General features: G+C 73.7%; 194 protein-coding genes and 2 pseudogenes (1 of these 196 only partly in view). 81 read left to right on the top strand and 115 right to left on the bottom strand.

Annotated elements, in window-relative coordinates:
* A protein-coding gene (locus tag ACFVS6_RS08725) for a glycoside hydrolase family 19 protein (RefSeq protein ID WP_389701925.1) crosses the window boundary here: on the top strand, positions 1-242 show its final stretch. It extends 667 nt beyond the left edge of the window; only the last 242 of its 909 coding nucleotides appear in the window; the start codon falls outside the window, past its left edge; it ends in the stop codon at positions 240-242.
* 28 nt (positions 243-270) lie between these two features.
* On the opposite strand, the gene ACFVS6_RS08720 is transcribed toward ACFVS6_RS08725, so the two are convergent.
* From ACFVS6_RS08720 to ACFVS6_RS08710, 3 genes are all read right to left on the bottom strand, one after another.
* Positions 271-3,030 (bottom strand): AAA family ATPase, encoded by a 2,760-nt coding sequence (locus tag ACFVS6_RS08720; protein ID WP_389701923.1) that lies wholly within the window; start codon positions 3,028-3,030, stop codon positions 271-273.
* A gap of 241 nt (positions 3,031-3,271) precedes the next feature.
* On the bottom strand, positions 3,272-5,053 hold the full coding sequence (locus ACFVS6_RS08715; RefSeq protein WP_389702065.1) for a S8 family serine peptidase: 1,782 nt from the start codon (positions 5,051-5,053) through the stop codon (positions 3,272-3,274).
* Positions 5,054-5,503: 450 nt separating this feature from the next.
* A complete protein-coding gene (locus ACFVS6_RS08710) occupies positions 5,504-6,238 on the bottom strand; it encodes a DUF1838 family protein (RefSeq protein WP_389701922.1) in 735 nt (244 codons plus the stop codon).
* 290 nt (positions 6,239-6,528) lie between these two features.
* Between ACFVS6_RS08710 and ACFVS6_RS08705 the strand changes: the two genes are divergently transcribed.
* The 3 genes from ACFVS6_RS08705 (at position 6,529) to ACFVS6_RS08695 (ending at position 8,956) form a co-directional block, all read left to right on the top strand.
* Positions 6,529-7,512 (top strand): DUF1996 domain-containing protein, encoded by a 984-nt coding sequence (locus tag ACFVS6_RS08705; protein ID WP_389701920.1) that lies wholly within the window; start codon positions 6,529-6,531, stop codon positions 7,510-7,512.
* A 107-nt stretch (positions 7,513-7,619) separates the two neighbouring features.
* Positions 7,620-8,222, top strand: a complete 603-nt coding sequence (locus ACFVS6_RS08700) for a sigma-70 family RNA polymerase sigma factor (RefSeq protein ID WP_389701919.1) — start codon at positions 7,620-7,622, stop codon at positions 8,220-8,222.
* Positions 8,219-8,956, top strand: coding sequence for an anti-sigma factor family protein (locus ACFVS6_RS08695; protein WP_389701917.1), 738 nt, complete (start codon positions 8,219-8,221; stop codon positions 8,954-8,956). The genes ACFVS6_RS08700 and ACFVS6_RS08695 overlap by 4 nt, the downstream gene beginning before the upstream one ends.
* A gap of 427 nt (positions 8,957-9,383) precedes the next feature.
* Here ACFVS6_RS08695 and ACFVS6_RS08690 read toward each other — a convergent pair whose 3' ends face one another.
* From ACFVS6_RS08690 to ACFVS6_RS08660, 7 genes are all read right to left on the bottom strand, one after another.
* On the bottom strand, positions 9,384-10,115 hold the full coding sequence (locus tag ACFVS6_RS08690; RefSeq protein WP_281210245.1) for a hypothetical protein: 732 nt from the start codon (positions 10,113-10,115) through the stop codon (positions 9,384-9,386).
* Between the two features lie 125 nt (positions 10,116-10,240).
* On the bottom strand, positions 10,241-11,479 hold the full coding sequence (locus tag ACFVS6_RS08685) for a cytochrome P450 (protein WP_389701915.1): 1,239 nt from the start codon (positions 11,477-11,479) through the stop codon (positions 10,241-10,243).
* Positions 11,476-12,705, bottom strand: coding sequence for a cytochrome P450 (locus ACFVS6_RS08680; RefSeq protein WP_389701914.1), 1,230 nt, complete (start codon positions 12,703-12,705; stop codon positions 11,476-11,478). The genes ACFVS6_RS08685 and ACFVS6_RS08680 overlap by 4 nt, the downstream gene beginning before the upstream one ends.
* Positions 12,702-13,337 carry an ATP/GTP-binding protein gene (locus ACFVS6_RS08675; protein ID WP_389701913.1) on the bottom strand — a complete coding sequence of 212 codons (636 nt, stop codon included), beginning with the start codon at positions 13,335-13,337 and terminating at the stop codon, positions 12,702-12,704. Before ACFVS6_RS08675 ends, ACFVS6_RS08680 begins: the two co-directional genes overlap by 4 nt.
* A complete protein-coding gene (locus ACFVS6_RS08670; RefSeq protein ID WP_389701911.1) occupies positions 13,318-13,671 on the bottom strand; it encodes a DUF742 domain-containing protein in 354 nt (117 codons plus the stop codon). The genes ACFVS6_RS08675 and ACFVS6_RS08670 overlap by 20 nt, the downstream gene beginning before the upstream one ends.
* Positions 13,668-14,069: a roadblock/LC7 domain-containing protein gene (locus ACFVS6_RS08665; protein WP_281210250.1), complete on the bottom strand. Its 402-nt coding sequence runs from the start codon at positions 14,067-14,069 to the stop codon at positions 13,668-13,670. Before ACFVS6_RS08665 ends, ACFVS6_RS08670 begins: the two co-directional genes overlap by 4 nt.
* Entirely contained in the window at positions 14,066-15,667 is a 1,602-nt protein-coding gene (locus tag ACFVS6_RS08660; protein ID WP_389701910.1) for a sensor histidine kinase, read from the bottom strand. The genes ACFVS6_RS08665 and ACFVS6_RS08660 overlap by 4 nt, the downstream gene beginning before the upstream one ends.
* Positions 15,668-15,899: 232 nt before the next feature.
* Between ACFVS6_RS08660 and ACFVS6_RS08655 the strand changes: the two genes are divergently transcribed.
* The 6 genes from ACFVS6_RS08655 to ACFVS6_RS08630 all read left to right on the top strand — a co-directional run bounded on the left by ACFVS6_RS08655 (position 15,900) and on the right by ACFVS6_RS08630 (position 22,487).
* On the top strand, positions 15,900-17,012 hold the full coding sequence (locus ACFVS6_RS08655) for a RimK family alpha-L-glutamate ligase (RefSeq protein WP_389701909.1): 1,113 nt from the start codon (positions 15,900-15,902) through the stop codon (positions 17,010-17,012).
* A complete protein-coding gene (locus ACFVS6_RS08650; RefSeq protein WP_389701907.1) occupies positions 17,009-17,806 on the top strand; it encodes a RimK family alpha-L-glutamate ligase in 798 nt (265 codons plus the stop codon). The genes ACFVS6_RS08655 and ACFVS6_RS08650 overlap by 4 nt, the downstream gene beginning before the upstream one ends.
* A 260-nt stretch (positions 17,807-18,066) precedes the next feature.
* Positions 18,067-19,119: a zinc-dependent alcohol dehydrogenase family protein gene (locus ACFVS6_RS08645; RefSeq protein ID WP_389701906.1), complete on the top strand. Its 1,053-nt coding sequence runs from the start codon at positions 18,067-18,069 to the stop codon at positions 19,117-19,119.
* A 201-nt stretch (positions 19,120-19,320) separates the two neighbouring features.
* Positions 19,321-20,763 (top strand): carbohydrate-binding protein, encoded by a 1,443-nt coding sequence (locus ACFVS6_RS08640; RefSeq protein WP_389701904.1) that lies wholly within the window; start codon positions 19,321-19,323, stop codon positions 20,761-20,763.
* 139 nt (positions 20,764-20,902) lie between these two features.
* The gene (locus ACFVS6_RS08635) at positions 20,903-21,310 is read left to right on the top strand and encodes a hypothetical protein (protein WP_389701902.1); all 408 of its coding nucleotides are present in this window, start codon (positions 20,903-20,905) and stop codon (positions 21,308-21,310) included.
* Between the two features lie 97 nt (positions 21,311-21,407).
* Positions 21,408-22,487 carry a LacI family DNA-binding transcriptional regulator gene (locus ACFVS6_RS08630; protein WP_389701900.1) on the top strand — a complete coding sequence of 360 codons (1,080 nt, stop codon included), beginning with the start codon at positions 21,408-21,410 and terminating at the stop codon, positions 22,485-22,487.
* Between the two features lie 42 nt (positions 22,488-22,529).
* Here ACFVS6_RS08630 and ACFVS6_RS08625 read toward each other — a convergent pair whose 3' ends face one another.
* Together ACFVS6_RS08625 and ACFVS6_RS08620 are read right to left on the bottom strand one after the other, a co-directional pair.
* Positions 22,530-23,036, bottom strand: coding sequence for a GNAT family N-acetyltransferase (locus tag ACFVS6_RS08625; RefSeq protein ID WP_389701899.1), 507 nt, complete (start codon positions 23,034-23,036; stop codon positions 22,530-22,532).
* 41 nt (positions 23,037-23,077) lie between these two features.
* The gene (locus tag ACFVS6_RS08620; protein ID WP_389701897.1) at positions 23,078-24,169 is read right to left on the bottom strand and encodes a DUF2330 domain-containing protein; all 1,092 of its coding nucleotides are present in this window, start codon (positions 24,167-24,169) and stop codon (positions 23,078-23,080) included.
* Between the two features lie 185 nt (positions 24,170-24,354).
* Here ACFVS6_RS08620 and ACFVS6_RS08615 point away from each other — a divergent pair, with 185 nt between their 5' ends.
* The gene (locus ACFVS6_RS08615) at positions 24,355-24,834 is read left to right on the top strand and encodes a hypothetical protein (protein WP_389701895.1); all 480 of its coding nucleotides are present in this window, start codon (positions 24,355-24,357) and stop codon (positions 24,832-24,834) included.
* Here ACFVS6_RS08615 and ACFVS6_RS08610 read toward each other — a convergent pair.
* The 5 genes from ACFVS6_RS08610 to ACFVS6_RS08590 all read right to left on the bottom strand — a co-directional run bounded on the left by ACFVS6_RS08610 (position 24,792) and on the right by ACFVS6_RS08590 (position 29,673).
* A complete protein-coding gene (locus ACFVS6_RS08610) occupies positions 24,792-25,499 on the bottom strand; it encodes an HAD family hydrolase (RefSeq protein ID WP_389702064.1) in 708 nt (235 codons plus the stop codon). The genes ACFVS6_RS08615 and ACFVS6_RS08610 overlap by 43 nt on opposite strands.
* Positions 25,500-25,588: 89 nt before the next feature.
* The gene (locus ACFVS6_RS08605; protein ID WP_389701893.1) at positions 25,589-26,683 is read right to left on the bottom strand and encodes an ABC transporter ATP-binding protein; all 1,095 of its coding nucleotides are present in this window, start codon (positions 26,681-26,683) and stop codon (positions 25,589-25,591) included.
* 4 nt (positions 26,684-26,687) lie between these two features.
* The gene (locus tag ACFVS6_RS08600) at positions 26,688-27,605 is read right to left on the bottom strand and encodes an ABC transporter permease (RefSeq protein WP_389701892.1); all 918 of its coding nucleotides are present in this window, start codon (positions 27,603-27,605) and stop codon (positions 26,688-26,690) included.
* The gene (locus ACFVS6_RS08595) at positions 27,593-28,501 is read right to left on the bottom strand and encodes an ABC transporter permease (protein WP_389701890.1); all 909 of its coding nucleotides are present in this window, start codon (positions 28,499-28,501) and stop codon (positions 27,593-27,595) included. Before ACFVS6_RS08595 ends, ACFVS6_RS08600 begins: the two co-directional genes overlap by 13 nt.
* Positions 28,501-29,673 carry an ABC transporter substrate-binding protein gene (locus ACFVS6_RS08590; RefSeq protein WP_389701889.1) on the bottom strand — a complete coding sequence of 391 codons (1,173 nt, stop codon included), beginning with the start codon at positions 29,671-29,673 and terminating at the stop codon, positions 28,501-28,503. Before ACFVS6_RS08590 ends, ACFVS6_RS08595 begins: the two co-directional genes overlap by 1 nt.
* Before the next feature lie 228 nt (positions 29,674-29,901).
* Here ACFVS6_RS08590 and ACFVS6_RS08585 point away from each other — a divergent pair, with 228 nt between their 5' ends.
* A complete protein-coding gene (locus ACFVS6_RS08585; protein WP_389701888.1) occupies positions 29,902-30,711 on the top strand; it encodes a GntR family transcriptional regulator in 810 nt (269 codons plus the stop codon).
* A 94-nt stretch (positions 30,712-30,805) separates the two neighbouring features.
* Here ACFVS6_RS08585 and ACFVS6_RS08580 read toward each other — a convergent pair whose 3' ends face one another.
* Complete coding sequence (locus tag ACFVS6_RS08580; RefSeq protein ID WP_389701886.1) at positions 30,806-31,783, bottom strand: NAD-dependent epimerase/dehydratase family protein; 978 nt, start codon at positions 31,781-31,783, stop codon at positions 30,806-30,808.
* An 80-nt stretch (positions 31,784-31,863) separates the two neighbouring features.
* Between ACFVS6_RS08580 and ACFVS6_RS08575 the strand changes: the two genes are divergently transcribed.
* Positions 31,864-32,790 (top strand): LysR family transcriptional regulator, encoded by a 927-nt coding sequence (locus ACFVS6_RS08575; protein WP_389702062.1) that lies wholly within the window; start codon positions 31,864-31,866, stop codon positions 32,788-32,790.
* A gap of 165 nt (positions 32,791-32,955) precedes the next feature.
* Here ACFVS6_RS08575 and ACFVS6_RS08570 read toward each other — a convergent pair whose 3' ends face one another.
* Together ACFVS6_RS08570 and ACFVS6_RS08565 are read right to left on the bottom strand one after the other, a co-directional pair.
* The gene (locus ACFVS6_RS08570; RefSeq protein ID WP_389701884.1) at positions 32,956-33,678 is read right to left on the bottom strand and encodes a response regulator; all 723 of its coding nucleotides are present in this window, start codon (positions 33,676-33,678) and stop codon (positions 32,956-32,958) included.
* Between the two features lie 209 nt (positions 33,679-33,887).
* A complete protein-coding gene (locus ACFVS6_RS08565) occupies positions 33,888-34,778 on the bottom strand; it encodes a sensor histidine kinase (RefSeq protein ID WP_389701883.1) in 891 nt (296 codons plus the stop codon).
* A gap of 211 nt (positions 34,779-34,989) precedes the next feature.
* Here ACFVS6_RS08565 and ACFVS6_RS08560 point away from each other — a divergent pair, with 211 nt between their 5' ends.
* A complete protein-coding gene (locus ACFVS6_RS08560; RefSeq protein WP_389701881.1) occupies positions 34,990-35,745 on the top strand; it encodes an ABC transporter ATP-binding protein in 756 nt (251 codons plus the stop codon).
* A complete protein-coding gene (locus ACFVS6_RS08555) occupies positions 35,742-38,048 on the top strand; it encodes an FtsX-like permease family protein (protein WP_389701880.1) in 2,307 nt (768 codons plus the stop codon). The genes ACFVS6_RS08560 and ACFVS6_RS08555 overlap by 4 nt, the downstream gene beginning before the upstream one ends.
* A 27-nt stretch (positions 38,049-38,075) precedes the next feature.
* On the opposite strand, the gene ACFVS6_RS08550 is transcribed toward ACFVS6_RS08555, so the two are convergent.
* A complete protein-coding gene (locus tag ACFVS6_RS08550; RefSeq protein ID WP_389701878.1) occupies positions 38,076-39,098 on the bottom strand; it encodes a hypothetical protein in 1,023 nt (340 codons plus the stop codon).
* 187 nt (positions 39,099-39,285) lie between these two features.
* On the opposite strand from ACFVS6_RS08550, the gene ACFVS6_RS08545 reads away from it, so the two are divergent.
* Entirely contained in the window at positions 39,286-39,768 is a 483-nt protein-coding gene (locus tag ACFVS6_RS08545; RefSeq protein WP_389701876.1) for an STAS domain-containing protein, read from the top strand.
* A gap of 90 nt (positions 39,769-39,858) precedes the next feature.
* Here the strand turns inward: ACFVS6_RS08545 and ACFVS6_RS08540 are convergent, their stop codons facing one another.
* On the bottom strand, positions 39,859-40,572 hold the full coding sequence (locus tag ACFVS6_RS08540) for an ABC transporter ATP-binding protein (protein WP_389701874.1): 714 nt from the start codon (positions 40,570-40,572) through the stop codon (positions 39,859-39,861).
* A gap of 158 nt (positions 40,573-40,730) precedes the next feature.
* Here ACFVS6_RS08540 and ACFVS6_RS08535 point away from each other — a divergent pair, with 158 nt between their 5' ends.
* The 4 genes from ACFVS6_RS08535 (at position 40,731) to ACFVS6_RS08520 (ending at position 49,352) form a co-directional block, all read left to right on the top strand.
* A complete protein-coding gene (locus ACFVS6_RS08535) occupies positions 40,731-43,976 on the top strand; it encodes an FtsX-like permease family protein (RefSeq protein ID WP_389701872.1) in 3,246 nt (1,081 codons plus the stop codon).
* On the top strand, positions 43,973-46,753 hold the full coding sequence (locus ACFVS6_RS08530; protein ID WP_389701870.1) for a hypothetical protein: 2,781 nt from the start codon (positions 43,973-43,975) through the stop codon (positions 46,751-46,753). The genes ACFVS6_RS08535 and ACFVS6_RS08530 overlap by 4 nt, the downstream gene beginning before the upstream one ends.
* Entirely contained in the window at positions 46,750-47,754 is a 1,005-nt protein-coding gene (locus tag ACFVS6_RS08525; protein WP_389701869.1) for an ABC transporter ATP-binding protein, read from the top strand. Before ACFVS6_RS08530 ends, ACFVS6_RS08525 begins: the two co-directional genes overlap by 4 nt.
* Before the next feature lie 140 nt (positions 47,755-47,894).
* Positions 47,895-49,352, top strand: coding sequence for a condensation domain-containing protein (locus tag ACFVS6_RS08520; RefSeq protein ID WP_389701867.1), 1,458 nt, complete (start codon positions 47,895-47,897; stop codon positions 49,350-49,352).
* 82 nt (positions 49,353-49,434) lie between these two features.
* Here the strand turns inward: ACFVS6_RS08520 and ACFVS6_RS08515 are convergent, their stop codons facing one another.
* Positions 49,435-50,655 (bottom strand): RNA polymerase sigma factor, encoded by a 1,221-nt coding sequence (locus tag ACFVS6_RS08515; protein ID WP_389702060.1) that lies wholly within the window; start codon positions 50,653-50,655, stop codon positions 49,435-49,437.
* Positions 50,656-50,723: 68 nt separating this feature from the next.
* The gene (locus ACFVS6_RS08510) at positions 50,724-51,080 is read right to left on the bottom strand and encodes a YciI family protein (RefSeq protein ID WP_389701865.1); all 357 of its coding nucleotides are present in this window, start codon (positions 51,078-51,080) and stop codon (positions 50,724-50,726) included.
* A gap of 212 nt (positions 51,081-51,292) precedes the next feature.
* Here ACFVS6_RS08510 and ACFVS6_RS08505 point away from each other — a divergent pair, with 212 nt between their 5' ends.
* The gene (locus ACFVS6_RS08505; RefSeq protein WP_389701864.1) at positions 51,293-51,670 is read left to right on the top strand and encodes a hypothetical protein; all 378 of its coding nucleotides are present in this window, start codon (positions 51,293-51,295) and stop codon (positions 51,668-51,670) included.
* Positions 51,671-51,850: 180 nt separating this feature from the next.
* Here ACFVS6_RS08505 and ACFVS6_RS08500 read toward each other — a convergent pair whose 3' ends face one another.
* A complete protein-coding gene (locus tag ACFVS6_RS08500; RefSeq protein WP_389701862.1) occupies positions 51,851-52,243 on the bottom strand; it encodes a hypothetical protein in 393 nt (130 codons plus the stop codon).
* A gap of 288 nt (positions 52,244-52,531) precedes the next feature.
* Entirely contained in the window at positions 52,532-52,801 is a 270-nt protein-coding gene (locus ACFVS6_RS08495; protein ID WP_389701860.1) for a hypothetical protein, read from the bottom strand.
* Positions 52,802-52,903: 102 nt separating this feature from the next.
* Here ACFVS6_RS08495 and ACFVS6_RS08490 point away from each other — a divergent pair, with 102 nt between their 5' ends.
* The 5 genes from ACFVS6_RS08490 to ACFVS6_RS08470 all read left to right on the top strand — a co-directional run bounded on the left by ACFVS6_RS08490 (position 52,904) and on the right by ACFVS6_RS08470 (position 55,924).
* Complete coding sequence (locus ACFVS6_RS08490) at positions 52,904-53,242, top strand: thioredoxin family protein (protein ID WP_389701858.1); 339 nt, start codon at positions 52,904-52,906, stop codon at positions 53,240-53,242.
* Between the two features lie 158 nt (positions 53,243-53,400).
* Positions 53,401-54,636, top strand: a complete 1,236-nt coding sequence (locus ACFVS6_RS08485) for a cytochrome P450 (protein ID WP_389701856.1) — start codon at positions 53,401-53,403, stop codon at positions 54,634-54,636.
* A 5-nt stretch (positions 54,637-54,641) separates the two neighbouring features.
* A complete protein-coding gene (locus ACFVS6_RS08480) occupies positions 54,642-54,845 on the top strand; it encodes a ferredoxin (RefSeq protein ID WP_389702058.1) in 204 nt (67 codons plus the stop codon).
* Between the two features lie 117 nt (positions 54,846-54,962).
* Positions 54,963-55,316 carry a DUF1304 domain-containing protein gene (locus ACFVS6_RS08475; protein ID WP_389701855.1) on the top strand — a complete coding sequence of 118 codons (354 nt, stop codon included), beginning with the start codon at positions 54,963-54,965 and terminating at the stop codon, positions 55,314-55,316.
* Positions 55,313-55,924 carry a TetR/AcrR family transcriptional regulator gene (locus ACFVS6_RS08470; RefSeq protein WP_389701853.1) on the top strand — a complete coding sequence of 204 codons (612 nt, stop codon included), beginning with the start codon at positions 55,313-55,315 and terminating at the stop codon, positions 55,922-55,924. The genes ACFVS6_RS08475 and ACFVS6_RS08470 overlap by 4 nt, the downstream gene beginning before the upstream one ends.
* A gap of 81 nt (positions 55,925-56,005) precedes the next feature.
* Here ACFVS6_RS08470 and ACFVS6_RS08465 read toward each other — a convergent pair whose 3' ends face one another.
* Complete coding sequence (locus ACFVS6_RS08465; RefSeq protein ID WP_383996267.1) at positions 56,006-56,209, bottom strand: cold-shock protein; 204 nt, start codon at positions 56,207-56,209, stop codon at positions 56,006-56,008.
* Between the two features lie 134 nt (positions 56,210-56,343).
* Positions 56,344-56,709 (bottom strand): HGxxPAAW family protein, encoded by a 366-nt coding sequence (locus tag ACFVS6_RS08460; RefSeq protein ID WP_389701851.1) that lies wholly within the window; start codon positions 56,707-56,709, stop codon positions 56,344-56,346.
* 90 nt (positions 56,710-56,799) lie between these two features.
* Between ACFVS6_RS08460 and ACFVS6_RS08455 the strand changes: the two genes are divergently transcribed.
* Both ACFVS6_RS08455 and ACFVS6_RS08450 read left to right on the top strand, forming a co-directional pair.
* The gene (locus tag ACFVS6_RS08455; RefSeq protein WP_389701849.1) at positions 56,800-57,294 is read left to right on the top strand and encodes a MarR family winged helix-turn-helix transcriptional regulator; all 495 of its coding nucleotides are present in this window, start codon (positions 56,800-56,802) and stop codon (positions 57,292-57,294) included.
* Between the two features lie 167 nt (positions 57,295-57,461).
* Positions 57,462-58,961, top strand: coding sequence for a DEAD/DEAH box helicase (locus ACFVS6_RS08450; RefSeq protein ID WP_389701847.1), 1,500 nt, complete (start codon positions 57,462-57,464; stop codon positions 58,959-58,961).
* A 51-nt stretch (positions 58,962-59,012) separates the two neighbouring features.
* On the opposite strand, the gene ACFVS6_RS08445 is transcribed toward ACFVS6_RS08450, so the two are convergent.
* The 5 genes from ACFVS6_RS08445 to ACFVS6_RS08425 form a co-directional block, all read right to left on the bottom strand.
* Positions 59,013-59,948, bottom strand: coding sequence for a class I SAM-dependent methyltransferase (locus tag ACFVS6_RS08445; RefSeq protein WP_389701845.1), 936 nt, complete (start codon positions 59,946-59,948; stop codon positions 59,013-59,015).
* A gap of 158 nt (positions 59,949-60,106) precedes the next feature.
* Positions 60,107-61,111 (bottom strand): TIGR04222 domain-containing membrane protein, encoded by a 1,005-nt coding sequence (locus tag ACFVS6_RS08440; RefSeq protein WP_389701843.1) that lies wholly within the window; start codon positions 61,109-61,111, stop codon positions 60,107-60,109.
* 216 nt (positions 61,112-61,327) lie between these two features.
* Complete coding sequence (locus tag ACFVS6_RS08435; protein WP_389701841.1) at positions 61,328-61,900, bottom strand: hypothetical protein; 573 nt, start codon at positions 61,898-61,900, stop codon at positions 61,328-61,330.
* Positions 61,901-62,028: 128 nt separating this feature from the next.
* A complete protein-coding gene (locus tag ACFVS6_RS08430; protein ID WP_389701839.1) occupies positions 62,029-62,559 on the bottom strand; it encodes an SRPBCC family protein in 531 nt (176 codons plus the stop codon).
* 62 nt (positions 62,560-62,621) lie between these two features.
* Positions 62,622-63,629 (bottom strand): NUDIX domain-containing protein, encoded by a 1,008-nt coding sequence (locus ACFVS6_RS08425; protein ID WP_389701837.1) that lies wholly within the window; start codon positions 63,627-63,629, stop codon positions 62,622-62,624.
* A gap of 220 nt (positions 63,630-63,849) precedes the next feature.
* On the opposite strand from ACFVS6_RS08425, the gene ACFVS6_RS08420 reads away from it, so the two are divergent.
* From ACFVS6_RS08420 to ACFVS6_RS08380, 9 genes are all read left to right on the top strand, one after another.
* Positions 63,850-65,601 (top strand): VanW family protein, encoded by a 1,752-nt coding sequence (locus ACFVS6_RS08420; protein ID WP_389701836.1) that lies wholly within the window; start codon positions 63,850-63,852, stop codon positions 65,599-65,601.
* Positions 65,602-65,679: 78 nt separating this feature from the next.
* On the top strand, positions 65,680-66,288 hold the full coding sequence (locus tag ACFVS6_RS08415) for a hypothetical protein (protein ID WP_389701834.1): 609 nt from the start codon (positions 65,680-65,682) through the stop codon (positions 66,286-66,288).
* Between the two features lie 113 nt (positions 66,289-66,401).
* Positions 66,402-66,665 carry a hypothetical protein gene (locus ACFVS6_RS08410; RefSeq protein WP_389701832.1) on the top strand — a complete coding sequence of 88 codons (264 nt, stop codon included), beginning with the start codon at positions 66,402-66,404 and terminating at the stop codon, positions 66,663-66,665.
* Positions 66,666-66,858: 193 nt separating this feature from the next.
* The gene (locus tag ACFVS6_RS08405) at positions 66,859-68,427 is read left to right on the top strand and encodes a hypothetical protein (RefSeq protein ID WP_389701831.1); all 1,569 of its coding nucleotides are present in this window, start codon (positions 66,859-66,861) and stop codon (positions 68,425-68,427) included.
* A 68-nt stretch (positions 68,428-68,495) separates the two neighbouring features.
* The gene (locus ACFVS6_RS08400; RefSeq protein WP_389702056.1) at positions 68,496-70,343 is read left to right on the top strand and encodes an RNA ligase family protein; all 1,848 of its coding nucleotides are present in this window, start codon (positions 68,496-68,498) and stop codon (positions 70,341-70,343) included.
* On the top strand, positions 70,343-73,486 hold the full coding sequence (locus ACFVS6_RS08395; RefSeq protein WP_389701829.1) for a poly(A) polymerase: 3,144 nt from the start codon (positions 70,343-70,345) through the stop codon (positions 73,484-73,486). Before ACFVS6_RS08400 ends, ACFVS6_RS08395 begins: the two co-directional genes overlap by 1 nt.
* Before the next feature lie 350 nt (positions 73,487-73,836).
* Positions 73,837-75,993: a discoidin domain-containing protein gene (locus ACFVS6_RS08390; RefSeq protein WP_389701828.1), complete on the top strand. Its 2,157-nt coding sequence runs from the start codon at positions 73,837-73,839 to the stop codon at positions 75,991-75,993.
* A gap of 143 nt (positions 75,994-76,136) precedes the next feature.
* A complete protein-coding gene (locus ACFVS6_RS08385; protein ID WP_389701826.1) occupies positions 76,137-77,207 on the top strand; it encodes a DUF1996 domain-containing protein in 1,071 nt (356 codons plus the stop codon).
* Positions 77,208-77,265: 58 nt separating this feature from the next.
* Positions 77,266-78,984, top strand: coding sequence for a discoidin domain-containing protein (locus tag ACFVS6_RS08380; RefSeq protein ID WP_389702054.1), 1,719 nt, complete (start codon positions 77,266-77,268; stop codon positions 78,982-78,984).
* 105 nt (positions 78,985-79,089) lie between these two features.
* Here the strand turns inward: ACFVS6_RS08380 and ACFVS6_RS08375 are convergent, their stop codons facing one another.
* The 5 genes from ACFVS6_RS08375 to ACFVS6_RS08355 form a co-directional block, all read right to left on the bottom strand.
* Positions 79,090-80,007 (bottom strand): NADP-dependent oxidoreductase, encoded by a 918-nt coding sequence (locus ACFVS6_RS08375; RefSeq protein ID WP_389702052.1) that lies wholly within the window; start codon positions 80,005-80,007, stop codon positions 79,090-79,092.
* A gap of 188 nt (positions 80,008-80,195) precedes the next feature.
* Entirely contained in the window at positions 80,196-81,575 is a 1,380-nt protein-coding gene (locus ACFVS6_RS08370; protein ID WP_389701824.1) for a GH1 family beta-glucosidase, read from the bottom strand.
* The gene (locus ACFVS6_RS08365; protein WP_389701822.1) at positions 81,572-82,450 is read right to left on the bottom strand and encodes a carbohydrate ABC transporter permease; all 879 of its coding nucleotides are present in this window, start codon (positions 82,448-82,450) and stop codon (positions 81,572-81,574) included. Before ACFVS6_RS08365 ends, ACFVS6_RS08370 begins: the two co-directional genes overlap by 4 nt.
* Entirely contained in the window at positions 82,443-83,456 is a 1,014-nt protein-coding gene (locus ACFVS6_RS08360) for a carbohydrate ABC transporter permease (RefSeq protein ID WP_389701820.1), read from the bottom strand. Before ACFVS6_RS08360 ends, ACFVS6_RS08365 begins: the two co-directional genes overlap by 8 nt.
* Before the next feature lie 10 nt (positions 83,457-83,466).
* Positions 83,467-84,786 carry an ABC transporter substrate-binding protein gene (locus tag ACFVS6_RS08355; RefSeq protein ID WP_389701819.1) on the bottom strand — a complete coding sequence of 440 codons (1,320 nt, stop codon included), beginning with the start codon at positions 84,784-84,786 and terminating at the stop codon, positions 83,467-83,469.
* 193 nt (positions 84,787-84,979) lie between these two features.
* On the opposite strand from ACFVS6_RS08355, the gene ACFVS6_RS08350 reads away from it, so the two are divergent.
* Positions 84,980-86,347, top strand: coding sequence for an ROK family protein (locus ACFVS6_RS08350; protein WP_389701818.1), 1,368 nt, complete (start codon positions 84,980-84,982; stop codon positions 86,345-86,347).
* Positions 86,348-87,042: 695 nt separating this feature from the next.
* On the opposite strand, the gene ACFVS6_RS08345 is transcribed toward ACFVS6_RS08350, so the two are convergent.
* Both ACFVS6_RS08345 and ACFVS6_RS08340 read right to left on the bottom strand, forming a co-directional pair.
* Entirely contained in the window at positions 87,043-88,143 is a 1,101-nt protein-coding gene (locus tag ACFVS6_RS08345; protein WP_389701816.1) for a LacI family DNA-binding transcriptional regulator, read from the bottom strand.
* A 23-nt stretch (positions 88,144-88,166) separates the two neighbouring features.
* Positions 88,167-90,641 carry a glycoside hydrolase family 3 C-terminal domain-containing protein gene (locus tag ACFVS6_RS08340; protein ID WP_389701815.1) on the bottom strand — a complete coding sequence of 825 codons (2,475 nt, stop codon included), beginning with the start codon at positions 90,639-90,641 and terminating at the stop codon, positions 88,167-88,169.
* A gap of 430 nt (positions 90,642-91,071) precedes the next feature.
* On the opposite strand from ACFVS6_RS08340, the gene ACFVS6_RS08335 reads away from it, so the two are divergent.
* Both ACFVS6_RS08335 and ACFVS6_RS08330 read left to right on the top strand, forming a co-directional pair.
* Positions 91,072-92,070: an alpha/beta hydrolase family protein gene (locus tag ACFVS6_RS08335; protein WP_389701813.1), complete on the top strand. Its 999-nt coding sequence runs from the start codon at positions 91,072-91,074 to the stop codon at positions 92,068-92,070.
* Positions 92,039-92,896: a CocE/NonD family hydrolase C-terminal non-catalytic domain-containing protein gene (locus ACFVS6_RS08330; protein WP_389701811.1), complete on the top strand. Its 858-nt coding sequence runs from the start codon at positions 92,039-92,041 to the stop codon at positions 92,894-92,896. Before ACFVS6_RS08335 ends, ACFVS6_RS08330 begins: the two co-directional genes overlap by 32 nt.
* Before the next feature lie 51 nt (positions 92,897-92,947).
* Here the strand turns inward: ACFVS6_RS08330 and ACFVS6_RS08325 are convergent, their stop codons facing one another.
* A complete protein-coding gene (locus tag ACFVS6_RS08325; protein ID WP_389701809.1) occupies positions 92,948-93,685 on the bottom strand; it encodes an SDR family oxidoreductase in 738 nt (245 codons plus the stop codon).
* 123 nt (positions 93,686-93,808) lie between these two features.
* Here ACFVS6_RS08325 and ACFVS6_RS08320 point away from each other — a divergent pair, with 123 nt between their 5' ends.
* Positions 93,809-94,300: an RrF2 family transcriptional regulator gene (locus tag ACFVS6_RS08320; protein WP_389701807.1), complete on the top strand. Its 492-nt coding sequence runs from the start codon at positions 93,809-93,811 to the stop codon at positions 94,298-94,300.
* Between the two features lie 75 nt (positions 94,301-94,375).
* Here ACFVS6_RS08320 and ACFVS6_RS08315 read toward each other — a convergent pair whose 3' ends face one another.
* Positions 94,376-96,928 (bottom strand): SpoIIE family protein phosphatase, encoded by a 2,553-nt coding sequence (locus tag ACFVS6_RS08315; RefSeq protein ID WP_389701805.1) that lies wholly within the window; start codon positions 96,926-96,928, stop codon positions 94,376-94,378.
* A gap of 485 nt (positions 96,929-97,413) precedes the next feature.
* Positions 97,414-98,202 carry an SDR family NAD(P)-dependent oxidoreductase gene (locus ACFVS6_RS08310; protein ID WP_389701803.1) on the bottom strand — a complete coding sequence of 263 codons (789 nt, stop codon included), beginning with the start codon at positions 98,200-98,202 and terminating at the stop codon, positions 97,414-97,416.
* Between the two features lie 110 nt (positions 98,203-98,312).
* Here ACFVS6_RS08310 and ACFVS6_RS08305 point away from each other — a divergent pair, with 110 nt between their 5' ends.
* On the top strand, positions 98,313-98,915 hold the full coding sequence (locus tag ACFVS6_RS08305; RefSeq protein ID WP_389701802.1) for a TetR/AcrR family transcriptional regulator: 603 nt from the start codon (positions 98,313-98,315) through the stop codon (positions 98,913-98,915).
* Between the two features lie 224 nt (positions 98,916-99,139).
* Positions 99,140-99,928, top strand: coding sequence for an SDR family NAD(P)-dependent oxidoreductase (locus ACFVS6_RS08300; RefSeq protein ID WP_389701800.1), 789 nt, complete (start codon positions 99,140-99,142; stop codon positions 99,926-99,928).
* A 158-nt stretch (positions 99,929-100,086) separates the two neighbouring features.
* Here ACFVS6_RS08300 and ACFVS6_RS08295 read toward each other — a convergent pair whose 3' ends face one another.
* Positions 100,087-102,024: an ATP-binding cassette domain-containing protein gene (locus ACFVS6_RS08295; protein ID WP_389701798.1), complete on the bottom strand. Its 1,938-nt coding sequence runs from the start codon at positions 102,022-102,024 to the stop codon at positions 100,087-100,089.
* A gap of 387 nt (positions 102,025-102,411) precedes the next feature.
* Here ACFVS6_RS08295 and ACFVS6_RS08290 point away from each other — a divergent pair, with 387 nt between their 5' ends.
* Complete coding sequence (locus ACFVS6_RS08290) at positions 102,412-103,272, top strand: SDR family oxidoreductase (protein ID WP_389701797.1); 861 nt, start codon at positions 102,412-102,414, stop codon at positions 103,270-103,272.
* A gap of 112 nt (positions 103,273-103,384) precedes the next feature.
* On the opposite strand, the gene ACFVS6_RS08285 is transcribed toward ACFVS6_RS08290, so the two are convergent.
* Positions 103,385-104,461, bottom strand: coding sequence for an RNA ligase (ATP) (locus tag ACFVS6_RS08285; protein ID WP_389701796.1), 1,077 nt, complete (start codon positions 104,459-104,461; stop codon positions 103,385-103,387).
* Between the two features lie 267 nt (positions 104,462-104,728).
* Here ACFVS6_RS08285 and ACFVS6_RS08280 point away from each other — a divergent pair, with 267 nt between their 5' ends.
* From ACFVS6_RS08280 to ACFVS6_RS08265, 4 genes are all read left to right on the top strand, one after another.
* Positions 104,729-105,472 carry an SDR family NAD(P)-dependent oxidoreductase gene (locus ACFVS6_RS08280; protein ID WP_389701794.1) on the top strand — a complete coding sequence of 248 codons (744 nt, stop codon included), beginning with the start codon at positions 104,729-104,731 and terminating at the stop codon, positions 105,470-105,472.
* Between the two features lie 74 nt (positions 105,473-105,546).
* Complete coding sequence (locus tag ACFVS6_RS08275; protein WP_389701792.1) at positions 105,547-106,197, top strand: HAD family hydrolase; 651 nt, start codon at positions 105,547-105,549, stop codon at positions 106,195-106,197.
* Positions 106,198-106,378: 181 nt separating this feature from the next.
* Entirely contained in the window at positions 106,379-107,275 is an 897-nt protein-coding gene (locus tag ACFVS6_RS08270; protein ID WP_389701790.1) for an alpha/beta hydrolase, read from the top strand.
* Positions 107,276-107,435: 160 nt separating this feature from the next.
* A complete protein-coding gene (locus ACFVS6_RS08265) occupies positions 107,436-108,674 on the top strand; it encodes a serine hydrolase domain-containing protein (protein WP_389701788.1) in 1,239 nt (412 codons plus the stop codon).
* Between the two features lie 25 nt (positions 108,675-108,699).
* Here the strand turns inward: ACFVS6_RS08265 and ACFVS6_RS08260 are convergent, their stop codons facing one another.
* The 3 genes from ACFVS6_RS08260 to ACFVS6_RS08250 all read right to left on the bottom strand — a co-directional run bounded on the left by ACFVS6_RS08260 (position 108,700) and on the right by ACFVS6_RS08250 (position 111,356).
* Positions 108,700-109,452 (bottom strand): peptidoglycan-binding protein, encoded by a 753-nt coding sequence (locus ACFVS6_RS08260; RefSeq protein ID WP_389701786.1) that lies wholly within the window; start codon positions 109,450-109,452, stop codon positions 108,700-108,702.
* A gap of 160 nt (positions 109,453-109,612) precedes the next feature.
* Positions 109,613-109,939, bottom strand: coding sequence for a hypothetical protein (locus tag ACFVS6_RS08255; RefSeq protein WP_389701784.1), 327 nt, complete (start codon positions 109,937-109,939; stop codon positions 109,613-109,615).
* Positions 109,940-110,132: 193 nt separating this feature from the next.
* Positions 110,133-111,356 (bottom strand): MFS transporter, encoded by a 1,224-nt coding sequence (locus ACFVS6_RS08250; RefSeq protein ID WP_389701782.1) that lies wholly within the window; start codon positions 111,354-111,356, stop codon positions 110,133-110,135.
* 684 nt (positions 111,357-112,040) lie between these two features.
* On the opposite strand from ACFVS6_RS08250, the gene ACFVS6_RS08245 reads away from it, so the two are divergent.
* Positions 112,041-112,541 carry a hypothetical protein gene (locus ACFVS6_RS08245; protein ID WP_389701780.1) on the top strand — a complete coding sequence of 167 codons (501 nt, stop codon included), beginning with the start codon at positions 112,041-112,043 and terminating at the stop codon, positions 112,539-112,541.
* A 155-nt stretch (positions 112,542-112,696) separates the two neighbouring features.
* Entirely contained in the window at positions 112,697-113,530 is an 834-nt protein-coding gene (locus tag ACFVS6_RS08240) for a MerR family transcriptional regulator (protein WP_389701778.1), read from the top strand.
* On the opposite strand, the gene ACFVS6_RS08235 is transcribed toward ACFVS6_RS08240, so the two are convergent.
* Complete coding sequence (locus ACFVS6_RS08235; RefSeq protein WP_389701776.1) at positions 113,499-113,837, bottom strand: hypothetical protein; 339 nt, start codon at positions 113,835-113,837, stop codon at positions 113,499-113,501. The two genes, ACFVS6_RS08240 and ACFVS6_RS08235, sit on opposite strands and share 32 nt — an antisense overlap.
* A 101-nt stretch (positions 113,838-113,938) precedes the next feature.
* On the opposite strand from ACFVS6_RS08235, the gene ACFVS6_RS08230 reads away from it, so the two are divergent.
* A complete protein-coding gene (locus ACFVS6_RS08230) occupies positions 113,939-114,412 on the top strand; it encodes a hypothetical protein (protein WP_389701774.1) in 474 nt (157 codons plus the stop codon).
* A gap of 23 nt (positions 114,413-114,435) precedes the next feature.
* Here ACFVS6_RS08230 and ACFVS6_RS08225 read toward each other — a convergent pair whose 3' ends face one another.
* Both ACFVS6_RS08225 and ACFVS6_RS08220 read right to left on the bottom strand, forming a co-directional pair.
* Complete coding sequence (locus ACFVS6_RS08225; protein ID WP_389701772.1) at positions 114,436-114,906, bottom strand: GNAT family N-acetyltransferase; 471 nt, start codon at positions 114,904-114,906, stop codon at positions 114,436-114,438.
* A gap of 122 nt (positions 114,907-115,028) precedes the next feature.
* Positions 115,029-117,041, bottom strand: a complete 2,013-nt coding sequence (locus tag ACFVS6_RS08220) for a heavy metal translocating P-type ATPase (RefSeq protein WP_389701770.1) — start codon at positions 117,039-117,041, stop codon at positions 115,029-115,031.
* A gap of 73 nt (positions 117,042-117,114) precedes the next feature.
* Here ACFVS6_RS08220 and ACFVS6_RS08215 point away from each other — a divergent pair, with 73 nt between their 5' ends.
* Complete coding sequence (locus tag ACFVS6_RS08215) at positions 117,115-117,447, top strand: ArsR/SmtB family transcription factor (RefSeq protein ID WP_389701768.1); 333 nt, start codon at positions 117,115-117,117, stop codon at positions 117,445-117,447.
* An 88-nt stretch (positions 117,448-117,535) separates the two neighbouring features.
* Here ACFVS6_RS08215 and ACFVS6_RS08210 read toward each other — a convergent pair whose 3' ends face one another.
* Complete coding sequence (locus ACFVS6_RS08210) at positions 117,536-120,268, bottom strand: DNRLRE domain-containing protein (protein ID WP_389701766.1); 2,733 nt, start codon at positions 120,266-120,268, stop codon at positions 117,536-117,538.
* 432 nt (positions 120,269-120,700) lie between these two features.
* Between ACFVS6_RS08210 and ACFVS6_RS08205 the strand changes: the two genes are divergently transcribed.
* From ACFVS6_RS08205 to ACFVS6_RS08195, 3 genes are all read left to right on the top strand, one after another.
* On the top strand, positions 120,701-121,003 hold the full coding sequence (locus tag ACFVS6_RS08205; RefSeq protein WP_281211262.1) for a hypothetical protein: 303 nt from the start codon (positions 120,701-120,703) through the stop codon (positions 121,001-121,003).
* 162 nt (positions 121,004-121,165) lie between these two features.
* On the top strand, positions 121,166-121,627 hold the full coding sequence (locus ACFVS6_RS08200; protein WP_389701764.1) for a Crp/Fnr family transcriptional regulator: 462 nt from the start codon (positions 121,166-121,168) through the stop codon (positions 121,625-121,627).
* Positions 121,628-121,841: 214 nt separating this feature from the next.
* Positions 121,842-122,285, top strand: a complete 444-nt coding sequence (locus ACFVS6_RS08195) for a subtilase-type protease inhibitor (protein ID WP_389701762.1) — start codon at positions 121,842-121,844, stop codon at positions 122,283-122,285.
* A gap of 43 nt (positions 122,286-122,328) precedes the next feature.
* On the opposite strand, the gene ACFVS6_RS08190 is transcribed toward ACFVS6_RS08195, so the two are convergent.
* Complete coding sequence (locus ACFVS6_RS08190) at positions 122,329-123,183, bottom strand: GNAT family N-acetyltransferase (protein ID WP_389701760.1); 855 nt, start codon at positions 123,181-123,183, stop codon at positions 122,329-122,331.
* Between the two features lie 158 nt (positions 123,184-123,341).
* On the opposite strand from ACFVS6_RS08190, the gene ACFVS6_RS08185 reads away from it, so the two are divergent.
* Positions 123,342-124,076: an NAD-dependent deacetylase gene (locus ACFVS6_RS08185; protein WP_389701758.1), complete on the top strand. Its 735-nt coding sequence runs from the start codon at positions 123,342-123,344 to the stop codon at positions 124,074-124,076.
* Positions 124,077-124,188: 112 nt separating this feature from the next.
* Here the strand turns inward: ACFVS6_RS08185 and ACFVS6_RS08180 are convergent, their stop codons facing one another.
* The 7 genes from ACFVS6_RS08180 to ACFVS6_RS08150 all read right to left on the bottom strand — a co-directional run bounded on the left by ACFVS6_RS08180 (position 124,189) and on the right by ACFVS6_RS08150 (position 131,580).
* A complete protein-coding gene (locus ACFVS6_RS08180) occupies positions 124,189-124,671 on the bottom strand; it encodes a VOC family protein (RefSeq protein WP_389701756.1) in 483 nt (160 codons plus the stop codon).
* Positions 124,672-124,785: 114 nt separating this feature from the next.
* Positions 124,786-128,361 carry a CDP-glycerol glycerophosphotransferase family protein gene (locus ACFVS6_RS08175; protein WP_389701754.1) on the bottom strand — a complete coding sequence of 1,192 codons (3,576 nt, stop codon included), beginning with the start codon at positions 128,359-128,361 and terminating at the stop codon, positions 124,786-124,788.
* A 185-nt stretch (positions 128,362-128,546) separates the two neighbouring features.
* Positions 128,547-128,921, bottom strand: coding sequence for a hypothetical protein (locus tag ACFVS6_RS08170; protein WP_389701753.1), 375 nt, complete (start codon positions 128,919-128,921; stop codon positions 128,547-128,549).
* A 97-nt stretch (positions 128,922-129,018) separates the two neighbouring features.
* Positions 129,019-129,534, bottom strand: coding sequence for a roadblock/LC7 domain-containing protein (locus tag ACFVS6_RS08165; RefSeq protein ID WP_389701751.1), 516 nt, complete (start codon positions 129,532-129,534; stop codon positions 129,019-129,021).
* Complete coding sequence (locus tag ACFVS6_RS08160) at positions 129,531-130,295, bottom strand: transcriptional regulator (RefSeq protein WP_389701750.1); 765 nt, start codon at positions 130,293-130,295, stop codon at positions 129,531-129,533. Before ACFVS6_RS08160 ends, ACFVS6_RS08165 begins: the two co-directional genes overlap by 4 nt.
* On the bottom strand, positions 130,292-130,702 hold the full coding sequence (locus ACFVS6_RS08155; RefSeq protein ID WP_389701748.1) for a hypothetical protein: 411 nt from the start codon (positions 130,700-130,702) through the stop codon (positions 130,292-130,294). Before ACFVS6_RS08155 ends, ACFVS6_RS08160 begins: the two co-directional genes overlap by 4 nt.
* A 314-nt stretch (positions 130,703-131,016) precedes the next feature.
* Positions 131,017-131,580 carry a TetR/AcrR family transcriptional regulator gene (locus tag ACFVS6_RS08150; RefSeq protein ID WP_389701746.1) on the bottom strand — a complete coding sequence of 188 codons (564 nt, stop codon included), beginning with the start codon at positions 131,578-131,580 and terminating at the stop codon, positions 131,017-131,019.
* On the opposite strand from ACFVS6_RS08150, the pseudogene ACFVS6_RS08145 reads away from it, so the two are divergent.
* Positions 131,579-132,859, top strand: a pseudogene (locus ACFVS6_RS08145) (helix-turn-helix domain-containing protein); the annotation flags it as partial. The gene ACFVS6_RS08150 and the pseudogene ACFVS6_RS08145 overlap by 2 nt on opposite strands.
* 31 nt (positions 132,860-132,890) lie before the next feature.
* Here the strand turns inward: ACFVS6_RS08145 and ACFVS6_RS08140 are convergent.
* On the bottom strand, positions 132,891-134,912 hold the full coding sequence (locus ACFVS6_RS08140) for an APC family permease (protein ID WP_389701744.1): 2,022 nt from the start codon (positions 134,910-134,912) through the stop codon (positions 132,891-132,893).
* A 152-nt stretch (positions 134,913-135,064) separates the two neighbouring features.
* Here ACFVS6_RS08140 and ACFVS6_RS08135 point away from each other — a divergent pair, with 152 nt between their 5' ends.
* Positions 135,065-135,478, top strand: a complete 414-nt coding sequence (locus ACFVS6_RS08135; RefSeq protein ID WP_389701742.1) for an SHOCT domain-containing protein — start codon at positions 135,065-135,067, stop codon at positions 135,476-135,478.
* Positions 135,479-135,541: 63 nt separating this feature from the next.
* Here ACFVS6_RS08135 and ACFVS6_RS08130 read toward each other — a convergent pair whose 3' ends face one another.
* Both ACFVS6_RS08130 and ACFVS6_RS08125 read right to left on the bottom strand, forming a co-directional pair.
* Complete coding sequence (locus tag ACFVS6_RS08130) at positions 135,542-135,997, bottom strand: (2Fe-2S)-binding protein (RefSeq protein ID WP_389701741.1); 456 nt, start codon at positions 135,995-135,997, stop codon at positions 135,542-135,544.
* A gap of 15 nt (positions 135,998-136,012) precedes the next feature.
* Positions 136,013-138,271, bottom strand: coding sequence for a molybdopterin cofactor-binding domain-containing protein (locus ACFVS6_RS08125; protein ID WP_389701739.1), 2,259 nt, complete (start codon positions 138,269-138,271; stop codon positions 136,013-136,015).
* A 461-nt stretch (positions 138,272-138,732) separates the two neighbouring features.
* On the opposite strand from ACFVS6_RS08125, the gene ACFVS6_RS08120 reads away from it, so the two are divergent.
* The gene (locus ACFVS6_RS08120) at positions 138,733-140,157 is read left to right on the top strand and encodes a PP2C family protein-serine/threonine phosphatase (protein WP_389701737.1); all 1,425 of its coding nucleotides are present in this window, start codon (positions 138,733-138,735) and stop codon (positions 140,155-140,157) included.
* Between the two features lie 133 nt (positions 140,158-140,290).
* On the opposite strand, the gene ACFVS6_RS08115 is transcribed toward ACFVS6_RS08120, so the two are convergent.
* The gene (locus tag ACFVS6_RS08115; RefSeq protein ID WP_389701735.1) at positions 140,291-141,790 is read right to left on the bottom strand and encodes a hypothetical protein; all 1,500 of its coding nucleotides are present in this window, start codon (positions 141,788-141,790) and stop codon (positions 140,291-140,293) included.
* A 229-nt stretch (positions 141,791-142,019) separates the two neighbouring features.
* Here ACFVS6_RS08115 and ACFVS6_RS08110 point away from each other — a divergent pair, with 229 nt between their 5' ends.
* On the top strand, positions 142,020-143,144 hold the full coding sequence (locus ACFVS6_RS08110; protein WP_389701734.1) for an aminoglycoside phosphotransferase family protein: 1,125 nt from the start codon (positions 142,020-142,022) through the stop codon (positions 143,142-143,144).
* 128 nt (positions 143,145-143,272) lie between these two features.
* Here the strand turns inward: ACFVS6_RS08110 and ACFVS6_RS08105 are convergent, their stop codons facing one another.
* Entirely contained in the window at positions 143,273-143,764 is a 492-nt protein-coding gene (locus ACFVS6_RS08105; RefSeq protein WP_389701732.1) for an FBP domain-containing protein, read from the bottom strand.
* 95 nt (positions 143,765-143,859) lie between these two features.
* On the opposite strand from ACFVS6_RS08105, the gene ACFVS6_RS08100 reads away from it, so the two are divergent.
* The 3 genes from ACFVS6_RS08100 to kstD all read left to right on the top strand — a co-directional run bounded on the left by ACFVS6_RS08100 (position 143,860) and on the right by kstD (position 147,660).
* Positions 143,860-144,465: a TetR/AcrR family transcriptional regulator gene (locus ACFVS6_RS08100; RefSeq protein WP_389701730.1), complete on the top strand. Its 606-nt coding sequence runs from the start codon at positions 143,860-143,862 to the stop codon at positions 144,463-144,465.
* Positions 144,462-145,646: a GDSL-type esterase/lipase family protein gene (locus tag ACFVS6_RS08095; protein WP_389701728.1), complete on the top strand. Its 1,185-nt coding sequence runs from the start codon at positions 144,462-144,464 to the stop codon at positions 145,644-145,646. The genes ACFVS6_RS08100 and ACFVS6_RS08095 overlap by 4 nt, the downstream gene beginning before the upstream one ends.
* A gap of 163 nt (positions 145,647-145,809) precedes the next feature.
* Positions 145,810-147,660 (top strand): 3-oxosteroid 1-dehydrogenase, encoded by a 1,851-nt coding sequence (gene kstD, locus ACFVS6_RS08090; protein WP_389701727.1) that lies wholly within the window; start codon positions 145,810-145,812, stop codon positions 147,658-147,660.
* A 44-nt stretch (positions 147,661-147,704) separates the two neighbouring features.
* Here the strand turns inward: kstD and ACFVS6_RS08085 are convergent, their stop codons facing one another.
* The 3 genes from ACFVS6_RS08085 to ACFVS6_RS08075 form a co-directional block, all read right to left on the bottom strand.
* Complete coding sequence (locus ACFVS6_RS08085) at positions 147,705-148,205, bottom strand: hypothetical protein (protein WP_281209983.1); 501 nt, start codon at positions 148,203-148,205, stop codon at positions 147,705-147,707.
* Between the two features lie 440 nt (positions 148,206-148,645).
* The gene (locus ACFVS6_RS08080; protein ID WP_389701726.1) at positions 148,646-151,474 is read right to left on the bottom strand and encodes an ATP-binding protein; all 2,829 of its coding nucleotides are present in this window, start codon (positions 151,472-151,474) and stop codon (positions 148,646-148,648) included.
* Between the two features lie 101 nt (positions 151,475-151,575).
* Positions 151,576-151,983, bottom strand: a complete 408-nt coding sequence (locus ACFVS6_RS08075) for an ACT domain-containing protein (protein ID WP_389701724.1) — start codon at positions 151,981-151,983, stop codon at positions 151,576-151,578.
* Between the two features lie 26 nt (positions 151,984-152,009).
* Between ACFVS6_RS08075 and ACFVS6_RS08070 the strand changes: the two genes are divergently transcribed.
* Positions 152,010-153,200, top strand: coding sequence for a low temperature requirement protein A (locus ACFVS6_RS08070; RefSeq protein ID WP_389701723.1), 1,191 nt, complete (start codon positions 152,010-152,012; stop codon positions 153,198-153,200).
* Positions 153,201-153,264: 64 nt separating this feature from the next.
* Here the strand turns inward: ACFVS6_RS08070 and ACFVS6_RS08065 are convergent, their stop codons facing one another.
* From ACFVS6_RS08065 to ACFVS6_RS08040, 6 genes are all read right to left on the bottom strand, one after another.
* A complete protein-coding gene (locus tag ACFVS6_RS08065; protein WP_389701721.1) occupies positions 153,265-154,548 on the bottom strand; it encodes a hypothetical protein in 1,284 nt (427 codons plus the stop codon).
* Positions 154,549-154,697: 149 nt separating this feature from the next.
* Entirely contained in the window at positions 154,698-154,937 is a 240-nt protein-coding gene (locus ACFVS6_RS08060; protein ID WP_389701720.1) for a DUF397 domain-containing protein, read from the bottom strand.
* Between the two features lie 228 nt (positions 154,938-155,165).
* Positions 155,166-156,350, bottom strand: a complete 1,185-nt coding sequence (locus ACFVS6_RS08055) for a thiolase domain-containing protein (RefSeq protein ID WP_389701719.1) — start codon at positions 156,348-156,350, stop codon at positions 155,166-155,168.
* On the bottom strand, positions 156,347-157,423 hold the full coding sequence (locus ACFVS6_RS08050; protein ID WP_389701718.1) for a thiolase domain-containing protein: 1,077 nt from the start codon (positions 157,421-157,423) through the stop codon (positions 156,347-156,349). Before ACFVS6_RS08050 ends, ACFVS6_RS08055 begins: the two co-directional genes overlap by 4 nt.
* Positions 157,423-158,406, bottom strand: a complete 984-nt coding sequence (locus ACFVS6_RS08045) for a Zn-ribbon domain-containing OB-fold protein (protein ID WP_389701716.1) — start codon at positions 158,404-158,406, stop codon at positions 157,423-157,425. The genes ACFVS6_RS08050 and ACFVS6_RS08045 overlap by 1 nt, the downstream gene beginning before the upstream one ends.
* A 139-nt stretch (positions 158,407-158,545) precedes the next feature.
* The gene (locus ACFVS6_RS08040; RefSeq protein ID WP_389701714.1) at positions 158,546-159,346 is read right to left on the bottom strand and encodes a crotonase/enoyl-CoA hydratase family protein; all 801 of its coding nucleotides are present in this window, start codon (positions 159,344-159,346) and stop codon (positions 158,546-158,548) included.
* Between the two features lie 199 nt (positions 159,347-159,545).
* Here ACFVS6_RS08040 and ACFVS6_RS08035 point away from each other — a divergent pair, with 199 nt between their 5' ends.
* A complete protein-coding gene (locus ACFVS6_RS08035; RefSeq protein ID WP_389701713.1) occupies positions 159,546-161,177 on the top strand; it encodes an acyl-CoA synthetase in 1,632 nt (543 codons plus the stop codon).
* 744 nt (positions 161,178-161,921) lie between these two features.
* Here ACFVS6_RS08035 and ACFVS6_RS08030 read toward each other — a convergent pair.
* On the bottom strand, positions 161,922-162,137 hold the full coding sequence (locus ACFVS6_RS08030) for a hypothetical protein (RefSeq protein ID WP_389701712.1): 216 nt from the start codon (positions 162,135-162,137) through the stop codon (positions 161,922-161,924).
* 183 nt (positions 162,138-162,320) lie between these two features.
* On the opposite strand from ACFVS6_RS08030, the gene paaK reads away from it, so the two are divergent.
* Both paaK and ACFVS6_RS08020 read left to right on the top strand, forming a co-directional pair.
* A complete protein-coding gene (paaK, locus tag ACFVS6_RS08025; protein WP_389701710.1) occupies positions 162,321-163,646 on the top strand; it encodes a phenylacetate--CoA ligase PaaK in 1,326 nt (441 codons plus the stop codon).
* 82 nt (positions 163,647-163,728) lie between these two features.
* Complete coding sequence (locus tag ACFVS6_RS08020; protein WP_389701708.1) at positions 163,729-164,586, top strand: YhjD/YihY/BrkB family envelope integrity protein; 858 nt, start codon at positions 163,729-163,731, stop codon at positions 164,584-164,586.
* Between the two features lie 30 nt (positions 164,587-164,616).
* Here ACFVS6_RS08020 and ACFVS6_RS08015 read toward each other — a convergent pair whose 3' ends face one another.
* Together ACFVS6_RS08015 and ACFVS6_RS08010 are read right to left on the bottom strand one after the other, a co-directional pair.
* The gene (locus ACFVS6_RS08015) at positions 164,617-164,985 is read right to left on the bottom strand and encodes a zinc-binding dehydrogenase (RefSeq protein ID WP_389701706.1); all 369 of its coding nucleotides are present in this window, start codon (positions 164,983-164,985) and stop codon (positions 164,617-164,619) included.
* A gap of 38 nt (positions 164,986-165,023) precedes the next feature.
* Positions 165,024-166,559 (bottom strand): fatty acyl-CoA synthetase, encoded by a 1,536-nt coding sequence (locus tag ACFVS6_RS08010; protein WP_389701705.1) that lies wholly within the window; start codon positions 166,557-166,559, stop codon positions 165,024-165,026.
* 197 nt (positions 166,560-166,756) lie between these two features.
* Between ACFVS6_RS08010 and ACFVS6_RS08005 the strand changes: the two genes are divergently transcribed.
* Complete coding sequence (locus tag ACFVS6_RS08005) at positions 166,757-169,204, top strand: penicillin acylase family protein (protein ID WP_389701703.1); 2,448 nt, start codon at positions 166,757-166,759, stop codon at positions 169,202-169,204.
* A gap of 70 nt (positions 169,205-169,274) precedes the next feature.
* Here the strand turns inward: ACFVS6_RS08005 and ACFVS6_RS08000 are convergent, their stop codons facing one another.
* The gene (locus tag ACFVS6_RS08000; protein WP_389701701.1) at positions 169,275-170,414 is read right to left on the bottom strand and encodes a calcium:proton antiporter; all 1,140 of its coding nucleotides are present in this window, start codon (positions 170,412-170,414) and stop codon (positions 169,275-169,277) included.
* A gap of 155 nt (positions 170,415-170,569) precedes the next feature.
* Between ACFVS6_RS08000 and ACFVS6_RS07995 the strand changes: the two genes are divergently transcribed.
* Entirely contained in the window at positions 170,570-171,118 is a 549-nt protein-coding gene (locus ACFVS6_RS07995) for a DinB family protein (protein WP_389701699.1), read from the top strand.
* A 75-nt stretch (positions 171,119-171,193) separates the two neighbouring features.
* On the opposite strand, the gene ACFVS6_RS07990 is transcribed toward ACFVS6_RS07995, so the two are convergent.
* The gene (locus tag ACFVS6_RS07990; RefSeq protein WP_389701698.1) at positions 171,194-172,759 is read right to left on the bottom strand and encodes an acyl-CoA synthetase; all 1,566 of its coding nucleotides are present in this window, start codon (positions 172,757-172,759) and stop codon (positions 171,194-171,196) included.
* 109 nt (positions 172,760-172,868) lie between these two features.
* Entirely contained in the window at positions 172,869-173,975 is a 1,107-nt protein-coding gene (locus tag ACFVS6_RS07985; RefSeq protein WP_389701696.1) for a nitronate monooxygenase, read from the bottom strand.
* Positions 173,976-174,121: 146 nt separating this feature from the next.
* Here ACFVS6_RS07985 and ACFVS6_RS07980 point away from each other — a divergent pair, with 146 nt between their 5' ends.
* Together ACFVS6_RS07980 and ACFVS6_RS07975 are read left to right on the top strand one after the other, a co-directional pair.
* Positions 174,122-176,116: a serine hydrolase gene (locus tag ACFVS6_RS07980; RefSeq protein ID WP_389701694.1), complete on the top strand. Its 1,995-nt coding sequence runs from the start codon at positions 174,122-174,124 to the stop codon at positions 176,114-176,116.
* A 65-nt stretch (positions 176,117-176,181) separates the two neighbouring features.
* On the top strand, positions 176,182-176,745 hold the full coding sequence (locus ACFVS6_RS07975; protein ID WP_389701693.1) for a hypothetical protein: 564 nt from the start codon (positions 176,182-176,184) through the stop codon (positions 176,743-176,745).
* Positions 176,746-176,775: 30 nt separating this feature from the next.
* On the opposite strand, the pseudogene ACFVS6_RS07970 reads toward ACFVS6_RS07975, so the two are convergent.
* The 3 genes and pseudogenes from ACFVS6_RS07970 to ACFVS6_RS07960 form a co-directional block, all read right to left on the bottom strand.
* A pseudogene (locus ACFVS6_RS07970) lies at positions 176,776-177,249 on the bottom strand (leucine zipper domain-containing protein); the annotation flags it as partial.
* A 212-nt stretch (positions 177,250-177,461) separates the two neighbouring features.
* On the bottom strand, positions 177,462-177,839 hold the full coding sequence (locus ACFVS6_RS07965; protein WP_389701692.1) for a VOC family protein: 378 nt from the start codon (positions 177,837-177,839) through the stop codon (positions 177,462-177,464).
* A 37-nt stretch (positions 177,840-177,876) separates the two neighbouring features.
* The gene (locus tag ACFVS6_RS07960) at positions 177,877-178,479 is read right to left on the bottom strand and encodes a TetR/AcrR family transcriptional regulator (RefSeq protein ID WP_389701690.1); all 603 of its coding nucleotides are present in this window, start codon (positions 178,477-178,479) and stop codon (positions 177,877-177,879) included.
* Between the two features lie 85 nt (positions 178,480-178,564).
* Between ACFVS6_RS07960 and ACFVS6_RS07955 the strand changes: the two genes are divergently transcribed.
* Together ACFVS6_RS07955 and ACFVS6_RS07950 are read left to right on the top strand one after the other, a co-directional pair.
* A complete protein-coding gene (locus ACFVS6_RS07955) occupies positions 178,565-179,740 on the top strand; it encodes an FAD-dependent monooxygenase (RefSeq protein ID WP_389701687.1) in 1,176 nt (391 codons plus the stop codon).
* A gap of 96 nt (positions 179,741-179,836) precedes the next feature.
* The gene (locus ACFVS6_RS07950; RefSeq protein ID WP_389701686.1) at positions 179,837-180,286 is read left to right on the top strand and encodes a nitroreductase family deazaflavin-dependent oxidoreductase; all 450 of its coding nucleotides are present in this window, start codon (positions 179,837-179,839) and stop codon (positions 180,284-180,286) included.
* Positions 180,287-180,362: 76 nt separating this feature from the next.
* Here ACFVS6_RS07950 and ACFVS6_RS07945 read toward each other — a convergent pair whose 3' ends face one another.
* Genes ACFVS6_RS07945 through ACFVS6_RS07930 form a run of 4 tightly spaced genes read right to left on the bottom strand, consistent with a single transcriptional unit; the run spans position 180,363 to position 185,402 of the window.
* Entirely contained in the window at positions 180,363-181,949 is a 1,587-nt protein-coding gene (locus ACFVS6_RS07945; protein ID WP_389701684.1) for a phytoene desaturase family protein, read from the bottom strand.
* Positions 181,946-184,033, bottom strand: a complete 2,088-nt coding sequence (locus ACFVS6_RS07940) for a tetratricopeptide repeat protein (RefSeq protein WP_389701682.1) — start codon at positions 184,031-184,033, stop codon at positions 181,946-181,948. The genes ACFVS6_RS07945 and ACFVS6_RS07940 overlap by 4 nt, the downstream gene beginning before the upstream one ends.
* Positions 184,015-184,974: an oxygenase MpaB family protein gene (locus tag ACFVS6_RS07935; protein WP_389701680.1), complete on the bottom strand. Its 960-nt coding sequence runs from the start codon at positions 184,972-184,974 to the stop codon at positions 184,015-184,017. The genes ACFVS6_RS07940 and ACFVS6_RS07935 overlap by 19 nt, the downstream gene beginning before the upstream one ends.
* A gap of 47 nt (positions 184,975-185,021) precedes the next feature.
* Positions 185,022-185,402 (bottom strand): nuclear transport factor 2 family protein, encoded by a 381-nt coding sequence (locus ACFVS6_RS07930; RefSeq protein ID WP_389701678.1) that lies wholly within the window; start codon positions 185,400-185,402, stop codon positions 185,022-185,024.
* Positions 185,403-185,662: 260 nt separating this feature from the next.
* Between ACFVS6_RS07930 and ACFVS6_RS07925 the strand changes: the two genes are divergently transcribed.
* The gene (locus ACFVS6_RS07925) at positions 185,663-186,526 is read left to right on the top strand and encodes a LuxR C-terminal-related transcriptional regulator (protein ID WP_389701676.1); all 864 of its coding nucleotides are present in this window, start codon (positions 185,663-185,665) and stop codon (positions 186,524-186,526) included.
* Positions 186,527-186,577: 51 nt separating this feature from the next.
* Here the strand turns inward: ACFVS6_RS07925 and ACFVS6_RS07920 are convergent, their stop codons facing one another.
* The 15 genes from ACFVS6_RS07920 to ACFVS6_RS07850 form a co-directional block, all read right to left on the bottom strand.
* A complete protein-coding gene (locus ACFVS6_RS07920; protein WP_389701674.1) occupies positions 186,578-188,029 on the bottom strand; it encodes an amino acid permease in 1,452 nt (483 codons plus the stop codon).
* Between the two features lie 77 nt (positions 188,030-188,106).
* Complete coding sequence (locus tag ACFVS6_RS07915) at positions 188,107-188,559, bottom strand: MoaF N-terminal domain-containing protein (RefSeq protein ID WP_389701672.1); 453 nt, start codon at positions 188,557-188,559, stop codon at positions 188,107-188,109.
* 86 nt (positions 188,560-188,645) lie between these two features.
* On the bottom strand, positions 188,646-189,512 hold the full coding sequence (locus tag ACFVS6_RS07910) for a tyrosinase family protein (RefSeq protein ID WP_389701671.1): 867 nt from the start codon (positions 189,510-189,512) through the stop codon (positions 188,646-188,648).
* 19 nt (positions 189,513-189,531) lie between these two features.
* Positions 189,532-189,963: a tyrosinase family oxidase copper chaperone gene (locus ACFVS6_RS07905; RefSeq protein WP_389701670.1), complete on the bottom strand. Its 432-nt coding sequence runs from the start codon at positions 189,961-189,963 to the stop codon at positions 189,532-189,534.
* The gene (locus ACFVS6_RS07900; RefSeq protein ID WP_389701669.1) at positions 189,960-191,492 is read right to left on the bottom strand and encodes an FAD/NAD(P)-binding protein; all 1,533 of its coding nucleotides are present in this window, start codon (positions 191,490-191,492) and stop codon (positions 189,960-189,962) included. The genes ACFVS6_RS07905 and ACFVS6_RS07900 overlap by 4 nt, the downstream gene beginning before the upstream one ends.
* Positions 191,493-191,550: 58 nt before the next feature.
* Entirely contained in the window at positions 191,551-192,561 is a 1,011-nt protein-coding gene (locus tag ACFVS6_RS07895) for an ABC transporter permease (RefSeq protein WP_389701667.1), read from the bottom strand.
* 54 nt (positions 192,562-192,615) lie between these two features.
* Positions 192,616-193,416, bottom strand: coding sequence for a class II aldolase/adducin family protein (locus ACFVS6_RS07890; protein WP_389701665.1), 801 nt, complete (start codon positions 193,414-193,416; stop codon positions 192,616-192,618).
* A 456-nt stretch (positions 193,417-193,872) separates the two neighbouring features.
* Entirely contained in the window at positions 193,873-194,403 is a 531-nt protein-coding gene (cpt, locus tag ACFVS6_RS07885; RefSeq protein WP_389701663.1) for a chloramphenicol phosphotransferase CPT, read from the bottom strand.
* 63 nt (positions 194,404-194,466) lie between these two features.
* On the bottom strand, positions 194,467-195,657 hold the full coding sequence (locus tag ACFVS6_RS07880) for an acyl-CoA dehydrogenase family protein (RefSeq protein ID WP_389701661.1): 1,191 nt from the start codon (positions 195,655-195,657) through the stop codon (positions 194,467-194,469).
* 114 nt (positions 195,658-195,771) lie between these two features.
* Positions 195,772-196,581: an ATP-grasp domain-containing protein gene (locus tag ACFVS6_RS07875; protein WP_389701659.1), complete on the bottom strand. Its 810-nt coding sequence runs from the start codon at positions 196,579-196,581 to the stop codon at positions 195,772-195,774.
* Between the two features lie 82 nt (positions 196,582-196,663).
* Positions 196,664-197,803, bottom strand: a complete 1,140-nt coding sequence (locus ACFVS6_RS07870) for a zinc-binding dehydrogenase (RefSeq protein WP_389701658.1) — start codon at positions 197,801-197,803, stop codon at positions 196,664-196,666.
* Complete coding sequence (locus ACFVS6_RS07865) at positions 197,800-198,972, bottom strand: LLM class flavin-dependent oxidoreductase (RefSeq protein WP_389701657.1); 1,173 nt, start codon at positions 198,970-198,972, stop codon at positions 197,800-197,802. Before ACFVS6_RS07865 ends, ACFVS6_RS07870 begins: the two co-directional genes overlap by 4 nt.
* Before the next feature lie 148 nt (positions 198,973-199,120).
* Positions 199,121-199,669 (bottom strand): hypothetical protein, encoded by a 549-nt coding sequence (locus ACFVS6_RS07860; RefSeq protein WP_389701655.1) that lies wholly within the window; start codon positions 199,667-199,669, stop codon positions 199,121-199,123.
* 73 nt (positions 199,670-199,742) lie between these two features.
* Positions 199,743-200,579, bottom strand: coding sequence for a ketose-bisphosphate aldolase (locus ACFVS6_RS07855; protein WP_389701653.1), 837 nt, complete (start codon positions 200,577-200,579; stop codon positions 199,743-199,745).
* Positions 200,576-201,478 (bottom strand): SIS domain-containing protein, encoded by a 903-nt coding sequence (locus ACFVS6_RS07850; RefSeq protein ID WP_389701652.1) that lies wholly within the window; start codon positions 201,476-201,478, stop codon positions 200,576-200,578. The genes ACFVS6_RS07855 and ACFVS6_RS07850 overlap by 4 nt, the downstream gene beginning before the upstream one ends.
* Positions 201,479-201,621: 143 nt before the next feature.
* Here ACFVS6_RS07850 and ACFVS6_RS07845 point away from each other — a divergent pair, with 143 nt between their 5' ends.
* Together ACFVS6_RS07845 and ACFVS6_RS07840 are read left to right on the top strand one after the other, a co-directional pair.
* The gene (locus ACFVS6_RS07845) at positions 201,622-202,401 is read left to right on the top strand and encodes a DeoR/GlpR family DNA-binding transcription regulator (protein ID WP_389701651.1); all 780 of its coding nucleotides are present in this window, start codon (positions 201,622-201,624) and stop codon (positions 202,399-202,401) included.
* 123 nt (positions 202,402-202,524) lie between these two features.
* On the top strand, positions 202,525-205,920 hold the full coding sequence (locus tag ACFVS6_RS07840) for a hypothetical protein (RefSeq protein ID WP_389701650.1): 3,396 nt from the start codon (positions 202,525-202,527) through the stop codon (positions 205,918-205,920).
* 137 nt (positions 205,921-206,057) lie between these two features.
* Here ACFVS6_RS07840 and ACFVS6_RS07835 read toward each other — a convergent pair whose 3' ends face one another.
* From ACFVS6_RS07835 to tdh, 3 genes are all read right to left on the bottom strand, one after another.
* Complete coding sequence (locus ACFVS6_RS07835; RefSeq protein ID WP_389701649.1) at positions 206,058-206,972, bottom strand: LysR substrate-binding domain-containing protein; 915 nt, start codon at positions 206,970-206,972, stop codon at positions 206,058-206,060.
* Between the two features lie 12 nt (positions 206,973-206,984).
* Positions 206,985-208,193, bottom strand: a complete 1,209-nt coding sequence (locus tag ACFVS6_RS07830; protein ID WP_389701647.1) for a glycine C-acetyltransferase — start codon at positions 208,191-208,193, stop codon at positions 206,985-206,987.
* Between the two features lie 106 nt (positions 208,194-208,299).
* Entirely contained in the window at positions 208,300-209,328 is a 1,029-nt protein-coding gene (tdh, locus tag ACFVS6_RS07825) for an L-threonine 3-dehydrogenase (protein WP_389701645.1), read from the bottom strand.
* Positions 209,329-209,542: 214 nt separating this feature from the next.
* Here tdh and ACFVS6_RS07820 point away from each other — a divergent pair, with 214 nt between their 5' ends.
* Positions 209,543-210,460 carry an alpha/beta hydrolase fold domain-containing protein gene (locus tag ACFVS6_RS07820; protein ID WP_389701643.1) on the top strand — a complete coding sequence of 306 codons (918 nt, stop codon included), beginning with the start codon at positions 209,543-209,545 and terminating at the stop codon, positions 210,458-210,460.
* Between the two features lie 15 nt (positions 210,461-210,475).
* Here the strand turns inward: ACFVS6_RS07820 and ACFVS6_RS07815 are convergent, their stop codons facing one another.
* Positions 210,476-211,204, bottom strand: coding sequence for a class I SAM-dependent methyltransferase (locus ACFVS6_RS07815; RefSeq protein ID WP_389701641.1), 729 nt, complete (start codon positions 211,202-211,204; stop codon positions 210,476-210,478).
* Positions 211,205-211,508: 304 nt separating this feature from the next.
* Between ACFVS6_RS07815 and ACFVS6_RS07810 the strand changes: the two genes are divergently transcribed.
* Positions 211,509-213,497 (top strand): SpoIIE family protein phosphatase, encoded by a 1,989-nt coding sequence (locus ACFVS6_RS07810; protein WP_389702050.1) that lies wholly within the window; start codon positions 211,509-211,511, stop codon positions 213,495-213,497.
* 10 nt (positions 213,498-213,507) lie between these two features.
* Here ACFVS6_RS07810 and ACFVS6_RS07805 read toward each other — a convergent pair whose 3' ends face one another.
* The 3 genes from ACFVS6_RS07805 to ACFVS6_RS07795 all read right to left on the bottom strand — a co-directional run bounded on the left by ACFVS6_RS07805 (position 213,508) and on the right by ACFVS6_RS07795 (position 217,547).
* Positions 213,508-214,863, bottom strand: a complete 1,356-nt coding sequence (locus ACFVS6_RS07805; protein WP_389701639.1) for a serine hydrolase domain-containing protein — start codon at positions 214,861-214,863, stop codon at positions 213,508-213,510.
* Positions 214,864-215,122: 259 nt separating this feature from the next.
* Positions 215,123-216,925, bottom strand: coding sequence for a glycoside hydrolase family 15 protein (locus ACFVS6_RS07800; protein WP_389701637.1), 1,803 nt, complete (start codon positions 216,923-216,925; stop codon positions 215,123-215,125).
* Between the two features lie 46 nt (positions 216,926-216,971).
* Positions 216,972-217,547 carry a DoxX family protein gene (locus tag ACFVS6_RS07795; RefSeq protein ID WP_389701636.1) on the bottom strand — a complete coding sequence of 192 codons (576 nt, stop codon included), beginning with the start codon at positions 217,545-217,547 and terminating at the stop codon, positions 216,972-216,974.
* A gap of 110 nt (positions 217,548-217,657) precedes the next feature.
* On the opposite strand from ACFVS6_RS07795, the gene ACFVS6_RS07790 reads away from it, so the two are divergent.
* A complete protein-coding gene (locus ACFVS6_RS07790) occupies positions 217,658-218,122 on the top strand; it encodes a MarR family winged helix-turn-helix transcriptional regulator (protein ID WP_389701634.1) in 465 nt (154 codons plus the stop codon).
* A gap of 17 nt (positions 218,123-218,139) precedes the next feature.
* The gene (locus ACFVS6_RS07785; protein WP_389701632.1) at positions 218,140-218,430 is read left to right on the top strand and encodes a YkvA family protein; all 291 of its coding nucleotides are present in this window, start codon (positions 218,140-218,142) and stop codon (positions 218,428-218,430) included.
* Between the two features lie 99 nt (positions 218,431-218,529).
* On the opposite strand, the gene ACFVS6_RS07780 is transcribed toward ACFVS6_RS07785, so the two are convergent.
* The 6 genes from ACFVS6_RS07780 to ACFVS6_RS07755 all read right to left on the bottom strand — a co-directional run bounded on the left by ACFVS6_RS07780 (position 218,530) and on the right by ACFVS6_RS07755 (position 225,901).
* A complete protein-coding gene (locus ACFVS6_RS07780) occupies positions 218,530-219,168 on the bottom strand; it encodes a fasciclin domain-containing protein (protein ID WP_389701630.1) in 639 nt (212 codons plus the stop codon).
* 140 nt (positions 219,169-219,308) lie between these two features.
* Positions 219,309-220,877 carry a molybdopterin-dependent oxidoreductase gene (locus ACFVS6_RS07775; protein ID WP_389701628.1) on the bottom strand — a complete coding sequence of 523 codons (1,569 nt, stop codon included), beginning with the start codon at positions 220,875-220,877 and terminating at the stop codon, positions 219,309-219,311.
* Positions 220,878-221,101: 224 nt separating this feature from the next.
* A complete protein-coding gene (locus tag ACFVS6_RS07770; protein WP_389701626.1) occupies positions 221,102-221,737 on the bottom strand; it encodes a hypothetical protein in 636 nt (211 codons plus the stop codon).
* Between the two features lie 51 nt (positions 221,738-221,788).
* Positions 221,789-222,847, bottom strand: a complete 1,059-nt coding sequence (locus ACFVS6_RS07765) for an SCO0930 family lipoprotein (protein ID WP_389701624.1) — start codon at positions 222,845-222,847, stop codon at positions 221,789-221,791.
* Between the two features lie 145 nt (positions 222,848-222,992).
* Positions 222,993-224,441, bottom strand: a complete 1,449-nt coding sequence (locus ACFVS6_RS07760) for an NADH-ubiquinone oxidoreductase-F iron-sulfur binding region domain-containing protein (protein ID WP_389701622.1) — start codon at positions 224,439-224,441, stop codon at positions 222,993-222,995.
* Positions 224,438-225,901, bottom strand: coding sequence for a hypothetical protein (locus tag ACFVS6_RS07755; protein ID WP_389701621.1), 1,464 nt, complete (start codon positions 225,899-225,901; stop codon positions 224,438-224,440). The genes ACFVS6_RS07760 and ACFVS6_RS07755 overlap by 4 nt, the downstream gene beginning before the upstream one ends.
* Before the next feature lie 612 nt (positions 225,902-226,513).
* Between ACFVS6_RS07755 and ACFVS6_RS07750 the strand changes: the two genes are divergently transcribed.
* Positions 226,514-227,791, top strand: a complete 1,278-nt coding sequence (locus ACFVS6_RS07750; RefSeq protein WP_389701619.1) for a PucR family transcriptional regulator — start codon at positions 226,514-226,516, stop codon at positions 227,789-227,791.
* Positions 227,792-227,856 lie beyond the last annotated feature (65 nt).

The following is a 227,856-nucleotide window of genomic DNA, read 5'->3' as shown; positions in this document are numbered from 1 at the left end:
AGGACCCGGCCGTCGCCATGAAGACGGCGCTCTGGTACTGGAACACCCAGAACGGCCCGGGCACCATGACCGCCCACGCGGCCATGGTCAACGGCGCCGGCTTCGGCGAGACCATCCGCTCCATCAACGGGGCGCTGGAGTGCAACGGCGGCAACCCCGCCCAGGTGCAGAGCCGGGTGAGCAAGTACCAGAACTTCACCCAGCTGCTGGGCGTCACCCCGGGCAACAACCTCACCTGCTGATCCGCGCCGGCCGCCGCGCCGCCCGGGCTCAGTGCCCGCGCAGCGCGGTGGCCAGCTGCGCGCGGGAGCGCACGTCGAGCTTCTGGTAGATCCGGGTGAGCCGGGACTCGACGGTCTTCACGCTCAGGAACAGCTTCGCGGCCGCCTCCTGGTTGCTGGCCCCCGCGCCGACCAGCAGCGCCAGACGGGCCTCCGCCTCGGTCAGGGCCGCCACCCCCGGATGCGGGGCGGCGGCTTCCGGCGTGGTGTCCCGCGCCAGGCCTAGCCAGGGCTTCGCCCCGGCCCGCTCGAACACCTCGGCCGCCGCCAGCAGCGCCGCCCGCGCCGGTGCCCGACGGCGGCGTCTGCGTTCGACCCGGGCCAGGGCCAGCAGCGTCCGGCCGTGCTCCAGCGGCAGCCCGAGCGCCTCGAAGCGCCGGGCCGTCTCCTCCAGCAGGACCACGGCGGGCTCGGCGTCCCCCCGCGCCGACAGGCACAGTCCGCGGGCCCGGTCCAGGGCGGCGAGGACGGGCGTCCGCCCCAGGGAGCGGGCCACCGGGGTGACCCCGTCCAGCAGTTCCGCGGCCCGGCCGGGGGCGTCGGCCGCCACCAGGGCCTCGGCGAGCTCCCCGTGCCAGCGCAGGATCGACGGGTCCACCACCTGCTGGGCCCCTTCCAACTCGGCCACCCGGCACAGGGTGGCCACCGCCTTCGCGGCCTCCCCCGTGGCCAGCTCGACCGTGCCGAGCGCGTACAGGCCCCGGGACAGGAAGACCTGGTCCTGCTCCTCCTCGGAGGCCCGGATGCCGCGGCGTGCGTAGCCGGCCGCCCGGGCGAAACTGCCGCCCGCGGCCTCGGCGGTCGCCGCGACGTACCAGGCGGGGCCGGGTGACAGGCCCGCCTCGATGGTCAGTTCCACGGCCCGGCGCGCGTGCGCGGCGCCGGCGGCGCACCGACCGCGGCGCAGCTCGACCTCGGTGAGGCTGCGCAGCACCTCGAAGACGTCCTCGGCGGATCCGGTCCGTTGGACGGCCGGCAGCAGTGCGAGGAGCTGGCCGTGCGCGTCGCCGAGCCGGTCGTCGAAGAGGGCGTGCCGGACGGCGAGGTACTGGGGCGCGTTGCGCATGCCGAGGGGGACCTCGGGGGCGGGCAGGGCCAGGGCCTCGGCGAGGATGTCCTCGGCGTCGTGGTCCCCGAGGATGCGGCCCATCCGGGCCCGTACGGTCAGGGCCATGGCTTCGGCGACCTGGTCGCCGCCGGCCTTGGCGAGTGCTCCCGCCTCGGCGGCGGCGTCGCGCGAGCGGACGGGGTCCCCGTCGCTGAGGTTGAGCTTCCAGGCGATGCGCAGCTGGACGGCGGCCCGCAGCGAGGGGTCCCCGGCGGCGTCGGCCACGGCGTAGGCGAAGGTCTCGTCCAGGTCGGCGAGTGCCTGGCCGGCGGCGTCGATCACGGCGAGGCGGGACCGGACCCGCTGGGCGGGCGAGGCGTCGCGGGCGAGGACGGCGCGGGTGGCCCGGCGGGCGAGGTCGGCGCGTCCGGCCCAGCCCGCGTCCTCGGCGGCGCCGACGAGGCGGGCGAGTTCCTCCTGGGGCAGGGCGGCGGGGGTGCGTTCGGCCGCGAGCAGGCCGAGTTCCGCGGCGAGGGCGCGTTGGCCCCGGCGGCGACAGGAGTCGGCGGCTGCGGTGATCTCGGCCGCGAGCCTGGCGTCGGGGAGGTCGACGGCGAGCGCGCGGTGACGGACGGCCTGCACCGGGTCGTCGACGGCGTCGGCGAGGGCCGCGTGCCCCGCGGAGCGTTCGGGCCAGCCGGCGTCGGCGGCGAGGGCCGTCGCGACGGCGCCCGCGGTGAAGGTGACCGCACCGTCCTCCCCCACGGTGACCAGCCCGGCGCGTTCGGCCTCGGCGAGTTCGGCCTCCGCGTCGGGTCTACCGGCGCGGCGCAGCAGGGCGGTGGTGGGGCGGGCGGTGAGGGCGGCGAGGAGCAGGGTGCGGCGGGCCCGGGCGGGCGCCTCGGCGAGGAGGCGGCGGGCGACGTCGCGGGCCTGGCCGGTGAGGGGCAGGGTGTCGGCGTGGTGGGCGCCGCCGTCGCGGGTGCCGGCGGCTTCAGCGAGGGAGTGCCCGAGGGCGAGGGCGAGCCGTGGGTTTCCGCCGCTGGCCTGGTGGATGCGGCCGGCGAGCCGGGCGGGCAGGTCGTGGCGCAGCAGCAGTTCGGCGACCTCGTCGGCGCCGAGCGGCGGGACGCGGACGGTCGGGGTGCCGGGGCCGCAGAGGGGTTCGGCGACGGGGGTTCCGGCGTGGACGCACTCGGCCGCGAGGACCCGTACGCGCGGCGGGGTGAGCCGCAGGGCGAAGCGGAGCAGATCGGTGGATTCCGCGTCGAGCCATTGGGCGTTGTCGAGGACGAGGAGGACCGGTCCGGAGGCGGCCAGGGTGCGGAGCACCTCGACGAGGGCGAGCCGCAGCGCGACGTGGTCGCGGCCCGCTCCCGGCGCGTCGGTCTCGCGGCGCAGGAGGGCGATGGCGGTGCGTTGGGGTCCGGCGAGCCGGTCGAGCGCGGCGCGGGGCACGGTGGCGAGGAGGGCTGCGGCGGAGGCCTCGGGTATCCACCGGTCGGCGGCTTCGGGGGCGAGCCGGAGCACGGTTTCGCGCCGGCCCTCGGCGGCGGCCGCGACGGCTCGCGCCACCTCGGTCTTCCCCGCCCCGGCCGGTCCGACGAGGACGGCGCGGCCGTGCGTGGTCAGCGCCCGGTCGACCGCCTCGATCAGCTCGCCGTGTCCGACGTTCGCGTCAGCGTTCCCCGTCGCCGCCACGCCACCAGCCTTTCGGTCCCCGGTTCTGTGCCTTTCCTGTGAGACGCGACAATACGAGGTCGGCCGCCGGACGGACCCGGATTGTGACGCAGAATTCAGTCGGGCGACAGGAAAGCACGACGAACCTGCCGGTACGGGAGGTACCGGCAGGTCCGCGCGCTGGGATGGTCCGTACCATCGGCCCGTCAGAACGGAGTTGGGGGGCTCCGTCGGGGCCGGGGGGACCGGGGTCCGATGCGGGTCAGAAGCCGAGGCTCCAGGAGTCGATCTTGCCGGTGTCGCCACCGGCGTTGTCGTTGACGCGCAGCTTCCAGGTGCCGTTCGCGACCTCGGAGGAGGCGTTGACGGTGTAGGTCTGGTTGATGTTGTCGGTGCTGCCGCCGGCGCGGTTGTGGACCGTGTAGACGGAGCCGTCGGGGGCGACGAGGTCGACCTTCAGGTCACCGATGTAGGTGTGGGCGATGTTCACGCCGACCTTGAGGGCGGCCGGGGCGTTGCCCGTGACACCGCTGACCACGATGGAGCTCTCGACGGTGGCGTTGTCACCGATGGCGACGTCCGTGGTGTTCTCGAAGGACGGGGTGGTGGGCGTCGTGGAGGTCACGGCGTTCACCGTCGCGGTGGCGTCCGCGAGGCCGGCGCCGCAGCCGCCGGTGCAGGTGCCGGCCAGCGGGCGGGCGTTGGCCTTGATGGCCGCCTCGATCTGGGCCGGGGTCAGGGAGCTCTTCGCCGACTTCATGAGGGCGGCGAGGCCCGCGATGTGCGGGGCGGCCATGCTGGTGCCCTGGTAGGGCTTGTAGGACTCGGCGCCGGGGGTCGTGGTGCCGGCGTTCAGGGTCGAGAGGATCCCGTTCTCGGGGGTGGTGACGGTGCCGGGCGTGTCGGTGGCGCGGCGGGTCTCACCGCCCGGGGCGGCGATGTCGATGATGGTGCCGAAGTTGGAGTAGTACGAGCGGTCACCGGTGCGGTTGGTCGACGCCACGTTGATCACGTTGTTGCAGCTGGCCGGCGAGAAGCCGGACGCGTTCGCGTTGCTGTTGCCGGCGGCGACGACGACGGTCGTGCCGCGGCCGACGGCGGCGTTGATGGCGTTCTGGTAGCTGGTGCCGCAGGTGCCCGAGCCGCCGAGGCTCATGTTGATGACCTTGGCCGGGGTGGCGTTGGCCGGGACGCCCGCGACGGTGCCGCCCGAGGCCCAGGTGATGGCGTCGACGATGTCCGAGGTGGCGCCGCCGCACTTGCCGAGCACGCGGACGGGCTGGATCTTCGCGCCGTAGGCGATGCCGGCGACGCCCTTGGAGTTGTTGGTGGCCGCGGCGATGGTGCCCGCGACGTGGGTGCCGTGCCAGGACGAGTTGCTCGCCTTGGAGCCGAGGCCGCACTCGCCGTCGGTGGCGTTCCAGTCGCCCTCGTCGGCCGGGTTGTTGTCGCGGCCGTTGCCGTCGCGGGCCTCGGAGGAGGTCGAGATGAAGTCGTAGCCGGCGACGATGTTCGGGGCGACGTCCGAGTGGGCCACGTAGCCGGTGTCGATGACGGCGACGGTGACGCCGGAGCCGGTGGTCTTGTCCCAGGCGGCGGGCACGTTCATGCCGGCGGTGGGCTCGAAGAGGTCCCACTGCTTCGCGTACTCGGTGTCGTTCGGGGTGACGGCCATGGCGTAGGCGCGGGTGTCCGGCTCGACGTAGGCGACGTCCGGGTCGGCGCGGAACTGGGCCATCACGCCGGCGGCGTCGGCCGGGGCGACCGATCCGCCCAGGTTGACGAGGGCGGCACCGGTGCCGAGGCGGCGGTCGAACTTCGCCTTCTTGCCGGCCTTCTTGCCCTTCGCGGCGGCGTCGTCGGCGGCCGCGGTGTTGGAACTGGCCTCGGAGGCGGAGGACTTGTATCCGACGATGAGGTTCTCGACCGGCGCGCCGGTGGGGGCGGCGGGGGCCGCGGCGGCCGGGAGGGTGGTGGCCGGGTCGCTCTCGGCGGTCACGGCGACCGAGGCGGTCGCGGAGCCGGCGAGGAGGGTGACGGACATGGCCACCACGGATATGAGCCTGCTGCGTCTGGATGCGTGCACGGTGTTCCCTTTCGAGGGCCGTTTCCGGGCAGGCCGGAGCGGCCGGTCGGTGCAGTGTGGGAGGTGAACCGGCGGCCGCGGGGCCCGGGGCGGACTGGTCAGTCCCCGCCCCGGCCACCGCCGCGCGCCGCGTTGCCCGGCCGCGACGGCGGGGCAGGGCAACGGCGATCCCGGCGATCCGCGTTCCCGTTCCGCTTCGCACCATGTGGGGTTGGTGCGGGGGCGGTTCGGGTCCGGTGGATCGCCGGTGGGCAGACAGTAGGCAACGCGGAGATGAACCCGATACGGGGAAAACCCTTGTCCGGACCCCTACGCCACCGCCCCCGCCCCCGGTGCGGCCGGGGGCGGTGGCGGGGCGGCGGCGGGGCCGGCGCGGGACGGGGGCCGACCGGGGTTACCGCGGGTCGGTCATCGCGGGTTGAGCCGACGGAAGTAGGTCCAGCTGGACTCGTTCGGTTCGGTCCACTTCTGCGGGGCGGAGGCGAACTCGGGGTGGTGGGCGGCGATGTACGCGCGGGTGCGTTCCGGCACCTCCTCGTACGATCCGAGCTTCGTCCCGCGGCAGTGGAAGGCGAGGCCGCCGGGGCGTTGTCCCTGCTCCATCCAGGGGAGCCAGGGGGACATCCGCATCCAGGACATGGTCGCGGGGACGCTCGGCGCGTCCCCGGCGAGGTCCGCGGCGGGGGCGAAGAACTGGAAGAGCTCCAGGGCCCGGTAGGTGTCGGAGGCGGAGTTCAGCGGGTAGTCGGCGACGGGCAGCGGCGACGGATACGCGAGGGGGATCTCCAGGCTGAAGCAGACCTGGTCGCCGAGCTCGGTGCGCGGGACGGGGAAGGGCCGCAGCCTCAGGTTCGCCGGATCGTTCCACACGTGGACCACGGGCTTGTCCTGCCAGGTCTCCAGGATCTCTCGACCGGTCGGGTCGAGGTAGAAGGCGGCCTCGCGGGAGAGCATCCGGTAGCCGCCCGTCTCCTCGTCGGCCTCCAGCCGGGCGACGTTGAGGCCCTCGAAGCCGAAGGTCCGGTCGTAGGGACCGTCGGGGGACCAGGAGTGGACGTCGCCGGTCCACCAGAAGGTGACCTCGGCTCCGTCGAGGGAGGCACGGGTGCGGGCGAAGTCGTGGAGGAGTTCAGCCGGTGTCATACGGAGAACTCTGCGCGGCCGCCCGGCGGCCCTGCAAGGCGCTCTCCGGCCGTCCGGGTGCGCCGGGCCGGACCAGGGGGCCGGAAGCCGCGTACGGGCCTCGGGGCGGGTGTGCTGGGCGCGGGGGCGGGGATCCGCCGGCGGAGGTCGCTCCCGGGTCCGGACCGTCGCCCGGGGCAGGGTCCCGGCGGCTTCGGGAGCACCCCGGACGACACCTACAATCACACGGGGCTCCCGTCGTGCGGACCCCCCGTTGACGACCGTACGGAGCACCGGCAACCGTGACCGCCATGGGGAATGAACACCGACTGCTGTGGCTCCTCGTCTGCCTGGTGCTCGGCACCGGGCTGGTCGCCGCCGTCCTGGGCGCCTCCCGGGCCGCCGGCCCGCACCACGGCGGGGTGGCGGGTGCGTACGTGGACATACGCGAGGTTCCGCGCGAGGCCGCGCCCCGGACCCCCGCGAGCCCCGAGGGCTCCCCGGGGACGGTGACCGTGGACTGCGGCCGCAACGCGGAGGGCCACTACAACGAGGACAACCTGGTGGTGTCCCCGGGGCTGCGGGCCGGCGCCCACCACACGCACGCGTACGTCGGGAACCTGTCCACCGACGCGCTGTCGGACGACGCGTCGCTGGCCGCGGCCGCCACGAGCTGCGTCGGCGGTGACCGGTCCACCTACTACTGGCCCGTGCTGCGCCGCCTCGACCGGCCGGGGAACCGCGCCCACGAGAGCTCGGCCGGGCACGGCAACACCGGCGAGATCCTCCCCGAGGCGAAGGTGAGCGTCGAATTCCGCGGCAGCCCGGTGAGCAAGGTGGTGCCGATGCCCCGCTTCCTGCGGGCGATCACCGGGGACGCCGTCGCGTACACGGCGGGCACGGACGCGGACGTCCGGGCCCGTTGGGGCTGTTCCGGCTTCCCCGACCGCTCGACGACCGACTACCCGCGCTGCCCGTCCGGGAGCCTGGTGACCCGGACGCTGGTCTTCCCCAGTTGCTGGAACGGGCTCGACACCAGCGCGCCCGGCCACCGCTCGCACCTGCGCTTCCCCTCCGCGCAGGGCGTGTGCCCGCAGAACACCTTCCCCGTGCCCGAGCTGCGCGTCTCGCTGTCCTACGCGGTCGCGTCGGGCGTCCCGATCGCCCTCGATTCCTTTCCGGAGCAGCGGCACAGCCCGCGCACGGACCACGCCATGTTCGTCAACGTGATGACCGACGAGCGGATGCGGGACGTCGTCGGCTGCCTCAACGAGGGCCGCACCTGCCGGACCTGAGCGCCCCGCCCGCCGCGCCCCGAGTGACGCACCTCACGTGAACCATCGGTCCGCACCCGGCGTGTTCCGACCGCACCACGTAACACGAGGAGGACGGAGAGGGTGAGATGGCCGGACCACTGTGGCCCCGCACTCGGCGGGGCTCGACCGACGAAGCACTGATCAGGACGGTCTACGAGGAGCACGGCCACGCCCTGCTCGCGTACGCGACGCGGCTGACCGGGGACCGGGCCGCCGCCGAGGACATCGTCCAGGAGACGCTGATCCGGGCGTGGCGGCATTCCGAGGTCCTCGTCAACGGGAAGGGCTCGGTGCGCGGCTGGCTGCTCACGGTGGCCCGCAACATCATCACCGACCGGTACCGGGCCAAGGCCGCCCGACCGGCGGAGGTGTCCGGCTCGTCGGCGGCGCCGCCGGTCGAGGTCGACCACGCGGACTCGGTGGTGGACTCGATGACCGTCCTCGGCGCCCTTGACCGGCTCACCCCGGAACACAGGGACGTACTGACGGAGTTGTACTACCGCCAGCGCAGCGTGACCGAGGCGGCGGACCGCCTCGGGATACCTGCGGGGACGGTGAAGTCGCGCGCGCACTACGCCCTCAAGGCACTGCGCGAGGTGTTCTCGGACAGCGGCAGGGACGACAGCAAGGACAGACGATCAGCCCGGCCGCCCCAGCAGCCCGGCGGACTGCGGGAGGTGGTGGCATGAACCGGCAGCGGCACGAGGAGGAACTGCTCGGACCGTACGTGCTCGGTGTCCTGGACGAGGATGACGTGCGGCGGGTCGAGGAGCACCTCGGCACCTGCTCGGGGTGCCGTGAGGAGCTGACGGCTTTGCGCGAGTTGGAGAGCGTGCTGGGCGAGGTGCCCGAGGAGGCGTTCCTCGACGGTCCCCCGCAGGGCGGCGACCTGCTGCTCCAGCGGACCCTGCGGCAGGTCCGCGGCGAGCGGGCCGCTGCCTCGCGGCGGCGCATCGCGTTCGTCGGGGTGGCGGCCGCGGCTTCGATGGCGGCCGTGTTCTGGGCCGGCACCCGGCTCGGAGGGGACGCCGACACCGGTCTCGCGTTGCCTCCGCCGCCGTCCCCGTCCGTTTCGGCGCAGCCCTCTCCCCCGGTGGCGGGCACCCGGGTCGCCTCGGCGACGGACCGGGGCACGGGCGCGCGGATGACCGTGCAGGTGACGCCGGCCCCGAAGTGGGTACGGGTGCACGTGGCGGTGACGGGTCTGCCGCCGGGCGAGCGCTGCCGGCTGGTCGTGGTCGCCCGGGACGGTACGAGGACGACCGCGGGAGGCTGGGTCGTGGGCACGGCCGAGCACGGCGAGGGCAAGGGCGCCTCGCTGGACGGTACGGCGGCGGTGGATCCCGCGCAGGTGAAGGAGGTCCTCGTCGAGAACGAGGCGGGGCGGACCTTCGTGTCCGTGCCGGTGCCCGCGCCCGCGTAGCGGGGGCGGGGAACGCGCCCCGGCCTCCGGGCCGGGGACGTGACGGAGCCCGGGAGCATGTCCAGCTCCCGGGCTCCTGTTTGCCACCCAATTGCGCACACCGGCTGCGTTTAAGAGCCAGGATCATGCTGAGGCCGACGTGTTCTACCGTTGAACTACCGCGCCACGGAAGAGGCGCAGGGGGGACTTGAACCCCCATCCGTCGGTGATCGTCCCGACCCGGTCGATCCGGTGTTCGGCGGCGAATACTGAGACTGGAGCGATAATCTGAATTTGATAGGGGCCGCCTGTACCAGCTTGGGCCACCCCGGCATGTGGTGCCGGGGGAGGGATTCGAACCCTCAAATGACACCCCTGTTTCAGCTTCAACATCAGTTTCAGCTTGCGCTCTCGCGCACCCCCTGCGACACAGGGGGCGATACGGGGGCTACCTGAAGAGGTAGCCGAACACCGCGTCCCCGACCCGTTCGTCGGTGACCTCGGCGCTGTTGGCCTCCTCGCGGGCGAACTTCACGGCCTGCTGGAGGCGCTCCACCTTGTCGAGCAGCTCGTTGACGCGGCGGGCGGGCAGGGCGCCGGAGAACTTCACGGTGGTCCAGTAACCGACGGCGACGTCCTCGTAGTACACCTCGACCTGGGCCGGGTGCTTCTCGGTCGCCTCGGCCTTGACGTGGTTGCGCGGCACCTTCTTGGTGCGGATCGTGCGCACGGCCTCCGTCTTCCAGGAGTCCGTGGAGGGGTCGAGGTTCCAGGATTCCGAGGCGTCGAGGACCGGCAGCTTCCGCACGAAGGTGTGCAGGTCGGTCAACTGCTTCTCCAGGAAGAGCAGGTAGGGCACCGGCACCTGGGCGAGCAGCACGTTCCCGTCGACGACGACGTCCGCCGCCGCGGTGCGGTTCGCCCAGTCCTTGGTCGCCGTGACGTCGAAGAGGCGCGTCAGCGTGGCCGCCGTCGACCGCAGCACGTCCTCCGCCTTGACCTGCACCCGGGTGGACTCGGGGGGCAGCTGCTCGCCCTCCTCGTCCTTGGGCTGGTACGTACGTGAGATGCCGGCCAGCAGCGCGGGCTTCTGCACGTCGTGGTGAGCCTGGGTGAGCTCCTGGAGGGACTTGGACTTGACGCCCTTTTCGACTGCGATGATCTGATTCAGCTTCGGCACGCGATCAACCTAGCAACGCCGTTCGTACGATGGCCATTCGATTTCCGCGGCTCGCGGCCCGGCCGGCCGCCGGTGCGGCGGAGGCCGGCCCCGCCGGACGGGCGGGGCCGGGACCGTCGGCTCCGCTACGCGGTCAGGTGGACCGGCAGGTCGAAGAGGTCGTTCTGGGTGAGGATCGGCTTGTTGCGCAGTTCCTCGCGGGCCACGGCCAGGCGCAGGTCGGGGAACCGGGCGTAGAGCGCGGGCAGGGCCACCAGGGCCTCCAGGCGGGACAGGGCAGCGCCGGGGCAGACGTGGGGGCCGTGGCCGAAGGAGATGTGCCGGTTCGGGGTCCGGGTGACGTCGAACGCGCCCGCCGTCTCCCCGTGCTGGGCCTCGTCACGGCCGAGGGCCCCGAAGGAGACGATCAGGCCCGCGCCGCGGGGCAGGATCCGGTCGCCGACCTCGATGTCCTCGGCGGCGAAGCGGATCAGGACGTGCGAGGTCGGGGTGGCCCAGCGCAGGGTCTCCTCGATGACGTTCTCCCAGGGGACCTCGCCCTTGAGGACGAGGGCGCGCTGCTCGGGGTGGGTCTCCAAGGCGACGACGGCGTTGACGATGAGGCTGATCGTGGTCTCGTGGCCCGCCGCGACCATCAGTTGGAGGGTGTTGGTGATCTCCTCGGTGGTGAGGTGGTCGCCGTCCTCGGAGGCCGCGATGAGGGCGCTGGTCAGGTCGTCGCCGGGGTTCTCCCGCTTGGACTCCACGATCCGGGAGAACAGCGCGCCGAGGTCCGCCATCATCTGCGGGACTTCCTCGGGCAGGGTCTGGGTGGAGAAGAACTTCTCGAAGAGGGCCTTCAGTCGCGGGTGTTCGGCCGCGTCGACGCCCATGAGCTCGCTGATGACGTTCATGGGCAGCGGGTACGCGAAGCCGGCCTTCAGGTCGACGCTCTCGCCGGCGGGGCGCTCGGCCAGTGCGTCGAGCATCCGCGTGGTCAGTGCCTCGATGCCGGTCCGCAGCTTCTCCACCCGGCGGACGGTCAGGGCCTGGGCGACCAGGGTGCGCAGCCGGCGGTGCTCGTCGCCGTCGACGGTCAGCATGGAACGGCCGGGGTTGGCGAGGCCGATCAGCGGCCAGTCCGCGGGTATCTCGCCGCGCTGCCAGGCGCCCCAGACGTTGATGTCCTTGACCACTCTTGGGTCGGTCAGGAGTCTTCTGGCCTCGGCGTGGTGCGTGACGGCGTACACGTCGACACCGCCCGGCAGGACCACGGGTACCAGCGGACCGGCGGCGCGCAGCGCGGCGCTCTCGGCGTCGAGGTCGGTGACGAAGGGGTCGAGGACGAGGGGGGCGGGGCCGGCGTGATCGATCGGGCACGTCATCGGGTGGCTCCAAGGGCGGGGGTCGGGGTGAAGGTCACGGGGAGTTCGGTGAGTCCGCGCAGCCAGGGCGAGGGCCGCCGGGTGAGTCCGGCGGCGCGGCCGGCGAGGTCGACGTCCGGGAGCCGGTCGAGGAGCACCTCGATGCCGGTGCGGGCGATGACCTCGGCGACCTCCTGGGCGGGGAAGGGGCAGCGGTGTTCGCCGTGGCCGAAGGAGAAGAAGGCGTTGTTGCCGCCCGTGAGGGAGCCCGCGTCGGTGCGTACGTGCGGGTCCCCGTTGGCGGCGGCCAGGCCCAGGAGGACCAGGTCGCCGCGGCCGATGTGCTGTCCGCCGAGCTTGGTGTCGCGGGTGGTCCAGCGTCCGGCGACGTTCTGGGTGGGGGTGTCCTCCCAGAGGACTTCGTTCATGGCCTCGCCGACGCTGTGCCGGCCGCCGGCGAGGGAGGCGGCGAACCGGTCGTCGGTGAGCATCAGGCGCAGGGTGTTGCCGATCCAGTCGGCGGTGGGCTGGTGGCCGGCGGCCATCATCACCATGAGGTCCTGCGCGACCTCGTCCATGGTGAAGCCCGCGGTGTTCGCGAGCATGCGGGAGGCGACGTCCGGGCCGGGGACGGCCTGCTTCGCGGCGAGCAGTCCGTACATGGACTCGCCGAGGTGGCGCTGGCCCTCCAGGGCGCCCGCCCGTCCGTTGATCATGTCGTTCATGGCGGTGACGAGCCCGGGGCCCTGCTCGTCGGAGAACCCGTAGAGGCGTGCGAGGACGCGCAGCGGCAGGAGCATGGCGTACTCGCCGACGAGGTCGCAGGCTCCCCTGCCGCACAGGCCGTCGATCAGTTCGTCGGCGAAGCGTTCGGCGTGGCCCTTGAGTTCGAAGGGGTCGACGGCTTCGAGGGCGCCGGAGATGACGGCGGCGCGTTCGCGGTGGCGTTCGCCCACGGTGTAGAGGATCGACGGCTGCTTGCGGCCGATCATCGGCAGGAGCGGCCAGTCTGCGGGGATGGTGTCCCACTGGTTCCACAGGTCGGAGTCGCGGGAGAAGAGCTGCGGGTCGCTGGTGACCTGGTGCAGTTCGCGGTAGCCGAGGACCAGCCAGGCCGGCACGTCCCCGTCGAGCACGACCGGGGCCACGGCGCCGTGGTCGCGGCGCATCTCCCGGTACAGCTCGATCGGGTCGGTCTGGAAGCGGGGGCCGCCGAGGTAGACGGGCTGGGGCTCGGGGGTGGTCACGGGGTGGGCTCCGGGATCGTGTGCAGGACGGCCGTCTGGTGGCGCTGGAGGTGCTGGAGGTGCTCGACGAGGGAGATGAGCACCTGCTTGCTGGAGGCGCGCGAGCGGGCGTCGCAGAACAGCAGGGGCACCTCGGGGGGCAGGTCGAGCGCCTCCCGGATCTGCTCGGGGGTGTGGGAGGGGCCGCCGAAGTCGTTGCAGGCGACCACGAAGGGGGTGCCGTGGTGTTCGAGGCGGTCGATGGCGTACCAGGAGTCCGCGAGCCGGCGGGTGTCCACCAGGACGACGGCTCCGAGGGTGCCGGAGAACAGCCTGTCCCAGAGGAACCAGAACCGTTCCTGCCCGGGGGCGCCGAACAGGTAGAGCACGTTGTGGGCGTCGAGGGTGATGCGTCCGAAGTCGAAGGCCACCGTGGTGGCGGTCTTCGCGCCGACCGCGGAGGTGTCGTCGACGGCCTCGCCCGCCTTGGTCATCGTCTCCTCGGTGTTCAGCGGACGGATCTCGCTGACCGAGCGGACCATGGTGGTCTTGCCGACGCCGAAGCCGCCCACGATGACGATCTTCAGGCCGTTGTCGGCGGTGCTGCTGAGCGCCTGCCGGGGCGTGCCCCGGTCAGAGGTTGCGGAGTCCAACGAGCACCTGCTCCAGGATGTCGAGGTCGGGAAGGAGGTACGTCGAACGCGGGTGCCGGGCGCTGATGCGCCCGGTCCCGAGCAGGTCGGCGAGGAGGATGCGCACGATGGACACCGGCAGGCCGAGCTCGGCCGCGATCTCCACCACGGCGGTCGGGAACCGGCACATCCGCAGGATCGCCACGTGTTCGGACTGCATGCCGGGCACCGGGTCGCACTCCGTGACCACCAGGGTCACGAGGTCGAAGGCGTCCGAACCGGAGTGGCTGCGGCCGCCGGTGAGGGTGTAGAGCCGGTCCGGGGAGTCGTCCCGGCCCGGCCTGCCGCGGCTCAACCCCGGGGCCTGGCGATCAGATGTTCGCTCAGCTGCTCGACCAGTTCGGACATGTTGTGGCCGACGAAGCCCGCGTCGGCCTCCTCGTCGGCGACCAGCGCGAGGTGTGCGCCCTCGCCGGCCTCGACGATGAAGAGGATCCCGCCGTAGAACTCGGCCATCGCCGAACGGACTCCGCCGGTGCCGTCGCCGAACTCGATGGACGCGCCGTGGGAAAGGCTCTGGATGCCGGCGGCGATGGCGGCGAGCTGGTCGGCCTGGTCGACGGAGAGCTCGGGGGTGCGGCACAGCTTCAGGCCGTCCCGGGACAGCACGAGGGCGTGCCGGGCGCCGGGGGTGCGCTCCAGGAGTCCTTCCAGGAGCCAGCTGAGCGTCTCGTCGGTGGTGGTGCCGGTCATCGCGTGTTGCCTTCCGGGTGCGGGGGGTTCGGGGGCTGCTGCGCCGAGTTGCCGCGCACGGCCTGGCGGAAGCTGCCGAAGCGGGCGGCGGACTGGGACGCGCCGGTGGGGGCGGCCGGGTTCCGGGCCGCCGCTCCCGCGGCGTCGGGACCCTCGGGGTGGGCGGCGGCCATGGTCCGGCCGCGCCGCCTCCGGGGCAGTCCGCTCTCGCCGATCACCGGGTTCGGGCCGGTGGATTCGGAGTCCTCTGTGCCGGCGGCGGGGTCGGCGGCGTCGGCCGGGCCCTGCGTCCGGGGGGCGTGCTCCCGGGCGGGCGTCGCGCCGTCGGGCTCGACGGGGCCGTGGTGGGCGGGCTCCGCCTCCGGGGCGGCCGGCGCGGGTACGGCGGCGAGCGCCGGGGCGGCCGAAGCGGCCACGAGGGCCGGGGCGGGCAGGGTCTCGGCCGCGGTGCGGCTGATCAGCTCCTGCGGCAGCATCATGAGCGCGCCGGTACCGCCGCGCGCGGACGGCCGGAAGGAGACGGTCAGCCCGTGCTTGCGGGCGAGGCGACCCACGACGGCCAGTCCGAGGCGGGTCCCGGAGAGCCCGGCCAGGTCCAGCGACTCGGCGGTCACGGCCTGTTCGGCGCGCCGCAGCTGGACCTCGCTCATGACGAGTCCGCTGTCCTCGACGGTGATGATGACGCCGGCCGGGACCTCTTCCACGTAGACGTGGACCTCGGCGTTCGGCGGCGAGAAGTTCGCGGCGTTGTCGAGGAGTTCCGCGAGCGCGTGCATGACGCCCTCGGCGGCGTGGCCGGCGACGGCGGCCTCGCTCGTGGAGTGCAGGCGTACGCGCTGGTAGCCGCCGATGCGGCCCATGGCGCCGCGCAGGATGGACTCCATGACGATCGGCTTCGCCCAGCGGCGGCCCGAGCGGGCTCCGGTGAGGACGGCGATGGAGTCGGCGAGGCGGCCCGCCTGGGCGGTGCGGTGGTCGAGGTGGAGCAGGTCGCCGAGGACGTCCTCGTCGGCGTGCCGGTGCTCCATGTCCCGCAGGTCCGCGAGCATTCCGGTGGCGAGCGCCTGCATCCGCCCGGCGGCGTTGGCCGCGGCGGCCATGGCGGCGGCGCGGCCGGAGCGGGCGCGCCGGAGCTCCTCGCCGAGGCGCTCGCGGGAGGCCAGCTGGGCGGAGGTCATGCGGTCGAGTTCGGCGGCGTGGGAGGCCGTCAGGTGCTCGCGGTCCGCGGCCCGCGCCGTGGTCAACCGCTCCACTTCGGCGGCGTGCTCGGTGACGAGGCGGGTGCGCTCGGCCGTCCGGGCGGCCGTCTCCCGGGTCGCCTCGGCGGTGAGCCGGGCGAGGTGGGCGTCGCGGTCCGCGAGTTCACGGGTGAGGGCGGTGAGCCGGCTCCGCAGCAGGCGGGATCCGCGCGCGGTCCAGGTGAGGGCGCAGGCCGCGACGGAGAGCACCAGGGAGCCCGACGCGGAGAACCAGCCGAGCGGTTCGCGGACCGACGACGGGGCCGCGGCCACCGCCGCCATGGAGAGGGCGCCGGTGGCCACTGCGGTGATCAGCAGGGCGAGCACAGCGGGGCGAAGGGGGGAAGGCGACGCCGTCATCAATCAAAGCCTCAAACCGGGCGTATATGGAAGAGAGGGTTCCTGTGGCAACGAGGGACAACTATAAGAGGATTGCTGATCGTTTAGGAAAGGTCTTGACGGAAGTCACGCTATGTAGCGCCCACTAAGGACAGGTCTGGAGCGGTTTCGGGGCTATGGCATGGCATCCTGTGACGTCACAACTCGCCGGACGGGATCGGCGGCGGACGTCCGGGGAATATGGGGAAGGTCCATGAGGCTCTGCTTCCTGGTGGAGGAGCACTACCGCCACGACGGCATGCCGAACGAGGTGATCCGGCAACTGACCTCCTGGGGGCACCGGGTCGACGTCGTACGGCCGGGCGGCTCTCTGCTGCGCATGGGCGAGGTCGTGCGGGCCGGCGTGCACGACGCCTGGGTCCTCAAGACCGTGTCCGGAGGTCCGGGACTCACCCTCCTGGAGGCCGCGGCGGCCACCGGCACGACCACGATCAACGACGCCCGCTCGATCCGCGGCGTACGGGACAAGGCCCTCGCCGCCGCCCTCGGCAGTGCGCACGGCCTGCCGATGCCGCCGACCTACGCGGTGGCCCGGCCCGAACTGCTGGCGGAGGTACCGGATTCGGAGTACCCCCTCGTCGTCAAGCCCGCCGACGGCAGCTCCGGCCGCGCCGTGCACCTCGTACCCTCCCCGGACCGGCTGGCGGAACTGCTCCCCGCGCTCGCGGGCGAGGGCATGCTCATCGCCCAGCCGTACGTGCCCAACCCCGGCACCGACATCAAGGTCTACTGCGTCGACGGCGACCTGTTCGCCACCGAGCGCTGCTCCCCCCTGCACCCCGACCCGGCCGTGCGCGAGCGGCGGGTGCCGCTGCCCGCCGAGGTCGCGTCGATCGCCGCCCGGGTGGGCGCCGTGTACGGGCTCGACCTGTACGGGGTGGACGTGCTGCTCGGTCCCGACGGGCCCGTGGTGGTCGACGTGAACGACTTCCCGAGCTTCCGTCAGGTCCCGGACGCCGCCGCCAGGGTGGCGCGGGCCGTCCTCGCGCTGGCCCGCGCGGGCGGAGCCGCACGGCCGCCGGCTGGTCAGGGGCCGGCGGCGGGGGTGCCGGCGGCCGGAGCCTCCGGGCCCGGGATGCCGGCGCCCGGGATGCCGGCGCCCGGGATGCCCGCGCCCGGCGTGCCCGTGACGCCGGGGCCCGGGATGCCCGTGGCGCCCGTTCCCGGGGTGTCCGTGCCCGCTCAGGTCGTCCCCGGTCCGTCGGTGCCGCAGCAGTCCGTGCCCGGGCCTTCCGTGGCGGCGTACTCCGCACTGCCCCTGTCGATCCCCGCGCAGGTCGCGGCCGGGGCGGGGGACGGCGCGTGAGGATCGCCCTGATCTCCCCCGACCCGGGGCATCCGCTGCTCGCGGCGACCGCGGCGCTGCTCGCCGCGCGTCACACGGTGCTGGTCCTGGACCCGGCGGCGGGCCCCGCGGGCGCGCGCGGGGCGACGCCCGACGTCTGCCTGCTCAAGGCGCGGACCCCGGCGGCGCTCGAACTGGCCCGGGAGTTGGAGGCGCGGGGCTCCGTGGTGCTGAACTCCGCGACGGCCACCGACCGCTGCCAGGACCGGATCACGATGGCGGAATCGGCCCGCGCGGCGGGGCTCCCCTTCGCCGCCACCCACGCGTTCGACAGTCTCGCGGAGTTGGTGTCCTCGACGGACGGCCGGACGGACCGGCCGCTCGTGGTGAAGAGCCGGCGCAGCCGCAAGCACGACCTGGTCGCCCGGGTCGACGGACCGGACGGACTGCGGGCCCTGGAGCCGATCTGGGGCATGGAACCCGTCGTGGTGCAGGACTTCGCCCCCAACAACGGCTGGGACCACAAGGTGTGGGTCGTCGGGGGCCGGGTCTTCGCGGCCCTGCGGCGCTCCGAACTGGCCCCCGGGGCCGAGGAACCGGCCACCGTCCGGGACCGACTCCCCGCCGAGTGGGCGGAGTCCGCGTTGCGGGTGGGAGAGGTCTTCGGACTGGAGGTCTACGGCGTGGACGTCATCGAGACCGTCGGCGGCGCGCCCCTGATCGTCGACGTCAACGCCTTCCCCGGGATCCGCGGCCAGGCCGGCGCGCCGCGGGCCCTGGCGGACCTGGTCCTGCGCAGGTCCGCTTCTACTTGATGACCTCGACCTTCTTGTCCCCGGCGGAGGCGACGGCCTGCGAGGAGGCGCCCAGCACGGCGACGACGGCGATCAGGACGGCGGCGACAGCGGCCTTGCGCTTGCGGTTCACGGTTCCCCCTGTGTCGTGACGGTCCGCGGTCCACGACGGCCCGCGCCCCACGAAGCCTCTCACCGGCCCCGTCCGGCGACAAGGCCCGACAATGCTCGTGATCGATGAGCCCGGGCCCGGTCCCGGCATCCGACGAAAGGGCGGTGTCATGCGCGCTGTGGTGTTCGAGCGGTACGGGGAGTCGGCCGGGGTACGGGAGGTCCCCGATCCGGTTCCGGCCCCGGGCGGCGTCGTCGTCCGCGTGGAGGCGACGGGACTGTGCCGGAGCGACTGGCACGGCTGGATGGGCCACGACCCGGACATCGTGCTGCCGCACGTGCCCGGCCACGAACTGGCCGGGGTGGTCGAGGCGGTCGGGCCGGCCGTCACCGCGTGGCGGCCCGGGGACCGGGTGACCGTACCGTTCGTCTGCGCCTGCGGGAGCTGCGCGGACTGCGCCGCGGGCCACCACCAGGTGTGCGCGCGCCAGACGCAGCCCGGATTCACCCACTGGGGTTCCTTCGCCGAGTACGTGGCCCTGGACCACGCCGACGTGAACCTGGTGGCCGTCCCCGAGGAGGTGTCGTTCGCGACGGCCGCCGGCCTGGGGTGCCGCTTCGCGACGGCGTTCCGGGCGGTGACCGCGCGGGGCAGGGCGGCCCCGGGCGAGTGGGTCGCCGTCCACGGCTGCGGCGGGGTCGGCCTGTCCGCCGTGATGATCGCGGCCGCGGCCGGCGCGCGGGTGATCGCCGTGGACACCGCGCCGGGCGCACTGGAGCTGGCCCGCGCCTTCGGGGCGGCCGCCTGCGTGAACCCCGCGGACACCGGGCCCGGGGGCACGGCGGAGGCGGTGCGGGAGTTGTCCGGTGGCGGCGCGCACCTCTCGCTGGACGCCCTGGGCTCCCCCGCGACCGCGGCCGCCTCGGTGGCCGGGCTGCGCAGGCGGGGCCGGCACGTGCAGGTCGGGCTGTTGCCGGCGGCGGCCGGCCCCGCCGTCCTGCCCATGGATCGGGTGATCGGCTGGGAGCTGGAGGTCCTGGGCAGCCACGGGATGGCCGCCCACGCCTACCCGCCGATGCTGGAACTGGTCCGCTCGGGGACGCTGAGGCCGGACCTGCTGGTCACCTCGCTCATCGGTCTGGAGGCCGCCCCGGCGGCGCTCGCCGCGATGGGCTCGGCGGTGGGGGCCGGGGTCACCGTCATCCTGCCTCCGTCGCCCTGATCCGAGCCGCCCACGTTCGGCGGAGCAACCCACTCCGCCCTCAAGTCCCTTCTCCGTTACAACTCTTGACGGCGCCGAGGGTGGGGAGCACAGTGTCCAGCGGCGCGGCCTTGAGAGCGCTCTCAGGGGGATTCCGCCAAGGACTCCGCTCCCCCGCGTCTCCCCCGTACCACGCCCTCGGACGTCTCGGAGAGGACATCCATGCGTGAGCCATCCCGTACAGACGGGCCGTCGTTACGTCGCACCGTCATCGCGGCCCTGAGCACCCTCGGCGTGCTCGCGGCCGCCGTCACGGCCTCGGTCCTGCCCGCCGGGGCGGCCGCCCCGGGCTCCCCGGCCGCCCCTCCCGTCCCGCCCGGCTGGTCCCAGGTGTTCCTCGACGAGTTCGACGGGCCGGCGGGATCCGGGGTGGACACCGCCGACTGGCAGTACACGACCGGGACGAGCTACCCCGGCGGCCCCGCCAACTTCGGTACCGGCGAGATCGAGACGATGACCGCCGACCCGTCCAACGTCTCCCTCGACGGCGCCGGGAACCTGCTGATCACACCCCGGCGCGACGCCGCCGGCAACTGGACCTCCGGTCGCGTCGAGACCCGCAGATCCGACTTCCGGCCCCCTGCCGGCGGCACGCTCCGGGTCGAGGCCCGCGTCCGGATGCCGAACGTGACCGGCCCCGCGGCGAAGGGGTACTGGCCGGCCTTCTGGATGCTGGGCGGCCCCTATCGCGGCAACTGGTGGAACTGGCCCGGCATCGGCGAGCTCGACATCCTGGAGAACGTCCAGGGCATCAACCAGGTCTGGTCGACCATGCACTGCGGCACCAGCCCCGGCGGGCCCTGCAACGAGACGTCCGGCATCGGCGGGAAGCAGGTCTGCCCCGGTGTGAGCTGCCAGGCGGGCTTCCACACCTACGCCGTCGAATGGGACAGGTCCACCGCCCCCGAGCAGATGCGCTTCTACGTCGACACGCTCAACTACCACACCGTACGGGCCGACCAGGTCGACGCCGCCACCTGGGCCGCCGCCACCGGCCACGGCTACTTCCTCATCCTCAACGTCGCCATGGGCGGCGGGTTCCCCGACGCCTTCGGCGGCGGCCCCGACGCGGGGACCGTGCCCGGACACCCGATGACGGTCGACCACGTACGCGTGCTCCGGTCGTCGGGCGGTACGACGACCCCGCCGACGACCCCGCCCACCACGCCCCCCACCGCCCCGCCGGGCGGCCACCGGGACGCCTACGCGCCCATCCAGGCGGAAACCCACGACGCGCAGGGAGGGCTCGCCGTCGAGACGACCACCGACACCGGCGGCGGTCAGGACGTCACCTCCATCGGGAACGGCGACTGGGCCCGGTTCGCGGGCGTCGACTTCGGCTCCGGCACCGCCGGGCAGTTCCTCGCCCGGGTCGCGAGCGGCGCGACCGGCGGGGTGAGCGGCCTCGTCGAGGTCCGGCTCGACAGCCGGACCGGCCCGCCCGTCGGCAGTTTCTCCGTCGCCGGAACCGGCGGTTGGCAGAGCTGGCGGACGGTGCCGGCGAACATGACGGCGGTCGGCGGCGTCCACGACGTGTACCTGACCTTCACCAGCGGCGGGCCCGCCGACTTCATGAACCTCAACTGGTTCCACTTCGCCCGATGACGGCCGCCCGGCACCCCCGTGGGCGCTGCTCCGACGCGCAGATCCACGGCTCTCCCGGCTCCCCCCTCCACATCCCGGTCTCCCCCGACGACCTGGGCCGGGGCCGGATCCGCGCAACCCGGGCGACCCCGACGCCGACGTGCCCCACGACTGGTACGAGTACACCTGGGTGCGGGGCGAGGTGCCCTTCGGCGGGAACACCGCCCAGGTCGAAAAGTTCGGCTTCCCGATGACCTCGCGCCCGCGCCGGACCTCATCCGGCCGGGTCGCCGGGGACGTGCTGACCTCCACCGAGAACGGAGCGGGCCCCTTCACCCTGCGCACACCCACCTCGTACGAGGTGTTGTCCCGCTCCGGGGCGACGGCTTCGGGCTACGACACCGGGAGGCAGCTCGGAGCCGAGTTCCGCGCCGTGTTCCTCCACACGATCGGCATCGGCGGCCGGGCCTACGGGTTCCCGTACGACGACGTCAACGACCAGCCCTCCGTGCGGATCCTCGGCAACTCGGCGCCGCCGACCGGTCCGGCCCTGGGCATCGGCTGGTGACGGCCCCGTACCGTCGGAGCCCCCTCGGGGCCCGGCGGTACGGGTTACCCTGCTGCCCGGCGAGGCGAGCGCCCCCGCAGAGGCAGGAGGACCATCCGTGCCCGATCAGCTTTCCGTGACCCCCCGGGCGGCCGCGGCGCCCGCGGCCCGCCCAACCCTGGAGGCCGTCGCGGCGGCGGCCGGGGTCTCCCGGGCGACCGCGTCCCGCGTGGTCAACGGCGGCGAGGGGGTGCGTCCGCATCTGGTGGACAAGGTCAAGGAGGCCGTCCGCGAACTGGGCTACGTGCCCAATCCGGCCGCGCGCACCCTGGTCACGCGGCGGACCGGGGCCGTCGCGGTCATCATCGCGGAACCGGAGGTGCGGATCTTCTCCGATCCGTTCTTCTCCCGGCAGGTCCGCGGCATCAGCAGGGAACTGACGGCGAGCGACACGCAGTTGGTGCTGCTGTTGGTGGAGGACCACCGGGACTACGAGCGGATCGAACGCTATCTGGCCGGTGGGCACGTCGACGGGGCACTGGCCTTCTCCCTGCACACCGACGATCCGCTCCCGGCGATCACCCGCCGCATCGCCCTGCCGACGGTCTACGGGGGTCGTCCGGGCTGGACGGCCGCACCGGACGCGGAGGGCTCCCCCGGTGGGGTCGCGTACGTGGACGCGGACAACCGCGGGGGCGCCCGCCAGGCCGTCCGGCACCTGCTGGACCTGGGGCGTCGGCGGATCGCGCACATCGCCGGACCCCGCGACCAGACCTCGGCCACCGACCGGCTGGACGGCTACCTCGACGTGCTGCCGGGAGCCGATCCGGGGTTGTTGGCCGAGGGGGACTTCACGGCGGCCGGAGGGGCCCGGGCGATGGCCGGGCTGCTGGAGCGCAGGCCCGACCTGGACGCCGTGTTCGCCGCGAACGACCTGATGGCGACGGGTGCGCTGGAGGCCCTGCGGGCGCGGGGCCGCAGGGTCCCCGAGGACGTGGCACTGGTGGGTTTCGACGACGCCGAGTCGGTGGCGGAGACCACGGATCCGCCGCTGACGACGGTGCGTCAGGACATCAAGGGAATGGGCCGGCTGATGGCCCGGCTGCTGCTGCGGTCGTTGGAGGACCGGCGGGGCGCCGGGAGGGCGCCCCGTCCGGTCATCACGCCGACGACGCTGGTGCGGCGGGCGTCGGCCTGAGCGGCTCCGGATCCGGCGGGCTCCGGTGCGGGGCGGTCGGGCTCACAGGGCCCGGCCCATGCACACGCGCGGCCAGCGGTCCAGGCCGTGCAGGGCCTCCTGCCGCCTGATCTCCCGCAGGCCCGGGGTGAGTTCCCCGTCGGCCAGGATCCGGAAGCCGCAGCGCAGATAGTAGGGGGCGTTCCAGGGCACGGCCGCGAAGGTGGTCAGGGTGAGTGCGCCGTCGCGCCGGTCGGCCGCGCGGAGCGCGGCGTGCTCCAGCAGGGCCCGGCCCACTCCCCGGCGGGCGACGTCCGGATGCACCGAGACCTGCTCGACGTGGAGGGCGCCGTCGACCGGCTCGGCGATGAGGTAGGCCAGCGGGCGGTCATCCGGGCCGGTGGCCACCCAGGCCAGACCGCTGTTGACGTACCGGGCGAGTTCCTCCTGCGGGAGCGGATCGTCGTCGGCGACGTCGGGCATTCCGATGTCGCGGAAGCATTCCCCGGCGGCCCGTTCGATGTCCTGGCAGACCGGAAGGTCCGCGAGGACCGCTGCTCGTATGCGCATCCGGTCAGTGTCGCCGGGGCGGGGCCGGGTGTGCCAGGGCTTCACCCCCGCGGGGAGCGGCGGATCCGGGCGCGGAGCCCGCGCAGGAGGAGCGCGGCGGCCGCCCCCACCGCGATCAGGGCTCCGGCCACGGTGAGCGACCAGGCCGGGATTCCGTCGCCCACGGTGAGGAGCTCGTCGTGGTGGACGATCCGCCGGTAGGGGGTGTCCTCGGCGGTGGTGCGCAGTTCGTGGTCCCCGTCGATGAGCTCGGGCCGCGGGAACCGCTGCTCGATCGCCGTGAGGAACAGCGGTTCGGTCCCGGCCAGTTCGGCGAGCGGCCCCGTGGGGGTGACGGTTCCGGCGAAGGTGACCTCGGGTGCCGCTCCGCCGATCGGGGACCGCGGCTCCATGCGGTGCGCGGCGAGGACGTACAGGTCGAGCGACTGCGGGGTACGGGCCAGGCGGGAGAGCCGCATCGGGTAGACGAGCCGGTCACTGGCGAAGCCGATGCGCAGCGGGTCGAGTTCCCCGCGCAGGGTCCGGCCCTGCTCCCGGGGGGCGAGGCGCACGGCGACGTACTCCCAGGCGCGGTCGACGTAGGGCCGTAGCTCGGTGGTGAGCCGGTCGGGCAGTTCGAAGCCGTTGGTCTCCAGCCAGGTCCGCAGGGCGTCGGGGTCGGTCGCGGTCAGCCGGGCGACGTCGAAGTCGCCGAGCCGTTCGCGGCCGACGACGCCGACCGCGGGGGCGCCGCTGCCGGGAAGGGGGGCGCCGGCGGTGTCGCGGGAGCCGGAGGAGAAGGGCCAGTCGCCCTCGCGCGGCCAGAAGTAGGTGCGGGTCCGGTGTTCGGGGCGGGTCAGGCGGCCCAGCTCGGGGAAGAGGTCGGCGTCGCCGAGTCGTACGGTCGCCCGGCCGGGGACCGGCATGATCCAGGCCGCCTTGCGGGCGGTGCCACCGACGGTGAACCGCATGACGATCTCTTCGGTACGGCCGTCCCAGCGCACGACGGAGGCTTCGCGGTCGACTCCGATGCGGGCCGCGTCCCCGGGGACCATCGCCCCGCAGCCGCAGGCGTGGGCGGGACCGATGAGGGCGCCCGACTGGGTCACGAGCAGGGCGAACAGGAGGGTCAGGATTCTTCGCTTCGTCCACACGGGTGATGGGACGAGGTCGCGTCGCGTCCGGTTCCGCCGGCCGGTCCGCCCGCCCGGTGCCCGCCGTCACCGCGGCCGACAGGGGCGGACGTCCGCGCTCCGTCATCAAACTGCGGCCGTTCCGTGCCCCGGGAGTGGCCGCGACGGGGCCGTCGGACGTCCGGCTGATCCCATACTTGTGGCTCATGAGAGGGATGGACAAGCCGCGCAGCAGCCCCCTGGTGCCCGACGCCGTGAGCGCCGAGATCCTCCGGCACGACTGGGGGTCCGTCGAGTGCGGTTGCGGCCGCTCGGCGGAGCATCTGGAGGAGACCCTTTGGAATGCCGCCGAGGGGCATCCGGCTGCGTTCCACGCCCTGGAGGGCCACGTGTTCGCCGGGTCGCGGCTGCGGCCCCCGGCGCCGGCCGCGTGCGGGGTGCTGATGGCCGTGTGGGCGGCCGGGCCGCCCCGGCTGGCGACCCGCGAGGCGCTGTTGTGGGCGCTGCTGGCCTTCCTGAACACGGAGGACGACGGCTCGTCGCACGAGGCGGGCCTGTACGGCCAGTGCGCCGCGTTCATCCGTACGGGTCTGCCGGGGCTGCGCCGTGAGCGGGCGGCCGCCCCGGGCTCGGTGGCCGCCGCCTATGCCGACGGGGTCCTCGCGCTCCTGGACCTCTCCGTCTGATCCCCGCCGGCGGCGCGCAGGCAGGCGCGCAGCACGGCCGGGGTGACCTCCTCCAGGGAGTCCGCGAAGGTCCGGGCCGGCGAGCGCGGTACGTCGAGCAGCGAGGGCACCACCAGGACCGCGCAGCCCGCGGCTTCGGCGGAGGCCGCCCCGTCCGGCGAGTCCTCCACGGCGACGCACTCGGCCGGGGGCAGACCGAGTCGCGCGGCGGCCTCGCGGTACGGGTCGGGGTGCGGCTTCGTGCGTGCGGTGTCGTCGGCGGAGAGGGTGAAGGCGAAGGGGACGTGGGCGAGCGCGCCCCCGACGACCTCGTCGACCACGACCCTCGGTGAGGCGCTGACCAGGGCGAAGGGCACGTTCCGCGCGGCGAGGGCGGCCAGCAGCCGCCGGGCTCCCGGGCGCAGTGGGGCGCCGGCCGCGACCAGGCGGAAGAAGCCGTCGGTGAGGGCGGCGGCGACCGTCGCCCGGTCCGCGCCGCCGGTGAGGCGTACGAGGTGCTCCGCCGTGTCCTGGACGGCGCGGCCCACCACCTCGGGGGCGTCCGCGGGGCCGAGCCGGTGACCGAGCAGGTCGGCGACCTCCTCCGTGGTCCGCCACCAGAGCACTTCGGTGTCGACGAGGGTGCCGTCCATGTCGAGGAGGACGGCGGCGGGCCCGTCGGCCAGGTCCTCGGCAGGTCCGTCCACGCGCTCCTCGGCAGGCCCGTCGCCCCGACCCTCGGCACGCCCGTCCACGCGGTCCTCGGCGGGTCCCTTCACGCGGTCCTCGCCACGACGAGGACGGGCCGCTCGGTCAGGCCGACGGTGGCCCGCGCGCCGGGTACGAGGGCTCCGGCGTCCCGCGAGGGGAGGTCGGCCTTGACCCGGCTGCCGCCGGGCAGGTCGAGGTGGAGCCGGGTGACGGCGCCGAAGAAGGAGGCCGACACGACGGCGGCGGCGCCCTCCTCGTCGGCGGACACGGTGACGTTCTCGGGCCGGACGAGGACCTCGACGTCGCGGGTGGTCGGGACCGGTCCGTCCACGGGCAGCCGGATGCCCGCGACCTCCACCAGGCCGCCGTCGCCGAGCCGGCCCGGGAGCCGGTTCATGGTGCCGACGAACTCGGCGACGAAGGCCGTCGCGGGCCGTTCGTACAGTTCTGCGGGGGCCGCGCACTGCTCCAGCCGACCGGCGTTCAGGACGGCGACCCGGTCGGCCATGGAGAGGGCCTCCTCCTGGTCGTGGGTGACGAACACGGTGGTGATGCCGAGGGAGAGCTGGAGGCGGCGGATCTCGTCGCGCAGGTTGGCCCGCACCTTGGCGTCCAGGGCCGACAGGGGTTCGTCGAGGAGGAGCACGCGGGGGCGCAGGGCCAGGGCGCGGGCGAGCGCGACGCGTTGCTGCTGGCCGCCGGACATCTGGTGCGGGTAGCGGTCGCCGTGCTCGGGGAGGCCGACCAGGTCGAGGAGTTCGGCCGCGCGCTCGGTGCGCCGGGCGGCGGGGACCTTGCGCACGCGCAGGCCGAAGGCGACGTTCTCGCGGGCGGTGAGGTTCGGGAAGAGGCTGTACGACTGGAAGACCATCCCGGCGTCGCGGCGGTTCGCCGGGACGCGGGTGATGTCCTCGCCGTCGACCAGGACCTCGCCGGAGTCGGGCTGCTCGAAGCCGGCGAGGACGCGCAGCGCGGTGGTCTTGCCGCAGCCGGAGGGGCCGAGGAGGGCGAGGAGCTCGCCGGGGCGGGCGGTCAGGTCGAGGCCGTCGAGGGCCACGGTGGAGCCGAACGCCCGGCGCAGGTTGCGGAATTCGACGAGGGCGCCCGCGGGGGCGCCGCGGTCCGCCGGCGTCCCGGCCGCGGCAGGGGTGGTGGGCATGGGGTCAGGACTCCTTGCGGGAGGTGGTGGGGGCGGGCGACGACGCTCCGGAGGCGTTGGTTCCGGCCCGCGAGAGGAGGAGCAGCAGCAGCCAGGTGATGAGGAGGCTGAGGACGGAGACGGCCACCGACATCCGGGCCTGGGCACCGGAGATGGTCACGATCCACACCGCGAAGGGCCGGAAGCCGAGCAGCGAGGCGATGGTGAATTCGCCGAGGACCAGCGCGAGGGTGAGGAAGGCCGCTCCGGCGAGGGAGGCCCGCAGGTTCGGGAGCAGCACGCGCAGGACGACGTACGGCCAGCTCGCGCCGCAACTGCGGGCGGCCTCGGTCAGGGTGGGTACGTCGACTGCGCGCAGGCCGGCGTCCAGGGAGCGGTACACGAAGGGCAGTGCCAGCACTGTGTAGGCGAGGACCAGGACGAACGGGAACTTCTCGTTCTGCACGGCGATGAACGTCTGGTAGAGCGGGGTCCGCGACAGGTGGTCGGGCCCCCACCGGAGCACCGTGGTGATGCCGGTGACCAGGGCGATGGGCGGCACCACGAGCGGCAGCATGCACACGACCTCGACGACCGGTCGCAGTCGGGGCGAGCCGATGCGGACGGCGACCAGCGCCGGCACGGCCAGCAGCAGGGACAGGGCGATGGTGGCGGCGGCCAGGCCGAGGGAGAGCAGCAGGCTCTCGGTGAAACCCTCGGCGGCGAGCAGTTCGGTGTACGCCTCGAAGGTGATGCCCTGCCCGGGGACGTGCACGGTGAAGACGAAGGAGGCGACGAGCGGCACGAGGAAGTACGCGGCGGCCAGGCCGAGTACGGCTCCGCGCCAGATCCGGGGGCGCGGACGGCGTGCCTTCGCGCGGGCCCCGGGGACGGTCACCGGGCCTTCGTCGGTCTGCGGCAGGGTCGGGGTCATCGCAGCCATCGGGCGCTCCGTCGCTGGAGGGGCAGGTAGAGGGCCATGACCAGGCCGGCGATCAGGATCATGTCGAGGCCGAGGGCGAGCGCCACGTTCTCCTGGCCGGTGAGGACGTTGCCGGAGAGCGCGTCCGCGATCTTCAGGGTGACCAGGGGGACCGAGCCGCCGACGAGGGCCGCGGCCGTCGCGTGGGCGGCGAAGGCGGTTCCGAAGAGGAGGACGAACCCGCCGAGGAGGGAGGGCGCGAGCACCGGGAGGCCCACGTGACGCCAGTACTGGCTCGCGGTGGCCCCGCTGTTCCGGGCGGCCTCGCGCCACTGCGGGCGCAGTCCGTCGAGTGCGGGGACGGTCACGAGCACCATCAGCGGGGTCAGGAAGTACAGGTAGACCACGGTGAGGCCGGTGAAGGAGTACAGGTTCCAGCCGAGGCCGGTGAGGTCGGCGAGGCGGGTGACGACCCCGGATATGCCGACGGTGGCGATGAACGCGAAGGCGAGCGGTACACCGCCGAAGTTGGCGAGGACCCCGGAGGCCGTCAGCGCCGCCGAGCGCAGCGCGGTGGAGCGGGAGGTGACCAGGGCCTGGGCGATGAGGACGCCGAGCACCGCGGCGAGGAGCGCCGTGAGGGCGGACAACTGGACGCTGCCGACGAGCGAGCCGAGGTAGGGGCCCTGGAGGGAGCGCGCGAGGTGCTCGCCGGTGGGTCGGGTGGCGCCGGTCGCCGGGTCGGTGCCGGTGACCGCGCCGAAGGCGATCGCGCCGAGCGGGATGCCGAAGCAGAGCCCGGTGAAGACGAGGAGGGGGAGGACGGCGAGCCAGGTGCGCGGTCCGCGCCGCCGGCGGCGGGTGGTGGCGCCGCCGGCGGTCCCCTCCGTGAGGGGGGAGGTGGTGGGGGTGGACATCAGCTGAGGGCCTTGTCCCACTTCTCGGCGAGGGCGGCCTTGGCCTTGTCGAGCTCCTCCGAGGCGGGGAAGGTCGGGGTGCCCTGGACCTGCGGGAGCGCGCCGATGGCGGCCTTGTCCGCGGTGCCGTCCTGGGTCATGCCGGGGAGCAGGACGGGGCGGGCGTGGCCGCGCAGCCAGATGTTCTGGCCCTCGGTGCTGTACAGGAACTCCATCCACAGGCGGGCGGCCGCCGGGTTGGGGGCGTCCTTGTTGATGGCCTGCGAGTAGTACTGGGCGTAGACGCCGTCGGCGGGGACGGCGACCTTCCAGTCGACGCCCTTGCCCTTGAACTGCTCGGCGTAGCCGGCGTTCAGGTAGTCCCAGTCGATGGAGATGGGCGTCTCGCCCTTCTCGACGGTGGCCGGGGTGGACTCGACGGGGATGAAGTTGCCGCTCTTGCGGAGCTGTCCGAAGAAGTCGATGCCGGGCTGGATGTCCCCGAAGGAGCCCTTGTTGGCGAGCGCGGCCGCGTACACGCCGCCGAACGCGGAGCCCGACTTGGTGGGGTTGCCGTTGAGGGCGACCTTGCCCTTGTACTCGGGCTTGAGGAGGTCCGCGAAGGTCTGCGGGCAGGTGGGGACGCGGGCGGCGTCGCAGCCGATGGAGACGTAGCCGCCGTAGTCGTTGTACCAGCGGCCGTCCGCGTCCTTCTGGGAGCCGGGGATCTTGTCCCAGGCGGTGACCTTGTACGGGGCGAAGAGGTTCTCGGCGGCGCCGCTGCGGGCGAAGGCGATGCCCAGGTCGAGGACGTCGGGGGCGCGGTCCTGGCCCTTGCGGGACTTGACGGCCGCGATCTCGTCGGAGCTGGAGGCGTCCGGGTTCTCGCTGTTGACCTTGATCTTGGGGTACTTGGCCTGGAATGCCTTCAGCATCTCGCCGTAGTTCGCCCAGTCCGGCGGGAGCGCGATCACGTTCAGCTTCCCCTCCTTCTCGGCGGCCGCGACGAGGGCCTCCATACCGCCGAGGTCGGCGAGCGAGGTCGCGGTGCCCGGCTGGGCGTTGCCCTTCGCGTTGCCGGTCGCGCCGGCGGGCTGCTGCGGATCGGGCGCTGCGCCGCACGCGCTGAGCGTGGTGAGGACGGCGGCACTGAGCAGTACGGCCGCGCCGCGACGGGCGGAGGAACTGAGCACGGTCTCTCCCGGAGACAGATCCAAAAGGGGGTCGTTCACTTGTCTGAACAAGTTGGCTCCAGTTCGCCCGGGCGCGCTGTACGGACGGTGAACGGCGGCCGTCCGCCGGAGCACGCTTCGAGGAAGAGCGGAAAATGACCGAAAGGGGTCGTGACAGACCGGGCCGGATGATCATCGATGATGATCGTGGCCCAGGGGGGTCGAGGACGTCGGCGGCAGGGGAACGGCATGGGCAACAGCGCGGGCAGCGGTACGGGGGGCCGTGCGGGCGGCGCCACGGGGACCGGTTCCGGGACGGCCCGGTACCTGGAGATCGCGGAGGCGTTGCGGCGCCAGATCCTCTCCGGCGCCTACCCGGTCGGCGCCCGGCTGCCGTCGGAGAGCGACCTGGCCGCCAACTGGTCCGCCTCGCGGGGCACCGTCCGCCAGGCGGTCGCCACCCTGGCCGCCGAGGGACTGGTGGGCTCCAGCCAGGGCGCGCGACGGATCGTCCTGCGCCAGGAGCGACGGCACAGTTTCGGCGAGCTGAACAGCTTCGCCCAGTGGGCGGAGGGCATCGGCCACGAGGTCCGCAGCCGCTTCCTGTCCCGGACCCGCCGGGCCGCGACGGTCGAGGAGGCGGAGCGGCTGGCTCTGCCGCCGGGTACGGAGGTCCTCGCCGCGCTGCGGCTGCGCCTGCTCGACGGCGAACCCACGATGGTGGAGCGGACCGCCTACGCCGACTGGGTCGCCGAGGCCGTCGAGGCGCTGCCGCAGGACTGCCGCTCGGTGATGGACAGTCTGGAGGCGGACTCCGGGGTCGTGGCCCAGTACGGCGAACACCTCATCGACGCGCTGCCGGCGGGCAGCGAGGACGCCCGACTGCTCGGAATCCGGCGCGGCAGCCCTTTGTTGCGCCAGCGGCACGTCTCGGCCACCCGCACCGGGCGCCCGATCGAGTGGTCCGACGACCGGTACCTGGCCGGCAGCGTCACCTTCAGTGTGAGCAACTCGGCAGTAGCAACTCCGCTGGAGCGACACCCGGGCACGGAACGCTGAACGCGACCGGCGGGGCGGCGGGCGGGGACGGCAGCGCCCGGGTGGGGACGGGGCGGGGGGACGGGGTGGGGCCGGGACCCCGTGCGACGCGGCGTCAGCGCGCGGGCGGGGTCCCGTCGGTCGCGTCGTCGATCGCTTCGTCCACCGCCTCCGGCAGCCAGTCCTCGGTCCGGGTGAAGGCGAAGCCGAGCCGCGCGGCGCGGCCGTTGTCCAGGGCGTAGGGACGATCGAAGGAGAAGGGTGACGCCTCCTGTCCCCGTGCCACGGTCCGGTACCGAGGTGGGCGCCCGACCCGGGCGGCGACCAACTCGCACAGCCGGGTGACCGTCAACGCGCCGTCGGAGGCGGCGTTGACCGGGCCGGTGAAGCTTCCGGTCACCGCCCAGGCCAGGAACTCCGCGATCTCCCGGTGATGGATGAAGGAGGTCGGGTACGGGTCCTCGTGCACGTCCACGGGCAAGCCGGCCCCGATCCTCCCCACGTAGTGCGCGAGGCGCCCGGTGAACTCCGCCCGGCCTCCGCCCAGGACGTGCGCGGAGCGGACGCTGACGTACGGGAACGCCGGATCGCGCAGGAACACCGCCTCGGCCCGCCGCTTGCCCTCGGCGTAGGCGGCCGCCGGGCCGGACGGCAGCTCCGCACCGGCCGCCGGGAGGATCGCCGGGAAGCCCGGGAGGTCGACGCCGTCCTCGGCGACCGGGTGCGCGTGCACCGACGTCCGGGCGGAGCCGCGACCCGGAAGGGACGACGGGAAGGTCGCCGGGTCGTACACCTCCATCGTCGAGGTCATCACGTAGCGTCCGGTCCGCCCCGCGCCGAAGACCCGGCGGGCGACGGCCGCCTGGTGCGGGGTGTAGCAGACCTGGTCCACGACGGCGTCGAAGGTGCGGGACCCCAACACCTCGCGCAGGTGTCGTTCGTCGTCGCGGTCGGCCACCAGCCCGGCGACCCCGTCGGGCGGGAGGACGGATCCCCGGTTGAGGACCGTGACCTCGTTCCCGGCGTCGCGCAGGAGCGTGACCAGGTGCTTACCGAAATAGCGGCTACCGCCGATGACCAGAATGCGTTCCATGGCGTCGACCCTGCCCGGGTATCGTCCCCGGCGGAACCGACCAGTCGCTGAACACGTCGTTAGGAAAACTGTTGATCGATGTGCACCGGCTGCGCGTCCTGCTGGCCGTCGCCGAGCACGGCAGCTTCAACCGGGCCTCCGCAGCCCTGGGCCTGACGCCATCGGCCGTCTCCCAGCACATCGCCTCGCTCGAACGCGGGCTGGGCCGACCCGTCGCCGTGCGCAGCACGCGCGGGGTCACCCTCACCGAGGCGGGCCGGCTGCTGACGGAGACGGCACGGACGATCGACGCCGAACTGGACCGGGTCCGCCACCGCCTCGACCGGCTGAGCGCCCCTCGGCCGCGGCTCACGGTGGCCACCTTCACCAGCGGCGGCCGCCACCTGCTGCCGCAGGCCCTCACCACCTTCGTGGCCGCGCACCCCGAGGTGGAACTGACCGTCCTGGAGGCGGAACCGGAGGAAGCGGTGCCCATGGTGCGCGGCGGCGCCGCGGACCTCGCCCTGACCTACCGCTTCGACGGCCCGTTGCCGTCGGGCGCATCGGGCGCATCGGGTGCGGCGGGTACGGGCGCGGCCGGGGTGACCTGGTTCCCGCTGCTGGAGGATCCGCTGTACGCGGTCCTCCCGCCCGGGCATCACCTCGCCGACCGCGACGGGGTGGAACCGGCCGAACTCGCCGCCGACCGCTGGGTGCTCGGCTGCCTCAAGACGGAGGCCCACCTGCGCCGGTACGCCGAACGGGCCGGCTTCGAGCTGCGCGTCGCGGCCTCCACCACCGACTACTTCTTCGCGCAGACCCTGGTCGGGGCGGGCGTCGGGGTAGCCCTGATCCCACACATCGGCCTGGCCCCGGCCGCCGGATCCGCCGTCATCCCCCTCGAACCCCCGCGCCCCGCCAGACACATCGGCGTGGTCACCGCCCACCGCCCCCACCCGGAGCCGTACACAGCCGCGCTGACCGACGCCCTGTCCTCGGGCACGGCCCAGGACCGGCCGGTCCGGTAGCCCGGCACGGCTCGGTGGGGGGACCCGTCGGGCAAGCCCTTCCGGCCCGCACTGCTCCGGAGCGGTAGGCCGACGCGGGCGGGGAGCTGGATCGTCGCCCGGTTGGGCGCCGGTCGATCCCCCGATCATGACCGCGCACACCCTCGGGGCCGCCGCGGGGTCCGGTCACCGTCGGGTGCCCGGAGGGCCTCCTCCGGGGGCCGGAACCGGGGGCGTCGGCGGGATGACCGCGCCGGGGGTGACCAGCCCCGTCTCGTAGGCCAGGACGACCGCCTGCGCCCGGTCCCGCAGGGCCAGTTTGGCGAAGATCCGCGCCACGTGCGTCTTCACCGTGGCTTCGCTGAGCGTCAGCTCCCGGGCCAGTTCGGCGTTGGACAGACCGTGGCCCATCAGCGTCAGCACCTCGCGCTCGCGCGGGGTCAGCGCGGCGAGGTCCCGGTGCGGGGCCGGCTCCGCCCGCGGTGCGGCCGCCGGGGCGCACCGCTCCACCAGGCGGCGGGTGATCGAAGGCGAGAGCAACGCGTCGCCCGTGCCCACCAACCGGACGGCGGCCGCCAGGTGTGCGGGCGTGACGTCCTTGAGCAGGAACCCGCTGGCCCCGGCGGCTAGGGCGGCGTAGACGTACTGGTCGAGGTCGAAGGTGGTCAGCATGATCACCCGGGTCGCCGGGAGCTCCGCGAGGATCCGGCGGGCCGCCTCCAGGCCGTCCATGTGGGGCATCCGGATGTCGAGCAGAACGACGTCGGGGCGCACCCGGCGGGCCGTGGCCACCGCCTCGGCACCGTCGGCGGCCACACCCACCACATCGATCCCCCGGGCCGTCAGGATCATCCGGAAACCGGTCCGGACGAGTTCCTGATCGTCGGCGATCACCACCCGGGGCCTCACGGACCCCGCTTCCCCGAATCCCGACCCCGACCCCGACGCGGACCCGGACCCGGGCCCGAATCCGGCCTCTGCCTCTGCCTCTGCCTCTGGCTCTGCCCCGGCACCGGCACTGGCACTGGCACCGGCACCGGCACCGGCACCAAGGCCGAACTCCGCGGCGGACCCCGCCACCGCCCCCGCCACCGGTACGGATACCGGCCCGGGCGCGGTCACGGCCGCCCCAGGGGCAGGCGGGCACGGACCCGGTATCCCCCGCCGAGGCGGCGGCGGGCATCGAGGTCACCGCCGTAGACGGCCACCCGCTCGCGCAGTCCGAGCAGTCCCCGGCCCGTCCCGTCGGCCTTCTGCGCCCCTGACGGCGCCGGGAGTGCCGCTGCCCCACCCGGGCCCGCCGCCGATGTACCGTCCGACAGCACGCTCGGACCGCTGTTGAGCACCTCCACCCGTAGCGCGTGGTCGGCGTACCGCACCGTCACCTCGGCCCTCCCTCCGTTCCCGTGCTTGAGCGCATTGGTCAGTGCCTCCTGGATGATGCGGTAGGCCGTCACGTCGATCCCGGCCGGCAGGCTGCGCGGTTCCCCGGATATGCGCACCTCCACCGGTAGCCCGGCGAAGGCGATCCGGTCGATGAGGGAGCTCAACCGGCTCAGGCTCGGCTGCGGCGTCAGCTCCCCGACGCCCGCGTACGGCTCGTCCTCACCGTCCTGTGCGGGTGCCAGCAGGCCCAGCAGGTTGCGCAGCTCGGTCATCGTGGTGCGCCCGGCGTCCTCGACGGCCCCCATCGCCGACGCCGCCTCCTGCGGCATGGTCGCCAGCACCTCGCGGGCGGCTCCGGCCTGCACGATCATCAGGCTCACGTTGTGGCTGACGATGTCGTGCAACTCGGCGGCTATCCTGGCCCGCTCCGCGTCGACCGCACTGCGGCTCGCGCTCTCGCGCTCACGCTCCAGGAGCCACCCGCGCTCCCCCAGGGCCGCTCCGTGCGCGCGCCGCTCCCGCGCCAGCGCGACCCACAGGCCACCCACCGCACACAACGCGAGCGTCAGTGCCAGGCACACGACACCCAGCGCGCCGCCCGTCTGCCATCCCACTCCGTCCACCCCCATCCACCGTCAGCCATCCGCACCCGAGCCCGCATCTCGCGCGAACCGGACTCCGGCCGAAGATCGTTGCGCCTCAAGCGTCGCAGCCGGAGCGGTAGTCCGCATCCCTCCCCCGAGCCCACTTCCGTACATCCCCGGGATGACACCGCCGGCCCTTTGCACCCCCGGGGTGACGTCCGCACCGCGGCACCCCCTCTAAGTTCGGGGCATGACAACTGATCATGACGGTGCGCGGCCGGTCGTCGTCCGGCTGGACGGCGTGCACAAGGAGTACGGCGACGCGAAGGCCCTGGACGGCCTCTCGTTGGAGGTCCGCAAGGGCGACGCCGTCGCCGTGATGGGGCCGTCGGGGTGCGGCAAGTCCACGCTCCTCAACATGGTGGCGGGTCTGGACCGACCGAGCGCCGGCAGGGTCGAGGTCCAGGGCCACGACCTGGGGAACCTGACCGAGACGGGCCTGGCCCTGTTCCGTCGCCGCGACGTCGGAATGATCTTCCAGTTCTTCAACCTCATCGACGACCTGCCGGCCCTCGACAACGTCGCCCTGGCGGCCCAGTTGACCGGCGCGTCCGCCCGTCAGGCCCGCCGGCGCGCCCTGGAGCTGCTCGACGAGCTCGGCATCGCGGACCGCCGCGACCACTACCCGGCCACGCTCAGCGGTGGCGAGCGTCAACGTGTTGCCGTGGCACGGGCCCTGATGAACCGTCCGGCGCTGTTGCTGGCCGACGAGCCCACCGGCGCCCTCGACAGCCGGGCCGGCGAGCAGGTGATGGACCTGTTGATCGACCTCAACCAGATCGGCCAGACCCTCCTGATCGTCACCCACGACCCGCACCTGGCCACGCGCTGCGCGAGCCGGCTGGTCGAGGTCGCCGACGGCCGGGTGGCCCGTGAGACCGCCCTGCACGAGAGCGCCACGGGCCACGGCCCGCTGGGCGGGGACCCGTTGGGAACGAGCGCGTGAGCGCCGTGTGGCGGGCCGCGCGGGCCGCCGTCCGGCGGCGCAGGGTCCAGACGATCGTCATCGGTCTCGTCGTCCTGTGCGCGACCACGACGGTAATGCTCGCCCTCGCCCTCCTCTCGGCCGCCTCCGCGCCCTTCGACCGGGCCCATGCCGCGCAGCGCGGCGCGCACGTGTCGGCGACGTACGACCCCGCCGGGGTCTCGGACGCCCAACTGACGGAAACCGCCCGGCGCCCGGGGGTGGAGGCCGCCTCGGGTCCGTTCCGCCGGGCCGTCGTCATGGTGCCCGGGGACTGGCTCTGGATGCCGCGCGGTCCGCTGACCGTGGTCGGCCGGGCGGATCCCGACGGGCCGGTGGACCGGATCGACCTGCTGCGGGGCCGTTGGGCCTCCGCGCCCGGGGAGATCGTCGTCAACTGGGACATCGGCGGTTCGCCGTTCGAGGACCTGCTGGGCACGAAGTTGGAGTCCCCGGGGCTGCCGACTCTGACCGTGGTGGGATTCGCCACCAGCATGAGCGGCTCGGCCGGGGCCTGGGTCACCCCGGAACAGGTCGCGGAGCTCCGGCCCGCCTCGGTCCAGATGCTCTACCGGTTCACGGACGCCTCCTCCCCCGCCGCCGTCCGGGACGGGCTGGCCGGGGCCACCGCCGGGCTGCCTGCGGGGACCCTGACGGCCTCCCAGTCCTACTTCACCCTCAAGAAGGCCTTCTCCTCGCGGGCCGACGCCTACCTGCCGTTCATGGGGCTCTTCGGCATCCTGGGCCTGCTCGTCTCCACACTGATCGTCGCCAACGTGGTCAGCGGGGCCGTCGTCGCCGGGTACCGGAACATCGGTGTCCTCAAGGCCATGGGCTTCACCCCGAACCAGGTCGTGGCCGTCCATCTGACGATGACCGGGGTGCCCGCCGTCGTCGGGTGCCTGCTCGGCACCCTGGCCGGCGGCGCGCTGGCCGGGCCGTTCCTGCAGGTCGCCTTCTCCGGAACGGAGACCGGCATCGCCGTGGTCAACACCGTCGACCCGCGGGTCTTCGCCGTCTGCCTGCTGGGAATACCCGCCCTCGTCCTGGTCACGGCCCTGGTACCCGCGCTGCGGGCGCACCGGCTGCCGGCGGCTCGGGCGATCGGCACGGCGGGGGTGTCGCGGGCCGGGCGCGGACTGCGCGTCCAGCGCGTGCTCGCCGCCTCCGGACTCCCGACCCCCGTCGGCCTGGGTCTCGGGCAGCCGTTCGCCCGCCCGGCGCGCACCCTCATGACCATGGCCGCGATCGTCCTCGGCGTCACCACGGTCACCCTGGCCACGGGGCTGACCGGGACGATGCTGGCGTACGCGGAGACGGGCGCGGGCGGCGGCCCCACAGTCACCGTCCAGACGGGCGCTCCGCTCAACGGGCTGCCGTCGCTGCGGCTCGGCGACGCGGAGATCGAGGCGAGGTTGCGTTCGCTGCCGGACGCACGCGAGGTCCGGGCCAGTGCCCTGTCCCAGGTGGGCCTGGTCGGTTACACGCAGCCCGCGTTCGCCGACTTCCATCGGGGCGACCTCGCCTCCCACGCCTCCCGGCTCGCGGACGGCCGGATGCCCCGGACGGCGGGCGAGATCGTGGCCGGGCCCGGGTTCCTGACCGAACGGGGGCTCGCGGTGGGCAGCGCGATCACGCTGGAGCTGGACGGCAGGCGGGTGCCGGGAACCGTCGTCGGCGAGCTCGTCGACGGTGACGCCCGCGCGTTCAGCTCCTCCTGGAAGACCCTGGAGGCGCTCGCGCCGGAGGTGCGGGCCCGGCAGTACCAGGTGGCGCTCGCGCCCGGATCGGACGCACGCGCGTACGCGGACGCCGTCGACGCGCTCGACCCCGGACTGCGCGCCGAGGTGAACGAGCCCGGCAGCGCCGCGACCACGGTCGTCGTCGGCTTCTCCTCGGTGTTCACCGTCCTGCTGTCGGTCGTCACGGCGCTCGGGGTCTTCAACACGGTGCTGCTGAACGTCAGGGAGCGGCGCCGCGACCTCGGGATGCTGAAGTCGATCGGCATGACCCCGCGTCAGGTGGTGGTGATGACCGTGACCTCCGTGACGGGTGTGGGGGCGGTCGCCGGTCTGATCGGGATCCCGTTGGGGATGGTGGCGCACCGGCTGGTCGTCGACAACGTGGGGATCGTGTCCTTCACCGCGGCCATGAAGGACGTCTGGCACGCGCCGCAGCTGGTGGGCCTGCTGCTGGCCGGGGTGGTCATCGCGGTGCTGGGCGCCCTCGTACCGGCCCGGACGGCCGCGAGGACCACGATCTCGGCGGCGCTGCACACCGAGTGAACGGGATCGGCCGGTCGGACCGGCCCGTCAGCGGGGATCGCCCCGCCCGGCATCGTCCTGTCCTCCGTCGTCCTGTCCTGCATCGCGCCGCCCTGCATCACCCCGCCCGGGCGTCCCCGGGGCGCGGAGCCGGTCCTGTGCGGCGGTGGCCGCGTCCCGGGCCTCCTTCGCGGCCCGGCCGGCCTCGCGGTGGCGGGCCTCGGCCCCGGTGACCGCCGTGTAGGCCCGGTCGCGTGCGTCCCTCGCGCGCTCGGCCTCCCGTTCCAGGCGGGCCGCCTCGGCGTCGGCGGCCGCGGCCGACTCCACCGCGCGCCGGCGGGCCCCGTCGGCCTCCCGCAGCTCCTCCTCACGGGCGGCGGCCTCCCGTTCGGCTTCCTCGACGGCGGCCCGCGCCGCCTCCGGTCGCCCGTCACGGACGGCGTCGCGGGCGGCCCCACCGCCGGCACCGACCCGGGTCCCGGTCCCGGCCCCGGTCCTTGCCGCGGTGCCGGCCCCGGTGTCGGCCCCACCACCCGCGTCCGCCGCGTCCGCGTCCGGGCCCCGCCCGGCTGCCGCCCGTACGGCGTCCGGGTCGGCCGCCGGGAAGTCGGGTTCCGGCTCGGGGGTCCGTACGAGCCGGCCCGACGCCCACTCCGCGGACGCCTCCGGTCCGGCCAGGACCGCGTACAGGATCCGCTCGACCTCCCGCACCACCGGCTCCGAGATCGGCGAGCCCGCCTCCGCCGCCAGCCGGCCGGCCTCCCGGGCGAGGGCGCCGATCACCACGTGCTGCCGGTGGGACAGGGCCCGCAACCGCTCGCCGTCCAGTGCGTGGTGCGCGCTGCGCAGTGCCTGCGCGAGTTGGAGGAACTGCTCTGCTTCCTCGGGCTGGGACCGTACGAGCAGGTTCGAGGCCCAGGCGGCCAGGGTGGGCCGGCGCATCGCCTTGATCCGCCGGGCGGCCTCCGGTCCGTCCTCCTCCTTCGCCCGGGCCGCGGCCTCCGTCCGCGCGGCCGTGAAGCCCGATGGGTGCGCCGCGTACAGCGCGTCGATGACCTCGTCCACGTCCACGCGCCCCACTGTCCGTCATGACCGGCCGGTGGCGCGGTACCCCGTCCGTCGCGCGCCGCCGGGCGGACGCAGGGGTGCCCCGGGCGGGTGAGGAAGATCGCCGGAACGGGTCAGTGGGCCGCCCCGCGCGGGTGAAGTGTGTGCCCGGGCCGGTTCCCCGACCGGGGCGGGGCCCGTTGGAGGGGGCATGAACGCTCCCATAAACGCCCCGATACTGCCCGCGGCCCGCGCTCTGACCGCCCCGTCCGCCACGACCGCCTCAGCCGCCACGACCGTCCCGCCCGGCCCACCGGAGCCCAACGATCCGCGCGCACCGGCCCGGTCCACCGACACGGGGCCGGACGCCGGTCCCGACCCGCTCCCCCGCATACGGTCCACGCTCCACGACGGTGTCCTCACCGTCGCCCTGGCGGGCGAGTTCGACCACTTCACCTGCGCACCCCTGCGCGGGGTCCTCGATGAGGGAGCCGTGCGCGGCGCGCGCCACCTCGTCCTCGACGCGGCCCTGGTCTCCTTCTGCGACTCCGCCCTGCTGGACGTGCTGGACCGGTGGGTGCTGAGCGGCCGTTCCTGGGAAGCCACCGGCGCCTCCCGTTCCGTCCGGCTCCTGTTCTCCCTGGAGGCGCGGATCCGGCCGGGGCACGGCGTCCGGCAGGGGGTGGGCCCGTGACGTTCACGGCGCTCACGCTGATCCCGCTGCTGCTGGCCCTCGCGCTGGCCCGCCGGCTGCCGCCGGGCCCGGAGCAACGGGTTCCCGCCGTCAATCCGTCGGGGCCTCGACGATCCGCCCGTCGCGCAACTCCACCACCCGGTCGGCGAGTTCGATCATCGCCGGATCGTGGGTGGCGACCAGTGCGGTGACTCCCTCGCTGCGCACCACGGCGCGCAGCAGGCGCATGATGGAGCGGCCGGTCTCGGAGTCGAGCTGGCCGGTGGGTTCGTCCGCGATGATCAGGGCGGGCTCATTGGCCAGCGCGCGGGCCACGGCGACGCGCTGCTGCTGACCTCCGGAGAGTTCGCCGGGGCGCTGCTCGGCGTGGTCGGCGAGACCGACCAGGGCCAGCAGCGTGCGGACGCGTTCCTCGCGCTGCTTCGCCGGGACCTTGCGCATCCGCATGGGTACGCCGATGTTCTCGGCGGCGGTCAGCACCGGTATCAAACCGAAGGACTGGAAGACGAAGCCGATCCGGTCGCGGCGCAGGGCGAGCAGTCCGTCCTCGTCCAGCCCGGCCAGGTCGGTTCCGTCGAGTTCGACGCTGCCGCCGGTCGGGGTGTCGAGTCCCCCGACGAGGTTCAGCAGAGTGGTCTTCCCGGAGCCCGATCGGCCCTTGAGCGCCGTGAGTTCACCACGTCGGGCCTCGAACGTGACCCCCCTCAGGGCATGTACGGCGCGTTCCCCCGCACCGAAGCTCTTGCGCAGGTCGCGCACCACCATCATGGACGTCACGGTGGCCCCGTTCTCCTGCTGGGTCATGGTGAACTTCCCCTCGGACCGGCTCGTTTCCGCACCTTCAATTCCGAATATGCTCATCCGTCACACGAAACACGCAAGTCCCTTCCGCTGTCGGATCGAATCTGACAGCATCGTCCGCTATCCGGTGCCAATGGTCCGGATGGGGGGAAGGAAGGCACATGGTCGGCTTCGTCGTGCGCCGGATGCGCGGGCGACTGCCGCTCGCGGCCGCCGCACTGCTCACCGCGCTCATCACCACGACCGCGTTGACGGCGCTCCTCGCCTTCACCCGGAACGTGGGCGACGCGGCGATGCGCCAGGCACTGACCGGCCCGGGACGCGCCCACACCTCCGTCCTCCTCTCCGCCGAGCACGGCACCGGCACCCGCGCGGCCGACGACGAGAGCGCGCGCGGCTTCGGCACCGGGCTGTTCGGCCCCCTGCCCTTCGGCGTCGAGAGCGTGGCCCGCAGCCGCTCGTACGGGCTGCCCGGCGCCGGCACGACCGCGGGCAAGGACGCCGATCTGACGGTGCTCGCAGCCCTCGACCGCGGTCGCGCACGTCTCCTCGCCGGCCATTGGCCCGAGGCGGTGGCGCCCGGCCCGGCCCGCGTACCGGTGGCCGTGCCGCAGGCGGCGCTGACCCGGCTCGGGCTGGACGCGGCCTCCCTGCCGGCCGAGGTGCGCCTCGACGACCGGTACGGCGGCCCGCAGCTCGGCGTGCTCGTCACCGGGGTCTACCGGGCGGCCGACCGGGAGGACCCGTACTGGCGGCTCGACCCGGTCGGCGGCCGGGAACTCCAGGTCGGCAGCTTCGCCACCTACGGCCCGATGCTCGTCCACGACTCCGTCTTCACCGTCGGCGGCCTGGTGCAGAACAGCCGCGCGACGCTGCTGACCCCCGACTTCTCCGACGCGACGGCCGCGCAGGTCGCGGGAGTCCGCGCACGCGCCCCGGGCCCCGACGCCAAGCCGTCCGGGCTGACGATCGCCACCGACCTGCCGGAGTACCTGCGCGGGCTCGACACCGCGCAGCGGGTCGCCCGCTCCACCCTGGCCGTCGGCGCGCTCCAGTTGGCCGTACTGGCCGCGGCCACCCTGCTCCTGGTCGCCCGACTGGTGACGGAGCGGCAGGAACCGGAACGGATCCTGCTCACCGCGCGCGGCGCCTCCCGCCGCCGCCTCGGGCTGCTCACGGCCGCCGAGTCGCTGCTGCTCGCCCTGCCCGCCGCGGTCCTCGCCCCGTTGCTCACCCCGCTCCTGCTGCGCGTCGCCGCCGGCCACGGCCCGCCGGCCGGGGTGCCGATGGAGACCGGGGGGAGCTGGGTGCTGTGGCCGGTCGCGGCCGGCTGCGCGTTGCTGTGCGTCCTGCCCGCCGTGCTGCCGTCCGTTCTGCGCGGGGCGGCGACCGGGACCTTCGCAGGGCGGCGCGGGGCCCGGGTGTCGGCCGCGGCCCGCTCCGGACTCGACCTGGCGGTGGCCGCGTTCGCCTTCCTGGCCTACCGGCAGCTCGACCGCTACAGCGGCGCCGGTTCCGCCGTTCCGGACGGGGACCCCGGGAGGTTCGGCGTGGACCCGGTCCTGGTCGCAGCCCCCACACTCGCCCTGTGCGCGGGCACCCTCCTCGTCCTGCGGGTGCTGCCGTTCGCCGCCCGGCTGGGCGGATGGCTCGCCGCCCGGGGTCGCGGCCTCGGACAGGCGCTCGTGGGCTGGCAGCTCGCGCGGCGACCCGCAGCGGCCACCGGGCCCGTCCTGCTGCTCGTCCTCGCGGTGTCCAGCGGCGTCCTGGCGCTGGGCCAGCACTCCGCCTGGTCCGACTCGCAGCGCGACCAGGCCTCCTTCAGCACGGCCGGAGGGCTGCGGATCACCGGCAGCGACCTGGCGCCCCTGGGCCAGGGCGGCCGGTACACGGCCCTGCCCGGCGGCGACCGGGCCACCCCGGTACTGCGCCTACCGCACGCGCTGCCCGACACCAGCACCGGCGAACTCCTCGCGCTGGACTCCGCCGCCGTCGCCCGGTCGGTGCCGCTGCGGGCCGATCTGCGTGACGGGCGACCCATGAACGACCTGTTCGGCCCCCTTTCCGTGCCACCGGGCGCCGGCGCCGGGATAGAACTGCCCGGCACGCCCCAGCGGATCGACGTCGACGTGACGCTGCGCGCGGAGCGGGCGAGCGGCGGCCCCCGGCTGGCCGTACTGCTGCGCGACCGGTTCGGCCTGACCTACCGGACCCCGGTGGCGGCGCTGCCGGAGGACGGTGACGGCACCGTCTCCGTGGACGTCGCGGCCCTGGCAGGCGCCCCGCTCGGCGCCGCCGCCCCGCCCCTGACCATCACCGGGTTCGCACTGGCCTACGGCGCCGAGCCCGGGTTCCACACCGCGCCGGACGAACTCGAACCGGTCACCGGGGAACTGACGGTGCGCCGGGTCTCGGTCGTCGGCGCCCCCGGCGGCCCCGCGGTGCCCGTCCGGATTCCCGCCCCCGCCTGGGACCTGACCGCGCCGTCACTGGGCAACGGCGTGGTCGCGGGCCGGCTGCTGCCCGTCGACGCCGGCTCCCCGAGCCTGCTGCGGCTGCGCTACCAGGGCGGCGCGACCGGCAGCCTGGTGCTCACCACCACCCCGGCGGGCAGCGCACCGCCGGCGCTGCCCGGCCTCGCCACCCACGCCTACCTCGACGCGGTCGGAGCAGGGGTGGGCGACGTGATCCGGGTCTGGCTGGGCATGGACGTCGTCCCCGTGCGGATCACCGGCGCCGTGAACTCCCTGCCGGTGGCCGGCGACCGCGCCGTGGCCGTCGACCTCGGCGCCGCCGGCCGGATGCTCGGCGCCATGGACGGGCACGCCCTGCCCGCACCCGACGAGTGGTGGTTGCCCGCCGCCTCCGGCGACGACCCCGCGCCCGGCCGGGCCGCGGCCGAACTGCGGGCGGCCACGGGATCGCAGCAGGTGCTGCTGCGCGAGGACGTGGCCGCCGAACTGCTCGACGACCCGCTCAGCGCCGGCCCGCAAACCGCGTTGGCCGCCCTTGCCGTGGCCTGCGCGGTGCTCGCGGCCATCGGATTCGGCGCCTCGGCGGCCGCCGCCGCACGCCGCAGGTCCCGGGAGTCCGCGATCCTGCTGGCCCTGGGCGCGCCCCGGCGGGGCCTGGCCCGGGCCGCCGCCGCCGAGGGCTGCGTCCTGGTCGGGCTCGGTACCGCCGTGGGCCTGGGCCTGGGCGCTCTCATCGTGCACACGACGGTGCCGCTGATGATCCTTACCGCCGGGGCGCGCCGGCCCGTCCCGGAGGTCCTGGTGGACCTGCCGGGGCTCGAAATGCTGCTGCTGGCGGCCGTCATCGCGGCCGTGCCGCTGCTGGCGGCCGTCCTCGGCGGCCGCCGCGACCGAGGAGTGGCCGCCCGGCTGCGCCACGTGGAGGAGATGTGACCAGCCCGTTCCCCGGTCGCCGGGAAGCACGGCCCGCCCACCCCGAGGGCCGCGGGTCCGCCGTGCGGCGGACCCCGTGGGTGTGGACCCGGCTGGTGGCCACCCCGTCCGCCACGCTGTTGGCGGCCGTCCTCGCGTTCGTCGCCGTGCTGCCGGCCACCGCCCTGCCGCGCGCCCTCGACCGGGGCGCCGACCAGGCGCTGCGCGACTCCTTGCACGCGGGCGGACCGGCTCGGACCAGCCTGTACGCGACCGCCGAGTCCCGGCCGGACGCCCCGTCCCCGAAGGACCTGGACGAACAGCTGGCCGCCCTGGTCGCCCGTACCGGACCCTCCTTCCGCCTGGCCGCCTCCGGCCCGGTGCACGGCGCGATCGGCGACAAACCCCGCACCCTGGCCAACCCGGAACTCGCGGTCCTCGACGAACAGCCGCCCCAGGCCAACCTGCTGTTCCTGCCACGGGCCGCCGAGCACGCGCGGCTCGTGGAGGGCCGCTGGCCCGGGGGCGGCGCGGGCGACGGGCCGATTCCGGTAGCCCTGTCCAAGAGCGCGGCCGACACCCTCAAGGCGAAGGTCGGCACCGTCCTGAAGCCGCTGGACGGGCTCTCCCTGCCGGTCACCGCCGAGGTCGTCGGCCTCTACACGGCGCAGGACCCCGCCGGCGCCTACTGGACCGACCTGGCCTGCGCCACCAAGGCCTGCATGCCCGCGAAGGCCTGCGCCACCAAGCCGTGCGCGCCGCCGAGCGCCGGCTGGCTCGTCTCCGCCCTGGTCGGTCCCGACGCCCTGGAGAAGATCGCCCCGTGGGGCCACGGCTCCAGGGACTTCTGGCGGCTGCCCGTGGACACGGACCGGCTGCGCGTCGACACGCTGCCCCGCGTCACGGACGAGGTCTCCGCGCTCGTCGCCGGACCCACCGCCTCCGGGCTGGCGTTGGAGACGGGCCGCCCCGACCTGCGGATCACTTCCGAGATCCTGCGCCTGTTCGGAGAGGCACGGGCCGAACAGCAGGCCGCCGCTCCGCTCGCGGCGATCGGACCGGCCGGGCTGGGCGGGGTGGCCCTCGTGGTCTTCCTCCTGGCCGCCGGGCTGACCGGTGACCGGCGTCGGGACGAACTGCTGCTGCTGCGGGCCCGGGGCGGATCGCGCGCCGGGATCCTGCGCCGGCTGCTCGCCGAGGGCTCCGTGACCGTCCTGCCGGCCGCCGTCATCGCGGCCGCGGCGGCGCTGGTGCTGTTGCCCACCCCACGCCTGGCACCCGCCCTACTGGCCGCCGGGGCCGTCACCCTCGTGGCCCTGCTGGCCTTTCCCGTACGGGCCTTCGTGCTGCTGTCGGCCCCGCGCGGGCCCGCGCCCCGGCGCCGGCTGGTCGCCGAGTTCCTCGTCGTCGCCGCGACCGTCGCCGCCGTGGCGGAGGTCCGGCGGCGCGGGGTCGCCCCGGCCGGAGCCGGGCTCGACCCGCTGCTGGTGGCCGCGCCGCTGCTCATCGCCCTGTCCGGGGGTCTCGTGCTGGCCCGGATCCAGCCCCTGGCCGTAGGGGCGCTGGCATGGGCCGGGGCGCGGCGGGCCGGGGTGGTCGGCTTCATCGGCCTGGCGCGGGCCGCCCGCGGCTCCGGGGGCCGGACGGCGCGTCCTTCCGTACTGCCGCTGATCGCCCTGCTGCTGGCCGTCACCACGGGTGGCTTCGGTGCCGCCGTGCTGACCGGCGTCGACGAGTCCCGCCTCCGGGTGGCGCGGTCCGAGGCCGGCGGTGACGTCCAGGTGGCGGCCCCTCCCGGGGAGACGGTGCCGAAGGAGTTCGCCCGGGCGGCGGGCGCGCTGCCCGGCGTACGGACCTCCCTGGGCGTCCGGGTGGACGCCGAGGCCCACGTCTTCGACACCGACCGGGGCTCCGTACCGGCCACGGTGATCGTCGCCGAGCCCGCGGCCTACGCCGAACTGGCGCGGACGGCGGGCCGCGGCGGGTTCGACCCCGCGGTGCTGGCCGGCGCCGACGGCGGTGCGCCGGTCCCGGCGCTGTTCAGCAAGGACCTGTCCGGGAGCGTCTCCGACCGCGCGTACCGGGTACGGCTGGGGAACGGCGCGGACCTCCAGGTGAGGCAGGCCGCCGTGGTCGACGGCACTCCCGCCCGGCCGGGTGCGGCATCGGCCACCATCGTGCTGCCCGCCGGTCCGGTGGCCGCCCGGATACCGCATGCGGCCGACCCCACCCACTGGTTCGCGGTGGGGCGGGCCGATCCGGACCGGGTGCGCGAGTTGATCCGGGAGAACGCCCCGGCCTCGGCCGACAGGTTCCTCGTGAACACGAGCACGGAGGTCGCCGCCCGTCTCGACTCCGGCCCCCTCCAGCACGCCGCGGGACGCCTGTTCCTGGCCTCCCTCGCCGGCGCCGCGGGGTTCGCGCTGCTGGCGGTCCTGCTCGGGCTGGTCCGGGCCTCCCCCGAACGGGGAGCGCTGCTGGCCCGGTTGCGGACGATGGGTCTGAGGCCCCGGCAGGGCATCGCCCTGGTACTGACGGAGTCGCTGCCGCAGGTGCTGGCGGCGGCGCTCGGCGGGTTCCTGACGGCGGCGGCCGCGGTGGCCGTCCTCGGTTCCTCCGTGGACCTGTCGGCGCTGGTGGGCGTGGACGTGCCGGCCGGCCTCCGGCTGACCGTCCCTCCGGTACTGGTCCCGGCCCTGGGCATGGCCGCCCTGGCGGCGCTGGCCGTGCTCGTCGAGGCCGCGGTGTCCGGCCGACGCCAGATCATCACCGAGTTGAGAGCGGGAGACCAACGTTGAACAGCGAAGCGCCCACGTTCGATGAGCTGCGCCGGCAGGCGCTGGCCGCCGCCGAACCGCGCGCCCGGGACGCCGGTACCGCCATCGTCTGCGACCGTCTCGTACGCATCTTCAGCTCGGACGGCGTGGAGGTGCAGGCGCTCCAGGGACTGGAGTTGACGGTGGACCGGGGTGACCTCGTGGCTCTCGTCGGCGCGTCCGGCAGCGGCAAGTCCACGCTGCTGAACATCCTGGCGGGCCTGGACGTCCCGACGGCCGGGAAGGCGAGCGTCGGCGGCTACGACCTGCTGGAGATGTCGGGCCGCGACCGGCTGCGGTACCGCCGCGAGGCGGTGGGCTTCGTGTGGCAGCAGACGGCCCGCAACCTGCTTCCATTCCTGACGGCTGCTCAGAACATAGTGCTCCCCATGCAGTTGAAGGGAGGTGGGCGCAAGGCCGCGGCCCGTCGGGCGCAGCGGGTCGGGCTGCTGCTGGAGGCCCTGGAGATCGGCGGGCTCGGCGACCGCCGCCCGGCCGAGCTCTCCGGCGGGCAGCAGCAACGCGTCGCGATCGCCATGGCCATGGCCAACGACCCGGAGGTGCTCCTCGCCGACGAGCCGACCGGTGAACTGGACTCGGAGACCGCCGCCACTGTCTTCGAGGCGTTCCGCTCGGTCAACCGGGACCTGGGCGCGACCGTGGTCATCGTGACGCACGACCCGATGGTGGCCGGCGAGGTCCGGCGTACGGTGGCCATCCGGGACGGCCGCACCAGCAGCGAGGTCCTGCGTCGCACGGTGACCGACGAGCACGGCGCGGAGTCGGTCAGCGAGCGCGAGTACGTCATGCTCGACCGCAGCGGGCGGGTCCAGCTGCCGCCCAAGTTCCTGGAGGCGCTGGGCATGGAGGACCGGGTCGCGGTGGACCTGGCGGCCGACCACATCGAGGTCCGCCGCCACGACGCGGAGGGGGCGACGGCCGCCGAATCCGGATCCGGCGTCGGGGCGCGGGGCCACCGGTAGCGGTCCGGCGGTCCACCCCTTCCCGCCCCCGACCGCCCCCGACCGCCCCCGCCGACCTGCGGCGACGCCGCGGGCGTCACTTCCTCGGTCCGGGTGTCGTTAGGCGCACGGGGTTGACTCGGGGGCGAAGGGATGACGGAATGCGGCAGTTTCCTCTGGATATGCACCACGTGGCACCGGGACGGGTGGTCGAGTGGCGGTTGCGGTCCACGGCGGCGCCGGCCGGGGACCGCAGCGACGCGGCGGGCAGGAGGGCCTCCTTCAACCAGGACAAGCACTTCACCGTCGCCGAGGCGAGTCGGGCGGCCGACGACCCGGTCGCGTCGTGGGTCGCCGTGACCTTCGAGATCGACGGGGTCCTCGACGAACCGCTCCTCGCACAGGCCCTGTTGGGTTTCGTGCAGCGGCACGAGGTGTTGCGGTGCGAGTTCCGGCGGCTGGCGGGCGAGCTGGCGTGCGAGCCCATCGCGCCCGACGAACTGGCCCTGGAGGCCGAGCACATCGCGACGTTCGACGACGCGACGCTGGTGCGGGACTTCCTCGTCGAGCGTTTCAAGCGGAGCATCGACACCCTGTCGTGGCCGCTGTTCACCATGGGCGCCGTACTGCGTCCGGACTCCGCGACCGTCTACCTCGCCTTCGACCACATCGTGTGCGACGGCATGTCGATGCCGATCGTCGTCAACGAGGTGCTGACCGCCTACGAGGCGCTGGTCGGCGGCGAGGAGGCCGTGCTGCCGCCCGCGCCCAGCTACCTCGACTTCGCCGAGGAGCAGCGCCGCCGCTACCTTTCGATCGACGCGGGTGACGAGCGCCTCGGCTACTGGAAGTCCTTCATCGGACGCAACGGGGAGTTCTTCCCCCGGTTCCCCCTCGATCTGGGCGTGGAGCCCGACCGCATGTACCCGATCGTCAACGAGGCCTCCTCGTTGCTCGACGCGGCGGAGGCCGAGGTCTTCGAGAAGGCCTGCCTGGAGGCCGGCGCGAAGCCGTTCATGGGGGTGCTCGGTTCCGTCGGCGTGTGTCTGCGGGAGGCCGGGGGCCCGGGCGTCTACCGGGGGTTCATGCCCGTCAGCGAGCGTGGGCGCGAGGCGTGGAGCGACTCGGTGGGATGGTTCGTGAACACCATGCCGATCGAGTTCGACGCCTCGCCAGGATTGGACTTCACGCAGGTCATGGCGTCCGTCCGGGCCGGGTTCGGCGAGATGATCGGGCACATCGACGTGCCGTTCGTCAGGGCCTGGGAGCTGCTGGCGCCGCAGGAGTTCGCCGCCCGGGCGTGGCCGTACCCGGTGAACTTCTTCTCGTACATCGACATGCGCAGGTGCCGGGGCGCGGAACGCCACGACGAGTGGCGGCCCACCACGCACGTGTGGTCGGCCCGCGCCAACGGCGCCTGTTCCTGGTTCCAACGCGACGCGGACGGGCTCCACATGAACTCCCTGTACGTGGACACCCCGGCCGCGCGGCGCACGATGGGCGACTTCCAGGAGGCGTTGCGCCGGACGGTGCAGACCGTGGCCCGTTCCGGGGGCTTCGGCCGTCCGGTGGCGCTGACGGCTCCCCGCCGGCCGGAACCGGGTCGCGTCAGGGTCTGACGCGGGCGCGTCCGACGCCGCCCGTCCGACGCGGGCCCGTCGGGCGCCGGGTCGCGGGGCGCCGGCCCGGACGGGCGCCGGCTCACAGAGCGTCGGCGCGGCGCCTCAGCAGGTCGCGTTCGCGTGCGTTGCGGGTCAGGGACGCCGCCCTCAGGAACTCGGCGCGGGCTTCCGGCCCGCGTCCGAGCCGCTCCAGCAGGTCGCCCCGTACGCTCGGCAGCAGGTGGTAGGAGCGCAGGGCGGGCTCCTCGGTGAGGGCGTCGACGAGGGGCAGGGCGGCCTCGGGGCCCTCGGCCATGGAGACGGCGACGGCCCGGTTCAGCTCGATCACCGGTGAGGGGATCAGGAGGACGAGCCGCCCGTAGAGCGCGGCGATGGCCGCCCAGTCGGTGTCCTCGTAACGGACGGCCGCCGCGTGGCAGCCGGCGATGGCGGCCTGGAGGGAGTACGGGCCGCTGCCGGCGCGGTGCAGGGCCTCGACGCCGCGTCGGATCAGGAGCCGGTTCCAGCGGGCCCGGTTCTGGTCTGCGAGCAGGACCGGCTCTCCGTCGGGGCCGGTCCGGGTGGGGATGCGGGAGGCCTGGAACTCCAGGAGGGCGCACAGGCCGTGCACCTCGGGTTCGCGGGGCATCAGCCCGGTGAGCACCCGGGCGAGGCGCAGGGCGTCCTCGCACAGGGCCGGGCGGACGAGGTCGTCCCCGGCGGTGGCCGAGTAGCCCTCGTTGAAGATGAGGTAGATGACCTCCAGGACCGAGGCGAGGCGCTGTTCGCGGTCGGCGCCGTAGGGGACTTCGAAGGGCACGGCCGCCTTGGCGAGGGTCCGTTTGGCGCGGACGATGCGCTGGGCGACGGTCGGTTCGGAGGACAGGTGGGCGCGGGCGATCTCCTGCGTGGTCAGGCCACCGACGAGGCGCAGGGTGAGCGCGATGCGGGCGTCGGTGGCGAGGACCGGGTGGCAGGCCGTGAAGACGAGGCGCAGCAGGTCGTCGTCGATGTCCTCGGGGTCGGCGGGTTCCTCCGGGGCCGGCACGTCCTCCAGGGTGCGGCCGACCTCGGCGAGTTTGCGGGCGTAGGTCTCCTTGCGGCGGACGAGGTCGATCGCTCGGTGTTTCGCGGTGGCCGTGAGCCAGGCCCCGGGCCGGTCGGGGATGCCGCTGACCGGCCACTGTTCGAGCGCCGCGACGAGGGCGTCCTGCGCGAGTTCCTCGGCGATGCCGACGTCGTGCACGATGCGCGCGACTCCCGCGATGATCCGTGCGGACTCGATCCTGAACACCGCTTCGACCGCTCGGGTCGTACTCACTGCCGTCACGGCCACCCATCAGAGCAGCCGTGACGAGGCAGGGCAAACGCGGCGCGGGGCCGCCGGGATCACATCTCGGCGATCTGCCGGACCTCGGCGCTCACGTTCCAGTGGGCGGGGTGGATCTCCAGGAAGCGCCGGGTCCACTCGACGGCCTCGGCCTTGTCCTTGCACTGGCAGAGGGAGTAGCCGCCGACGACCTCCTTGGTCTCGGTGAAGGGACCGTCGGTGTAGCTGACCTTGCCGCCGGACCAGCTGAGCCGGGTGCCCTCGGAGGTGGGGAGCAGGCCGGCGGTGTCGAGCATGACGCCCGCCTTGGTGATCTCCTCCAGGAGGGCGCCCATGCGCTCCTGGAAGTCGGCGGGGAACTCCTCCGGCGGGAGGGCCTGCTCGTTGATGCGGATCATCGTCAGGAAGCGCGGCATGGTGTCTCCTCGGTCGGGAGGGCGGGGACTTTCCCCGCCTCTCACCTGTGCGTCGAACGGGAGGCGCCCGGATCGACAGCTCCGGAGGAAATTCTTCGGAGAATTTTTCGGGGCGGCCACCCGACGCGCTGCGGCTCGTCGTCGCGCACGCCACCCACCATCCCTACCGGCGAGTAGGATCGCGGCCCCAGGTCACTCCGAGAGGACTCCCGATGCCCCGCACCCCCTCCTCGCCGCTGCTGCTCGCCGGTCTCCTGGCCGGGTCCGCGGTGGCGCACGCGGCCGTCCCGAAGCAGTTCGACGCGATGGTCCCCGCCTCGCTTCCCGGCACCCCGCGCGGGTGGACGTACGCGAGCGGCGCGATGGAACTCGCGCTCGCCGTCGGCGTCGCGCACCCGCGGACCCGCCGGGTGGCGGCGATGGCCACGGCTGCCTTCTTCGTGGGCGTCCTCCCCGCGAACGTGAAGATGGCCGTCGACGCCCGGCACGGCTCCGCCGCCCGGCTCGCCGCGGCCGTCGGACGGCTGCCGCTCCAGGTTCCGCTGGTGCTGTGGGCCCGCAAGGTGAGCCGCTCGGCGACCTCCGGCTGAGCCGTCCGGAGTTCGCACCCCTCGTACCGCATCCGATCGGGCGGGAACGGCGGAAGAGTCGCACAGAGCCCCCGGTCGCACGTCGGCGGACCGGGGGCTCGGCCGCGCCCGGATCGTGGCGCGCGGGGTCCGGCCTTCCGTCAGGGACGCCCGGGGACGCTCAGGGACACCCCGGGACGGTCAGGAGCACCAGAAGAACAGGGTGTCGTTGACGCGATCGGCCTCCTCGGCCGCTTCCCATTCCTCGGCCTCGAATCGCATGGCCTTGACGAAGTACTCGGCGGTTTCCCGGACTTCCGGCTCCACCAGGTCGAACACGGCCTCGTGGGCCGCGACGAACTCGGCGGCCCGCGCGGTCGGGAAGGTGCCCATCCACGGGACGGTGTCACCGGGGAAGGGCAGGCGCACCGGTGGTCCGGACAGGATGATCTCGGAGATGCCCAGGCGGGGCGGGACGCCGGCCGCGGACAGTTCCTCGTCGACCGTCGAGAACCACGTCCCGCTCGCCAGTCCCCCAGGTCGTGGGTGTCCGAGAAGTGCGCGGCGATCAGCGCGTGCAGGGCGTAGGTCCACGCGGGCCCCTCCTCCCCGTCGACCTCGCCGTCGAGCAGTTGCTCCAGCGCCTGCGCCACGGAGACCTCCAGGTCGATCCCCCGGCTCTGCAGCCGCTCGTCCTTGCGCACGCACTCCGCGCGGACGTAGCCGAGGCAACGCTCCTGATCGGGCGTGCGCTCGACGGCGGTGAGGAGCCTCATCGCGCTGCGCATGTTGCCGGTACTCATCACCAGGTGACCCACTGGCACTTCCTTCCCCACACGACGGAGCTCCATGATCTCCGAGACCCGCCCCCCGGCCGAATCGTCACGGGCTGTCCCCGGTCCAGTCCCAGCGGGAGGGTTCGCCGTGGCGGCGGCGGTAGTGGGCGCGGCCGCCCGCTCCGTAGCGTCCTATCTCGGTCGGCAGCCGGGCCTCCTCGGCCAGCTGCGGAGCGCTCCATCCGGTGACGTCGAGGAGGAGGCCGTCGAGGGGGCCTCCCACGAGTTCGCCGTAGGCGTGACCGGGGCGCGGGCCCGGGTCGGGATCGTCGTGGTCGGCGCCGTAGACCCGGCGCCGCAGCATCCTGTCGTCCATGGGCCCAGCTTCACAGGCCCCACTGACAACGGACCCGGGCCCGGGGCGGCCGGAACCGCCTACGCTGTCGATCACCGCAACGCGAACTGAGGAGCACCACCCATGGCCCGTCGGGTACACCGGCCACTGGAGGACCAGGAATTCGACTTCATCGTCGGCATGACACAGGGCCCGGTCCTCGCCTACTTCATCGGCACCTGGCCCAAGGCCGTCGAGGCCTGCCGGGCGATGGACGTCATCGTCGCGGAGTTGGCCGAGGAGTACGGGACCCGACTGACCGCCGTCCGCACCGACATCACCCGCTGCCCCGGGCCCACCCGGCGCTTCGGCGTGACGGGCGCACCGACCGTCGTGCTCGTCGAGGCGGGCGAGGCGGTGGCCTCCCTGGCCGGGCCGCTGGGCCGCGAGGAGTTCCGCGCGTTCCTGGACGCCCACCTGTAGGCCTGTCGCCACCGTCCCGCGCCGCGCGTGCGGGGTCGGGGTGACTCCTGGCGGGTGAACCCGGGCAGTCTGGCCGAAAGTGGCATAGGTGGGATAGGTGCCTCAGGCATGTAATGGAGTCCGGCGCGACGGAACCATCGCTTGCGAGGTGTTGTCCCATGTCCGAAGCCACGTCCGAAGTCACGTTCGAAACCGCTTCCGGAGTCACGTCCGGAGCCATCGCCTTCCCGCAGGACCGGACCTGCCCCTACCACCCACCCACCGCCTACGAGCCCCTCCGCGGGGCACGCCCGCTGTCCCGGGTGACCCTCTTCGACGGGCGCTCCGTATGGGTGGTCACCGGCCACGCCGAGGCCCGCGCACTGCTCGCCGACGGCCGGCTGTCCACCGACCGCACCAACGACGCCTTCCCCACCCCCACCGCCCGGTTCAAGGGCCTGCGCAACCGACGCACCGCCCTCCTCGGGGTCGACGACCCGGAGCACAACGCGCAGCGCCGGATGCTGATCCCGAGCTTCAGCCTGAAGCGGACGGCGGCCCTTCGCCCCCGCATCCGGGAGACCGTGGACCGGCTGATCGACGCGATGGTGGCCCGCGGCCCGGGGGCCGAACTCGTCTCCGCCTTCGCCCTGCCGGTCCCGTCCATGGTCATCTGCGCCCTGCTGGGAGTGCCGTACGAGGACCACGAGTTCTTCGAGGGGCAATCGCGGCGGCTGCTGCGCGGCCCCGACCCGGCCGACGTCGAGGACGCCCGGCGGCAGCTCGACTCCTATCTGGAGGCGCTGATCCTGCGCAAGCGCGCCGATCCCGGCGACGGCCTGCTGGACGAGCTGATCGCGACGCATCTGGAGACCGGCGGGACGGACGTGGAGGAGCTCGTCGCCCTGGCGGTGATCCTGCTGGTCGCTGGGCACGAGACGACGGCGAACATGATCTCGCTCGGCACCTTCACCCTGCTGCGGCATCCGGAGCAACTGGCCGAGTTGCGCGCCGACCCGTCCCTGATGTCGGAGGCGGTGGAGGAGCTGATGCGGTTCCTGTCCATCGCGGACGGCATGTTGCGGGTGGCGACCGCGGAGATCGAGGTGGGCGGCGTCACGATCCGCCCGGACGACGGGGTGGTCTTCGCCACCTCGGTCATCAACCGGGACGGGGCGGTCTTCGAGGAGCCCGACGCCCTCGACTGGCACCGGCCGACCCGCCACCACCTGGCCTTCGGCTTCGGCATCCACCAGTGCCTCGGGCAGAACCTGGCCCGCGCCGAGATGGAGATCGCCCTCGGGGCGCTGTTCGAGCGGCTGCCCCGGCTGCGGCTGGCCGCCGATCCGGACCGGATCCCGTTCAAGCCGGGGGACACCATCCAGGGCATGGTCGAACTGCCCGTGGCCTGGTGAGCGGCGTGTTGGTCTCCGTGGACCACGACGTCTGCGTCGGCGCCGGGCAGTGCGCGCTCACCGCGCCAGAGGTGTTCACCCAGGACGACGACGGCTTCGGGGAGGTGCTGACCGGCCGCGAGGACGGCCACGGCAGCCCGCTCGTGCGCGAGGCCGCACGGGCCTGTCCGGTGTCGGCGATCTCCGTGCTTCCGGTCCTGGAGGGGTAGCGGCCGGGGGTCCGGGCGCCGGCGGTCCCGGCACGAACCTCGATTTCCTGTACAGTTGTCCAGGAAATCGAGGTCGCCGGGGACGCCGGGGCCCGCCCGGACGGAGTGGAGGTGGCCGTGCACACGGTCGCTCAGGTTCTCATCGGCGTCGTCGCCGCGCTGCACGCGTACTTCCTGGTCCTGGAGATGTTCCTGTGGCAGCGGCCGCCGGGCCGCGCGCTGTCCGGATTCGACGCGGACACCGCCCGGCTGACGGCTCCGCTCGCCGCCAACCAGGGGCTCTACAACGGCTTCCTCGCCGCCGGGCTGATCTGGGGCCTGGTCATCGACTCCCTCGCCACGCAGATCTTCTTCCTGGTGTGCGTGATCGTGGCGGGGATCTACGGCGCCGCCACCGCCAACCGGCGCATCCTCCTCGCCCAGGCCCTGCCCGGCGCGCTCGCCCTGGGCGCCGCGCTGCTCGCCGCGTGACGACGCCGGATCAGCGCCCGGAACGGGCGCGGGCCGAGGATCCCCGGACCGCGCGGACCAGGGCACGGCTGCGCGAGAGCCTGCTCGCCGAATGCGGGTCGGGCCGCGAACTGGCCGAGGTCAGCGTCTCGGCGGTGGTACGGCGGGCCGGCGTCGGCCGCGCCACCTTCTACCTGCACTACGAGGACCTCCCCGCCCTCGCCGTGGACGCCTGCGCGGAAGTGGTGCACGCGGCGGTCGACGCCCTGCACGCCTGGCAGGCCGGCCCGGGCTCGGTCGCCCCGCCGCGGCCGCCGGCCGCGCTGGCCGAGTACCTGTCCGGCGCCGCCGGGCACGCGGCCCTGTACCGGAGCCTGCTCCTGCCGGGCGGCGGCGGTCCGCTCGGCGAGCGCCTGCACCGGGAACTGCGGGACCGCGCGCGGAGCGAGCGGCTGGCCGTCGGCGCCCCGCACGCGGACCTCGTCGCGTCGGCGGTGGCGGCCGCCTTCACCGGCGTGCTCGCGGACTGGCTGCACGGACTCGTTCCGGACACCGACCCGTCCGCGCTCGCCGACCGGGTCTGGGCCCTGCTCAAGGCCCTCCACCGCACCCTGCCCCCGACCGACTGACCCGGACGCACCACCACGTGCGGGAGCCCCCGCCGGTGGCCGGCGGGGGCTCCTCGTCACAGGTCGGCTCGCGAAGCGGTGCTACAGCGTCACCACTTGCTCGGCCTGGGGTCCCTTGGGGCCCTGCGTGACGTCGTACTCGACCTTCGCGCCCTCGGCCAGCTCCTTGAAGCCGGTCGTCTGGATCGCGGAGAAGTGCACGAACACGTCGGGGCCGCCGTCGTCCTGCTGGATGAAACCGAACCCCTTCTCCGAGTTGAACCACTTCACGGTGCCAGTTGCCATCAGTACTGATCCTTCTCAACGTTCCACGCGGGCCGCACGTGCAGCCGTCTCGATAGTGCCCACCCACCACTCGCGGCACACTCCGAACGCGGCCAACCGTGGCACTTCGAACGCATGACCGCATCGCCGGCGGGTCACATCGCCCTGTCCCCGACGGGCAGCGACGCGGCCGGTCGCGGGGCGCGGGCGACGGCGGCCCGGCGGCGGCCTCCGGCGCGGCAGCCCAGGCAGTCGGCGTGTCCCGCGCGGGCGGCGGTGTCCCGGACGCGCCAGTCCCACTCGGCGCGCGGCCGGGGGCCGCTCGGCTTGCCCCAGCCCGCGAGGTGGAGCAGCCACGTGACGATTCCCGCCACGACGACCAGGCCGAGACCGAGCCGGATGCCGGGCGTCCAGGCCGCGCACAGGGCGGCACCCGCTCCGGTGCAGCCCAACAGGGCGAGGATGGTTCCGGTCCAGCCGGCCACGGTGTGGCCGAGGTCGACATCGCCGTGCGCGCTCATGATTCTCCCTGTGGGTACGGGCGCCAGTACGCTCGGAGCAGGATCTTTTATCTCACGAGCTAAGTAACTTAGATACTAAGGAGTGTGTGCGTGCACGGCAAGTCCCGCCCCCCGGCCACGGCCGGTGAGGCCATCGCGCGCATGGACCAGTACGTGGCCCTCGGCCTCATCGGCCAGCAGGAAGTGGCCCAGCTGCTCGGACTGAACGTCACCGACCTCACCTGCCTGGGCCACGTCCTGGGCGCCGGGGACGCCCCGCTCTCCGCCGGCGACCTCGCCGAACTGACCCAGCTGACGACCGGCGCCGTCACCGGCGTGATCAACCGGCTGGAACGGTCCGGGTACGCGCACCGCCGACCGGACCCGAGCGACCGGCGCCGGGTACGGGTGGTGGCCGACCCGGCCGCCGCCCTGCGGGTCGTCGCGGTCTACGAGCCCTTCTACGCCCGGCTCGGGGCCCTGTTCGCCGACTACTCCCCCGACGAGATCGCCGTCATCGCCGACTGGTTCGGGCGGGCCACGGCCGAGATGCAGGCCCACCTGACCCGCGTGCGGGCCGGGGAGATCGGCCCCCCGCCCGCGTAGTGACCGACTGGTAAAATGGGCGGGAAACTTGAGGCGCGGGACGCTTGCACCCGACGCGGACGCGTACGACGAGCCGGGGCCCGTACCGAAGGGGTACGGACCCCGGCTCGTCGCCGTTCACCGTCCCGTCCATCCTCCGCGCTCGCTCTCCTCACGGAAGGTTCTGCATGAAGAACCCGTCAGCTCACGGGCGTTTCGGCATCAAGGCCGGAACGAAGGCAGGCTCCAGGCCCGGCGCCAAGGGCGGCGGCAAGACGCCCCGCACCCTCGGCCCCCAGGGCGAGTTCACCATGCCCCGGACGGCCACCCCGGCGCTGCCCGCGGTGACCTCGTTCGAGGAGCTCGACCTGCCCGCCGAGCTGGTGAGGACCCTGGCCGAGCAGCAGGTGCGGGAGCCGTTCCCGATCCAGGCCGCGACGCTGCCGAACTCCCTCGCGGGCCGCGACATCCTCGGCCGCGGCCGCACCGGCTCGGGCAAGACGCTGGCCTTCGGCCTGTCCCTGCTGGCCCGCACCGCGGGGCAGCAGGCCGACCCGAAGCGACCCCTGGCCCTGATCCTCGTACCGACGCGCGAGCTGGCGCAGCAGGTCACCGAGGCCCTCGCACCGTACGCGCAGGCCCTCAAGCTGCGGATGGCCACCGTCGTCGGCGGGCTGTCGATCGGCCGCCAGTCCGGCGCGCTGCGCACCGGGGCGGAGGTCGTCGTGGCAACGCCGGGGCGGCTGAGCGACCTGGTCGGGCGGCGGGACGTGCACCTGGAGCGCGTGCGGATCACGGTGCTCGACGAGGCCGACCAGATGTGCGACCTGGGGTTCATGCCGCAGGTCACCGAGATCCTGGACCAGTGCCACCACGCCGGTCAGCGGATGCTGTTCTCGGCCACCCTGGACCGCAACGTCGACCAGCTGGTGCGCAGGTACCTGAAGGACCCGGTGTCGCACTCCGTGGACCCGCAGTCGGCGTCCGTGGGCACGATGGACCACCACGTGCTGCACATCCACGCCGCCGACAAGATCTCGGCCGCGACCGAGATCGCGGCGCGCGAGGGCCGGGTGCTGATGTTCCTCGACACCAAGCACGGGGTCGACCAGTTCGTGAAGCACCTGCGGGCCATGGGCGTCCGGGCCGAGGGACTGCACAGCGGGAAGTCCCAGCCGCAGCGCACCCGCACCCTCGGGCAGTTCAAGGACAGCATGATCACCGTCCTGGTCGCGACGAACGTCGCCGCCCGGGGCATCCACATCGACGACCTCGACCTGGTGGTCAACGTGGACCCGCCGGCCGACAGCAAGGACTACCTGCACCGGGGCGGGCGGACCGCCCGCGCGGGCGAGTCCGGCAAGGTCGTCACCCTGGTCACGCCCAACCAGCGGCGGGACATCGTCCGCCTGATGGCCGACGCCAAGATCCGGCCGACGATCACCCAGGTGCGTTCCGGCGAGGCGGCGCTGAGCCGGATCACCGGCGCGAAGGCCCCGTCCGGGGTGCCGCTCTCCGGGGCCGCGCCGACCGACGCCAAGGGCCGGCCCAGCGGCTCCGACCTCGGGTTCCGCGGGATCGGCACCCGCCCCGGCCGCCCCGGCAAGGGCAAGGAGTCCCGTAAGACCATCGAGGCGCGGCAGGCCGCCGAGGCCCGCCGCGCGGCCCGGGTGCGCAAGGGCCTGTGACCCGCGGGCGCCGGACCCCCGGGGCGGGGGCCGGCGCCGCACGCGACCCGGTCAGGCCCGGCGCCGCCGGCGGACGATCGCACGGGTCACGAGCGGCGGGAGCAGGTCCTTGGCGAGCTTGCGCCACCGGGCGCCCGGCCGCGGCGCGGGCCGCGCGGCCACCGGCGCGGTGACGACGTGCTCCACCGGCTCGGGCTCCTTCAGCGGCTTCGGCGCGGGCGGCGCCGCCACCCCCTCGTCGCCGATCCGCACCAGCGGCCGGCCGTGCACGATGTCCACGCCGTGCCACAGGCCGGGGCGGCCCTCCAGCCAGGCCAGCAGATCCGCCTGGTAGGGGGCGGGGTCGCCCCAGGTGGCGTACAGCTTCAGGGGCGATACGGCGATCACCCGCAGTTCGCCCTCCGCGACCGCGGCCCAGACGGCGGCAGCGACGCCGGGACAGTGCTCGGACCGGTAGTCGTCGAAGACGACCACGGCGTCCTCGCCGGCGACCAGCCGCGAGGAGGCGATGTCCTGGACCACGTGCTCGTGCAGGTGCGAGGCGTCGATGTGGACGAAGCGGCAACTGCCGTGCTTCACACGGTCGGAGACCACGGAGGTGGGCGCCTGGATGACCGTGGGCAGCGCCTCGTGGAAGGCGAGGTAGTTCGTCTCGAATCCGCGCCGGGTGAGCGTCGGATAGGAGTCGCGCGTCTCGGCGAGGTTGAAGTCGTCGGGCGCGGGTGAATCGAAGAGGTCGCAGACGGTGAACTCCTCACCGTCGCGCAGGTATCCGCCCAGGAAGATGGCGCTCTTACCCATGAAGGCGCCCAATTCGACTATGTCGCCCGGGGTTTGGGGGTCCTGGTTCTGACGGGTGAGGAACCAGTCGAACAGCACCTGGTCATACGCCGAGAACCAGCCCTTGACCTCGCCGAACGAACGGGGGACGGGCGGTGCAGGCTCATCGTCGGGGGTGGTGACGGAAGCCTGTGAAACGTGCGACACGGAGAGTCATCCTCCAGTGGAGTGGCATCGGTTCAACGCTGATACCTGGCCAGGTATTGAGGACCATAAGCCCTCGTACTGGCGTCTGACGAGACTTCGCGGAAGGGACTGCTTCCACTTCGTCCGCGGGGCGGCGCGGCGAACACCGTACGCGGACCTCAGAAACCGCCGCCGCAGCCGCCGCATCCCGCGCATCCCGCACCGAGGGACGGAGGGTCCGACACCGTCCGGTCGCCGGCCGAGGAACCGGAGGGACTCGACGAGCTCGACGGGCTCGACGGGCTCGACGGGCTCGACGGGCTCGACGAGGAACAGGGGTGATCGGCGGCGTCGTCGGCGTCGTCGTCCTCGTCATCCTCCTCGGGATCCGGCCCGCCGACCACGGCCAGGGCGAGCGCGGGCAGCGTGAGGGCGTTCAGTCCGTGACGGCTGACCTCCGCGACGGTCCTGCGGTTCCCGGCCGGCAGGCGGGTGCCGCGGTCGGGCCTGGGTTCCCAGCTCTCGTCCGCGAGGGCGCGCTCGTACCGAACCCGGCCGGCGGGGCTCGCGCCGCGGGCGCGCGGCCACTCGTCGCGGCACGCGTACCAACCCGCCCAGCAGACCAGGAGCAGGGCGAAGGCCCCGAGCGGCCGGAGCCAGTGCCAGGGGCCGTCGGCGGCGGCCGACCAGATCACCGCGGCGATCCCGAGGATCCCCGTCAGGCACGCCACCGCGGCCTCGAAGTCGGTGGCGTCGCGGACGCCCTTCTCGCGGGCCTTGTCCATGGCCAGCCCCTGTTCGACGAGCCGGGCGGCGACGTGGGCCACGGCAGCCGAGCCGGCCGTCTCGTCGCGCACGGCGGCGGCCGGCCTGACGTCGCCCGCGCTCCTGCGGGCGAGGACGGCGGCCTGCACCGGATCGCGCGGACGGCGACCGGTCAGGTCGAGCCGGTGGTCCGCGGTGACGGGCAGCCGGCCCGCGAGGTGCAGCGCCGCCATCGCCGTCTCGGCGACGGCGGCATCGCCGTTGCGCAGGTAGGCGACCTCGTACATCGTCAGCGCGTCCCGGGCCGGCCGGGGTGTGCGCGCCCGGGGCCGGGTCATGCGGCGGTGGGCCAGGACCCGCAGGAGGTCGGCCGCCGCGAGGAGGACGGCGGCGGGAACGAGAAGGTACGCAAGCCACACGACTACCCCCCGGTGTACGGCTCTTGGGGACGAGTGTGGGGCCGCCCCGCGGACCCGGCAACACCCCGGGCGAATGCCGCGCGGGGTGTCCGCGACCAGGTCGTCCCTTTCGGGGACTGCCGGTCGGGTCCGCCTCGTCCGGCACCGTGCCTCGGCGATGCCGGACTCCCGTGCACCCGACCTCCTCGGGTGTCCCGGCCGTGCGGCGAGGGAGCGCTAGCGTGCGGAGGGGTCCTTGGACAGGGCCAGGCGGCGCAGGCGCTGGGCTGCGGCGTTGCGTGCGCGGCCGGTCCGGGCGGAGGCCGCGAGGACGGCCAGCGCCTCGTACGGGGCCGGGGACAGGGCGGCGGTGTGCTGGCACCAGTCGGACGCGGCGGTGAGTTCCGCGGCCGACCACGCGCCCCCGGCCTCCATCGTCTTCAGCAGGGTCCACTCCCGCAGCCGGCGGGCCGGGAAGGCCCGTCCGTCGACGGCGGGCCGCAGGGAGCTCGCCCAGCGGGGGAACGCTCCGTCCGCCGGGAGCCGCACGGCCCGCCGGTCGAGGTGGGTGACGACGGCGCTGTCGGCCATGACGGGGTCGGGGTCGCCCAGGACTGCCGCCACCGCCTCGGCCTCGGCCCCCGTGCCCGCGGCCGCGGCGAGGCGGTCGAGGTGCCCGGCGTAGCCGGAGCGGCCGGGGGCGGGCCGCGGCGCAACGGGCGGCGGGACCGGCCCCGGGAGCTGCTGCCCGGCCTGGCCCGCCGGGTCGTCGCCCTGCCCCCGGATCGTCTGGTGCTCGCGTATCCCCATGCGTCCATTCCACACGACCGGGGTGAACGGAGGGCGCGCAGGGTCCCGTAGGGCCGCTGCCGGGGCGGCGGATCCCGTCGCGACGGTTCGCCGGATCCGCCATCCCCGGGATCCGCGGCCCGGCGGGATCAGCGGCCGTGGGCCTCGTGGCCGCCGGAGCCCTGCTCCTCGTCGTGCCCGGGTTCCGGCAGTGGGGCGCCCGTCTCCAGCAGGGTCTTGAGGCTGGAGGCCAGCAGGGGCCAGGCGCGGCCGCACATGCCGACGAGGGTGCCGCCCGGTACGAACCCCTCGTGGTGGACGGTCAGCCGTGCCAGGGTGTCGCCGACCGGCTCGATCTCGTACGTCACCCGCGTGCGCGGCTGGCCGGCCAGCTCGGCGCGCAGTTCCTCGTCGATGCCGACGGCGGCGGCCCACTGCGGCGTGAAGGTGTGCCAGGTGTAGGAGAGCCTGCGGTCCGGTACGCAGTCCAGGACCACCTGCTCGGGGTCGCTGGTGCGGGCCCCGCGTTCGACCCAGGCCATGGCTGATCCCACCGCCCAGTCCGTCTCGAAGCTCAGGCCCCAGTAGCGCCGGGTGAGGGCGGGCTCGGTGAGCGCCTGCCAGACCCGGGCCGGGTCGGCCTGGATGTACAGGGTGTAGGTGATGTCACTGTCGGTCATGGGCCCATGCTGCGGGACCGGCCGCCCCCGGTACCGGATTGGTCGGGTCGCGGCGGGCGCCGTCACCAGCGGAGGCCGTGCTCGGGAAGTTCCGTCGGCGGGGTGCGGGGCGGCTCGGGCAGGGAGAGACGGGCGCGGGCGGCGCGTACGGCCGCGAGTTCGTGGTGGCCGGCGGGGCCCCAGTCGCTGAGCTCCCGCACCTGTTCCGGAGTGGCCAGCAGGCGCGCGTACGCGGGATCGGGGGCCGGGGTCACCGCGGTGAGCCGGGCCGCGGTGCGGGCGAGGGCGCCCCGGTCGGCGTAGCGGTAGCCCAGCGCGGTGGCGGCGACGGCCGGTTCGGCGGTGGGCTGCGGCAGGTGTACGGCGCCGGTCGCGCGGGCGACGAGGAGCAGGACGCGGCCGTCGGGCGCGAAGAGCCAGCCGGAGCGATCCCGTACCGGCAGGTGAGCGGGGACGGGGCCGGGGATCCAGGCGCCGTGCTGCGCGGTGCGCCGGGTGCGCAGGACGCCGAGCCGGTCCAGGGCGGTGGGGGTGGTGGGCCGTCCCGCCTCCAGGAGGGCGGGTCCGCCGCCGCCGATCCGGGCGCGCAGGGCGGACAGGGCGCGGCGGGCGTCGGCCGGCTCCATCAGGGTGGTCAGGTCGGCGGGCTCGGCGAAGTCGATGCCGGTGACCTCCTGTGCGGGGAGCCGGACGGACCGGATCAGGTCCGGGTCCCAGGTACCTCCGTCGTACACGTGGAGGATCTCGCCGGGAAAGCCCATCTCGGGCGGGAAGCCGGGGGTGTCCGCCGGGATCCAGTCGACGGCGAGGCCGTGCGGGTAGTGGCCCTCGACGCCCAGTTCCTCGCGCATCTCGCGGGCGGCGGCGGTGGCGGGCGACTCCCCCGCGTCCACGGCGCCGCCCGGCAGCAGCCGGTCGGCACGGTAGTCGACGCTCTGGACGAGGATCCGTCCGTCGGGGTCGGTGACGAGGACGACCGCCGCGGTCCAGAGCGTGGCGCGCGAGGCGCCGTACTCCCGCGGGGTCATCCAGGTGCCCGGCCGTCCGGGATCGTCGGTCAGCTGCGGCATCGGAACTCCGTTCACCGTGGGTGGACCCGCCGGGCTGTGCAACAGCGGGTGCGGTCCCCGGGTTACGGCGGACATCGGGCGGAACACCCAGATCGGCTTTACCCTCGCTATACCTCCTTATGACCTGGTTATGTCGATCTTGATACCGTCCGCCATGCGGGCTGGCGGCGTGAAAACCGCCGGTCCGACCACGTACCCGGACCCAGGAGACAGCCCAGCCATGCGACGCGCACCCCGTACGGAGACCGGCACGACCACCGGGAAGCGGTGGACCGCGCCGATGGTCGTCGGGGTCACGGGAGGCGCCGCGGTGCTCGCCTTCGGCGGGCTGTACGCGGCCGGGCTGCTCCTCGCCGGGGATGAGGTCGCGCCGGGCACCAAGGTGCGCGGCGTCGACATAGGCGGGATGACCCGCGCGGAGGCCCGTCAGGCCCTCGCCCGGGACCTCGGGCCGTCCGCGACGGCCCCGCTCGGCCTGCGGATCGGCGGGCGCACCGAGCAGGCGGCCCCGGCCACGCTCGGCCTGTCGCTGGACACCGCCGGGACCGTCGACCGCGCCGCGCGCGCCGGGTCCGACCCGTTCACGGTGATCGGACGGCTCTTCGCCTCCGGCGACCCGGACGTGCGCCCGGTGGTCCGCTTCGACGAGAAGGCGGCCCGCGCGGCGCTCGACGGCATCGGCAAGAAGACCGGCCAGGGGGCCCGCGAGGGCGCGGTGACCTTCGACAAGGGCAAGGCGAAGGCCGCGGCGCCCGCCGCGGGGATCGCCCTCGACGTCGACCGCTCACTCGACGCGCTGCACGCCGCCTACCCGCGGCCCGCGGGCTCGGCCGCTCCGTTGGAGCTCCCCGTGCGCCGCACGGAGCCCCGCGTCGGACAGCAGGAGACGGACCGGGCGCTGAAGGAGTTCGGCGAACCCGCCATGTCGGGGCCGGTCACCCTCACCGTCGACGGCAAGCGCGTGCCCGTCTCCGCGGCGGCGCTCGGAAAGCACCTGTCGATGAAGGACGACGGCACGGGCCGCCTCGTACCGGCGCTGGACGAGAAGGCGCTGCTGGCCGATCCCGCCGTCGGCGGGCCGCTGCGCCAGGCCTCCCCCGGACCGGTCGAGGCGAAGCTGCGGGTCGATGCCGCCGGGCAGGTCGACGTCGCCGAGGAGGGCCGCACGGGCCGGCAGGTCACTGCCGGGACCCTGGGCAAGGCCGTACTGCCGCTGCTCACGCGCAGCGGAGCGGCGGCCCGTACGGGCGAGGTCGCCACCGAGGAGGTCCAGCCCCGGCTGACCCGGGAGAGCGTGGCGCGGCTCGGGCTCAAGGAGGAGGTGTCCTCGTTCACCGTGCCGTTCGAGCGGGCCCCGTACCGGACGACGAACATAGGCCGGGCCGCCGAGCTGATAAACGGCTCGGTGGTCATGCCCGACGAGACGTGGAGCTTCAACCAGCGGGTCGGCGAACGCACGAAGGAGAACGGCTTCGTCGACGGCATCATGATCAACAACGGCGTGTACGAGAAGGCCGCGGGTGGTGGCGTCTCCGCCGTCGCGACGACCGTCTTCAACGCCATGTTCTTCGCGGGCGTCAAGCCCGTGGAGTACGGGGCGCATTCCTTCTACATCGAGCGCTACCCCGAGGGCCGCGAGGCCACGGTCGCCTGGGGCAGCCTCGACCTGCGGTTCACCAACGATTCGGGCAAGGCCCTGTACATCCGGGCGGAAGCCACCGACTCGTCGGTCACCATCACCTTCTTCGGCACGAAGAAGTACGACGAGGTGAAGGCCGAGAAGGGCCCGCGCACCAACGTCAAGCCGCCCGCCACCCGCACCGGCACGGGCCCCAAGTGCGAGCCGCAGTCCCCGCTGGAGGGCTTCGACGTCGCCGTGGACCGGATCTTCGTCAAGGGCGGTGCGGAGGTGAAGCGCGAGACGATGAAGACCCGTTACACGCCGCGCGACACCGTCACCTGCACCACCTGAGCCGTCGTCCGTTCCGCTTCTCACCCATCAGTGTGATGGCGGACGTCCCGGGGCTCGGTGGTGCGGCAGGCTGGGCGGATGCAGCCGCGCCGAGCTCCGTCCCCGTCCGTGATCCTGCCCCGGACCCCGCCCCGGCCCTCGCCCCCGTCCCCGCTCCTGACCCGGCCCCTGCTCCGGCCCCTGCTGCCGCCGGTGCTCGCCGTGGTGATGGCGTCCGTGCTGCTGGCGGCCGCCGGATGCGTGACCGTACGTCCACCCGCTCCCGTCGGGGCGCCGGGTCCAGGAGCCGTGGCCGCCGGCCCCTCGTCGCGCCAACCGGACTCCCGGGCTTGGCCGTTGGCGCCGCTGCCCGAGGCGGGGACGGTGGCGCCGACGACCTCGGACGGGCCGACGGGCGCGGCGGCGCCCGCGAAGCGGGCGGTCCCCGCGGCCGCCGCGCCGGAGCGGCCCGCGCCGCGCCGGGCCGGGGACCGGCCGCCGCGGCGGACCGCTCCCGCACGGCCCGTCCGACCGCCGAAGTCCCTGCGCCGCGCACCCGCCCCTGCCCCCGCCCTCGCGCCGAAACCGCGCCGACGGCAGGAGGCACCCCCGCAGCGGCCCGCCCCGCGGCGCACGTTCGACATGGCCCCCCTGTGCGCGGCGGCCCGGGGTCGCGTGGACCCGGCCATCGTCGCCCTGTGCCGCTAGGGCGTGTTTTCCCCCGGGTTTCGTCGCGCGTGCTGTCGCGTGCCGTCGGGTGCGCCGATCGGACATCGGAAAACCCTCCGGGGCGGGGGCGCGCGCGATGGCATCATCGCGGGATGCGACTGATTGCCGACGGGACCACCGCGATCACGCGGTTGGTGGTGGTGAACGGCCTGGAGACCGACGACGAGTACGCCCTTGAGTTCGCCGAGCCGTTGTTCCTGGCGGTCGGCGACCGGATCCACTTCGAGGGTGCGGGGCTCGTCGTACGGGCCGCCGACGGACAGGTGTCGACGCGACCCGGCGACTGGGTCACGCGGTGCGGGATGCGCAGCGGCCGTCGCCGTCGCTTCCACGCCCGCGGCGCGGAAACGCGCTGATCGTCGCGCGGGCGCACGATCGGCGTGGTCCGGCGTGCGTCCGATTCCACCGTCCCCGGCCCCGACCGCACCCGGCCGCCCGGTGAGCGGCGGGGAGACGCCGCCGTTGCGGGCGGAGCCGATGGTTTCGGTTAGGTTCGATCACGTCGCGTCCGGTACCGGGCCGACGTGGGCGAGCGGGGGGAGTGCGGGCATGGCCGACGCGGCGGCGGACGGACGGGCGTTGGAGGTCGTCGGGGCATTGCGGGACCTGTCGCGCGAACATCCCTACGGTGCCGAGTTGTTGGCCGGGTTCTCGGACGCCGGGATGGACGCCTGGACGGTCCCGGTGCCGGAGCCGGTACGGATCGTGCTGCGCGAGATCGGCGGGGTGCGGACCGAGGAGGACGAGTACCTCTTCGGGCCGCGCGGCCGGCAGGCCTTCACGGACGGGTACTGGACCCTGGGCGCGCCCGACTTCGGCGAGGGCTCGCTCATCGTCGGCGTGGGTACGGGCGCCGGCGCGGGAGGCGCCGGTTGGGGGCCCGTCGTGACCGTGTTCCCGTTCCGCGACGAGCGGAACGTCACCGTCGAGGCGCCCGACTTCCTCGGCTGGTTGGCCGGACTCACCGAGCGGCTCGCCCGAGCCCTGGAGTCCGGCGAAGCCCTCGAACCGGCGGCCCCCGAGGTGTACGTGGCCGCCGTACCCAGCATCGGCGCGGCCGAGGGACCCGATGCCGCGCTCGCCGCACTGGTCGGGCCCGGGGACTCGCTCACCGATCTGGTGGACCTGCGCGCACTCCCCGGATACCCCTGTGGGGTGCATTGGGAGCCGTACTTCTCGACCTCCTCGGGGACCGCCGACACCGGCAGCAGTGACGTCCAGTACCGGTTCGCCCCGGAGGGCGGCGTGCTGTTCCTGCGCAGCGTGGTGAGCGGGGACTTCCTCGGGCGGGAGGTGCGCCGGCACCGGGAATCCGCGGACGCGGCGCACCGGGCGGTGACCGGGCTCGGTGAACTGGCCGCACGAATGCCGGAGTTCGTCCGCCTGGCGCCCGGAACGACCGACTCCGCGATGGACGCCTGGGGTGTTCCCGTCCCGGAGGAGATCCGTACGGTCCTGCGGGCGGTCGGTGGGGTGGACGTCGCGGGGTTGCCCGGGCTGGCGCTGTTGCCCGGCGCCGCGGACCACGAGGTGGACCCGGAACTGCACCGGATGCTGGGCGGCGACGGAACGTACCGGCCGCTGGCCCGGCTGCGGTACGGGCGCTCGGAGGCGTTGCTCCAGGTCCGGACCGACCCGACGAACGGGCAGTGGGGGCACGTGGTCTCCGTGCCCGCCGATCCGGATCGGCTGCGGGAGTTCCCCGAGGCGGCGCTGGTCGCCGAGTCGCTGCCCGGGCTGCTGCTGGAGTACCTGCGGCTGGCCCGACGGGCGGCGGCCGGAGCGGACTTCGCCGGGCAGGTGCGCCAGGACCCCACGCGGCTGCTGCCCGGCGCCGGACACCCGTGGCCTCGTCCCCGGCCCGCGGCGGAGTGGGCCGGGGACGCCGATCCGCTGCGCGCGGCGGCCGCGGCGGAACTGCCGGTCGGCGCGTACGCGGCCGATCTGCGGACGGTACCGATCCCGAGCGACGTGTGCTTCCACCGGGCGCGGGAGTGGCCCGGCACGGCCCGTCTGGACCGGCTGTCGTTCCCGGCGGGCGGCCGGCTGGTGGCCGCCGTCCCCGTGACCGTGCCGTCGGTCGCCCCAAGTGCCCCGGGGACCGCGGCGGGTGGTTAATCGGATGGATTCACCCGATCCGGATACCTAGAGTGACCGGGCAGGCCGTCGTCGAGCAGGAGCCGAACATGCGCACCCACTACCCCCGTACGGCGCACCTGCCCTGGTCCCCCGGTGCGACCTCGGACGACGTACGGGTCTCCGGGCCCTCGGCTCTCGCCGGGCGCGAGGTGGTGGTGACCGAGAAGCTCGACGGGGAGAACACCACCCTGTACCGGGACGGCCTGCACGCCCGCTCGCTCGACTCTGCGCACCACCCCTCGCGGGCCTGGGTGAAGGGTCTCCAGAGCCGGATCGGCGCGGGGATACCGCCCGGCCGGCGGGTGTGCGGCGAGAACGTGTACGCCCGGCACTCGCTGGCCTACGAGGACCTCGACAGCTGGTTCTACGGCTTCTCGGTGTGGGACGGGGACCACTGCCTCGACTGGGACCGCACCGTACGCTTCCTGCGCCGGCTCGGCGTCCCCTCGCCGCGCGTCCTGTGGCGCGGCGCATACGACGAGCGCGCGCTGCGCAGGCTCCGGATCGACACCACCCGTCAGGAGGGCTACGTCGTCCGTACGGTCGCGGGCTTCGAACGCGAGGACTTCGGGCGGTACGTGGCCAAGTGGGTCCGCGGCGGACACGTGAGCACCGACACCCACTGGATGTACGCGCCCGTGGTGCCGAACGGGCTCGGCCCGGCGGCTCCGCTGTGGGCGGCCGCCTCGGGGTCCGAGCCGGACGTGCCGGGGCTGTTGGCCGCGCTGCGGATGGGACCGGAGCCGGCGCCCGGGGCCCGGAAGGCCGCCGCCGAGGTGGCGGCCCGGCTCGACGGGGCGGGCCGGACCGGGGAGGCCCGGCTGGCCGGGGTACTGGCCGCCGCCCTGCACCGGGAGCCGCGCGGGGCCCTCGCGGCGCGGCTGGCCGGCGGCCCGCTCGGCATGGCCGCCGCCCGCCGGGTCGCGGACCTGGTGGGGCTGTACCCGGCGGTGCGCCGGCCGTTCCCGGACGAGCGGCGGCGGGCCGGGTTGGTGCGCATGGCGGCGGCAGTCGACCTCGGGGTACTGCACGCGCTGGCGCTCTCGGTACCCGGGGGCGGGAACGCGGACGGGGCTCAGCCGCGGGAGTGCGCGGAATGGTCCGCGTTGTGCGCGGAGGAGGCGGGGCTGCTCGGCGCGGACCCGCTGGGCGAGCTACGGGACGGTCTGCGCCGGGCGCTGGCCGACCTGGACGGGGACGCGGCGGACCGGTGCTGGGCGGAGGCCCGCGAGGCGTTCGGGCGCGGCGGGATCTCCACCCCGCAGGAGGCGGTCGCGGCGACCTGGCGCTGGCGGGACGCGGCGTCCCGGCCGAGGCTGGTGCAGTTGTGCGGGCCCGCGGGCAGCGGCAAGAGCACTTTCGCGCGGACCCTGCCGGGGGTGGACGCGTACGTCAGCCTCGACGACCTGCGCGCCGGCCGGGGTGCGCGCGCGGACCAGCGGGCCAATCCGGAGGTGCTGCGCGAGGGTTTGGACCGGCTGGACAAGGCCCTGGCCGCCGGCGGAACGGTGGTGTGGGACGCCACCTCGCTGACCGAGCAACAGCGGGGCCTGGCCGGCGGCGTGGCGCGGCGCCGGGACGCGCTGGTCACCCACGCGGTGGTGCTCGTCGGGGAGGCGGAGTTGCTGCGGCGCAACGGCGTACGGGCCCATCCCGTACCGGAGGCCGTGCTCGTCGGGCAGTTGCGCCGGTTCAGTCCGCCGTACCCGGGGCAGGCGCACCGGACCTGGTACGTCGGCGAGGGCGGCACCGTCGAGGACACTGCGGGCGGGCTGCGGCCGGCCCACGGGTCGGGTGCCTCGGCCGGCGGGAGCGGCGCCGCGGGCGCCGGCACGAGAAGCCGAAGGGGCGGCGGCAGCGGCAGCGTGGGCAACGGCACGGGAGAGTACGTCTGATGCGGACCAGTGAACAGCTCTACCACCAGGTCCGCTGGGACCCCCGGTTCGATCCGGCGCGGTTCACGCTCGGGCTGCTCCAGCGCGGGGCCGCTCCCAAGCGGGTGCCGTTGCCGTCGTTCGTGCCGGGGGGCGACGTCCCGTGGCACCGGGTGCTGTTCGTGGAGGCCGACGGCGAGCTGGTGTGGGACCGGGCGACCGGCGTGGACGTGATCGACACGACCCCGGCCGGGCGGGTCCGCGAACGGCGACTGTTGGACGCCCCCTTCTTCGGCGTCCGGACCCCGCACGCGTGGGACCCGACGGACGGCGGCGCCTGGCGGCCGGTGCAGGCGGGTCCCGCCACGGCGGGTCCCGCCGCCGTGGGTCCGGAGCGGGTGCGGCTGTTGACCTGGAACACCCTGTGGGACCGCTACGACGCCCCGCTCATCTCCACCGCGCTGCGCAGGCCGCTGCTGCTGGCAGACCTGGCGGCCGCCGACGCCGACGTGATCGCGCTCCAGGAGGTCGAGCCCGCACTGCTGAAGCTCGTGCTGGCCGCGCCCTGGGTCCGGGACGGGTACGTCCTCGGCACCGATCCGTACGGCGGGGACGTGTCCGGTTGCGGGCTGCTCCTGCTGAGCCGGCTGCCCGTGCGGGAGGCGGGGCTGCACATGTTGCGCCGGCACAAGGGGGTCGCCGCCGTCACCGTGGACACCGCTGCGGGGCCTCTCGTCGTCGCCGCGACCCACCTGACCAGCGACCACACGGAGAGCGGGGCGGCACGGCGCGAGGAGGAGCTGGCCCGGATCGCCGAGGGGACGGCAGGCCTCGACGCGGACCTGGCGCTGCTCGGGGACTTCAACGACGGCCGGTCCGGGACGCGGGGCCCGGCGGCGACGCTGGGGCTGCGGGACGCGTGGACCGAGGCGCACGGCCCGGACGACGACACCCCGACCTTCGATCCGGTGGGCAACCCCCTGGCCGCGGTGGGTTCCCTGACGGGCCGGCCGGGACGGCTGGACCGGATCCTGCTCCGTTCGTCGGCCGCGCGGGTGCGAACGGCGGGCCTGCGCGGTGACTCCCCCGCGCCGGAGGGACTGTTCATCTCGGACCACTACGGTGTGGAGGCCACCCTGGAGTACGCCGCCACGGGCACCGGGCCGGCCCGCCTCGACGTGGCGGCGACCCCACGGACGGCGGTGGCCTGGTTGCCTCCCGCGGACGCGGTGGTGGCGGAGTTGCGGCAGCGGCACGACCCGGCGTACCGGCGGTGGCCGGCGCACGTGAACCTGCTCTTCGGTTTCGTGCCGGAGTCCTCCTTCGACGAGGCGCTTCCGCTGCTGGCGCAGGTCGCGGCCGCGACGGAGCCGTTCGCCGCGCGGCTGGAAGGCGTGCACTCCTTCGGGCACCGGGAGGGGGCCACGCTGTGGCTGGACCCGGCGACGGCGGGCGAGGGTCCGTGGCAGGAGTTGCGGCGGGCGCTGGTCGAACGGTTCCCGGGATGTGCGGGGCGAGGTCGGGGAGCCGGGTACACCCCGCACCTGACCCTGGGCCGCAGCCCTGATCCGCGGCGCGCGGAGCGGGAGTTCGGGGCCCGGTTGGCCGGCGGGAGCAGTGCGACGGTCGGGCGCCTCGCGGTGCTGTCGCGGCGCGGTGACGGGCCGATGGTGGTGCGGGCGACCGTGGAACTCGGCACGGGCGAGGTGCGCCCGCTGACCGACCCGTCGCCGCCGGTCGCGTACCCGGCGGACCACCGGGACGTGGCGCGGACGGCGGGGTCCCTGGAGCGGGGGATGGCGTCACCCGGGCAGGGAGAGGCGTCGCCCGCGCGGGGGATGGAGTCGCCGGGGCGGAACGTGGCGTTGCCCGGGCAGAACCTGGTGTTGCCCGAGCAGGGCGTGGCGTTGCCCGAGCAGGGCGTGGCGTTGCCCGAGCAGGGCGTGGCGTTGCCCGAGCGGGGCGTGGCGTTGCCCGAGCAGGGCGTGGCGTTGCCCGAGCGGGCCGCGCCGCCGTTGCCCAAGCGGCCCCCGCAGGACGAGCGGCAGTACTCCGTCGCCGCGGTCGTGGAGCGGGTCACGGCCGCCCTCGGGGACGGTGCGGTGGTGCGGGTCGCCGGATCGCGACGGATGGCGTGCGCCCCCGCGTGGGCCGATCTGGACCTGGTGGCGCTGGTGCCGGGCGATCCGGGCGCCGGCGGGCTGCGGGAGCGGGTGACGGCCGCGTTGCCGGAGGCCGAACGGGTGCGGGAGGTCACGGGTGCGCGGGTGCCGGGACTGCGGTTGCGCCTCGGGCAGCGGGACGTGGACCTGGTGGTGGTCGCCACCGGCGGTACGGATCCCGCCTCGGCGGTCGAGCGGCGGGCGGAGCTCGGCGGGGCGGCCGCGATGGCGCTCAGCGCGCTGAGCGACGCGGACGCCGTACGGGAGTCCGTGGGCACCGAGCGGGCGGCGTTCTCCGGGCTGGCGCTGGAGGTGAAGTCCTGGGCGCGGGCCCGCGGTCTGGACTCGGCGCCCTTCGGGGGCCTGCCGGGGCTGGCCTGGGCGGTGCTGGCGGCCAGGACCGTCCGTACGGCTTCGGACCTGGACCCGGCCTCGTTGCTGCGGGAGTTCTTCGGGACGTGGGCGGCCTGGGACTGGAACGAGCCGGTGGAACTGTTGCCCACCGGCCGGCGTGGCGAGGGGCCCGCGCCGGTCACCGTGTTGACCCCGTCCGAACCGGTGCGCAGCTGCACGGCCCAGGTGGGGGCCGGTCTGCGGGATCTGCTCGTGCGGGAGCTGTACCGGGCGTGGGAAGTGCTCGACGCCGACCCGGGCGGCTTCGAACGGCTGCTGTCCGCGCCGCCGATGCACCGCCGGCACGCGGCGTGGGCCGTGGTGACCGTACGGGGTGACGGGCCGCGGGAGTTCGAGGACAACCTGGGCCGGGCCAGGGGTCGGTTGCGGGGCCTGCTCGGCGCGCTGGAGGAGGCCGGGGTGAGCGACGCGCACGCCTGGCCCCGCCCCTTCGAGCTGACCGGCACGCTGGCCCGTTACGCGGTCGGTCTGGGGGCCGCGCCGCCCGACGCGGCCCGGTCGGCGGCGCTCGCCGGGGCGTGGTGCGCGAAGCTGCCCGGTGTCGAGGTCGGCCTGGCCGCTTGTGGCGAGGTGCCGGACCTCGTCTGACGGGAAGCGGCGGGTGGCGACGAGTAGCGAACGCACGACGCCATCCGCCTCCTTCGTACCGACACTTCCCGAAGCCGGACGGAACGCGTCCCGAGCCGGCCCGAAGCTCCGTCCCGCCTCAGCGGGCACGGCGGAACGGAGCGGTCAGGAGCCTCAGTAGAGCCGTGCGGGGATTTTTCGTCAACACTTTTCACAAGGATTGAAGAAACTCCAAGTTCACAGGCCTGATGGGCAATTGACACATCGTTGGATCTTCGGTTCATGAACGCTGAACCCCTTGACGGCCTCCCTGGCGGGCAGTTCACTCACGCTTCGATCCCCCCGGATCCAAGACGTCAGGAGTGCCCCCCATGCCACGCCTCTCCGATCATCCGCCCCGACCGATCGTCGCGGCCCTCGCCGCCGCCCTGGTCGCGACCCTGCTCGTGCTGCTCCCCGGCACCGCCGCCACCGCGGCGCCCACGCTCCTCTCCCAGGGCAAGCCCACCACCGCCTCCTCGATCGAGAACGCCGGGACCCCGGCCGCCGCGGCCGTCGACGGCGACAACGGCACCCGGTGGTCCAGCGGGTTCGCCGACCCGCAGTGGATACAGGTCGACCTCGGCGCACCCGCCCAGCTCAACCAGGTGGTGCTGCGCTGGGAGACCGCCGCCGCCAAGACGTACCGGATCGAGCTCTCGACCGACGGCAGCTCCTGGTCCACCGCCTACTCGACCTCCGCCGGCGTCGGCGGGACCACCACCCACGACATCACCGGCACGGCCCGGTACGTGCGCGTGCACGGCACCGAGCGCACCACCGGCTACGGCTACTCGCTCTGGGAGTTCCAGGTCTACGGCACCGACGGCACCGGGCCCGTCATCCCCGGCGGCGGCGACCTCGGTCCGAACGTGATCGTCCTCGACCCGTCGACGCCGAACATCCAGGGCAAGCTGGACGAGGTGTTCGCCCGGCAGGAGTCCGCCCAGTTCGGCTCCGGCCGCTACCAGTTCCTCTTCAAGCCGGGCACCTACAACGGACTCAACGCGCAGATCGGCTTCTACACCTCCGTCTCGGGCCTCGGCCTGAGCCCCGACGACACCACCATCAACGGGGACGTCACCGTGGACGCCGGCTGGTTCGGCGGCAACGCCACCCAGAACTTCTGGCGTTCGGCCGAGAACCTCGCGCTCAACCCGGTGAACGGCACCAACCGCTGGGCGGTATCGCAGGCCGCGCCCTTCCGTCGCATGCACGTGAAGGGCGGTCTCAACCTGGCCCCGAACGGCTACGGTTGGGCCTCCGGCGGCTACATCGCCGACTCGAAGATCGACGGTCAGGTCGGCAACTACTCGCAGCAGCAGTGGTACACCCGGGACAGCTCCATCGGCGGCTGGTCCAACGCGGTCTGGAACCAGGTGTTCTCCGGCACCCAGGGCGCGCCGGCGCAGTCGTACCCGAACCCGCCGTACACCACCCTCGACACCACCCCCGTCTCCCGCGAGAAGCCGTTCCTCCACCTGGACGGCAACGAGTACAAGGTCTTCGTCCCGGCCAAGCGGACCAACGCCCGCGGGACGTCGTGGGGCAACGGAGCGCCGCAGGGCACTTCGATCCCGCTGAACCGGTTCTACGTGGTCAAGCCGGGCGCGAGCGCGGCGACGATCAACCAGGCGCTGGCGCAGGGCCTGCACCTGCTGTTCACCCCCGGCGTGTACCACGTCGACCGGACGATCCAGGTGAACCGTCCGGACACCGTCGTCCTGGGTCTCGGCCTGGCCACGATCATCCCGGACAACGGGGTGACCGCGATGAAGGTCGCCGACGTCGACGGGGTCCGGCTCGCCGGCTTCCTCATCGACGCGGGTCCGGTCAACTCGCCGACCCTGCTGGAGGTCGGTCCGGCGGGCTCCGCCACCGATCACGCCGCGAACCCGACCACCGTGCAGGACGTCTTCATCCGGGTCGGCGGGGCCGGCGCGGGCAAGGCCACGCTGGGCATGGCGGTCAACAGCCACGACACCATCGTCGACCACACCTGGATCTGGCGGGCCGACCACGGGGACGGGGTGGGCTGGGAGACCAACCGCTCCGACTACGGGTTCCGCGTCAACGGTGACGACGTCCTCGCCACCGGGCTCTTCGTCGAGCACTTCAACAAGTACGACGTGGAGTGGAACGGCGAGCGCGGCCGCACGATCTTCTTCCAGAACGAGAAGGCGTACGACGCGCCCAACCAGGCCGCCATCCAGAACGGCGCGATCAAGGGCTACGCGGCCTACAAGGTGGCCGACTCGGTGAACACCCACGAAGGGTGGGGCCTGGGCAGCTATTGCTACTACAACATCGACCCGACGATCCGTCAGGAACACGGCTTCCAGGCGCCGGTGAAACCCGGCGTGCGGTTCCACGACCTGCTGGTGGTCTCGCTCGGCGGCAACGGCCAGTACGAGCACGTCATCAACGGCATCGGCGCCCCCACCTCCGGCACCTCGACCGTCCCGTCGACGGTGCTGTCATTCCCCTGATCCGCCCGCACCATCCCTGATTCCCACCCCATCCCCCCGACCCCCGGAAGGCGCGGGGCGGCCCGGCGGCCGCCCCGCGTTTTCCGGGCCACCCGAGAGAGCGCTCTCCCACCGTGGAGAGCGGACACCCGAGGAGCGCACACATGAGGATCCGATCGCGGACGCTCTCCGCCCTACTGGTCTCGGCGGCCTTCGCCGCGACCGCCGCGGCAGGCCTGGGCGGCCTCTCGCTGACCGCCCAGGCCGTTCCCGAAACGGGCGCGTCCCCCCACGCGGCGCACGCGAACGCGGCCCCGCTCGCCACGGGCGACGACCCCGACGGCGACGGATACATCCCGGCCGTACCCCAGGTCACGGGCGTCACCCCCTCGTGGGCGAATCCGCCCGAGCGGTACTTCCACGAGTTCCAGGCCAACTGCGCCGTCAGCCGGACGGCTCCGGACGACCCCATCGTCTACGCGGGCCGCCCCGGCGCCTCCCACGACCACACCTTCATGGGCAACACCACGACCGACGCCTTCAGCACCACCGCCTCGCTCGCCGCGGGCGGGACCGCGTGCACCGCGCCCGGCGACCTCTCCGGGTACTGGATGCCGACGCTGTACAACGGCAGCCGGCCGGTCCTGCCCACCGGACCGCAGGTGATCTACTACAAGACCGGGGTCACCGACTACAGGAGCGTGCGGCCCTTCCCGAAGGGACTGCGCTTCGTGGTCGGCAGCCCGACCCAGACGGCGGCCGAGTTCCGCGGCCACAAGGGCTGGGTCGAGGGCTGGGAGTGCGGGGACAGCTTCAAGAACACGGAGTTCCCGGCGAACTGCCCGGCCGGAACCCAGCTCAACATCCGTATGCAGGCGCCCAGTTGCTGGGACGGTAAGTACCTGGACACCCCTGACCACAAGGCGCACATGGCCTACCCGGTCGTGAAGCCCGGCAACAACGACAACGTCTGCCCGACCAGTCACCCGGTGGCGCTCCCCATGGTCGAGTTCAAGATGGCGTTCCCCGTCAGCGGGGACATGTCACAAGTGAGGCTGTCGAGCGGAAGCGGCCACTCGTTCCACTACGACTTCTTCAACGCCTGGGACGACCGGACCCTGGCCGCCCTCGTCGAGCACTGCGTCAAGGGCGGGCTGCAGTGCGACTCCCGCGGCTACGACCAGACCCACCCCGAGGCGGGCGCCGCCCTCGGCCCGGACCACCGACTCCCCTAGGTCCTGGACATCCTCTTCCCGCTCCCCCACACCTGGAGGTCTCCGCGTGCACTCCCGCATGCGTTCCCTCGTCACGGCCGTGCTCCTCGCGGGCTCCGTGACCGTACTGCCCACCGCTCCGGCGCAGGCCGCCGGCAGCGTGGTGAAGGTGACCGGTTCCCAGGGCAACTGGCAGCTGATGGTGGACGGTTCGCCGTACCTCGTCAAGGGCGTCACCTGGGGTCCGTCACCGGCGGACGCCGGGCGGCTGCTGCCCGACGTGAAGTCGCTGGGCGCCAACACGATCCGCACCTGGGGCACCGACGCGAGCAGCCGCCAGTTGTTCGACGCCGCGGCCGCGAACGGGCTCAAGGTGGTCGCCGGGTTCTGGCTGCAACCGGGCGGCGGCCCGGGCAGCGGTGGCTGTACCGACTACGTGACGGACACCGGCTACAAGAACACCATGCTCGCCGAATTCTCCCGCTGGGTGGAGGCCTACCGCGACCATCCGGCCGTGCTGATGTGGAACGTCGGCAACGAGTCGGTGCTGGGCCTCCAGAACTGCTACTCCGGGGCCCGGTTGGAGGACCAGCGCAACGCCTACACCGCCTTCGTCAACGACGTCGCCAAGGCCGTGCACCGGATCGACGCGAACCATCCGGTCACCTCCACGGACGCCTGGGTGGGCGCGTGGACGTACTACAAGCGCAACTCCCCCGACCTGGACCTGTACTCCGTCAACGCCTACAAGGACGTGTGCGGGGTCCGGCAGGCCTGGGAGCAGGGCGGTCACACCAAGCCGTACCTGATCACCGAGACGGGTCCGGCCGGTGAGTGGGAGGTGCCGAACGACGCGAACGGGGTCCCGTCGGAACCGGGCGACCGGGCCAAGGCGGACGGGTACACGAACGCCTGGAACTGCGTCACGGCCCACCGGGGGGTGGCGCTGGGCGCGACGGTGTTCCACTACGGCACCGAGTACGACTTCGGCGGCCACTGGTTCAACCTGACCCCCGCCGGGGAGCGCCGCCACATGTACCACGCCGTGAAGCGGGCGTACGGGGGCTCCACGGCCGGGGACAACCTGCCCCCGACGGTGTCCGTGCCGTCCGTGCCGGACGCGGGGGCGGTCCCCGCGGGCAAGGAGGTGACGATCCAGGCCCCGGCGACCGACCCCGAGGGTGACCCGCTCGCCTACGAGGTGCTGTGGGGCGGCAAGTACGTGGACGGTGGCGGCGGGCTGATCTCCGTCCCGTCCACCCACCTGGGCGGTGGCACCCTGAAGGCCACCGCCCCGTCCCGGACGGGGGTGTGGAAGCTGTACGTCAAGGTGAAGGACGGGCGGGGGAACGTCGGCGTCGAGCAGCGGTCGGTACGGGTGGTGCCGCCGCCGGTGGCGGGCACGGACGTGGCCCTCGGCCGGCCGACCACCGCCTCCACCCACCAGAGCGACGGGTACGGCGGCTGCCCCTGCGCCCCGGGGTTGGCCACGGACGGCCGTGCGGACACCCGGTGGGCCAGCACGTGGGCCGATCCGCAGTGGCTCCAGGTGGACCTGGGCGCGGTGCGGCAGTTGCGCCACGCCCAGTTGGTGTGGGAGTCCGCGTACGGGAAGGCGTACGCGATCAAGGTGTCGGACGACGGCGTGAACTGGCGGACGGCGTACGCCACGTCCTCCGGTGACGGCGGGATCGACGACTTCGACATCGGCGCTTCGGGCCGCTGGGTGCGGCTGGAGCTGACCGGCCGCGGTACGGGCTACGGGTACTCGCTGTTCCACTTCGGCGTGTACGCCTGACCGTCGCCCTCTCACGCGCCGCGCGCCGCCCGGACCCTGCCGGGCGGCGCGCGGTCGTGCGTCCGGGAAGCGGAGGGCCGGGGGTGCGGGGGCGCCGGGTGGGGCTCAGACCTCGATGACGATCTTCCCGGCGGTGTGGCCGTCCTGGTTGAGGGCGAAGGCGGCCGCGAGCTCGGAGAGCGGGAAGGTCTCGGCGACGGTGACCGTGAGGCGGCCCTCGTCGGCGAGGCGGCCCAGGGCGGCGAGGTCGGAGCCGACGGGCCGCACCCACATCCATTGGCCGCCGGCGCCGAGGACCGTCTGGTCGGCGATGGAGGCGTGCCGGCCGTCGTCGGCGAGGACGGCGCGGGTGACGTCGAGGACCCCTCCGACGAAGTCCGCGACGACGTCGACCCCGTCGGGGGCGAGGCCGCGGACCCGGTCCGCGAGGCCGTCCCCGTACGCGACGGGTTCGCAGCCCAGCTCCCGCAACCGGTCGTGGTTGCGGAGGGAGGCGGTGCCGATGACGCGGGCGCCGAGGGCCCGGGCGATCTGCACGCCGAGGGAGCCGACGCCGCCGGCCGCCCCGTGGATGAGGACGGTGTCGCCCTCCCGGGTGCGCAGACGGGTCAGCAGTTGGAAGGCGGTGAGGCCGGCCAGCGGCAGGCCCGCGGCCTGCTGCCAGGACAGCGACGCGGGCTTCGGCGCGAGGGCCCGTACGGGCACGGTGACGAACTCGGCGAAGGTGCCGCCGTGCACCCAGTCCTTGCGGGCGTAGGCCATGACCTCGTCGCCCGCCGCGAACTCGGGGGTGTCGATGCCGACCCGTTCGACGGTGCCGGCCACGTCCCAGCCGGGGACGACCGGGTACACGACGTCCATCAGGCCGTCGAGGCCGCCCGACATGATCTTCCAGTCGACCGGGTTGACCGACGCGCACCGGACCCGCACGAGGACCTCGCCGGGGCCGACCTTGGGGACGGGCAGCCGGGTCTCGGAGAGCACCTCCGTCCCGCCGTACGTCTCGTACGTCATCGCCCGCATGGTGGCCTGGGTGTCCTCGGACATGCGCCTCGCCTCTCCGTGAGCTGGTGGAAGCAGCCCTTCCGCGTCCCTTCCTCATCCCACCACGAAAGGCCGTGCCCGCCCCGGCAGGCGGGGCGGGCACGGCGCGGCGCGGCACGACGCGGTACGACGCCACGGGCGGCGCGGTACGGCACGGCGAGCGGGCGTCACAGGGCCCGGTGGGCCGCTATCACCTCCGCGTAGTGGCGGCCGCTGGACTTCACGGTGCGCCGCTGGGTCTCGTAGTCGACGTGGACCAGGCCGAAGCGCTTGTCGTAGCCGTAGGCCCATTCGAAGTTGTCGAGCAGTGACCAGGCGTAGTAGCCCGCCAGCGGGGCCCCGCGGCGGGCGGCGCGGGCGCAGGCGGCGAGGTGACCGGTCAGGTAGGCGGCGCGTTCCGGGTCGTGCACGCTGCCGTCGGGGGCCGGCGTGTCGGGGTAGGAGGAGCCGTTCTCGGTGACGTGGATGCGGCGGGCCCCGTATTCCTCGGTGAGGCGCATGAGGAGGGTCTCGATGCCGCTCGCGTCGACCTCCCAGTCCATGCCGGTGCGCGGGACGCCGGGGCGGTCGATCTGGCGGGCGTGCGGGGCGGGGCCGGTCGGATCGGCGGTGACGATCTGCGGGAAGTAGTAGTTGAGGCCGATCCAGTCGAGGGGCGCGGCGATGGTGGCGGGGTCGCCGGGCCGCTCGGGCAGGTCCACCCCGTAGACCTCGCGCATGTCGGCGGGGAAGCCGCGGCCGTGGACGGGGTCGAGCCACCAGCGGTTGACGTGGCCGTCCATGCGGTGGGCGGCCGCCCGGTCGGCTTCGCTCGTGGTGGCGGGCTCGACGGTGGAGAGGTTGTTGACGATGCCGATGCGGGCGCCGGGGGCTGCGGCGCGGACGGCCGACGTGGCCAGGCCGTGGCCCAGGAGCAGGTGGTAGGAGGCGCGGACGGCGGCGGTGAGGTCGGTCCAGCCGGGGGCCATGCGGCCTTCCAGGTGGCCGATCCAGGCGGAGCAGAGCGGTTCGTTGAGCGTGGCCCATTCGGTGACGCGGTCGCCGAGGCGTCCGGCGACCAGCCCGGCGTACGCGGCGAAGTGCTCGGCGGTGGCCCGTTCGGGCCAGCCCCCGCGGTCCTGGAGCGCCTGGGGCAGGTCCCAGTGGTAGAGGGTGACGGAGGGGGTGACGCCGGCGGCGAGCAGTCCGTCGACGAGCCGGTCGTAGAAGTCGAGGCCCTTGGCGTTGACGGGGCCGTCGCCGCCGGGGAGGACGCGGGGCCAGGCGACGGACAGCCGGTAGGCGTTGGTGCCGAGTTCCTTCATCAGGTCGATGTCCTCCTGCCACCGGTGGTAGTGGTCGCAGGCGGTGTCCCCGTTGTGGCCGCCGTCGACGGCGCCGGGGGTGTGGGAGAACGTGTCCCAGATGGAGGGGCCGCGGCCGTCCTCGTCCACGGCGCCTTCGATCTGGTAGGCGGACGTGGCGGTGCCCCAGGCGAAGTCGCGCGGCAGCGCGGCGAGGTCGATGGCCCGGTGGGCGGCGGCGAAACGGGTTTCGGAAAGGGTCACTTGACGGCTCCTGCCGTGAGTCCGGCCACCAAGTACCGCTGAAGCAGCAGGAATCCGGCGACGACGGGGATGCTGACGACGAGCGAGGCGGCCATGATCTGGTTCCAGTAGACGTCGTTCTGCGTGGAGTAGCCCTGCAGGCCGACGGCGAGGGTGCGGGTGGTGTCGTTGGTCATGACGGAGGCGAACAGCACCTCTCCCCAGGCGGTCATGAAGGCGTACACGGCGACGGCGACGATGCCGGGCACGGCGGCCGGGACAACGACGCGGAACAGGGCGCCGAGCGGGCCGCAGCCGTCCACGGTGGCGGCCTCGTCGAGCTCGCGGGGCACCGAGTCGAAGTAGCCGATGAGCATCCAGATCGAGAAGGGGAGGGAGAAGGTCAGGTAGGTGAGGATGAGCCCGCCGCGGGAGCCGTAGAGGGCGACGCCGGTGGTGTTGCCGATGTTCACGAAGATCAGGAACAGCGGCAGCAGGAAGAGGATCCCCGGGAACATCTGGGTGGACAGGACGGTGACGGTGAACAGGCGCTTGCCGCGGAAGCGGTAGCGGCTGACTGCGTAGGCCGCGAAGACGGCGATGACGACCGAGCAGACGGTGGCGGCGCCGGCGACGATCAGGGAGTTGAGGAAGTACTTCGCGAGCGGGATGGTGTGCCAGATGTCGACGTACGGGCGGACGGTGAGTCCGCTGGGGATCCAGCGGAACTGCCCGGCCACGTCCTTGAGCGGCTTGAGGGAGCTGGTGACCATCACGTAGACGGGCACCAGCACGAAACCGGCGAGCAGCGTGAGGAACACCGCCCGGACCGCACGGAACGAGGCGGGCGGATCGAGCGGGCTCCGGGCCCTGGCGGTCGTACGGGTTCTAGGCATCGGACTTCCTCCGGCCGCGCATGGTGACCAGCAGATACACGGCGGTGACCAGCAGCAGGAAGAGCAGCAGCAGGACGGACATGGCCGAGCCCGTGCCGAAGTTCCAGGTGACGAAGCTGGACTGGTAGATGTGGATGGAGATCAGGTCGGCGGCCTCGGGGGCGGACTTCCCGAAGAGGACGAACGGCGTGTTGAAGTCGTTGAAGGTCCACAGGAACAGGACCAGGAGCAGCACCTGGTTGACGGCCCCGACGGACGGCAGGGTGATCCGCCGGATCTGCTGCCAGACGCCGGCGCCGTCGAGGGCCGCCGCCTCGTACAGCTCGCGGGGGACGTTCTGGAGCGCGGCCGTCACGATCAGGAAGGCGAACGGCCAGCCCTTCCACACGGAGACGATGAGCAGCGCCCAGAAGCTGTTGTCGCCCAGCAGCCAGAACGTGTGCTCGGCGCCGCCGATGCCGAGTTGGTCGTGCAGGACGTGGTTGATCATCCCGTTGTCCCGCTGGAACATGAACGACCAGGTGATGACGGCGGCGTAGACGGGCAGGGCGTACGGCACCAGGAACAGGGCCCGTAGGAAGCCCCGGCCGCGGAAGCTCTCCTGCATGAACACGGCGGCGGCGGTCCCGAGGAACCAGCACAGGCCCACGGAGAGCACGGTGAACAGGCAGGTGGTGAGGAAGGACCCGAGGAGCGCCTCGCCGACGGGCCGGTTGACGTCGACGGCGAGTTCGTAGTTGTCGAAGCCCGTCCAGGGCGCACCGGTCCAGTCCCGGATGTGGAACTGGGTCAGTTCGCGGAAGCTCGCCACGATGCCCATCACCATGGGGATCAGGTGGATGAGCAGTTCGAGGAGGAGCGCGGGCAGGAGCAGGAGGTAGGGCAGGGCGATGCGGCGGACGCGGCCCGGCCGGCGGACCCGGTGCGCGGTGCGCCGCACGGGCCCGGCCGCGGGAGGGGGCGGGGCCGCGGCCGGTGCGGGGGGCGCGGACGGTGAAACGGTCATCGCAGCCGACTCAATTCGCCATCTGCTGCTGGGCCTTGGTGAGCTTGGCCTTGACCGACTCGGTGGTGACGGGGCGACCGGCGGCGGCCTCGGCGAAGAGTTCCTTCACGGCGGTGCCGACGGCGGTCTCGAACTGGGACTCCTCGGGGACCTGCGGGAGCGGCGCGGCGCTGGTGCCGAGGGTGTCGCGGAGGACGGTGAGGTCCTCGGTGGCGAAGGCGGGGTCGCTCTGGGCGGCCTTGACCGGCGGGATGGATCCGTAGGTCTTGTTGAGGACCTTCTGCTCCTCGTCGCTGGTCATGAACTTGACGAACTTCAGCGCGCCGTCGATGTTGTCGGTGTTCTTGAAGACCGCCAGGTTGATCCCGGCGACCATCGAGTTGGTGTTCCTGCCCGCGCCTGGGGCGCCGCCCGCGGGGACGGGGACGGGGGCCACGCCCCAGTCGCCGTCCTTCATGCCGTTGGCCTTGAAACTGGTGGCGGCGCTCTGCCACAGGACCATCGCGGTGCGGCCGTTGGCGAAGTCCTGGAGCGACTGGTTCTTGTCGTACTCGGCGTTGCCCGGGGCGATGATCTTGTCCTTGGCCATGAGGTCGACGTACTGCTTGACGGCCTCGACGTTGCCCGGGCTGTCGAACGTGGGCTTGCCTGCGGCGTCGAAGAAGGCCGCGCCGTGCTGCTGGGAGAAGACGAAGGCCTGATGGATGTTGTTGGAGAGGTTGGACCCCTCGGCGCCCAGCGCCCACTTGCCGTCCTTGGAGAGCTTCTGCCCGGTGCTCACCATCTCGTCCCAGGTGGCGGGCGGCTTCTCGATGCCGGCCTCCTGGAACATCTTCTTGTTGTAGTAGAGCGCGTACGACATGGAGTAGAGCGGTACCGCGGCGGGGTCCTGACCGGCGGCGCCGGCCGATCCGATGGCGGAGGCGACGAAGCGGTCCCTGCCGCCGATCGCGTCGAAGTTCTTGGCGTCCCAGGGCAGCAGGGCGCCGGTGGCCTGGAGGGAGGAGGACCAGGTGTTGCCGATGTTGAGCACGTCCGGGCCCTGACCGGAGGCGGTGGCGGCGAGGATCCGGTTGAGCAGGTCCGACCAGGGGACGACTTCGAGCTTGACCTTGATGCCGGTCTGCTGCTCGAACTTCTTGAGTTCGGGGCCGAGGGTCGCCTCGTCCGCCGCGATGTCGGGGCCCTGGTTGGACGCCCAGTAGGTGAGCTCCTTGGGGGCGGTGTTGGTACCGCCCCCGCTGTCCGCGGAACCGCCGCCGCAGGCGGTGGCGGCGACGGCGAGGAGGGAGACTGTCACGGCGGCGGCAGCGGCTCGGGATCTGCGCATGGCGGATCGGCCCCTTTCGGCAGGGTCGTGGGAAGGCCGGTGAGCGGGGCCCGGGTGTCGTCGGCCCGGGACCTCGGCAGCACCTGATGCGTCCAGGCCTTAATTTAGGACGTGAGTTAAGCCTCGGGAAAGGGTCGCGTCAAGGGGTCGCGCAGGGGTATGTTGCGAGCGAAGTCACGGCGGAAGGGGCCAGATGACCACGGGGCGTAGCGGACGTACGGTGCGGGACCTGCGGCGCGGCAACCGCAGCGCCGTACTGCAGCGGTTGTACTTCGGCGGACCGATGAGCCGGCAGGAACTCGGGCCCGCGACCGGGCTGAGTTCCGGATCGGTCAGCAACGTCGTCGGCGAGCTCGTCGCCGACGGGCTGCTGGAGGAGGCGGGGATCGTCGATTCCGACGGCGGCCGGCCGCGCACCCTGCTCCGGGTGGCCCCCGGCAGCGCGCACATGATCGGCGTGGACGTCGGCGAAACCCGGGTCCGGGTCGAGCTGTTCGACCTCACCCTCACCGAACTGGCGCGTACGGAGCTGCCGTTGCTGCCGCGCGGCTGCTACGACGTCGGCCCGATCGTGGACCACGTACGGACGGGCATCGCGACCGTCCTCGCCGACGCCGGGGTGGGCACCGAGCGGCTGCTGGGGGTCGGCGTCGGCGTCCCCGGGATCATCGACCGCGAGGCGCCCGGCGGGACGGTCGTGCACGGGCAGACCATCGGCTGGGACGCGGTCCCGTTGGAGGCGCTGCTCCGCGCGACGAAGGCCGTCCCGGAGGAGGTCCCGTACCTCATCGACAACGGCGCGCGGACCCTCGGCCAGGCCGAGATGTGGTTCGGGGCGGGTCGGGGAGCTCGGGAGGCCGTCGTGGTCCTCTTCGGGTCGGGCGTCGGCGCGAGCCTGATCACCGACGGTTCGGGCACCGCCCTGGAGTGGGGCCACCTGACCGTGTCGGTGGGCGGCCGGCGCTGCCGGTGCGGGGCGCGGGGCTGCCTGGAGGCGTACGCCGGGGCGGAGTCGGTCCTCGCCCGCTGGGCGGAGCGGGGTGGCGGACCGGGGCCGGCGAGCGGGGGCGTGGGCGGCGGTGACGGTGACGGTGACGGCCGGACGGTCGGGGCCGGCGGGGTCGTCGGGGTCTTCGAGCCCGACGAGGAGGAAGCGCTGTCGGCGCTGCTCGACGCGGCGGGCGCGGGGGACGCGCTCGCCCTGGCGGTGCTGGAGGAGACCGCGGAGTACCTCGGCGCCGGCCTGTCGGACGTGATCAACCTGTTCCGACCGGAACGGATCCTGATCGGCGGCTGGGCCGGCCTGTTGCTGGGCCCGCACATCCTGCCTGCCGTCCGGGAGCACGCGACGCGCTACTCGCTGCGACACCCCGCGGCCCGGGTGTCCATCGACCTCGGCTCCCTGGGACCGGACGCCGTCACGGTGGGCGCGGCGACGCTCCCGCTGTCGGCGTTCTTCGCGGCGGGCGGCCGCCGCGCCCTACCGGAACCCCCCGCCGAACAGCCGGGCTGGCAGACCGCCATGGAGGTCCGCGGCAGCACCGGCCAGAGCCGGGGCTGAGCCCGGGCCCCGACAGAACGGCGCACCCTGCCGGGGCCGGGGACCGGCAGGGTGCGTAACGGCGGGCCGGCCCGGGCCCGGCCCGCGGGTAGGGCACGTGGCGGCTCCGTACGTAGGGCACGTGGAGCACGTGGCGGCTCCGCACGTAGGGCACGTGGAGCACGTAGCGGCTCCGTACGTACGAGCCCGACCGACCCGCATGAACCGACGGCCCTGTACGAGCCGCCACCGCCCGCGCCCGCGCGCTCCGCGTGCCCACCCGGGGCCGCCGCTGCGCCCGGCCGGGGCCACGGGTGCCGCCGGCGGGTACCGGAGGACAGGAACCGCTCGGCCGCACGACGAACCCACCCGAAACGCGGCACCGGCGAACCGGCTCCGCCCCCACCAGCCCGATGCCCCGGGCCCCGCACCCGGGGCCCTTCGGGCACACCCGGCGGAGCCGCCGGGGAATGGCCCGCGCCCGCGCCCGCCCGGGAACATCCGAACAAGCGCGCCCGCGGGTCGGGATCCGGCGGGGGCCGCGAGGGGCGTGGCGGTCCGTCACGACTACGGGGCACGGTGCCCGAGCTGCCGAGCAGGGCGGGCCGTCGCTCCGGGGCATCGGGCCGGGTCGGATCGTCGGGGCGGAGCGCCGGATCGGGGCGTCGCGCCCCGGCATCGCGCCGGGGGCCGCAGTGCCCCCGGTGGCGCGCGGGTCAGGTGGAGTCGCGGATCACCAGGGTCGGGGTGAAGAGGACCTCGGCCGGTTCCGGGGGGCCGTCGCCGGTGAGGCGGTCCAGGAGCAGGCGGACCATCTCCGCCGCCATGTCCTCCACCGGCTGGCGCACCGTCGTCAGCCGCGGACGGGCCGCCGTGGCCGCGCTCGAATCGTCGAAGCCGACCACGGCCACGTCCTGCGGAACCCGACGCCCGTGCTCCCGCAGCACCAGGCAGGCCCCCTGGGCCATGAGGTCGTTCGCCGCGAACACCCCGTCCAGGTCGGGCCGTCCGGCCAGCAGTCGGCGCATCGCCCGCTCGCCCCCGTCGACGGTGAAGTCTGCCTCGGCGACCGGCCCGAGGTCGCTGCCGGCCGCCTCCGCGAACCCGGCGAGCCGTTCCCGGCTCGCCGTCACCTCCCGGGGCCCGCCGATCGCCGCGAGCCGCCGGCGGCCCCGCTCCAGGAGGTGCCGGGCGGCGAGCGCCCCACCGTCGCGGTGCCGCAGGTCCACCCGGTCCAGGACCCGCGCGGCCGCCGCGGGGCGGGCGAACAGGACGGCGGGCAGCCCGGCCGCCGCGAGCATCCCGGGGAGCGGGTCGTCACCGCGCGTGGTGACGAGCAGCGCGCCGTCCGCCCCGCCCTCCCCCAGGTACGACACCACCTGTGCGCGGTCCCGCGCCGAGTCGGCGAACATCAGCACCGGGTACACCCCGCGCGGCCGCAGCGCGCGCACCACTCCGCCGACCACCCGCCCGAAGAACGGGTCCTGGAGGACTCCGGGCGCCGCGTCCTGGTCCCCGACCGCGGCGCCACCGGTGCGGCCCCCACCGGAAACGCCGTCCGCGTCCGTGCCCGCCCCGCAGACCACCAGGGCGATGGCGCCCGAGCGTCGCGTGACGAGCGAGCGGGCCGCACGGTTCGGTACGTAGCCGGTTTCGGCGATGGCCCGCCGGACCGCCTCCTGGATGCCCGGATCGACGTTGCGGACGGCGTTGACGACGCGGGACACCGTCGCCCGGGACACGCCCGCCGCGCGGGCCACGTCCTCCAGCGTCGGGGCCGTCCCGGTCCCCGTTCCCCTGCGACCCCCTGTGTCCATGGCCGCACTGTAGCCGTCGGGGTTCAGGCGTCGAGCGCCGCCCGCAGCGGAAGGTTCCCGGCGGTGGGCCCGGCCAGGAGGGTGAACCGGCCCGGCTCGGTGACCCAGTCACCGGCCGGCGGCGACCAGTGCTGGAGGGCGCGCACGGGGATCCGTACCCGGGCCGTCGCCCGGTCCCCCGATGCCGCCCGCACGGCCGCCCAACCGGCCAGCCAGCGGACGGGGCGCTCGACCGTCGATCCGGGCCGGGCGAGGTGGACCTGGACGACCTCCCGGCCCGGCCGGCTCCCGGTGTTGCGCACCTCGACCGGGACCTCGTACCCGCCGTCGGGGAGCGGGACGGGCGTGCCGATCCGCTCGAACTCCCAGGTGGTGTAACCCAGTCCGTGACCGAACCAGTAGGCCGGCTCCCGGCCGGAACGCAGCCAGCCGCGGTATCCGATGTGCAGGCCCTCCTCGTACGGGAGGACGCCGCGGGTGGGCCCGGTGGTGCGGACGGGGGCGTCGGCGAGGGCGTCGGGCCAGCTGGTGGGGAGCCTTCCGCCCGGTTCGGCGCGGCCGAGGAGGACGTCGGCGAGGGCGGCGCCGCCCTCCTGGCCGGGGAACCAGGTGAGCAGAACGGCGGCGGGGTCCTTCCGCCACGGGAGCACGACCGGTGCGCCGCAGTTGACGACGACGATCGTACGAGGGTTCGCGCGGGCGATCTCCCTGAGGAACTGCCCCTGGAGGGGGTCCGTTTCGAGGGTGTCACGGTCACGCCCCTCCGATTCCCCACCCTCATCGCTGCCGACGCACACGACGACGGCGTCGGCCGCGCGCGCGGCGGCCAGCGCGGCGGCCCGCGCCCGCCCCGGCTCGGGGTCGGGCGGCGCGGCGGTCAGCACGGTGGCCCGCCCCGTCCCGGAGGCCAGTGCCCGGCGGGCGACGACGCGGACCGGCCGGCCGGCTTCGAGGGTGATCCGGGCCGTCCGTTGGGGCGGGCGGACGTGCACGACGGCGGGGTCGTCGGTACCGGGCGGGAACTCCCCTTTCAGCAGGGTGACTTCGTCCACGTCGAGCGACATCTGCCCGAAGCCGCCGAGCCCCAGGGTCCAGGGGCCGGTCACATCGGGGTGGAGCACCGCCTCCAGTTCGATGGTGGCCGCGCCGGGCGGCAACCCCGGCTCCAGGACGCGGCCCGAGGGCTGCGCCTGCGAGCGGAGCACCGCCCCGGCGGCGTCGAGCACCCGCAGCCGCACGCCGGGCAGGCCGGTGTCCGGGTCGCGGGCGTACCGGGCCCCCAGCGGCGCGGGCTCGGCGGCGCCGGCCCACCGCGGGCCGGGCTCGTACACCACCCGTACCCGGTCGGGCAGGGCGGCCCGCAGCCCGGCCAGGGGGGTCACCACCCCGAGCGGGAAGACCTCGGAACTCCCGCCGCCCTGGACCCGGGGCTCGGTGGCGTGCACCCCGATCACGGCGAGACGGTCGAGCGCGGGGGCTTCGAGCGGAAGTCCGCCGGCCCGGTTCTCCAGCAGCACGAAGCTCGCGGCGGCGCTCTCGCGCAGCAGACGACGTCGCGGGCCCGACCCGGGGCCGCCGAGGTCGGGGCGGGGCCCGGACCGCGCTCCCCTCCCCCCGCCCCCGTCGTCCGGCTGCCGTCGGCCGTTCAGGGTTCCGACGCGGGCGGCGAGCCGCAGCAGGCGGCGCACCTTGTCCGCGACGGCTTCGGCCGGTACCCGGCCGTCCTCGACGGCGACGGCCAGGGCCTCGCCCCACGGTCCGGCGGGTCCGGGCATGGCGAGGTCCTGCGCGGACGCCGCCGCGGGCACGGTCGAGCGGACGGCTCCCCAGTCGGAGACGACGACCCCGTCGAATCCCCACTCCCCCTTGAGGGGCTCGGTGAGGAGCGAACTCTCGCTCATGGTGGTCCCGTTGACCTTGTTGTAGGCGGACATCACCAGCCAGACCCCGGCCCGGACGGCGGCCTCGAAGGGCGGGAGGTACAGCTCGCGCAGGACCCGTTCGCCGAGCCTGGCGTCGAGGGTCAGGCGTTCCGTCTCGGAGTCGTTGGCGACGTAGTGCTTCGCGGCCGCCGCGACGCCCCGGGATTGGATGCCGGAGATCAGGGCGGCCCCGGTCCGACCGGTGAGCAGCGGGTCTTCGGAGAAGCACTCGAAGTGCCGCCCGGAGAGGGGACTCCGGTGGAGGTTCAGGTTGGGTGCGAGGACGACGTGGACCCCCTTGCGGCGGGCCTCGTCGCCCAGGAGCCCGCCGAGACGGCGGACGCGTTCCTCGTCCCACAGTGCGCCGAGCGCGCTCGCGCAGGGCAGCAGGGCCGAGGGGTGGTTCTCGTCCCAGCCCGGTCCGCGCACCCCGGCCGGGCCGTCGGAGAACACGATCGCTCCGAGGCCGACGGCCGGTTCGGGCGGGGTGCGCCAGGTGTCGGAGCCGGTGAGGAGCCGGATCCGCTGCCGCAGGTCCAGTCCGTCGATGAGTCGTTCCGCGTCGCTGCCGCGCATGTACCGACCTCTTCACGCCTGTTGCCGATGGGAGAGCGCTCTCCCAGATGATCCCGAGGCGTCGGTCGCACTGTCAACGGGCCGGACACACGCGCCGATCGGCGCCGGTGGCTCCGTGGTGGGGTGGAGCGCCGGTCCGGCGTCGTTCCGGTCCGGGGGCCGAACTCCGTCGGGGTTCGCATGTGTTCACCGGCGATTCCAAGCCGGTCGGTTCCGAGCGTTCTCGACCGTCCCGGCCCGCCCGGTTCACGGATTTGACAGCTTCCTGAGAGAAGTGATGCCGGGGAGTATCCAAACCACCCGATAGATTGGCATACCGTTGATTCCCGAACCATCGGGTATGTCCTGTTAGTTGCTGCCTCGGCACCCTCCTGAGCTGGAACGATGCGGATCACCACAGCACCGGTCCGGCACGAGGAGAGGACAGTTCATGAGCCATCCGCAGGAGGACGGCGCGATCGGCGCGGTCACCACGGCGCAGTTGAACCGAATCGCCCGGGACGGCGTCCGCGCCTCCCCCACCGCGCTCGATCCGACCGCCGTCAACCTGGCCGAGGCACTGGTCGCCACGCTGGGCGGCGCGGCGCGGACATCCCTGTTGCCGCCCGATCTGCGGCAGCAGGCCGATCAGGTGCGGCAGCGGGCGACCATCGGATTCCCCCGGATCGCCTCCGACCTGGACGGCGTGCGCCTGTCGGCACACACCATCAGGCTCGACACCACCGAACCTCGACCCGTGGTGATCGTGCCGGCGGGCTGGACCCCCTTGGGCTGGGCCCTGTTCGAATACACCTACCTACAACTGGCCCTCCGCGGCTACCACGTGCTCGCGTACACCCCGCGCGGCATCGGCACGACGGTGGCCCTCCCCGGCGGCGGTTACGTGGACGGTCCGTTCACCTCCGAAGGCACGATCGACGTGGCAGGCCCGGCGGACTGGGCGGACGGCACCACCGTCATCGACTACGCCCAGCGGTACTTCGAACCGAGCTCGATCGCCTTCCTCGGCGAGTCGTACGGCTCCGGCATCAGCCAGCTCGTCGCGGCGAACGACCCGGCCGGACGGGTCGGCGCGGTCGTCGCCCTCAGCACCTGGGGCAACCTCGCGACCAGCCTCTACGACAACGACACCCGGCACCTGGCCGCGGTGAGGGGCACTGACAGGTTTCACCGGCGGCCCGGTCGAGCGGAAGTTCGACGCGGCGACGCAGCGGCTGCTGGCGGACTTCGACGCCGGACGCAACCTCGAGGAGGTGGCCGCCTGGGGCACGGTGCGGGCGCCGTCCTCCTACGTCGACGCGACCAACGCGCGCGGCGTCCCCACGTTCTTCTCCAACACCTGGCACGAGACGCTCTTCCCCGCCAACCAGGTCGTCGAGCACTTCGAGCACCTGACCGTGCCCAAACGCCTGAACATGTGGATCGGTGACCACGCCGCCCCCGAGGGCGCCGGTCTGACCATCCCGTTCAGCGGGCCGAACGTGCCCGTCGAGGAGGCGTTCGCCTGGCTCGACCACCACCTGCTCGGGGCCGACAACGGCGTGCCCGACTGGCCGGCGGTCAGCAACCAGATCATGTTCACCTACCTGACCCGGACCGACCCGGAGACCGGGAAGGACGTGATCACCGAGCCCGCCGTCCGCGAGACGAGGCCGTCCTGGGCCGAGGTCACCACCTCCACCGAGCGCTGGTACCTGACCTCGGCCGCTCCGGGCGGCCGCGACGGCGGACTCGACGCGGAGCCGGAGATCGGGTGGCAGCGGGAGTTCACCGCCGGATACCCGACCGAGGCCACCGCGGTCGACGACCCCGTCATCACGGGTCAGGCCGAGTGGAACGGCAGTCCGAAGACCTATCCGACCGGCAAGTTCGACCGTCGCCACCTCGCCGTGTGGACCAGCGCGCCCGTCGAGTCCGCCCGTCGGATCCGCGGTGTCCCCGAACTCGCCCTGACCGTCCGCAGCTCGGCCGCCTCCGCCACCCTGGTCGCCCTCCTCCTGGACCTCGCCCCCGACGAGACCGCCCGCATCGTCACGCACGAACCCCTCACCCTGCCGGACCTGACCCCCGGCCAGGACCGTGACGTCTCCTGGCGGCTCCAGGCCGCCGGGTACGACCTGGCGGCTGACCACCGGCTCATGCTCGTCCTCACCGGCAAGGACCCGCTCTACTCCGACGCCGGCGTCGAGGACAGCACCACCACGATCACCTCCGACGGAAACCGCCCCGCCCACCTGTCACTGCCCCTGGGCTGACGCGCGGGTCCGGATCCGGCGCCCCGCCGCGCACCTTCAGCCCCGACCGGCTCACCGGGAGCGCAGCCACTCCTCGTAACGGGTCGGGGCCAGGCGGGCGCCGGGGCCGGCCGTGAGGACGTCACCCTCGACGACGGCGAACATGCCGGCCCGCTCGTCGGTGACGACCGTACGGTCGTCCTGTCGGAACGACAGCGTGAGGCGGCCGAGTTCGTCGAGGGGGAGGACGTCCGGACCCGCGACGTCGAGCGTGCCGTTCAGCGGCGCGGCGGTGGCGACGTCGGCGAGCGCGGCGACCACGTCGGCCGTCGCCACGGGCTGGACCGGGGTGGCGGGCAGCCGCACGGTCCGGTCGTCGGCGGTCCAGGACATGACGGCGTCCACGAACTCGAAGAACTGGGTCGCGCGCACGATCGAGTAGGGGGTGGGGCCGCCGCGCAGCAGCTCCTCCTGGAGGGTCTTCGCGCGGTAGTAGTCCAGTTGCGGCACCCGGTCGACCCCCACGATGGAGAGGATCACCTGGTGTCGCACACCCGCGCGTTCCCCGGCCGCCAGCAGGTTCTCCGTGGTGGTGCGGAAGAAGGCCGGGGAGGCCTCGTCGAACGTCGGCGAGTTGCTCACGTTCACCACCGTGTCCGCGCCCGCGAGGGCCTCGTCGAGGCCGGCGCCGGTGAGCAGGTCGACGCCGGTCGACGGGGAGGACGGCACCACGTCGTGTCCGGCCGCACGGAGCGTGGTGACGAGTTGGGTGCCGATCAGTCCGGTGCCGCCGATGACCGTGATCTTCATGGCCGTGTCCTTCCGTGAGTCGAGCGCGACTCCCTGCCGGCCGCAAACTCGGACAACTTATGTCCGGGATGATACTCGGATAGTCTGTGTCCGAGTCAAACGGAAGGGCGAACGGGAGGGCGCGTGAAACTGTCCGGAGGCGTGGAGTGGGCGCTCCACTGCTGCGTGGTGCTGACCGCGGCGAGCGAACCGGTACCGGCCGCCCGCCTCGCCCTGTTGCACGACGTCTCCCCCAGTTACCTGGCCAAGCAGATGCAGGCCCTGTCCCGGGCCGACCTGGTGAAGTCCGTCCAGGGCAAGACCGGGGGATACGTCCTGACCAGGGCCGCTTCGGAGATCACCGTCCTCGACGTGGTGCAGGCGGTCGACGGTGCGGGACCGGCGTTCGTGTGCACCGAGATCCGTCAGCGAGGCCCGTTCGGCACGCCGCCCCAGGACTGCACGAAGCCGTGCCCGATCGCCCGCGCGATGGCCGCCGCCGACGAGGCCTGGCGGGCGTCGCTCCGGGAGGTCTCCGTCGCCGATCTCGTCGGTTCGGTGGAGCGGGACAGCGGACCCGAGGCCCTGCCCGGCATCGGCGCGTGGCTGGATTCGACGGCCGGATCCCGGGACTGAGGGCCCGGGCCGGGGCGGGCCGCCGCGGCCGGTCCGAACCCGGGCCGCGCACCGACACCGCCTCCCCGCCCCCGGTCACCGCGTCCGCGCCGCCGTTTCCGCGCGCCGGAGCAGGAGCAGGGCGATGTCGTCCGTGCGCGGGGCCACGTGTTGGGCGTGGGCGACGAGGCCGTCGGCGAGGTCGTCGACCGGCCGCGCCTGGGACAGGTGGGCCGCGGCTTCGCGGATGCAGCTGTCGAGATCGCGTCCCGGGGTCTCGACGAGGCCGTCCGTGTAGAGCGCGAGGAGCGTGCCGGGCGGGAACGGGATCTCGGTGCTCTCGTAGACGGCGTCGGGATCGATGCCGAGGAGGATCCCCGGGCTCAGGTCCAGGGTCCGGGCCGGTCCGGTGGGGTGCTGCAGGAGGGGCGGCGGATGGCCCGCGGTGGCCAGGCACGCCGTGTGGCGGGCGAGGTCGATCTGGACGTACAGGCAGCTCGTGAACAGTCCCGGGTCCAGGTCGGTGAGGAGCCGGTTGGTCCGGGCGAGGACCTCCCCGGGCGGGGCCCCGGCGGTCGCGTGGACGGCGGTGCGGACCTGCCCCATGAGCGCGGCGGCGTTCACGTTGTGCCCTTGGACGTCGCCGATGGTGGCGGCCACGGTGGCGCCGTCGACGCGGATGAGGTCGTAGAAGTCGCCGCCGACGTCGAGGCCGTGGGCGGCGGGCAGGTAGCGGGCGGCCACGTCCAGACCGGGGACGCGGGGCAGGGTGTGCGGCAGCAGGTTGGTCTGCAGGCTGCGCGCGAGCCGGTGCGTGGAGTCGTACAGCCGCGCCCGGTCCAGGGCCTGGGCGATCAGGCCGGCGAGCGCGGTCAGGACGGCGCGTTCCCCGGGGACGAAGGGGTGCGGGTGCCGGTAGGCGAGGACGAGGGACCCCACCGGGCGGCCCGAGGCGATCAGCGGGAGGAAGGCCCAGGCCGACATGCCGTCCTGGATGACCGCGGTCGGGTACGCGGCCAGCAGTTCGTCGGGGTTGGCGTAGAAGAGGGCGCTGCCGGTCCGCAGGACACGCGTGGTCGCCGTGCCGGAGGCCATGGGTTCGCCGTCGAAGCGGGCCATCAGCTCTGCGGTGTAGCCGCGGAACCCCACGATGCGCAAACGCTGTTCGTCCACGACGAGCAGCGCCATGGCCTGCGCGCCGAGGGCGGGAACGAGCTGGTCGGCGGCCTGGTCGACGACGTCCTGGGCGTGCGCCGCCTCGGTGAGGGTGGCAGCCAGGTGCATGAGTTGGTAGAGGGCGGTGGCACGGCTCGGCAGGTGCGGTCCCTCGTCGGGGTCGGGGTCCGGGGCATCGGTCGCCTCCGTGTCCGCGGCGGTGATGCGGACGCTGATGCCCGAGCCGTCCGGGTGCAGTTCGAAGCGCAGGTTCCGGTCGGGCGGGCGTACGGCGACGAAGCTGCGCGACATGCGGCTGATGGCGGCGGCCCGGTAGTGGTCCTCGATCACCGGGGTGTCCATCCAGGGCAGCGCCTCCCAGGGCAGCGCCCCGATGAGGTCGGCCACCGGGGCGCCGAGCAGTTCGGCGGCCTCGGTGGTGAGGAAGGTGATCCTCCCGTTGAGGTCGAGGGCGCAGCTGCCGCCGGGGAGGCGACGTACGAAGGCCAGTCCGGCCGCCGCCTCCACTGGACCGGGTGTCGGCGGGGGCGGCGGCTTCATGATCACGGGCTGGGCGGCCGCGGCGATCGGACGCCCGGCCTCCTCCGCCTCCCTCAGGACCTGAGCGAGGCGCCGACACCCGGCGTCGATCGCGTCCCGCTCGGCGGGTTCGAGAAGGGGCGCATGCGAACCGGGCCACAGCAGCACCAGACCGGCCGCCGCCACCGCTCCGTCGGGCCGGGGCGGGGTCGGGTGGCCGGCGGGGTCCGGGGAGACGGGGGCGTCGCCCGTCGGGGTCGGGGTCGGGGACGCCGGGACGTGGGACGCCGGGGCGGGGCCTGCCGGAGGTGGGCCCGCCGGAGGTGGGCCCGCCGGGGGCTCTCCCGTGGTGGCCGGACCGGCGGAGGCGGGGGCCATCGGGGGCGGGGATGCCGGGAGGGGCCCTGTCGGGACCGGGGCCGTCGGGGTCGGGGCCTGTCCCGTGGTGGCCGGACCGGCGGGGGGCGGGGATGCCGGGAGGGGGGCTGTCGGGGACGCCGGTGTCGACGGCAGTCCTGCGATGGCCGGGCCCCCGGGGGGCGGGGCCGTCGGGGTCGGGGATGCCGAGGTCGGGGGCTCTCCCGTGGTGGCCGGACCGGCGGGGGGCGGGGATGCCGGGAGGGGGGCCGCTGCGAGGGCGAAGGCGTAGGGCAGGACCAGCGCGAGCCGGGGGTAGCGGCGGGCCGTCTCCTCGCGTCCCCCGAGCCAAACGAGGCGGCCGTCGCGGACAGCGTCGGCGACGGGGATCCGGTCGTCGAGCCAGACCCGCGACCAGGGCGCCGCGAGGTCGCGGGCCACTCCGCAGGTCAGGGCGAGGTGGAGGACCCGCCCGGCGGGTTCGGCGAGGTAGAGCATGCCGGTGGACGCGCCCGTGGCGCGGACCACGGCGTGCAGGGCCGTCTCCAGTGGTCGTCCGGCCGCCGGATCGTCGGGGCCGGCAGGTTCTTCCGGCACCTTCCCATGGTCCCCCATGCCCTCCGGGTCGGGGCGCCGGAGCGTTCCCGGCGAATCCCGTAGGGGCTGCTTCGGCCGCCGGACGCCGGGTCCGGTTCCGGCGGACGCCTCAGCCGGCTCGGCCGCCGGAGGCCGGCTCCCCTTCCCGCGGACGCCTCGGCGCTCGCGCTTCGGGCTGGGCTGGGCTGGGCTGGGCTGGGCTCAAGCCTTCGAGGTTGGGCTCCAAGCCCTCGGCGATGGGCTCGCGCCTTCGAGGTTGGTTCAGGCCCTCGGCGCTGAGCCCGCACCTTCGAGGCTCGACCCAAGGCCCTCGGCGCTGGGCCCGCACCTTCGAGGCTGAACCCAAGGTTTCGGGGTTGGGCTTGGGCCTTCGGCGCTGGGCTCGCGCCTTCGGGGGCGGACCCGAGCCTTCAGTGCTGAGCTCAGACCTCTGGCCCTCGGGCTCAAACCTCCGCCCCTCGGGCTCAGGCCTTCGACGCCCGGGCTCAGGCCTTCAGGGCCCGGCCCGCGACGGTCAGCGCGAGGCGGCGGGGGGCGAGCCCGGAGGCCAGGGCGGACAGCCGGTTGCCGAGGCCCGCGACGACGCTCGGCGGGGTCGAACCCCGCTCCAGGGCGCGGCGGGCGGTGGTGACGACCTGCTCGGGCGTGGCGACCTTGCCGACCACGGCGTCACGGCTGCCGACCACGTCGAAGAACTCGGTGCTCGTCGGCCCCGGGGACACGGCGAGGACGCGCAACCGGGACCGCCGGGTCTCGTACGCGATGGCCTCGGTGAAGCTGAGGACGAACGCCTTGGTCGCTCCGTAGACCGCCATCGCCGGGGTCGGCTGGTAGGCGGCGGTACTGGCGAGGGTGATCAGAGCGCCCCGGCCGTCGGCCACCAGATCGGGCAGGAAGGCCCGGGTCAGGCCCGCCACCGCGGCGACGTTGAGCTGGATCATCCGGTCGACCTGCGCCGGGTCCTGTTCCAGGAGTGCGCCGTGGCTGCCGAAGCCGGCGTTGTTGATCAGGGTCTGCACCTTGATGCCGCGGGTTTCGAGCTCCGCGTGCAGGGCCGCGCCCGCGCCGGGGAGGGCCAGGTCGGCGGCCAGGGCCGTGGCCCGGATGCCGTACCGCTTCTCCAGGTCCCGGGCGAGTTCTTCGAGCCGGTCCAGGCGGCGGGCGACCAGGACCAGGTCGGCGCCGCGCTCGGCCCATTGGTGGGCGAACTCGACACCGAGTCCCGCGCTCGCCCCGGTGACGAGGGCCACCGTACCCCTGTACGTCATCGACATGTCGGTTGCTCCAGTTCCAGTTCGTGGAAGGTCTGCGTCATAATCAATGTAGGCATCGACATCATTGTAGTCAATGACAACATTGCAGGACCGAGAGAGGGGAAACCGTCTTGACCGCCGACGGGTCGTACCACCACGGCAATCTCAGGGCCGCCCTGCTGGAACGGGCGGAGGTCGTCCTCACCGAGGCCGGGGTGGAGGGCCTCAGCCTGCGCGGTCTGGCCCGCGACCTGGGCGTGAGCCACGCGGCGCCTTCCCGGCACTTCCGCGACCGACAGGCCCTCATGGACGCCCTCGCCGTCAGCGGCTTCACCACCCTCAACACCCGCATGCGCACGACCTCCGACTCCGGGGACCCCCGCCCGATCGGGGCGCGCATGGCCGAACTGGGTCGGGCCTACGTGGACTTCGCCGTCGCGCACACCGCGCTGCTGGACCTGATGTTCACCGTCAAGCACGCCGACGGCTCCAGCGAGGAGCTCCGCGAGCTCGGCCGGGAGAGCCTGCTGATCGTCGCCCGGTTGCTGGAGGAGGGGCAGCGGTCGGGAGCCGTGCGTACGGGTGACCCCGAACGCCTCGCCCAGGTGGCGTTCTCGACCGTGCACGGACTCGCGACGCTCGCCGTCGCCTCCCTCCTCGACGACACCCCGCTGTCCGAGGCCACGGACCTGGCCCTGGACGTCCTGCTGGCCGGGCTGCGCCCGAGGGACTGATCTGCCGGAACCGGTCGGCCGAATCCACGCATCCACGAATCCACGGATCGACTCATCGACCGGTCGGCACATCGGGCCCATCGCCCCATCGACCAGTCGGCGCATCGACCGGACGACGGATCAGTACAGAGGTGATGAATCCGGCACTGCGGGGAAGTCGGAAGGGGACGGCGGCGACGGAACCGCGCCCCCGACAGGCAACCGCAGGCAAGGCAGGTACAGGCGTGCTCATCGACCTCTCCGGCAGGACCGCGCTGGTCACCGGATCGACGCAGGGAATCGGCGCGGCCATCGCGTCGGGGCTGGCCGACGCGGGTGCCCGGGTGGCCGTCAACGGTCGTAGCCGGAAGTCCGTGGACGAGGCGGTGGAACGCCTCTCGGCCCGGGGTGGCGAGTACGTCGCCGCCCCGGGCGACATCGCGACGGAGGAAGGCGCCCGGGCCGTCTTCGACGCCGTCCCGGATGCCGACGTCCTCGTCAACAACCTCGGGATCTTCGGCGCGCGGGCCGCCCTGGAGATCCCCGACGAGGAGTGGCGGCGCTACTTCGACGTGAACGTCCTCACGGCCGTCCGCATGACCCGCCACTACCTGCCGGGCATGATCGAGCGCGGCTGGGGGCGCGTGCAGAACATCGCCAGCGACTCGGCCGTGGTCATCCCGGCCGAGATGATCCACTACGGGATGTCCAAGACGGCCCTGCTCGCCGTGGCGCGCGGGTTCGCCAAGGAGGCCGCCGGCACGGGGGTGACCGTGAACTCCGTCATCGCCGGTCCCACGCACACCGGGGGCGTCGAGGACTTCGTGTACGAGCTGGTCGACCGGAACCTCCCCTGGGACGAGGCGCAGCGCGAGTTCATGCGACTGCACCGGCCCCAGTCGCTGATCCAGCGGCTGATCGAACCGGAGGAGATCGCGCACATGGTGGTCTACCTGGCCTCCCCGTACGCGTCGGCCACCACGGGAGGCGCGCTGCGCGTGGACGGCGGGTACGTGGACTCGGTCCTCCCGTAGCGGGCCCGGTCCTCCCGTGCCGGCGGCGGCGCGGGGATCGCGTACCCACGGGCCACCGGGGCGGTGCGGGAGGCCGCATCCGCCCCGGGAGGATCGGGGTCCCCGGAAAGGGGGGCCTGCGGGAGCAGGGGCTCGGGCCCTGCCGGGCCGGGGTGTTCCTAGCGGTCCTGGGAGAGCCGGACGAGTTCCGCGAAGGGGCCGTCCAGGCCCACGAGTTCCTCGTAGGTGCCCTGCTCCGCGATCCGACCGGAGTCGAGGACGATGATCCGGTCGGCGAGTCGGCAGTTCTCCATCCGGTGCGTGACGATCACGGTGATCCGGTCGTCCTTCATGTCGCGCAGGCCCGAGAAGACCATGTGCTCACCGCGCGGGTCCATGGCCGAGGTCGGCTCGTCCATGACCAGCAGGCCGGGCCTGCGGTGGAACGCCCGGCCGCAGGCGAGGCGTTGCCACTGGCCGCCGGAGGGCTCGTGGCCGCCCCAGACCGAGCGGGCCAGGAGGGTGTCCAGGCCGTCCGGGAACTCCTCGACGTTGGCGCGCATGCCGACTGCGTCCAGGGCCTCCCAGACGGCTTCCTCACCGCGCGGGTCGGGCCGTCCGAGGGTGATGTTCTCCCGGGCGGAGAACGGCCAGTGTCCGTACGACTGGGTCACGAGGCCGACGTGTTGCCAGGCGGTGCGCTGGTCGGCTTCGGAGGTCGGGACGCCGTCCCAGGAGACGCTGCCGGACGTCGGGGCCGTCAGCGAGGTCAGCAACCTGATCAGGGTGGACTTCCCGGCGCCGTTCTCCCCGATGACGGCGACGACCTCGCCCCGCGACAGGGTGAGGGTGACCGGCCCGAGCGCGGGCGTGTCCTTGCCGGGGTAGGTGTAGGTGGCCCCTTCGAGCCGGATCTCGTCCGGGGCGTTCTCCATCACCTGGGGTCCGCGCGGACCGGACTTCTCGGCCGCCTCCTTCACGAAGGCGGTGTAGTCCCCGAGGTAGAGGGCGTGTTGGAACATGGCCGCGCCGTAGACGACGAGTTGGGAGAGGGCCGCGGTGGAGGTCCGCATGGCGACGATCGCCGTGCCCGCCGCCGCGATGGCCATGTACCCGCCGACGACGAGCCCGGCGAGGGCCCCGTACGTCGCGACGACGAACACCCCGGACGCGGCGGCGGCGACCAGGTACACGGTGAAGTAGCGGGGCGCGGAGCTGACCATCCGGGAGTCGATGCGTTCGCAGACGGCCGCGTACCAGTGGTGGGCGTACGGCCGCATGCCGTTGCCGCGCAGCTCGTCGGCGAGCTTCGGGGTGGTCAGGTGCCAGCGCATCATGTGCTTGATGTTGCGTGAGGCGATGGTCTGGTTGTGGAGGCGGTAGTCGAGGCGCGCGGCGTGGACCGAGCCGAGGCCGCGGGGCACCACCGACAGCAGGAGCAGGGGCAGCAGGACGGGGTGGACGACGGCGAGGACGGACGCGACGGCGAGCATGTCGATCAGCCCGCCGGTGAAGCCGAGCGCGTCCTGGAGCAGCATGGCGGAGCGGGCGGATCCGGTCTCGGCGGCCTCGGAGCGTTCGGTGAAGTCGGGGGCGTCGTAGGCGGCGAGTTCGACGTCCATGTGGGCGTCGACCATCGCGAGGTCGGCGAGGGTGGCCATGCCGGGATTGAGGCGGCGGGCCGCGCCGGCCGCCGTGATGGAGGCCAGGGCCCCGAGCGCGGTCATCGCGGCGGCGATGACCAATGGCCAGGCGGCGGCCGAGATCCGTTCGTGCACGCCGTCGCCGGCCAGCAGCGGGACCATCGCCCGGGAGATCGCGGCGAGGGCCGCCGCCGTGCAGATCCCGCCGAGGATCTGGGCGGCGACCAGGACGTGGAACGCGGTGCGGTTGACGGCGAGCGCGAGCCGGGCGGTCTGCCGCAGCGCGGACGGCACGCGGCGGGCCATCTGCCCGAGCGACAGGGCCTCCATGGTGTCGTTGTGTTGGCCCCAGGTGTACTTGAACTCCGGCGGGGCGGGGGCGACGGTGGCCGGGGGCACGGGGAAGGCGGGGGCGGGGGGAACCGACTGGGGTGGTACGGCGGACTTCTCTTTCGCGGCCTGCTGCTCGGACATGCCCGATCTCCTTCAACTGGCTTGCAGTGGAGCCCTGTTCGGGCGACCACGCGCATGCCGGGGAAGCCCGGGTCCACGGTGGTGTGGAGGGGCGGCTGCGCGGTCGCGGGAACTGGAGGAGTGAGTACAGCGCAGGCCGACGACCGGAGCAGCGGGATCTGGCCGACCTCGCCGCGACGACCCCCTTGGCGCCGCCGCTGATCGTGTTCGGGAGCCGCCGGGCTGCCCGGCCGCCCGGACCCCGAGGTTGGCCGGAACCGACCGTTGTGGGGGTCCCCCTCCCGGAAACCACTTGCGACCGGCGGGTGTTGGCTCCGGTCCCTTGACGGCAGGCCGGACCGTCGTCCGGCCCGCGGCGGGGCGCCCCGTTCGCTACCGTGTCGACCCATGACGGTTCTGATCCTCGGCGGCAGTGGATTCCTGGGCACCGAACTCGTCCGCCAGGCCCTCGCGGCAGGGCACCGGACGGCCGCGACGTTCGCGTCCCGACCGGGCACGACGGCAGGGGTCGCATGGCATCACCTCGACGTGCGCGATCCGACGCGGGTCGCCTCGGTGATCGCGGAGGTGGCTCCCGGCGTCGTGGTCAACGCGTCGAGCGGCAATGACGATTGGGCGATCACCGCGGACGGCGCGCTCCGGGTCGCGCTCGCCGCGGCCCGGGCGGGGTCCCGCCTCGTGCACGTGTCCAGCGACGCGGTGTTCTCCGGCGCGCGCGTCCACTACGACGAGACGTGCGCCCCCTCGCCGCTGACCCCCTACGGCGCGGCGAAGGCGGCTGCCGAAACGGCGGTCCGGATCCTGCTGCCGGGTGCCGCCGTCGCCCGTACCTCGCTGATCATCGGACACGGCCGGTCGGGCCACGAACGCACCGTCCACGCCCTGATCGCCGGTACCCGCGACGGGGTGCTCTTCACCGATGACGTCCGCTGCCCGGTGCACGTCGAGGACCTGGCCGCGGCCCTGTGGGAGATCGCACTGTCCGAACTGGCCGGAACGTTCCACATCGCCGGGCCGGACGCCCTGAGCCGCCACGACCTCGGCCTGCTGATCGCCCGGAGGGACGGCCTCGACGGCGCGCGGCTGCCCCGCGGACGACGGACGGACACGTCCCTGCCGGGCGCCCTCGACGTACGACTTGACAGCCGCGCGACCCAGGCCAGGCTGCGCACCCGCATCCGCGGAGCCCGCACCTTCCTGTGCGGGGGCGGCAGTGCGGAGGACCCGACATCGACCGGGGCGCCCTGACGGGACCCGGGACACCCGCGCGGATCCGAGCGGTCGCGGGCCGCGGGCTACGTGGCCGGCGGGGGCCGGAACGCCCCGGCCGCACCCCGCACCCCGCGGCCCGCCCGAGCCGTCACTCGTACTCCGTGCCGCCCTTGCGGGTCAGGTAGCCGGGGCTGATCGCCTTCGCGATGGCACGGCCGCCGACCACCGGGCTGTAGCGCTCCGGCACCGGGCGGATGACGACGCCCTCGCGCAGGTGCAGTTCGCCGCCCGAGACCGTCTCCCGGCCGGAGGCCAGTTCCAGCACGGTCTCCAGGGCGTAGGGCCCCTCGAACAGCTGCGGCACCAGGGGCAGTTCGCCCTCCTCCAGGACCTGGGCGGGGTCCAGCCAACGCACCTGCCCCTCGATCTCCGCCGACACGTCGAAGACGGCGTATCCGGGCGGCGCGTCGGCGGCGTTCCCCCTGGCCCCGTACGGGAGGTCCTGCACGCCGGTCCCGTACACCTCCGCGAAGACGCCGACCCGGGTGGCGCCGAGCCGCCGGGCGAGCCGGGCCGCGACCTCCGGTACGCCGTGGCCGCGTACGGCACGCCAGTACAGGTTGCGGTCGTCCTCCTTGAGCGCCAGCCCCTTGGAGCCGAAGCCCTTGGAGGACACGATGACCCGCTCGGTCCCGGCCACGTACGTCATGAGGCAAGCCGTGCCGTGGAGTTTCTCGGTCAGGACCACGGTCTCGCCCGGCTCGAAGATCTGCGGGTAGCGCTGCAGGTTCTCGATGTCCACCCAGGGCATGAGTTCGGGAGCCGCTTCGACGTCACCGTTCATGGTCGTGGGAACGGGTGGCGACCACTTGACGATGCCCAGCAGTTCCGCGAAGTCGGTGCCCTCCTCGGCGGCGGACGCGAGGTCCACCCCGTCCAGCGCGCGGGGGCGGCACACCAACCCCTGCGACAGTTCCCCCCGTAGCCGGACCGCCTTGACCCGGTCGGCGGACCCCCCGGCGAGTCGGCCGGTCAGCCCCAGCTCCTCGATCAACCCGGCGGGCAGCACCGCCTGCTCCGGTATGTAGAGGGCGAAATCGCCGGTTCGGTAGGAGTCCTTGGCGACGACGGCGCGGTAGAGGCCCACTTGGGCCAGTTCCAGCGCATCGGCGTTCGGGTGGTCGTGGACGGTCAGCTCTTCGACGGTGACGCGCAGAGTGGACATGGGACGGCTCCTCGGTTCCGGTTCCGGTTCGGGGACGGGGCTGGGGAAAGGGATATGGGGACGGGGACGGGACGGTGCGTCGCCGCGGCACGGGTGAAGTCGGTCCGCGTGCACGCGAATTGGGTCGGCGCGGTGTCGGGGCCGTGCCCGTCCCCCGCTGCCACCCCACTCTCCACGCCGCCATTTCCGCTGGTCCAGCGGATATCCGGGTGTTAGCCTGCGCCGCGCCCGGCGCGTGGTTCCACGCGGCTCACACAGGAGGTTCGTATGACACGTCGGCCCGTCACGATCGTCACCGGGGGCAGCCGCGGCATCGGTGCGGCGACCTGTCTCCGGCTCGCGGGCGAAGGCCACGATCTGGTGCTGGGGTACGCCCGCGACGAGGCCGCGGCGGAGGCCACGGCCGTGCGCGTACGGGCGGCAGGGGCGCGGTGCGTGACGGTGCGCGGTGACATGTCCGAGGAGTGCGCCGTGGAACGGCTCTTCGACATCGCGGGCGCGGAGCTCGGTTCGGTCACCGGCCTGGTGAACAACGCCGGTGTGACCGGCCCGCTGGGCCGTCTCGTGGACGCCCGGACGGAGGACCTGCGGCGCGTGGTGGAGGTGAACCTCCTCGGGTACCTGCTCTGCTGCCGCCGGGCCGCCCGCGACATGGCGGCCGGCGGGGGCGGGGCGATCGTGAACGTGTCGTCGGCGGCCGCGACCCTCGGCAGCCCCGGCGACTACGTCCACTACGCGGCCACCAAGGCCGCCGTCGACACGTTGACCATCGGCCTGTCCAAGGAGCTCGGTCAGGACCGGATCCGGGTGAACGGGGTGTCGCCGGGCATCATCGAGACCGACATGCACGCGGCCATGGGCGATCCCGACCGGCCCGCCCGCGCCGCCGCCGAGATCCCGCTGGGCCGGGCCGGCCGGCCCGAGGAGATCGCCGGAGCCGTCGCCTGGCTGCTGTCCGAGGACGCCTCGTACACCACGGGCGCCGTCCTGCGGGTGGCCGGCGGCCGATGACCGTCGGGCGGGCCCACGACGCCCCGGTCGGGCGCACCGGGCAGCGGCAGCGGGCAGCCGCCTATGCTGCGGAGATGATCAAGCCGATTGAACTCGTGATATTCGACTGCGACGGAGTGCTGGTCGACAGCGAACGCATCGCCGCGCGCGTCCAGGTCGCGCTGGGAGCGGAGCTCGGCTGGCCCCTGACCGAGGACGAGGTCATCGACCGGTTCATCGGACGTTCCGGCGTCTCCATCCGCGAACAGGTCGCCGCGCGGCTCGGCGAGGAGACCTCCGTCCTGTGGTGGGACAGGTTCGAGCAGCTCCACCGGGATGCCGTGGACACGGCGTTGTCTCCCGTCGAGGGGTTGCCCGAGGCGCTCGACGCGATCACCCTGCCGATGTGTGTCGCCTCCAGCGGCTCCCACGAGAAGATGCGCCACACCCTGGGCCGCACCGGCCTCTACGAGCGTTTCGCGGGTCGCATCCACAGCGCCTCCGAGGTGTCCCGCGGCAAGCCGGCACCGGACCTGTTCCTGTACGCGGCGCAGCGGATGGGGGTCGACCCCGCCGCGTGCGTGGTCGTCGAGGACAGCCGACCGGGCGTTCTGGCGGCCCGCGCCGCGGGCATGCGGTCCTTCGGCTACGCCGGTGGACTCACCCGCCCCGAGCAGCTCGAAGGCCCCGACACCATCGTCTTCGACGACATGCGCGAACTGCCCGGTCTCATCGCCGAGCGGTGACCACCGGACCGTCGCGCCGACGCCGGTCCACGTGTCGATGTCGGCGGCGGTCCCCGCGTCGGTGTCGGCGGCGGTCCCCGGCCGCGCTGCGGACACGGGCACCGTTCGGCGCGTGATCGGCGGGCAATGCCCGACGGCCGGCGGACGACCCGGGGCGGGCGGTCCCGTGAGGATGGTCGCCATGGACCCCGAACTCGAAGCATTCGTACCGCTGTTCCCCCGCACCGACCTCACCGATCCGGTGGCCGCCCGCAAGAGCTTCGCGGAGCTGGCCGCCGCCGTACCCGCCCCGGACCTCACCGACATCGACGTCGAGGACCGTACGGTGCCCGCCGATCCGGCGGTCCGGGTGCGCGTCTACCGCCCGCGCCGGGCGCGGGGCGCCGTCGTCTGGTTGCACGGCGGCGGATTCCTCCTGGGCGATCTGGACACCGAGCACCCGTGGGCCGGCCGGATCGCCGCCGGCTCCGGCGCGGTGGTGATCTCGGTGGACTACCGGCTCGCCCCCGAACACCCCTTCCCCGCCGCCCTGGACGACGCCTACGCCGTACTGGGCTGGGCCGTCGAGAACGCGGCCGAACTCGGCGTCGAACCGGACCGCGTCGCGATCGGCGGCCACAGCGCGGGCGCCAACCTCGCGGCCGCCGCGGCGCTGCGGGCCCGCGACCGGGGCGGGCCTGCGATCCGCTTCCAACTCCTCAACCAGCCGGGGCTCGACGACCGGCAGGACACGTGGTCGGCGCGCAACTTCACCGACACGCCGTGGTTCCACCGTGACAAGGCCGCCGCCGGGTGGCGGCACTACCTCGGCGGCCGGCCCGCGACCCCGTACGCGGCCCCGGCCCGCGCCGAGGACCTGACGGGACTGCCTCCGGCCTACATCGCCACCGCCGAGTTCGACCCGAACCGCGACGAGGGCCTGACCCACGCCCTGCGCCTGCTCCGGGCGGGGGTGTCGGTCGAGGTCCACCAGTGGCCCGGCACCTTCCACGGCTCACAGGCGATCCTGTCCGCCGAGATCTCCCAGCGGCAGAACGCCGAACTCGGCGCCGTCCTGCGGCGTGCCCTGGCCGACTGAACCCCGGCCGGACGGGCCGCGACCACCGGCCCGCCCTCGAAACCCGCCGGACCGCCCCACCGCCCCCCATGCACGCCCCGCGCCCCGCTCACGCACCCGCGCCCGCGCCCCGCGCACACTCACGCACCCGGACACCGAACGAAGGACGAAGGACGGACCCATGAAGCTCCGCTCGAAGATCCGACTGGCGCTCTGCGCCGGCGTGGCCGCGATCACCGCCTGCGCCGGTACGGTGGCGGCGGCTCCCGCCCCGCACACCGCGACCGCGGGGCCCGCCCGCATCGACCCCGCGAAGCTGCGGTCCGCCCTCGACGGCGTCCACCGCGCGGGCGTACCGGGGGTGTTCGGCGAGGTGCGCGACGCCACCCGGACCTGGCGGGGCGCCTCCGGCGTCGCCGACCTCACCACCGGCCGCCCCGTCGGCGCCGACATGCGCCAGCGCGTCGGCAGCATCACCAAGACCTTCACAGCCGCCGCGATCATGCAGCAGGTCGAGCGGGGCCGGATCCGGCTCGACGCCCCCATCGGCGACCACCTGCCCGAGCTGGTGCCGGGGGAACGCGGCAGGAAGATCACGGTCCGGATGCTGCTCAACCACACCAGCGGCCTCCCGGACTACATCGTCCACGCGTTCCCGTCCCTCCAGCAGAACTCGCCCACGAGCCTGGACGACAACCGGTTCCGACGGTTCCGACCGGCCGAACTGATCGCCATGGGCGTGGCCGCGCCGCCCGCGGGCGAGCCGGGGGACCCCGTGGGCGTGTACTCCAACACCAACTACCTGCTCCTCGGCGAGCTCCTGGAACGGGTCACCGGCACCACGGCCGAGCGGTACATCACCCGCAACGTCATCGAACGCGCCGGCCTGCGGCACACCGGTTTCCCGACCGGGCCGCGCATCGACGGACCGCACCCGCGCATGTACGAGGCTCTGTACGGCCTGATCGACCCGCCGCGCGACTACAGCGTCTACGACGCGTCCTGGACGGGAACGGGCGCCGCCCTCGTCTCCACCATGGAGGACCTCAACCGCTTCTACGGCAAGCTGCTCGACGGCAGGATCGTCAGCCGGTCGTCGCTGGAGCAGATGCAGCGCACGGTTCCGGTACGCGCCCTGGACGGTTCGACGATCGTCTACGGCCTCGGCCTGCACAAGGTCGACATCGAGGGTTGCGGCACGTTCTGGGGGCACGACGGCACGGTCTGGGGAGCCAGGACCGTTTCGCTGACCCGGTCCGACGGCGAACGTCAGATGTCGGTCGCGGTCAACCTGGAGCGGTGGAACGAGCGTGACTCCGCGGGGATCCCGCAGCCCCATCCCATCGACGACGCCCTGTCGACGCTGCACCGGCAGGCACTGTGCGGCACCGGGGCGCCGACACCGACCCCGACGCCGTAGGGCGCGCACGTCCGGGCGGTGCGGATCACCCGAAGGCGGCGCGGGTCGCCGGGCCGTAGACGCCGTGCGGATCGCCCTTGATGCTGCGGTCCCGCTGCAACTGGGCCACGCCGCGTTCGGTCTGCGCGTCGTAGACGCCGGTCGTCGAGACGTACGTGAACCCCTGCCCGTGCAGCCGTTCCTGAAGGTCGCGCACCTCGGCGCCCCGGTCTCCGGGACGGAGGGTGCCGGGGGTCGCCGGCGACGGCTTCGCGGCAGTCGCGGGCGGTGTCCGGGGCGGTGTGGGGGTCGGGGTGGGCGGCGGCGTGGGGGACGTCGCCGTCGTGGACCCGGCCGGTGTGGTGGAGGGTGCGGCGGTGGACGTGCCGGACCCGGATCCGGAGGGGGCGGTCCCGGCCGCCGGGGCGTGCGGATCGGTGGTGCCGTCGGTGCCCGGGCTGCGGGCCGGCAGGACGGGAACGGACAGCTCCGGCGGCGGGACGGCCCGTGCGGGCTCCGGTTCGGGGGAACGGAGCAGCACCACGAGGGTGCCCGCGGCGGCGAGCGCGAGCAGCGCGAGCACCACCAACGGCCGCCGGTTCCCGCTCCGTCCCTCGACGGGGGACGCCTGCGCCGCCGGGGCACCCGTCGGGGCCGGCGCCCGTACCGGCACCGCAGACGGGCCGAGCGGCCAGGCGGGGGTCGTGACGGGGGCCGGGTTCGCGGGCGGGGTGACGTACGGGCGTACGAGCAGGCGGTCGTCGGGAACGGTTCCGCTCTGCTCGGTGTGGTGCGACACGCTGGTCTCCGGACTGGGGCGTCGTGCGGACGGGCCGACGGGGGCCGCCGGGAGGGAGCCGCCGGGGCCGGTCGGGGGCGCTGCCGGGCGGCTGCCCGACAGCGGGGGAAGAAGGACGGGGGTCGGTGCGGCGGTGCGGTACCGACCCCCGTCCGGCCGGTCAGGCCCTGCGCCGCCGGGCGACCAGGGCCGTACTCGCTCCGGCTGCCGCCACCGCGGTCCCGCCGCCGGGGAGGGGTGCCACCGCTCCCCGGCCGGCCGGACCCGGCGAGCGATCCCCGGCCGCTCGGCCACCGGGTGCCTCGCGGTAGGTGCCGCTGCCCTCGGGCCCGCCACGGAAGTCCGCGTTCCCGCCGACCACGACGCCGGCCTCCCCGCCGCGGGCCCGGCGGGCATGACCCGCCACGACGTCCCCGTGGAGACGGGCCGCACCGAGGAGGGTGAGGGCGGGGGTGGGCGGTGACGTGGGACGGACGGGCATCGACATCTGGGGTATCTCCGAGGGCAGCCCTTACGGCGGTTCTTGATCGGACTCTTTCCCTCCGGGACCACTCCGGTCAAGCCGGATGCCCGATCCACCCCATTCATCCACTGTGTACGGGACGGACCCGGTCCGCATCTGCCGTCGGGGCGCCGATTCCGTCGGCCGGGAGGGCTGTTGCCCGATGTGGGCGGGTGCGTCAGTGGTCGACCGGGGACGCGTTCCCGGGGCGCTCGCGGACCGGCTCGACCGGCCCGCCGAGCCGGTGGTCGGGGACTTCGGTGACGGGCGCCGCCGGGTACCGGCAGGCGGCGGCCACCGTGAGCGCCGCGAGCAGCATGAGGACGGCTCCCGTCAGCGGGGCGGCGGCCACGGAGACCCGGTCCACCACGAGGCCGCCGGTGAGCGCGCCCGCCGCGATGGCGAGGTTGAACATGGCGACCATCAGGGAGGAGGCGGCCTCGGACGCCTGCGGTGCGGCCTTGAGCATCCAGCTCTGGAGGCTGACGGAGACCCCGCCGTACACGAGTCCCCAGACGAGCAACAGGCCTGTTCCGACGGGTGCTCCGGGCAGCAGGGCTATCAGCGTGAGGACGACGGCCAGGCCGGCGCCGACGGTGAGCAGCGTACGACGCGGGTCTCGCGGCCCGGCCAGGAAGTTCCCGGCGACCCCGGCGACCCCGTAGCCGAGGAGGAGGGTGCTGATCGAGCCCGGCGCGACCCCGGAGACGTCCCGCAGGACCGGGGTGACGAAGGTGTAGGCGGCGAACTGGCCCGTCACCACCAGGAACGTGACGATGACCCCGGCGCGGACGCCGCGGTTGTGGCGGAGCAGGGCGGGCAGTTCGGCGAGGGCGACGGGCCTGTTCGGGGGGAGCGCGGGCAGCAGGAGGAGCAGGGCGACCAGGGTGACGACGCCGAGGGCGCCGACGGCGGCGAAGGCCGTGCGCCAGCTGCCGAGTTCGCCGAGCAGGGTCCCCGCGGGCACGCCGAGCACCGAGGCCGTGGGGACTCCGCCGAAGATCACGGCGGTGGCCCGGCCGACGTGGCGGGCGGGGACCAGCCGGACGGCGAGCCCGCCCGCCACGGCCCAGAACCCGCCGACGCTGATGCCGACGAGCAGCCGGGCGGCCAGCACGACGGCGAAGGACGGGGCGACGGCGGCGACCAGATTGGCGACGGCCATCAGCGCGATGAGCAGGCACAGCACGTGCCGCCGGTCGACTCGGGCGGCGCCGACGGTGACGAGCGGGGCGCAGAACCCGGCGACGAGGCCGGGGACGGTCACCATCAACCCGGCGGTCCCGTCGGACACCCCGAGCGCGGCCCCGACGGGCGTCAGGAGCCCGACGGGCAGCAGTTCGGAGGTGATCAGCCCGAAGATTCCCAGCGAAACGGCCGCCACGGCCGCCCACCCCTTCACGGCACCCGCACCTTCGACCGGCCCCCCAGCGGAATCACGGCCCGGGTCGACGGCGGGGCCGGGGCCGCCTTCAGGGGCGACGCCGGAGCCGGAGCCGGAATCAGGGCCGGCTCCGAAATCAGGGCCTGCCCCGGGCCCGGGCTGGGTCCCGGGCTCGGGCTCGGGCTCGGGCTCGGGCTGGGTCTCGTGCTCGGGCTGGGTCCCGGTTTCGGGCCCGGGCTGGGTCCTGGTCTCGGGCCCGGTTTCATACCCGGGCCCGGTCTCCGGCGCGGTCTCCGGCTCGGGCCCGGTCTCGGAATCCGGCCCGGTTTCAGGCTCGGAACCGGGCTCGGGCCCGGTCTCGGAATCGGTTTCGGGCTCGGGCTCGGGGGTGTTGGGCGCGGCGGCGAAGGGCATGTGCGGGGCTCCGTACGGGTGGGTGGTCCGGCGGGGTGCGCGCGGCACGGTGGCGCCGGGCTTCGGGGGTCGCGCCTCCCCCGTCGCCCGCGCCACCGTGTCGTGCCGTCGGCGGTCGGGCCCATTCTGCGGCGGTGGCCACCGGTTCGGCCCCGCCGCAGAGAATCGATTCAGCAAAGGTCGCGCCGGACACCCCGACCCCCGGCACCAACCCCGAACCCGACCCGTCGTCACCCGGACGCGTGAGGTTCGCCCTCGGCGGGCCGCCGACTGCGGCATGGTGGTCGGATGCAGTTACGCCGGGCCGCCCTGCCCCTCTCCCTGCTGGCCCTCCTCGCGAGCGCCGGCTGCGTCTCCGTCGGCCCGGAGTCCGGTGCCGCCGGCCCGGTGCGCGGTTCCACGCCGCCGCTCGGTCGGCAGGACGCTCCCGAGGGACGTCGCGCCGATGACGGCCCGCCGGAATCCCTGCCCCTGAGCCCGTTGCCCGACCCGGAGCCCGATCCCCCGCACCCCGGGGCCGGGTCGGACGACCGGCCGCAAGGGGAGTTGCGGGACGACGTACGGGATGCCCCGGCCGCCGCTCCCCGCACCCGCAAGGCGGACCCGCCCGCTCGCCGGCACGCGAAGCCGACCGCGCCCCGGCGCGTTCGGCCGGCGCAGCCCACGCCGCCGCGCGTGCCCCGCCCGGCGGCCCCGCGCCTGCCCCGGGGCGAGGAACTGTGCGCGGCCGCCGAGGGCACCGTCCCGCCCTCGGTCGTCGACCTGTGCGTGCGCCAGTACGGCCACTGATCGACCGTTCCGACCGTCACGACCGGCCGGCCCCTCGGGCGTCCGCCGACCGCCCGCCCGACCGTCACGACCCCGCCCCCCCTCTCCGACGCCTCCGTGCCCCGCGCGACAGACTTGACCCTCACACCGTGTCAGGCCGTGCACTTGGAGACGTCATGTTCACCATCGGAGACTTCGCCAAGCACGGCCGGGTATCGGTCCGCATGCTGCGTCACTACGACGCCCTCGGACTGCTGCGCCCGGCGCGTGTCGACCCGACGAGCGGCTACCGCTTCTACGAGGCGGCCCAGCTGGCCCGCCTCAACCGCGTCATCGCGCTCAAGGACCTCGGCTTCACCCTGGAACAGGTGGGGGCGGTCCTCGACGAGAAGGTGACCCCGGAGCAACTGCGCGGAATGCTGCGGCTGCGCCGGGCGGAACTGGAGAGCGCCGTGGCCGAGGCGACCGCCCGCCTCAACCGGGTCGGGACGAGGCTCCGGACCATCGAGAACGAGGGAACCATGCCCACGGACGAAATCGTCGTCAAGAGCCTGCCGCCCGTCCGGCTGGCCGAACTGACCGGCATATCGGCGAGCTACGCCCCACAGGACGTCGGGCCGGTCATCGGCCCCCTGTTCGAGGAGCTGTGCCGCCGCCTGGAGGCTGCCGGGCTCGCCCCGACGGGGCCGGGCCTCGCCCGCTACGAGGATGCTCCGGACGCCGAGCCGGGCTCCGTCCTGGTGCGCGCCGGGCTGCCCGTGGCGACGGGCGTGCGCGTCGAGGACCTCGGGGCCGGGGTACGGATCGTGGAGCTGCCCGGGGTCGAGCGGGCGGCGACGGTGGTGCACCGGGGCTCGATGGACGGCGTGTTGCCGACCGCGCAGGCCCTGGCCCGGTGGATAGACGCGCACGGCCACCGCTCCGCCGGGTACGCCCGCGAGCTGACCCTGGCCTGCCCCGACGACCCGGAGCAGTGGGTCACCGAGCTTCAGGAACCGCTGGCCTCCTGACCGGACGGCGGCGGTCGCGGACGGACGCGCAGCGCCGGACCGTACCCTCGCGGGCGGTCCGCAGCCGGCGCAGCGCCCCGTGCCCGCGCCGCCGCCACTCGGCACCCGGCAGTCCGGCGCGCCGGCCGCCGCCGCTGATCAGGGCGTTGACCGGGGCGTGCGGATCGGCGGCGACCCCCTTGGCGATGAGCACGCCCACCACGAGCGGCACCAGCGCCACGGCCAGGGCCGAGCCGGCGGTGGTCACGTGCCGCATGCGGGGACGCCGCGCGGCCGTCGCGGCGTACGAAGGGGGTGCTGAGGTCATGACGTCATTCCATCAACGGCGGCGCTCCGGGGAATCGGGGCGGATACTCAGGCCGTTGCGGGTGAGGTACTCAGTCGGACGCGGGTGGAGAGGGGTGCGCGATGGCCGGTGGGCACGGGGAGGGCTTCGAACCGGCGGACGGTGACGGTCCGCCGACGGATCCGCAGGCGCGGGCGGCCGAGTTGCGCACCGCGTACGAGGGGCTGTTGCAGATCCGCCGCCTGCTGGGCGACGGTACGGACGCCCCCGCGCCGTGGGAGCTGCGGGCCGTGCCGCGAGCGGTGGCCCTGGTGCTGGAGGCGGCGGGTTTCCCCCCGTCGGCGCTGGACTCCGGTGGCCGACGCAGCCGGACCGGCTACCGGGTCGCCGGCGGCACGGACGGCAGCGGCACCGGCGGCCCGGCACGCGCCCCGGTGACGGTGACCTGGCCCGGCCCCGCCGGTTCGGGCGCCGCCGAGGAGGAACGGGAGCGGTTGACGGCCTGCGCGGCGGAACTGGAGCGGCACGGATGGGAGTGCCTGCTGTACCGGGGGCCGCGGGGTCGACGCTTCCTGGAGGTCGAACCGCCCCGCTGACCCGTCCGCCGACACCCCTCACATCAGGTCAGGGTGAGCAGAACCACGTCGACCTCCTCGCCGCGCGCCAGGGCGAAGTCGCGGGTGCGTCCGGTGACGGTGAATCCGCACTTCTCCAGGACCCGGATCGAGCCCGCGTTGTCGGCGGCGGCGCCCGCGTGGAGCGGCCGGGTGTCCACCAGGTCCAGCAGGGCGCCGAGCGCCGCGGTGGCGATGCCCCGGCCCCAGTGCTCGGGCCCGATCAGGTAGGTGACCTCGCGCTCCTGCGGCGGCCCGAAGACCGCCGCGTTCCCGACGACCACGCCGTCGGCGACGACGGTCCGCAGGACGACGGTCGGGTCGCGGCGGAGCTTGCTCCAGTGGGCTTCGAAGGCGTCCCGGTCGTAGTGGTGGGCGCGGGTCATGGCCGCCATGTGCCGGAGGCCCGGGTCGGTCACCTGGACCCAGAACACCTCCAGGTCCTCGTCCCGCACCTCGCGCAGTTCCAGCTCCACGCCTCCCCCTCCGCCCTCGTCACGACGCCATCGTCACGACGCAATCGTCCCGAAGCGATCGCCCCGACGCAATCGTCCCGACGCCCGCCCCCACCCCGGGCGGTGCACCGGCCCGCCGGGCCTCAGGTGTCGTCACGGTAGCGCAGCAGCCGCAGGGCGTTGGCGACGACGACGAGCGTGGAGCCCTCGTGGACGAGGACGGCGGGGCCGATGCCCATGCCCAGGGCCGTGGCCGGTACGAGGACGGCGACGATGCCGAGGCTCAGCCACAGGTTCTGCCGGATCACCCGGGCGGCGCGGCGGCTGAGTCCGGTGATGAACGGCAGCCGCCGCAGGTCGTCGGACATCAGGGCGATGTCCGCGGTCTCCAGGGCCACCGCGGAGCCCGCGGCGCCCATGGCGACACCGACGGTGGCTCCGGCCATCGCCGGGGCGTCGTTCACCCCGTCGCCGATCATGGCCGTACGGGCCGTGCGGCGCAGTCGGGTCACCTCGGTGACCTTGTCCTGCGGCATCAGGCCGCCGCGGACCTCGTCGAGGCCGAGGGCCCGGCCGACGGCGTCGGCGACCCGTTGGTCGTCGCCGGAGAGCATCACGGTGCGGGTGACTCCGAGGGCGCGCAGGGCGGCCACCGTTTCGGCGGCCTCGGCGCGGGGCGCGTCCATCAGGCCGAGGGTGCCGAGCCAGCGGTCGCCTCGGCGGACGACCATCGTGGTGCGCCCGGTGCGGGCGAGGGCCTCCGTGCGCTCGCGCAGGGCGGTGGGGACGGGGGCGCCGGTGAGGGTGTCGGCGTAGGACAGGCTGCCGATGTGGACGCTCTCGCCGTCGACCTCGGCGATGACGCCGCGGCCGATGACGGCGCGCAGGTTGACGGCCTCGGCGGCCGGGGCGGTGCCGGTCAGGAGAGCGGGTGCGTCGCGGACGACGGCCTGGGCGAGCGGGTGGTCGCTGAGCCGCTGGGCGGCGATGGCGGTGCGCAGGAGGTCCTCGCGGGCCGCGCCGTCGGCGGTCTCCACCTCGGTGAGGCGGGGGCGTCCCTCGGTGAGGGTGCCGGTCTTGTCGAAGGCGATGGTGCGCAGCCGGCCGAACTCCTCCAGGGGTGCGCCGCCCTTGACGAGGACTCCCCCGCGGGCGGCGCGTCCGACGGCGCTGAGGACGGCCGCGGGAGTGGCGATGGCGAGCGCGCAGGGGCTGGCGGCGACCAGTACGGCCATGGCCCGGTAGAGGCTGTCGGTGAAGGGCTCGCCGCTGAGGGCGCCGTAGACCAGTAGGGCGGCGACGAGGGCGAGGACGCCCGGGACGAACACCTTCTGGAAGCGGTCGGTGAAGCGTTGGGTCGGTGAGGTGCGCTCCTCCGCGTCCCGGACCAGGCGTACGACGCGGGCCAGGGTGTTGTCGCGGTTGAGGTGGGTGACGATCACGTCGAGGGTGCCGGAGCCGTTGACGGTGCCGGCGTGGACGCGTGCTCCGGGGTCGACGGCGGCCGGGGCGGCGAGGGCTGCGGCGGGGTCGGGGACGGGCTCCTTGTCGACGGGGACGCTCTCGCCGGTGATGGGTGACTGGTCGACGCTGCTGCGGCCCGCGGCGACGAACCCGTCGGCGGGTACGCGGGTGTGCGGGCGGACCAGGACGGTGTCGCCGACGGCGAGTTCCTCCACGGACACCTCGGCGGGCTCGCCCCCGTTCCGGCGGACGAGGGCGGTGCGGGGGACGAGTTCGCCGAGGGCCTCGATGGAGCGTCGGGCGCGGCCCATCGCGTACTCCTCCAGGGCGTGGCCGAGGCTGAACAGCACGAGGAGGACGGCGCCCTCCTCCCAGCGTCCGATCACGGCGGCGCCGGCGGCGGCGACGAGCATGAGGAAATCGACCTGGAACCTGCCCCGCCGCAGGGTGCCGATGGCTTCACGGAGGGTGAAGAACCCGCCGAACACGTACGCGGCCACGAAGAGGGCCCGGGATGCGGGGCCGCCGTTGCCGGTCAGCTGGAGGGTCAGTCCGGTGAGGTAGACGGCGAGGGCGAGCAGGGCGCTGACCAGTTCGGCGCGCTCACCGGCCTTCCGCACCACGCTCCGCACCGGGTTCCGCACAGGGTTCGGCGCGACGTTCCGAATGGCGTTCCGCATCTCGGTCTCCATGACATCAATATATCAAGACTTCTAAATATGTGAACCTGTGCACGTCCTGATCTTCTGATCTAGGGTGACGGCCATGGAACCGGCCATGGACCCCGCCGCAGCGCCCCACCTGCTCACCGAGCCGGCCGCGGCAGCGGCCGCGGAGGTCATGCAGGGCCTCGCCTCCCCCGCCAGGATCCGCATCCTGGCCCGCCTGCTGCACGCGCCGTGCTCCGTCGGGGAACTCGCCGACGACCTCGCCCTCGGTCAGCCCACCGTCTCCAACCACCTGCGCCTGCTGCGCCACCTCGACCTGGTCACGGGCCGCCGCGACGGCCGCAGCGTGGTCTACGAACTGCACGACGCGCACGTCGGGGACCTGCTCCGACAGGTACTGGCGCACGTCCACCACGCCCCCGGGGCATAGCCCCGGAGGCCGGACACAGGGGCCGGGCGAACGCGGAGGGGCGCGGACCGGCTGCCCGGTCCGCGCCCCTCCCCTCACCGCTGTCCGGCTACGGAGCGCCGAAGGTCAGCGTCAGCTGCGGCGTCCCTTCGTTCGCCGCCGCCTCGGAGGACCACAGCCACAGGGCGTCGGTGCCGGCACCGGTCAGTGCCAGGCCGTAGCCACCGCCCAGCGCGCCCGCGACGGTGGCCGTGTTCAGGCCCGTGGTGTGCACGGCGGAGCCGTCCGGGATCCCGGCGAAGGAGCCGAGCGCCGGGGAGCCGAGCGCCGGACGGTTGTTGTACGTGGTCCCGTCCTCCGTCCACGCCCCGGTGATCGGGACGACCGAGACGGTGTCGGTGGTGCCCGCGCCGGCCATGGTGCTGGTCTTCACGCCGAGCGTGGCCGACTTGAGCACCGTGCCCGCGGGTGCGGCGGGCAGGTTGAACCGCAGGTAACTCGCGTACGCCGAGCTGCCGCGGACGGCGAGGGAGCCCGAGGCCCCGTAGTTGGTGCCCGGGGCGCCCGCGTTGGCGTACGTGTCCTCGGCGGCGGTGACCCGGACGACGGAGTCGGCCGGGGCGGAGGCGAGGGCGTGGTGGTTCTGCACCTGCGCCGCGCTCAGGACGGTCGGGTAGACGGCGGTCTCGTCGAGTTGGCCCGCCCAGTGCTCGCTGGTGGGACGGTCCGGCCAGCCGCCGAGCCCGTCACCGCCGACGCGCCAGAAGCCCGAGAAGTTCTCGTGCGTGGTGACGTTGAGGGTGCCCCGCTGGACGCCGTCGACGTACAGGGTCATGCCGCCCGGCCCCTGGGTGGCGACGACGTGGTGCCATTGGTTGTCGTTGTAGGCGCCGGGCGTGGTGATGGTGCGGGTGGCGCCCGTGTACACGCCGAAGACCAATCGGCCGTCGTTGGTCATGTAGACGTGCTTGTCGTACTGGCTGCTGGAGTTGATCTGCTGGTTGCCGAAGCCGACGAGCTTGCCGCCGCGGGTGGTGTTCGTCCGGAACCAGGTCTCGACGCTGTAGGTACTGCCGACCGACTGCCGCTGGTCGCCGTACACGTGGGCGTTCGTCCCGTTGAAGCCGATCGCCGTGCTCGCGCCGGACACCGCGGCGGGCGTCTGGCGCAGGGCCGGCCCGTTCAGGTGCACGCCGGCCTGGTTGCCGCCGTCCGAGGAGTCCGCGACGTAGGGCGCGGCCGATTCGTCGTAGCGCCAGAACAACTGGGCACCGTCGGCGCGGACCCTGCTCGGGTACGCCTCCGCCGACGTCGGGACGGTCACGGCCGCCGTCGCCGACGGGGCGCTGGTGTTGCCCGCCGCGTCGGTGGCCGTCACCCGGTAGGTGTACGACTGGCCGGCCTGGGCGGTGGTGTCCGTCCAGGAGGCCTGCGGTCGACGGAAGAACAGCGAGTCTGCGGTCACCGTCGCGATGGGCGAGGCGGCACCGTTGCGGAAGATCCGGTAGGTCAGGGCGCTGTCGTCCAGGTCGAGGCTGGTGCGCCAGCGCACCTGGACGCCGCCCGGCCCGAACGCGGAGGCGCTCGCGACGGGCACCGTCGGCGCACCGGTGTCACCGGTGGAGGAGAAGCGCGTCAGGCCCTGCTGCGCCGCCCCGTTGACGGTGGTGAACTCACCACCGACCCACAGGTACTGGGCGCCGCCCTTCGAGCCGACCGTCATCACGCGCGGACCGATGCCCTCGCCGATGCCGTCGTTGGTGTCGGGGGCCCAACCCAACTTGCCGACACCGGTGGTCGGCTGTGCCAACAGGTGGTGGCGCTGCCCGTCGGGGAACTCGCCGACGCTGGCGCAGTCGTGCGCGTGCGAGGCGCTGTACAGCACGCTCCCGTACGGCAGCACGGCCTGGGTGGCGCCCAGGCAGGTGTCGCGCCAGCGCTGGCCGAAGCCGTCGAGGTCGAGGGCGATGCGGCCGTCGAAGACACCTCCGCCGGTGCCCTCGTTCGCGGTGTAGAAGCCGGTCCCGTCGGTGGCGATGTCCTTGACGACCGAGTTCGTCTCGATGAAGCCCGCGTACGACTTGGTGACGGCGCCGCTCGTGGCGTCGACGACGGCCAGTGCGTGCGTATTCGTTCCGTTCACGGTGAAGAAGTCCCCGCCGAGCAGGACGTTCTTGCCGTCCGGGGTTACCTCGACGGCGCGCCCCGGGTCGTCCGCGTTGGCCGTGAAGGGGCGCAGGGCCCCGTCGGCGGTGGCGACGGCGGCGAAGCGCTGCCGGGACTGGCCTGCGACGGTGAGGAAGTCGCCGCCCGCGTAGACCGTGTCGCCGGTGACGGCGATGGCCCGTACGGTGGCCGCGAACGCGGGGCGGAAGGACTGCTTCACCGTGCAGGTCGCCACGTCGATCGCGGCCATGCTGGAGACCGGCGTGCCGTTGACGGCGCCGAAGTAGCCGCCCGCGTACAAGGTCTTCTTGTCGGGCGAGACGGTGAGCGCGCGGACGGTGGCCGTTCCCGAGCCGACCGTGAAGGACAGGTTGCAGGCGGTCGGGGCGCCGGTCGCGGCGTCGAGCGCCGCGAAGTTCACCACCGGCTTCTCGCTGCCCCCGGCGCCCGCGGGCGGGCGTACGGCGGAGAAGGTTCCGCCGACGAAGACCGTGCCGCCCGCCTCCGCGAGGGCCCAGACCACGCCGTTGGGCTGCCAGGTCGGCAGTGCGTCGGCGGTGAAGGCCACGGGTGGGGTGACGGCCGTGGCCTGCGGGGCGAAACCGAGGCCGACGACCGCCCCGGTACCGGCCAGGGACAGGGCGAGAGCGGCCGCCGGCCCTCTGGATCTGCGCATGAACCCCCCAGTTCGTTGTGCGTGGTAATGCGCGTGCGCCGCGCCGGGTGCACGGCGCACGACCGTACGCCCGCGTGGCCGTGGACGGGTGAACGGACGTACGTACGGGCGCACCCTAGGGCGAATCAGCGGCCCGGTCATCAAAATTGACCTATCAGGCGCAGAACCGGTCGAAAATTCGCAGCCACGACCCGTCTCGGGCGACCTCGACGTCCGGGAACGGTCGCGCCGCGGAGCCGCCGCGGCACGGCGACCGACCCGGCCGGCCCCCTGGGCACGGCCGACCGCGGGCGGCGGCGCACGTCAACCGCGCGGATCCCGGGCCACCCCTTCGCACAGGGTCACCCGCCGAAAACAGCCCCGCCCGGCGCCGCGCCCCTCTACCGTGCCCTCAAGGCGGGGGACGGGCCATGGCACCGAAGGGCGGGGCGGATGGACGAAGAAGAAGACATGCGGCTGGCGAGGATGACTCCGGAGATCTCCCGGCGCACCCTCACGATGCTGCGCGGCCTCGCCGGGCTGGAGCCGCCGGAGCAGGTGCCCGAGGACGCCATGATCGTCGCGGACGGGATCCTCGCCGACCACGGCACCGACGGACTGCGGGTGCTGGCGATGACCCTGGCCGCCTGGGCGACGGCACAGATCGAGAACGTCGCCGAGCTGAGCCGGCGCAGCCACGAGGCGGTGCTCGACGCCATGGAGCTGGCCTGCCTGGAGGCCGCCGCGGAGGAGTAGCCGGGGCCCGGCGGCCCGCCGCCCGCGGCGTCCGGAGCCCGTGGGGGCGGCGGCCGCCGCGGGCCCGCGCACACCCGCGGCGACGCGTCGGCGCCATCCTGGCCCGCGTCGGCGACACTGGGATGAGCAGAAGGCTGTGGGGGGTCGTGATCGGAGGCCGTCGTGAGCACACCTTCCCCTATCCGGATCGCCGCCGTCCTGTCCACCGAGCACCGGGGACGATTGATGTCCCACGCCCGGGAGGTCAATTTCCGCGAGGGTTCGCGGATCTTCGACGAGGGCGGCCGGGCCGATTCGTTCTGGATCGTGCGCTCGGGCACGGTGACCCTTGAGATACCCGTGCCGGGCCACCGCTCCGCTCCCGTGGAGAGCCTCGGTCCCGGCGAACTCGTCGGCTGGTCCTGGCTTTTCCCGCCGTACGTGTGGCAGTTGAGCGCCGAGGCGATGACCCCGGTACGGGCGTACGAGTTCGACGGACCGACCGTCCGCCTGCTCATGGACGCCGATCCCGCCTTCGGTTCCGCCGTCGGGCACTGGGTCGGACGCGTCCTCGCCGTCCGCCTCCAGCAGACCCGCACCCGGCTCATGGACCTCTACGCCCCGCGCACCGGTGCGACCCGCTGAGCCCCCGGAACCCGCTGAAGAAAGGTTTCGGGGTGGGTGTTCGGCCGATTCGCGGATCCGCTCCCCCACAGGTCACGCCCGCCGCCACCGCTGCGGACTGCACACATGCGCTTACGATCGGTGACGAGAAATGGGGGTACGAACGGGCTTTCCGGTCGCGGATGGGCAAGACTCCCGTCCGTTATCCGAAACGCCGACCCGAGGAGTGTTCGAAATGCGGTCCATCACCAGGAATCTGGGGCTGGCCTCCGGCGCCATGGCGCTCACCGCCGTCACCGCGCTCGCCGGAACGGGCGCCGCCGGCGCGGCGCCGGCCGGGACGCAGAGCCTGTTCGCGCCGTCCGCGCTCGTGGTCAGCCTGACGGCGGGCGAGGACGTGGACAGCGGCACGGTGCTGCGCGCGGCAACGCTGACGTGCTCTCCGGCGCCCGGCGGCACGCACCCCGACCCGGCTGCCGCGTGCGCCGAACTGCGGGCGAACGGACCGATGTTGGACGCCCTCGCCGAGCCCCGCCCGGACGTGGCGTGTACCAGGGAGTGGGACCCGATGACGGTCACCGCGGTCGGGGTGTGGGAGGGGCGCAAACTGAGCTACACCTACACCTTCGGCAACCCGTGCGGCCTGCGCGCCAGCAACGGCGTGCTGTTCGGGATCTGAGGCCGGGCCGGCCGGGCGGCCCCGCCGCAACGCCGCGTTCCCGTCAGCCCAGTTCGAGGCTCGTGATCCCGTACAGGCCGGCCAGGTCCAGATCCGGCACCGGTCCCGTGTACATGCGGGCGGTCTCGAAGACCGGGGCCAGGCCCAGGCCGGTGGCCAGGGCGGTCGCCGCCGGGTTCACGTCGGGTACGTCCAGGACGACCTCCCCGCCAGGGGCGTACCCGGCGAGGCGCCGCAGCAGGGCGGCGGCGACCTCCGGGGCCTCGGCGTAGAGCGGTCCGACCCGGGGGGCGCCGGAACCGCACGGGCGGATCACGCCGAGGCCCACGATCCGCCCGTCGCGGACGGCCGCGCGGGCGGTGTGGCCGGGCAGCGCCGTCCAGAGGGAGAGGAAGGCGTCGCGGGGTTCGGGGAAGAAGCGGCGGTCGTAGGCGGCGAGCCGGGCGAAGGGCAGGGCCGCCGCGTCGACGATCTCGATGCCGGCGGCGTCCTCGCCGGGGCCGCCGCCGGGAACCCCCTGGTGGCGCATGTTCGTCCAGGCGGAACGGAACCCGGACGCCCGGTAGTTGTCCTGTTGGTCGACGACCCCGTCCAACCCGACCAGCCGTCCGGCGAGCCGGGCCGTCGCGGCCCGCCACACCTGGATCCCGTAGCCCTGTCCGCGCAGGTCGGGGCGGGTGATGTAGAAGCCGATGAAGCCGAAGCCGGTGCCGTAGCGGACGGCCGAGACGCAGGCCGCCGGTTCCCCGTCGAGCCGACCCACGAGGAAGCCCTCCGGGTCGGCGGCCGCGAAGGCGAACCGGTCGGAGTTCCCCGGGTCCCAGCCCTCCGCATCGGCCCAGGAGCGCATCAGTTCCATGTCGGCGGCGCCGGCGCCGGTGATCTCGAATCCCGTCATGCCCGGTGTTGTACCAGAACCGACCGGTCCCGGACCGTGAACCGGCCGCCCGGCGGACCGGGGCCGGTGGGAACGCGGCCGGCGGGAACGGGGCCGGCGGGAACGGGCCGTGCCGAATGCGGTCGCGGCGGCGGGCGTGCGCTGCGTAGGGTCGCGGCATGGGAAAGCCGCTCGTCGCAGTGTTCAGTGGGGCAGGGATGTCCACGGATTCCGGCATTCCGGACTACCGGGGGCCGCAGGGGCTGTGGCGGCGCGATCCCGACGCCGAGAAGCTCGTGACGTACGAGCACTACATGGCCGATCCGGAGATCCGCCGCCGGTCCTGGCTGATGCGCGCCGAGGTGTGGGCAGCCGCACCGCGACCCAACGCGGCACACCTGGCCGTGGCGGAGCTGGAGCGCGGCGGCACCCCGGTGCGGGTGATCACGCAGAACGTCGACGGGTTGCACCAGTTGGCGGGGATGCCCGCGCGCAAGGTGTTCGAACTGCACGGGACGGCCCGGTCCGTGGTGTGCACCGGCTGCGGGGCCCGGTCCGGGGCGGACGAGGTGCTGGCCCGGGTGGCCGCCGGGGAGCCCGACCCGCCCTGTTCGGACTGCGGCGGGATCCTGAAGACGGCCACCGTGATGTTCGGGCAGCGGCTCGACCCGGAAGTACTGGCTCGGGCGGTGGCCGTGGCCAAGGGCAGCCAGGTCTTCATCGCCGTCGGCACCAGCCTCCAGGTCCAGCCCGCCGCCTCGCTGGCCGGGATGGCGGCCGAGGCCGGGGCCCGGCTGATCATCGTGAACGCGGAGGAGACCCCGTACGACGCGCTGGCCGACGAGGTCGTCCGCGAGCCGATCGGCACCGCGCTGCCCGCCCTCCTGACCCGGATCGCCGCCGAGGGCGCCTGAGCCGGCGGACACCGGGGCCCGTCGCCTGCCCGTCCGGGCCGTCGGCTGACGGACGCTTGACCGCTGACGGCCGGTCGTCCTCGGCCGCCGGCCCTGCGTCAGTGGGCCCCGGTCATTCGCCGTCGGCGGCCCGGCGCATCACGGCGACGTCGAGCTTCTTCATCTTGTACATGGCGTTCATGGCCCGCGCGGCCCGCTCCGGATCCGGGTCGGCGACCAGGTCGAGGGCCTCGGTCGGTGTGACCTGCCAGGACACTCCGAACTTGTCCTTGAGCCAGCCGCACGGGCCCTCCTCACCACCGTCCCGGGTCAGCTCCGCCCAGTAGTGGTCCGTCTCTTCCTGGTCGGCGCAGTGGATCTGGAAGGAGACGGCCTCGCTGAAGGTGAACTGCGGGCCTCCGTTGAGGCCGATGAACCTCTGCCCGTTGATCTCGAACTCGACCACCATCACCTCGCCCGCCGTGCCGGGTCCCGCGTCGGTGTAGCGGCCGATCCTGCCCCGCTTGCCGTCCTTGAAGACGGACAGGTAGAAGTCGGCGGCCTCCTCGGCCCTGCCGTCGAACCACAGACACGTGGTGAAACCCTTGGTGACCATGACTGCCTCCAGTCGGAAGGGGACGGGACCTCGCGTCCCACAACCAACAGACCGGCCCCGCGCCCGAAACTCATCGGTGGGCGCGGGGCCGGTCCACAGGTCCACTCCTGCGGGCTACATCTCCAGCATGCGGTCGACGACCCGCTCGGCCGCCTTGCCCTCGTCGAGGTCGCAGAACTCCTCGCGGAAGGCCTGCCGTGCCGGGGCGTACTCGGCGCCCAGCGCGTCGGCGTTGCGCACGGCCTCGATCAGGCTCGCGGAGTCCCGCAGCAGCGGGCCCGGCGCCTTCTTCTCCAGGTCGAAGGTGAAGCCGCGCAGCGTGGTGCGGTAGTGCTCCAGGTCGTAGGCGAACATCAGGATCGGCCGGTCCGTGAGCGCGAAGTCGCAGATCGCGGAGGAGTAGTCCGAGATCAGCACGTCGGCGACGAGCAGCAGGTCCGTGGTGTCGGGCCAGTTGGACACGTCGACGACGAATCCGTCGCGGACGCCGTCGCGGACCTGCTCGGTCACCCGGTAGTGGCTGCGGACGAGCAGGACGTGGTCCTCGCCGAGTTCGCGCCGGGCGGCTTCGAGGTCGATCCGCAGGTCGAGCTTGTAGCCGCCGCTCCAACCCTCCTGGTTCTCGCGCCAGGTGGGGAGGTAGAGGACGACCTTCTTGTCCTCGGGCAGGCCGAGCCGGCGCCGGACCGCCGCCGCCCGCTCCGCGTCGGGCCGCACGAGGGCGTCCGTGCGGGGGCTACCGGCCTCGATGACCTCGCCGTCGTAGCCGAGGGCACGCTTGAGGACGGGGGTGGCGTAGGAGCTCGGGGAGGCGAGCAGCGACCACTGGGCGCTGTCGTGGCGCAGGCCCTCCAGCACGTCGGGGCTGGTGTAGTAGTCGTGCGTGAAGTCGTAGCCGATCTTCTTCAGCGGGGTTCCGTGCCACGTCTGGACGACGGTCTGGCCGGGACGGCGCCGGAAGCTCTTCGGAACGCTGTCGTTGGTGACGTAGTAGCGGGCGCGGGCCAGGACGTCCCAGGACTCCAGGCTGTCGTACTGGACGGCGCGCGCGGTCGAGGGGACCTCGACGCGGCCGTCGCGGACCAGCCAGATGTGCTCCAGCTTCTCGCCGCGGCGCACCAGTTCCTCGTGGATGGCGCGCGGCGCGTCGCCGGCGCCGTTCCCCTGGAAGACGTCGTAGACGACCATGTCCTTGACCGGCAGGTTCCGCTGCGCGGGGTAGGTCACGTCGCGGGCGACGCGGTGCGCGAAGCGGGAGCGGTCGTGCGGGCTGAGCAGTTGGTCGGCGACGAGCACCATGCGGTCGTGGAAGCGGGCCTCGACGCGCATCCGACGGCCGTCGACGGTGATCGGGTGCGGTCCGGAGAGCAGTGCGGGCGGTGCCAGCTGCACGGGGGCGCCGCGCTCGACCCCGAGGAGCCCGGCGGTGGTTCCGCCCTCGCTCACCGGACGCAGGGTGGGCCACCAGCGGCCGTGCGGGATGGTGGTGCGGCCCGCGTAGGCGGTCGGCAGCACCGGCTCGAAGGAGGCCTCGAAGCGGTCGCCGTCCCGGGTGACGGGGTAGCTGAACTCGATGCCGTTGTGGTTGTGCAGGACGAGCTCGTACGGCTCGTCGGCGGCGGACGCGGGCAGCTTGAAGGTGCCGCGCAGCGTCAGGGTGCCGTTCTTGGCGCTGACGGACTCGACCAGCGGCGGCGGAACCTGCACGGAGAGGATGAGGTTGCCGTTCATCGCGCGCTTGGCGAGGACGGCGCGACCCTCGGAGTCCCCCGGCAGCGTGGCGACCAGGGCGGTGAAGCCGCCGCGCTCGTCGTGCGCCAGCGGGTGGCGGGTCCCGTCGGCGCGGACCACGGTCAGGTTCCAGGGCTCGGGCGTCCATTCGCCGGGCTGGCGGTCGGGGGCCGGTACGGCGCTCAGGCCGTCCAGCGGGACGGCCGCGGTGAAGGGGATCCGGCCGCCGGGACGGGCGCCGGCGCCCTCGGGGGTGGTCAGCGGGACGGTGAGGACGGTGCCGCTCACGGTGTGCTCGGCGTGCAGGGTGGCACCCGCGCCGACCTCGGCGGCCAGTTCGCCGGTCAGTTCCAGGGTCTTGTCGTCGAGCAGGCGCACGTCCAGGGCGCGGGCGCGGACGATCTCGACCTGGACGGTCAGGGAGCCGGCGATGATCGGCAGGATGCGCACGTCGGGGGTGACCCAGTGCGCGGGCGGGGTGTGCCCGCTGTCGTGCTCGCCGCCCTTGAGGCGGGCCCGGTGCAGGCCTCCGGCGCCGGTGACGGCGATGGAGGTGGACCATATGCCCTCGCGCCACGTGCCGCCCGACTGGAAGACCGAGGGGTCGACGACGGCGGTGAAGCCGGCCCAGTCGGCGTGACGCAGGGCCAGGTGCGGGGCGTTGACGGAGGCCATCGGGGAGGCGACGGTGCGGGTGCTGACGACGTTGCGACGGCGCTTGCCGCTCTCCCGGAAGATCAGCATCTTGCGGGAGCCGAGTCGGCTCTCGGCGCCCAGGTGGCCGGGCACGGCGTAACCCCGCAGCAGGAGCTTCCCGTCGGCCCAGGAGGCGTGCTCCAGCCGGCTGACCACGCGGCGCTCGCGCGGGCCGAGGGTGAGCAGCTTGGGCGGGACGGGCGCCTGGAGGAAGGGGTAGTCGGCCTGCGGGCGGGCCAGTCCCTTGACGGGCACGCTGTAGCTGTAGTCCCGCTGGTGGTGGAGGAGTCCGATGAACTCCTCGACGCGGCCTTCGCGGGCCAGGTACGCCTTGAGCCGGTCGGCGACGGTCAGGTCGTGCCAGGGTCCGGTGCCGATCTCCCGGACGAGACCGCCGACCTCCTTGACGAAGGCGGCGCGGAAGTCCGGGCCGCCCTCATCCACGTACTTGTAGATGAGGGGGAGTTCCTCGGACAGCACGTTGTGGTCGTAGTCGCGCAGGTAGCGGGCGTACTTCTCGCCGGACTTGCCGAGCAGTGCCTCGCGGACCAGGCGGACGGAGGTCACGCGGTCGATGAGGGACACCGGGTCGGTGGAGCGCTGGGTGATGGAGCGCTCGCCGGTCTCGCGCACCCGCCAGTGGTAGACCACGTCGCTGATGACGTCGACGCTGGTGGCGAAGTAGTGGGCGGGGACGCTGACGGGGGCGTCCTCGTAGAGGATGCCCTCGGGGTACTGGAAGCCGTGCTCGTCCCAGAAGGTGCGCCGGTAGACCTTGTTCCACGCGGTGCGGTCGGTGACCAGCGCCGGGAACTTGGAGATGTGGGTCTTCAGCCGGGTCTTCGCGAATGCGGCCCGGTGGCCCCAGGACTGCTGCTTGCCGACGGAGCGGAAGCGCTCGACGTTTCCGGCCGCGAAGTCCGACCCGGTCTCGTCCAGGGCGTCGATCATCCGCTGGTAGGCGTCCGTGGGCATGGTGTCGTCACTGTCGACGAAGGCCAGGTACTCGCTGCCCTCCGAAGCGTGCCGGGCTCCCACGTTGCGGGCGGCACCCAGCCCCGCGTTCTTCTGGCGGACCAAGCGGAAGCGTGCGTCGCGAGCCGCGAAGGCCTCCGCGAGCGCCGCGCTGGAGTCGGTGGACCCGTCGTCGACGAGGACGACCTCGAAGTCGTCGAACGTCTGGGCGGCTATGGACTCCAGGCATTCGTCGAGGTAGAGCTCGACGTTGTAGACGGGGACGACGATGCTCAGGCGCGGGGGCATGGGTGGCGGGTTCTCCAGCGTTTTTGCTTAAGTTGATGAGTTGTTGATCAGCCGATTACAGCATCTTACTCTGTAACGGGATGATAAATTCCGCCCATCGCGGACATATCCACTGCTCCGCCGGGGCGGACGGCAAAGAATTCAACCGCCCGCCTCCGCGGCGTCGCGACCCTCCGGGGCCGCCGTCAGACTTCCAGCTCGTTCTCGATCTTCTTGAGCTGGTGCCGGGCCATCGCGAGATTGGCCCGCGAGCGGTCCAGTGCCAGGTAGAGGAAGAAGCCCTCCGAGTTCCGTCCGCGCATCAGCCGGATGAGGTGGTACTGGCCGCCGAGCGTGATCAGGATGTCCTCGATCTCGTCCTTCAGGCCGAGCATCTCCATGGTCCGCACCTTGGCGCGCACCACGTCGGTGTTGCCCGCCGCCGCGACGGCGAGGTCGAGGTCCTTGCCGCCCCCGACGGTGCCGAGGGCCATGCCGCTTCCGTAATCGACCAGGGCCACGCCGAGCGCGCCGTCGATGGTGGTGAGGGCTTCCTTGAGTGCGGTCTCCACGTTGACCATGACTGTTCCTCTTTCTTCTACGACATCTATCGGTGCCGGTTGCGTGTTTGCTTTCGTTCACCGCTGAGGGAAAGGCGGGGGGCCCGGTCCGCGCCGGTCACGGCCCGGGGGCGCCGGAGGACGGCGCCGCGGGGCCCCTGCGGCCGAGGCTGTGTTCTATGAGTTCGGTGATGTGCAGGCTGGAGCGGCGGGCCTCCAGGTGGAGCCGGCCGACGTTGACGCGGGTCTCGGCGATCAGGGTGAGGACGGCGGCCTCACCCGCGGCGTACGTGGCCACGTACCCGTGTTCACCACGTACGAGGAGTTCCCGGAACGCGCCCTGTCCGGTGCTGTCGCTGAGCCGCTGGGCGACTCCGAGCGCTGCGGCGGTCAGGGCCGCCACGGACTCGGTCTCGGTGGCGGCGCTGTCCTGTGCCAGGACCAGGCCGTCGACGCTCGCGGCGAGGGCTCCGGTGAGTTGCGGGACGCGGGCCCGCAGCCGACGGAGTTCGGCGAGTATCTCGGCTTCGGCCTCGGGGTTCAGCATCGACGGGCTCATCTCGGCCTTCCTCCCTTCGAGCTGCCTACGGTCGAGGCGGTCGGCGCGCAGGACCGGCCGCAGCGGGAGCCTCACAGGCTTGCCTCCAGTGCGTCGCGTAGCCGGCGGAGCAGTGCCACGTCCGGGGATTGGGCCTGGGTCATCCAGTCGGGCAGGGGCGGGACCGGTTCCGGGACCGGCACCGTGTGCGGGGTCTCGACGAGTCCCGCGGCCGCGAGTCTTCGTACGTCGAGCAGGGTGTGGAAGGCGGGCCTGCCCAGTACCCACGCCAGGTCGGCGGGGGTGCGTATGCCGTCCGCGCGTTGGAGGAGGAGCCGCTGGCGGGCGGTGATCGTCTGCCCGGGCGCCGCGGGCCGGGGCACGACCGGGACCGTGTCCAGCAGCGGGTACGGCCAGACGGCGTCGAGCAGTTCCCGGCGGCGCCGGGTCTCGCGCTCGACCGCGGCGGCGGCCACGGAGCGGACGGAGCCGATCCAGTGGGTCGCGCCCCGGCGGAACCGTGAGGGGCCGCTGCCCGGGGAGAGCGCGAAGAAAGCGGCGTCGAAGATGGCGGCGAGGTGGCAGATCTCCAGTTCGCCGCCCGCCAGGCCACCGCTGTCCACGAGGAAGCGGGCGACCTGGCGGCGGGCGCCGGCCGCGTTGATGGCCTCGTTCCAGCGTTCGGGGGCGAGGCCGCCGCCCGTGGTGAGGAGTACGTCCAGCCCGGGGGTGGAGGGACTCTCCGCGTGCACGATCCTGCCGTCCTCCAGGAAGAGGGTCCCCCGGTCGCGCAGCAGGGCGCCGGTGGCGCGTTCGGCCGCGAGCCGGGTGAGCAGGGGGGATACAGCGGTGGTCATCTGAGCACCAGTCCTTCGGCCAGTGCGCGGAGCCTGAGCCGTGCGAGGGCGAGATTGCCGTCGGCCCTGTCGAGCCACAGGTGGAGGAATACGCTGCTGTCGAAGCTGGTCTCGACGAAGCGAAGTACGTGATATCCGGTACGGGTGGTGACGATCAGGTCTTCAACGGGCGGGCCGGAGCCCGGTCCGCCGGCGTCCTGCGGCATGCCGGCCGCGGGGGCGAACGACTCGTACTCGGCCGCCGCCCGGAACAGTTCGGCGGTCTCGGCGGCGGTGGTCTCGTGATCGCCGACCGGCGAGTCCCCGGCGGTGCCGAGGGCCAGTCCGCTGCTCCAGTCGACCAGCGCGGCCCCACGCGCACCAGGCAGGGCCATGGCTTCGAGCAGGCATTCGTCGATCCCGGGCACGCGGGCTCCCCTCCCGGCCGGACGTGCTGAGTGCACGGTCGTGCGGCGCGACAGGAGGGAACTTACTCAAGTTCCACAGTGCGAAAGGGCGTTCTGGCATTTTCCGCTGGAACATGCGCGGTCGCGGGTGACAGCTTGGCCGGAACCCGTTCGTTTTTGATCAAGCGTGGGTTATTGGTCGCCAAATTCGATCGTGATGGGCAACGCGCCGCTACCGCGCCATTACCGGGTGCGCGTCACGACGGCCGGTGTCGACGCGTCCTCGACCAGGTGACGGGGCGGAGCGGGGGCCAAACATCGCTCCGGCACGACGGTCAGTGCGCGGGGCGCTCCGGGAGCAGACGCTCCACCATCACCCCGAGCAGCCGCTCCGTCGCGGCCTCGTCCAGCATCGTCGGCACGGTCAGGTCGTCCACGATCAGGCCGAGCATCGCGAGGTAGAGCAGGACCACTCCGTCGTGGTCCCCGGGCAGACCGGCGTCCAGGTGCCAGGTGACGTTGGCCGCCAGCTCCAGCTTCTGGAATCCGACGATCGCCTCCTGGAGTTCGGGCCTGCGGGTGCCCTCCAACCGCAGCTCCAGCATCGCGACGTGCACGCTGCGCTCGCGCCGCATCCGCTCCAGGAGCAGCCGCAGGAGCACCTTGGTGTCGAGCGGTCCGGCCAGGTCGGCCGGGTCGGGGACCAGCCGCTCGCGGGTGCGGTGCAGGATCTGGACGAGCAACTGGCCCCGGTTGGAGAAGTAGTTGGACGAGGTGCCCGTCGGGACGCCGGCCTCCGCGTCCACGGCGCGCAGCGTCAGGCCGCGCGAGCCCTCGCGGGCCAGCACTTCGATCGCGGCGTCGAGCAGCGCGGCGCGGCGTTGCGGGTTCTGGCGCATGGGGGTTCCTGGGGTGCGGGCGGGCGTCTTCCGTGAGCACTGCACCTGCAGTGCTCAGCACACGCTAGCGGACCTGCGAGCTCCGGCCCCTCCCCAGCGCCCCCTCCCCCGTGTCACCCTGCGGTTCATGGAGCGGATCATCGAGGAGATACGCGAGGACCTGGACCGCCGGATCGCCGTCGCGGCGGACCGGCTCGCCGACCGGACCCTGACGGAGGACCCCGCCTACGCCGCCCTGCTCGGGCGCGGGGAGCTGCGGGCGCGCATCCACCACACCCTCCGCCAGGTCGTCGAGGGGCTGGTCCGCGGCGCGCGCGGCCTCCCGCCGGACCTCTCCGACGCCCGGGCCACCGGCGCCCTGCGCGCCGAACAGGGGCTTCCGCTCGACTCGTTGCACCGCGTCTACCGCGGCTGCGGCCGGGCGCTGTGGCAGAGCCTCACCGAGGCGGTGGCCGCGCACGACCGGGCCGCGCTGCCCCGACTGCTGCCCGGGGCGCCCGCGCTGTGGGACGTGCTCGACCGGATGACGGACGCCGCTTCGGAGGGCTACCACCGGGCCGAGGGCGTGCGGGGCGAACGCGAGCGGGAGCGCCGCGCGGCCCTGCTGGACGCGCTGTTGGACGGTACGGGGACGGCGGCTGAGGCCGCGGCCCGACTCGGGCTGCCGGCGCGGGGCCGGTTCGCCGTGATCGTCCTCGGTGGCGGTGGCGGTGGCGCGGGCGAACACGGCGAGCACGGCGGACCCACCGCCGGCAGACCCGGCGGGGCCGGTGGCACCGCCGCCGCCCCGCGCGTCCTGTGGCGGCTGCGCGCCGACGGGGAGACCGGCCTGGCGGAGCTGGGCCACCATCCGCTGGAGTCCCTGCGCGAGCTGCTCGACCCGCTCGCGGTGCGGGCCGGGGTGAGCCCGGTGGTGACCGAGCCCGAGGAGGTGGCCGGGGCCCGCCGGCTGGCCGGGCTCGCGCTGCGCACGGCGCCCCGCTCCGGCGGTCCGGGCACCGCCCTGCTGGACGAGCGGCTGCCGGGGGCCCTGGTCGCGGCCGACGCGGAACTCGCGGCCCGGTTGCGCCGGGTGGTGCTGGGGCCGGTGCTGGCCCTGCCCCCGGAGGACTGCCGGGTCCTGCTGACCACCCTGGGCACCTGGCTGACCTGCCAGGGCTCGACGACGTACGCGGCGCAGCGGCTGTACTGCCACCGCAACACGGTGTCCAATCGGCTGCGCCGCCTGGAGCAGCTCACCGGGCGCGCGCTGTCGGACCCGGCGCACGTGGTGGAGCTGGCCCTGGCGCACGCCGCGGTGACCCAGCGGCCTACCGCCCCGGCCCCGCCGGCTCCCGAGGGGGCCGGGGATCCCGGGGACCCCCCGGGGCACCCGGGTCCCGCGGCGGCTCCGGTGACCCCGGTTCCTCCGGCGCGGCATGCCGGGCCGACTCCAGCAGGTACGGCACGTCGATCACCGCGACCCCCGGGGTGAACAGCAGCCGCGCCTTGAGCCGCAGCGCGTTCTGGTTGTGCAGCGGCTGCTCCCACCAGTGGCCGACCACGTACTCCGGGATGACCACCGACAGCATGTCCGTCCCCTCGGCGGCGGCCGCCGCCTCCAGGTGGGCCAGGACCGGCCCGACGACGTCGCGGTACGGGGAGTGCAGCACCTTCAGCGGCATGCCCGGATCGTGCTCCGCCCAGGCCCGGCGCAGCCGCTCCGCGTCCTCCTCGTCGGCCGCGACGGACAGCGCGGTGAGGGTGTCGGGCCGCAGGCCCTGCGCGTAGCCGAGGGCCTTGAGGGTGGGGGCGTGGACGTTGGCGACGAGGACGACCACGTGGTGGCGGGCCATCCGGCGCGGTTTGACGCCGGGGGCGACGGCGACCTGTCGGGCGACCTGGTCGTAGTGACGGCGCACGCCCTTCATGCCGAGGAACAGCGCCGGCATGGCGATGACGACCAGCCAGGCGCCGTGGGTGAACTTGGTGAGCAGGACGATGACCAGTACCACGGCGGTCATCACCGCGCCGATCGCGTTGATGGCGAGCCTGCGGTGGATGTGGATCCGCTCGTCCTTCGGGGTGGCCGGTGAGGCGAGTTCCTTGCGCCAGTGCCGGACCATGCCGGACTGGGAGAGGGTGAAGGAGACGAAGACGCCGATGATGTAGAGCTGGATGAGGCGGGTCAGTTCGGCGTCGAAGGCGACGATGAGGGCGATGGCGGCGAGGGCGAGCAGGACGACCCCGTTGGAGTAGACGAGGCGGTCGCCGCGGTTGAAGAGCTGGCGGGGTGCGTAGCGGTCCCTGGCGAGGATCGAGGCGAGCATCGGGAAGCCGTTGAAGGCGGTGTTCGCGGCGAGGATCAGCACGCCGGCGGTGACGGCCTGGAGCAGGTAGAAGAGGAAGTGCCAGCTGCCGAAGGTGGCCCGGCCGATCTGGGCGAGGGCGGTGGACATGGGGGTGCCCGGGGGCAGGCCCAGTTCCGTGGGGTCGGCCGCGACGTGCACCTTGTAGGACATCGCGAGGACGGTGATGCCGACGAACATCGTCACGGACAGCACGCCCATGACGGCGAGGGTGTTCGCGGCGTTCTTCGCCTTGGGCTTCTGGAAGGCGGGTACGCCGTTGCTGATGGCCTCGACCCCGGTGAGGGCGGTGCAGCCGGAGGCGAAGGCGCGCATCGCGAGGAAGACCAGGGCGAGGCCGGTGTAGGTGCCGGTGGCCGTGATGGGCAGGTCGGCCGACTCGGCCCTGATGGTGTCGCCGGTCGCGATGCGGACGGCCGCGAAGGCGAACATGACGTAGATGACGAGGACGAAGCCGTAGGTGGGGATGGCGAAGACGCGCCCCGACTCCCGTACGCCGCGCAGGTTCATCAGGGTCAGCAGGACCACGAAGGCGACGGACAGGCCGACTTCGTGGTCGCTGAGGGCGGGCATGGCCGAGGTGATGGCGGCGACGCCGGAGACGACGGAGACGGCCACGGTCATCACGTAGTCGACGAGGAGGGCGCTGGCGGCTGTCAGGGCCGCGGTCGGTCCCAGGTTCTCGGAGCTGACGACGTAGGCGCCGCCGCCCCCCGGGTAGGCGTGGCAGGTCTGCCGGTAGGAGGCGATGACGACCACGAGGAGGAAGACGATGGCCGCGGCCGCGTACCACGTGAGGTGGAGCAGCGCGACTCCGCCGAGGGCGAGGATCAGCAGGATCTCCTCCGTGGCGTAGGCCACGGAGGAGAGCGGGTCGCTGCAGAAGATCGGCAGGGCGAGCCGTTTCGGCAGCAGGGTCTCGCCCAGGCGCGCGGTGTCGAGGGGTTCACCGACCAGCACGCGTTTCGCATTGATACGCCTCATTCAGGCATGATCGTCCATTTTGCACCGGTTTTCCGGGAAGCTGCCCGTACGTCCGTTCCGGTGGCGATCTTGGAGGGCCGCTGCGATGGTGATCACGTCGACCGCCGCGGGCAACGGGTGCGAGCGGTCGCCCGAACGGAAGGAGGACGGCCGTGGACGGATCCGTCTATCTCGCCTACGACTACCCGGTACTGGGCGCGTTCTGGACCGTGATGTGGATCTTCCTCTGGGTGATGTGGATCGTCCTGCTCTTCCGCATCGTCGTGGACCTCTTCCGCGACCACGAGATGAGCGGCTGGGTGAAGGCGGCCTGGCTGCTGTTCCTGATCATCATCCCGTTCCTCGGCGTACTGGTCTACGTGATCGCCCGCGGACGGAACATGGGCAGGCGCGAGATCAAGCACGCGCAGGAACAGCAGGAGGCCTTCAACGCCTACATCCGGGACGCGGCCGGCACCACCGGCAAGAACACCACGGACGAGCTGGCGAGGCTGTCCGAGCTCAAGGCCAAGGGTGACCTGAGCGAGGCGGAGTTCCAGCAGGCCAAGCAGAAGCTGCTGACCTGACGGCGGCCCGGCGGGGACGCCGTGAGGGGGCCGGCCCCGACGGGCCGGCCCCGCGGCCGTTCCTCACATCTTCGCGGCGGCGCTGCGGATGGCCTCGCGGATGCGGAAGTACGTGCCGCAGCGGCAGATGTTGGCGATGGCGTCGATGTCCTCGTCCGTCGGCTCGGGCGTGCGCCGCAGCAGTGCGACGGCGGCCATGATCTGGCCGGGCTGGCAGAAGCCGCACTGGGCGACGTCCTGTTCGAGCCAGGCCTCCTGGACGGGATGCAGTTCGTCCCCGTCCGCCAGCCCCTCGATGGTGGTCACCGTCCTGCCCGCGCAGGCGGAGACGGGCACCACGCAGGGACGCACGTCCACTCCGTCGAGGTGGCTCGTGCAGGCCTTGCAGACGTCCACCCCGCAGCCGTACTTCGGCCCCTGGACGCCGAGCATGTCGCGGAGCACCCACAGCAGGGGCAGGTTGTCGGGCGCGTCGACGGTGACGCTCCGCCCGTTGACGGTGAAGGTGTGCGAGGGCACGGCGTACTCCAGCGGTTAGCGCGGGTAGGGGGTGAAGTCGACGTCGAAGTCGAGGGGGAAGCTGCGCGGCTTGGAACCGGTCGCGCGGGCCCAGGCGTTGGCGATGGCGCCGACGGCGGCCGGCACCCCGAGCTCGCCGGCCCCGCCGGGCTCCGCGCCGGACGCCGGGAGCACGAGGACCCGGACGTCCCGTGGGGTGTCGCGCTGCTGGGCCCAGTGGAACTGGCTGTAACTCCCCTCCAGCGGGAGTCCCTTGTCCAGGTGCAGGCCGGCCCGCAGCGTGGTGGAGATGGCGTCGGTGAGGCCCCCGATCATCTGGGCCTCCAGCCCGCGTGGGTTGACGGGCAGGCCGACGTCGACGGCGATGACCGCCTTGGTGACGCGGACCCGCTGCGGATCCCGGGCGTCGATCTCCACCAGGCAGGCCGTACGGGACTTGTACTCCTCGTGGAAGGCGATGCCCTGCGCGCAGCCGGGCGGCATGGCGCGACCCCACTCCCCCTCGGCGGCCACCTTGTCCAGGACGGCGCGCTGCGCGTCGGTCTTCAGGAAGGTGCGGCGGAAGCGGTACGGGTCCTTGCCGGTGGCCGCCGCGAGTTCGTCGACGACGATCTCCTCGGCCCCCCGCGTGTTGGCGGAGTAGACGGAACGCCACGAGGCGGTGGGGATGCCGGTCGGAACCTCGGTGAGGGCCTGGGTGGTGAGCCCGAAGTGGTAGGGGCTCTTGACCGTGGTGTGGAACAGGGTCTGGGCGAGGGTGGCGTTGCCGAGGCCCAGCGGCAGGCTCGCCACCGTCGCGGTGATGATCTCGCCGAGTCCGTGCCGGAAGTCGGTCTCGGCGGCGGCCACCCGGTGCTCGAAGCTCAGCACCTCGCCCAGCAGGTGGGTGGCCCTGATCCGGTGGTGGGTGGCGGGCCGCATCCGGCCGTGCCGGGTGTCGTCCACCCGGGTCCACATCAGTTTCACCGGCCGGCGGCAGGCCTTGGAGATCCGGGCGGCCTCCAGCGCCGCGTCGAAGAACAGTCGGCGGCCGAACGACCCGCCGGCCTGGACCACGTGCACCTTCACCTTGTCGAGCGGCAGCCCGAGTTCGGCGGCGATGGTCTGGCGCGCGACGATGGGCGACTTGAGTCCCGACCAGATCTCGGCCCGGTCGTCCCGGACGTCGGCGATCGCGGAGTTGGTCTCCATCGGGGCGTGGCTGACGAAGGCGAAGTCGAACTCGGCGTCCACGTACGGGGTGAGCAGCGGGGGCACGAGCAGTGGTGGGACGGCGGCGCGCAGCTTCGTACGGATCTGCGGGTCCGACAGGTGGTCGGCGGGGCCCGGCCCCCAGGTGACCTGGAGGGCCGCCTTCGCGTCGAGGGCCTGACCGAAGGTCTCGGCGACGACGGCGACCCCGGTGGGGACGGTCACCACGTCCAGCACCCCCGGCATGGCCCGGACGGCCGCGCGGTTGCCGACGGCGCGCACGGCTCCGCCCAGGGTGGGCGGGCGGCGCACCACGCAGGGCTTGGCGCCGGGCACGTCGAGGTCGAGGGTGTAGCGCTGGGCCCCGGTGACCATGGCGCGTGCGTCGACGCGGTTGGTCGGCGTACCGACGAGGGTGTGCCGCGCGGCGGGTTTCGGGGTGGCGCCGAGGACGATCAGGTCCGGCGAGGCGGCGGCGACGGTGAGGCTGCCGTAGCTCGCGGTGCGGCCGTCGGGGGCACGGACGGATCCGTTCGCCGTGGTCAGCCGGGAGACGGGCAGGTTCCAGCCCGCCGCGGCCGCCGCGACGAGGCGGGCCCGGGCGGTGGCCGCGGCCTGCCGCACCGGTCCGTAGAGGGAACGGATGGAGTTGGAGGAGCCGGTCAACTGGTTGAAGAGCAGCTCGGGACGGGCGTCGTCGAGTTCGACGCGGACGGTCGCGAGCGGGGTGTCGAGCTCCTCGGCGACGAGCATGGCCACGGCCGTGGTGAGCCCTTGGCCGACCTCCTCGCGCGGCAGGCGGAAGCGGACGGTGCCGTCCGTCTCAACGGCGAGGACGAGCAGGGTGGACGTGGGCGCCCCGGCCCGGATGAACAGGTCACCGAGGTCCACCAGGTCGGCGATGGCCGGCAGGCTCGGGACCACCGCGTGCGCGGGCTGCGGCACCAGGAGGTCGGCGCCCGCGCGGGTGACCAGGGCCAGGGTGGGCGCGGCGACGAGGTGGGTGAGGAAGGAGCGGCGGCTCCGCCCGGCGCCGCCGCCCGGAGCGCGGCCCTGTCCGTCCGCGCGGCTCTGCGGTGTCATGTACTGGTGTCCCCCACCCTGCCCGGATCCGCGTCGGCGGACCGCTCCCGGCTCGTTACCGACGCGTAGCGTAGCCACCGCGCCACGGAGTGGGAAGCGGTGGACGGAACCGGATGCCGGCGGACCGCGTCACCAGCGCGCAGGGGGTCCTTCGTTCGGGGGGTAATCCCGGAGGTGCGCGCGACGCGTCGAGCGGCACGGGGCCGTGCGGACACCGCTCGCACAACTCGACCGAACGATCGAACGAACGCCTCCCGAGAGCCGGTTTCCGGCCGGACCCGGAGGGCCCGGACCGGTTTCGTTCGCACACGGCGCGAGGTCACGGATCGCCGCTGGCATATGCCCGACGCAAGACCGTATCGGATGTTGCCAAACGCCTTACAGCCCAACTCGCGCTGTGCAACAGTCGTAACCGGTCCTTCTTTCAGACCTGGCCGCGCCGCGCCTGTATCGGAGTTCTCATGCCGTCCCACCTGTACGCGGACCTTCCCGCGCAGCCGCCCGAGCCGGGGTCGGTGGACGCACTGATCTCGCAGACCCGCCGGCTGCGGGGCGAAGTGGACGCGGTGCGCCGCGACACCGTCGTGGACGATGACGACGCCCAGGGCCGCTGGCAGCGCGCGCTGTGCGACCTCGCGGTGCACCACCTCGACGACCTCCGCCAGCACCTCGGCCAGCTCAAGGAGGGTCTGCCGCCCGCGCCCGAGCACGTCGAGGCGCCGGTGGCGGCCCCCGAGGCCACCGCGGAGGACCGCCCGACGCGCGTCGGCAGCGCCGAATGGAACCTGCTGACCGATGAGGTGACCTGGTCCGAGGAGCTCTTCCAGATCTTCGGCCGGTCCCCCGAGGCGGGCGCGCTCCCCCTCGACGAACTGGGCTCCACCCTCTTCTCCGAGGACCAGCCGACGCTGACCGCGATGGTCACCGACTGCCTCGTGGACGGCAAACCGATAGACGGCGAGTTCCGCATCGTCCGGGCCGACGGCCGGGTACGGACGCTGCACATGAGGGGCGAGCCGGTCCTCGACTCCGACGGCTGCACGGCCTCCATGTGGGCCGTGCTGCGCGACGTGAGTGAACTGCGCCGGAGCCAGCGGGCGGTACGCGAGTCGCACGACTCGCTCCAGCGCCGCCGGGAGATCGCGCAGACCGAGCACCGGCTGGCGGTCGAGCTGCAGGAAGCCGTGCTCCCCCCGTGGCGCGGCTCCCTGCGGTTCCCGCACGACAACGCCGGCGCGCTGGACGTGGCCGCCCACTACCTCCCCTCCGCGACCAGCGCGCTGATCGGCGGCGACTGGTACGACGCACTCGAACTGCCCGACGGACGCTCCCTCCTGACGGTCGGTGACCTCACCGGACACGGGGTCAGCGCGACCTCCGGAATGGCGATGATGCTCGGCGCCCTGCGCGGCATGGCCATGGCCGGGATCGAGCCGGGACCCCTCATGGGCTGGCTCAACCAACTCCTGGAGACCTCCGTCCAGCCCGCCCTCGGCTCGGCCGTCTGCTGCCGCTACGACCCGGTCCGCCGGGTCCTCTCCTGGGCGCAGGCCGGCCACCCCGCACCCCTGCTGTTCCGCCGGGGCCAGGGCCGCCCGCTGCTCCCGCCGGAGGGCGTCCTGCTGGGTGCGACCTCCGGAGCGGTCTACGGGCAGGCGGAGGAACGGCTGGAGGCGGGAGACGTACTCGTCCTGCACACCGACGGACTGACGCCGCGCAGCATCGAGTTCAGCCGGGCGGACGGGACCGAACGGCTGCTGGCGCTCGCGCCCCGGTTCTCCGCGGCCCGGTCCGCGCGGGACTGCGTGCGGATGGTGACGGAGGAGTTCGGCGAGAGCGAGCGCGAGGACGACGCCTGCATCCTGGTCGCCCGGATAGGCGACTGACACGCACCGGCGGTCGCGAGGGGAACCCGCGACGCCACGGACGAACACGTGGGCATCAGCACGTGGACATCGGGGGCCGCGCCGGAGGGCGCGGCCCTTCTCGTCCCCGACAGCCCGACACCGGCCGCCCCCCTCAGACTCCCGTGCCGCGCGGGGCGCGCGGCGCCGGGCTGTCGGGAAGCGCCAGCTCGATCTCCTCGCGCAGGTCCTCGATCCGTGCGTACCCGGCGTACTGGCCGGTGAGCCGGTACATCTCGCGCAGCCGGTCCCAGGTCCGGTGCGAGGAGGTCTCGTTCATCGAGACCAGGGCGAGGCGGGCGTAGCGGTCGGCCTGCTCCGGATCGTCGGCGATGAAGCAGGCCGACGCCAGGGAGATGTAGTCGAAGGTCTGCGAGCGTTGGTAGCCGTCCCCGCGCAACCGCAACGCCTGCTTGGCGTGGCGCGCGGCGACCGGAGCGGCGGAGGCGTCGTGGTCGGCCAACGTCCGGTAGGCCAGGGCCTGCATGCCGTGCAGGTCCGCCTCGTCGAAGTGCTGCATCCACGAGGGCGGCGGAACGTCCCCCTTGTCGGAGACGAACAGGTCCTCGGCCTCGCCCAGCGTGCGCCGCATGGCCTGACCCTTGCCCATGGCCGCCTGCGCCCAGGCCTCGATGGTGTGCAGCATGGCGCGGGTGCGCGGCAGGGTCTGCTCGCCGGAACCCGACTTCGCCAGCTTCATCAGGTCCAGGGCCTCGTGCGGCTTGCCCAGGTGCACCATCTGGCGGGCGGCCCGGGACAGGGCCTCGCCGGCCCGCGGCCGGTCACCGCCCTCGCGCGCCGCGTGGGCGGCGATCACGAAGTACTTCTGGGCGGTGGGTTCCAGGCCGACGTCGTGCGACATCCAGCCCGCGAGCACCGCCAGGTTCGCCGCCACCCCCCACAGCCGGCGTTGGAGGTGGTCCGGGTGGTGGTAGGCGAGCATCCCGCCCACCTCGTTGAGCTGGCCCACGACGGCCTTGCGCTGGAGCCCGCCCCCCCTGGAGGCGTCCCAGGCCCGGAAGACCTCGACCGACCGTTCCAGGGCCTCGATCTCCTGGGAGCCGATCGGGGCGGCCTCGTAGCGGTCGTAGCCCGCCGGATCGGCGTGGTGGGCTTCACCGCCGAAACTCCGGGCCTCCTTGGCGGCTGCGGGGTCGGTGTGCAGCCAGTCGTACATGGCGTTGCTGAGGGCTGAGCCGGCGGTGAGCGCGGCTCCCGCGCCCATCAGGCCGCGACGGTTGAGCATGAGGTCCATTCCCGTGAATTCGGTGAGGACCGCGGCTGTGCGTTCGGGCGCCCAGGGCACTCCGTCGGGGTTCTCCTTCGCCCCGTCCGGCTGCCGTTTCGTGGTGCGCCGCTGCCGTACGAACCCGAGGTCCTCGATGGTCACGACACGACCGAGCCGCTCGGTGAACAGGGCTGCCAGTACCGTGGGTACCGGTTCGCGCGGGGTCTCCCCCATGTCGATCCAGCGCCGCACCCGCGAGGTGTCGGTCGCCAACTGGTGGTGGCCCATGGCGGCCGCCTGCCGGTTGACCATCCTCGCGAGTTCGCCCTTCGACCAGCCGGCGAGGCCGAACAGGTCGTTCAGACGGGTGTTTGGTCCCTTGCTCACGTCAAGCCCCCAGGTTCTCGGCTGAGTTGACAGTAGCCCCCCGTCAGATGCCCAGCGACTATTCGCCAGGCTTCGCCAGGGCACGCCCGATGGTTCGCCACGGGCCGCCCGGTGTCAGGTAGGAATGCGCCTCCCCGACCCGGTCACCGGCGGAACTCCCCAGGGTGAAGCCGGGATCGGCGGGGTGGCGTACGCAACTCGTCGGCGCACGAAGGGAACCGTAAACGCCATGTACGCAGCCACGTCCTCCGTGTCCGCCCCGGTCCGGCCGCACCGCACGCTCCAGGCGGGCGGCGGCCCCTACCTCGATCCCGCCCGTCCTACGGCCCCGGCGCAGGGCGCCCTGCGGGCCCGGCGGATGCCGGGGGCCGGGTCACAGCCGCTCAGCGGACGGATCGACCTGTCGGGGCCGCAGGGTGCGCAGCTGCGCACCGCGCTCGCCTCGGTGCAGCGGATCTGTCCGGAGTTCACTCCCGTCCAGGTGCTGCGGCGCAGCGGCCGGTCGGTCCTGCTGGTGGGGACGACCGGACGGATGACCGCCGTGGCGAAGGTTTTACTGGATCACTCGCCCGAGTGGCGCGAGCGGTACCGGCACGAAATAGCTACGTACCGGGCGTTCGTCCGGCACCGCCCGCCGGTGCGGGTGCCCCGGCTGATCGCGGCGGACCCGGAGAACTGCGTACTGGTCGTCGAGCGGATGGCGGGTCGCGTGGCGGCGCTCCAGCGGCACCCGGTGGAAGCCCCGCCGAGGGCCGACGTGCGGGCCGCGCTGGGCGCGGTGTGCCGGGTGAACCAGTGGCGTCCGCCGGTCGAGCTGTTCGGGCAGCCCGTGGACTACGCGCGGCGCATCGCGCGGGACCACCAACTGGGGCTGCTGACCGACCGGGACTTCGGCGACCTGCAGAAGCTGCTGCACGGGCTGCGGCCGGCGAGCACCCCCTGGCAGTTCAACCACGGTGACGCGCTGCTGTCGAACCTGCTGCTGTCCCCGGCCGGACCGGTGCTCCTCGACTGGGAGCACGCGGGTTGGTACCTGCCGGGCTACGACCTGGCCACGCTGTGGACGGTGCTGGGTGACGCCCCCGCGGCGCGCGGCCAGATCAGCAGGTTGGCCCAGTCGGCCGGCCCTGCGTCCCGGGACGCCTTCCTGGTGAACCTGATGCTGGTGCTGACCCGGGAGATCCGGATGTCGGAGACGGCGGTGCAGCGCTCGATGCTGGCGACGGCCCCGAGCCGGCCGCTGCCGGCGGGGGCCCTGTCCTCGGGCGAGGAGCAGCGGCTGCTGCTGCGTCGTCTCCACGACGACGCCGGGATGGCGCGCAGAGCCGTCCGTGCGGCGGTCGGCACGCGCTGACGACGGCCCGCCGGAAACCACGTACGGAAGCACGTACGAAGATCCCGTGCCCCCGCACCTCGTGCGGGGGCACCGGTCTGCGTGCGTCCGCGCCCCGTGCGGCGGGGCCGTTCCGTGCGCCTGGCGGCTCAGGCGGTGACCTTGGCGAGGAACGCGGCGAGGTTCGTCCCGGTCCGCGCGATCTTCTCCTCCTGGGTGAGCGACTCCTGGAGCCGACCGCCCACGCCCGCGTCCTTCCTGCCCCTCAGGTAGAGCGAGCAGGAGAGGTCGTCGCACATGTAGACGCCCACCGAATTGCCCTGCTGTCCGGCCTTGCCCGCCTTCGGCGCGACCAGCAGGGAGACCCCGCCGGTGTGGGTGGTCAGACAGAGCGTGCACATGCTGCGTCGCGCCTGCCCCGCACCTCCGCCGGAGGAGCGCAGCTGGACTCCGACGGGGCGGTCGTCGAGCAGGGTGACGAGGTAGGCGCGGTCGGGGGCCTGGGGGTCGCGCCACCCCAGGAAGTCGAGGTCGTCCCAGGGGCGCTCGGCCAGGTCACGCGGGACCGACAGGCGCTTCGCCTCACCCTTGGTGCAGTTCACGAACGCGGCTCGGATCTCTTGCTCGGTCAGCGGCTTCATGACACCCACGCTAAATTGCCTAAACGCATTAGGCAAACTAGTAATGTGCATAGGTGCGGGCCGTGCGGCCGGCGACGTGGAAGCGGAGGACGGACATGGCGGCACGGTCGGGACGGGCGGGGCTGACGACGGAACGACTGGTCAGGGCGGGAGCCGAGCTGGCCGACGAGATCGGCTTCGAGCAGACGACCCCCGCGGAACTCGCCCGCCGGTTCGGCGTCAAGACCGCGAGCCTGTACTCGCACGTGCGCGGCGCCCACGACCTCAAGAGCCGGATCGCCCTGCTCGCCCTGGAGGAACTCGCCGACCGGGCCGCCGACGCCGTTGCCGGCCGGTCCGGCAAGGACGCACTGACCGCCTTCGCCAACGCCTACCGCGACTACGCCCTCGCCCACCCCGGACGCTTCGTCGCCGCCCGCTTCCCGCTCGACCCGGAAACCGCCGCGACCGGGGCCGGCCCCCGGCACTCACGGATGACGCGGGCGGTCCTGCGCGGCTACGGCCTGCCCGAGCCGCAGGAGACGCACGCGGTCCGGCTGCTGGGCAGCGTCTTCAGCGGCTTCGTGACCCTGGAGAGCGCCGGCGGCTTCGACCACAGCGCGCCCGGGTCCCGGGAGAGCTGGACGGAGATCCTCGACGCGCTCGACGTGCTGCTGCGCACCTGGCCCACCACCCCCCTGACCGAAGCGAGCGGGACATGAGCACGCGTACCGGGTGGACCACCACCCCCGTCACCGCCGAACTGCTGCGCGGCGCCCTCGACCTGGAGCACACCGGACGCGGCGCGCTCCCCCACCGGCTGCCCCCGCGGGCCCGGCGCCGGATCCCGGTCGGCGGACTCGCCCTCGCCGAGGCCCAGCCGGCCGGCGTGCGGCTCGCCTTCCGCACCCGGGCCACCACCGTCGAACTGGACGTGATCGCCACCAAGCGGGTCCACCCGGGACTCCCGCCCCTCCCCGACGGCGTGTACGAGCTCCTCGTGAACGGCCGACTCGCGGGCGCCGCCCGCGCACCCCACGGCGACGTCCTCACCATCGACATGACCGCCGGTACCGCGGTGACCCGTCCCGGGCCGATGGCGACCCTGCGGTTCGCCGGGTTGGGCGGCGACGACAAGGACGTGGAGATCTGGCTGCCGTACGACGAGAGCACCCTGCTCGTCGCCCTGCGCACCGACGCCCCCGTCCGCGTTCCGCCCCCGCACGGCCGCAAGGTGTGGCTGCACCACGGCAGTTCGATCAGCCAGGGCTCCAACGCCGCGACCCCCACCGGAACCTGGCCGGCCGTGGCCGCCGCCGCGGGCGAGGTGGAACTCGTCAACATGGGGTTCGGCGGCAACGCCCTGCTCGACCCCTTCACCGCCCGCGCGATGCGCGACACACCGGCCGACCTGATCAGCGTCAAGATCGGCATCAACGTCGTCAACACCGACCTGATGCGGCGGCGCGCCTTCGACCCGGCCGTCCACGGCTTCCTCGACACCCTCCGCGAGGGGCACCCCTCGACCCCGCTGCTCGTCGTCTCGCCGATCCACTGCGCCCTCCACGAGCGCACCCCCGGGCCCAGCGCCGTGGACGTCGGGGCCATGCGCGAGGGACGCCTGCGGTTCACGGCCGCCGGCGATCCCGCCGAGGTCGCCGCCGGAAAGCTGACGCTCAGGGTCATCCGCGAGGAACTCGCCCGGATCGTCCGGGAGCGGGCCGACGACGACCCGAACCTGCACCACCTCGACGGGCTCGCCCTCTACGGCGAGGCCGACGAGGCGGACCTGCCGCTGCCCGACGACCTCCATCCGGACGCCGCCGCGCACCGCCTGATCGGCGAGCGGTTCGCCCGCGCCGCCTTCGGCGCCGGCGGCCCCTTCGTCACCGGTTCCGGCTGATCGGAACGGCGTTCCCACGGATCGGCCCGTCGGCTTCCCCGACGGGCCGCGGGCGCCGGCGGCGGCGCATGCCTTGACATCACATGATCCCCCGAACACCTTTTCTGACTCGGCATCAGAAATGCTGGAGCCGCCGCCCTCCTCCCTCCGCTGGAGCCCGCCCATGACCGACAGCCCCGACCGCTTCCGTTCCGCCCCGCCGTCCCCGCCCTCTCCGCCGTCCCCGCCGTCGCCGCCCGCCCTGCCCTCCCTGCCCTCCCTGCCCTCCCTGCCCTCCCGCCGGACCGTCCTCGCCGGCACGGGTGCCGGGGTGCTCGCGGCCACCGTGCTGCCGGGGGCCGCCGCGCGGGCCGACGGGGCCCCGCTCGGCGAGTACGACGTCGTCGTGGTCGGGTCGGGGGCCGCCGGGATGACCGCCGCCCTGACCGCGGCCAAACGCGGCCTGAGCGTCCTGGTCGTCGAGAAGGCCCCGACCTTCGGCGGCTCGGCGGCCCGCTCCGGCGCCGGGATCTGGCTGCCGAACAACTCGGTGATCCTGGGTGCCGGGGTGCCGGACACCCCGCAGAAGGCGGCGACGTACCTCGCGGCGGTGGTGGGGCCCGAGGTGCCGGCCGACCGGCAGCAGGCGTTCCTCGCCAACGGGCCCCGGATGCTGGACTTCGTCATGGCGAACAGCCCGCTGAGGTTCCGTTTCATGGACGGCTACAGCGACTACTACCCGAACCTGCCGGGCGGGCTGCCGAACGGCCGCTCCATCGAACCGGACCAGATCGACGGGAACGTCCTGGGGGCCGAGCTGGCGCACCTGAACCCGGCGTACATGCCGGTGCCGGCCGGGATGGTGGTGTTCAGCCAGGACTACAAGTGGTTGAACCTCGCCGCGGTCAGCGCGAGGGGGCTCGCGGTGTCCGCCGAGTGCCTGGCACGCGGAACCGCTGCCGCCCTGCGCGGGGAGAAGCCGCTGACCATGGGACAGGCCCTGGCCACCGGGCTGCGCGCCGGCCTGCAGCGGGCCGGCGTCCCGGTGTGGTTGAACAGCCCGCTGGTGGACCTCGTCCAGGAGGGCGGCGCGGTCACGGGCGTGGTGGTGGAGAAGGCGGGCGTACGGGGCGTCGTGCGGGCCCGCAAGGGAGTGGTGATCGGCTCCGGCGGCTTCGAGCACAACGCGCAGATGCGGGCGCAGTACCAGCAGCAGCCCATCGGCACCCAGTGGTCGGTCGGGGCGAAGGAGAACACCGGTGACGGCATCCGCGCGGGCCAACGGGCCGGTGCCGAGCTGGCGTTGATGGAGGACGCCTGGTGGGGACCGTCGATCCCGCTGCCCGGGGAACCGTACTTCTGTCTTGCGGAGCGGACCCTGCCCGGTGGCTTGATCGTCAACCGGGCCGGCGCCCGGTTCGTGAACGAGGCGGCCCCCTACAGCGACGTGGTGCACGTCATGTACGAGAAGGACCGGGGCTCCGCCGGTTCGCACATCCCCGCCTGGCTGATCGTGGACCAGCACTACCGCAACAAGTACCTGTTCAAGGACATCCTGCCGACGCTGCCGTTCCCCGACTCCTGGTACGCGACGGGGGCCGCGCACAAGGCCTGGACCTGGGACGCCCTCGCGGGGCGGATCGGGGTGCCGGCGGGCGCGCTGCGGGCGACGCTCAACCGGTTCAACGCCCAGGCGTGGAGCGGTGACGACACCGACCACCACCGGGGTGACACGGCGTACGACCACTACTACACGGACCCGAACGTGCACCCGAACTCGTGCCTGGCGCCGGTCTGGGTGCCACCGTTCTACGCCTTCAGGATCGTGCCCGGTGACCTGGGGACGAAGGGCGGCATCGTGACGGACGCGCGGGCACGGGCGCTGCGGCCGGACGGCACGGTGATCCGGGGCCTGTGGGCGGCGGGCAACGCGAGCGCGGCGGTCATGGGCCACAGCTACGCGGGGGCCGGATCGACGATCGGGCCCGCGATGACGTTCGGCTACGTGGCGGCGAACGACATCGCGGACGCGTGACGCGGACCGGGCCGTAGCGCTCGCGGAGCGCGGCCCGGGCGGGCTCAGCCCTGCTGGAACAGCTCGGCGGGGAGCGGCTTGAGCAGCGCGTACAGGTCGTCGGTGATCGGCCGGTCCCAGCTGGCGATGGTCACGAGGACGTTGTCGCTGCGGTCGAACTGCACGCAGGAGATCCGGCTCTCGGAGAGCTTGACCTTGCGGACGATGAGGAGGTTGTCGCCCTGCATGACGGGGCAGTCCTCCGAGCCGGTGACCTCGACCTCCTCCTCGTTCTCAAGGGCGTCGAGGAGCTGGGCCACCTCGAAGGGGACCTCGCCCTCGGCGAGGTCCCGGGCGGGGGACCCCTCGGGAAGGTTGCCGATGATCATCGCGGGGCCGCGGCCGCCGAACAGGTCGTAGCGCAGGAAGACGCCCTGGCAGCTGCCGTCGGGGGCGGGGAGCAGCCCGGCCCCGAGGTTGCCCGGCCAGTCCCCCGGGTCCATGGCCAGGACGTCGAAGTCCGGGCCGGCGGGTGTGGCGGCGCGGTGGCGGCGGAGGAAGGACATGTCGCCATGGTACGTGGCCGCGCGCGTTTTCCGGCGCGGGGGCCCCGGGGCCCGGCCGTCCCGGGCATCCCGGACCTGCGGGTACGGGCCTTCGCGGGAATCCGCTCCTTACCCGACCGGGGCACGGGCGGAGGGGCCGGTCGGGGTCGCGGACCGGTGTGATCGGGGTGAACCGGTGGGACGGAGGTGACGCTCCCCGGTGTCCGCCGGGCGGCCGGGGCCGTCACCTCCGGGGTCCGGGCGGCCGCGTCCGGCGCGGCGAGGCCGGGCCCGTCTCGGAGCGGGGTGGCGCCGGGCCGGGGCGTCTCCTCCACTCCTCGGCCCATGGGGCGGACGGCGTGGAGGAGGACGGCCGTCCCGTCCCGCACCCGAATCCGCATCCGCACGGTCCGGGGCCTCCGGGCCCCGGGGCCGCCGCTGCCGTCAGGAGGGGGGCCGGTTCATCTCCCGCCACGGGCGAACGCCGCGAGCGCGTCCGCGAGTCCGGCCGGATCGGTGCCGAGTTTGCGGCAGACGGCGGACAGTTCGGGGCCGATCTGCGAGGGAAGTCCCTCGATCACGGCCGCGGCGGCGCTCAGTTCCTCCGGGGTCGGCTCGTCCTCCCAGGAGGAGCCGCAGGGCAGCTCCCCGCCGAGGGTGAGGAGCCGGTTCGTGAGGGTGGTGGTGAGCGCGTCCGCGCCGCATTCACGGCTGGTGAGGAGCGCGCGGGTGAGGACGGCCCGGTCCTGGAGTTCGGTGCCGAGCGCGGTCAGGGCGAGGGCCAGTTCGTAGCCGGCCGGGGAGGCCGCGAGCAGGGTGACGGCCTCGTGCAGCAGTGGCAGCCGGTCCTGCGGGTCGGCGACTTCGGCCGATACCCGCAGGGCCTGTCCGATGCCGGAGGGGGCCCCGAAGGCCCGGGCCCGGCGCAGGGCGTCCGCGGCCAGCGCCCTGGCCCTGGTCGGGTCCTCGGGGGCGACCGCCAGGGCAAGGTGCAGCTGCCAGGGGCACCAGGACGGGTTCTGGATGCCGCGCGGGGTGAGCCGTCGGTCCACGGCTTCGAGTTCGGCGATGGCCGCCTTGCGGTCGCCGCGGGCGAGCAGCAGTTCGGCGTGGACGGTCTGGGAGTCGGGGAAGACGACGGCAGCAGGGAAGGGCTCCCCGTAGTCGTGCTCGTGGGCCAGTTCCCGGGCTTCCTCGGTCCGGCCGCGGGCGATGAGGGTGGTGACGAGGATGGCGATGGCGTACCAGTGCACGGGCGTGCGGCGGCCCACGCGTTCGGCGAGCCGGAGGCCGGTGCGGGCCAGCTCCTCGGCCTCGACGAGCCGGCCGCGACGGTAGCGGATGTAGCCGCGCAGACTGTGCGCGAAGGACAGGTGGGCGCCGTACCAGCCCTGTCGTTCGAACTCGGCGGTGCCCGCCTCGAAGAGTTCCTCGGCCCGGCCGGGCCGGTCGGCGTACATGTGGACCATGGCGGTCAGTACGGGTACCTCGAAGCCGCGGTCCTCGTGCGCCCAGCTGAAGTGTTCCTCCAGGACCCGGTCCGCGTGGTGCAGGACCACCTCGACGGGTTCGCCGCGCAGGCAGGCGTCCCAGGCGCGGAGCCCGATGACGTACCGCTCGGTGAGGTCGCGGCCGGTGAGGTGTTCGGCGAGCTTGGTGAGGCGGCGGGAGCGGGCCGGGGAGTCGGGTTCGGCGGCGTTGAAGGCGTCCCACATGAACTGTTCGGACTGCAGGCGCAGTCGGGCGCGGGCGTCCTGGGTGTGCGGGATCTCCCGGGCGAGCAGTTCGGAGGCCTCGGACAGCAGGTCGCTGTGGGAGAGGACCTGGGCGAGGCGGATGACGATGCCCTGGCGCAGGGCCGGGTCGTCGAAGGGTTCGGCGAGGGCGGCCCGCAGGTGGTTGACGGTGTTGGCGGGTTCGGTGAGCAGCGAGGCGCAGCCCAGTTCGTAGAGGACCGCCGCGCGTTCGTCGAAGTCCGGGGGTTCCTGGAGGGCGCGGGCGAGTTGGCGGCGGGCGGCCTCGGGGGCGCCGGCCCGGAGGTTCGCGGCGGCGGCCTCGCGCAGGGTGCGCACCACCCAGGGGTCGTTCTCCGGCTGGGTCTCCAGGAGGTGGCGGGCGGCGGCGGAGGAGCCGAGCCCGGCGTCGACGACGGCGGACGCGGTCTTGCCGTGGAGGGCGACGCGCAGGGCGTCGGGGATGCCCCGGTAGATGGCGGTGGCGATGAGGGGGTGGACGAACTCCAGGCCGGCGTCGCCGTCGTCGGGGGCCGCGGACAGGATGCGGGCGTCGCGCAGTCGGAGGGTGGCGTCGGCGGCCTCCTCGGTGCCGAGACCGGCGACGCGGGCGGCGATCTGCTGCGGGATGGCGGTGCCGAGGACGGAGCAGGCCCAGGCGAAGCGCACGGTGGAGGGCCCGAGGCTCTGCAGGCGGGCGACGAGGCCGCTGCCGCGCTGCGCGGCGACGAGGTCGCGGAGCAGCGGGGCGCTGGCCTCGACCGGGGGCAGGCCCTTGTCGCGGACCTTGGCGGTGAGTTCGACGGCTTCGAAGGGGTTGCCGGTGGTGACGGTCCACGCCTCCTGGCAGAAGGCGTCGTCGGCGTGCTCCCCGACCGCCTCGCGGATCAGGGTGGAGACGGCGGCGGCGCTGAGCGGGGCGAGGCTCAGGGGGCGCTGTCCGGCCCGGCCGGGCAGGGTGCGGAACGACTCGGCGTGCGCGGGCAGTTCGTCGGGTCGGTAGGCGACGACGAGGAGCAGCGGCAGGTGCTCGGCGCGCGGGGCGAAGGCGGCGAGCCAGCCCAGGGATTCTGCGTCGGCCCAGTGGGCGTCGTCGAGCACGAGGACGACGGGGGCCCGCTGGACGGTGAGGTGGGTGAGGACCCAGTCGAGGCCGTCGCGCAGGCCCTGGGGGTCGGGCGGGGCGCCCTCGGGGGCGCACAGGCCGAGTGCGGGGCCGACGATGGCGTACCAGCTGCCGAGGGCCTCGCGCAGGGCGGCTTCGGAGCGGCCGGCCAGTTGGGGCTGGATGAGCTGGCGGGCGACGTGGAAGGGCTGGCTCTGTTCCTGCTCGCCACCGCGGGCGGCGAGCAGGGTGCAGTCGCGGGCCAGCGCCCGGCGGCGCACCTCGGCGAGCAGTGTCGTCTTGCCGAGGCCGGCCGGTCCGGACAGGGCGAGCAGGGCGCCGCCGGTGTCCGGGCCGGGATCGGTGAGCCGGTCGAGGGCCTCGTCGACGGCGACGAGTTCCGCTTCGCGTTCGAAGATGGTGCGCCGTGTCCGGGTCCGGCGGTCCGTCATGGCTGGTACCCCCCAGGCCTGTTCGGAAGGTCAGCGTACGCCCGCGCGTGCGCCGGGGAGGGCCTGAGCTCGGGAAAGATCGGAATGTTTTCCGGATTTCGCTATTCCGCCGAACGGGTGGCGAGTTCCTCCAGTACGGAGACCGCTTCGGCGGCCCGGTCGGCGGCCACGAACAGATGGTCGTGGTGGTAACCGGCGATCACGTTGCAGCTGAGCCCGTGGGCCGCCAGTTCGGCGGCGAAGGCTCCGGTCAGGCCGACGGCGTCGAGGGCGGAGTGGATCCGCAGGGTGATCCGGCCGGCCGTCCAGTCGTAGGCGAGTCCGGCGGCGTCGGCGTCCTCCTGGCGCAGGACCAGGGTGAGGCCCTCGGCCTCCATGACGGTGGCGACGGGGGTGAGTCCGTCGGGTGCGCGCGTGGACCCGGGGAGGGTGCAGAAGACGTACCGGCCCTCGTTCAGTTCCGGGCGCATGCCGCTCAACAGTTTCCTCAGGTCGCTCTCTCCGCTCATGCGCCCACCCTACCTATCATCCCGATATGACCGAATCGGTGGCCCCGGTGGCGAACGAGCCGGGGGAACGGCACGCCTCCTGGCTGGAGCTGTTCTTCGACCTGACGGCGGTGGCCGGCGTCGCCCAGCTGGCGCACCTGCTGCACGGGGAGCCGGGCCGGGCCGATCTCGCCCTGTACACGGTGATGTTCCTGGCCTTCTGGACGGGGTGGATGCTGTTCACGGTGTACGGGAACGTCACCGGCGAGCAGGTCGGCACCCGCACCGTCCTCGCGGGGATGTTCGGCATGGCGGTGATGGCGGCGTCGGTGCACGGGGTGCGCGAGGACAAGGCGTGGGCCTTCGCCCTCGCCTACCTCCTGGTGCGGTCCCTCGCGGGCAACGTGTGGGGTCGGCGCGGGGAGTACGTGGCCGACCTGCCGCTCACCAGGGTCGGACTCGGAGTGGTGCCGTGGATCGTTTCGATGTGGTTCGACGGCCCCCCGCGGTACGCGCTGTGGGCGCTGGGGCTGGCGATCGATCTCGCCGTGATGTTCGTGTTCTCCCCGCAGCGGCTGACGGCTCGGGTGGAGCGGGAGTACGCGGCCGACGGGGCCAAGGGGCCCGGGCGCCCGCCGAAGCCCCACGCCGCGGTGACGAACGCCCCGCACCTCGGCGAGCGGCTGGGCCTCTTCGTGCTGATCGTGCTCGGCGAGGCCGTCGCCCAGATGGTGACGGAGGCTTCGGTGCTCAAGTGGGACTGGGCCGTGTGCGGGGTCGGCGTCGGCGCCTTCGTACTGCTGCTCCAGTTGTGGTCGCTGTCGCTGCGCGTCGGTGCGGCCGGGATCCCGCTGCTGGCGGACGGCGCCCTCCCCCTGCGGTTGGCGCTGCCGGTGCACTGCTTCGCGGCCGGGGCGGTGGCCGCGTTCGCCGCCGCCACGGGCGACGTCATGTCGGACGCGGACAGGGAGGTGCCGGACGCCGTGCGGTGGTTGATGTGCGGCAGCCTGGGGGTGTACCTGCTGATCGCGGGACTGGCCGTGCTGTGCTCGGGTCGGCGGCCGGCCCGCGCGCTCCTCCAGGTGGGGCCCGCGCTGGTACTGGTGGCGGCGCTGTGCGCGCTCGCGGACGGCTGGGGACCGGTGGCCCTGGTGTGGACGCTGGTGCTGGCCGTGCGGTGGCCGCTGCTCGTGGAGCGGCTGCGCCCGCCGCCGACCCCGGCCCGGGCGGCTCCGTGACGGCGGCGCCCCGGTCCCCGGCGTCCCCCGTGGCGGGGGTTGGCGTCGCCACGGGGGGACGGCACTACGGGGCGGGCGTCCGGACGCGGATGCGGGCGGGCGGGACGGCACCGTCCAGGGCGGCCCGTACCCGCTCGTCGCCGGTGCGGGAGCCCCCGCCGAGCTCCAGGGCGCAGCCGCACCGGGCGACGACGGTGCGGCCGCGGCCCCACTGCTCCAACTCCGCCACCTCGCCGAAGCGGTACTCGTGGCACCAGTCGTCGCGGCCGTGGACGATCGGGTGCGGGGTCAGCACCAGCCGCTCGCGGCGGGCCGCGCGGTACTTGACGCGGGCGAGCGGGGTCCTGCGGAAGACCTGGCCGGGCGGGAACGGGGTGTCCCACACCTCGCACACGGAGGTGTGCTCCAGGCGTCGTCCGTCGAGCCCGGTGAGCGAGGGGTGCACCCCGTGGGGCACGGCCAGGTCCGTCAACTCGCCCGGCAGCGGCGGCTCCTGGGCCGGTCGGACCGCTTCCCCCCACAGGGCGGTGGCCGCGACCACCTCCTTGCCCTCGGCCACGTCGAGCACCACGATCCGCTCGACGGAGAGCGCGTCGCGCGGGACCTCGACGACCTCCACGTGACTGCTGATGCCGAGGCTCCCGCGCACCAGCCGGTCGATCCGCTCCACGAGGACGCACTGCCCCGGGCGGGCCGCCGCCGAACCGATCGGGGCGTCGAGGGCGAGGGCGATCCCGTCGGTGTCCCGCTGCGCCCGGACGTGCCCGGTGAGCCGGCGCGCAGCGCGGCGCGCGGGCCGGGCGCCCTCGGGCAGCGGCAGCCGCAGCCCTTCCGGGGAGGGGCCGCCGAGCAGCAGGACGGCGTTGCCCCGCGTGAAGTGGGTCGCCGCGTGCTCCCGGACCATGTCGGCGGTGAGCGCCCGGTAACCGGGGCCCCGCCGGCCGGCGAGGCCGAGGCCTTCCGCACCGTAGCGGGCGTTCAGCGCCTGGGCCGCTCGGACGTCCACGGGCGCCGTGTGCTCGATCTCCAGGATGCCCGCCACGTGTTCCAGGCGCTCCGGGGGCGGGTCGGACAGGGCCCGGCACACCGACTCCAGGAAGCGGACCACATCTTCGGGGGCCCCCGAGCCGTAGAAGCGGGTCTCGTCCAGGTCGGACAGCGACCCGTACGTCACCAGGCCCGCGTCCGCGTCCGCCCGTTCGATGATGAGGCGCTCGACGACCTGGCTCGCGCCCAACGTCCGGTACGTCTCGTCCCGGACCCCGCAGCCGAAGCGCAGACCGAACCGGAGCGGGCCCGTCGAGGGGATCCGGTGGACGGGTGTGCCGTCGATGGTGGTGCGTCCCATGGCGGCGATCCCAGGGCCTGTCGGACCGGATCCGATCCGACCGGGTCGCAGGTCGGATCGGATCGGTTCCGCAGGTCGGACGGGGTCCGCCCGGTGGGGCCGGGGCCGCCGGTGGGGCCGGGGCCGACGGGTCAGGTGGGGCCGACGGGTCAGGTGGGGCCGAAGCGGCCGACCCGTGCCTGTACGACGAACTTGCGCCACTCGTCCGGCGCGAAGATCACCGAAGGGTCGTCGGGGCGCTCGCCGTCGCGCATCGCGATGAACCCCTCGACGAAGGCGATCTGGACGTCGCCCACCCCTCGACCGCCCGGCTGCCAGTCCGCGCCGCTGAGATCGAGGTCGGGCCTGCCCCAGCCTGCGAGGGGTCGCGAAATCATGCTCTCGGCCACGTGCGTGCTCCTCCCGGTACGTCGTCCGGCCGCCCAGGGTAGCCATCGCGACGGGGGCCGCACAGGCCACCCGCGGCACCCGGCGACCGGACGTCGATCCGCCGCCGGGCGGCCACCGGGCGGCCACCGCGCGGCAGCCCGACGGCCATCACCACCGCCGTCACCACCGCCGGCCCCCGCTCCGAGCCGCTCCCGGCGCGCTCCCGGTCGGTGCGCGGGCGGCGCCGGTCAGGTGGTCGGCGGTTCGGAGCCGACCAGCCACATCGCGAAGAACTGCGCCCCGCCGCCGTACGCGTGGCCCATCGCCCGGCGGGCGTCCGGCACCTGGTGCTCCCCGGCCCGGCCCCTCACCTGGAGCGCCGCCTCCGCGAAGCGGATCATGCCGGAGGCGCCGATCGGGTTGGTGGACAGCACCCCGCCCGACGGGTTCACGGGGAGGTCCCCGTCGAGTTCGGTGACCCCGGCCTCGGTGAGCTTCCAGCCCTCGCCCTCCTGTGCGAAGCCCAGGTTCTCCAGCCACATCGGCTCGTACCAGGAGAACGGGACGTACATCTCCACCGCGTCGATCTCCCGCCGCGGGTCGGTGATCCCGGCCTGCCGGTAGACGTCAGCCGCGCAGTCCTTGCCGGCCTGCGGGGAGACGAAGTCCTTGCCCGCGAACAGGGTCGGCTCGCTGCGCATGGCGCCGCCGTGCAGCCACGCCGGCGGGTGGGGCGAACGGTCCGCGCCCGCCCGGTCGGTGAGGATCATCGCGCAGGCGCCGTCGGAGGACGGGCAGGTCTCCGAGTAGCGGATCGGGTCCCACAGCATCGGCGACGCCTGGACCTTCTCCAGGGTGATGTCGTGCTCGTGGAGGTGGGCGTACGGGTTCTTCAGCGCGTTGCGCCGGTCCTTGTAGGCGACGAGCGAGCCGACCGCGTCGGGTGCGCCGGTGCGCCGCATGTAGGCGCGCACGTGCGGGGCGAAGAACCCGCCCGCGCCGGCGAGCAGCGGCTGTTGGAAGGGGACGGGCAGGGACAGGCCCCACATGGCGTTGGACTCGGACTGCTTCTCGAAGGCGAGGGTGAGGACGGTCCGGTGGACGCGGGCGGCGATCAGGTTGGAGGCGACGAGGGCGGTCGACCCGCCGACGGAGCCCGCCGTGTGGACGCGGAGCATCGGTTTGCCGACCGCGCCGAGGGCGTCGGCCAGGTACAGCTCGGGCATCATCACCCCCTCGAAGAAGTCGGGGGCCTTGCCGATGACGACCGCGTCGATGTCGGCCCAGGTCAGTTCGGCGTCCGCGAGGGCCCGGCTCGCGGCCTCGCGGACCAGTCCGGCGATGGAGACGTCGTGGCGGGCCGCCACGTGCTTGGTCTGGCCGATGCCGACGACGGCCACCGGTTCCTTGCCCGTCGTGCTCGTCGTACTCAACGGGGGTCTCCTTCCAGGACGGCGACCAGGTTCTGCTGGAGGCAGGGTCCGGAGGTGGCGTGGGCGACGGCCCGGTCGGACTCGCCGCGGTGGATCCGGGCGGCGGCCTCGCCGATCCGGATCAGGCCGGCGGCCATGACCGGGTTGGCGGCGAGCGGGCCGCCCGAGGGGTTGACGTTCACGGTGTCGCCGAGGCCGAGGGCCTTGCGGAGCACGACCTCCTGCGAGGTGAACGGCGCGTGGAGTTCCGCCGTGTCGACGGGGGCTTCGAAGACCCCGGCGCGTTCGGCGGCGAGACGGGTGGACGGGGAGTCCGTGAGGTCGCGCAGGCCGAGCCCGTGGGCCTCGATGCGGTGGTCGATGCCGGTGATCCAGGCGGGGCGTTCGCAGAGCCGCCGGGCCGCGTCGCCCGCCGCCAGGATCACGGCGGCGGCGCCGTCACCGATGGGCGGGCAGTCGCCGGTGCGCAGCGGCGCCACCAGGTGGTCGCCCTGCGGGACCTCGCCGGTGAGCTGGGCGTGCGGGTTGTCGACCGCGGCGGCCCGGCTGCGGGCGGCGATGGCGGCCAGGGCGTCCTCGTCGGTGTCGCCCGCGTCGATCAGCGCCCGGGCCTGGAGGGCGGCCAGGGCCACGGAGTCGGGCCAGAGCGGGGCGAGGTAGTAGGGGTCGAGCTGTCGGGTGAGGACGTCGCGCAGGGGGCCCGGGGAGGACTTTCCGTACGAGTAGACGAGCGCGGTGTCCGCCTCGCCGGTCTGGATCTTGACCCAGGCCTCGTAGAGGGCCCAGGCGCCGTCCATCTCGACGTGCGACTCGGAGATCGGGGGCCAGGCACCGACTCCGTCGAGGGTCATGGTGAAGGAGAAGGCCCGGCCGGCGAGGTAGTCGCTGGAACCGGAGCAGGTGAAGCCGATCTCCTTGGCCTTGAGGCCGGTCCGCTCCAGTACCTGGTGGATGACCGGCATGACGATCTCGACTTCGCTGAACTCGTCGGTGCGGCGCAGGTGGTCGCTCTGCGCGAAGGCGATGACGGCCACCTCGCGGGCGTACCGCGGGGTCCTCGGCGTGGCGGGCATCAGATGAGCTCCTTGTACGCGTCGTAGTCCGCGTCCGGCTCGCCGGTGGGGCGGTAGTGGTCGGGGTAGCGGCCGCCGTCCGTCCACACGGGTTCGACGCGCAGGCCCATGCGGACCCGGTCGTACGGGATGCCGCCGATCCGGCCGTGGAGGGCGAGGTCGGCTCCGTCGAGGGCGATGTGGGCGTAGACGTACGGGACTTCGATGTCGAGGTTCTTGGCCTTGATGTTGACGATGCAGTAGGTGGTGACCGTGCCGGCCGGTCCGACCTCGACGCGGTCGGTGGTCGCGACCCCGCAGGTGGGGCAGGCGCCGCGCGGCGGGACGTACACCTTGTGGCAGGAGGGGCAGCGCTCGCCGACGGTCCTGCGCTCGGAGAGGGCGCCGATGTAGGCGGTCTGGGCGCGGCCGGGGCTGTACGTGTAGTCCAAGCGGGCCTCGGCGACGATGCCGGTGACGGCGTCGGCGAAGAGCCCGTCGTGGGGGGTGGCCTCGCGCCGGGGAGCGGTGTGCCGCCCGTCGGTCGGTCCCGTGTCCGGCTCGAAGCAGGCGATGTCGGTGATGGCGCCGGTCCGCCCTTCGGCCCAGCGGACGCGGACGCGCATGCCGGTGGTGACGGCTTCGGGGCCGGGGACGTCGAGGACGTGCAGGATCGCCGTGTCGGCGCCGTCGAGCCGGACCAGGACCCAGGCGAAGGGCGTGGCGAGGGGCTGTTGGGGACGGGGTTCTCCGTTCCAGGCCCACGTGGTGACGGTACCGGTGGCGGAGACCTCGACCAGCTCGCGGATCTCCTCGGCCGTGACGGGGTCGTACTCGGTGGGCGGCACCATCACCTTGCCGTCGGAGGTCCGCACGCCGAGGACGACGCCTTCGCGCAGGCCGGTGAGGAAGGCGCTCTGGACGGGGCCGAGGGACCGGGTGAAGGGGAACTCGACGACGAGGGGCGCGCGCAGCACCTCGGGTGGGGACGCGGCGGCTGTCATGGGGGTCTCCGATTCTCCGGGGGACGGGTCGGGGCGGGAGGGGTCGGGGCGGTACGGGGCGGGTCGGGCGCGACAGGTCCGGCGCAACGGGGCGGGCGCGACAGGTCGGACCGGTCGGGGTCGCTCCCGGGCGGCCCGGTCAGGCCCGGCGGTACACCGGCGGTCGCTTCTCGGCGAAGGCCCGGGCGCCCTCCTTCGCGTCGGCGGTGTCGAAGACCGGCCAGCCCCGGGTCAGTTCGGCGGCGAGGCCGTCCGTCTCCGTCATGTCGGCGCTCTCGTAGACCGACGCCTTGACGGCCTCGACCGCGAGGGGCCCGCACGCGTTGATGCGTCCGGCGATCTCCAGGGCCGCCTCCAGGGCGGTCCCGTCGGGCACGACCCGTCCGATCAGCCCGATCCGCGCCGCCTCCTCCGCCGGGTAGGGGCGGCCGGTCAACAGCATCTCCAGGGCGTGCGTGCGCGGGATCTGCCGGGGCAGCCGCACCGTGGAGCCGCCGATCGGGAACAGACCGCGCTTGACCTCGAAGAGCCCGAAAGTGGCCCCGGCGCCGGCGACCCGGATGTCGGTGCCCTGGAGGATCTCGGTGCCGCCCGCGACGCAGTACCCCTCGACGGCCGCGATCACCGGCTTGCGGGGCCGGTGGTGGCGGAGCATCGCCTTCCAGTGCAGGTCCGGGTCGGCCTTCAGCCGGTCCCGGTAGTGGTCCCCCGCCATGCCCTTGCCCGCGAGGGCCTTCAGGTCCATGCCGGCGCAGAAGTCCCCGCCCGCCCCGGTCAGCACCACCGAGCGGATCTCGTCGTCCGCGTCCGCCTCCAACCAGCCGTCGTACAGCCCCACCAACAGCGGAAGCGAGAGCGCGTTCTTCGCTTCCGGCCTGTTCATGGTGAGCACCAGCGTGGCTCCGTGGCGTTCCACGGTCAGGTGTTCCGTCCCACCCATTGCCGTCCTCCCGTCTCAAGACCTAGAACAGGTTGCAGTAGGGGCGGGTGCAGTTCAATAGTTTTCTGACACACAGTCAGTTTTCTTGGGCGACTCCCTTCCCACTTCCGTGCGGCGGCGCTGTAATGACCGCCGAAGCGGACCGGACCGGACCCGGACGAGGGCCCGGCACCAGATGTCACCAGGGTCAGGAGGAACGGTGGAGTACAACCTTGCCGACCTGTTCGAGTCGGTCGTGGACGTGGTCCCGGACCGCGAGGCCCTCGTGTACGTGGACCACCCGGGTACCGGCGCCGAGCGCCGGCTCACCTACGCCGAGTTGGACGCGGCGGCCAACCGCCTGGCACACCACCTGCTGGACAGCGGGCTGGAGCCCGGCGAGCACCTGGGCCTGCACCTGTACAACGGCGTCGAATACCTGCAGACCGTGCTGGCCTGCCTGAAGGCCCGACTCGTGCCGGTGAACGTCAACTACCGCTACGTGGAGGAGGAGCTGGTCTACCTCTACAACGACGCCGACCTCGCCGCGCTGGTCTTCGAGGGCGAGTTCACGGAACGGGTCGCGGCCGCACTGCCACAGACGCCGAGGCTCCGACACCTCATCCGGGTCGGCGAGGTGACCGAGGGGGCCCCGCGACCGGCGATCGAACCCGTCGCGTACGAGGACGCGGAAGCGGCCGGATCCCCCGGTCGCGGGTTCCCCGCGCGCAGCGCCGACGACCTGTTCATCATCTACACCGGCGGCACGACCGGCATGCCCAAGGGCGTCATGTGGCGGGCCGAGGACCTCTTCTTCGCGGGGCTCTTCGGCGGGGAGCCGACCGGGGAACCGGTGAAGCGGCCGGAGGAACTGGCCGAGCGGGTCGCCTCGCGCGGCGCCGGCCTCACCTTCTTCCCCGCTCCCCCGCTGATGCACGGCACCTCGACGCTGACCTCGTTCATCGCCTTCAACTACGGGCAGCGCGTGGTCATCCACCGCAAGTACGTCCCGGAGGAGGTCCTGCGCACCATCGAGAAGGAGAAGGTGTCGAGCGTGTCGCTGGTGGGCGACGCGATGCTGCGGCCGCTCATCGACGCCCTCAACGGCCCCATGGAGGGGACGGACCTCTCCTCCCTGTTCAGCGTCTCGTCGTCCGGGGCGATCATGTCGGAGACGGTGCGCGCCGAGTTCCAGCGGCTGGTTCCGAACGCGCTGCTCCTGAACAACTTCGGGTCGTCGGAGTCCGGATCCAACGGCAGGGCGACGAACGACTCCGGGCCCGAGCGGGGATTCCGACTGGAGGTCAACGACCGCACCCGGGTGGTGGACCCCGTCACGTACGAACCGGTGGCGGTGGGCGTCCCCGGCCGGCTCGCGCAGCGCGGCCACGTCCCGCTCGGGTACTACAACGACCCGGCGAAGACCGCCGAGACCTTCTTCCGCAAGGGCGAGGAGCGTTGGGTGCTGCTCGGCGACATGGCGACGGTCGACGAGGAGGGCATCGTCACGGTCCTCGGCCGCGGCTCGCAGTGCATCAACACGGGCGGCGAGAAGGTCTACCCGGAGGAGGTCGAACAGGCGCTCAAGTCGCATCCGGACGTGTACGACGCCCTCGTCGCGGGCGTCCCGGACCCGACCTGGGGCAGTCACGTCGCCGCGGTGGTGCAGGTACGGACGGGTGCGACCGAGCCGACGCTGGACGCGATCCAGAGCCACTGCCGGACCAGGCTGGCCGGGTACAAGATCCCGCGCCAGCTGGTCATCACCGACACGATCCAGCGCTCGCCGAGCGGCAAGGCGGACTACCGCTGGGCACGGACGGTGGCGACGGAGGCGGACTCCGCGAACTGAAGCGGGCGGCCGCCGGCACCGACACGCCGCCGACACCGCCGGACGGCGGCGGCGGACGGGACGGTCGGCGGCGTGCCGGTGGACGGCGTACGGGCGGCCGACGCCGATCGACGAAACGGACCGTGCACGTCGCGGACCCGCGGGGCGACGACGCTCCACGGGCCCCGCGACGCGCACGGTCCGCCGCGCGTTTCCGGGGTCGCGCGATTCGGCACCGCACGCGCCGGGCCGCGTGACTCCAGGGCCGGACCTTTCCGGGCCGCACGCACCGGGCAGCGCGATTCGGGGCCATGCGTTCGGGTCGTGTTTTCGGGGCCGGGAGGTTCAGCGCCGCGCGTGCGGAGGCCGGGCGATTCGGCACCGTCCGCGCCGCCGCGCGACTCGGTGCCACACCGATTCCGGGACCGGAAGATTCTGGGCTGTCAGTGCCGGGCCGGGTGATTCGATGCGGTCGGCGCCGGGCCCGGCCGGCCAGGGACCGGGCGTTCCCCGGTGGTGCGATCCGGCACCGTGCGCGCCTGGGCGCGCGCCTTCGGGCTGCGGCGTTCCGCGGCCCGCGACCTGCCCGGCCCCGCCGTGCGCGCCGGGCAACGCGATGCGCAGGACCTCCGCGATTCGGCGCCGCGCCCGCGCGACTTCGGGGGCGCCCCGTCGCATGCGTCCACGTACGCGCGGCAGCGAATCGGCGCGTACCGACGGGGGTCGCCCTGCCGGTTTCCGCCGGCGCGGGCGGCGTCGACGGCGTCAGACCTGCGCGCGGAGTTCGGCGGCGACTCCGCGGGCCCAGCCGGCGAGTTCGGGGCGGCCCGCGCCCTGGCCCAGCGTCTCGGCCTGGGCGTCCGCGAGCCGGTGCGGACCGGAATCCTCCAGCAGGTGGGCCACCTCGGCCAGCAACCCGGCCAGGCGGCGCGCTTCGGACGCGCTGAGGCGGACCGATACCGCGGGGTCGATGACGGACATGGCCGCCGCCTCCCTTCGCGCCTCCTCCGGCGGGGGCACCTCCTTCGACCGTACGCCGCCACCCGGGCGGCCGCCGCTCAGGAGGCCTCCCGTAACGATCACTCGTTCGAGTCATTGATTTACCTCGCCAGGTCCGGCACTCTACCGAATGAACGTTCGGTTGGCTCTCGGTGAGGTGACGGCATGACGGCGTACGCGGATCTCCACGACGAAGGCGAGCGGCTGGGCGCCGACGAGCTGGCGGCGCTCCAGCTGAAGCGGTTGCGGGCGACCCTGCACCGCGCGTACGAGCGGGTGCCCTTCTACCGCAAGGCCTTCGAGAAGGCGGGCCTGCATCCCGACGACTGCCGCTCCCTCGCCGACCTCGCCCTCTTCCCGCTGACCACCAAGGCCGACCTGCGCGGGCAGTACCCGTTCGGGATGTTCGCCGTGCCCCGCTCCGAGGTCCGCCGCATCCACGCCTCCAGCGGCACCACCGGCCGCCCAACGGTGGTCGGCTACACCGACGGCGACCTGTCCACCTGGGCCGATGTCGTCGCCCGCTCCCTGCGCGCGGCCGGCGCCCGGCCCGGCCAGATCGTCCACGTCGCCTACGGGTACGGGCTCTTCACCGGCGGCCTCGGCGCCCACTACGGCGCGGAACGCCTTGGCTGTACGGTCGTCCCCGCCTCCGGGGGCATGACGGACCGCCAGGTCAAGCTCATACAGGACTTCCGCCCGGAGGTGATCATGGTGACCCCCTCCTACATGCTCACCCTGCTGGACGAGATGGAGCGCCAGGGCATCGACCCGCGCTCGACCTCGCTGCGGACGGGCGTCTTCGGCGCCGAACCGTGGACCGAGGAGATGCGCCGGGAGATCGAGGACCGGCTCGGCATCGACGCGGTGGACATCTACGGGCTCTCGGAGGTGATCGGGCCGGGCGTGGCGCAGGAGTTCGCCTCCCACAAGGACGGCCTGCACATCTGGGAGGACCACTTCTACCCGGAGGTCGTGGACCCCCTCACCGGGGCGGTGCTGCCCGACGGCGAAACCGGTGAGCTGGTGTTCACCTCACTGACCAAGGAGGCCATGCCTATCATCCGCTACCGCACCCGGGACCTCACACGGCTACTGCCCGGAACGGCCCGCCCGGCCTTCCGGCGGATGGAGAAGGTCACGGGCCGCAGCGACGACATGATCATCCTTCGCGGGGTGAACCTGTACCCGACCCAGATCGAGGAGATCCTGCTGCGCTCCCCCGCCCTGGCCCCGCACTTCCAGCTCCGGCTGACCCGTGAGGGCCGGATGGACGCCCTGACCGTACGGGTGGAGGCCCGTCGGGAGTCCGGGCCCGGGCAGCGCGAAGCGGCGGCCGCCGAGGTGGTCCGGGCCGTAAAGGAGTCCGTGGGGGTGTCCGTCGCCGTGGAGGTGGTGGATCCGGAGACCCTGGAGCGCTCGGTCGGCAAGATCAAGAGGCTGAAGGACCTCCGCGAGGCCGGACAGGGAGGGGAGGCCGCGCCGCGCTGACGGACGTCCGAAACCACCCCTTCGGGCTCACTTCGGTGCCGCTCCCGGGAGCGGGCCGCCCTGCCCGGGTAGTGCATGAGGCGTGACCTCGATCCTCCGGCGGCTCTACGACCGGCTCCAGGGCTCCCCCGCCGGGCTGGCCTGGAGTCGCGGCCGGGAGATCGAGCTGATGCACCGTGCCATGGGCTTCGCGGCGCTCGGCTTCCTGACCCTGGTGCCGCTGCTGGTGGTCGTGTCGGCCGCGGCGCCCGGCAGCGGCTCGGGCTTCGGCCGCTGGCTGGGGCAGGCCCTCGGGGTGACCGCCTCCTCGCGCGCCCGAGTGGAGGCGCTGTTCGGCGCGGCCGACCTGGCCCTGGAGCGGACCACCGCTTTCGGTCTGGCCGCCCTCGCGGTGTTCGGCCTGACCTTCGGTTCCGCCGTACAGACCGGCTACGAGAAGGTCTGGGACGTACCGACCGCCCGCTGGCACACCATGTGGCGCCACGTCGTCTGGTTGGCCCTGCTCGTCTGCTACCTCGCCCTGCTCGTGGGGATCCCCGCCCCCTCCGACGACGCCATCGGCGCGATCCTGGGCACCATCGGCGACGTGGTCGGCACGTGCCTGTTCTTCTGGACATCGGGGCGGCTCCTGCTGGGCGGCCGGGTCCGCTGGCGGGCGCTGCTGCCGGGAGCGGTGGCCACCAGCCTCGGTCTGCTCGGCCTGCGGGTCTTCTCCCAGCTGGTGTTCTCCCCGCTGATCGCGTCCAATGCCGTCACGTACGGGCCGTTCGGGACGCTCCTCGTCGTCCAGTCCTGGCTGGTCGGCGTCGGATTCGTCGTCTACGGCGGCGCCCTCGTCGGCCGCCTCGTCCACGAGTACCTCACCCTGCGCCGCCTGCGCCGCGGCGGCGTCCTCACCGCCGACCACGGGGCACCGGATCCCGAACGACCCGCGGACTGATCGTTTCGCGACGGCCGTGAGGGCGGTACGTCAGGGCGCGAGGACAACTCCCCCGACGCGCCCGCTCTCGCTGAGCCGGTGCGCCTCGACTGCCTCCGTCAGGGGCAGCGTCCGCTCGACGGACGGGCGCACGCCCGCGTGGTCCACCAGTCGGGCGAAGCCCGCCAGGTCCTCGGGTGTCGACTCAAGGCAGTGCTCGACGAACCGCACGCCCGTCCCCACGAGCCTGTTCCCCCACGCCCGTCCGGTCGGCCCCGACGCCCACCACGTCGACGGGGACGCCGCCGCGTCGCGGCGTACGGAGCGACCGGGGCCGTACTCGTGGGGCGGGATCCCGCTCGTCGCGGGAGCCTGCCGCCGGGTGCCCGAGCTGCCGTACTCGAATCGCGCGGCCCGCACGGCCACCGAGGCCCGGCGCGGCCCGGCGCGACCGGCCTTCAGTCCGTCGGGGGCGCGAGGCGGTCGCGGAGTTCGCGCTTGAGGATCTTGCCGCTGGCGTTGCGGGGCAGGGCCTCGGCGAACACCACCCGCTTCGGCGCCTTGAAGTGGGCCAGCCGCTCGCGGGCGTGGGCCATCAGCTCGGCCTCGGTCACCTCACCGCGCGGCACCACCACCGCCGTGACGGCCTCGATCCACTTCTCGTCGGGCAGTCCGATCACCGCGGCCTCCGCCACCCCGGGATGGGTGTACAGCGCGTCCTCGACCTGACGGGAGGCGACCAGGACGCCACCCGAGTTGATGACGTCCTTCACCCGGTCGACGACGGTGAAGTACCCGTCGGCGTCGCGTACGGCGAGGTCCCCGGAGCGGAACCAGCCGTCGCGGAAGGCCTCCTCGGAGGCCGCCGGGTCGTTCCAGTAGCCGAGGCACAGCTGTGGGGACCGGTAGACCACCTCGCCCGGCGTGCCGTCCGGGACGTCCGCACCGTCCTCGTCGACGACCTTCGCCCGCACGTGGCGCACCGGTCGGCCGCACGAGTCCATCCGCCCCTCGTGTTCCTCCGGCCGCAGCACCGTGGCGAGCGGGCCGATCTCGCTCTGCCCGAAGCAGTTGTAGAAGTCGAGCCCCGGCAGCCGCTCCCGCAGTCGTTCGAGTACGGGCACCGGCATGATCGACGCCCCGTAGTACGCCTTGCGCAGCGCGCCCAGCTCCCGCTCCGCGAACTGCGGATGGTTGGCCAGGGCGATCCACACCGTCGGCGGCGCGAAGAGGCTGTCGGCGCGGCCCGCCTCCACCAGGTCGAAGACCGTTTCGGCGGCGGGCGCGTCGAGCACGGTGTTGCGGGCGCCCACCGCGAGGTAGGGGAGCAGGAAGACGTGCGTCTGCGCCGAGTGGTAGAGCGGCAGCGCGTGGACGGGGTGGTCGTCCTCGGTCAGGTCCAGGGCCTCGATGGCGCTCTCGTACTCGTGCGCCAGGGCCCGGTGCGTCATCATCGCGCCCTTGGGCAGGGCGGTGGTCCCCGAGGTGTAGAGCAGCTGGACCAGCCGGGACGGGTCCCGTTCCGACTCGAACGGCACCCCGTCGACCGGCGACGGGTGGACCGGCGACGGGTCGCCGAGTTCGGCGAGGAACGACCCCGGCCCGTCCCGCAGCGGCCGTACGGGCGTCCCGTCGGGGATCCGGGCGGCCAGGTCCGGATCGGCGAGGACGAGCGAGGCGGTGCAGTTGTCGAGGATGTGCGCGAGGTCCTCGCCGGTGAGGTTCTGGTTGACCGGCACGTGGACCAGACCGGCCCGGGCGCAGGCGAGGAAGGCGATCAGGTAGGCGTCGCTGTTGTGGGCGAAGGTCGCGACCCGGTCGCCGTCCGCCAGACCGTGGCGGCCGCGCAGCACGGCGGCGCCGGTGGAGACGGCCGCGTCGAGTTCCGCGTACGTCCAGCTCCGCTCCCGGTACCGGAGGGCGACGCGGTCGGGTACCCGCCGTGCGCTGTCCGCGAGGAGCCCGTCGACCGTGTTGTCCCGCACTGCCGTCATGGCGTGATCCTCACCCGGCGCGCGGGTGCGGTCAACAGCACCGCGCCCCGGGATACCGAACGGCATGTTGACAGACCGTCGGCCGACCTGCGTGAGTGTGGGGACACGGGGGCTCGGCCCGCACCACGGGCAAGTGCAGCCTCCCGCAGGGAATTTGGGGGTCAGATTTGAGCTCGGTCCAGCGCTCGGTCCCGCGCTTGTCGCACGGTCACCGCCGTACCCGCCCGCTCCTGCGCCGCGTCGCCGTCATCGGAGCCGCGTTGCTCGCGGCGACGGCGGCGATGCCCCAGGCCGGAGCCGCCGGCGCCGGTCCCGACATCGGGGCCGCCCCCTCGGGCGGGGGCCTGTCCGCCGTCATCCGGTACACCGAGAACGGCATCCCGCACATCCTGGCGCGGGACTACGCGCACCTCGGTTTCGGCACCGGTTGGGCGCAGGCCGCCGACCAGGTCTGCGTGCTCGCCGACGGTTTCCTGACCGTCGCCGGGGAACGCTCGCGCTGGTTCGGCCCGGACGCGGCGCCCGACGGCTCCCTCTCGTCGGCCACGAAGAACCTCTCCAGCGACCTGTACTTCAAGGGCGTGCGGGAGGCCGGGACCGTCGAGAAGCTGCTGGCCACGCCCGCGCCGGCCGGTCCGGGCAAGGACGTGCGCGAGCTCATGCGGGGTTGGGCCGCCGGGTACAACGCCTGGCTCGCCCAGAACAGGATCACGGACCCGGCGTGCAAGGGGGCCGCCTGGGTGCGGCCCGTCACCGTGACCGACGTGGCCGCCCGAGGGTTCGCCGTGTCGGTCCTGGGCGGTCAGGGACGCGGCGTCGACGGGATCGTGTCGGCGCGGCCTCCGGCCCCGGCCGGACCTACCGCTCCCCCGGCACCCGATCCGGGCTCGGCCGCCGAGGCGGCCCGGGAGCTGTTCGACACCACCCGCTACGACATGGGCTCCAACGCGGTGGCGTTCGCCGGGTCGACCGCGGCGAACGGCCGGGGCCTGCTCCTGGGCAATCCGCACTACCCGTGGCAGGGCGGACGCCGCTTCTGGCAGTCCCAGCAGACCATCCCGGGCGAGTTGAACGTCTCGGGCGGCTCCCTGCTCGGTACGGCCGTGGTGAACATCGGCTTCAACGAGAAGGTCGCCTGGAGCCACACCGTGGCCACCGGCACTCCCCTGAACCTGCACCAGCTCGCCCTGGACCCGGCCGACCCGACGGCCTACCTCGTCGACGGCAGGCCGGAGCGGATGACGGAGCGCAAGGTCGTCGTGCCGGTGGCGGGCGGCGGGACACCCGTCGTCCGCAGCCAGTGGTGGACCCGCTACGGGCCGGTCGTCACCGACCTCGGCCCGTCCCTGCCGCTGCCCTGGACGGCCGCGACGGCCTACGCGCTCGCGGACCCCAACGCGGCGAACCTGCGCGGCTCCGACACCGCGCTGGCCATGGGCAGGGCCCGCTCGGTCGCCGGGATCCAGGACGCCCTGAAGCGCACCCAGGGCCTGCCCTGGGTCAACACGGTCGCCGCCGACGCGGGTGGCGACACCCTGTTCACCCAGTCCCAGGTGCTGCCGAGGATCACGGACGAACTCGTCGCGCGCTGCTCCACCCCGCTCGGGCGGGCCACCTACCCGGCATCGGGGCTGGCGGTGCTGGACGGTTCGCGCGGTGACTGCGCCCTCGGCAGCGACCCGGACGCGGTGCAGCCCGGGGTGTTCGGCCCGGGCAGGGCGCCGACGCTGCGGGGAGCCCCGTACGCGGAGAACTCCAACGACAGCGCCTGGCTGGCCAACGCGGACCGCCCGCTGACCGGCTACGAGCGGGTCTGGGGCAACATCGGCACGCCGCGTTCGCTGCGCACGCGCGGCGCCGTCGAGGACGTGTCGGCGATGGCCGCGCGGGGCCGGCTGACGGTCGGTGACCTGGAGCGGCAGCAGTACGCGAACAGGGTCCCGGCCGGTGACCTGGCGGCCGCCGACGCGGCGAAGGCCTGCGCGGCCCTGCCCGGCGGTGCGGCGGTCGGCAGCAACGGGGTACCGGTGGACGTTTCGGCGGCCTGCGGCGTGCTGGCGTCGTGGGACCGGACGGTCGACACCACGAGCCGCGGCGCCCTGCTCTTCGACCGGTTCTGGCGGAAGCTGACCGCGGGTACGGTGGCCAAGGACCTGTGGCTGGTGCCGTTCTCGGCGGCGGACCCCGTCCGCACGCCCCGTACGCTCAACCGGGCGGCTCCCGGCGTCGGCCGGGCCCTCGCGGACACGGTCACCGAACTGCGGGCGGCCGGGATCGCGCTGGACGCCCCGCTCGGCGCGCACCAGTTCGTGGTGCGCGGCGGCCGGAAACTGCCGGTGGGCGGCGGCTCGGAGGCGCTCGGTGTCTGGAACAAGATCGAGGCGCCCTGGAACGCGGCGGCCGGCGGGTACCCGGAGGTCCTGCACGGCTCCAGCCACATGCAGGCGGTCGGCTGGGACGGCAGCCGCTGCCCGGTGGCGCGGACCCTGCTGACGTACGGCCAGTCGGCGAACCCGAATTCGCCGTTCTTCGCCGACCAGACCCGACTGTTCTCCCAGGAACGCTGGGTGACCTCACGGTTCTGCGAGCGGGACATCCTGAGCTCGCCGAAGCTGAAGGTGGTGTGGCCGCGCGAGCGACGCTGACCGCCGACGCGGTGCCTCCGGTGGGGCCGGTGGTCCGGCCCCACCGGGGTCGCGTGCGCGGGCCGGTTGCCTACGGGCTGACGGCCAGGAACAGGTAGGCGGCCAGCAGGACGAGGTGCACGCCGCCCTGGAGGAGGGTCGCGCGGCCCGGGACGATCGTGAGGGCGCTGACGACCACGGTGAGGGCGAGCAGCACCATGTGGATGGGGCCCAGGCCGAGCAGCAGCGGTCCGGAGAGCCAGACCGAGGCGAGGGCGATGGCCGGGATGGTGAGGCCGATGCTGGCGATGGCCGAGCCGTAGGCGAGGTTGAGGCTGGTCTGGACCCGGTCCCGACGGGCGGCCCGGACGGCCGCCAGGGTCTCGGGCAGCAGCACGAGCAGGGCGATGATCACACCGACGACGGCGTTGGGCAGGCCGGCGTCGGCAACGCCCTTCTCGATGGTCGGGGAGACGGCCTTGGCGTCGCCGACGACGGCGATGAGTGCGACGAGCAGCAGACCGAGGCTGATCAGGGCGGCCCGGGAGGTGGGCGGTTCCGCGTGTTCGTCGTCCTCGCCGGCGGCGGCCGCGGCCGCGGCCCGGGCGGCCTCCTTGCGGATGCGGTGGGTGTCCACGGGCAGGAAGTAGTCCCGGTGACGGACCGTCTGGACGGCGATGAACAGTCCGTAGAGGGCGAGCGACGCGACGGCGGCGAAGGTCAGCTGGGCGGTGGAGAACTCGGGGCCGGGCTTGCTGGTGGTGAAGGTCGGCAGCACGAGGCTGAGCGTGGCGAGCGTCGCGACGGTCGCCAGGGCGGCCCCGGAGCCCTCGGCGTGGAACACGGCGACCCGGTTGCGCAGGGCTCCGACGAGCAGGGACAGGCCGACGATGCCGTTGCAGGTGATCATGACCGCGGCGAAGACGGTGTCCCGGGCGAGGGAGGAGGTCTTGGGGCCGCCGTCGGCCATCAGGGTGACGATGAGCGCCACTTCGATGACGGTGACCGCGACGGCGAGGACGAGGGAGCCGAAGGGTTCGCCGACGCGGTGGGCCACGACCTCGGCGTGGTGGACGGCCGCCAGGACCGCGCCCGCCAGGCAGAGGGACACGAGGAGAACCGCGAGTCCGGGCAGGTCACGTCCCCAGCTGAGGACGAGCGCGACCAGCGCCACCACGGGGACCACGACGGTCCAGTCGGTCAGGGGGGATCTGCGGGTTGCCGTACTCATATGTGCCAAGTTGCCAGAACTGTTCCCCCGGTGCGGTGTGCGGCGCGGATCAAGGGGCCCTACGTGGCACTTCTCACGAAATGTTTGGGCGTGGCGGGCGTCGACGGGGCGCGCGGGGGTTCCACCCGGGAGCCCCCGCGGTCCATGATCCGGGCATGGAGAGCGTGCAGAGGAGAGCGGGGCTGTTCACCGGCGCCGAGGACGATCCGAGGTTCAGCACCCCCGCGACGGGGGCGGAGCGGGCGGTGCTGGTCGGCGTCCTCGCCGCGCAGCGCGCGACCCTGGAGCTGAAGTGCTCCGGGGTGGCCGAGCCGTCCCGGCGTTCCGTGGAACCGTCGACGCTGTCGCTGCTGGGTCTGGTGCGTCACCTCGCCGATGTGGAGCGCCGCTGGTTCCGGCAGGTGCTCGCCGGTGGGGACGCGGCGCCGCGCTTCTCCTCGGCGACGGATCCCGACGGGGACTTCGACGGTGCGCGGGAGGGGCCCGGGGCCGTGCAGGAGGCGTGGGCGGCCTGGCGCGAGGAGGTGGCCTTCGCCGACCGGTTCACCGAGGAGGCGCCGCACCTGGACGTCGAGGGGTACGACGGGTGGCGGGGGACGGTGTCGCTGCGCTGGGTGTTGATCCACATGGTGGAGGAGTACGCCCGGCACAACGGCCACGCCGATCTGCTCCGGGAGCGGATCGACGGGGCCGTGGGCATCTGAGGGGAGCCCGTCGCGGTGGTGTCGGCGTCCGTCGGTCGCCGACGCCCGTGGGGCTCCGGTGTCGGCACCGCGCCGTCACAGCGCCCGGTCGCGGCCCTCCCAGTAGGGGTCGCGCAGCCGACGCTTGTACAGCTTGCCGTTGGGGTCGCGGGGCATCGTCTCGATGAAGTCGACGGACTTGGGGCGCTTGTAGCCCGCCAGTCGCCGCTCGCAGTGGTGCAGGATCTCGGCGGCCAGCGCGTCGCCCGCAACGAACCCCTCGGCGGGCTCGATGACCGCCTTCACCTCCTCGCCCCAGGCGTCGTGGGGGATGCCGAAGGCGGCGGCGTCCGCGACGGCCGGGTGGGTGAGGAGCGCGGACTCGATCTCGGCGGGGTAGATGTTCACGCCGCCCGAGATGATCATGTCGATCTTGCGGTCGCGGAGGAAGAGGTAGCCCTCCTCGTCGAGCAGTCCGAGGTCGCCGACGGTGAAGAAGTCCCCGATGCGGTTCTTCCTCGTCTTGCCCTCGTCCTTGTGGTAGCTGAAGCCGCCCGTGTTCATCTTGATGTAGACGGTGCCCAGTTCGCCGGGAGGCAGCCGGTTGCCGTCGTCGTCGAAGACCGCCAGTTCGCTGATGGGCCAGGCCTTGCCGACGGTTCCGGGACGCTTCAGCCACTCCTCGGCCGTCGCGAAGGCGCCGCCGCCCTCGCTCGCCGCGTAGTACTCCTCCACGCAGTGGCCCCACCACTCGATCATCGCCCGCTTGACGTGGTCGGGGCAGGGGGCGGCGCCGTGGATGGCGTGCCGCATCGAGGAGACGTCGTAGGCGTCCTTCGTCTCCTGCGGGAGGGCGAGGAGGCGGTGGAACTGGGTGGGGACCATGTGGGTGTGCGTGCAGGCGTGCGCGTCGATCAGGCGCAGCATCTCCCCCGGCGTCCACTTGTCCATCAGGACGAGCGGGTGCCCGATGTGCAGGGAAGCGCCCGCGAACTGGAGCACGGCGGTGTGGTAGAGCGGCGAGCAGACGAGGTGGACGTTGTCGCCGAAGGGACGGATCCCGAAGATGCCGAGGAACCCGCCGAGGTACGTCTCCTCCGGGAGCTTGCCGGGCAGCGGCCGGCGGATGCCGCGCGGGCGGCCGGTGGTGCCGGAGGTGTAGTTCATCACCCAGCCGAGGGTGCGGGCGTCCGGCGCCGAGGCGGGCCGCCCGTCGAGGAGTTCGCCGTACGGGCGGAAGCCGGGGACGGCTCCGACCCCGTAGCGGCGCTCCGCGGGCAGCCCGGCCTCGTCGGCGGCCGCGCGGGCCGCGTCGGCGAACCGCTCGTGGGCGATCAGGACCTTCGCCCCGGAGTCGGAGACGATCCAGGCGATCTCCGGGCCGACGAGGTGGTGGTTGACCGGGACGAGGTAGAAGCCGGCCTGGGAGGCGGCGAGGTAGGCGGTGAGGAACTCGACGCCGTTGGGCAGGACGACGGCGAAGACGTCCCCCCGTTCCAGCCCGGCGGCGCGCAGCCCGTGGACGAGGCGGTTGACGTCGGCGTGCAGCCGGCCCGCGCTCCACTCCTCGCCGTCGGGGGCGACGAGGACGATGCGGTCGGGATCGGCGGCTGCCTGGGCCCAGAAGCCGTTGGGGGGCTGGCCGTGCTGCTGGTCGGTCATGCTGCTGCTCGCTCCTCTGCTCACTCCGGTGGGTCCTGTCCCGTCCCGGTGGGTCCTGTCCCGTCCCGGTGGTCGGGCCGATGGGGTGCCCGGCCCGGGTGCCGGACGGTCAGGTGCGGCCGGCGATCCGGTTCATGCGGGCGATGGCGCGCTCGAAGCCGCCGGTGAGTTCGTCGAAGACGGCCTGCACGCCGCGTTCGCTGTTCATCCGGCCGACGATCTGCCCGACGGGGGTGCCGAGCAGGGGCTGGACCTCGTACTTCTGGATCCGGGAGACGGCCTCGGCGACCAGCAGGCCCTGGAGCGGCATGGGCAGCGCCCCGGGGCCGTCCGGGTCGTCCCAGGCGTCGGTCCACTCGGTGCGCAGTTGGCGGGCCGGCTTGCCGGTGAGGGCGCGGGAGCGGACGGTGTCGCCGGACCCGGCGGCCAGGAGCTTCTCGGTGAGTGCGCGGGAGTGCAGGTCGGCCTCGGTGGTGGTGAGCCAGAGGGAACCAAGCCAGGCGCCCTGCGCGCCGAGGGCGAGCCCCGCGGCGATCTGTTCGCCGCTGCCGATGCCGCCGGCGGCGAGGACCGGTAGCGGGGCGACCGCCTCGACGATCTCGGGGACCAGGACCATGGTGGCGATGTCGCCGGTGTGGCCGCCCGCCTCGTAGCCCTGCGCGACGACGACGTCGATGCCCGCCTCGGCGTGCCGGCGGGCGTGCTTGGCGCTACCGGCGAGGGCCGCGACGAGGACGCCGTGGTCGTGGGCGCGCGCGATGACGTCGGCGGGCGGCGATCCGAGGGCGTTCGCCAGGAGTTTGATGGGGTAGTCGAAGGCGACGTCGAGCTGGTTGCGGGCGACCTGTTCCATCCAGCCGGTGATCCGCCAGCCGGAGGCCTCGCCCTCGGCCAGCTCGGGCACGTGGTGCTTGGCGAGGGTCTCGCGGACGAACTCGCGGTGTCCCGCCGGGATCATCGCCTCGATGTCGGCCTCGGAGATGCCGTCGACGGCCTTCTTGGCCGGCATGACGACGTCGAGGCCGTAGGGCTTGCCGTCGGTGTGCGTCTGCATCCAGTCGAGGTCCCGCTTGAGGTCGTCGGCGGCGGTGTAGCGGACCGCGCCGAGCACGCCGAGGCCGCCCGCGCGGGTGATGGCCGCGGCGACCGCGGGGAAGGGCGTGAAGCCGAAGATGGCGTGCTCGACTCCCAGTTTCTTGCTCAGCTCCGTCTCCATGGGCGTGAGGATGCCGCAGGGCGGCGACCGAGGGAAGAGGTTTTCTGATGCAGTGTCAGATTCTTTGCGGGTCGGTCGGTGCGGAGGGTGCGGGGTGGGCGGGCAGATACCCAGTAGCGTGCGCGGGCAGGAACAGGAGGCCGGACATGGGCGGTACGGGGACGGGTGGCGGGGCATCTCGTGGCACGGTTCCACGGGACGCGGATCGCGATGACGGTACGGGCCGGGTGCCACCCCCCGCGGGGCCCCCGACCGCCGCCTCGGCGCGACCCCTTGGGGCACGGGGGACGTACGCGGCCGAGCCCGCCGCCGCCACCGGTGACGGCGGCGGAACCGGGGGCGGCGGCGGAACCGGGGGCGGCGGGCTGAGCCGACGGCGGCTCGGGGCGCGACTGCTGGCGCTCGGCGGGGTCCTGGTCCTGCACGCGGCGCTGCCGGGCGCGGGCGCCGGGGCCGCGGGGAACCCCGCCGAACGGCGCGCCCTACAGGGGCTGCGGCTGCGCTACGGGTCCGCCCGGCAGGCCGGGCTGCTGGAGAAGCACCTGGAGGGCGCCGTCGACGAGGCCCGCCGCTTCCTCGGCCCCTCCCCCGAACACCCCTACTACGCGGGGGCCGTGGTCCTCGCCGGACGGGGTCGCACGATCGCGCTGCACCGGGCCGTGGGCGAGGCGGTCCGGTACGCGGACTACGACGGACGGACCGACCGGCCCAAGGAGTTCCCCGCCGGTGAACGGATCGCGATGGCCGAGGACACCGTCTTCGACCTGGCCTCCCTGAGCAAGTTGTTCACCTCCGTCCTGGCCGTGCAGCAGATGGAGCGGGGCCGCCTGGACCTGGAGGCGACCGTGGACCGCTACCTGCCGGAGTTCACCGGCGGCGGCAAGGAGGCGGTCACGGTCCGGCAGCTCCTCACGCACACCTCGGGGCTGCGTTCATGGGCGCCCTTCTACCAGGAGCCCACCCGCGAGGGGCGGTTGAGGCTGCTGTGGTCGGTGCGGCCGCAGGAGACGCCGGGGACGGTGTACCGGTACTCCGACCTCAACCTGATCGCGCTCCAACTGCTCCTGGAACGGATCACCGGCCGCACTTTGGACGTCCTGCTCCACGACGAGATCACCGCTCCGCTCGGGATGCACCGCACGCGCTACAACCCACCGCTCTCCTGGCGCCGGGTCACCGCCGCGACCGAGGTGCAGCGCCCGCCCTGGTCGGGGCTGGACCGGGGGCTGGTGTGGGGCGAGGTGCACGACGAGAACGCCCACGCCCTCGGCGGGGTCGCGGGCCACGCCGGGGTTTTCGGCACCGCCTGGGACCTGGCCGTCCTCGCCCGGGCCCTGCTCGACGGCGGGGTCTACGCGGGCCGGCGGATCCTGCGTCCCGCCTCCGTCGAACTGCTCTTCACCGACTACAACACCGCCTTCCCCGGCGACGACCACGGACTCGGCTTCGAGCTGTACCAGCACTGGTACATGGGCGCGATGGCCACGCCGCACTCCGCCGGGCACACGGGCTTCACAGGCACCTCCCTGGTGCTCGACCCGTCCACCGACTCCTTCCTGATCCTGCTCGGCAACTCCGTGCACCCCGTACGGACGTGGCGGGCCGGCAGCGCGCCCCGGGTCGCCGTCGGCAACCGCTTGGCCCGGGCCGTGCCGGTCCGCACGAAGCACGGCGGCCCCGCCTGGTACTCGGGCATGGAGACCGGCGGATCGGGCACGTTGACGCTGCCACCGCTGACCCCGACCACCGGGAGCGCCAGGCTGCGCTGCGCCGTGTGGTGGGACACCGTTCCCGGCGCGGGCGCGTTCCACCTGGAGGCGTGCGCGGACGGGGAGACCTGGGAGCCGCTGCCCTTCAGCACCGTACGGACCACGGGCGGTACCCCCGAGCAGTGGCCGCTGGGCTCCGCGGGCGGCTGGTCGGGGCGCGTGTGGCACCGGCTGGAGGCACCCCTGCCCGCCCGGCCGGGCCAGGAGGTCCGGCTCCGGTTCCGCCACGCGGCGACCGGACGCTACGTCGGGCGGGGGGTGTACGTGGACGTCCTGCGCGTGGCGGAACCGGCTCGCCTGCTGTTCGCCGAGGACCGCCCCGCCGACGCGGCCCGCGTCGAGGCCGTCGGATGGACCCGATCGGCGGACTAGGCCGTCCCCTTCGGATCTTCCGGCCTGATTGTGGTGAGTAGAGCCGCGTGGACGATCATTGGGTCGTGAGCACGGATTATTGGGCGGTTCTTGGGGACTCCGAGCGGGACCAGTGGCGGTACGTGCCACTCAAGACCATTGGACCACTGCACTTTGGAATGAGTCGTGAGGGCGCCGTCGCCACCATGGCGAAGCAGGGCTTCACCGCAGAACAGCACAACATGGGCGGTTGGCACTCGACAGGCCGTACGCAGTGGCGAGTCGAGTTCTCCAAGCCACAGTCGGCCTGGAGTCGGCCGGCGGTGAAGTGCTACTTCGTCGAAGGCACGGGATTGACGTGCGTCCTGGTCGACGGTCGGCTTGGTCCACAGGTCACCCACGAGGGGATCCGTCTGATCGGCCGCCGCCCGTCGGAGCTTTTCGAGGACATGGAGTCCTACGCGGACCAGCACGATGTGGGGCTTCGGTCCAGCCCAGGAGGCGACCTGTTCGTCGATGGCTTCGAGATTGAGCTGGGCGCGCAGCGTGCCGGAGACGCTGTGGTGTCCTGGGCGCTCTTCTGCAATCCCGGAGAGATCGCCGGCACGTCCTGGGACATTGCACCCTCAGAAGTCTGGCGCCACTGGTAGGACGCCTGGCCCCAAGCTCATCCTCGCCGGCCGCTTTCGGACGCGGTGGCCGCCGCCGTCGGGGATCCGGCCGAGTTTCTTCACGTCCACGTGGATGAGTTCGCCCGGGTGGTCGTGTTCGTAGCGGCGGATCACGGTGCCGGTCGGACGGTCCATGAACGCGAGGCGGTGCAGGCCGTGGCGGGTCAGGATCCGGTGGACGGTCGAGGAGGGCAGTCCCAGGATCGGGCCGATGCGGGCCGGGCAGACCTTGCGAACCCGACGCAGGTCACAGACCTTGGCCTCGACGGCGGCTGGGGTCCGGTGCGGAGTCGTGCGGGGCCGGCTGAAGCGGTCGTGGAGGCCGGCCTCGCCCTCGCTGCGCCACCGCCGCATCCGCTAGTGGCCGGTGGCCCGCGGTATGCCCATCTCGGCCGCGACGTGGGCGACCGGGCGCCCTGAGCGGACACGTTCGACCAGTGGTTGCCTTCCGAGGACGGTCAGACGGGCATTATGGTGGGACACGAAGACCTCCGTTGCGCAATGGGTTCCTAGACAGCTCCCACCACGCCGGAGGTCTTCGCCATGTTCAAGACCCGTCGATGTCAACAACCCTCGTGATCAATACGCCTGGGCCGTCCCCTTCGGATCGCGTCGGTCAGGTCGGCGGGATCGGTCAGGTCGGTCAGGGCCGCGACGGGCGGATCAGGGCAGCCGTCCGCCGGGAAGCGGTCCCGTCAGTCGCTGATCAGGCAGAAGGGGTGTCCGGCCGGGTCGGCGTAGACGCGCCAGCCCTCCGCGTCGTGGCTCGCGTCGAGGAGGGTCGCGCCGACGGCGAGCACCTGTTCCTCGGCGCGGGCGAGGTCGGGGACGGCGAAGTCCCAGTGGAGTTGTTGGGGGCGGGAGGGGTCGGGCCAGGCCGGGGCCCGGTAGTCGAGGGCCTGCTGGAAGGCGAGGACGGCTCCGGTCGGGGTGTGGAGGGTGGCCCACCGCTCGTCCACCGTCCACCGCCGGTCCGGCCGGTTGACGGTGCCGCCCAGCAACTCCGCGTAGAACTCGGCGAGTCGCAGCGGATCGGGGCAGTCGAGGACCACGCACTGCAGTTCAGCGATCATGACGGAATCCTAGGCTGTCCGCCGTGGGCCCACCGGGTCACGGCGCGAGGACGGTGTCGAGCATCCGCCGTACGGTGGCGGCGAGTTCGGCCGGGTCCGGGGCGGGGCGGGAGCGGGCCAGGGAGCCTGCGAGGCGGTCGTAGAGCAGGCCGTCCGTCCAGGCCACGAGGAGTTCGGCGGCCTCCTGCGGCCGGGCGGCGCCCAGGGCCGTGAGGACGGCGGCCGCGCGGGCCCGGGCGAACAGGCCGGCCCGGTGGAGTTCGGGTTCCAGCTCCGGGTTCCGGGCGGCCTCCAGGCTCAGTTCGAAGCGGGCCAGTTGGCGTGCGCGGCCTTCGGTGAGCCAGCGGTGGAGCAGCGCGCCGAGCGCCCGCGCGGCGTTCTCCCGGTCGAGGGGTCCGGGCGGGGTGTCCCCGTCGAGGTCTTCGAGGTCCAGTTCGGCGAGCCGCCCGTAGCAGGCGCCGATGAGGGCCGTCCGCGTACGGAAGTAGTACGAGGTGCTACCGGCCGGCAGGCGTGCGGCGCCGTCGACGGCGCGGTGCGTGAGGCCCCGCAGCCCACCGGCCGCCACCAGGTCGATCGCGGTGTCCGCGATGAGGGTCCTGCGGTCGGGGGCGGGCGGCCGGGCGGCGGGGGTGGACATGCCGTCACTCTACAGCTGTAGAGTGACGGCATGTCCTCTACGGATGTAGAGGGTCGGGGAGCTTCGAACAGCAGGAGGCCGTGCCATGCCGGAACGCCGACGCCAGGCCGTCATCGCCGGGGCCGGGATCGGCGGCCTCACCGCCGCCCTGGCCCTGCACCGCCAGGGCTGGCACGTCACCGTCTGCGAACGGGCCGACGGGCCGTCCGCCGTCGGGGCGGGCATCGTCCTCGCCCCCAACGCCCTGCGCGCCTTCGACGCCGCCGGCTTCGACGCCACCCGGGCCGGGGGCGGGGCCTCGGCGGCCGGGATGGGGCTGCGCCGGCCGACGGGCGCCTGGCTCAGCCGCGCCGACACCGCGGCCATGACCGTCCGCTACGGCCGTCCGCCGCTCGCCGTGCACCGTTCGGACCTCGCCGCCGCCCTGACCGCGGCCCTCCCCGGGGACGCCCTGCGGTACGGGGCCGCCGTCACCGAGGTCACCGGCGCCGACGGGGACCGGCCCGTGGTGCGCACCCCCTGCGGGGAGTTCCCCGCCGACGTGGTGATCGCCGCCGACGGCATCCACAGCCCGCTGCGCCACCGGTACTTCCCCGACCACCCCGGCCTGCACTACAGCGGGGAGACCGCATGGCGCACCGTGCTGCCGGCCGGCGGCGCCGTCACCGAGGCGGCCGAGACCTGGGGGCGCGGCCGGCGCTTCGGAACGGTTCCGCTCGCCGACGGCCGGACCTACCTCTACGCCACGGCCGTCGTCCCCGCCGGCTACCGGCCCGAGGACGTCCGCGCCGAGCTGCTCCGCCACCACGGGACGTGGCACCACCCGATCCCCGCCCTGCTGGAGCGCCTGGATCCCGCGGCCGTGCTCCAGCACGACCTGTACGACCTGGCCGCCCCGCTCCCCCGCCTGCACCACGGCCGCATCGCCTGGATCGGTGACGCCGCGCACGCCATGACCCCCAACCTGGGCCAGGGCGGCTGCCAGGCCGTCGAGGACGCCGTCGTCCTGGCCCACCTGCTGGACGCGCTGCCGGCGCCGCGGGCGCTCGCCGCGTACACCCGGGCCCGCCTGGCCCGCACCGACGCCATCCGGGTCCGCGCCCGGCGCGCCGGGCGGATCGCAGCCCTGACGCACCCACTGGCGGTGGCCGCCCGCGACCTCGCCCTCCGGGCGACCCCCGCCCGGGCAGCGCGGCGGGCCCTGGACGACCTCTTCGACGGATTCACCCTTCCGGGCGTCCTTGCGGAGCACCCGGCATAACCGGCGTGCCCGGGGGCGTTGACCGTCGTTGTCGAGCTCGTCGACCGATCAGTTGTCGAGCTCATCGACCGATCACACGAAGGCAGGCGAAGCCCCATGACGACGGACATCGACTGGGACCACCCGACCGACCCCCGGGAAGGCACCTGGCAGCTGGACCACGTGAAGCTGTACGTGGGCTCGAACGGGCAGGAGGGTCGGGAGTGGAACGGCACCCAGACCCTCCTGCTCACCACCCTCGGCCGGGTCTCCGGCAAGCCCGTCCGCACGCCCCTCATCTACGGTGAGGACGGGGGCCGTTACCTGGTGGTCGCCTCCAAGGGGGGCGACGCGACGCACCCGCTCTGGTACCGGAACCTCACCGAGCACCCCGAGGTCCGGGTCCAGGTCGGCCCGAAGGTCTTCCAGGCCTCGACCCGCACCGCGACCCCGGAGGAGCGCGCCGCGTTCTGGCCGGTCATGGTGGGGCACTGGCCCGCGTACGACGAGTACCAGGCCAAGACGGACCGCGAGATCCCGATCGTCGTGATCGAACCGTCCGCCTGACGCCGGGGCGACCGTCGGCGCGACCGTCCGCCCTCCCCACCGCCGTCCGTCCGCCCGCCCGGTCGACCGCGCCGGGTCAGCGGCCCAGGGCCGCCATCGCCGCGTTGTGGCCCGGGATGCCGCTGACGCCGCCGCCGCGCGCGGCGCCCGCGCCGCACAGCAGGACGTTGGGGTGGGCGGTCTCCACGCCCCAACGGCCCGGCGCACCGGCGTCCGCGTACGGCCAGGACAGGTCCCGGTGGAAGATGTGCCCGCCGGGCAGGCGCAGTTCGCGTTCCAGGTCGATCGGGGTCTTGGCCTCGATGCAGGGCCGTCCGTCGGCGTCGAAGGCCAGGCAGTCGGTGATCGGCTCGGCCAGGTGGGCGTCCAGCTGGGCCAGGGTCGCGGTCAGCAGGACCTCGCGCGTCTGACGGTTGTCCTTCTCGAACAGCCGGGCCGGGGTGTGCAGTCCGAAGAGGGTGAGCGTCTGGTAGCCCTGCTCGACCAGTTCCGGTCCGAGGATCGACGGATCGGTCAGCGAGTGGCAGTAGATCTCCGAGGGCGGTACGGAGGGCAGTTCGCCCGCCGCCGCCTCCGCGTGGGCGCGGCGCAGCTGCTCGTACCCCTCGGCGATGTGGAAGGTGCCGCCGAACGCCTCGCGGGGGTCGACCGCGGTGTCCTTGAGCCGGGGCAGGCGGCTCAACAGCATGTTGACCTTGAGCTGGGCGCCCTCCGGGGCCGGTCCGGTGCCGGGGTCCTCGCCGAGCAGTTCGGCCAGCGCCCGGGGCGAGGCGTTCACCAGGACGGTACGGGCGGCGACGCTGCCCTCGCCCGCCTCCGTGCGGAAGGTGACCTCGGCGGGGGCGGAGCCGTCGGGGTGGATGCGCAGTACCTCGTGCCCGGTGACGATCTCCGCGCCGGCGGTCCGCGCGGCGTCGGCCAGGGCGTCGGTGAGCGCGCCCATGCCGCCGACGGGCACGTCCCAGTCGCCGGTGCCGCCGCCGATGACGTGGTAGAGGAAGCAGCGGTTCTGGACGAGGGACGGGTCGTGGGCGTCGGCGAAGGTGCCGATGAGGCCGTCGGTCAGGACCACCCCGCGGACCAGGTCGTCCTCGAAGTGCCGCTCCACGGCCCGGCCCAGCGGTTCCTCGAAGAGCATCCGCCACGCGTCGTCGTCCCCGATCCGGGCCCGTAGCGCGTCTCGGGTGGGCAGGGGTTCGGTGAGGGTCGGGAAGACCTTGCGGGCGACCTCGGTGGTGGTTCCGTAGAAGGCGCGCCAGCGCTCGTACTCCCGCTCGGAGCCGGTGAGCCGGGCGAAGGACTCCCGGGTGCGCGACTCGTCGCCGCCGACGAGCAGGCCGTCGGGGCGGCCCCCGCGTTCGACGGGCGTGTACGAGGACACGGTGCGCCGCCGCACCGCGAACCGCAGGCCGAGGTCCTTGACGATCTTCGCGGGGAGCAGGGAGACGAGGTAGGAGTAGCGCGACAGTCGGGCGTCGAGACCGACGAAGGGGCGGGTGGAGACGGCGGCCCCGCCGGCGTGTCCGAGTCTTTCCAGGACCAGTACCGAACGGCCGGCCCGGGCCAGGTAGGCGGCGGCGACCAGGCCGTTGTGGCCCCCTCCGACGATGACCGCGTCGTACACGTCGTGCGCGAAACCGGTGGAGCCCGTGGTGGCTGTCATGGCTCTTGGTAACACACCTGGCCCAGTCGCTCCAGACAGTGTGCCTCGTCGGCGTGGGCCAGCGCGGTGTCGGGATGCTCGTCGCCGAGGGACCGTTCGCGGATGCCCGAGAGCTCCCGGTAGATGGGCAGCGCCTCGTCCCAGCGGCCCAGCCGACCCAGACCGACAGCGAGTTCCCGACGGCTGACCAGGGTGTCGGTGTGCTCCGCGCCCAGGGCGGAGGCCCGGGCGGCGCCCACCTCGCGGGCCTCGGCGACGGCCTCCTCCCAGCGCTCCAGGCGGCCCAGGTTGACGCCGAGGACGTGGCGGGCGCGCAGGGTCTCCGGGTCGGCGGCGCCGTAGGCCCGGGTGCGGTCCGCGACCAGGGCGCGGAAGACGTCGAGGGCCTCGGCGGACCGTCCGGTGCGGCCCAGCGCGATGCCGGTCTCGTAGCGCGCGGCCAGGGCGTCCGGGTGGTCGCGGCCGAGGGCGCGTTCGCGGGCGGCGGCGACCTGCCGGAACCCGGCCAGCGCCTCCTCCCAGCGGCCGAGACGGCCGAGGGCGTAGGCGGCCTCGTAGCGGGTCAGCAGGGTGTCCGCGTGCTCGGCCCCGAGCACGGCGGCCCGGTCGGCGGCCACTTCGACGGCGGCGGCGTGCGCGTCGGCGTGGCGTCCGAGGGCTCCCAGGGCGCAGGCGAGGTTGTGCCGGCAGCGCAGGGTGTCGGGGTGGCGGGGGCCCATGGTGCGGGTGCGGGCGGCGAGCACGGCCCCGTAGATCTCGTACGCCTCGCGGTGGCGTTGCAGCCGCGACAGCTCGTACGCCTCCTCCTGGCGGGCGGCGAGGGTGTCAGGGTGGTCCGGGCCCAGCACCGCGGCCCGGCCCCGGGCCACGGCCGCGTAGACGGCGAGGGCCTCCTCGTTGCGCCCGGCCCGGCTGAGGGCGAACGCGCGGGTGTGCCCGGCGGCGAGCGCGTCGGGGTGCCCCGGGTCGCCGGGCTCGGGCAGGGGGCTGCGCGGCAGCCCGTACACGCTGGTCAGCCGGGGGTCCTCGGCGGGGGCGGGCCGCATGATGCGCTGCTCCCCGGAGGCGTGCGCGGTCCGTCCGGCGGGGCGGGCGGCGGTCCAGGAGCCGGTGAGCACGGCCCAGGCGCCGCTGGCCGGCCTGGCCTCGATGCCGGCCTTGCGGCCGGCCGTCATGCCCGAGGCCCACGCGGGCAGCGGGGCCCGGGGCGCCGGGCCGACCGCGCCGTACCGCGCCTCGACGAGGCGCCGGTGCAGGTGGCGGGCGTCGCCGGGGCGCTCCTCGGGGCGCTTGGCGAGGAGTTCCAGGACGAGTTGCTCGAAGTGGGCGGGCAGTTCGGGACGGTGTTCGCGCAGGGGTACCGGCGTGTTGTCGCGGTGGCCGACGAGGACGGACCAGGAGTCGCCGAGGTCGAAGGGCGGGGCACCGGTGGCGATCTCGTAGAGGACGCAGCCGAGGGAGTACAGGTCGCTGCGGTGGTCGACCTCGCCGCCGGCGATCTGCTCGGGCGACATGTAGTGCGGGGTGCCCATGGCCATGCCGCCGCCGGTGAGCTTCGCGGTGAAGCCGATGTCGTGGGCGAGCCGGGCGATGCCGAAGTCGCAGATCTTCACCGTGCCGTCGGTGAGCCGCATGATGTTGGCGGGCTTGAGGTCGCGGTGGACGACGCCCTGGTCGTGGGTGTAGCCGAGGGCGGCGGCCATCTGCTCGGCGATGTCGAGGACCACGTCGACGGGGAGCGGGCGCGCCTCGTTGTCCTCCATCAGCTGGCTGAGGTTGCGGCCCTCCAGCAGTTCCATGACCAGGTAGAGGGGGCCGCCGGCGGCGCTGTCGTCGCCGAAGTCGTGGACGACGGTGACGCCGCGGTGCTGGAGGGAGGCCGCGACGCGGGCCTCGCGGCGGAAGCGCTCGCGCAGGACCTGGGTGAAGTGGGCGTCCTGGTCGTGCCCGACCGGCTTGAGGCACTTGACGGCGACCTGCCGGCCCAGCGATTCGTCACGGGCGCGCCACACCTCGCCCATGCCACCGCGCCCGATCAGATCGAGCGACCGGTACCGGCCCTGGATCAGTCTGGACTCCGCCATGTCTTGAAGCCGCCCCCGTCGTCGTGCCACGCCCTCCCCGGCCGGTCCAGTATGGCCGCTGATGTACGCAGTGTGTACGCGGAGGGGCGACTCCCGGGGCCCAGCCGACGCATCGCTTTCAAGATGTGACCTGGCGGCAGCTGCCAGCGCAGACCAGCGGGAATGCTGCGCAGCATGCGACCTGTGCGACGCAGGCGTCGGGTGGTGACGTGCGGGGGCGGGGCGGGTCTGCCGTAGAGGGCGTGCGCCCAGGGCGGGAGGGAGCCGTAGGCGAGGGCCGCGAGGGGACCCCACAGCAGGTTTCGGCCAGGCGCCAGCAGGGGGTGGACGGGTGGCGCCCGCAGGAAGTCGTCCACGGCGCGGGCGTCGGCGCCGGCGGCGAGTTCGGGGCGGACCGCCTCGAAGTACGCGGCGAGGCCGGCCGCGTCGGCGGGCACCTCGGCCGGGTCGAGGCCGACGAGGCGGGCGTTCACCCGGTTCTCGTCCACGTACCGGTCGGCCTGGGCGGGGGTGAGGGGCGCGCCGGAGCGGAGCAGGACGTGCAGGAAGCTGTCGATCTGGGCGCAGTGCACCCAGAGCAGCAGGGCGGGGTCGTCGACGGGGAAGCGTTCCCCGGTGACGGGGTCGGTGGCGGAGAGCCTGCGGTGGATGGCGCGGACCCGCGCTCCGGCCGCTTCGGCGGCCCCGGTGGTGCCGTAGGTGAGGGTGCCGACGAAGTCGGCGGTGCGCAGCAGCCTCCCCCAGGCGTCCGCGCGGCCGTCCGGGCTGTCGAAGGCGGCGCTGTTGGCCAACACGCCGCGCACCGCGCGGGGGTGCAGGGCCTGGAGGTAGAGGGCGCGGACACCGGCGATCCACATGACCGGGTCGCCGTGGCACTGCCAGGTGACGGAGTCCGGCCCGTAGAGGCCGGGGTCGGCGTCGCCGTACGGAGCTGTGTCCATGGTCCGCCTCCCGCTGCGGCCGCCCTGCTCGTTCCGGGGCTGGGAGCCTACCCGGCGGGGGCCGGGCTCAGGCGTGAGACGTGGTACTGGCGGATCCGCCAGGCGCCGCCGAGGTGCTGGGCGACGACGGAGAGGCGGACGGGCAGCGGGGTCCCGGCGGCGTCGGTGAAGGTGACGTCGGCGAATCCGGCGAGGGCGTCGGCGGCGACGGGGCGGGAGTGCAGGACCTCGACGGCGGCCGTCGTGCCGGGCGGGACGTTCTCGTAATAGGTCCTGACCCGTGCGCGCCCTTCGAGGAGTTGGGGGGAAAGGCCCTGGAAGAGGACGTCCTCGGCGAAGAGGGCGACGATCTCGTCGACCTTGCGCGCGTCGAATGCGGCACGCCATTCCTCCAGGATGTCGGCCAGTACGCCGAATCTGCTCGCCATATTCCTGTTACCTCCGGTTCCATGGTCAAGATGACATTAAGACATCAGGATGCCAGTCAATCCCGCTGCATTGGCTAGATTTCGAAGTGCATAATTGAGCCATGCAGGATCATGCAAGGCAGTACCCGGGGGAATGTTGTAATCGTGACGACTCTGCAGACCGAGGAAGCGGCGTATGCGCCGTAGGACTGACGGTTTACCGCAAGGCCGTGGTGAAGGGGTGTACGGAAAGGGAAGGGGCACCGGCCTGTCTCCTGCGGATGGGGCTGCTGGTCGCTCCGCCGGACGACCCGACCGTGCTGGTGCCCGTCTCACCGGACGTGGCCAAGGCCGAACTGGTCCGGCCCATCGAACAGTCCCTGGAGAAACAGCGCCTGGACGCCCAGGCCATCGCGGGAAGTTTCGTACCGGTCAGCGCCATCTACACGGCGGCGAAACGCGAACACACCGGCTGGGCCACCGCCATCGACGGTGAACGGGTCATCCATTCCACGCTGGCCCACGCGGTCCGCGAGTGCCGCGAGGAACTGATGACCGTGCAGCCGGGCGGCTCCCGGCTGTCCTACGACCTGGACGGGCTCGACCACGTCCGCGGACCAGCCCGGCACCGCACCCTCTACCAACACGCGGTACGGACCCACGCCGCGACCCTGCGCCACATCGAGCGCCTCATCGGGGCGGGCTGCGAGGTCCGCACCCTCGACCACGTCTTCGACCGGCTGATCATCATCGACCGGACCGTGGCGTACGTACCGGGCCACAGCGAAGCCCGCACCTCGGCGCTGGAGATCAGACAGCCCTCCATCGTCTCCTTCCTCGTCCAGGTCTTCGAGGAGGCCTGGGAACGCGGCTCCTCGATCGACCCCGGCACCTCGCGCACCGTGGAACCCGACATCGCCGACGAGATCCAGCGGGCCGTCATGCGCCTGCTCGTCGCCGGACACACGGACGAGGCGATAGCGCGCCGACTGGGCACCAGCCGGCGCACGGTCGCCGCCCACGTCAGCCGCATCGCCGCCGGCCTGCAGAGCCGTAGCCGCGCACAACTCGGCTACCTCATCGCGACCACCGGGATGCTCGGGGACGAACACTCCGAGCCCGACTGCGGACGCCTGTCGGCCTGACCGGCCCCCGAACGCCCGGCCGGGGCGGGCGCACCCCGCCCCGGCCGGGCCTCACCGACCGCCCCCGCGACGGTCCCCGACCGCCCGCACCCCGGCGGCCGCGAGCAGCACCAGGACCAGCAGCGACGACCAACCCAACTGGCCGCGCGTCCCGGGGTCACGGGCCATCAGCAGCAGTACGCCCACGATCCCGCCCGCCGCCAACCACGACAGGTACGGGAACCCGCGCATCCGCACCACCAGCAGGTGCGGCGCCTCCCGCTCCAGGCGCCGGCGCAGCACCAGGTGCGCGGCGGCGACCGTCAGCCACATGTAGAGCATGGAGCCGCCCATGGCCTTCGCCAGGAAGGGCAGGATCTGGTCAGGCCAGCGGTGGTCGAGCCCGATCGAGACGAACGCGAAGGCCGCCGAGGCCGCCACGGCCGCCCGCGGGGCGCCGCGGCGCGAGGTCCGCGCCAGCGCCCGGGGCGCGTCGCCGCGCGCGGCGAGCGAGTGCGCCATCCGCGAGGCACCGTAGAGGTTGGCGTTCATCGCCGACAGCAGCGCGATCAGCACGACCACCTCGATGAGCCGCCCCGCGCCGGGGATGCCCAGGCCGTCCAGCACCGCGACGTAGGGGCTGCGGCCCGGCGTCGCGGAATCCCACGGCAACAACGTGATGATGACGGCGATCGACCCGAGGTAGAACAGGCTGATCCGCCAGATCGCACTGCTCACCGCCTTGGTGACGGACCGGGCAGGATCCCGGGATTCGGCGGCGGCCATGGTGATGACCTCCATCCCGCCGAACGCGAACACGACGGTCAGCAGTCCCGCGACGACGCTGTTCCAGCCCTGCGGGAGGAACCCGCCGCGACCGGTCAGGTTGGCCATGCCCGGGGAGTCGACGCCGGGTACCGCCCCGCAGAACGCGGCCACGCCCAGCGCGAGGAACGCGATGATGGCGGCGACCTTGATGCCCGCGAACCAGAACTCGGCCTCCCCGAAGGAGGAGACCGAGAACATGTTGGACTGGGTGAACACGGCCAGGGCGACCAGCGCGATCAGCCACCGCGGGACGCCGGGCATCCACTGGTGCAGGATCGTCGCCGCGGCGATCAGCTCGATGGCGATCGCGATGGCCGTCACCGCCCAGTACAGCCAGCCCGAGGTGAAGCCCGCCCAGCGGCCCAGGGCCCGGTCGGCGTGGACGGAGAAGGAGCCGCCGGCCGGCATCGCGGCGGCCATTTCGCCGAGCATGCGCATCACCAGCAGGGCCAGCGCGGCGGCGAGCGCGTACGACAGGATGATGGCCGGTCCCGCGACGCGCAGGCCGGTGCCGGAGCCGACGAACAGCCCGGCGCCGATGACGCCGCCCAGGGCCAGCATGGTCAGGTGGCGCGGCCGCAACGAACCCGCCGGCTGCGCCCCGGGAGCGGGAGTCTCGGTGGGCGGGGGCGCGGGCGTGGCGGTTGGTACGGGCGTGGCGCGTGGTTCGGGCGCCGTGGTGAGTGGAGCGGGCATGTGTACGGATTCCCCCCTGGGAACGGGTGCGGGCGGGACCGGCCCCGCGCGGGGCCGGTCCCGCCTCGCCTTGCCGGTCAAGAAGAGGCGCGCTCGAGCGTCGCCGTGTGCAGTTCGCCGGCGCGTCCGCCGTCGGGGGTCGCGTACGTCCAGTAGACGCTGACCGTGCCGCGACCGAGGTCCATGACGTGGCTGACGGTCATGCCGGAGGCCTCGACCCAGTTGACGAAGTACAGGCCCGCGCCGACGGCCCGGACGGAGAGCCGCTCCTGCCCGCTGTGCCCGGCCATCGGGCCGGCCGACGCGGTCCAGTCCAGCGTGGAGCCGTCGGCGGAGTACGTGTTGCGCAGGACGGCGCCGTTGTCGAGCGTCAGGACGTACGTGTGGCCCGCGAACGCCGGGACCTCGGCGCGGGCCCCCGCTTCGGCGGTGGCGGGCGCGGGCGCGGTGGCGGCCTGCGCGGCCGGTGCCCCGGCCAGGGCGATCAGGGCGGCGGCGGCGAGGGCCGGGACGGTGTGACGGATGCGCATGACGGTTCCTCCGTGTGTGCGGTCGGTGATGGGGCTGTCGTGGTCGGTGGTGGTGCGCCCGGCCGGGGTTCGGACCCGGCGGGGCGTCATTCGGCGTACTGGTGGAAGCGGGTGTGGTCGAGGAGCGCCGAGGGCCGCACCTGCCAGGGCGACATCGGCTCGTCGAGGCTGATGACCCGGCCGTGTTGGGGGTCGCCGGCGGGCACGGGCCGGCTCGGCTCGTAGCCGGAGCCCGGGTGTCGGCGCTGCCAGCGGGCCCAGATCAGGTCGATGAAGGTGTGGTGGAGCCAGAAGACCGGGTCGTTGGGCGAGGTCCCGCCCGTCATCTGGCCGCCGACCCACAGGTGGACCCGGTTGTGGTTGTGCCAGCCCTCCGCCTCGCCGACCGTCCAGCCCTCGACCTTGTTGCGGAAGCCCGCGGTGGTGGAGGTGGAGTCCCAGGGGGAGGCGTCGTACACCGGGTCGTCCACGGCACGGGCGAGTTCGGCGGGGGTCGGGAGCTCGACCGGGTCGGCCGGCCGGCCGAAGTCGCGCATCAGGTACTTCTCCTCGGTGACCCCCACGGTCACCGGCCAGCGGCCCGCGTCGTGGGCGAAGGGCCCGGTCATGACCCGACGGTCGCCGGGGCGGCCGTTGCCGCCGAGGAAGTCGTCGGCCCACAGTCCCGAGGTCGTCGACCGGTCGACCGTCCAGTCCCAGTAGGGCAGCGTCACCTTCGGGTCGACCTGCTGGAGGGCCCGTTCGAACTCCAACAGGTACTGGCGGTGCCACGGGAAGAACGACGGGGACATGTGTCCCACCCGCTGTCCGCCCTCGCCGTCGGACACGAAGTACTGGCCGTGGAGCCGCACGAACTCGTCGTAGACGCCACGGCGTTTGATCTCCAGGACCGCGTTGACGAACGCCGCGCGCTCGTCGGCCGTGAGGTCCTTCTGGTTCTTGCGCGTGTACACGTGTGCTCGTTCCTCGACTTCATGCCGTGTGCTGGTGGAGTCGCGCCGTCGACAGCTGCGCGGTGCCGATCTCGTCGACCGCCGCCCGGGCCACCTCCAGCGGGGTCGCGAAGGACTGGTAGTGGTTGACCAGGCTGAGGTAGGTGCCGTCGGCCCGCCGCATGACGTGCAGGGAGCGGCCGTCGATGCTGACCTCGATGCCGGGTCCGCCGGTCGGGGCGCCCCTGCGGGAGGAGGCGAACCGTACGGGCGTCGGCCCGCCCTGGATGCGGCGGCCGCGGTAGACCTCGTCGAACGTTCCCGTGGGCGGGACCGGATCGGCGTCGGCGCGGGATCCGCTGGCGGGGGCCGGGTCGGCCAGGACGATGGGCGCGACGGCCGCGCCGGTGCCGAGGACGACGGCGGTGGTCATGGCGGCCCTGACCACGTCCCTGCGGGTGATCGTGTTCACGCGGACTCCTCCCCGGCCCTCGTCGCGGTGATGTCCTCGACGACCGCGCGGACGATGTCGTCGGCACGTTCGAGCACCGAGGGCATGCCGGAGGTGAAGAACAGCGTCCCGGCGCCCAGGTCGCCGATGGCGTGCATCCGCCGGTGGGCCCGGCCCGCGCCCATGGCGCGGCTGGTCGACGGCTCGATGTGCAGGCCGCCGTACGGGTGGTACTCGCCGATGCCGTCCTCGACGAGCGAGTCGACGAACGGGCGGGCCTGGGCGGGCACCCGGTGGGAGGGGGCGCTGACGGCGTTGATGACGACGTCGGTGCGGTAGTCGTCGCCGTCGGCCCCGACGTGGAACCCGGAGTCGGGGAGCGGCTTGACGTTCCACAGGCCGCGCAGGATGCGCAGCCGGCCGGCCTCGTGCAGTTCCAGCAGCTTGCGGGCGTTGGCGGGCGGCATCGGGCAGCACAGGCTCATCACGGCCCGGTAGTGGGTCTCGCGGATGAACTCCTGGTCCTCCGGTCGCAGCAGGGTCCACGCGTCGGGGCCGCTCTCCGGGACGACGTGCTGCATGACCCGCATGCCGGTGTCGGCCGCGTCGATGCAGTCGTACTGGCGGCGCAGCCGGTCCAGTGGTGCCTCCACGCCGAGGGAGAACAGTTCGGCGAGCACGACGGACGGGTCGGAGCCGTGCTCCGCCAGTTCCCGTACCAGCAGGTCCAGTACGTCGCCCAGGCCGATCCGGCCGTCGTCGCCGCGAGCCGCGGCGGCGTGCAGGGCGGCGGGGGTGAAGTGCGCCATCTCCGGGAAGACGGGCCGCTGGCGGACGGCCGGCAGGGCGCCGTTGCGGGACGCCATGGTGACGCGGCCGCGGTGCCCGTGGGCCCCGAGTGTGACGACGGCGTCCACCGCGGCCAGCCCCGTGCCCAGGACGGTGACGTCGGCGTCGCGCGGAATGCCGGCGACCGTCGTGCTCAGCGGGTACGGGTCGGCGAAGTAGCCCGGGTTGCCGGCCAGTTCGTAGTGGTCGGCGGGGCGGCCGGCGCCTACGGCGCAGATCACGTAGTCGAAGGTGTGCGTACGACCGTCACCGCTGGTCAGGACCACCTCGCCGGGCGCCTCCCGGGCGGCGACGACGGCCTCGCGGACGAGCTGGACCGGCCAACCGCCCAGGGAGAGCTCTCCGACGGCGTTCTCGGCGGTCCGCTCCAGGTAGTCGCCGAACACCCGACGCGGCGGGAAGTAGCCGTCGGCCGCGTAGTCGCCCTGTCCGTAGGGCAGTCCGGACGCGTCGAGCCACTGCCGGAAGTCGTCGGGCGCCCCGGTGCGGGCGCTCATCTCGGCCGGGATGATGTTGGCGAGGACCGAGTCGGCGTCGTGCTGGTAGGCGCGGCCGCGCCACAGGTTCTCCGAGGGTTCGAAGACCGTGATGGATCCGAGGCCTCGGCCGGGGCTGCGGGAGAGCCGGTCGAGCAGGCACACGGCGGCGGCCCCTCCGCCGACCAGGCCGATGCGCGTCGGCGGGCGGTCAGTTGCGTTCATGGTGATGTCGACCTTCATGAGGTGGTGGGGAGGCGGGCGCCCCTGGGGCGCCGGGAGTTCAGTGCGCCGGGGCGGCCGTCGGCCGCGGTTCGCCGGCGGAGTCGCGGGCGGCGCCCTGCGGCGGCGCGGCGGGCTTGCGCCGGGAGCTCGCCCAGAGGAGGGCCAGGCCGATCAGCGCCCAGACGAGGAGGACGAGTACGGGTCGACCGGCGCCCGCCCCGTCGAAGGGTCCGGCGGTGCGCAGGAGCCCGGCGGCGGCGCCCGCGGGAAGGAACTGGCCGAGGGTGCCCAGCGGCTGGGGCAGCATCTCCGGGGCCGAGGCGAGGCCGGAGAGCGGGTTGCCGATGACGAACATCAGGACCGCGCCGACGGCGATGCCGGGCGGGCCGATCAGCGAACCGAGACCGGTGATGACACCGACCATGGCGAGTTCCAGCAGGGCGATGACGCCGGCGTTGACGAGGTAGCCGCCGGGCAGGACCCCGCTCAGGTGCGTCAGCATGAGGGAGCTGAGCAGGCCGGAGACGACGGCGAACCCGATGACGCCCATGAACTTGGCAGCGGCGGAACGCACCTTGAGGACGAAGAGCAGACCGGCGATGACGGCGGTGATGAGCAGCGGCAGGAAGCCCATGGACAGGCCCGCGCCGTGCGGGTCGTCCGGGTCGGCGGGCACCACGTCGGTGATGCGGACCGGCCCCGCGGCGAGCTCCTGCGCCCGGCCGGTCAGGTTCTGCGCGACGGTGGGCGAGGCGGCGGAGGCGAGGTGGAGTTCCAGGCCGCCGTTCGCGGTGGGCAGCAGGGCGCCGTAGGCCTCGCGTTCGCGCAGGGCGGCGTCCGCGTCCTCGACGGTGGCGACTTCCTCGACCTCGTAGGCGCCCGGTGCGCTCGCGAGCAGCCGCTCGGTGAGCCGGTCGGAGCCGGGGGCCGTGACCACGAGGACGGGCAGGTCGCGCGGTGCGGCGTGGGACGCCGACCACGAGAACCAGCCGCCGATGACGAACTGCACGATCGCGACGATGATGAGGATGGTGCGCGCTTCGGCGCGCGGTGAGGCGGTTGAGCTCATGTTTGCTTCCTGGGATCTGGTGCGGCCGGCGGGTCTGCGCGTCGCTGCCCGGTGCTATTCGTCGAGCAGGTCGGGCTGTTCGGCCGTGATCTCGTCCCACATGATCTGGAAGCTGTAGCGGCCGAGCTGCTCGTCGCCGAAGCCGTCGCGGGCGAGCAGGGCCTGCTGGTGGGACATGGGTACGGGGCGGCCCGCGGCGAGGGCGAGCAACTGGACCTGGGCGCAGCTCTCGTAGGTGAAGAACCAGTGGACGGCCTCCTCCAGGGAGCCGCCGACGGTGATCAGGCCGTGGTGGCGCAGCAGCATGGCGCGCTTCGCGCCGAGGCGGTCCGCGATGTCCGAGCCGTGCTCGATCCTGATGGCCGGGCCTTCGTAGTCCCCGTAGAGCACCTGGTCCTGGTAGAAGGCGGCGGATTCCTGGTCGTAGGGCTCCAGGAGCCGTTCCAGGGCGCCGAGGGCGCGGGCGTGGACGGTGTGGCCGTGCGCGATGGCGTTGGCCTCGGGGCGCTCGTGGATCTTGGAGTGGATGGTGAAGGCGCTCGGGTTGACCTTGCCGGTGCCGTCGACGACGCGGCCCTCGGAGTCGACGCGGATCAGGTCGGCCACCCGGACCCGGTTGAAGGAGACGCCGAACGGGTTGACCCAGAAGGTGTCGAGTTCCTCGGGGTCGCGTACGGAGATGTGGCCGGATATGCCTTCCGCGTAGCCCGCCTTGCCGAACAACCGCATGGCGGCGGCGAGTCGCTGCTTGCGGTGGCGGCGTTCGTCCGCGACGGACGCGAAGACCGGGTCGGCCGGGATCGGCAGGCCGGTGTGGGTGTCGGCGATGAAGGCGGCCGCGGTGGTGGTGGACACGGTCATGTCTCCTGGAAGGGTCGGTGGGCCCCGTCCCCCACCCGCACCGGGGCATGGCAAAGCCGCGGCGGGTACGGGGGGTCGACAGCGAAACCCCTGGTCAGGGGGTCGTCGGGGTGGCGTCGGATGGTGAGGGCATCAGCTCCCCCACACCTGAATCCTGACCCACGGGAGCGCGCGTTTTCGGCCCGGACGGCCGCTGCGCGCCTTCATAACCGTGCTTTTCACCTTTGCGCAGCGGGCCCGATCACGGACATATACGCACGTAACACCACGGCCCGGCGAAGCGGACCGCATCATTCACGCCGCCGGGGGCACCCGTACCCGACCACCGAACGCCCCCGATGCGCGAACGCGCGCCCGGGAGGCCGTCACCGGCGGCCGGGAGGTCATCGATTCGGCCGGGCCGGCATCGGGTCGGCCGGGCCGTCACCGGATCCGCCGGGCCGTCATCGATCACCCGACGCGCGCGGCGATCACCCGCGCGCACTCCATCGCCTCGGCGTGCGTGGTGTCCACCTCCAGGTCGTAGGCCACGCCCCGGTGGACCAGGTCCGCCTGGGACGCGGCCATCCCGACGACCCGGTCACCGCGCGCGACCTCGCGGCCCGCGGCGACCGCCGCGTCACACCGGACTCCGACCCACAGCACCCGTACGCCGTCCAGGGCCCGTCGCCACCGCCGCTGCGACTCCGCTCCGCCGAGGAAGACCTCGTCGACGACGACCCGGGCACCCGCCCGGGCCATCGCGGCGACGCCCGCGATCCATGCCGCCTCCAGCGTCCGGAACCCGGGCCCGACGATCACCTCGCCGTCCGGGGCGAACTCGATCCCGGCGTCCGAAGCCCGCATGGACGCGGGCATCGCGTCGACCAGCGCGTCGGTCCCGAGCGCGAGCCACGGACCGGGCAGGACCTCCTGCAGACACCGGACGATCCCGGACTTCCCCGAGCTGGAACCACCGTTGAGAACGATCACCTCAGTCATCACCGCGCCACAGTAGGGCGCCCCGACAGGCCTCGAAACGGATTTCCGCGGTCGCCGGTCGGGTCAGCGGCGGACCCGGGGCATGCCCAGACCGATCCAGGAGATGATCTCGCGCTGGATCTCGTTGTTGCCGCCGCCGAAGGTGAAGATCACGGCGCTGCGGTAGCCGCGTTCGAGTTCGCCGTGCAGGACCGCTCCGGCGGAGCCGTCCTTGAGGGAGCCGGCCGCGCCGACCACCTCCATCAGCCAGGCGTACGCGTCCCTGCGCGCCTCGGAGCCGTATACCTTGACGGCGGAGGCGTCCTGCGGGGTGAGCGTGCCGGACTGGACGGCGTTCACCATCTGCCAGTTGAGCAACTTCATGGCGTCCAGGCGGGCGTGGGTGCGGGCCAACCGGCCCCGCACCCAGGGCAGGTCGATGACCCGGCGGCCGTCGGCGAGCTTCGTCCCGGCCGCCCAGCGCTGCACGTCGTGCAGGGCTCGGATGGCCATGGTGCCGTGGGCCGCGAGGGTGACCCGTTCGTGGTTGAGCTGGTTGGTGATCAGGCGCCAACCCTTGTTCTCCCGGCCCACGCGACGGCTCGCGGGGACCCGGATGTCCTCGTAGTAGCTCGCGGTGGTGTCGTGCGAGGCGAGGGTGTTGATGAGGGTGCAGGAGTAGCCGGGGTCGGCGGTCGGCACGAGGAGCATGGTGATGCCCTTGTGCGCGGGAGCGTCCGGGTCGGTACGGACGGCGAGCCAGACCCAGTCCGCGGTGTCGCCGTTGGTGGTCCAGATCTTCTGCCCGTTGACGACGTACGTGCCGCTCTCCTCGTCGCCCTCGCGTACGGCCTTGCACTTGAGCGCGGCCAGGTCGGTGCCGGCGTCGGGCTCGCTGTACCCGATGGCGAAGTCGATCTCCCCGGCCAGGATCCGGGGCAGGAAGTACGCCTTCTGCTCCTCGGTGCCGAACTGCATGATGGTGGGACCGACGGTGTTCAGGGCCATCAGCGGCAGCGGGACGACCGCCTGGGCCGCCTCGTCGAAGAAGATGAACTGGTCCATGGGCGACATGCCGCGCCCGCCGTACTCCTCGGGCCAGCCGACGCCGAGCCAGCCGTCCGTTCCGAGCCGGCGGATGGTCTCGCGGTAGAAGCGCTTCTGCGCGGCCGGGTCCTCGTAGCGGGCGTAGACGTCCTGCGGCACGAGCTCGGCGAAGTAGGCGCGCAGTTCGGTGCGCAACTGCTGCTGCTCAGGCGTGTATTCGAGGTGCACGGCCCCTCCGGGAGTCTCGCGGTCCAGCCGGTCTCTGTGGTGGCGGCGGTCAGACTAGAACCCGTTACAAGAATTCGGAAGGCCCGGGAGGCCGGCAGGCACCGCGCACGCCCTTCACGGGTTCGCGGGGCTCCCGCCGGGTACCGGCCGGGCGAAGGGCACGTCGGCCTGCGCCGCCTCGACGGCGGGTCCCGCCGCGCGGCACACCACGTCCAGCACCCGCTCCGGGTCGCACGCGTAACCACCACTGGCCCAGGCCGGGTTCGCCTCCACGGCCGCCCAGCCGCCGCCCTGGAGCAGGCCCACGTCGACGACCGCGGCCGAGGGCAGCCGGCAGGCCGGATCCGCGAGCAGCTCGGCCGCGAAGGCCCGCGCCTCGGCGGCGTACGGATCCTCGTCGAGCGGAAGCCGATCGAGGGCGGGGCCGACGGCGTAGCGGCTGCCGGTGTGCACCCTGCCGTCCAGGACGAACAGCCGGTACTCCCGGGCGAAGCCCGCGATGTCGCTGACCAGCACGGGAAGGTCGTCGTCGAAGGCGTCGGGGCCGGGCAGCCGCGAGCCGTCGGGGTAGATCCGGGCCGGGAAGAGCTTGTCGGTCGGCGGCTTGACGAAGGCCGGCCTGCGCAACCGGCGGGCCTGCGCGAGCGTGAGGGACTCGACCTGCCGCCCCGACAGCGCCCGCGGCAGCCGGGCCAACCAGTCGGCCGGGGGCTCCAGCGCGAGGACGCCGAGCTCCCCGGCCACGGAATCGGCGAGGAGCGGCCCGCCGTACAGGTGCGCCCGTACGCCGTCCGGCGTCCCGGCCGGCACCTTCCAGTCCTCGGCGGTCAGGGCGCGGATCCCCCGGCGGGCGGCGGCCGCGCCGAGTCGGGGCGCGGTGTCGTTGGGGCGGGGGGCGAGGAGGAGCAGGCGGTCGGTGTCCATGCCCCATCCTCGCCCCGCCCGCGACTCCGGCCCGCTCGCGCCCTCCCGAACGAGCCGGGGACAGGGTCGGAGCCCCCTCCGATCAGGACCCGCCGGGCTCGGCGGCACCGGCACCGGCACCGGCCCCGCCGCGCTCCGCTCCCGGTCTGTCGCGGGCCGGCGCGGTGACGGCCGGGCCCGTGCGGCCCGGCAGGATCAGGACCTTGACGTGCTCCTCGGGCCGCCGCAGCGATGCGAAGGCCGCGTCCAGGCCCGCGAACCCCGCCTCGCCGGTGACCAGGGACGCCGCGTCGAGGGAGCCGTCCGCGAGGCGGTCCAGGGTGGCTCCGAACTCCCGAGGCGGGTACGTGAGGCACATCCGGAGGGTGACGTCCTTGTAGATGCCGACCACGGGGCGGATCACGTCGCGCGTCATGACCGCTCCGATCTGGAGGATCTCGGTGCCCCGGGGCACCGTGTGCAGCAGCCGGTCGAGCATGCCGGGCACGCCGACGCAGTTGACCACCACCGGTGGCAGCGACCGGGGTCCCGCGAGCTCGGCGCAGCGGGCCATCGGGTCGGCGCCGGCCGCGGACGGGTCCGTCACCGCGTGCGCGCCGAGCCGGGCCGCGGCCGCACGCCGCAGGGCCGAGGGGTCGGAGGCGACGACGGGGCCGGCTCCGCGTTCCAGGAGCGCGGCGACGGCGCCCAGTCCGACGGGCCCGCAGCCGATGACGACGGCCGGGGTGCCCGGTCCCGCCGAGCTGCGGGCGACGTTGCCGAAGCCGACGGCCAGGGGTTCGGTGAGCGCGGCGAGGGTCAGGTCGAGGGACGGCGGGACCGGTAGCAGGGCCTGCGCCTGGACGACGACGCGTTCGCCGAACCCGCCGGGGAAGTCATTGCTGTAGCCGACGGTACGGACGTCCCCGCCGGGGTCGAGTGCCCAGGGCAGGGCGACGACCCCGGTGCCCGGTTCGGGTCCGCCGGCGCCCGGGCCGTAGGCCAGTACCCGGCCGGAGAACTCGTGGCCCATCACCAGGGGGCGCGCCGGGTCGAAGAGGAAGCCGGTGGTTCCGCTGTCGCGGGAGGCGCGCAGGAACTCGGCCGTGTGCTCGACGGCGCTGAGGTCGGAGCCGCAGATCCCGCAGGCGTGGGTCTCGACCAGGGCCTGCCCCGGTCCGGGTACGGGGTCGGGGTGCTCCCGCACGGCGAACCGGCCGTCCTGGAACACGGCGGCCCTCATCGGACCTCTCCCTTGCGGGCGACGGCCTCCCGGGTGGCCCGGCGCAGGCTGCCGACGAAGCGTTCGCTGTTGCGGGCGGCCCAGTCGAGGCTCGCGCGGCGCGCCTCGGCGGCGCCGGTGAGTCGGGGTACGACGCGTTCGGCGAAGATCTCCAGGCTGCGCAGCGCGGCGGCCGGTTCGGCGATGTCCGTCTGGAGGATGAGGAAGGTGCCGAAGCCACCGGTCTTCGCCGCGAGTTCGGCGATCCTCTCGACGGCGTCGTCGGCGGTGCCGATGACGGCCCGCCCGAAGGTGGGCAGGCCCTCCTCGGTCCAGCGTTCGACGGTCCCGCCGGGGGTGGCGCAGCCTTCGAGCCGGCTGCCGCCGAGCGCCTCAAGGTAGGCGACCAGGTCCGGCGTGCCGAACTCGGCCTGTCTCAGGGCCTCTTCGCGCGTCTCGGCGAGGTGTACGGGTGTGACCAGGCGCCAGCCCGACCGGTCGGGGACGTGACCGGCCTCGGCGCAGGCCCGTTCGTGCGCCGCCCAGTTGGTGTCGAGCGTGGCGAATCCGGAGGGGTCGGCGGCGGCGAGCGAGAGCATGGAGACCCCGTGCCGGCCGGACAGGACGGCTCCGGTCGGTGATACGGCGGAGGCGACCGCGACCTCCAACTCGCGGCCCCGGTAGGGCCCGAGCTGGAGCCGGGCCTCGTCCAGGGTGAACCAGTCGGTTGCCGCGGTGACGGTCTCGCCGCGCAGCAGCCGCACGATCGCGTCGAGGGACTCGGACATCATCGCCCGGGAGCGCAGCGGGTCGACGCCCGTCATGAAGGCGTCGGAGGGCAGCTGTCCGGGCCCGACACCGAGCACGGCCCGGCCGCGCGACTGCTGGTCGAGCTGGCAGATCCGGTCGGCGAGGATCAACGGCTGATGGAACGGGAGGCTGTTGACTCCCGTTCCGAGGGTGATCCGTGCGGTGCGTTCGGCAGCGGCGGCGAGGAACAGCTCCGGCGAGGCGATGATCTCGTAGCCGGCGGAGTGGTGTTCGCCGACCCACGCCTCCTCGTACCCGAGCCGGTCGAGCGCCTCCACCAGGTCGAGGTCGCGGCGTAGCTGGAGGGCGGGGTCACGGTCGGGGCGGTGGTAGGGGGCGAGGAACACCCCGAAACGGGAGGGGAGGTACGGCTGCGGCATGGGCGGTGCCCTTCGGTCGGCGAAGTCCCGGCCGTCCGACGAAACACCGCCCGTCCCGCGCCTTCAATGCCCGGGCGGACGTCCTCCCGCTGAGTGGGACGTCCCGGGGTGTCCGCCGCTCGGTGGGACGTCCCGGGGTGCCCGCCGCTCAGGTGTGGAGGAGGACCACGTCGAACCAGACGAGGTCGAGGGCCGCGTCGAAATGGTGGGTGCCCGACGGCACGACCGCCGGACCGGGCCGGTTCGCGGCGGTGTCGAACCCGGGGCTGGTCCGCCACCGCGCCCCGGCCGGCACGTGGCTCCGCAGCGGGGAGGGCGGGTCGGGGAGGGCGGCGGGCACGAAGGCGTGGCCGGAGCGTTCGACGATCCCCGCGGCCGCTCCGGGCCGCATCCGCGCGATGCCGACGAGCCGGATGCGGGAATCGGGGCCGGGGAGGAAGCGGTCGGCGGAGGAGGCGTCGATGTCGTAGCCGAGCCAGTGGGGGTCGGAGAGCGCTCCGAGGGCCTGCTCGAAACGGCTGTTCAGGGGTTCGGTGTCGGTACGGACGCGCCGCCGGTCGGGCTCCGATTCCGGTTCCGGTTCCGAGTCGGGCCACAGGGCGGCCGCGCCGGCGGCGGTGAGCAGCAGCGCGGCCCCGCCGGTGAGGGCGAGGAACCGGCGGCGGTCGGTGCGGCCGTGGGGGCGCCGGTCGTCCACGGTCCGCCCCCGCTCCCCCGCCGCCGGCCGTCGCGGGCGCCGGGCCCTCGCTCCCGTGGCCGGTCGCGTCCCGTCAGTTCAGGGCGCTGATCATAGCCTCGGCCGTGTCCGCCATGGCCGTCCGGGCGGCCGTGAGGTAGGGCCGGGGGTCCGCGGGGGTCAGGTGGGTGCGGATGGCTTCGGTCATGGCCACGTTCAGGGCGGTGCCGATGTTGACCTTGCGGATGCCGCCGGCCACCGCCGCGGCGAGTTCGGTGTCGGGCAGGCCGGAGGAGCCGTGCAGGACCAGGGGTACGTCGACCGTCTTGGCGAGCCGGGCCAGCAGGGCGTGGTCGAGTGCCGCGGTGCGGCGCGTCATGGCGTGGCTGCTGCCGATGGCCACGGCCAGGGCGTCCACCCCGGAGTCGGCGACGAATCTGCGCGCCTCGTCGGGGTCGGTGCGGGCGCCGGGTGCGTGCGGGTCCAGCGGGGCGGCGCCGTTCTTCCCGCCGACCTCGCCCAGTTCGGCCTCGATCCACAGCCCGTTGACGTGGGCCCAGTCGGCGGCCGAGCGGGTGGCCTCCAGGTTCTCGGCGTACGGCAGGTGGGCGGCGTCGTACATCACCGACCCGAATCCGGCGTCCACGGCCCGGCGCAGCAGGTCGGGGCTCTTGACGTGGTCGAGGTGCAGGCCGACGGGGACCCGGGCGGCCTCGGCGCAGGCGACGGCGGCGCGGGCGATGGGCAGCAGGGCTCCGCCGCGGAACTTCACCGCGTTCTCGCTGAGTTGGAGGATGACGGGGAGTCCGGCCCGTTCGGCGCCCTCGACCACGGCCTCGGCGTGCTCCAGGGTGATGATGTTGAAGGCGGCCACGGCGCGGCCGGCGCCGGCCGCGTCCGCGACGAGGGTCCCGGTGGTGGTGAGGGTCATCGGAGGACTCCCTCGGTGTTCGTGAGGACGACCGAACGGGTCAGGTTGCGGGGTGCGTCGGGGTCCAGCTCCCGGTGCTCGGCGACCGCTACGGCGAGGCGGTGCACGCGGACCAGTTCGGCCAGCGGGTCGAGCGTTCCGGCCACCCAGGCGGCGCCGGTGCCGAGGACCTGTTCGGCGATGCCGTCGGGGGTCCCGCCCAGTGACCAGGTGACGGAGCCGGGTCCGGTGACGCTGACGGGGCCGTGCCGGTACTCCATGGCCGGGTAGGACTCGGCCCACGAGAGGGAGGCCTCGCGCATCTTGAGGGCGGCCTCGTGGGCCAGGCCGACGCTCCAGCCGCGGCCGAGGAAGGTGAACTGGCCCCGGGTTTCGGCGCCGGCGGGCAGCGGGGCGGCGAGCGCGGTGCGGGCGTCGGCGACGGCGGCCGGGGTGTGCGCGCCGACGTGGGCCCGGAGCAGGGTGAGGGCGGTGGTGGCGAATCGGGTCTGGACGACGGAGCGTTCGTCGGCGAAGTCGAGGACGACCAGTTCGTCGGCGAGGGCGATCACCGGGGTGTCGGGGTCCCCGATGACGGCGGTGGTCGCCACCCCGGCCTCCTTCAGCCCGGCGAGGAGGTCGAGCACCTCGGTGGTGGTTCCGGAGCGGGTCAGAGCCACCACCCGGTCGTAGCGCCGGTGGCGGGGGAACTCGGAGGCGGGGAAGGCGTCGGTCTCGCCCTGGCCGGTCTCCTCGCGCAGCGCGGCGGCCGCCTGGGCCATGTAGTAGGAGGTGCCGCACCCGACGATGGCGGTGCGTTCCCCGGGTTTCGGCAGTACGGCCCGCCGGGACGGGGCCAGTTCGGCGGCCCGCTCCCAGCATTCGGGCTGCGTGGCCAACTCGTTCGCGACGTGACTCATGCGGGCTCCCTGCGCGTTGGGTGCGTGTTCCTGCAAGGTAGCGGGCCTTTTCGCGCAACTTCAAGCATCTTCGGGGTGGCGGCCTGGGTTAATCTCGACGACTGGGCCGAAGCGGCGGCCAGGGGAGAACTCGGGAGGGCGCCATGACCCGCAAGGAACGCTGGCAGAGACTGCTGGACCTGCTGGTGGAGCGGGGCGGGCTGGAGGTGGAGCCGGCCGCCGAGGCGCTCGGCGTGTCCGCCGCGACGATCCGGCGCGACCTGGACCAGCTCGCCGAGCAGCAGCTCCTGGTCCGCACGCGGGGCGGGGCGGTGCCGCACGGGGTGTCGTACGAGCTCCCCCTGCGCTACCGGTCCACCCGTCGGGCCGCCGAGAAGCAGCGGATCAGCGAGGCGGTCGCCGCGCTGGTCGCCCCGGGCGAGGTCGTCGGCCTGACCGGCGGCACCACGACGACGGAGGTGGCCCGCGCGCTGGCGGCCCGACCTGACCTGGCCACGGGCTCGCCCGCGCTCACGGTGGTCACCAACGCCCTGAACATCGCGGGCGAGCTGGTCATCCGACCCCAGTTCAAGATCGTGCTGACGGGCGGGGTGGCCCGTCCCCAGTCGTACGAACTCACGGGACCGCTCGCCCAGCAGACGCTCGGTCAGCTCACCGTCGACACGGCGGTCGTCGGGGTCGACGCCTTCGACCCGGCGGACGGGGCGGCCACCCGGCACGAGGACGAGGCGGCGGTGAACCACCTGCTCTGCGAGCGGGCGCGCCGCGTGGTCGTCGCGGCGGACTCCTCGAAGCTCGGGGTCCGCGCGTTCGCCCGCATCTGCCCGGCCGCCGCCGTGGACGTCCTGGTGACGGACACCGGCCTGGCGGCCGAGGTCGCCGCGCGGTTCGAGGCGGCGGGGGTCCAGGTGGTCCGCGTCTGACCTCGGGAACCCTGGGCCGACCGCCACGCCCCTCCCGGACGCCCGCCACCCGCCACCCGCCACCCGCCACCCGCCACTCCATAATCGATCGCGCGTACGGATCTCCGCGGGCACAATCTCCGGATGCCCACCACCGCGGAGCAGCTGCTCTCCGTACTCGAACCGCTGCCCTTCCCCGCGCGCCTCACCCTCACCGCGCAGACCGCCCACCGGCTCGCCGCCACGGGAGAACTCGGCCCGCTGTTGGCGGAGTTGGACGCGCTCGGGCCGTACGAGCGGCGGCTCGCCGCGCTCGCCGCCTTCGCCGGGCGGGATACCGACTTCCTCGCCGCGCGCCTGGCCGACCCCGACCGGTGCGTCGCCTCGTACGCCTTGCGCGCGGCCCGCCGCCTGCCCGTCCCGGACGCCGCGATCGAGACCGCGTACGAGGACGCGCCGACCGCCCTGCGGCAGCGGCTGGCCCGGCTGCTGCTCTGCGGCGGCCGGACCGCGCTCACCGAGCGGCTGGTCGAGCGGCTCCGCGGCGAATGGGGCGACGCCGAGGCGGCACGGCTGCTGCCCGCCTGCTCGGCGCCCTTCGTGGCACGGCACCTGCCCTCCCTCGCGCACGCCGTGGGCGGTTGGCCCGGCTTCGCCCGGCGTCATCCCGACGCGGTGCTGGACCACTTCGGGACCGCCCTGGCGGAGCGGTCCCCCGGCCACGAGCGGGACACGTGGTGGCGGGTGCACGCCACGGCGGTCTCGGCCCTGGCGCCGCAGCGCCCCACCGGGGTGCTGGACCTGCTGGAACGGTACGGGCCCGCCGCCCTTCCGTACCCGCTGTACGACGGGTTGGGCGCCCTGATCGACATCGACGCCGACCGGGTCATCCGCTGGATCACCTCCCCCGACCGCCGGGAGGAGCGCTACGAAAGGGTGCCGCCGCCACGGGTGACGCACCGGCTGGTCCGGGCCGCTCCCGTGTCGCTGCGCGCGCTGGGCCGCCACTGGGGACACCGCGACCGGCACTACACCGCGCTCCTGAAGGCCCTGCCCCCCGGCTCCCGGCAGGCCTTCCACGCGGAGGTGACCGCCGGCGCGCCGGGTACGTGGCCGCACGTGGACGTGCTCGCCCTGCTGCCCCGGGAACAGCGGTGGGCCGCCGTACGGCGGGCCGAAGCCGAGTTCGACCCGGCCGAGGAGTGCTGGTGGGACGACCTGGACGTGCTCGGGCACGGCCCGTTCACCAGGTCGCGGACCGCCCTGCTCGCCGCCGTCCTGCGGTCCGGCGCCGACGACCGGGAGACCGCCTGGCCGCTGCTGGTCGCGGGAGCCACCCGCGACGGCGGCCGCGCGGCGGTCGCCGAGATGCTGGAGGCGACGCGGCGCCTGCGCAACGACCGGGACCCCGTGCGGTCCGCGGCGCTCCGGGCCCTGGCCGCGGAGGCGCCCCGCGTGCTCCACACCGATGACGTGGCGGCGCTGGAGCGGATCGCCACCGACGCCCTGGAGGCTCCGGACGGCTCGGACCGGAGCCGGACGGCCCTGCGCACGCTCGCCGAACGCGTGCTCGTCCGGCACGCGACCGGCCCCGACACGGCGCTTGCGTCCTGGGCCCTGGACACCCTGGGCCGGATCACGGGCCTGGAGGGCGTCCCCTCCTTCGGCCCCCTGTACCGGGTCCTGCGCCGCGGTCAGGAACACCAGGTGTTCGACGCCCTGCGCCCCTGGCTCCAAGCCGCCGCCGCGCGGGCCGACTTCCGCCTGCTGCTGGGCCTGGCCCGCGCCCTCGGGCCCCGGGCCCGACGGATGCCCGACCTTCAGGACATGCTGGTCACCGCGCTGGAACGGGGTGATGACGCCACCTTCCGGGCAGCGGTGGAACTACGGCTGGACGATCCCGGGACCCGCGGACCGCGGGTGGCCGCCATCATCGCCCTGGAGCCCTCGGCGGTGGTCCTGCCTCCCGTACTGGACGTCGTGTCCCGGTCGCGCACGGACCTGCTGGACGCGCTGCTCGACGACGCCCCGCCCCGCGGCCGGTTCCTGCTGCCCGGCTCCCCGCCCCCGCTCCCCGACCTCGACCACAGCGGCCGGTGGCTGCCCCGCCAGCAGGCGGCGGCCGTACGGATCGCCGCCGCGGCGGCCGCGGACGTCTCCCTCCCCCTCGCCGCCCGCGCCTCGGCGATCCGGGCCGCCGCCCCGGTTCCGGGGCTTGGGTACGCGTCGGTGACGGCCCACACGGACGCCCCGGACGTGGTCCTCGCCGAGGCCGCGCTCGGCGCCCTGCCCTGGACCGACCGGCCGCGGGAGGCCGCGGCGGTCCTGCTGGAGCGGGCCGGCACCGACCGGGCCAGGGTCGCCGTGTACGCGGCGGCGCGCGCCGCCGACCACACCGCCCCCTCCGAACTGGCCCTGCTGTTGGGGCCGTTGCTGACCGGCGAGCAGCCCGCGAAGGTGACCTCCAGGAAGGAGGCGATCCGTCTCGCGGCCCTGCACCTGCCCCCGCGGCGCGCCGCGGCCCTGCTGGCGCACGCGTTCCGGGCTCCCGACCGTCACCCGGACGTCCGCTCCACCGTCGTGCGGGCCCTGCCCGTGCTGCTCGGTGCCCCGGAGGCGTGGCAGCTGCTCGACGAGGCCGCCCACGAGGGCGACCCCGCCGTGATCGCCGCCCTGGTGACGGTCGGCCCCCGACAGCTGCCGCGGGAGCACCGCGCCCGCTGGGCCGTTCTCGTCGACTCGCTGTACGACGCCGTGCTGAGCCACACCGCGACCGGCCTCTGGGGCCATTCGACGATGCGGAGCCTGGGTGACTGGGCCGCGCACGCCCCCCGACTGGCCGAACGACTCTCGCGTACGGTCCGCGACCTCGACCGGCGGGCGCACTGGGCGGGCGCGGCCTCGGTACTGCGCGACCTGGCCTCCTCGACGCTGCCGCACCCGCTGGGCGGCGCGGCCCCCGGCAGCGTGCTGCACGGCGCGATCGCCGAGTTGCTGGTCTCGCTGGACGGCCCCGTCGGCGGCCTCGACGCCACCGGCGACCGTGACCTGCCGGCCCTGCAACGACTGCGCTCGCTGGTGTACACGTCCGCCGTGCACGAGAGCGGGCCCGAACTGCCGGAGTCGCTCGCCGGGCAGTTGGCGGGGCATCCGCTGCTCGCCCCGGAACGCGCGGACCTGCTGCGGTCCCTGGTGGACCTCCATGCCGAACCCGATGACCTCGCGCGCCGCCTGGAGGACCTGGCGGGGGCCCTGGAGGACGCCGGCGTGGTCGTCGCGGGGCAGGTGGCGGGGCGACTGCGGCCCAACTGGGGACACCGCGCGCTGCCGGCGCGTGCCGCGTCCCTGCTGGCGGTGGCCGACCGGCTGACCCGGGACGGCCGGGACGGCACGGGCCTGCTGGCCGCCGCCCTCGTGGCCGGGATGGGCACCGTGTTGAGCTGGCCCGAGGAGTGGCGGGTGCTGCTGCGCGCGCTGCGCCGGCACCCGCGACCGGACGTGCGGCGCGAGGCGTTCCACACCCTGACGGAGTCCGAGTGACGGCCGTGGCGTGACCGGGTCGCCGGCGCCGGGGCCCGGATCCGCGCGGTGCGGGCCGTGCGGGCCGTGCGGCCGGTCCGTACCTGGTCAACGTCGGCGTCGCCGGTCGCGCGGTCCCTGCCGGCGGCCGGGGTGGGTCAGTGCGCGGGCAGCCGCTCCGCCTCGCGGACCAGGGCGGCGAGCACCGGGGCGATCAGGGGGTGGGCCTCGGCGCCGCGCCGGGTGGCGGCGAACACCCGGCGGGTGGCGGCGGCCCCGGTGACGGGCAGCACGCGGGCTTCCTTGAGGTCCATGCCGCGCAGCGCAGAACGCGGCACGAGGGCCACCCCGGCCCCGACCCCGACCAGGGCGGTGACGGCGCGGAAGTCGTCGGAGGAGTGGACGAACCGGGGCTGGAAGCCCGCGAGTTCGCACGCCAGCAGGGTCACGTCGTAGCAGGGGTTGCCCGGGTACTGGCCCACCCAGTCGGCGTCGGAGAGGTCCGCCAGCGCCACGGTCGGCAGGTCGGCGAGGGGGTGCCCGGCGGGCAGGACCGCGTCGAAGGGTTCCGCGTAGAGCGGGAGGACGGACAGCCGGGCGTCGTCGGCGCCGGGTCCTCCCCGGTACTCGACGGCCAGGGCGACGTCCGCCTCCCCGTCGAGCAGCATCGGCAGGCTCTGGTCGCCCTCGGCGTCCCGCACGCGGAGCCTGATGCCCGGGTGCTCCCGCCCCAGCCGGGCGATGGCGGGGGCCAGGACCTCGGCGATGCCCGTCGCGAACGCGGCGACGGTGACCTCGCCCGCCGCGCCGCCCGCGTACGCGGCGAGTTCGGCTTCGGCGCGCTCCAGCTGGGCCAGCACCTCGTGGGCGTGCCCCAGCAGGATCTCCCCGGCGGCGGTGAGCCGCACGCCCCGTCCGCTGCGGGTGAGCAGGACGTGTCCCGTCTCCTGCTCCAGCGCGGCGAGCTGCTGGGAGACGGCGGACGGGGTGAGGTAGAGGGCTGCGGCCGCGGCGGTCACCGTACGGTGGTCCGCCACGGCCCGCAGGATGCGCAGCCGGCGGGGGTCGATCACTCCCCCATGATGTCAGCCCTGAGCAGCGGCGAGAGCCGCGCGGGCGTCCACGAAGGCGGCCACCGCGCGCTCGACGTCGGCCGTCGAGTGGGCCGCCGAAAGCTGTACGCGGATCCGGGCGGCGCCCAGCGGGACGACGGGGTAGGAGAAGCCGATCACGTACACGCCGCGCTCCAGCAGCAGCTCCGCCATCTTCGCCGCCTCGGCGGCGTCGCCGATCATGACGGGGGCGATGGCGTGGTCGCCGGGCAGGATCTCGAAGCCCGCCTCCGTCATCCGCGAACGGAACAGCGCGGTGTTCGCGGCGAGGTGCTCGCGCAGGTCGCCCGCCGACTCCAGCAGGTCGAGGACCTTGAGGGAGGCCGCCGCGATGACCGGGGCGAGGGAGTTGGAGAAGAGGTACGGGCGCGAGCGCTGGCGCAGCAGCTCGACGATCTCGGCGCGGGCGGCGACGTAGCCGCCGGAGGCGCCGCCGAGGGCCTTGCCGAGTGTTCCGGTGATGATGTCGACGCGGTCCATGACCCCGTGGAGTTCGGGGGTGCCGCGGCCGCCGGGGCCGACGAAGCCGACGGCGTGCGAGTCGTCGACCATGACCATGGCGTCGTACCGCTCGGCGAGGTCGCAGATCTCGGCGAGCGGGGCGACGTAGCCGTCCATGGAGAAGACGCCGTCGGTGACGACGAGCTTGCGGCGGGCGCCGCCCTCGGTGGCTTCCTTCAGGCGGGCTTCGAGCTCGCCGAGGTCGCGGTTGGCGTAGCGGAAGCGGCGGGCCTTGGACAGGCGGATGCCGTCGATGATCGAGGCGTGGTTGAGGGCGTCGGAGATGACCGCGTCCTCGGCTCCGAGCAGGGTCTCGAAGACGCCGCCGTTGGCGTCGAAGCAGGAGGAGTAGAGGATCGTGTCCTCCTGGCCGAGGAAGGCGGACAGCCGCGCCTCCAGCTCCTTGTGCACCTCCTGGGTGCCGCAGATGAAGCGGACGGAGGCCATGCCGTAGCCCCAGCGGTCCAGTGCGTCCTTCGCGGCGGCGACGACCTCGGGGTGGTCCGCGAGACCGAGGTAGTTGTTGGCGCAGAAGTTGAGGACCTCGCCAGGGGCGCCGCCCGCGGTCACGGCGACGGCGGCGTTCTGCGGGGTGCCGATGACGCGCTCGGGCTTGTGCAGGCCGGCGGCGCGGATCTCGTCGAGGGTGGTGCGGAGGTCGTCGCGGACGGACTCGAACATGTGCGGTGCTCCTTGTGCGGCGAAGGGGGGCCGGGCCCCGCGGAGGGGGGAGGGTGTGCGGGGCCCGGCCGGAGGGAGATGGTCCGTGGGGGGCCGGTGCGGCGCGTTACGCCGTCCAGTCCAGGATGATCTTGCCGCTGCGGGCGGTGGCGGCCTCGTCGAAGGCGGCCTCGAAGTCGCGGTGCGAGTAGCGGCCGGTGATGACCGGGGACAGGTCGAGCCCGCCCTCCAGCAGCACGGTCATCGCGTACCAGGTCTCGAACATCTCGCGGCCGTAGATCCCCTTGATGGTGATCATCGAGGTGACGACCTTCGCCCAGTCCACGGCGAACTCCTGCGCCGGCAGGCCGAGCATGGCGATGCGACCGCCGTGGGTCATGTTGTCGATCATGTCGCGCATGGCTTCGGAGCGGCCCGACATCTCCAGGCCGATGTCGAAGCCCTCGCGCAGGCCGAGCTGCGCCTGCGCGTCGGCGATGGAGGACTCGGCGACGTTCACCGCGAGGGTGGCGCCCGCCTTGCGGGCGATCTCCAGCCGCTCCGGGCTGACGTCGGTGATGACCACGTTGCGCGCGCCGGCGTGTCGGGCCACGGCCGCCGCCATGATGCCGATCGGGCCCGCGCCGGTGATCAGGACGTCCTCGCCGACCAGCGGGAAGGACAGCGCGGTGTGCACGGCGTTGCCGAACGGGTCGAAGATGGCCGCCACGTCGAGGTCCACGGCCGTCCGGTGGACCCACACGTTCTGCGCGGGCAGGACGACGTACTCCGCGAAGGCACCGTCGCGCCCGACGCCGAGGCCGATCGTGCTGCGGCACAGGTGGCGGCGGCCGGCCAGACAGTTGCGGCACCTGCCGCACACCAGGTGGCCCTCGCCGCTGACCAGGGCGCCGACCTCGATGTCGCGGACGTCCGCGCCGAGCGCGGCGACCTCCCCGACGAACTCGTGGCCGAGGACCAGCGGGGTCCTGACCGCGCCCTGCGCCCAGCCGTCCCACGCGCGGATGTGCAGGTCCGTCCCGCAGATGCCGGTCCGCAGCACCTTGATCAGCACGTCGCCGGGGCCGTACTCGGGCTCGGGAACGTCCATGAGCAACAGCCCGGGCTCGGCCTTGTGCTTGACGAGTGCCTTCATGGGGTGGCTCCAGGCATGCGGAAGGGGGCGCCGGGGCCGGTGGGGTCCGGGTGGCGTCGTTGACGTGCACCAATGTGCCGATTCGGACGGTGATCAGTCCATCGAGACTTTCTTAAGCGGGTCGACAGCACAGCTTCACGCCTATGCTCCTCAGGTGACGGGGCAGGGGCCCGGGACCGGGGTCCGGGGCAGGGGAAAAGGGGAGGTGAGGGGCGTGCCGAGTCTGCGCAGCAGGGCGCTTTCGGCCGCGCTGATCGCGACGGGGCGGCGAAGACGGTTCGCCAGCGCGGAAGCGGTACGGGCGCGGGTCGCGGAATCCGCCCGCCGGCCGTCGTCGCACCTGCCGCCGAGGTCGCTGGGCCGGGTCGCCGAGGTCTCGCGGACCTTCGTCGGGGCCTGGCCCGTGTACGACGTCTCCCCGCGCGGGGAGGAGCCCGTGACGCGGGTGCTGTACGTGCACGGCGGCGCGTACATCAATGAGCTGGTCCGGCCCCACTGGTCGATGATCCGCACCCTGGTCACCGGGGCGCGGGCCCGGGTCGTCGTACCGGCGTACATCCTCGCCCCGCGCGGCACCGCCGATCGGACGGTCCCGGTGGCCGCCGACCTGCTGAGCGGTCTGATCGAGGACGGTGGCGCGGGCGGGACGGTGCTGATCGGGGATTCCGCGGGCGCGGGGTTGGCGCTGGCCGCCGCGCAACGGTTGCGGGAGCGCACAGGTGCGCAGCCATCCCGGATCGTGCTGATCTCCCCGTGGCTGGACGTGACCATGAGCCATCCGGGCCAGGCCGCGATCGAGGCGGGCGACCCGATGCTGGCCCGGCCGGGTCTGGTGGAGGCCGGCCGGCTGTACGCGGGCGTCCTCGCCGCCGACGACCCCCGGGTGAGCCCGTTGCGCGGCTCCTTCGCGGGGCTCGCGCCGATGACGGTGTTCACCGGCACCCGGGACGTGCTGACGACCGACAGCCGGGAGCTGCTGCGGCGGGCCCGCGGGGCCGGGGTGGAAGTGGAGTGGCACGAGGAGGCGGGCCTGCCGCACGGCTACCCCCTCATGCCGGTGCCGGAGGGCCGGGCGGCCCGCGAGCGGATCGTGGAACTGGTGCGGCTGTCGGCCGCGGAGGGCTCTGCTTGAACCGGTGCCGCCGCGTCAGGCCGTGCAGGTCATCAGGGAGCTGACCGGCCAGGCCCGGTAGGCCGTCCAGTAGGCCTCGTCGCGGGAGGAGTCGGCGGGTGGAGTGCGGCTGGGCTGCCAGCCGACGGTGGTGAAGCCGGCGTCGACGGCCGCTTCGGCGAAGTCGGCGTGCGCCCATTCCCGGTATTCGAATTGCAGCGGCGGTTCGGTCAGGAACTGCGCCTTGAGCAGCGCCGGCGCCTCCCCGTCCGGTACCCGGTCGAGGATGCGCATCCCGTACGGGGACCAGTCCACGCGCGGGAAGGCGCCGGGGTTGCGGACGAGGGAGAGCAGTCGGCCGCCGGGCCGCAGGTTGGCGCGGATCCCCCGGAACATGGCGTGCAGGGCGGTCCGGTCGGGGGCGTGGCTGAACAGGTAGACGGCGGTGGCGAGGTCGAAGGGACCGAGCTGCGGCATCGAGGCGGCGTCGGCGACGACGTACTCCACCGGGCCCGGGGCGCCCGCGCCGTGCCGTTCCCGGGCCAGCCGGACGCGGTCGGGGCAGTTGTCGACGCCGACGGTCCGCCGTGCCCCGCCGCTCGCCAGCAGCCCGGCTGAGCCGCCGTGGCCGCAGGCGACGTCGAGGGTGTCGAGGTCCCGGACCCCGCCGAGGGCGTCGAGGGCCGTGCGGAGCGTGAAGGCGTCGGCCGCCGAGAAGGCCGCGCCGGGCGCGGGGTGCGCGAGGGTGTCGTACGGCTGGTGCATGCCGGCATCCCTCCCCGCGGCCGGCCCGGGTGACGGCCGGGCGGCCGGGTGCGTCCCTCGGACGGGGGAGGCGTTCGGGTCAGTCGGTACGGCGTACGGGCGGGCGGGGCCGCGCGGCGCCGGGATGCAGGTCCCGGTGGCGAGGGCGCATGCTGACTGTGTGACGGCGAGACCGGACAGCGGCGGCCCAGCCTCCGACGCCACGGCCGGCGTCCTGGCGCGTGCCACCGTCGGCGCCGTGAAGGACCTGGGCGGGTTCGCGGGTGGGGTGTACCTGCGCTCGGACAGCGAGGGCCTGCTGCGGATGGCCGTGCTCGCCGGGCTGCCGGGGCAGCTGTTCCGGCCCTGGTGGCGGATGCACGTGAACCGGCCGTACCCGGTCGCCGAGTCCTACCGCTCCGGCCAGTCGGTGCACCTGCACGACGGTGAGGCGTCCATGCGGCGCTTCCCCCAGCTGATGGCCGGCCTGCCGTTCACGTTCGCCTCCCTCTACGAGCCCGTCACCGCCGGGCCCGAGCGGTACGGGGTGCTGCTGGTGATGCGCCCGGCGACGCCGGGGGTGCCGGTCGGGACCGAGGACCGGGACCGGCTGCGCAGGGCCGCCGACCGGCTGGCCTGGGACCTGGCCGCGCTGGCGGCCCGCGGCGAGCGGGTGTCCTGGAACGCGGACCCGGTCTGCCTGCCGTCGCCCATGGCTCCCGGGGACGCCCGGGAGGCGCTGGACCACCTCGCCCAGGCCGTCCTGTCCGTGGACCGGCAGGGCAGGATCGGCTTCGCCAACACCTCCGCCCAGGAGCTGCTCGGCCTGGGCGAGACGCTGCTGCGGGGCCGGATCCTGTGGGAGGCGCTGCCGTGGCTGGGGCATCCCGCCTACGAGGACCACCTCAGGGCCGTGTTCCTGTCGGGCGATCCGGTCCACTTCGCCGCCCGGGACGCGGCCGGTCCCGAGCAGGAATGGCTGTCGGTGGGCCTGCTCCCGGGGCCCGGCGGGGTGACGGTGACCCTCGGTTCCGCCGAGAAACCGGCCTACGCGCCGGGGTCGGTGGCCAGTCCCGGCTCCGGGCTGGGCTCGCCGGCCGACCGCGCCGCGGCCCTGTACCGGCCGGTGGCCCTCGCCATCGCCCTGACCGAGGCGGTCACCGCGCGCCAGGTGTCGGCCGTGGTCACCGACGAGCTGCTGCCCGCGTTCGGCGGCCGCCAGCTGGCCATCTACCTCCTCGACGAGCGGCACCTGTACCTCGCCTGGGAGACCGGTTTCCCCCAGGGCTTCCTCAACCGTTTCGACGGGGTCTCCCTCGACGTGCGGCTGCCCGGTGTGGAGACCCTGACCTCCGGCCGCCCGATCTTCTTCGAGTCGATGCAGCACCTGGCCGAGGCCTACCCGGGGATCCCGTTGGACGCGGACGTCGGGGCGCGCGCGTTCCTCCCGCTGATCGCCTCCGGCCGCCCGGTGGGCTCCTGCATCCTCGGCTTCGACGCGCCGCGCGGCTTCAGCCCCGAGGAGCGCACGGTCCTCACCGCGCTGGCCGGTCTGATCGCCCAGGCCCTGGAGCGGGCCCGGCGCTACGACAACGAGGCGGCGATGGCCCGCGGGCTCCAGGCGGCCCTGCTGCCGCACCGGCTGCCGGTGCTGGCGAACGTGGACACCGTGGCCCGGTACCTGCCCGGGACCGACGGCATGGACGTGGGCGGCGACTGGTACGACGTCATCGTCACCGGCGCGGGCCTGTTGGCCCTGGTCATCGGGGACGTCCAGGGCCACGGGGTGTCGGCCGCCGCGACCATGGGCCAGCTGCGCAGCGCGGTACGGGCCTTCGCGCTCAGCGGCAACACGCCGGAGCAGGTCATGCGGGGCACGAACCAGTTGCTGATCGACCTGGACCCCGGACAGTTCGCCAGCTGCTGCTACGTCCTGCTCGACCCGGAGACCGGCCGCGCCCTGGCCGTCCGGGCCGGCCACCCGCAGCCGTTGCTGCGTCACCCGGACGGCCGTACGGAGGTGCTGGACCTGCCCGGTGGGGTGGTCCTCGGCATCGACGCGGCCGGGGAGTATCCGGTGACCGAGCTGATGCTGGAGCCGGGGGCGGTGCTCGCGCTGTACACGGACGGGCTGGTGGAGACGCCGGGCACGGACATCGACGCGGGCGTGGAGCGGTTGCGGGCCGCCCTGGCGGCCGCCCGGCCGTCCCCGCTGACGGAGACGGCCGACCGGCTGGTCGGCGAGGCCGGCAGCACCGCCGACCGGCCGGACGACGTCGCCCTCCTCCTCGCGTCCCGCACGGGGACCCGGTAGGCCGCGGCGGCTACCGCGCGCGCTGTCCGGAAGCCGCCGGTCGGGTCGCCGCGTCCGGGGCCGCCAGTGCGTCGGGCAGGCGCGGGAGCGTCCGCGGGGCGTCGGTGCGGGCCGTGGGCTCCGTGCCGCCGCACAGGGCCTGTTCGGACAGGGCGACCTCGGCCGCGTCCACGGGGTGCGGTACGGGGTTGCCGTCGGGGTCGGTGCGCTGGTAGCCGGTCAGGTTGAGGCCCGCCGCGTACTGCCGTTCGCCGTCGGCGGTGGACATCGCCCGGGTGGTGGCGCCGAAGACGCCTCCGTCGTGTCCCCAGACCGGGCCGCAGGGGGTGTCCACGGTGTAGATGCCGAGTCCGTAGCGCAGCAGGACGGTGCCGTCCTCGTCGCGGTAGGGGACGGTCGTGCGCATCTCCTTCAGTTGCGCGGCAGGCAGCAGGCCGCCCCGGAGCAGGGTCCGGTAGAAGGTGTTGAGGTCGTCGGTGGTCGAGATGAGCGCGCCCGCCGTGCCCGCCATCGTCATGTTGTACTCGCTGAAGTCGCGCGGCGGGGTGAGGGCGCCGCCGAAGCCCTCGTACATCCGGGAGTGCGGGCCCCTGATGCGCGGGTCGGTCCCTGGGAACCAGGTGTCGCGCAGTCCGGCGCGACGGATCACGTCGCGCGTGATGACGCGTTCCGGGTCCTGCCCGGTGACCTTGCGGAGCACCTCGCCGAGCAGGATGTAGTTGGTGTTCGAGTACGACCAGGACGTTCCCGGTTCGAACAGTTGCGGGAGGCCGACCCCGTAGCCGGCCAGGGTGGCCGGGGAGATGGTGCGGTGGCGGAACTCCTCCAGGCTGCTCGGCGATCCCTGCTTGACCGACGGGAAGGCCTCCGCGATGTAGTCCGCGATGCCGCTGGTGTGGTTGAGCAGCATGCGCACGGTGATCTTCCGGCCGCGCTCGCCGGGCACGAGTTCGGGTACGTGGTCGCCGACGGGCGAGTCGAGCCGCAGGCGCCCGGCGGCGCTCTGCTGGAGCACGGCGACGGCGGTGAAGGACTTGGTGACGCTGCCGACCCGGTGACGCATGTCGGGGGCCGTGCGGCGGCCCGTGTCGACGTCCGCGAGGCCGGTGGCGCCGGTCCAGCGGGCCCGGCCGTCGCGCACCGACGCGTACGCGCCGTACATGCCGGCCGTGTGGACCGCGTCGAGCCGCTGGGTCAACGCCCGGCGGTCGAGGCCGGTGTGTCGGGACGCGGCCGCCGGGCCGTCGGTCCGCTCGGCCGGAGCCGCGGCCGCCGTCGCGGCCGCGCCGGCCAGGAGGGCCAGCGCGATGCCGGTGGCGGCGGTGGTGGCGCGTAAGCGGCCGCGCCGGCCGTGGTGTGAAGGCACAGGATCTCCCCGGGTGCGGGCGGCCCCTCGCGGAGCCGCCGTCCGACCTTGTGCCTCGATTCTTCCGAGCCCGCGGGGGCCGCCCATCGTCCGGGGGAACGATCCCGGGGGCCGCCGCATGGGCCCCCGGTACCGGGTGCGCCTCCCCCGTTCGGAGCTCTTGACGCCCGGCGGAGCGGGGCCCGGGGGCCGGCCGGGTCGGCCCGCCCGGTTCCCCGATCCGCCCCGGGATGCCGCGTCCGGCGTCGGCGCGGGCGGGTCACCGCGCCACGTCCCTCCCGGCCAGGGTCAGGGCGCTGTTGACGAGGCCGACGTGACTGAACGCCTGCGGGAAGTTCCCGAGTTGGCGTCCGGCGACGGGGTCGTACTCCTCGGCGAGCAGACCGACGTCGTTGCACACGCCCAGGAGCCGTTCGAACAGTTCGCGGGCCTCCTTGCCGCGACCCGTCATGTGCAGGGCGTCCACCAGCCAGAACGAGCAGGCCAGGAAGGCACCTTCGTCACCGGGCAGCCCGTCGACGGACGGGCCCTCGGTGCTGTAGCGGCGGACCAGGCCGTTGCCGCCCAGCTCCGCCCGGACCGCGTCGACGGTGCCGATCACGCGCGGATCGTCGGGCGGCAGGAAACCGACCCGGGGAATGAGCAGGGTCGCCGCGTCGAGCTCGCGCGAGCCGTAGTACTGGGTGAAGGTGCCCCGTTCGGCGTCGTAGCCGTGTTCGCAGACGTCGGCGTGGACCTCGTCCCTTATGGCCCGCCAGCGCTCCACGTCGCCCGGGATCGCGGGGTCGCGTTCGATGGTGCGGACGGCCCGGTCGGCGGCGACCCAGGCCATGACCTTGGAGTGCACGAAGTGGCGGCGGGGGCCGCGCACCTCCCAGAGCCCCTCGTCCGGGCGGCGCCAGTTCTTCTCCAGGAAGTCGAGGAGGGCGAGCTGGATCTGCCAGGCGTGCCGCTCCGCGGGAAGTCCGGAGGAGCGGGCGAGGTGGAGGGAGTCGATGACCTCCCCGTACACGTCGAGTTGCAGCTGGTCCACGGCGGCGTTGCCGACGCGCACGGGCGCGGAGGAGGCGTAGCCGCGCAGCCACGGCAGGTCGGTCTCGGGGATCCGTCGCTCGCCGGCGATCCCGTACATGATCTGGAGGTCGGCCGGGTCGCCCGCGGCGGCCCGCAGCAGCCAGGCCCGCCAGGCGCGGGCCTCGTCGAGGAAGCCGGTGGCGAGGAGCGCGCCGAGGGTGAGGGTGGAGTCGCGGAGCCAGCAGTACCGGTAGTCCCAGTTGCGGACCCCGCCCAGCTCCTCCGGCAGGGAGGTCGTGGCGGCGGCGACGATGCCGCCCGTCGGCGCGTACGTCAGGCCCTTGAGGGTGATCAGGGAGCGCGTCACGGCCTCCTTGTAGGGCCCCTCGTAGTGGCATTGCGCCGACCACGCCCGCCAGTCGGCGAGGCTCTGCTCCAGTGCCGTGTACGGGTCCACCTGCTCGGGGCGCGGCTCGTGCGAGGGGTGCCAGGTCAGCACGAAGGCGACCTTCTCCCCCGCGTCGACGGTGAACTCCGAGCAGGTGCTGTTCTCCTCGCCCCACGTGCGGACGGGGGGCTCGCTGCGGAACCAGGCCGAGTCGGGTCCGGCGACGGCGACCCGGTCACCCTCGCTGCGCCGGACCCAGGGGACGACGTGGCCGTAGTCGAACCGCAGGCGCAGCGTGCTCCGGAGGGTGACCCGGCCGGACACGCCCTCGACGATCCGCATCACGTCGGGTGCGGTGTCGCGCTGCGGCATGAAGTCGATGACCTTGACCGTGCCGTCGGGGGTCTCCCAGTAGGACTCCAGGATGAGGGAATCGTCGACGTAGGCGCGGCGCGTGCACGGTTGTCCGTCGGCGACGCCGGTCGGGGCGATGCGCCAGTGGCCGTTCTCCTGGTCACCGAGGAGGGCGGCGAAGCACGCGGCCGAGTCGAAGCGGGGCAGGCACAGCCAGTCGATGGACCCGTCGCGGCCGACCAGTCCGCTGGTCATGAGGTCGCCGATGAGTGCGTAGTCTTCGATCGCCTGTGTGGGGTGCGTCATTCATCCGCTGTTCCCCCAATTTCCCGGGGTCAATCAGTCCGGACGATCAGTTGCGGACGAGGAGCGTCACGGCCGCGAGGACGACACCCAGGGCGAGGGCGAGCGCCCCCTGCTTCAGGCCGTGGGAGCGCAGGGCGGCCACGGGCAGGAAGCGGTCGACGGCGAGGCGCCCGGGACCGGTGAGGGTGAGGGCGGCGGCGGCAACGGCCAGCAGCAGTTCGTACTCCATGCCCTCGGGCGCGAAGAAGGAGCCGGTGCCGTGGACGGCGAGGGCGTTGATCATCGTGCCGGTGACGGCCGCTCCGGCCAGCGGGGTGAGCAGGCCGGCGGCGAGGCCGAGGCCGCCGAGGGTTTCGGTGAGGCCGGCGATGACGGCCATGGCGTCGCCCGCCGGGTAGCCGACGGAGGTGAAGAACCCACCGGTGCCGCTGAGGCCGCCGCCGCCGAACCAGCCGAAGAGCTTCTGGGTGCCGTGGGCGGCGACGGTCAGGCCGAGGACGAGGCGCAGGAGCAGCAGTCCGGCGTCCTGGGGTGCGGTGACGGCCGCGGGGAGGGCGGCGGTCGGGTGTGCGGCCGGTGCGGTGGCCGGGGCCTTCGTCGAGGTGGCGGAGGCGCTGGTCATGGGGGTTCCTTCCGGTCGGGCCGGCCCGACACTGGTAGTTCAAATTCGAACCGGCTGGCCCCGACCCTAACCACTGATTCAAATTGGAACAACCCGTGTAGGCTGGAACCATGGACGGGACGAGATGGCTGGACGAGCGCGAGATGCGGGCCTGGAACGGCTTCCTGGCCGCTTCGGCCCTGGTGAACCGGCGCCTCGACCAGCAACTCAAGGACGACTCCGGGTTGTCGCACCCGCAGTACGAGATCCTCGTGCGACTCGCCGCCGCGCCCGGTCGCGAGCTGCGGATGACCGAACTCGCCAACGGGCTGATCAACTCCAAGAGCGGGCTGACCTACCAGGTGACCCAGATGGAGAAGGCCGGACTGGTCCGCCGCCGCAGCTGCCCCTCCGACGTCCGCGGGGTCTTCGCCGTCCTCACCGAGGCGGGCCTGGCCCGGCTGGAGGAAGCGGCCCCCGGGCACGTGACCACGGTCCGGGAGATCCTCGTCGACGTCCTGACCCCCGAGCAGCTCGACGCGCTTTCCGCCGGTCTGGGGGAAGTCGGCCGCCGGTTGCGGGAGCAGGGCGCCTGAGCGGGTAAGGGGATCCCATGGACGGAAAAGTCTGGCTGGTCATCGCGGCGGTCCTCGCCGTCGCCCTGGCGATCGTGGCCGCGGTGCTGCTGGTCCGGGTGTTCGCGGCCCGGAAGCTGCTGCTCGACGCCGGGATCCCGCTGCGCGACAAGGCGTTGTTCTGGGTCGCCGTCGTGTACACCATCTCGCCGGTGGACCTGGTCCCCGACCCGGTGTACCTCGACGACGTGGGCGTCCTGCTGCTCGCCCTGCGCTCCCTGCACGCGGCGGCCGAGGCCGCCAGGAGGCCCGCCGACCGGACCGTCTGACGGCCCGGGGCCGAACGGAGGACGCTGCGCCGCCCATTCCCCGGGGCCACGCAGCGTCCGTTCGGGTGCGCCGCCGAGGGCGCGTGAGCGCCGCGAGCGCTACTTCGGCATCAGGACGGTGTCGACGATGTAGACGGTCGCGTTGGCCGTCGGCACGTTGCCGCAGACGACCGCGGAGCTGTCGTTGACCTTGTAGGACTCGCCCGACCCGGCCGTGGTGATCTTGCCGGTCTCCAGGGTGTCGAAGGAGCCGCTCTCCAGCTGCTTCGGGGTGAGCTTCTGGCCGACGACGTGGTAGGTGAGGATCTTGGTCAGGGTGGCCTTGTCGGCGAGGACCTTGTCGAGGTCGGCCTTCGGGATCTTGGCGAACGCGTCGTTGGTGGGCGCGAAGACGGTGATGTCCTTCGCGTTGTTGAGGGTGTCGACGAGTCCGGCCTGCTTGACGGCCGCGACCAGCGTGGACAGCGCCGGGTTGTTCGAAGCCGCGGTGGCGACCGGGTCCTTGGCCATGCCGTCGAAGCTGCCCGCGCCGTCCTTCGGGACGCCGGCACAGGCCGGGCCGAAGGGCTTGTCCGCCGCGGCGGACGCCTCGGGAGTGGCCGCCTGGGAGGCGGTGGTGTCCGCGGCCGGACCGGAGGCGGAGTCCTTGCCGGACTCCGAGCAGGCGGCGAGGGCGAAGGGCAGGACGGCGGCCGCGGTGACGGCAACGGCGGTGCGACGGAACTGACGGGTGTTCATCAGGGTTCTCCTCGGAGCTTTCACGACTGGAAAGGAAGGTGTGGAAGGAAAGGAACGGTGTGGAGGGAAAAGGAACAGGGAGGTAAGGGATCGGTGGGTAGGGACGGGGAGGATGGTCGGATGGTCGGGGGCGGCCGGGCTCAGGCGACGCTGACGACGACCGAGTGCCACCCGCTGGCGCCGTCGGGTATGGTCCGGGCGCGTTCCTCGGTCTGGACCGCGCCCGTGCCGTCGGTGGCGCGGACGGTGAGGGTGTGGCCGCCGGGCGTGGCCTTCCAGGAGTGGGACCACTGGCGCCAGGTATCGGTACCGGCCTGCGCGGCCAGGTCGGCGTACTGCCAGGGGCCGTCGTCGATCCGGACCTCGACGTGCCGGATGCCGCGGTGCTGGGCCCATGCGACGCCGGCGATGGTGACGGCGCCGGCGGCGGGCCGGGCGAAGGGTTTGGGGGTGTCGATGCGGGCCTGCGTCTTGATGGGCGCCCTGCGGGCCCACTTGCGCTTGACCCAGTAGGGGTCGTAGGCGTCGAAAGTGGTGAGTTCGAGGTCCTCGATCCACTTGCAGGCGGAGACGTACCCGTACAGGCCCGGGACGAGCATCCGGACGGGGAACCCGTGGGTGAAGGGCAGCGGTTCGCCGTTCATGCCGACCGCGAGCATCGCGTCCCGGCCGTCCATGACCTCCTCGACGGGCGAACCCAGGGTCATGCCGTCGACCGAGCGGGCGACGAGTTGGTCGGCGGGACCCTTGCCGGAGGGTGGCCGGACCCCACATTCGCGCAACAGGTCGGCGAGGGGGACGCCGAGCCAGCGGGCATTGCCCGCGTACGGACCGCCGACCTCGTTGGACACGCAGGTCAGGGTGACGTCCCGTTCGATCAGGTCACGGGCCAGGAGGTCGGCGTAGGTGAAGGTCCGGGGGCGCGTCACGCCCTTTCCGTGAACGCGCAGGCGCCAGGTGTCGGCGTCCACCTTCGGGACCACCAGCGCGGTGTCGACCCGGTAGAAATCCGCGTTGGGGGTGGTGAAGGGGGTGATGCCCGGGACCCGCAGCGATACCGCGCGGGGCAGCGGAGCCGCCGGTGAGGCGGGGGCGGGCAGCCGGACCGCGGCCCGGGACGCCTCGGCGCCCCGACCCCGGGAGGAGTTCAGCCCGCGCCCGAGGGCGCCCGCCGCCGTCGAGGCCAGCGCAGCGGCCCCGGCGGCGACGAGGAAGCCACGACGGCTCCAGCCGTCCGCCGCGGCGGGCTCCTCCCGTACGGCCGGCAGCCTCCCGACCAGGTGGTACAGCAGCCCGGCGCCGACCAGCGCCCCCACCAGGGAGGGCAGGGCGTCGGCCGGGCCGGCGGAGTCGGGGCGGTTCAGGGCCGCCGCGCCGCCGACCAGGCCGAACAGCAGCACCCCGGCAGCTCCGATGCGCCGATGGCGCAGGGCCAGCAGGCCGAGCGCCACCGCGAGCAGGCCGAGGGTGACGAGGATCCCGAGCTGGAGGACCAGCTTGTCCGCGGTCCCGAACTGGCGGATGGCCCAGTCCTTGACCGCCGCCGGGGTGCTGTCGATGGCCGCGCCGCCCACCGCCGTGACCGGACCGGCCTCGGGACGCACGGCGGCCGAGACCAGCTCGGCGACCGCCAGGGCCGCGTAGCCGGAGAGCAGGCCGCTCAGCGCCGCCGGGGCGGTGCGGGCGAAGGTGTTGCGGTTGATCCTCACACCCGGTCTTCGGCGCCATCCGGTCGGCGGATTGGCCGTTCAGCCGACCGAGTGAAATCCGGCCCGACATTGACGCGCGGAACGCGTGCTCAGCGGTGCCGGCCCACCGGGACCGGACCGCCGTCCGGGCCGACGAGCGACACCGCGTACGGACCGAGAACTCCCACCGGGGTCCCGGTAGGAGGACCCCGGTGGGAGGTACGGGTGCGCCCCGCGGGCCGGCCTCAGGGCGCGGCGGGCGCCACCGGGGCGGAGCCGGGGCCTTCGCCTCCGGCGTCGTGACCCTCCCCGCCGTGGCCGCCGGCGTCGTGCTCCTCGGCACCGGGGGTCTTCGCGCCGGGCGCCTCGGCACCGGGGGTCTTGGCGTCGTGCTCCCCCGGGTGGCCCTCCGTCGGCCCGGACGCGGCGTGCGAGGCGCCGTTGGCGACGGTTCCGCCGAGGCGTTCGCGCAGCGGCGCGAGGGCTTCGGCGGTGGCGGCGGTGACGACCCAGCGGTTCCCCACCAGGTAGGTGCCGCCGTACATCGCGGATTCCGCGAGCCACGCGCGCTGGCCCTGGTCGGCGGCGAAGGTGGTCATGCGGTAGGAGTCCTGCCCCGACCCGCAGGCCGCCTCCTTGAGTTCCTCCGCGTCGACGGTGACCTCGGGAGTGCAACCGAGGACGGCGGCGATCTCCTGGAGGGTGGCGGTACGGGCGGTGGACACCGGACCGAGCTCTCCGGGAACGTCCTGGCGGCCGGCCGCGGCGCCCCGGTCCGCCTTCTCCTGCTGGCCGGCGCACCCGCCGCACAGCAAGGAGGCGAGCAGGACGACGGCACACGGCAGGAGGTGGCGGGCGGTGATGCGGGCTGAGTCGGACACGTCTGCCTCACTGGGGTCCGGCGCGGGCTGGGTGGACACCTCCGGAACGGACTACTTGACGGCGACCTTCTTGCCGGCGTCGTTCACCGCGAACCAGAGGTTCTGCTTTCCGTGTCCGTTCGTCTGTCCGGGAGCGGTGTCACCGGTGAACGTATAGACGGGCCAGCAGTCGATCGTCAATTGCATGCTGCCGTCGGGGCGTTTCACCGATCCGATCCATTCCTGGGGAATTCCCGCCACCTTCGTCTTGTCCACGACCGGTGCGGGCTTCCACGTGTCGAGGCAGGCTCCGAGGCAACCGATCTTCATCGGCCACGCACTGTCCTTGTCGAACCGGTAGAGGGTGTTCCCCTTTCCGTCGACGAGAATCCTGCCGAGCTTTTCGTTGGTCGCCACGGCGAGTTCGGCGGCGGCCCCGGGCTTCGCGTCACCCGCTCCGCCCTCGCCGCCCGTGCCGGGCTTGGCCGCGTCGCCGGTGGTGCCTCCCTCCGCGCCGCCCTTCGCGTCGATGGCCTTCTTGCCGTCCGGCGCCAGCGCGTGCCAGGTGCCGCCGACGCCCTCGCCCTTCGCCTCGCCCGGCTTGGTGTCCTTGGCGTAGCGGTAGACGGGCCAGCCCGCGAGGGTGAGCTGGCGGCTGCCGTCGGTACGGGTCACCTCGCCGAGGAGGCTCGCCTCGATGCCCTCGGAGGCGGTGGCGTCGTCCGCCGGGACCGGCGGCCACACCGTGGCGCAGTCCCCGTCGCAGGAGGATTTGGGGGGCTCGGGCGTGTCCTTGTCGAAGCGGTAGAGGGTGGCGCCCGCGCTGTCGGTGACCACGCTGCCCACCGAGGCGATGGCCCGGACCGCGAGCTTGCCCGCCGCGCCCGCCTTCTCCGCGGCGGAGCCCCCGGACTCCGATCCGTACCCGGAACCCGACCCTGCCGCGGCGTCCGATCCGTATCCGCCGGCGCCGTACGCCGAGTCGCCTCCCTTTCCGATCGCCTTTCCGTCTCCGACCGGCTGCACGGAATTCACGTTTCCGGCGGCGTTCGTACCGCCTCCGCAGCCCGCCGCGAACATGATTACCGCGGCCACCGATCCGACAGATATCGCACGACGCTTGCTGATCACGATCACTCCTTCGGTTCCTGCCCGGCGCTTTTGCGTCCTCGGTCATTCATAGGGCCTACGGGGTCGGTCGAATTCGAATGGGCGCGAATTTGTCAGATCGCGCTAACGGCTGAACGCGGTTTCGCGGGGCCCGTTCACAGCGGGCTCATTCCTGGATGCGCAGGGCGAGCGCCGGGCAGCGGCGCACGGCTCGCAGGGCCTTCGGCCGCAGCCGGCCGGGTACGGGCATGACGGCCTGCGAGGGGTACCCGTCGGCGTCCAGCCGCACCACCTCGGGCAGCAGGTCCACGCACAGTCCGTGCCCCTTGCAGAGCGTCCAGTCGACGACGAGACGTTCGGGGTTCTCGTCGGCCGGGAGCGGCAGGGCGCCCAGGACGCGGCGACCGCAGCCGCTGCCGAGGGCGTGGTCGCGCAGTTCCTCGGGGAAGGTGGCGAGCGCGGACGCGACGAACGAGGACGTGCCGTCGGGATGGCTGCACGCGCCGCGGCCTCGAACGGCGCGCATGCGGGCCTCGACCGCTTCCAGGGCGCCCCTCCCGCCGCCGCCCACGATCTTGTCCACGGCGTCGGCCAGGGAGGGCAGGCCACGGACGCAGGGTCCGCACTGGCCTGCCGATTCGTCCGCCATCCAGCGGGTGACCCGGGCGACCTCGCCCGCCGGGCAGGTGTCCTCGGGCAGCGGCAGGACGGCTCCGGCGCCCAGGACCGCGTCGTAGGCGGCGAGGGACTGGCGGGACAGCGCGACCGAACGGGCCGCGGCCGGGTTCAGCCACCGCCCGTGGTATCCGCCGACGAGCACGCCCTGGCCGGGATCCGACCCGCACAGTTCCAGTACGTAGGCGAGCGAAGTACCGGTCGGCACCTCGACGGCGGTGGCGCCGCCGACGGTGAGCATGATGGTGCCCGGTTCGGTGGGCGTGCCGACTTCGCGGTAGGCATCGGCGCCCAGGCGGGCGGCGACGGCGAGCTGGGCGTAGGTCTCGGTGTTGGAGAGCAGCGTGGGCAGGCCGCCCAGGCCCCGGTCACTGGTGCGCACCTTGCGCCCGGACGGAAGGGCGGGGCCGCCTTCGATGCCGTTGATGAGGGAGGTCCCCTCGCCCGTGACGAAGCGTTCGGGGAGGCGGGCGACGCGGACCCGGCTGCCGACGGGGCCGCGTTCGGCGACGGCGGCGCGCAGCGACTGTTCGACGTCGTCCCGGGTGACGCCGACGACCACGTCCTCCGCGCCGAGTGCGGCGGCGGCCAGCAGCGCCCCGTCGAGCACCAGGTGCGGTACGTGCAGCAGCAGGGCGGTGTCCTTCAGGCAACTGGGTTCCCCCTCGCTGCCGTTGACGACGACCGCGGTCCGGCCCTCGCGGGCGGCGGCGGTCCGGGTGACGGCCCGGAGCTTGCGGGCGAAGGGGAAGCCCGCTCCGCCGCGGCCGCGCAGGTCGATGCGCTCGGCCAGGTCGGTGAGCTCGTCGGGGCGGTAGGGGGGCAGCGGGCCGTGGACGCTCAGGTGGGCCTCGCGGTCGAGGCGCGTGGCGGTGTCGAGTCCGGCGAGCAGGCGGGGCTGTCCGACGCAGCCGAGGGCCGGCCGCGTGACGCCGGTCATGCGCGCCCCCGCCCGCCGTCGAACGGGGTGCCGGGACGGTCGTTCGTGGCGGTGGGGCCACCGGGAACGAACATCATGGCGTAGGGGGCCCGTTCGGGCCCGGTCGGTGGGGTGGCCCTGGCGGCCACCACGGGGCCGACGGCCCCCGTCGGTATGAGGAGGGTGTCGGCGAGCGGGTCCGCACCCTGGGAGAGGATGCCCGGCAGCGGGATGACCGGGGGCACGGCGAACTGCTCCCGGCCCACGGGCTGTCCGGCGAACGAGGGCGGAACGCCCGGCGCGGCCGCCGGGGGCGGGACGAACCCGGTCGGGCCGAGCCCCGACTGCGCGAAGGCGGGTTGTCCGAAGGCGGGTTGTTGTCCGAAACCGGGCTGCCCGAAGCCGGGTTGACCGAAATCGGGTTGACCGAAATCGGGCTGCGCGGGTCCGGGCCGGCCGAACGCGTCCTGCCCGAACACGTTCTGTCCGAAAGCGTTCTGGACGAAGGCGGGCTCGACGAAGGCCGGTTGCGGGAAGGGAGGTGGGGAGAAAACCGGTTGGGAGAAGACCGGTTGTGCGGGGATCGGCGGGGAGAAGGTCGGTTGTGCGGGTATCGGTTGGGAGAACGGGGCCTGTGGGGAGGCGGTCCGCCCGGCGGGGACCTCGACGAACGCGGGCATCCGGGTCGTGTCGGCCTCGGCGAACGCGGCTCGTACGGCTTCCTGTTCGGCGTCGGGCGAACCGGAGCGACGGTCCAGCTGTCGTGCGAGGCGGGCCGTGAGTCGCTCCGCGGACTGCTCCGCGGGCTGGCGCACGAAGGGCTTCGGGTTGCGCGGCGGAGCCTGTCCGGGGGACGGCGGAGCGGAGGGCTGCGGTGCGGGGCGGGCCGGGGCGGCGCGCAACCGCGCCCGCATCCGTAGGAAGAGGACGCCCGCGACGCCGGCCAGGCACAACCCGTAGGCCACGGTCACCCACGCGCTGGCGGGGCGTCCGGCCTTCAGCCCGTGCACCAGCGAGGCCCCCCAGGCCGGGTACGCGCCCATGTGCAGGGCCCGCCACCACATGGACCGACCCTTGGTGGCGAAGGCGCTGCGCACGGCGCCGGAGACCGCGACGGAGACGAAGAGGTAACCGGCGAGGGTGCCCAGCCCGATGAGCACGGGCTGTTCCCGGTCGGTGAAAGGAAGGAACGCGGCGCTCGCCCCGGTCTGCGATTCGGCGATCTTGACCCAGACGTGCAGGGCGAGGAAGCCGAGGCCGGAGACGGCGAGTCCGCGGTGGGCGCCCTGGGCGAGGATCCGGTGACCGGACGTCAACAACGTACGGTCCGTGGCCGCGAGTCCCCACAGCACGGCGGAGGTGAGCGAAACGAGGGAGAGGACGCCGGCGCCGTAGTCGAGGAAGTCGAACAGGCGCGTCAGCGCGCCCGCCCTGGCCGCGACGCCGAGGGCGAGCAGGGCCGCGAGGGCCGCGGCGCACACGGCCGCGGGGTGCGGGCCCCCGGCGGCGGACAACAGGGGCGGGCGCCGGAAGGCCCTTCGGCCACCGGCCTCCGCGGGGGCCGCACCGGCATGCCGTCTGGTGCGTCGGGCCCGGTGAGAGCGTGGCATACGGGTCTGGGACAGGGGCATCGGGTTCTCCCATACGCCCGGGCCCGAGCACTCCACCTCGCACTCGGCGCCCGGGGGTAGTCGTCGGAACTGCTCCGCGGCGGGCGGGAGATGGATGCCTCGCCGGCCGGGAGCGGGGGCCGGAGTGCAGAAGCATCGTGGAGGTTCGCAATCCCTCCACAGTATTTATCTAATCGTGACAACTTCTCGCGGCCACGGCATCATCAGCTCGAACACCCCCGGAAGATTCCCTTCCAACGGTGCGGTGCCGACCGGGCTCACGTCTTGTCGGCCGCCACACCTACCCGTCGGCAAAATCGAGGCAAAGTCGCGGGACTGCAAGTGGATGGCACGCTCCTGGAGGGAGTAGAGGTGCTGGACTCCCCTTTCGGCACTGGCGCCGACGGGGGGAGGGAGGCAGCTTCCACGAGGCTGGTCACCCCTCCACGGACAGGCCGTACCCCGGCATGAACGAGGTAACAAATGTGCGAACTTCTGAACCGCATCTGGTCCCGCCCCCGCGGCGAATGGACCCGCGTCCTACGAAGGGAACTACCCGCGCTGGCCGCCGGGATAGTGGAGGAACTCCGGGAAGGCGTTCCCGGATTCGCCGAACTGGTGGATGACGTGGGCGAGGAGGTGGTCAGACGGCAGGTGGAAGCGGGCCTGCTCACCACCCTCGGCTACCGCGAGTCCACGGCACCGCGCCACGACCGGCCGGCGGACGGTGAGGGGGGAGAGGACGAGTGCGCCGGCCAGGAACCGGCGTGCGCGGCGGCCACCGCCGACTGCGGCCCACCCGTCCCCGTGCGCCCCGACTCCCGCTCCGGCCCCGAACCCGACCCGGACGAGGGGCGGGGTTGCGGCCCCGACCAGGGCTCCGGGCCGGAGGACCGGGGAACGCCGCACCGGCGCGGACGCTCCGCACCGCTGACCGTCGTCCCCACGAGCGGGCCCGGACCGGCCGCCGAACGTGCCCGGCGCGAGCTCTTCGCCGCCCTTACGGGTGACATGTCCATGTCTGACATAGCTTTGGCCGAACTCGCCGCGGCGGCCAACTGGCCCCTCCCCACGGCGGTCCGGGCCATCGCGATGACCACCATCGGCGAAGTCCAGCAACTGGCCGCCGCGCTGGACGACGGTCTCCCCGGCCTGGCCGGCGCCCAGCCCTGCCTGTTGGTCCCCAGCCCCGACCCCGAGGCACGCACCGCCCTGGAGGCCGTGCTGCGCGGCCGGGTCGCCGCCGTCGGACACCCCGTCGCCGTACGGGACACCGCGTCCTCCCTGCGGTGGGCCCTGCGGCTGCTCACCCTCACCCCCGCCCGCGCCGGCCTGGAGGCTCGGGCGGTCTTCGTCGACGACCACCTCTCGACCCTGCTCCTCCTCCAGGACGAGCCACTGGCCCACGCCCTGGCCGCCCGCTGGCTGCGGCCGCTCGCCAGCCTGACCCCCCGCCAGAGCGAGCGCCTCGAAGTGACCCTCCTCGCCTGGCTGGAGGGCGGCGGCGCACCCGAGGCCGCCAAGGCCCTGAGCGTGCACCCCCAGACGGTCCGCTACCGCATGCGCCAGCTGGAGAAGCTCTTCGGGCCCGGACTGCGCGACCCCCGTACCCGCTTCGAACTGGAACTGGCCCTGCGCAGCCGCCGCCTCATGGCCCAGGTCCGGCGCCAGCACTCCCGGGTCGGCCGCAGGGCCCGCGCCGTCGCCACCGATTTCGGACCGCTCGGCGTGGGCCGCATGGCCCGCGTGAACGGCCTGTAACCCTCCCCCCACCGCTCCCCCACCTCCCCCCACAGACTTCCCGGCGCCCGGCCCCTCCCCGAGGG

It is taken from the genome of Streptomyces sp. NPDC057939 (genome assembly GCF_042887545.1).
Classification (GTDB): domain Bacteria; phylum Actinomycetota; class Actinomycetes; order Streptomycetales; family Streptomycetaceae; genus Streptomyces.
This window is presented reverse-complemented; position numbering and strand designations above follow the sequence as displayed.

Coding starts and splice junctions, on each gene's coding strand:
- ACFVS6_RS08715 (WP_389702065.1), bottom strand. CDS start 5,053: ATGTCCGTCACCCTCCTCGCCGGCTCCGCGACCGCCTCGGTCGCCGTG.
- ACFVS6_RS08710 (WP_389701922.1), bottom strand. CDS start 6,238: ATGACACCGGCTGAACTCCTCCACGACTTCGCCCGCACCCGTGCCTCC.
- ACFVS6_RS08705 (WP_389701920.1), top strand. CDS start 6,529: ATGGGGAATGAACACCGACTGCTGTGGCTCCTCGTCTGCCTGGTGCTC.
- ACFVS6_RS08700 (WP_389701919.1), top strand. CDS start 7,620: ATGGCCGGACCACTGTGGCCCCGCACTCGGCGGGGCTCGACCGACGAA.
- ACFVS6_RS08695 (WP_389701917.1), top strand. CDS start 8,219: ATGAACCGGCAGCGGCACGAGGAGGAACTGCTCGGACCGTACGTGCTC.
- ACFVS6_RS08685 (WP_389701915.1), bottom strand. CDS start 11,479: ATGACGTGCCCGATCGATCACGCCGGCCCCGCCCCCCTCGTCCTCGAC.
- ACFVS6_RS08665 (WP_281210250.1), bottom strand. CDS start 14,069: ATGACCGGCACCACCACCGACGAGACGCTCAGCTGGCTCCTGGAAGGA.
- ACFVS6_RS08660 (WP_389701910.1), bottom strand. CDS start 15,667: ATGACGGCGTCGCCTTCCCCCCTTCGCCCCGCTGTGCTCGCCCTGCTG.
- ACFVS6_RS08655 (WP_389701909.1), top strand. CDS start 15,900: ATGAGGCTCTGCTTCCTGGTGGAGGAGCACTACCGCCACGACGGCATG.
- ACFVS6_RS08645 (WP_389701906.1), top strand. CDS start 18,067: ATGCGCGCTGTGGTGTTCGAGCGGTACGGGGAGTCGGCCGGGGTACGG.
- ACFVS6_RS08640 (WP_389701904.1), top strand. CDS start 19,321: ATGCGTGAGCCATCCCGTACAGACGGGCCGTCGTTACGTCGCACCGTC.
- ACFVS6_RS08625 (WP_389701899.1), bottom strand. CDS start 23,036: ATGCGCATACGAGCAGCGGTCCTCGCGGACCTTCCGGTCTGCCAGGAC.
- ACFVS6_RS08615 (WP_389701895.1), top strand. CDS start 24,355: ATGAGAGGGATGGACAAGCCGCGCAGCAGCCCCCTGGTGCCCGACGCC.
- ACFVS6_RS08605 (WP_389701893.1), bottom strand. CDS start 26,683: ATGCCCACCACCCCTGCCGCGGCCGGGACGCCGGCGGACCGCGGCGCC.
- ACFVS6_RS08600 (WP_389701892.1), bottom strand. CDS start 27,605: ATGGCTGCGATGACCCCGACCCTGCCGCAGACCGACGAAGGCCCGGTG.
- ACFVS6_RS08595 (WP_389701890.1), bottom strand. CDS start 28,501: ATGTCCACCCCCACCACCTCCCCCCTCACGGAGGGGACCGCCGGCGGC.
- ACFVS6_RS08585 (WP_389701888.1), top strand. CDS start 29,902: ATGGGCAACAGCGCGGGCAGCGGTACGGGGGGCCGTGCGGGCGGCGCC.
- ACFVS6_RS08580 (WP_389701886.1), bottom strand. CDS start 31,783: ATGGAACGCATTCTGGTCATCGGCGGTAGCCGCTATTTCGGTAAGCAC.
- ACFVS6_RS08560 (WP_389701881.1), top strand. CDS start 34,990: ATGACAACTGATCATGACGGTGCGCGGCCGGTCGTCGTCCGGCTGGAC.
- ACFVS6_RS08545 (WP_389701876.1), top strand. CDS start 39,286: ATGAACGCTCCCATAAACGCCCCGATACTGCCCGCGGCCCGCGCTCTG.
- ACFVS6_RS08540 (WP_389701874.1), bottom strand. CDS start 40,572: ATGACCCAGCAGGAGAACGGGGCCACCGTGACGTCCATGATGGTGGTG.
- ACFVS6_RS08535 (WP_389701872.1), top strand. CDS start 40,731: ATGGTCGGCTTCGTCGTGCGCCGGATGCGCGGGCGACTGCCGCTCGCG.
- ACFVS6_RS08520 (WP_389701867.1), top strand. CDS start 47,895: ATGCGGCAGTTTCCTCTGGATATGCACCACGTGGCACCGGGACGGGTG.
- ACFVS6_RS08510 (WP_389701865.1), bottom strand. CDS start 51,080: ATGCCGCGCTTCCTGACGATGATCCGCATCAACGAGCAGGCCCTCCCG.
- ACFVS6_RS08505 (WP_389701864.1), top strand. CDS start 51,293: ATGCCCCGCACCCCCTCCTCGCCGCTGCTGCTCGCCGGTCTCCTGGCC.
- ACFVS6_RS08495 (WP_389701860.1), bottom strand. CDS start 52,801: ATGGACGACAGGATGCTGCGGCGCCGGGTCTACGGCGCCGACCACGAC.
- ACFVS6_RS08490 (WP_389701858.1), top strand. CDS start 52,904: ATGGCCCGTCGGGTACACCGGCCACTGGAGGACCAGGAATTCGACTTC.
- ACFVS6_RS08485 (WP_389701856.1), top strand. CDS start 53,401: ATGTCCGAAGCCACGTCCGAAGTCACGTTCGAAACCGCTTCCGGAGTC.
- ACFVS6_RS08465 (WP_383996267.1), bottom strand. CDS start 56,209: ATGGCAACTGGCACCGTGAAGTGGTTCAACTCGGAGAAGGGGTTCGGT.
- ACFVS6_RS08460 (WP_389701851.1), bottom strand. CDS start 56,709: ATGAGCGCGCACGGCGATGTCGACCTCGGCCACACCGTGGCCGGCTGG.
- ACFVS6_RS08450 (WP_389701847.1), top strand. CDS start 57,462: ATGAAGAACCCGTCAGCTCACGGGCGTTTCGGCATCAAGGCCGGAACG.
- ACFVS6_RS08435 (WP_389701841.1), bottom strand. CDS start 61,900: ATGGGGATACGCGAGCACCAGACGATCCGGGGGCAGGGCGACGACCCG.
- ACFVS6_RS08430 (WP_389701839.1), bottom strand. CDS start 62,559: ATGACCGACAGTGACATCACCTACACCCTGTACATCCAGGCCGACCCG.
- ACFVS6_RS08425 (WP_389701837.1), bottom strand. CDS start 63,629: ATGCCGCAGCTGACCGACGATCCCGGACGGCCGGGCACCTGGATGACC.
- ACFVS6_RS08420 (WP_389701836.1), top strand. CDS start 63,850: ATGCGACGCGCACCCCGTACGGAGACCGGCACGACCACCGGGAAGCGG.
- ACFVS6_RS08415 (WP_389701834.1), top strand. CDS start 65,680: ATGCAGCCGCGCCGAGCTCCGTCCCCGTCCGTGATCCTGCCCCGGACC.
- ACFVS6_RS08410 (WP_389701832.1), top strand. CDS start 66,402: ATGCGACTGATTGCCGACGGGACCACCGCGATCACGCGGTTGGTGGTG.
- ACFVS6_RS08405 (WP_389701831.1), top strand. CDS start 66,859: ATGGCCGACGCGGCGGCGGACGGACGGGCGTTGGAGGTCGTCGGGGCA.
- ACFVS6_RS08400 (WP_389702056.1), top strand. CDS start 68,496: ATGCGCACCCACTACCCCCGTACGGCGCACCTGCCCTGGTCCCCCGGT.
- ACFVS6_RS08395 (WP_389701829.1), top strand. CDS start 70,343: ATGCGGACCAGTGAACAGCTCTACCACCAGGTCCGCTGGGACCCCCGG.
- ACFVS6_RS08390 (WP_389701828.1), top strand. CDS start 73,837: ATGCCACGCCTCTCCGATCATCCGCCCCGACCGATCGTCGCGGCCCTC.
- ACFVS6_RS08385 (WP_389701826.1), top strand. CDS start 76,137: ATGAGGATCCGATCGCGGACGCTCTCCGCCCTACTGGTCTCGGCGGCC.
- ACFVS6_RS08380 (WP_389702054.1), top strand. CDS start 77,266: ATGCGTTCCCTCGTCACGGCCGTGCTCCTCGCGGGCTCCGTGACCGTA.
- ACFVS6_RS08375 (WP_389702052.1), bottom strand. CDS start 80,007: ATGCGGGCGATGACGTACGAGACGTACGGCGGGACGGAGGTGCTCTCC.
- ACFVS6_RS08365 (WP_389701822.1), bottom strand. CDS start 82,450: ATGCCTAGAACCCGTACGACCGCCAGGGCCCGGAGCCCGCTCGATCCG.
- ACFVS6_RS08360 (WP_389701820.1), bottom strand. CDS start 83,456: ATGACCGTTTCACCGTCCGCGCCCCCCGCACCGGCCGCGGCCCCGCCC.
- ACFVS6_RS08355 (WP_389701819.1), bottom strand. CDS start 84,786: ATGCGCAGATCCCGAGCCGCTGCCGCCGCCGTGACAGTCTCCCTCCTC.
- ACFVS6_RS08350 (WP_389701818.1), top strand. CDS start 84,980: ATGACCACGGGGCGTAGCGGACGTACGGTGCGGGACCTGCGGCGCGGC.
- ACFVS6_RS08345 (WP_389701816.1), bottom strand. CDS start 88,143: ATGGACACAGGGGGTCGCAGGGGAACGGGGACCGGGACGGCCCCGACG.
- ACFVS6_RS08340 (WP_389701815.1), bottom strand. CDS start 90,641: ATGCGCGGCAGCGACGCGGAACGACTCATCGACGGACTGGACCTGCGG.
- ACFVS6_RS08335 (WP_389701813.1), top strand. CDS start 91,072: ATGAGCCATCCGCAGGAGGACGGCGCGATCGGCGCGGTCACCACGGCG.
- ACFVS6_RS08325 (WP_389701809.1), bottom strand. CDS start 93,685: ATGAAGATCACGGTCATCGGCGGCACCGGACTGATCGGCACCCAACTC.
- ACFVS6_RS08310 (WP_389701803.1), bottom strand. CDS start 98,202: ATGTCGATGACGTACAGGGGTACGGTGGCCCTCGTCACCGGGGCGAGC.
- ACFVS6_RS08295 (WP_389701798.1), bottom strand. CDS start 102,024: ATGTCCGAGCAGCAGGCCGCGAAAGAGAAGTCCGCCGTACCACCCCAG.
- ACFVS6_RS08290 (WP_389701797.1), top strand. CDS start 102,412: ATGACGGTTCTGATCCTCGGCGGCAGTGGATTCCTGGGCACCGAACTC.
- ACFVS6_RS08285 (WP_389701796.1), bottom strand. CDS start 104,461: ATGTCCACTCTGCGCGTCACCGTCGAAGAGCTGACCGTCCACGACCAC.
- ACFVS6_RS08280 (WP_389701794.1), top strand. CDS start 104,729: ATGACACGTCGGCCCGTCACGATCGTCACCGGGGGCAGCCGCGGCATC.
- ACFVS6_RS08275 (WP_389701792.1), top strand. CDS start 105,547: ATGATCAAGCCGATTGAACTCGTGATATTCGACTGCGACGGAGTGCTG.
- ACFVS6_RS08270 (WP_389701790.1), top strand. CDS start 106,379: ATGGACCCCGAACTCGAAGCATTCGTACCGCTGTTCCCCCGCACCGAC.
- ACFVS6_RS08265 (WP_389701788.1), top strand. CDS start 107,436: ATGAAGCTCCGCTCGAAGATCCGACTGGCGCTCTGCGCCGGCGTGGCC.
- ACFVS6_RS08255 (WP_389701784.1), bottom strand. CDS start 109,939: ATGTCGATGCCCGTCCGTCCCACGTCACCGCCCACCCCCGCCCTCACC.
- ACFVS6_RS08245 (WP_389701780.1), top strand. CDS start 112,041: ATGCAGTTACGCCGGGCCGCCCTGCCCCTCTCCCTGCTGGCCCTCCTC.
- ACFVS6_RS08240 (WP_389701778.1), top strand. CDS start 112,697: ATGTTCACCATCGGAGACTTCGCCAAGCACGGCCGGGTATCGGTCCGC.
- ACFVS6_RS08235 (WP_389701776.1), bottom strand. CDS start 113,837: ATGACCTCAGCACCCCCTTCGTACGCCGCGACGGCCGCGCGGCGTCCC.
- ACFVS6_RS08230 (WP_389701774.1), top strand. CDS start 113,939: ATGGCCGGTGGGCACGGGGAGGGCTTCGAACCGGCGGACGGTGACGGT.
- ACFVS6_RS08220 (WP_389701770.1), bottom strand. CDS start 117,041: ATGGAGACCGAGATGCGGAACGCCATTCGGAACGTCGCGCCGAACCCT.
- ACFVS6_RS08215 (WP_389701768.1), top strand. CDS start 117,115: ATGGAACCGGCCATGGACCCCGCCGCAGCGCCCCACCTGCTCACCGAG.
- ACFVS6_RS08210 (WP_389701766.1), bottom strand. CDS start 120,268: ATGCGCAGATCCAGAGGGCCGGCGGCCGCTCTCGCCCTGTCCCTGGCC.
- ACFVS6_RS08205 (WP_281211262.1), top strand. CDS start 120,701: ATGGACGAAGAAGAAGACATGCGGCTGGCGAGGATGACTCCGGAGATC.
- ACFVS6_RS08195 (WP_389701762.1), top strand. CDS start 121,842: ATGCGGTCCATCACCAGGAATCTGGGGCTGGCCTCCGGCGCCATGGCG.
- ACFVS6_RS08190 (WP_389701760.1), bottom strand. CDS start 123,183: ATGACGGGATTCGAGATCACCGGCGCCGGCGCCGCCGACATGGAACTG.
- ACFVS6_RS08185 (WP_389701758.1), top strand. CDS start 123,342: ATGGGAAAGCCGCTCGTCGCAGTGTTCAGTGGGGCAGGGATGTCCACG.
- ACFVS6_RS08180 (WP_389701756.1), bottom strand. CDS start 124,671: ATGGTCACCAAGGGTTTCACCACGTGTCTGTGGTTCGACGGCAGGGCC.
- ACFVS6_RS08175 (WP_389701754.1), bottom strand. CDS start 128,361: ATGCCCCCGCGCCTGAGCATCGTCGTCCCCGTCTACAACGTCGAGCTC.
- ACFVS6_RS08170 (WP_389701753.1), bottom strand. CDS start 128,921: ATGGTCAACGTGGAGACCGCACTCAAGGAAGCCCTCACCACCATCGAC.
- ACFVS6_RS08160 (WP_389701750.1), bottom strand. CDS start 130,295: ATGACCACCGCTGTATCCCCCCTGCTCACCCGGCTCGCGGCCGAACGC.
- ACFVS6_RS08150 (WP_389701746.1), bottom strand. CDS start 131,580: ATGCGCCAGAACCCGCAACGCCGCGCCGCGCTGCTCGACGCCGCGATC.
- ACFVS6_RS08140 (WP_389701744.1), bottom strand. CDS start 134,912: ATGAGGCGTATCAATGCGAAACGCGTGCTGGTCGGTGAACCCCTCGAC.
- ACFVS6_RS08125 (WP_389701739.1), bottom strand. CDS start 138,271: ATGACACCGCAGAGCCGCGCGGACGGACAGGGCCGCGCTCCGGGCGGC.
- ACFVS6_RS08120 (WP_389701737.1), top strand. CDS start 138,733: ATGCCGTCCCACCTGTACGCGGACCTTCCCGCGCAGCCGCCCGAGCCG.
- ACFVS6_RS08110 (WP_389701734.1), top strand. CDS start 142,020: ATGTACGCAGCCACGTCCTCCGTGTCCGCCCCGGTCCGGCCGCACCGC.
- ACFVS6_RS08105 (WP_389701732.1), bottom strand. CDS start 143,764: ATGAAGCCGCTGACCGAGCAAGAGATCCGAGCCGCGTTCGTGAACTGC.
- ACFVS6_RS08100 (WP_389701730.1), top strand. CDS start 143,860: ATGGCGGCACGGTCGGGACGGGCGGGGCTGACGACGGAACGACTGGTC.
- ACFVS6_RS08095 (WP_389701728.1), top strand. CDS start 144,462: ATGAGCACGCGTACCGGGTGGACCACCACCCCCGTCACCGCCGAACTG.
- kstD (WP_389701727.1), top strand. CDS start 145,810: ATGACCGACAGCCCCGACCGCTTCCGTTCCGCCCCGCCGTCCCCGCCC.
- ACFVS6_RS08085 (WP_281209983.1), bottom strand. CDS start 148,205: ATGTCCTTCCTCCGCCGCCACCGCGCCGCCACACCCGCCGGCCCGGAC.
- ACFVS6_RS08080 (WP_389701726.1), bottom strand. CDS start 151,474: ATGACGGACCGCCGGACCCGGACACGGCGCACCATCTTCGAACGCGAA.
- ACFVS6_RS08075 (WP_389701724.1), bottom strand. CDS start 151,983: ATGAGCGGAGAGAGCGACCTGAGGAAACTGTTGAGCGGCATGCGCCCG.
- ACFVS6_RS08070 (WP_389701723.1), top strand. CDS start 152,010: ATGACCGAATCGGTGGCCCCGGTGGCGAACGAGCCGGGGGAACGGCAC.
- ACFVS6_RS08065 (WP_389701721.1), bottom strand. CDS start 154,548: ATGGGACGCACCACCATCGACGGCACACCCGTCCACCGGATCCCCTCG.
- ACFVS6_RS08050 (WP_389701718.1), bottom strand. CDS start 157,423: ATGCCCGCCACGCCGAGGACCCCGCGGTACGCCCGCGAGGTGGCCGTC.
- ACFVS6_RS08045 (WP_389701716.1), bottom strand. CDS start 158,406: ATGACAGCCGCCGCGTCCCCACCCGAGGTGCTGCGCGCGCCCCTCGTC.
- ACFVS6_RS08040 (WP_389701714.1), bottom strand. CDS start 159,346: ATGGGTGGGACGGAACACCTGACCGTGGAACGCCACGGAGCCACGCTG.
- ACFVS6_RS08030 (WP_389701712.1), bottom strand. CDS start 162,137: ATGTCCGTCATCGACCCCGCGGTATCGGTCCGCCTCAGCGCGTCCGAA.
- paaK (WP_389701710.1), top strand. CDS start 162,321: ATGACGGCGTACGCGGATCTCCACGACGAAGGCGAGCGGCTGGGCGCC.
- ACFVS6_RS08010 (WP_389701705.1), bottom strand. CDS start 166,559: ATGACGGCAGTGCGGGACAACACGGTCGACGGGCTCCTCGCGGACAGC.
- ACFVS6_RS08000 (WP_389701701.1), bottom strand. CDS start 170,414: ATGAGTACGGCAACCCGCAGATCCCCCCTGACCGACTGGACCGTCGTG.
- ACFVS6_RS07995 (WP_389701699.1), top strand. CDS start 170,570: ATGGAGAGCGTGCAGAGGAGAGCGGGGCTGTTCACCGGCGCCGAGGAC.
- ACFVS6_RS07990 (WP_389701698.1), bottom strand. CDS start 172,759: ATGACCGACCAGCAGCACGGCCAGCCCCCCAACGGCTTCTGGGCCCAG.
- ACFVS6_RS07985 (WP_389701696.1), bottom strand. CDS start 173,975: ATGGAGACGGAGCTGAGCAAGAAACTGGGAGTCGAGCACGCCATCTTC.
- ACFVS6_RS07980 (WP_389701694.1), top strand. CDS start 174,122: ATGGGCGGTACGGGGACGGGTGGCGGGGCATCTCGTGGCACGGTTCCA.
- ACFVS6_RS07965 (WP_389701692.1), bottom strand. CDS start 177,839: ATGATCGCTGAACTGCAGTGCGTGGTCCTCGACTGCCCCGATCCGCTG.
- ACFVS6_RS07960 (WP_389701690.1), bottom strand. CDS start 178,479: ATGTCCACCCCCGCCGCCCGGCCGCCCGCCCCCGACCGCAGGACCCTC.
- ACFVS6_RS07955 (WP_389701687.1), top strand. CDS start 178,565: ATGCCGGAACGCCGACGCCAGGCCGTCATCGCCGGGGCCGGGATCGGC.
- ACFVS6_RS07950 (WP_389701686.1), top strand. CDS start 179,837: ATGACGACGGACATCGACTGGGACCACCCGACCGACCCCCGGGAAGGC.
- ACFVS6_RS07945 (WP_389701684.1), bottom strand. CDS start 181,949: ATGACAGCCACCACGGGCTCCACCGGTTTCGCGCACGACGTGTACGAC.
- ACFVS6_RS07940 (WP_389701682.1), bottom strand. CDS start 184,033: ATGGCGGAGTCCAGACTGATCCAGGGCCGGTACCGGTCGCTCGATCTG.
- ACFVS6_RS07935 (WP_389701680.1), bottom strand. CDS start 184,974: ATGGACACAGCTCCGTACGGCGACGCCGACCCCGGCCTCTACGGGCCG.
- ACFVS6_RS07930 (WP_389701678.1), bottom strand. CDS start 185,402: ATGGCGAGCAGATTCGGCGTACTGGCCGACATCCTGGAGGAATGGCGT.
- ACFVS6_RS07925 (WP_389701676.1), top strand. CDS start 185,663: ATGGGGCTGCTGGTCGCTCCGCCGGACGACCCGACCGTGCTGGTGCCC.
- ACFVS6_RS07920 (WP_389701674.1), bottom strand. CDS start 188,029: ATGCCCGCTCCACTCACCACGGCGCCCGAACCACGCGCCACGCCCGTA.
- ACFVS6_RS07915 (WP_389701672.1), bottom strand. CDS start 188,559: ATGCGCATCCGTCACACCGTCCCGGCCCTCGCCGCCGCCGCCCTGATC.
- ACFVS6_RS07900 (WP_389701669.1), bottom strand. CDS start 191,492: ATGAACGCAACTGACCGCCCGCCGACGCGCATCGGCCTGGTCGGCGGA.
- ACFVS6_RS07895 (WP_389701667.1), bottom strand. CDS start 192,561: ATGAGCTCAACCGCCTCACCGCGCGCCGAAGCGCGCACCATCCTCATC.
- cpt (WP_389701663.1), bottom strand. CDS start 194,403: ATGACTGAGGTGATCGTTCTCAACGGTGGTTCCAGCTCGGGGAAGTCC.
- ACFVS6_RS07875 (WP_389701659.1), bottom strand. CDS start 196,581: ATGGACACCGACCGCCTGCTCCTCCTCGCCCCCCGCCCCAACGACACC.
- ACFVS6_RS07870 (WP_389701658.1), bottom strand. CDS start 197,803: ATGAGGGCCGCCGTGTTCCAGGACGGCCGGTTCGCCGTGCGGGAGCAC.
- ACFVS6_RS07865 (WP_389701657.1), bottom strand. CDS start 198,972: ATGCCGCAGCCGTACCTCCCCTCCCGTTTCGGGGTGTTCCTCGCCCCC.
- ACFVS6_RS07855 (WP_389701653.1), bottom strand. CDS start 200,579: ATGACCCTCACCACCACCGGGACCCTCGTCGCGGACGCGGCCGGCGCC.
- ACFVS6_RS07850 (WP_389701652.1), bottom strand. CDS start 201,478: ATGAGTCACGTCGCGAACGAGTTGGCCACGCAGCCCGAATGCTGGGAG.
- ACFVS6_RS07845 (WP_389701651.1), top strand. CDS start 201,622: ATGACCCGCAAGGAACGCTGGCAGAGACTGCTGGACCTGCTGGTGGAG.
- ACFVS6_RS07840 (WP_389701650.1), top strand. CDS start 202,525: ATGCCCACCACCGCGGAGCAGCTGCTCTCCGTACTCGAACCGCTGCCC.
- ACFVS6_RS07830 (WP_389701647.1), bottom strand. CDS start 208,193: ATGTTCGAGTCCGTCCGCGACGACCTCCGCACCACCCTCGACGAGATC.
- tdh (WP_389701645.1), bottom strand. CDS start 209,328: ATGAAGGCACTCGTCAAGCACAAGGCCGAGCCCGGGCTGTTGCTCATG.
- ACFVS6_RS07815 (WP_389701641.1), bottom strand. CDS start 211,204: ATGCACCAGCCGTACGACACCCTCGCGCACCCCGCGCCCGGCGCGGCC.
- ACFVS6_RS07810 (WP_389702050.1), top strand. CDS start 211,509: ATGGCCGTGCTCGCCGGGCTGCCGGGGCAGCTGTTCCGGCCCTGGTGG.
- ACFVS6_RS07800 (WP_389701637.1), bottom strand. CDS start 216,925: ATGACGCACCCCACACAGGCGATCGAAGACTACGCACTCATCGGCGAC.
- ACFVS6_RS07795 (WP_389701636.1), bottom strand. CDS start 217,547: ATGACCAGCGCCTCCGCCACCTCGACGAAGGCCCCGGCCACCGCACCG.
- ACFVS6_RS07790 (WP_389701634.1), top strand. CDS start 217,658: ATGGACGGGACGAGATGGCTGGACGAGCGCGAGATGCGGGCCTGGAAC.
- ACFVS6_RS07785 (WP_389701632.1), top strand. CDS start 218,140: ATGGACGGAAAAGTCTGGCTGGTCATCGCGGCGGTCCTCGCCGTCGCC.
- ACFVS6_RS07780 (WP_389701630.1), bottom strand. CDS start 219,168: ATGAACACCCGTCAGTTCCGTCGCACCGCCGTTGCCGTCACCGCGGCC.
- ACFVS6_RS07760 (WP_389701622.1), bottom strand. CDS start 224,441: ATGACCGGCGTCACGCGGCCGGCCCTCGGCTGCGTCGGACAGCCCCGC.
- ACFVS6_RS07750 (WP_389701619.1), top strand. CDS start 226,514: ATGTGCGAACTTCTGAACCGCATCTGGTCCCGCCCCCGCGGCGAATGG.